Annotated in this window: 155 protein-coding genes and 6 pseudogenes (2 of these 161 running past the window's edge); 87 read left to right on the top strand and 74 right to left on the bottom strand. The window is 73.2% G+C overall.

The window, feature by feature from the left end:
• Nucleotides 1-2,230 carry the 5' portion of a GDSL-type esterase/lipase family protein gene (locus GPA10_RS11640; RefSeq protein ID WP_198351570.1) on the bottom strand. 1,898 nt of this gene lie to the left of the window's left edge, so only the first 2,230 of its 4,128 coding nucleotides appear in the window; its start codon is at nucleotides 2,228-2,230; the stop codon falls past the left edge of the window.
• A gap of 419 nt (nucleotides 2,231-2,649) precedes the next feature.
• Between GPA10_RS11640 and abc-f the strand changes: the two genes are divergently transcribed.
• The 6 genes from abc-f to GPA10_RS11610 all read left to right on the top strand — a co-directional run bounded on the left by abc-f (nucleotide 2,650) and on the right by GPA10_RS11610 (nucleotide 10,325).
• Nucleotides 2,650-4,284, top strand: a complete 1,635-nt coding sequence (abc-f, locus tag GPA10_RS11635; RefSeq protein WP_157165423.1) for a ribosomal protection-like ABC-F family protein — start codon at nucleotides 2,650-2,652, stop codon at nucleotides 4,282-4,284.
• A gap of 88 nt (nucleotides 4,285-4,372) precedes the next feature.
• Nucleotides 4,373-6,025 carry an ABC-F family ATP-binding cassette domain-containing protein gene (locus GPA10_RS11630; RefSeq protein WP_343040683.1) on the top strand — a complete coding sequence of 551 codons (1,653 nt, stop codon included), beginning with the start codon at nucleotides 4,373-4,375 and terminating at the stop codon, nucleotides 6,023-6,025.
• 169 nt (nucleotides 6,026-6,194) lie between these two features.
• Nucleotides 6,195-6,758, top strand: coding sequence for a CGNR zinc finger domain-containing protein (locus tag GPA10_RS11625; protein ID WP_058846855.1), 564 nt, complete (start codon nucleotides 6,195-6,197; stop codon nucleotides 6,756-6,758).
• Nucleotides 6,759-6,896: 138 nt separating this feature from the next.
• A complete protein-coding gene (locus GPA10_RS11620) occupies nucleotides 6,897-7,445 on the top strand; it encodes a hypothetical protein (protein ID WP_343040681.1) in 549 nt (182 codons plus the stop codon).
• A 155-nt stretch (nucleotides 7,446-7,600) separates the two neighbouring features.
• Nucleotides 7,601-8,830 carry an IS21-like element helper ATPase IstB gene (istB, locus tag GPA10_RS11615; RefSeq protein WP_157165421.1) on the top strand — a complete coding sequence of 410 codons (1,230 nt, stop codon included), beginning with the start codon at nucleotides 7,601-7,603 and terminating at the stop codon, nucleotides 8,828-8,830.
• A gap of 268 nt (nucleotides 8,831-9,098) precedes the next feature.
• Nucleotides 9,099-10,325 (top strand): FAD-dependent monooxygenase, encoded by a 1,227-nt coding sequence (locus tag GPA10_RS11610; RefSeq protein ID WP_157165420.1) that lies wholly within the window; start codon nucleotides 9,099-9,101, stop codon nucleotides 10,323-10,325.
• Between the two features lie 3 nt (nucleotides 10,326-10,328).
• Here the strand turns inward: GPA10_RS11610 and GPA10_RS11605 are convergent, their stop codons facing one another.
• Together GPA10_RS11605 and GPA10_RS11600 are read right to left on the bottom strand one after the other, a co-directional pair.
• Entirely contained in the window at nucleotides 10,329-11,057 is a 729-nt protein-coding gene (locus tag GPA10_RS11605) for a helix-turn-helix transcriptional regulator (protein WP_157165419.1), read from the bottom strand.
• Between the two features lie 54 nt (nucleotides 11,058-11,111).
• On the bottom strand, nucleotides 11,112-12,947 hold the full coding sequence (locus GPA10_RS11600) for an amidohydrolase family protein (protein WP_157165418.1): 1,836 nt from the start codon (nucleotides 12,945-12,947) through the stop codon (nucleotides 11,112-11,114).
• 329 nt (nucleotides 12,948-13,276) lie between these two features.
• Between GPA10_RS11600 and GPA10_RS11595 the strand changes: the two genes are divergently transcribed.
• The 4 genes and pseudogenes from GPA10_RS11595 (at nucleotide 13,277) to GPA10_RS11580 (ending at nucleotide 17,460) form a co-directional block, all read left to right on the top strand.
• A complete protein-coding gene (locus GPA10_RS11595; protein ID WP_157165417.1) occupies nucleotides 13,277-14,578 on the top strand; it encodes a TolB-like translocation protein in 1,302 nt (433 codons plus the stop codon).
• Nucleotides 14,579-14,884: 306 nt separating this feature from the next.
• Nucleotides 14,885-15,631 (top strand): hypothetical protein, encoded by a 747-nt coding sequence (locus tag GPA10_RS11590; protein WP_246259016.1) that lies wholly within the window; start codon nucleotides 14,885-14,887, stop codon nucleotides 15,629-15,631.
• A gap of 190 nt (nucleotides 15,632-15,821) precedes the next feature.
• A pseudogene (locus GPA10_RS11585) lies at nucleotides 15,822-15,998 on the top strand (MBL fold metallo-hydrolase); the annotation flags it as partial.
• Nucleotides 15,999-16,293: 295 nt separating this feature from the next.
• Entirely contained in the window at nucleotides 16,294-17,460 is a 1,167-nt protein-coding gene (locus GPA10_RS11580; RefSeq protein ID WP_157165415.1) for an alanine--tRNA ligase-related protein, read from the top strand.
• 151 nt (nucleotides 17,461-17,611) lie between these two features.
• On the opposite strand, the gene GPA10_RS11575 is transcribed toward GPA10_RS11580, so the two are convergent.
• Nucleotides 17,612-18,238 carry a TetR/AcrR family transcriptional regulator gene (locus tag GPA10_RS11575; protein WP_343040680.1) on the bottom strand — a complete coding sequence of 209 codons (627 nt, stop codon included), beginning with the start codon at nucleotides 18,236-18,238 and terminating at the stop codon, nucleotides 17,612-17,614.
• Nucleotides 18,239-18,446: 208 nt separating this feature from the next.
• Between GPA10_RS11575 and GPA10_RS11570 the strand changes: the two genes are divergently transcribed.
• Nucleotides 18,447-19,073 (top strand): MSMEG_1061 family FMN-dependent PPOX-type flavoprotein, encoded by a 627-nt coding sequence (locus tag GPA10_RS11570; protein WP_157165413.1) that lies wholly within the window; start codon nucleotides 18,447-18,449, stop codon nucleotides 19,071-19,073.
• 129 nt (nucleotides 19,074-19,202) lie between these two features.
• Nucleotides 19,203-20,114, top strand: coding sequence for a PDR/VanB family oxidoreductase (locus tag GPA10_RS11565; protein ID WP_157165412.1), 912 nt, complete (start codon nucleotides 19,203-19,205; stop codon nucleotides 20,112-20,114).
• 155 nt (nucleotides 20,115-20,269) lie between these two features.
• Here GPA10_RS11565 and GPA10_RS11560 read toward each other — a convergent pair whose 3' ends face one another.
• Nucleotides 20,270-21,451: a serine hydrolase domain-containing protein gene (locus GPA10_RS11560; protein WP_157165411.1), complete on the bottom strand. Its 1,182-nt coding sequence runs from the start codon at nucleotides 21,449-21,451 to the stop codon at nucleotides 20,270-20,272.
• Nucleotides 21,452-21,599: 148 nt separating this feature from the next.
• A complete protein-coding gene (locus GPA10_RS11555) occupies nucleotides 21,600-21,989 on the bottom strand; it encodes a VOC family protein (RefSeq protein ID WP_157165410.1) in 390 nt (129 codons plus the stop codon).
• Nucleotides 21,990-22,148: 159 nt separating this feature from the next.
• Here GPA10_RS11555 and GPA10_RS11550 point away from each other — a divergent pair, with 159 nt between their 5' ends.
• The 4 genes from GPA10_RS11550 to GPA10_RS11535 all read left to right on the top strand — a co-directional run bounded on the left by GPA10_RS11550 (nucleotide 22,149) and on the right by GPA10_RS11535 (nucleotide 27,139).
• Nucleotides 22,149-23,090 (top strand): LysR family transcriptional regulator, encoded by a 942-nt coding sequence (locus tag GPA10_RS11550; RefSeq protein WP_157165409.1) that lies wholly within the window; start codon nucleotides 22,149-22,151, stop codon nucleotides 23,088-23,090.
• Between the two features lie 93 nt (nucleotides 23,091-23,183).
• A complete protein-coding gene (locus GPA10_RS11545) occupies nucleotides 23,184-23,951 on the top strand; it encodes a uracil-DNA glycosylase family protein (RefSeq protein ID WP_157165408.1) in 768 nt (255 codons plus the stop codon).
• Nucleotides 23,951-25,504, top strand: coding sequence for an amidohydrolase family protein (locus tag GPA10_RS11540; RefSeq protein WP_157165407.1), 1,554 nt, complete (start codon nucleotides 23,951-23,953; stop codon nucleotides 25,502-25,504). The genes GPA10_RS11545 and GPA10_RS11540 overlap by 1 nt, the downstream gene beginning before the upstream one ends.
• Before the next feature lie 48 nt (nucleotides 25,505-25,552).
• The gene (locus tag GPA10_RS11535) at nucleotides 25,553-27,139 is read left to right on the top strand and encodes a S41 family peptidase (protein ID WP_157165406.1); all 1,587 of its coding nucleotides are present in this window, start codon (nucleotides 25,553-25,555) and stop codon (nucleotides 27,137-27,139) included.
• 40 nt (nucleotides 27,140-27,179) lie between these two features.
• Here the strand turns inward: GPA10_RS11535 and GPA10_RS11530 are convergent, their stop codons facing one another.
• The gene (locus GPA10_RS11530; protein ID WP_058846869.1) at nucleotides 27,180-27,434 is read right to left on the bottom strand and encodes an EF-hand domain-containing protein; all 255 of its coding nucleotides are present in this window, start codon (nucleotides 27,432-27,434) and stop codon (nucleotides 27,180-27,182) included.
• A 309-nt stretch (nucleotides 27,435-27,743) separates the two neighbouring features.
• Between GPA10_RS11530 and GPA10_RS11525 the strand changes: the two are divergent.
• The 5 genes and pseudogenes from GPA10_RS11525 to GPA10_RS11505 all read left to right on the top strand — a co-directional run.
• Nucleotides 27,744-29,120 (top strand): annotated as a pseudogene (locus tag GPA10_RS11525) (MFS transporter); the annotation flags it as partial.
• A gap of 165 nt (nucleotides 29,121-29,285) precedes the next feature.
• Nucleotides 29,286-30,527 carry an FAD-dependent monooxygenase gene (locus GPA10_RS11520; RefSeq protein WP_157165544.1) on the top strand — a complete coding sequence of 414 codons (1,242 nt, stop codon included), beginning with the start codon at nucleotides 29,286-29,288 and terminating at the stop codon, nucleotides 30,525-30,527.
• Nucleotides 30,528-30,574: 47 nt separating this feature from the next.
• Nucleotides 30,575-30,901 (top strand): PadR family transcriptional regulator, encoded by a 327-nt coding sequence (locus tag GPA10_RS11515; protein WP_157165405.1) that lies wholly within the window; start codon nucleotides 30,575-30,577, stop codon nucleotides 30,899-30,901.
• Complete coding sequence (locus GPA10_RS11510; RefSeq protein ID WP_157165404.1) at nucleotides 30,898-31,263, top strand: DUF1048 domain-containing protein; 366 nt, start codon at nucleotides 30,898-30,900, stop codon at nucleotides 31,261-31,263. Before GPA10_RS11515 ends, GPA10_RS11510 begins: the two co-directional genes overlap by 4 nt.
• A 1-nt stretch (nucleotide 31,264) precedes the next feature.
• A complete protein-coding gene (locus GPA10_RS11505; RefSeq protein WP_157165403.1) occupies nucleotides 31,265-31,588 on the top strand; it encodes a DUF1048 domain-containing protein in 324 nt (107 codons plus the stop codon).
• On the opposite strand, the gene GPA10_RS11500 is transcribed toward GPA10_RS11505, so the two are convergent.
• From GPA10_RS11500 to GPA10_RS11485, 4 genes are all read right to left on the bottom strand, one after another.
• A complete protein-coding gene (locus tag GPA10_RS11500; RefSeq protein WP_343040677.1) occupies nucleotides 31,560-32,216 on the bottom strand; it encodes a response regulator transcription factor in 657 nt (218 codons plus the stop codon). The two genes, GPA10_RS11505 and GPA10_RS11500, sit on opposite strands and share 29 nt — an antisense overlap.
• Nucleotides 32,213-33,661: a sensor histidine kinase gene (locus tag GPA10_RS11495; RefSeq protein WP_157165402.1), complete on the bottom strand. Its 1,449-nt coding sequence runs from the start codon at nucleotides 33,659-33,661 to the stop codon at nucleotides 32,213-32,215. Before GPA10_RS11495 ends, GPA10_RS11500 begins: the two co-directional genes overlap by 4 nt.
• A 7-nt stretch (nucleotides 33,662-33,668) precedes the next feature.
• Nucleotides 33,669-35,936 (bottom strand): MMPL family transporter, encoded by a 2,268-nt coding sequence (locus GPA10_RS11490; RefSeq protein ID WP_343040676.1) that lies wholly within the window; start codon nucleotides 35,934-35,936, stop codon nucleotides 33,669-33,671.
• A gap of 278 nt (nucleotides 35,937-36,214) precedes the next feature.
• Entirely contained in the window at nucleotides 36,215-36,904 is a 690-nt protein-coding gene (locus GPA10_RS11485; RefSeq protein WP_157165401.1) for a DUF4232 domain-containing protein, read from the bottom strand.
• Between the two features lie 787 nt (nucleotides 36,905-37,691).
• Here GPA10_RS11485 and GPA10_RS42355 point away from each other — a divergent pair.
• A pseudogene (locus GPA10_RS42355) lies at nucleotides 37,692-38,049 on the top strand (helix-turn-helix transcriptional regulator); the annotation flags it as partial.
• Between the two features lie 44 nt (nucleotides 38,050-38,093).
• Here the strand turns inward: GPA10_RS42355 and GPA10_RS11470 are convergent.
• Together GPA10_RS11470 and GPA10_RS11465 are read right to left on the bottom strand one after the other, a co-directional pair.
• A complete protein-coding gene (locus GPA10_RS11470; protein WP_157165398.1) occupies nucleotides 38,094-39,425 on the bottom strand; it encodes a hypothetical protein in 1,332 nt (443 codons plus the stop codon).
• 163 nt (nucleotides 39,426-39,588) lie between these two features.
• Nucleotides 39,589-41,793 carry a SpoIIE family protein phosphatase gene (locus tag GPA10_RS11465; RefSeq protein WP_343040675.1) on the bottom strand — a complete coding sequence of 735 codons (2,205 nt, stop codon included), beginning with the start codon at nucleotides 41,791-41,793 and terminating at the stop codon, nucleotides 39,589-39,591.
• Nucleotides 41,794-42,228: 435 nt separating this feature from the next.
• On the opposite strand from GPA10_RS11465, the gene GPA10_RS11460 reads away from it, so the two are divergent.
• Complete coding sequence (locus GPA10_RS11460) at nucleotides 42,229-43,383, top strand: sensor histidine kinase (protein WP_157165397.1); 1,155 nt, start codon at nucleotides 42,229-42,231, stop codon at nucleotides 43,381-43,383.
• Nucleotides 43,384-43,438: 55 nt separating this feature from the next.
• Nucleotides 43,439-44,104, top strand: a complete 666-nt coding sequence (locus GPA10_RS11455; protein ID WP_157165396.1) for a response regulator transcription factor — start codon at nucleotides 43,439-43,441, stop codon at nucleotides 44,102-44,104.
• A 246-nt stretch (nucleotides 44,105-44,350) separates the two neighbouring features.
• Here the strand turns inward: GPA10_RS11455 and GPA10_RS11450 are convergent, their stop codons facing one another.
• From GPA10_RS11450 to GPA10_RS11425, 6 genes are all read right to left on the bottom strand, one after another.
• Nucleotides 44,351-46,417: an iron ABC transporter permease gene (locus GPA10_RS11450; RefSeq protein ID WP_157165395.1), complete on the bottom strand. Its 2,067-nt coding sequence runs from the start codon at nucleotides 46,415-46,417 to the stop codon at nucleotides 44,351-44,353.
• Between the two features lie 4 nt (nucleotides 46,418-46,421).
• Entirely contained in the window at nucleotides 46,422-47,402 is a 981-nt protein-coding gene (locus GPA10_RS11445) for an ABC transporter substrate-binding protein (protein WP_058846882.1), read from the bottom strand.
• Nucleotides 47,399-48,259 (bottom strand): ABC transporter ATP-binding protein, encoded by an 861-nt coding sequence (locus tag GPA10_RS11440; protein ID WP_343040674.1) that lies wholly within the window; start codon nucleotides 48,257-48,259, stop codon nucleotides 47,399-47,401. Before GPA10_RS11440 ends, GPA10_RS11445 begins: the two co-directional genes overlap by 4 nt.
• An 80-nt stretch (nucleotides 48,260-48,339) precedes the next feature.
• A complete protein-coding gene (locus tag GPA10_RS11435) occupies nucleotides 48,340-49,248 on the bottom strand; it encodes an alpha/beta fold hydrolase (RefSeq protein ID WP_157165394.1) in 909 nt (302 codons plus the stop codon).
• On the bottom strand, nucleotides 49,248-49,838 hold the full coding sequence (locus GPA10_RS11430; protein WP_157165393.1) for a TetR/AcrR family transcriptional regulator: 591 nt from the start codon (nucleotides 49,836-49,838) through the stop codon (nucleotides 49,248-49,250). The genes GPA10_RS11435 and GPA10_RS11430 overlap by 1 nt, the downstream gene beginning before the upstream one ends.
• Nucleotides 49,839-49,931: 93 nt before the next feature.
• Entirely contained in the window at nucleotides 49,932-50,963 is a 1,032-nt protein-coding gene (locus GPA10_RS11425; protein ID WP_343040673.1) for a YncE family protein, read from the bottom strand.
• Nucleotides 50,964-51,104: 141 nt separating this feature from the next.
• On the opposite strand from GPA10_RS11425, the gene GPA10_RS11420 reads away from it, so the two are divergent.
• Nucleotides 51,105-52,469, top strand: a complete 1,365-nt coding sequence (locus tag GPA10_RS11420; protein WP_157165538.1) for an FAD-dependent oxidoreductase — start codon at nucleotides 51,105-51,107, stop codon at nucleotides 52,467-52,469.
• Between the two features lie 149 nt (nucleotides 52,470-52,618).
• The gene (locus tag GPA10_RS11415) at nucleotides 52,619-53,623 is read left to right on the top strand and encodes a YdcF family protein (protein ID WP_058847205.1); all 1,005 of its coding nucleotides are present in this window, start codon (nucleotides 52,619-52,621) and stop codon (nucleotides 53,621-53,623) included.
• 17 nt (nucleotides 53,624-53,640) lie between these two features.
• Here the strand turns inward: GPA10_RS11415 and GPA10_RS11410 are convergent, their stop codons facing one another.
• Nucleotides 53,641-54,003: an ester cyclase gene (locus GPA10_RS11410; RefSeq protein WP_058846886.1), complete on the bottom strand. Its 363-nt coding sequence runs from the start codon at nucleotides 54,001-54,003 to the stop codon at nucleotides 53,641-53,643.
• Nucleotides 54,004-54,189: 186 nt separating this feature from the next.
• Nucleotides 54,190-56,883 (bottom strand): AAA family ATPase, encoded by a 2,694-nt coding sequence (locus GPA10_RS11405; RefSeq protein ID WP_157165392.1) that lies wholly within the window; start codon nucleotides 56,881-56,883, stop codon nucleotides 54,190-54,192.
• Between the two features lie 460 nt (nucleotides 56,884-57,343).
• On the opposite strand from GPA10_RS11405, the gene GPA10_RS11400 reads away from it, so the two are divergent.
• The 3 genes from GPA10_RS11400 to GPA10_RS11390 all read left to right on the top strand — a co-directional run bounded on the left by GPA10_RS11400 (nucleotide 57,344) and on the right by GPA10_RS11390 (nucleotide 61,042).
• Nucleotides 57,344-58,000, top strand: a complete 657-nt coding sequence (locus GPA10_RS11400; protein WP_058846888.1) for a helix-turn-helix transcriptional regulator — start codon at nucleotides 57,344-57,346, stop codon at nucleotides 57,998-58,000.
• Between the two features lie 226 nt (nucleotides 58,001-58,226).
• Nucleotides 58,227-58,973 (top strand): Pvc16 family protein, encoded by a 747-nt coding sequence (locus GPA10_RS11395; protein WP_343040672.1) that lies wholly within the window; start codon nucleotides 58,227-58,229, stop codon nucleotides 58,971-58,973.
• On the top strand, nucleotides 58,970-61,042 hold the full coding sequence (locus GPA10_RS11390) for an ATP-binding protein (RefSeq protein ID WP_157165390.1): 2,073 nt from the start codon (nucleotides 58,970-58,972) through the stop codon (nucleotides 61,040-61,042). Before GPA10_RS11395 ends, GPA10_RS11390 begins: the two co-directional genes overlap by 4 nt.
• 75 nt (nucleotides 61,043-61,117) lie before the next feature.
• On the opposite strand, the pseudogene GPA10_RS44015 reads toward GPA10_RS11390, so the two are convergent.
• Nucleotides 61,118-62,579, bottom strand: a pseudogene (locus tag GPA10_RS44015) (hydrolase).
• A gap of 355 nt (nucleotides 62,580-62,934) precedes the next feature.
• On the opposite strand from GPA10_RS44015, the gene GPA10_RS11380 reads away from it, so the two are divergent.
• From GPA10_RS11380 to GPA10_RS11315, 14 genes are all read left to right on the top strand, one after another.
• Nucleotides 62,935-64,530, top strand: a complete 1,596-nt coding sequence (locus tag GPA10_RS11380) for a phage tail sheath subtilisin-like domain-containing protein (protein ID WP_157165389.1) — start codon at nucleotides 62,935-62,937, stop codon at nucleotides 64,528-64,530.
• 141 nt (nucleotides 64,531-64,671) lie between these two features.
• The gene (locus GPA10_RS11375) at nucleotides 64,672-65,115 is read left to right on the top strand and encodes a phage tail protein (RefSeq protein WP_157165388.1); all 444 of its coding nucleotides are present in this window, start codon (nucleotides 64,672-64,674) and stop codon (nucleotides 65,113-65,115) included.
• A complete protein-coding gene (locus GPA10_RS11370; protein ID WP_157165387.1) occupies nucleotides 65,115-65,621 on the top strand; it encodes a hypothetical protein in 507 nt (168 codons plus the stop codon). Before GPA10_RS11375 ends, GPA10_RS11370 begins: the two co-directional genes overlap by 1 nt.
• Entirely contained in the window at nucleotides 65,618-65,776 is a 159-nt protein-coding gene (locus GPA10_RS11365) for a DUF6760 family protein (protein ID WP_198550248.1), read from the top strand. The genes GPA10_RS11370 and GPA10_RS11365 overlap by 4 nt, the downstream gene beginning before the upstream one ends.
• A 2,895-nt stretch (nucleotides 65,777-68,671) precedes the next feature.
• On the top strand, nucleotides 68,672-69,358 hold the full coding sequence (locus GPA10_RS11360; RefSeq protein ID WP_157165386.1) for a hypothetical protein: 687 nt from the start codon (nucleotides 68,672-68,674) through the stop codon (nucleotides 69,356-69,358).
• Nucleotides 69,359-69,445: 87 nt separating this feature from the next.
• The gene (locus tag GPA10_RS11355; protein WP_058846896.1) at nucleotides 69,446-69,868 is read left to right on the top strand and encodes a phage tail protein; all 423 of its coding nucleotides are present in this window, start codon (nucleotides 69,446-69,448) and stop codon (nucleotides 69,866-69,868) included.
• A gap of 47 nt (nucleotides 69,869-69,915) precedes the next feature.
• The gene (locus tag GPA10_RS11350; protein WP_157165385.1) at nucleotides 69,916-70,635 is read left to right on the top strand and encodes a CIS tube protein; all 720 of its coding nucleotides are present in this window, start codon (nucleotides 69,916-69,918) and stop codon (nucleotides 70,633-70,635) included.
• Entirely contained in the window at nucleotides 70,635-72,518 is a 1,884-nt protein-coding gene (locus GPA10_RS11345; protein ID WP_157165384.1) for a VgrG-related protein, read from the top strand. Before GPA10_RS11350 ends, GPA10_RS11345 begins: the two co-directional genes overlap by 1 nt.
• A gap of 80 nt (nucleotides 72,519-72,598) precedes the next feature.
• Nucleotides 72,599-73,048, top strand: a complete 450-nt coding sequence (locus GPA10_RS11340) for a GPW/gp25 family protein (RefSeq protein WP_058846899.1) — start codon at nucleotides 72,599-72,601, stop codon at nucleotides 73,046-73,048.
• On the top strand, nucleotides 73,048-75,006 hold the full coding sequence (locus tag GPA10_RS11335; protein ID WP_157165383.1) for a putative baseplate assembly protein: 1,959 nt from the start codon (nucleotides 73,048-73,050) through the stop codon (nucleotides 75,004-75,006). Before GPA10_RS11340 ends, GPA10_RS11335 begins: the two co-directional genes overlap by 1 nt.
• A gap of 37 nt (nucleotides 75,007-75,043) precedes the next feature.
• Entirely contained in the window at nucleotides 75,044-75,601 is a 558-nt protein-coding gene (locus tag GPA10_RS11330) for a phage tail protein (protein ID WP_157165382.1), read from the top strand.
• A complete protein-coding gene (locus GPA10_RS11325; protein WP_157165381.1) occupies nucleotides 75,598-77,253 on the top strand; it encodes an NADase-type glycan-binding domain-containing protein in 1,656 nt (551 codons plus the stop codon). The genes GPA10_RS11330 and GPA10_RS11325 overlap by 4 nt, the downstream gene beginning before the upstream one ends.
• Nucleotides 77,254-77,403: 150 nt before the next feature.
• Complete coding sequence (locus GPA10_RS11320; protein WP_157165380.1) at nucleotides 77,404-77,805, top strand: GNAT family N-acetyltransferase; 402 nt, start codon at nucleotides 77,404-77,406, stop codon at nucleotides 77,803-77,805.
• A 125-nt stretch (nucleotides 77,806-77,930) separates the two neighbouring features.
• Nucleotides 77,931-78,659: a haloacid dehalogenase type II gene (locus GPA10_RS11315; protein WP_157165379.1), complete on the top strand. Its 729-nt coding sequence runs from the start codon at nucleotides 77,931-77,933 to the stop codon at nucleotides 78,657-78,659.
• Between the two features lie 22 nt (nucleotides 78,660-78,681).
• Here GPA10_RS11315 and GPA10_RS11310 read toward each other — a convergent pair.
• Nucleotides 78,682-79,611 (bottom strand): annotated as a pseudogene (locus tag GPA10_RS11310) (NADP-dependent oxidoreductase).
• Between the two features lie 79 nt (nucleotides 79,612-79,690).
• Between GPA10_RS11310 and GPA10_RS11305 the strand changes: the two are divergent.
• From GPA10_RS11305 to gap, 3 genes are all read left to right on the top strand, one after another.
• Nucleotides 79,691-80,071 carry a winged helix-turn-helix transcriptional regulator gene (locus GPA10_RS11305; RefSeq protein ID WP_157165378.1) on the top strand — a complete coding sequence of 127 codons (381 nt, stop codon included), beginning with the start codon at nucleotides 79,691-79,693 and terminating at the stop codon, nucleotides 80,069-80,071.
• A gap of 79 nt (nucleotides 80,072-80,150) precedes the next feature.
• Nucleotides 80,151-81,107 (top strand): GlxA family transcriptional regulator, encoded by a 957-nt coding sequence (locus GPA10_RS11300; RefSeq protein WP_343040671.1) that lies wholly within the window; start codon nucleotides 80,151-80,153, stop codon nucleotides 81,105-81,107.
• A gap of 163 nt (nucleotides 81,108-81,270) precedes the next feature.
• On the top strand, nucleotides 81,271-82,269 hold the full coding sequence (gene gap, locus GPA10_RS11295; protein ID WP_157165377.1) for a type I glyceraldehyde-3-phosphate dehydrogenase: 999 nt from the start codon (nucleotides 81,271-81,273) through the stop codon (nucleotides 82,267-82,269).
• 54 nt (nucleotides 82,270-82,323) lie between these two features.
• Here the strand turns inward: gap and GPA10_RS11290 are convergent, their stop codons facing one another.
• The 4 genes from GPA10_RS11290 to aac(3) all read right to left on the bottom strand — a co-directional run bounded on the left by GPA10_RS11290 (nucleotide 82,324) and on the right by aac(3) (nucleotide 85,455).
• The gene (locus tag GPA10_RS11290; protein WP_058846908.1) at nucleotides 82,324-82,530 is read right to left on the bottom strand and encodes a hypothetical protein; all 207 of its coding nucleotides are present in this window, start codon (nucleotides 82,528-82,530) and stop codon (nucleotides 82,324-82,326) included.
• Nucleotides 82,531-82,646: 116 nt separating this feature from the next.
• Nucleotides 82,647-82,847: a hypothetical protein gene (locus GPA10_RS11285; RefSeq protein ID WP_058846909.1), complete on the bottom strand. Its 201-nt coding sequence runs from the start codon at nucleotides 82,845-82,847 to the stop codon at nucleotides 82,647-82,649.
• Between the two features lie 273 nt (nucleotides 82,848-83,120).
• On the bottom strand, nucleotides 83,121-84,227 hold the full coding sequence (locus GPA10_RS11280) for a serine hydrolase domain-containing protein (protein ID WP_343040670.1): 1,107 nt from the start codon (nucleotides 84,225-84,227) through the stop codon (nucleotides 83,121-83,123).
• A 379-nt stretch (nucleotides 84,228-84,606) separates the two neighbouring features.
• Nucleotides 84,607-85,455 (bottom strand): aminoglycoside 3-N-acetyltransferase, encoded by an 849-nt coding sequence (gene aac(3) / locus GPA10_RS11275; protein ID WP_058846910.1) that lies wholly within the window; start codon nucleotides 85,453-85,455, stop codon nucleotides 84,607-84,609.
• Between the two features lie 343 nt (nucleotides 85,456-85,798).
• On the opposite strand from aac(3), the gene GPA10_RS11270 reads away from it, so the two are divergent.
• Nucleotides 85,799-86,626 (top strand): pentapeptide repeat-containing protein, encoded by an 828-nt coding sequence (locus tag GPA10_RS11270; protein ID WP_157165374.1) that lies wholly within the window; start codon nucleotides 85,799-85,801, stop codon nucleotides 86,624-86,626.
• A 63-nt stretch (nucleotides 86,627-86,689) separates the two neighbouring features.
• Here GPA10_RS11270 and GPA10_RS11265 read toward each other — a convergent pair whose 3' ends face one another.
• The 3 genes from GPA10_RS11265 to GPA10_RS11255 form a co-directional block, all read right to left on the bottom strand.
• Complete coding sequence (locus GPA10_RS11265; protein WP_343040669.1) at nucleotides 86,690-87,916, bottom strand: multidrug effflux MFS transporter; 1,227 nt, start codon at nucleotides 87,914-87,916, stop codon at nucleotides 86,690-86,692.
• 300 nt (nucleotides 87,917-88,216) lie between these two features.
• Nucleotides 88,217-89,278, bottom strand: a complete 1,062-nt coding sequence (locus GPA10_RS11260; RefSeq protein ID WP_343040668.1) for a helix-turn-helix domain-containing protein — start codon at nucleotides 89,276-89,278, stop codon at nucleotides 88,217-88,219.
• A gap of 60 nt (nucleotides 89,279-89,338) precedes the next feature.
• Nucleotides 89,339-89,743 carry a hypothetical protein gene (locus GPA10_RS11255; RefSeq protein ID WP_157165372.1) on the bottom strand — a complete coding sequence of 135 codons (405 nt, stop codon included), beginning with the start codon at nucleotides 89,741-89,743 and terminating at the stop codon, nucleotides 89,339-89,341.
• A 387-nt stretch (nucleotides 89,744-90,130) separates the two neighbouring features.
• Between GPA10_RS11255 and GPA10_RS11250 the strand changes: the two genes are divergently transcribed.
• On the top strand, nucleotides 90,131-90,844 hold the full coding sequence (locus tag GPA10_RS11250) for a DUF2470 domain-containing protein (protein ID WP_157165371.1): 714 nt from the start codon (nucleotides 90,131-90,133) through the stop codon (nucleotides 90,842-90,844).
• A gap of 45 nt (nucleotides 90,845-90,889) precedes the next feature.
• Here the strand turns inward: GPA10_RS11250 and GPA10_RS11245 are convergent, their stop codons facing one another.
• Nucleotides 90,890-91,576: a GntR family transcriptional regulator gene (locus tag GPA10_RS11245; protein WP_157165370.1), complete on the bottom strand. Its 687-nt coding sequence runs from the start codon at nucleotides 91,574-91,576 to the stop codon at nucleotides 90,890-90,892.
• Nucleotides 91,577-91,800: 224 nt separating this feature from the next.
• Here GPA10_RS11245 and GPA10_RS11240 point away from each other — a divergent pair, with 224 nt between their 5' ends.
• Together GPA10_RS11240 and GPA10_RS11235 are read left to right on the top strand one after the other, a co-directional pair.
• Complete coding sequence (locus GPA10_RS11240) at nucleotides 91,801-92,346, top strand: YbhB/YbcL family Raf kinase inhibitor-like protein (protein WP_157165369.1); 546 nt, start codon at nucleotides 91,801-91,803, stop codon at nucleotides 92,344-92,346.
• Nucleotides 92,343-93,050: an iron-dependent transcriptional repressor DtxR gene (locus GPA10_RS11235; RefSeq protein ID WP_157165368.1), complete on the top strand. Its 708-nt coding sequence runs from the start codon at nucleotides 92,343-92,345 to the stop codon at nucleotides 93,048-93,050. The genes GPA10_RS11240 and GPA10_RS11235 overlap by 4 nt, the downstream gene beginning before the upstream one ends.
• A 185-nt stretch (nucleotides 93,051-93,235) precedes the next feature.
• Here the strand turns inward: GPA10_RS11235 and GPA10_RS11230 are convergent, their stop codons facing one another.
• The 5 genes from GPA10_RS11230 to GPA10_RS11210 form a co-directional block, all read right to left on the bottom strand.
• A complete protein-coding gene (locus GPA10_RS11230; protein ID WP_157165367.1) occupies nucleotides 93,236-94,294 on the bottom strand; it encodes an RICIN domain-containing protein in 1,059 nt (352 codons plus the stop codon).
• Nucleotides 94,295-94,329: 35 nt separating this feature from the next.
• Nucleotides 94,330-94,746, bottom strand: coding sequence for a peptidoglycan-binding domain-containing protein (locus GPA10_RS11225; RefSeq protein ID WP_157165366.1), 417 nt, complete (start codon nucleotides 94,744-94,746; stop codon nucleotides 94,330-94,332).
• A 14-nt stretch (nucleotides 94,747-94,760) separates the two neighbouring features.
• Nucleotides 94,761-95,252, bottom strand: coding sequence for a hypothetical protein (locus GPA10_RS11220; protein WP_157165365.1), 492 nt, complete (start codon nucleotides 95,250-95,252; stop codon nucleotides 94,761-94,763).
• Nucleotides 95,253-95,260: 8 nt separating this feature from the next.
• Nucleotides 95,261-95,665 (bottom strand): hypothetical protein, encoded by a 405-nt coding sequence (locus GPA10_RS11215; protein WP_157165364.1) that lies wholly within the window; start codon nucleotides 95,663-95,665, stop codon nucleotides 95,261-95,263.
• 193 nt (nucleotides 95,666-95,858) lie between these two features.
• Nucleotides 95,859-96,755 (bottom strand): polysaccharide deacetylase family protein, encoded by an 897-nt coding sequence (locus tag GPA10_RS11210; RefSeq protein ID WP_157165363.1) that lies wholly within the window; start codon nucleotides 96,753-96,755, stop codon nucleotides 95,859-95,861.
• Nucleotides 96,756-96,990: 235 nt separating this feature from the next.
• Between GPA10_RS11210 and GPA10_RS11205 the strand changes: the two genes are divergently transcribed.
• Both GPA10_RS11205 and GPA10_RS11200 read left to right on the top strand, forming a co-directional pair.
• The gene (locus tag GPA10_RS11205; protein WP_157165362.1) at nucleotides 96,991-98,496 is read left to right on the top strand and encodes an FAD-dependent monooxygenase; all 1,506 of its coding nucleotides are present in this window, start codon (nucleotides 96,991-96,993) and stop codon (nucleotides 98,494-98,496) included.
• A 47-nt stretch (nucleotides 98,497-98,543) separates the two neighbouring features.
• Nucleotides 98,544-99,158 (top strand): dihydrofolate reductase family protein, encoded by a 615-nt coding sequence (locus GPA10_RS11200; RefSeq protein WP_343040708.1) that lies wholly within the window; start codon nucleotides 98,544-98,546, stop codon nucleotides 99,156-99,158.
• Nucleotides 99,159-99,241: 83 nt separating this feature from the next.
• Here the strand turns inward: GPA10_RS11200 and GPA10_RS11195 are convergent, their stop codons facing one another.
• Nucleotides 99,242-100,156: a response regulator gene (locus tag GPA10_RS11195; RefSeq protein ID WP_246259015.1), complete on the bottom strand. Its 915-nt coding sequence runs from the start codon at nucleotides 100,154-100,156 to the stop codon at nucleotides 99,242-99,244.
• 107 nt (nucleotides 100,157-100,263) lie between these two features.
• Between GPA10_RS11195 and GPA10_RS11185 the strand changes: the two genes are divergently transcribed.
• The 3 genes from GPA10_RS11185 (at nucleotide 100,264) to GPA10_RS11175 (ending at nucleotide 104,055) form a co-directional block, all read left to right on the top strand.
• Nucleotides 100,264-101,871: a sensor histidine kinase gene (locus tag GPA10_RS11185; protein ID WP_157165361.1), complete on the top strand. Its 1,608-nt coding sequence runs from the start codon at nucleotides 100,264-100,266 to the stop codon at nucleotides 101,869-101,871.
• Between the two features lie 8 nt (nucleotides 101,872-101,879).
• Nucleotides 101,880-103,073 carry a PP2C family protein-serine/threonine phosphatase gene (locus GPA10_RS11180; protein ID WP_425505721.1) on the top strand — a complete coding sequence of 398 codons (1,194 nt, stop codon included), beginning with the start codon at nucleotides 101,880-101,882 and terminating at the stop codon, nucleotides 103,071-103,073.
• A 373-nt stretch (nucleotides 103,074-103,446) separates the two neighbouring features.
• Nucleotides 103,447-104,055, top strand: a complete 609-nt coding sequence (locus GPA10_RS11175; protein WP_058846928.1) for a calcium-binding protein — start codon at nucleotides 103,447-103,449, stop codon at nucleotides 104,053-104,055.
• Between the two features lie 112 nt (nucleotides 104,056-104,167).
• Here GPA10_RS11175 and GPA10_RS11170 read toward each other — a convergent pair whose 3' ends face one another.
• Together GPA10_RS11170 and GPA10_RS11165 are read right to left on the bottom strand one after the other, a co-directional pair.
• Entirely contained in the window at nucleotides 104,168-105,076 is a 909-nt protein-coding gene (locus GPA10_RS11170) for a hypothetical protein (protein ID WP_157165359.1), read from the bottom strand.
• A complete protein-coding gene (locus GPA10_RS11165; RefSeq protein ID WP_157165358.1) occupies nucleotides 105,064-105,339 on the bottom strand; it encodes a hypothetical protein in 276 nt (91 codons plus the stop codon). The genes GPA10_RS11170 and GPA10_RS11165 overlap by 13 nt, the downstream gene beginning before the upstream one ends.
• A gap of 426 nt (nucleotides 105,340-105,765) precedes the next feature.
• Between GPA10_RS11165 and GPA10_RS11160 the strand changes: the two genes are divergently transcribed.
• Entirely contained in the window at nucleotides 105,766-107,910 is a 2,145-nt protein-coding gene (locus GPA10_RS11160) for a PIG-L family deacetylase (protein ID WP_198351567.1), read from the top strand.
• Nucleotides 107,911-107,915: 5 nt separating this feature from the next.
• Nucleotides 107,916-108,992, top strand: coding sequence for an acyltransferase family protein (locus GPA10_RS11155; RefSeq protein ID WP_246259014.1), 1,077 nt, complete (start codon nucleotides 107,916-107,918; stop codon nucleotides 108,990-108,992).
• Here the strand turns inward: GPA10_RS11155 and GPA10_RS11150 are convergent.
• From GPA10_RS11150 to GPA10_RS11120, 6 genes are all read right to left on the bottom strand, one after another.
• Complete coding sequence (locus GPA10_RS11150; RefSeq protein ID WP_058846932.1) at nucleotides 108,952-109,464, bottom strand: GNAT family N-acetyltransferase; 513 nt, start codon at nucleotides 109,462-109,464, stop codon at nucleotides 108,952-108,954. The genes GPA10_RS11155 and GPA10_RS11150 overlap by 41 nt on opposite strands.
• A gap of 200 nt (nucleotides 109,465-109,664) precedes the next feature.
• A complete protein-coding gene (locus GPA10_RS11145) occupies nucleotides 109,665-109,868 on the bottom strand; it encodes an MbtH family protein (protein ID WP_058846933.1) in 204 nt (67 codons plus the stop codon).
• 126 nt (nucleotides 109,869-109,994) lie between these two features.
• On the bottom strand, nucleotides 109,995-130,925 hold the full coding sequence (locus GPA10_RS11140; protein ID WP_198351584.1) for a non-ribosomal peptide synthase/polyketide synthase: 20,931 nt from the start codon (nucleotides 130,923-130,925) through the stop codon (nucleotides 109,995-109,997).
• Nucleotides 130,926-130,939: 14 nt separating this feature from the next.
• Nucleotides 130,940-149,701, bottom strand: coding sequence for a non-ribosomal peptide synthetase (locus GPA10_RS11130; RefSeq protein WP_157165356.1), 18,762 nt, complete (start codon nucleotides 149,699-149,701; stop codon nucleotides 130,940-130,942).
• Nucleotides 149,702-149,839: 138 nt separating this feature from the next.
• Complete coding sequence (locus GPA10_RS11125; protein ID WP_157165355.1) at nucleotides 149,840-151,189, bottom strand: serine hydrolase domain-containing protein; 1,350 nt, start codon at nucleotides 151,187-151,189, stop codon at nucleotides 149,840-149,842.
• A 90-nt stretch (nucleotides 151,190-151,279) separates the two neighbouring features.
• Nucleotides 151,280-152,485, bottom strand: coding sequence for a cytochrome P450 (locus tag GPA10_RS11120; RefSeq protein ID WP_058846936.1), 1,206 nt, complete (start codon nucleotides 152,483-152,485; stop codon nucleotides 151,280-151,282).
• Between the two features lie 1,328 nt (nucleotides 152,486-153,813).
• Here GPA10_RS11120 and GPA10_RS11115 point away from each other — a divergent pair.
• From GPA10_RS11115 to ligD, 3 genes are all read left to right on the top strand, one after another.
• Nucleotides 153,814-154,317: a hypothetical protein gene (locus GPA10_RS11115; protein WP_157165354.1), complete on the top strand. Its 504-nt coding sequence runs from the start codon at nucleotides 153,814-153,816 to the stop codon at nucleotides 154,315-154,317.
• Between the two features lie 155 nt (nucleotides 154,318-154,472).
• The gene (locus tag GPA10_RS11110) at nucleotides 154,473-155,252 is read left to right on the top strand and encodes a DNA polymerase ligase N-terminal domain-containing protein (protein ID WP_343040667.1); all 780 of its coding nucleotides are present in this window, start codon (nucleotides 154,473-154,475) and stop codon (nucleotides 155,250-155,252) included.
• Nucleotides 155,249-156,259, top strand: a complete 1,011-nt coding sequence (gene ligD / locus GPA10_RS11105) for a non-homologous end-joining DNA ligase (protein WP_157165353.1) — start codon at nucleotides 155,249-155,251, stop codon at nucleotides 156,257-156,259. The genes GPA10_RS11110 and ligD overlap by 4 nt, the downstream gene beginning before the upstream one ends.
• A gap of 64 nt (nucleotides 156,260-156,323) precedes the next feature.
• Here the strand turns inward: ligD and GPA10_RS11100 are convergent, their stop codons facing one another.
• Both GPA10_RS11100 and GPA10_RS11095 read right to left on the bottom strand, forming a co-directional pair.
• Nucleotides 156,324-158,009, bottom strand: coding sequence for an ABC-F family ATP-binding cassette domain-containing protein (locus GPA10_RS11100; RefSeq protein ID WP_157165352.1), 1,686 nt, complete (start codon nucleotides 158,007-158,009; stop codon nucleotides 156,324-156,326).
• A 175-nt stretch (nucleotides 158,010-158,184) separates the two neighbouring features.
• Nucleotides 158,185-159,249: a sulfotransferase family protein gene (locus GPA10_RS11095; protein ID WP_246259013.1), complete on the bottom strand. Its 1,065-nt coding sequence runs from the start codon at nucleotides 159,247-159,249 to the stop codon at nucleotides 158,185-158,187.
• Nucleotides 159,250-159,480: 231 nt separating this feature from the next.
• Between GPA10_RS11095 and GPA10_RS11090 the strand changes: the two genes are divergently transcribed.
• Nucleotides 159,481-159,960: a hypothetical protein gene (locus tag GPA10_RS11090; protein ID WP_157165350.1), complete on the top strand. Its 480-nt coding sequence runs from the start codon at nucleotides 159,481-159,483 to the stop codon at nucleotides 159,958-159,960.
• Between the two features lie 106 nt (nucleotides 159,961-160,066).
• On the opposite strand, the gene GPA10_RS11085 is transcribed toward GPA10_RS11090, so the two are convergent.
• The 5 genes from GPA10_RS11085 to GPA10_RS11065 form a co-directional block, all read right to left on the bottom strand.
• Nucleotides 160,067-160,381: an SCO4225 family membrane protein gene (locus GPA10_RS11085; protein WP_157165349.1), complete on the bottom strand. Its 315-nt coding sequence runs from the start codon at nucleotides 160,379-160,381 to the stop codon at nucleotides 160,067-160,069.
• A 143-nt stretch (nucleotides 160,382-160,524) separates the two neighbouring features.
• On the bottom strand, nucleotides 160,525-161,199 hold the full coding sequence (locus GPA10_RS11080; protein WP_157165348.1) for a response regulator: 675 nt from the start codon (nucleotides 161,197-161,199) through the stop codon (nucleotides 160,525-160,527).
• On the bottom strand, nucleotides 161,196-163,709 hold the full coding sequence (locus GPA10_RS11075; protein WP_157165347.1) for a sensor histidine kinase: 2,514 nt from the start codon (nucleotides 163,707-163,709) through the stop codon (nucleotides 161,196-161,198). The genes GPA10_RS11080 and GPA10_RS11075 overlap by 4 nt, the downstream gene beginning before the upstream one ends.
• Before the next feature lie 219 nt (nucleotides 163,710-163,928).
• On the bottom strand, nucleotides 163,929-165,107 hold the full coding sequence (locus GPA10_RS11070; protein WP_343040665.1) for a serine hydrolase domain-containing protein: 1,179 nt from the start codon (nucleotides 165,105-165,107) through the stop codon (nucleotides 163,929-163,931).
• A gap of 254 nt (nucleotides 165,108-165,361) precedes the next feature.
• Nucleotides 165,362-165,805 carry a cupin domain-containing protein gene (locus tag GPA10_RS11065; protein ID WP_058846946.1) on the bottom strand — a complete coding sequence of 148 codons (444 nt, stop codon included), beginning with the start codon at nucleotides 165,803-165,805 and terminating at the stop codon, nucleotides 165,362-165,364.
• A gap of 449 nt (nucleotides 165,806-166,254) precedes the next feature.
• Here GPA10_RS11065 and GPA10_RS11060 point away from each other — a divergent pair, with 449 nt between their 5' ends.
• On the top strand, nucleotides 166,255-167,160 hold the full coding sequence (locus tag GPA10_RS11060) for a helix-turn-helix transcriptional regulator (RefSeq protein WP_157165346.1): 906 nt from the start codon (nucleotides 166,255-166,257) through the stop codon (nucleotides 167,158-167,160).
• Between the two features lie 62 nt (nucleotides 167,161-167,222).
• On the opposite strand, the gene GPA10_RS11055 is transcribed toward GPA10_RS11060, so the two are convergent.
• The 5 genes from GPA10_RS11055 to GPA10_RS11035 all read right to left on the bottom strand — a co-directional run bounded on the left by GPA10_RS11055 (nucleotide 167,223) and on the right by GPA10_RS11035 (nucleotide 171,514).
• A complete protein-coding gene (locus GPA10_RS11055) occupies nucleotides 167,223-168,332 on the bottom strand; it encodes an MAB_1171c family putative transporter (RefSeq protein ID WP_157165345.1) in 1,110 nt (369 codons plus the stop codon).
• Nucleotides 168,333-168,336: 4 nt separating this feature from the next.
• Nucleotides 168,337-169,026, bottom strand: coding sequence for a hypothetical protein (locus tag GPA10_RS11050; RefSeq protein ID WP_246259012.1), 690 nt, complete (start codon nucleotides 169,024-169,026; stop codon nucleotides 168,337-168,339).
• A gap of 90 nt (nucleotides 169,027-169,116) precedes the next feature.
• Complete coding sequence (locus GPA10_RS11045) at nucleotides 169,117-169,728, bottom strand: class I SAM-dependent methyltransferase (protein ID WP_157165344.1); 612 nt, start codon at nucleotides 169,726-169,728, stop codon at nucleotides 169,117-169,119.
• Between the two features lie 132 nt (nucleotides 169,729-169,860).
• Nucleotides 169,861-170,655 (bottom strand): SAM-dependent methyltransferase, encoded by a 795-nt coding sequence (locus GPA10_RS11040; protein WP_058846950.1) that lies wholly within the window; start codon nucleotides 170,653-170,655, stop codon nucleotides 169,861-169,863.
• Nucleotides 170,648-171,514, bottom strand: coding sequence for a Scr1 family TA system antitoxin-like transcriptional regulator (locus tag GPA10_RS11035; protein WP_157165343.1), 867 nt, complete (start codon nucleotides 171,512-171,514; stop codon nucleotides 170,648-170,650). The genes GPA10_RS11040 and GPA10_RS11035 overlap by 8 nt, the downstream gene beginning before the upstream one ends.
• A gap of 503 nt (nucleotides 171,515-172,017) precedes the next feature.
• Here GPA10_RS11035 and GPA10_RS11030 point away from each other — a divergent pair.
• Nucleotides 172,018-172,557, top strand: coding sequence for an ATP-binding protein (locus GPA10_RS11030; protein ID WP_157165342.1), 540 nt, complete (start codon nucleotides 172,018-172,020; stop codon nucleotides 172,555-172,557).
• Nucleotides 172,558-172,622: 65 nt separating this feature from the next.
• On the opposite strand, the gene GPA10_RS41665 is transcribed toward GPA10_RS11030, so the two are convergent.
• A complete protein-coding gene (locus tag GPA10_RS41665; RefSeq protein ID WP_343040664.1) occupies nucleotides 172,623-173,690 on the bottom strand; it encodes a hypothetical protein in 1,068 nt (355 codons plus the stop codon).
• A 337-nt stretch (nucleotides 173,691-174,027) separates the two neighbouring features.
• Between GPA10_RS41665 and GPA10_RS11020 the strand changes: the two genes are divergently transcribed.
• Entirely contained in the window at nucleotides 174,028-176,760 is a 2,733-nt protein-coding gene (locus GPA10_RS11020) for a LuxR C-terminal-related transcriptional regulator (RefSeq protein ID WP_198351566.1), read from the top strand.
• Between the two features lie 351 nt (nucleotides 176,761-177,111).
• Here GPA10_RS11020 and GPA10_RS42340 read toward each other — a convergent pair.
• Together GPA10_RS42340 and GPA10_RS11010 are read right to left on the bottom strand one after the other, a co-directional pair.
• Nucleotides 177,112-178,335, bottom strand: a pseudogene (locus tag GPA10_RS42340) (ATP-binding cassette domain-containing protein); the annotation flags it as partial.
• 307 nt (nucleotides 178,336-178,642) lie between these two features.
• Nucleotides 178,643-180,595 (bottom strand): ABC transporter ATP-binding protein, encoded by a 1,953-nt coding sequence (locus GPA10_RS11010; protein ID WP_157165339.1) that lies wholly within the window; start codon nucleotides 180,593-180,595, stop codon nucleotides 178,643-178,645.
• A 407-nt stretch (nucleotides 180,596-181,002) separates the two neighbouring features.
• Here GPA10_RS11010 and GPA10_RS11005 point away from each other — a divergent pair, with 407 nt between their 5' ends.
• Nucleotides 181,003-182,052 (top strand): radical SAM protein, encoded by a 1,050-nt coding sequence (locus tag GPA10_RS11005; protein ID WP_246259010.1) that lies wholly within the window; start codon nucleotides 181,003-181,005, stop codon nucleotides 182,050-182,052.
• 4 nt (nucleotides 182,053-182,056) lie between these two features.
• Here the strand turns inward: GPA10_RS11005 and GPA10_RS11000 are convergent, their stop codons facing one another.
• The 4 genes from GPA10_RS11000 to GPA10_RS10985 form a co-directional block, all read right to left on the bottom strand.
• Nucleotides 182,057-183,046, bottom strand: a complete 990-nt coding sequence (locus GPA10_RS11000; protein WP_246259009.1) for an ATP-dependent DNA ligase — start codon at nucleotides 183,044-183,046, stop codon at nucleotides 182,057-182,059.
• Between the two features lie 130 nt (nucleotides 183,047-183,176).
• Nucleotides 183,177-184,376 carry a cytochrome P450 family protein gene (locus GPA10_RS10995; protein WP_157165528.1) on the bottom strand — a complete coding sequence of 400 codons (1,200 nt, stop codon included), beginning with the start codon at nucleotides 184,374-184,376 and terminating at the stop codon, nucleotides 183,177-183,179.
• 14 nt (nucleotides 184,377-184,390) lie between these two features.
• Nucleotides 184,391-185,635: a cytochrome P450 family protein gene (locus GPA10_RS10990; RefSeq protein WP_157165337.1), complete on the bottom strand. Its 1,245-nt coding sequence runs from the start codon at nucleotides 185,633-185,635 to the stop codon at nucleotides 184,391-184,393.
• A 214-nt stretch (nucleotides 185,636-185,849) separates the two neighbouring features.
• The gene (locus GPA10_RS10985; RefSeq protein ID WP_058846962.1) at nucleotides 185,850-186,449 is read right to left on the bottom strand and encodes a short chain dehydrogenase; all 600 of its coding nucleotides are present in this window, start codon (nucleotides 186,447-186,449) and stop codon (nucleotides 185,850-185,852) included.
• A gap of 70 nt (nucleotides 186,450-186,519) precedes the next feature.
• On the opposite strand from GPA10_RS10985, the gene GPA10_RS10980 reads away from it, so the two are divergent.
• Nucleotides 186,520-187,890, top strand: coding sequence for a LysR family transcriptional regulator (locus GPA10_RS10980; protein WP_157165336.1), 1,371 nt, complete (start codon nucleotides 186,520-186,522; stop codon nucleotides 187,888-187,890).
• Between the two features lie 52 nt (nucleotides 187,891-187,942).
• Here GPA10_RS10980 and GPA10_RS10975 read toward each other — a convergent pair whose 3' ends face one another.
• The gene (locus GPA10_RS10975) at nucleotides 187,943-189,061 is read right to left on the bottom strand and encodes a saccharopine dehydrogenase NADP-binding domain-containing protein (RefSeq protein WP_157165335.1); all 1,119 of its coding nucleotides are present in this window, start codon (nucleotides 189,059-189,061) and stop codon (nucleotides 187,943-187,945) included.
• Between the two features lie 137 nt (nucleotides 189,062-189,198).
• On the opposite strand from GPA10_RS10975, the gene GPA10_RS10970 reads away from it, so the two are divergent.
• Nucleotides 189,199-190,137 carry a helix-turn-helix domain-containing protein gene (locus GPA10_RS10970; protein WP_058846964.1) on the top strand — a complete coding sequence of 313 codons (939 nt, stop codon included), beginning with the start codon at nucleotides 189,199-189,201 and terminating at the stop codon, nucleotides 190,135-190,137.
• A gap of 147 nt (nucleotides 190,138-190,284) precedes the next feature.
• Nucleotides 190,285-192,258 carry a hypothetical protein gene (locus tag GPA10_RS10965; protein WP_157165334.1) on the top strand — a complete coding sequence of 658 codons (1,974 nt, stop codon included), beginning with the start codon at nucleotides 190,285-190,287 and terminating at the stop codon, nucleotides 192,256-192,258.
• A gap of 94 nt (nucleotides 192,259-192,352) precedes the next feature.
• On the opposite strand, the gene GPA10_RS44010 is transcribed toward GPA10_RS10965, so the two are convergent.
• Nucleotides 192,353-192,430 carry a 50S ribosomal protein bL37 gene (locus GPA10_RS44010; RefSeq protein ID WP_370443954.1) on the bottom strand — a complete coding sequence of 26 codons (78 nt, stop codon included), beginning with the start codon at nucleotides 192,428-192,430 and terminating at the stop codon, nucleotides 192,353-192,355.
• Nucleotides 192,431-192,625: 195 nt separating this feature from the next.
• The gene (locus GPA10_RS10960) at nucleotides 192,626-193,615 is read right to left on the bottom strand and encodes an alpha/beta hydrolase (RefSeq protein ID WP_157165333.1); all 990 of its coding nucleotides are present in this window, start codon (nucleotides 193,613-193,615) and stop codon (nucleotides 192,626-192,628) included.
• Between the two features lie 353 nt (nucleotides 193,616-193,968).
• Between GPA10_RS10960 and GPA10_RS41660 the strand changes: the two genes are divergently transcribed.
• Nucleotides 193,969-194,718 (top strand): IclR family transcriptional regulator, encoded by a 750-nt coding sequence (locus tag GPA10_RS41660; RefSeq protein ID WP_198351565.1) that lies wholly within the window; start codon nucleotides 193,969-193,971, stop codon nucleotides 194,716-194,718.
• Nucleotides 194,719-194,852: 134 nt separating this feature from the next.
• On the opposite strand, the gene GPA10_RS10950 is transcribed toward GPA10_RS41660, so the two are convergent.
• Both GPA10_RS10950 and GPA10_RS10945 read right to left on the bottom strand, forming a co-directional pair.
• Nucleotides 194,853-195,413, bottom strand: a complete 561-nt coding sequence (locus tag GPA10_RS10950) for a hypothetical protein (RefSeq protein ID WP_246259008.1) — start codon at nucleotides 195,411-195,413, stop codon at nucleotides 194,853-194,855.
• A gap of 12 nt (nucleotides 195,414-195,425) precedes the next feature.
• A complete protein-coding gene (locus GPA10_RS10945) occupies nucleotides 195,426-196,520 on the bottom strand; it encodes a LacI family DNA-binding transcriptional regulator (protein WP_343040661.1) in 1,095 nt (364 codons plus the stop codon).
• Between the two features lie 249 nt (nucleotides 196,521-196,769).
• Here GPA10_RS10945 and GPA10_RS10940 point away from each other — a divergent pair, with 249 nt between their 5' ends.
• The 6 genes from GPA10_RS10940 to sph all read left to right on the top strand — a co-directional run bounded on the left by GPA10_RS10940 (nucleotide 196,770) and on the right by sph (nucleotide 203,058).
• Entirely contained in the window at nucleotides 196,770-197,804 is a 1,035-nt protein-coding gene (locus GPA10_RS10940; RefSeq protein ID WP_157165331.1) for an ABC transporter substrate-binding protein, read from the top strand.
• Nucleotides 197,801-198,856 (top strand): ABC transporter permease, encoded by a 1,056-nt coding sequence (locus GPA10_RS10935; RefSeq protein ID WP_246259007.1) that lies wholly within the window; start codon nucleotides 197,801-197,803, stop codon nucleotides 198,854-198,856. Before GPA10_RS10940 ends, GPA10_RS10935 begins: the two co-directional genes overlap by 4 nt.
• Nucleotides 198,853-199,665 carry an ABC transporter ATP-binding protein gene (locus GPA10_RS10930; protein WP_157165330.1) on the top strand — a complete coding sequence of 271 codons (813 nt, stop codon included), beginning with the start codon at nucleotides 198,853-198,855 and terminating at the stop codon, nucleotides 199,663-199,665. The genes GPA10_RS10935 and GPA10_RS10930 overlap by 4 nt, the downstream gene beginning before the upstream one ends.
• A complete protein-coding gene (locus GPA10_RS10925) occupies nucleotides 199,662-200,486 on the top strand; it encodes an ABC transporter permease (RefSeq protein WP_157165329.1) in 825 nt (274 codons plus the stop codon). Before GPA10_RS10930 ends, GPA10_RS10925 begins: the two co-directional genes overlap by 4 nt.
• 2 nt (nucleotides 200,487-200,488) lie before the next feature.
• Entirely contained in the window at nucleotides 200,489-201,658 is a 1,170-nt protein-coding gene (locus GPA10_RS10920; protein WP_246259006.1) for an amidohydrolase family protein, read from the top strand.
• Between the two features lie 398 nt (nucleotides 201,659-202,056).
• The gene (gene sph, locus GPA10_RS10915) at nucleotides 202,057-203,058 is read left to right on the top strand and encodes a sphingomyelin phosphodiesterase (protein WP_157165328.1); all 1,002 of its coding nucleotides are present in this window, start codon (nucleotides 202,057-202,059) and stop codon (nucleotides 203,056-203,058) included.
• On the opposite strand, the gene GPA10_RS10910 is transcribed toward sph, so the two are convergent.
• Both GPA10_RS10910 and GPA10_RS10905 read right to left on the bottom strand, forming a co-directional pair.
• On the bottom strand, nucleotides 203,037-204,098 hold the full coding sequence (locus GPA10_RS10910; protein WP_058847047.1) for a hemolysin family protein: 1,062 nt from the start codon (nucleotides 204,096-204,098) through the stop codon (nucleotides 203,037-203,039). The genes sph and GPA10_RS10910 overlap by 22 nt on opposite strands.
• Entirely contained in the window at nucleotides 204,095-205,423 is a 1,329-nt protein-coding gene (locus tag GPA10_RS10905) for a hemolysin family protein (protein WP_343040659.1), read from the bottom strand. Before GPA10_RS10905 ends, GPA10_RS10910 begins: the two co-directional genes overlap by 4 nt.
• Nucleotides 205,424-205,749: 326 nt before the next feature.
• Between GPA10_RS10905 and GPA10_RS10900 the strand changes: the two genes are divergently transcribed.
• Together GPA10_RS10900 and GPA10_RS10895 are read left to right on the top strand one after the other, a co-directional pair.
• Nucleotides 205,750-207,984, top strand: a complete 2,235-nt coding sequence (locus tag GPA10_RS10900; RefSeq protein WP_157165327.1) for a GAF domain-containing SpoIIE family protein phosphatase — start codon at nucleotides 205,750-205,752, stop codon at nucleotides 207,982-207,984.
• Between the two features lie 369 nt (nucleotides 207,985-208,353).
• Complete coding sequence (locus GPA10_RS10895) at nucleotides 208,354-208,911, top strand: hypothetical protein (protein ID WP_157165326.1); 558 nt, start codon at nucleotides 208,354-208,356, stop codon at nucleotides 208,909-208,911.
• A 196-nt stretch (nucleotides 208,912-209,107) separates the two neighbouring features.
• On the opposite strand, the gene GPA10_RS10890 is transcribed toward GPA10_RS10895, so the two are convergent.
• Nucleotides 209,108-209,875, bottom strand: coding sequence for an SDR family NAD(P)-dependent oxidoreductase (locus GPA10_RS10890; RefSeq protein WP_343040658.1), 768 nt, complete (start codon nucleotides 209,873-209,875; stop codon nucleotides 209,108-209,110).
• 216 nt (nucleotides 209,876-210,091) lie between these two features.
• Between GPA10_RS10890 and GPA10_RS10885 the strand changes: the two genes are divergently transcribed.
• Entirely contained in the window at nucleotides 210,092-211,066 is a 975-nt protein-coding gene (locus GPA10_RS10885) for an AraC family transcriptional regulator (protein WP_343040657.1), read from the top strand.
• Nucleotides 211,067-211,101: 35 nt separating this feature from the next.
• On the opposite strand, the gene GPA10_RS10880 is transcribed toward GPA10_RS10885, so the two are convergent.
• Nucleotides 211,102-211,902, bottom strand: a complete 801-nt coding sequence (locus tag GPA10_RS10880; protein ID WP_157165325.1) for an NADPH-dependent F420 reductase — start codon at nucleotides 211,900-211,902, stop codon at nucleotides 211,102-211,104.
• A gap of 177 nt (nucleotides 211,903-212,079) precedes the next feature.
• Here GPA10_RS10880 and GPA10_RS10875 point away from each other — a divergent pair, with 177 nt between their 5' ends.
• The 8 genes from GPA10_RS10875 to GPA10_RS41655 all read left to right on the top strand — a co-directional run bounded on the left by GPA10_RS10875 (nucleotide 212,080) and on the right by GPA10_RS41655 (nucleotide 228,908).
• Nucleotides 212,080-212,949: a helix-turn-helix transcriptional regulator gene (locus GPA10_RS10875; RefSeq protein WP_157165324.1), complete on the top strand. Its 870-nt coding sequence runs from the start codon at nucleotides 212,080-212,082 to the stop codon at nucleotides 212,947-212,949.
• A 770-nt stretch (nucleotides 212,950-213,719) separates the two neighbouring features.
• Complete coding sequence (locus tag GPA10_RS10870) at nucleotides 213,720-214,052, top strand: hypothetical protein (RefSeq protein WP_157165323.1); 333 nt, start codon at nucleotides 213,720-213,722, stop codon at nucleotides 214,050-214,052.
• A gap of 131 nt (nucleotides 214,053-214,183) precedes the next feature.
• Nucleotides 214,184-214,471 carry a hypothetical protein gene (locus GPA10_RS10865; RefSeq protein ID WP_157165322.1) on the top strand — a complete coding sequence of 96 codons (288 nt, stop codon included), beginning with the start codon at nucleotides 214,184-214,186 and terminating at the stop codon, nucleotides 214,469-214,471.
• A gap of 312 nt (nucleotides 214,472-214,783) precedes the next feature.
• Nucleotides 214,784-216,289 (top strand): PfaD family polyunsaturated fatty acid/polyketide biosynthesis protein, encoded by a 1,506-nt coding sequence (locus tag GPA10_RS10860; protein WP_343040656.1) that lies wholly within the window; start codon nucleotides 214,784-214,786, stop codon nucleotides 216,287-216,289.
• A 48-nt stretch (nucleotides 216,290-216,337) separates the two neighbouring features.
• Entirely contained in the window at nucleotides 216,338-222,697 is a 6,360-nt protein-coding gene (locus tag GPA10_RS10855) for a type I polyketide synthase (RefSeq protein WP_157165320.1), read from the top strand.
• 60 nt (nucleotides 222,698-222,757) lie between these two features.
• The gene (locus GPA10_RS10850; protein WP_157165319.1) at nucleotides 222,758-227,644 is read left to right on the top strand and encodes a hypothetical protein; all 4,887 of its coding nucleotides are present in this window, start codon (nucleotides 222,758-222,760) and stop codon (nucleotides 227,642-227,644) included.
• The gene (locus tag GPA10_RS10845) at nucleotides 227,641-228,216 is read left to right on the top strand and encodes a GNAT family N-acetyltransferase (RefSeq protein WP_157165318.1); all 576 of its coding nucleotides are present in this window, start codon (nucleotides 227,641-227,643) and stop codon (nucleotides 228,214-228,216) included. Before GPA10_RS10850 ends, GPA10_RS10845 begins: the two co-directional genes overlap by 4 nt.
• 110 nt (nucleotides 228,217-228,326) lie before the next feature.
• Complete coding sequence (locus tag GPA10_RS41655; RefSeq protein WP_343040655.1) at nucleotides 228,327-228,908, top strand: hypothetical protein; 582 nt, start codon at nucleotides 228,327-228,329, stop codon at nucleotides 228,906-228,908.
• Nucleotides 228,909-229,139: 231 nt separating this feature from the next.
• Here the strand turns inward: GPA10_RS41655 and GPA10_RS10835 are convergent, their stop codons facing one another.
• Nucleotides 229,140-229,559: a hypothetical protein gene (locus GPA10_RS10835; RefSeq protein WP_343040654.1), complete on the bottom strand. Its 420-nt coding sequence runs from the start codon at nucleotides 229,557-229,559 to the stop codon at nucleotides 229,140-229,142.
• A gap of 336 nt (nucleotides 229,560-229,895) precedes the next feature.
• On the opposite strand from GPA10_RS10835, the gene GPA10_RS10830 reads away from it, so the two are divergent.
• Nucleotides 229,896-230,686 carry the 5' portion of an nSTAND1 domain-containing NTPase gene (locus tag GPA10_RS10830; protein WP_343040653.1) on the top strand. Its footprint extends 2,506 nt past the window's final position, so the window shows 791 of its 3,297 coding nt (coding positions 1-791); the start codon lies at nucleotides 229,896-229,898; its stop codon lies off the right edge, out of view.

Genomic DNA, 230,686 nt, shown 5'->3' with positions numbered 1-230,686 from the left:
CCGTGTTGTTGTCGACGGACCCGTCGACGTCTCCGGGCGGGCTCGTCGCCCTGCCCACGCAGGACGACACCACTGGGGAGTCGCCGAGCTTGCCCGCGATCTTCGTCAGGCAGGCGGACAGGGCCAGCTGGCCGTAGTGGTTGGGGTGGATGGCCTCCTGTTGGTTGCCCTGGGCCTGCCAGGGCAGGTCCTTGAGTCCGTCGACCACGTACGGGACCCAGCGCACCCACTCGGCGTGCTCGGCCGGGAGCGGCGACGACAGCTTGTGGTCCGCGCCCGCCTGCCGCGTGGTCCTGCTGCACAGCTCGTGTCCGGCGAACGCGTCCTGGAGGTCCAGGAAGGACACCCCGGCCTCGTTCGCGGCGCCGCGCAGCATGGCGCTGATCCGGGGCACCACGGAGGTGTGCGCCCAGTCGCTGTCCGCGTCGAGGAAGGGGCAGCCGCCGCTCAGGTACCGGCTGTAGTTGGCCGGGGGGACCGGCGCGTTCTCCGGGTCGCGGTAGTCGCGGCCGAGCGGCAGCGGGTTGGCGTAGGACTGCAGCACGATCTGGTACGTGCCGTCCTCCTGGCCCGCCTCGCGCAGCGTCTTGCGGACGGCCTCGACCGTCTGCACCACCTTGCCGCGCACCGGGCCGAGGCCGTCGGCGAACTCCTTCTCCTTGGCGCCCCGGCAGCCCTTGTTGAACAGGGAGGGGTAGAAGTACGCCTTGACGCAGTCCTGGAGGATGTCGGCGAACTTCAGGTCGTTGCCGCCGACGGACAGGACCACCAGACGCACGTCGTTGTTCTGCGCGATGTCGCGCAGGTCGTCGATCTGGGGGCGCTGCCCCTTGAAGCCCGTCGTCGTGACGTTGTCCGTGGTCGCCCCGGAGCAGGCGATGTTGAACCGTCTCTCCGCGGGCACGCCGTCGAAGTCCACCCCCTTGATCTCCGCGGAGTCGGACCGGTCGCAGGCGCTGCCGCCCTTGTCGTACGACGTGTCCCCATAAACCTTGGACACGTCGTGGTCGCAGACGCTCTCCTCGCCGTTGCAGTTCACGGCGGCACGGTCGGTGCCCCGGGCCGATCCGGTCGCGGAGGCGGCGGCGTTACCGGCCCACCGCCCGCCCTCACCGGAGATGTAGCTGTCGCCCATGGAGACGACCGCCGTCGGCGGGCCGCAGGCGTCCCCGGCCGCACGCGCGGCACGCTGTGCCTGCTTGGGGTTGTAGGTGGTCTTGTACACGAACGGCCACCCGGAGTCGCACTTGGGGCTGCCCTCCGAGGCGAACCTCACGGGCCAGTGGTCGGACTCGCCCTTCTGCCCGCTCCGTGTGACGGTGAGGTTCTCCAGCTGATCACTGGCGATCATGTAGTCGAGTGCGTAGCCGGACTGCTGTGTCTCGACGGCGACGCCGCCCGGCTTCTCGTTCTTCTCCACCGCGTAGAACGTGTGGGGGAAGGTGTCGCGACTGGTCTCCGCGAGGCTGTTGAAGTCGCCCAGGGCCCGCCACCGCTTGCCGGCCATCTTCCGGGAGATCGTGTCGATCAGAGCGGACGTGTGCGGATTCGGCTTCTTCTCCGTGCGGATCGACGCGGCGTGGATGTTGAAGTACCAGGTGTCGCCGACCTCCACACCGAACGCGGGGCGGGTCCTGATCCACTGGTTCTTCGGGTCGTCGGCGGGGAAGATCTTGATGCGGGACTTGAGCTCGCTGAGATCCTTGGGCACCTGGCGCAGCCAGATCGCCATGGACTTCTGGTTGTTGCGCGCGGGCGGCTTCGTGGGCGGCTTCCCGTCGCCCTCGGGCTTGTCCTCCACGTCGGCGGGGTCGGCGGGGGTGCCGGGGGCGGGCGCACCGGGGTCGGGGCCCCAGGCGGCCTTGTCCTTGATCTTCAGGTAGAGCATGACCCCGTTCGGCTGCCGTCGGCCCTGTCCGCCCCACTCCTTGGCGTACAGCTCGTACTTGAGACCGGAGAGGCCCGACGGGGTCTTCGTGGTGTCGTCGGCGTTGTCGGCGATGACCTTGGCGCCCTCCAGGAACTTCTGGTCGGGAGGCGTCGTGGCCTCCTGGAGCGCCACGACGTCCGCGTTGGGAAGCAGCTTCGTCCTGACGTCGAACCACGAGGTGCCGCCCTGCATGTTGAACGTGATGGCGGACTCGGTGACGGCTTCGAGTGCCTGTGCGGGCGCGGGCGCGAACAAGGTGACGAGCGAGGCGAGCATCGCCACGCACAGGGCCTGCGCCACAGCGCCCGCCCGTCTGGTGCCCGGTCTGTGCCGGGACCGGCACCCCGGCATACGTATGGACAACTGTCCGCCTCTCTCTTCTCTTGAGCCGGCCACACTCACACGTGTGCGCCGGGTGAGGTGCCACCGTACGACACATGTGGACACCCACACACATGTTCATCCCCAACCTTTGCCCGCTCCCGGTCATGCGGGCCGGGTCGGCTCGACACCTGCTACGCTGCAAGTGACCTGATCCGTTTGATCAAGGAGTCGCAGACGTGGTGGGTGAAGACGACATCTCCGGATGAGATCCGGATGTGACGGGCCGTCGGCCGACGCTGTACGAGCGTTGCCGCCGTGGCCTGCTTCGTCGTTCCCTTTCCCCACCCTGCCCAGGGCAGAGGTCTGTCTGCCCGCAAGCCTCCGAGGTCACCTCCATGTCCGACGCCGCGATCGTCTGCTCGAACCTCTCCTTCGCCTGGCCCGACGACACTCCGGTCTTCGACGACCTGACGTTCACCGTGCCCACCGGCCGTACCGGCCTGGTCGCCCCGAACGGCTCCGGCAAGAGCACCCTGCTCAAGCTGATCGCCGGTGAGCTGAGGCCCGCCACCGGCTCGCTGTCGGTGAGCGGCACACTCGGCTACCTGCCCCAGAGCCTCCCCCTGACCGGCGATCTCACGGTCGCCGAGGTCCTCGGTGTCGCCGCGGTGATCCGCGCCATCGACGCCGTCGAGTCCGGCGACGTGAGCGAGGAACACTTCACCACCATCGGCGACGACTGGGACATCGAGGAGCGCACCCGCGCCCAGCTCGACCGCCTCGGCCTGGCGGACATCGCCCTCGACCGGGTCCTGAGCACGCTCAGCGGCGGCCAGGTCGTCTCCCTCGGCCTCGCCGCCCAACTGCTCAAGCGCCCCGACGTGCTGCTGCTCGACGAGCCGACCAACAACCTCGACCTGACGGCACGGCACAAGCTCTACGACGTCCTTTCGGACTTCACCGGCTGTCTGCTGCTCGTCAGCCACGACCGCGCGCTCCTTGACCGCATGGAACGCATCGCCGAACTGGGCAGCGACGAACTGCGTCTGTACGGCGGCGACTTCACCGCGTACGAGGAGGCCGTGCGCGCCGAACGGGAAGTCGCCGAGAAGAACGTCCGCAGCGCCGAGCAGGAGCTGAAGCGCGAGAAGCGAGAGCTGCAGCAGGCCCGCGAACGCGCCGAACGCCGCCAGAGCAACGCCGCCCGCAACCTCAAGAACGCCGGGCTGCCCCGCATCTTCGCCGGCAACATGAAGCGCGGAGCACAGGAGTCCGCGGGCCGGGCCGGTCAGATGCACGCCTCCCGGGTCAGCGAGGCCAAGGCCCGGCTCGACGAGGCCGGACGCGCCCTGCGCGACGAACAGCGCATCACGCTCGAACTGCCCGACACCCAGGTCCCCGCGGGACGCAACCTCTTCCTCGGCGCGGAACTGCAGGTTCACCTCGGCGACAAGCCCGTGTTCGCCGACGGCGGCGTCGGCCTCACCGTCCGCGGCCCCGAGCGCATCGCGCTGACGGGGCCCAACGGCGCGGGCAAGACGACGCTTCTTCGCCTGATCACCGGCGACCTCGCCCCGGACACCGGAGAGATCAAGCGCAGCGACGGCCGTATCGCCTATCTCTCCCAGCGCCTCGACCTGCTGGACCTGAACCGCACCGTCGCGGAGAACTTCGCCGCGTTCGCCCCCGAGCGGCCCGAGGCGGAGCGGATGAACCTGCTGGCCCGCTTCCTCTTCCGGGGCCCGCGGGCACACCTTCCGGTCGGCGTGCTCTCCGGCGGCGAGCGGCTGCGCGCCACCCTGGCCTGCGTGCTGTGTGCCGAACCCGCGCCCCAGCTGCTCCTGCTCGACGAGCCGACGAACAACCTCGACCTGGTCAGCGTGGGCCGGCTGGAGAGCGCCCTCAACTCCTACCAGGGCGCCTTCGTGGTGATCAGCCACGACGAGCGGTTCCTCGCCGAGATCGGGGTGAACCGCCGGCTGCGGCTCGCCGACGGGGTGCTCAAGGAGTCCGGAGCGCCCGCGGTGTGAACCGCCGGCGTGTGCAGAGGCCCGCGCCGAGGCCGTGCGCCCGGCGGGCCGATCTCCGACGATCTCCGACCACGAGGGACGGTTCCCTGTGCCCGAACCCGCTCTGCTCGCCCATGACGTCGTACGCGACCTCGGCGGCCGACGCGTCCTCGACGGCGTTTCCCTGACCGCGTCGCCCGGCCACCGCATCGGTCTGATCGGGGAGAACGGCGTCGGCAAGTCCACCCTCCTGCGGGTGCTCGCCGGTGTGGAGGAACCCGACGGGGGCAGCGTCTCGCACCCCCGCGACCTCGGCTTCCTGCACCAGGAGATGCCCTTCGACGCGCAGGAGACCATCGCAGCGGTCCTCGACGAGGCCCTCCGCGAGGCCCGTGCCGACCTCGCGGAGCTCGAACGGCTCAGCGACGCACTCGCCCGTGTCCCCGAGGACGCCCCCGGCCACCAGGAACTGCTCGACTCCTACGGCAGGCGGCTCGAACAGGCCCAGGACCGCGAGTCCTGGGACGCCGACCGCCGCGCGGCCCTCGTCCTCGACGGCCTCGGCCTGGGCGCGCTCGGCCACGACCGCGCACTCGGCTCGCTGTCCGGCGGACAGCGCGGCAGGCTCGCCCTCGCCGCGCTGCTCGTCCGGCGGCCCTCGGCGCTGCTCCTCGACGAGCCGACCAACCACCTCGACGACGGTGCCGCCGCGTTCCTGGAACAGCACATCCGCGACCTGCCCGGAACCGTCGTCGCCGCCAGCCACGACCGCGCGTTCCTCGACGCCGTCTGCACCGACCTGATCGACCTGGACCCGGCCGTGGACGGCCCGGTCCGCCACGGCGGCAACTACAGCGCCTATCTGGGCGCGAAGCGCGCCGAGCGGGCACGCTGGGAACGGCGGTACGCCGAGGAGCAGGAGGAACTGCGGGGACTGCGGTACGCGGCAGGTGTCACCGCGCATCAGGTCGCACCGGACCGCGGGCCGCGCGACAACGAGAAGATGGGCTACGGCCACCGCGCGGGCCGGGTGCAGAACCAGATCTCCCGCCGGGTGCGCAACGCCACGCGGCGCCTGGGAGAACTGGAGCGCGCCCAGGTCGCCGAGCCGCCCCGGCCGCTGCGGTTCGCGGCCGGGCCGCCGACGTGGACGGCGCAGGAAGCCGCGCAGGACGCACCGCCTCTGGTCTCGCTGCGCGACGTACGGGTGCCCGGCCGTCTCGCCGTGGACTTCCTCCAGGTGTCGGATACCGATCGGCTGCTGGTCACGGGCGGCAACGGAGCGGGCAAGTCCACGCTGCTCGCCGTGCTCGCCGGGCAGGTCGCCGCCGAGGGCGTGGTGCGCAGACGGCACGCCCTGACGGTGGGCCTCCTCGCCCAGGACACCGTGTTCGACCGGCCCGACCGCACGGTCCGCGACACCTACGCCGTGGCGCTGGGCCCGGCCCGCGCCGAGAAGGTGCCGCTCGGCTCGCTCGGCCTGCTGCACCCGGCGGACCTGGACACACCCGTCGGCCACCTGTCCGTCGGACAGCGCCGACGGCTCGCGCTCGCCCTGCTGGTCGCCCGCCCGCCCCGGCTGTTGCTGCTCGACGAGCCCACGAACCATCTCTCCCCGCGCCTGTGCGACGAACTGGAGGAGGCGCTGGGGAGCGGACCGGGTGCGATCGTGCTGGCCAGCCACGACCGCTGGCTGCGCCGACGGTGGCGGGGCCGCGAGATCCGACTGGGGGCCGACCCTAGCGGGCATCGACCCAGCTGAACGTCGACCCGGCAGAACGTCGACCCGACTGAACGTCGACTTGGCTGAACGTCGGCCAGGCCGACCGATGACCGGCGAGAACCGGCTGCGCGCCGGTCCAGGCGCGCGGCACCACCCTGAGCGGTGACGATTCTTGCACCTCCTGCGGGTCACCTGTCAGGATGGTGATGTGAATCTCGACCATGTTTTCGTATGCGGACATCCGGCCCTCGACTTCGCGGCCACGCTCCGCGCACGGCGCTCGACCCGGTTCGAGATGTTCGTGACCCCGGAGCGGCTCAACGCCTGGTACCTCGAGTCCGGGCTCGTGGACACGATCACGCCCGGCGGCGAGGACGACGTCCGTGACGCCACGACCGTCCGCGAGGCCGTGTACCGGCTGATCACCAACCGCCGCCTCGGCGAGGAGTTCGACCGCGAGGCGCTGGCCGTCCTGAACGCCGCCGCCCGCGAGACCCCCGTGACACCGCAGCTCTCCCTGGCCGGACGGCACAACGAGGCCACCCCCGGGCAGGCCCTCGCCACCGTCGCCCGGCAGGCCGTCGAGGTGCTCAGCGGACCCGACGTCCCGCTCCTCAAGGAGTGCGGCAACCCGGAGTGCACCCGCGTCTACATCGACCGCTCCCGGGGCATGCGGCGCCAGTGGTGCGGTATGGAGTCCTGCGGCAACAAGATCAAGGCCGCGGCCTACCGGGCACGGAAGAAGAGCGTACCCGCCACCTCACATGTGTGACCATAACCCGTGGACACACGTGTGGTCACGGGGTGGGTGTCATGTACGTCCGACCGTAGGACGTCACACACCCACCTGCACGACACCCTCGGCATGGGTACCATGCGCAGCATCATCCATATCGAGGGAGTGAACGGTGTGAGCAGCCAGTCAGCCGCCAAGCTCCGGTCGCGGTACGTGGAACAGGTCGCGTCGGAACTGGAGGAGAACCGCAGGCGCCAGGAGGAGTTGGCCAGGCAGGTCGAGCTGTTGAAGCAGGAGGAAACCCTGCTGACGGACATACTCGCCCTCGCCGAGCGGTACGAAGGTTTCGCGGATGCCTCCCGGCTGCCCGAGCAGACCCAGGACGAGCCCGCGGCCACGCGAGCGAAGCGGGAGAGCGGCACGGGAGCGGCGGCCGCACAGCGTGCGACGGCGGGCAAGGCGGCTCCTGCGAACAAGGCGGCGCCGACGGGCAAGGCAGCCTCCGCGGGCAAGGGGCCGCTCCTGGGCGACCTGCTGCTCGACCTGCTCACCGGCCACGCCGAGCCCCGGCTGGCGAAGGAGCTGCGGGACGAGCTCCTGGAGAAGCACCCGGATCGCCGTCCGACACCGCAGGTGGTGCGGAACACCCTTGAGTCCCTGGTCGCCAAGGGGCGCATCCAGCGCCACAAGCACGAGCGATCGGTCATGTACACCCTCGTGTAGCGCGGGGCCGCTCGGCTGGGAGGACCTGTCCGACTGGATTTCTATTAATCCCAACGAGTGGCTCGAATTCAGATTGTCGGCGGCGGACCACAAGAATGACGAGCCTTACGGCCGTTGGAGGTCTTGTGTCCCGCTCCGCCTCGTCCCCGTCGAACATGACCACCCTGGGGTGCGCACTCTTCGCGACCCGCTGGCTCCAAGCCCCCTTGTACTTCGGCCTGGTGGCCGCGCAGGGCGTGTACGTCTACAAATTCTTCAACGAGTTGTGGCACCTCATCCACCACGTCATCAGCGGACACGCGGACGAGACACACGTCATGCTCGCGGTCCTCAAGCTCGTCGACGTGGTGATGATCGCCAACCTGCTCATCATGGTGATCGTCGGGGGGTACGAGACCTTCGTCTCGCGAATCGGCCTCCAGGGCCACCGGGACCAGCCGGAGTGGCTTTCGCACGTCAATTCCAACGTGCTGAAGGTGAAGCTGGCCACCGCCATCGTCGGTATCTCGTCGGTGCATCTGCTCCAGATGTTCGTCGACGTGCACCACACGCCCAAGCACGACCTGCTGTGGGGGACGGTCATCCACATGGCGTTCATCGCCTCCGCAGCCATCCTCGCCTACATGTCCGGGCCCATGGCGGCGCACGAGGTCAAGGCGCGCCCCGTGAAGGAGACCCCGCAGACCGTGGTCATTCCGGCGCAGCGGGACCGCAGGGCCGCCGATGAGCGCGCGGAGACGGCGGAGCCGGGGGCGGGCGGTGCCGGAACGGCAGGGGCCGAGGAGCGCATCGAGGCCGCCGGGTTCCCGGCCAGGAAGGTCCTCGAGATGTTCGACGAGGGACGGCTGCGCGCACCCGAGCCCCATGTCGTCGCCCGCCTGGGGAAGGCCGACTTCGTCACCCGCAAGGCGAACGTGGTGCTGCTCGGCGGCCCCGGCACGGGCAAGACGCACCTGGCGGTGGCCCTCGGCGTACGGGCCTGCCAGGCCGGCCACCAGGTGCTGTTCGCGACGGCTGCCGAGTGGGGCGCACGGCTCGCGGACGCCAAGGCCGCGGGGCGGCTCCGCAAGGAGCTGGCCCGCCTCGACGCGTACCCGGTGCTCGTCGTCGACGAGGTCGGCTATGTGCCCTTCGACTCCGAAGTCGCCCAGCTCCTGTTCCAGCTCGTCTCGCACCGCTACGAGCGGGGCTCGCTGATCGTCACCGGCAACCGGCCGCTGAGCCGATGGGACGAGGTGTTCGGCGACAGCGCGACGGCCTCCGCGACCGTGGACCGCCTCGCCCACCACGCCGAGGTCGTCACCATCGACGCCGACAGCTACCGCACGCGCCGCCTCGAAAGCGCTTCGCCCGCGGGCCGGGAGGACCCCGGCAAGTTCTTCTGACAACCGACGCCCAGCCCCTGCCCCGTGACACCTGGCGTCCGGCGTCCGGTGCCCTCCCCGCACAGTCCCCAGAAGTCACCTCACACTTCCAGGGACCGCCTCGTCGTACTTCATGCACACCTCCCCTGGCGGGAGCGGCCCCATGTCGATGCGGGAGGTCACCATGAAGACCGTCTTGGCGGGCGCCGGTTACGCCGGGACCCTGGCGTCGGACCGGCCGACGACACCGAAGCGGCCGGCCCACACAGGCCGCAGAAGGGGCATCCCCATGTCTCACATACGCAAGGGAGGCCGGGCCCTCGTGGTCGGTCTCGGGATCTCCGGCATGGCCGCCGCCGTGCGGCTGCGGCAGGTCGGCTGGGACCCGGTCGTGGTCGAGCGGGCGCCGGCCCGGCGCTCGGGCGGGTACTACATCGCGCTGTTCGGATCGGGTGTCGCCTCGGCGCGGCGGCTCGGCGTACTGGAGCGGATCGGCGACCGCGGCGGCCCGCAGATCGCCCTGTACGACGTCGACCGGAACGGCAACCGCCGGCCCAGGGTGAACCTCGGGTCCTTCGACGGCGGACCCCGCCCGCTGCTGCGCGGCGATGTGGAACAGGGACTGTTCGCGGCGCTGCCCGACGACGTGGAGATCCGCTTCTCCACCGTGCCGACCCACATCGTCCAGGACGGCTCCGGGGCGGTCGTGACCCTGCGCGACACGGCGGCCGACACCACCGTGGACGAACGTTTCGACCTGGTCGTGGGTGCCGACGGCATGCGCTCCACGGTGCGCGGCCTCGCCTTCGACGCCCGGCGGTGTCTGCGCCCGCTGGACTACATGATCGGCGTCACGCTCCTGGACCGGCCGGTCGACGGATTCGGTCTGTCCGACGGGCTGATCCTGGCCGAGCCGGGACGTTCGGTCTGGGCCTTCCCCTTCGCCGACCGGGCCCCGAGCCTGCTGTTCTCGTACCGCACCCGCGACATCGACGCCGAGTTCGCCCGGCCGCCCGCCGCGTCCCTGCGCGCCGCGTTCGGACCCGAGCCGGCAGGTCCGCTCCTCGAAGGCCTGCTGACCCGCTACGAACAGGCCTCTGACGCCCTCTTCGACTCGGTGCAGCAGGTGCGGATGCCCAGTTGGCGCCGCGGCCGTGTCGTGCTGATCGGGGACGCGGCCTGGTGCATGACCCTGTACTCGGGCATGGGGGTCTCCAGCGGAATCGCCGGTGGTGAGCTCCTCGGCACCATGCTCCAGCGCCATGTGGGCGACGTGCCCGGCGCGCTGCGTGCCTGGGAGGCGCGGATGCGGCCGTTCATCCGCACCCAGCAGGACAGCGCCCTGGTCACCGGGCGGCGGATGTTCACCCCGCAGGACCGCAAGGAGCTGATCGTGCGCGCGGGCCTGGGACGCCTGATGCGTGCGCCCGGCCTCGGCAGGGCGCTGTGCAGGAAGCTGCTCGACAGCAAGGACATGCGGGCGAAGAACGCCGACGTCGCAGCCCCTTGGACGTGACTGCTAGGACACAACCCCCCAGGCCGCCGCTCGGGCCGCGGCGGCCGCCCGGTTGGGGACGTCGAGCTTGGCGAGGATGTGCTCGATGTGGGTGCCCACGGTGCGCGGCGTGATGTACAGCCGTTCGGCGATCTCGCGGTTGGTGCGGCCCGCGGTCAGTTCCGCGAGGACCTCGACCTCCCGTGGCGAGAGACCGCCGGGCCGCCGCGGGTGCGCGGCGGGGACGGCGGCGGCCAGGGCCGCGGCGAGCGTCTCGGTGAGCAGCGTGACGACGGCGCGCGCCGGACCGGGCGCGCGCCGCGGCCCGCGCGTGCTGACGTTCAGCATGCCGACGTACCGGCCGTCGGCGGCGAACAGGCACTGTGCCACGCCGCCCTCGATGCCGAGGGGCGAAAGCACCTCCTGGAAGCCCGGGGAGGCCGCCAGGAGGTGCGGGGGGACGTCGCCGAGCCAGAGTCCGCCCCGGGCGGGGCTGCGGAGCACGGGGAACACCGGGTCCCGGTGGAGGCGGGTCTCGATGTAGGCCGTGGCGTCGGCGGGATAGCTTCCGGCCAGGGTGGTGTGGCACTTGCGCCGCGGATCCCACCGGGCCAGGGAGGCGTGGTCGTACTCCATCACGTCCGACAGCGCCGTCAGGACCGCGTCGAGGCCGAGCGCGCCTGCCGTGGCGCTTCTGGCGGCCGCACGGACATGGACGGCCGCGTCCAGGATGTCCGCAGCTCCTCGCTCCATCCCCCAAGGATGATCATGCGATCGGAATACGTCAATCACGAAGGGTGTCGCGAATTACGAAGGGTGTCGTGCGTCACGAAGGGTGTCGTGCACGATCTGTCCGTCCACGACGGTGAGGACGACGGGCATCCCCGGTATGTCGTGGGGATCGGCGGCGAGCAGGTCCCCGTCGAGTACACAGAGGTCGGCGACCTTGCCCGGCTCCAGGGAGCCCTTCCAGTCGTCGGCGAAGTCCTGCCAGGCCGCGTCGACGGTGTACGTGCGGATCGCCTCGGCCAGGCCGATGCGCTGCTCGGGGCCGCTGACCCGGCCCGCCGCCTTCGACTCGCGCAGCACCATCGTGGCGACGCCCTGGCGCCAGTCCGGGTACGTGACGGGCGCGTCCGACCCGCTCGCGACGCGCACTCCTGCGTCGACGGCGTCGCGGTAGGGCCACGCGTACGCGGCCCGTTCGGCGCCCACGAACTCCTCCTCCATGTCCGCGACCGTCCACTTGATGGTGGGGTTCATGTTGACGCCGAGGCCGTGCGCGGCCAGCACCTTCATGCTGTGCGGGGTAAGGAAGTCGCCGTGGATGAGGTAGTGCCGGGCGTCGGGCCGCGGGTGCTCGGCGAGCGCTGCGGCGAAGGCGTCCGCGACGGTGTCGCAGGCGCGGTCGCCGGTGACGTGGACGCCGAGCTGGTACCCGGCGGCGTGGGCGTGCCGGATCATGGCGCCGATCTCGGCGACCCGCTCGGCGTCGGTCTCGCCGCCGACGCACAGCGAGCCGCAGCCGCCGCCGGAGTACGGCTCGTGCATCCAGGACGTCTTGTTGGGGACGATGCCGTCGGCGAAGATCTTCACCCCGAGGATCGCGAGGCGGCGCGGGTCGGCGCCGCCGGACGCACCATCCGTACGGGACGCACCACCCGTACGGGACGCACCACCCGTACGGGACGCACCGCACGTACCAGGTGCGCCGGACGCACCGGACCCGCGGGAGTGGTCGGAGCCGCCCGGGTCGCCGAGCCCGGTGAGGACGTGGGCGAACTCCTCGGCGCTGCTCGCCATGCCGGTCGGCAGGAGCAGGACGCCGAGGCGGGCGGTCAGTTCGCCGTCGGCGAGGAGCTGACGGTAGACGTCCAGGGTCTCCGTGCCGAGTGCGCCCCGCATGATGCCGTCGCCGCCGGGGCCGAGACCGGGCTCGGTGTAGCTGGTCACACCGAGCCGGGCGAGCGCGGCGAGGTTCGAACGGATCGCGTCGGTCCGCTCCTGCCTGCTGAGCGGCGGCAGCGCGTTCTGGATCAGGGCCTGGGCCCCTTCGTGGAGCAGCCCGGTCGGCTCTCCGGACGCGTCCGCGACGATGGCGCCGCCGGGCGGGGCAACCGTGTCACGGTCGATTCCGATGAGTTCGAGGGCCTTGGAGTTGACCCACGTCGCGTGCCCGGAGAAGGAGTACAGGACGACGGGGTGGTCCGGGCTGACGGCGTCGAGGTCGTGCCGGGTGGGCAGCCGGGACGGGTCGGCGACGCACTCGTCGAGGTATCCCGTGTCCCAGCCGTGCCCGGTGACCCACTGCCCGCCGGGGGCCCGCCCGACGGCCTCCCGTACCGCATCGGCCACGTCCGCGAGGGACGACACGGCGGGGTGGCCGAGGTCCAGGGACAGCGGCGGCGTCGCCATGCCGAAGGCACATCCGTGCAGGTGGGAGTCGTTGATGCCGGGAAGCAGCGTCGCCCCCCGCAGGTCGATGACGCGGGTGTCGGGGCCGATGAGCGAGGCGACGTCGTCCCGCCCGCCGACGGCGCCGATGAGTCCACCGGTGACCGCCAGGGCCGACGCGACGGAGAACTCCGCGTCGACCGTGACCACTCGCCCGCCGACAAACACCAGATCCGCATACGTGTCCACACGTGGTCCTCTCCCAAGCCGGGCGCCGCACGGCCGCCCGTGAACGATCTCCCGAGGACTATGGCCGCGCCGCCACCCCGCGCACATCGGTCGTTCCACCGATACGCGCTCTCCCGGCCCTTCCCCGGCGCTCTCCAGGCGCTCCCCCGCGACCGCTGCGTCTGGACGCCTCTGGACGCAGAGGCGGGGCACGCGGCAGCGGTCGCGGACGCTTGGCGGCCCGTCCAGGTTGTACGCGTTCCAACTGATTGACCCGCCCGCCCGCGTGCGCTTGCATCCCCGCTGGACCCCGGCACCGGGCCGGGACGGACGCCTTCCGGGAGGAAAGCATGGCGAGATCCGGGCGGAAGAAGAGACGCGGCGGAGCGTCCCGGTCGGCGGGCGTGGGCGCCCTGGCCCTCTTACTCTCGGCCGCGGCCCTGCCCGCGGCCGTGGCCACCCCTGCCGAAGCACCGGCATCCGCGTACGGGAACGCGCATGCGGAGCACCGGCCCCCGGGCACCGGGACCACCCGGCTGATCAGCGTCGCCGCCGACGGCGGCCCGGCGGACGGCGCGTCCGGCAACCCCGTCGTCAGCGCCGACGGCCGTGTGGTCGCGTTCACGTCCCAGGCCACCAACCTGGTCCCCGGAGACACCAACGGCCGCGCCGACGTGTTCGTACGGAACCTGCGTACGGGCAAGGTCCAGCGCGTCGAGGATCCGCTGGGCCCGATCAGCTCCCCCGCGCTCAGCGCAGGGGGCCGCTATCTCGCGTACACGGCGCAGGACGGCGACACGACCGCCGTCGTCGTGCGGGACCTCGACACCGGCGGGACGGAGCGGGCCGACGCCGATCTGCCCATCGGGTACGAGAACGGCGGCTCGCCCGCGATCTCCGCGGACGGCCGCACCGTCGCGTTCCTCGTCGAGGACACCGACCCGGACACCGTGGGGGCGCAGGCGGTCTTCCTGCGGGACCTGCGGGCCAAGTACCCCGAGCAGGTGAGCTTCCCCGTGAGCCCCGACGACGACCACCGCGGTTTCCGCGCGCCGTCGCTGAGCGCCGACGGCAGGAAGGTCGCCTACCAGCAGGTGCGCGGCACCCCGCCGCGCGGCGACTGGTCCGACGTGTACGTGCACGACCGTGCCACCGGCGGCGAGACCCAGGCCGACACCCCGCACGACGGCAGCCCGGCGGACGGCCCCGCCACCCACCCGCTGCTCAGCTTCGACGGCTCCACACTCGCCTTCGACTCCGCTGCCTCCAACCTGGTGCCCGGCCGCGACCCGAACTCCAGCTACAACCCGTTCGTGCGCGACCTGCGCACGGGGAAGGTGCGCCGGATCGACGCGGTCCTGCCCGGCCCCGAAGGCGTGCTGTCCGTGGACGGCGTCTCGGCCGACGGCTCGAAGCTGCTGCTCGACACCTGGCCGGTCCACACTACCGAGGACGCGGAGTACCTCCGTGATCTGCGCACCGGCGCCGACATCCTGGTCTCCCCCGACAAGGACGGCAGACCGGCGAACGCCGTGGACGCGCGGATGGACGCCCGCGCGCGGACCGTCGTCTTCGGCGGCCACGACGACGCCGGGTTCGTCACGGACGACACCAACGGTGTCGAGGACGTGTTCGTCCGTACGGTGCGGTAGGGGGCGGCGACCCACGAGCGACATCCGGAAGCAGCCCTCCGCTCCCCGGGCGGGCCTCACGCCGCGCACCGGCACGACCACCCGGCTCCCGGGCCGTCCGGGCCGACGGGCCGACCCCGTCGGCCCGGACGGCCGCCACTGCCTTCAACGGCACTCGTTGACGAGAATGAGAGCCTTCCCTGATTGAGCGTCACCTGGTCTGTGCAGAAGGCCCATTCGTGGGTATCCGGCACAACCAGCGGCCGACTTCACGGCCGTGACCGTGCGGAACGCGGTGGTGCGTTCCAGGGGAGGGAGATGTTCACCTTGCGTGGAAACAAGCTGCTGGCCGTGGTGACCGTGGTCGGTGTCTCGGGAGCGCTCCTGGCGGGCTGCGGGGACGACGGGAACGACTCGGGTGGTTCCGAGAAGCCCTTCTCGGGGGAGAGCGCCGACCAGATCGCCGCCAAGGCCGTGGCGGCCACGAAGAAGGCCAAGTCCCTGCACGTCAAGGGTGATACGCGACAGTCGGACGGCAAGACGCTCACCCTCGACCTCTCCGTCGACAAGCAGAAGAACTGCGACGGCACCGTGCAGATCCAGGGCTCCAGGGCCGACGTGCGGCACATCGGTGACACCTTCTACCTGCGTGGCGACGAGCAGTACTGGAAGACCGCGCTCAAGAGCCAGCCGGGCGCCGCGAAGGCGATTCCGAAGCTCCAGGACAAGTGGGCGAAGATGCCCGCCGACGACGCCGTCACCAAGGGGCTGTGCGACAAGCAGGACCTGATCGGGGCGATGGACTCGGACAAGTCCGCGCGCAAGAGCATGAAGAAGGGCGGCACCACCACGGTGGACGGTCAGGAGGCCATCGAACTGACCAAGAAGTCGTCGGCCGGTGAGACGCAGAAGCTGTACGTGGCGACCGAGGGCGAGCCGTACATCCTGCGCGCCACGGCGGAGGGCGGGAAGCGCCCCAGCACCACCACGTTCAGCGACTACGACAAGGAAGTGCGGCCGGAGAAGCCGTCGGCCGGTGACACCGTCGATCCGCGGCAGCTCGCCAAGTCATGAGTGCGTGACGGCGCCGCGGCGGGGCGCCGCTGTGCCGCTCTCCCGCATGTCGCGGTGGGCGAGAGCGGCACGGAGTCGGAAGCACAAGAGCGACTGGGCCTACCGATTCCGGATACGGGCGGGTTTCCCTGGAGGAGCGGTCCCGGTGGTCACCTCACCGGCGGGACCGCCCCCCAGGCGCCTCCGGGGACTCGCCATCTCCCTGGCCCGGACGGCAGGCCTGCTCCGCTTCGAATGGCTCCTGCCGGGTCACGGCGACCGCCACCGCCTCCCCGCCGACGAGATGTCCCGCCGCCTGCGGTCCCTCACGGAACGCACCCGCCTGCTGCGCCCCCAGCCGATCGACTTCACGGCTCTGCGCTGGTGAGCCGGGCGGGCGGAGGCACGGACGAGTCGAACAATTCGCGTGCCTCGGCCGGCCCAGCCGCCTACAGTGACCCTCATGAACGTCACCGGCCCAGGCCTCACCGCGACCGCGCGAGCGACCAGCTCGCCGGTTGCCGCCGTCTGACGTTCCTCTTCCCACCGGCGACCGGAAACGGCCCGTCGGTGGTTCCGTGGCTTCTCCCCATCCGGCCTTGCGGCCTTCAGCCCCGGTGTGACGACCGACGCGGTTCCGTTGTCCGGTGCCTCCCTCGCTGTGACGCAAAGGAGCCACTCTCATGCACACGGAACAGATCGTCCGTACGTTCGTCGAGTACTTCGAGGAGCGGGGGCATCGCCGGATCACCGGCTCGACCTTGCTGCCACCGCCCGGCGACCCGGTCCTGTTCACCACCTCGGGGATGCATCCGCTCACGCCGTACCTGGAGGGACGCCCGCATCCCCTGGGAAGGCGGCTGGTCAACGTACAGCGCTGTCTGCGCACCACGGACCTGGACGAGGTGGGGGACGACACCCATCTGACGGTGTTCGAGATGCTCGGTACGTGGTCGCTGGGCGACTACGAGGGGCCGCGGAGCCTCGACTGGGGATACCGGCTGCTCACCGAGGGGCTCGGGGTGGACCCGGGGCTGCTGCATGCCACTGTGCACGGTGGTGACGACCGGACCGGGCCCGACGTCGAATCCCTGCGGGTGTGGCAGGACCTCGGTGTCCCCGTGGAACGCACGGAGGACGACAACTGGTGGTCCAACGGGCCTGTCGGCCCGTGCGGCCCCGACTCGGAGATCTTCCTGTGGAGCGGGGACACCCCGCCGCGGTCGACGCCGACCCGCGACGACCGCTGGGTGGAGGTGTGGAACCACGTGATGATGCGCCACCGCCGCCTGGAGGACGGCTCCCTCGTGCCGCTGCCGCAGCGCAACATCGACACCGGGCTCGGCCTGGAGCGCCTCGCCGGCCTGCTCCAGGGCAAGTCGTCCGTTTTCGAGGGCGATGCCTTCGAACCCTGGCGCCGCCTCGTACCGCCGCTGTGGACCCTGGACGGACGGTCCCTGCGCCTGGTGCAGGACCATCTGCGTTCGGCCGTCGTGATGATCGGCGACGGGGTGCGTCCGGCCAACACCGGACGGGGGTACGTGCTGCGCCGCCTCGTACGACGCGTCCTCACCGCCCTGTGGCGCGACGACCCGTCGCGTGAACTGTGCGACCTGCCGGGCGAGTTGCTGCTCCACACCCTGGACCGCTTCCGGCAGGAGACGGAGCCCGGCGACGTGCGCCGGCTGCTGGTCGAGGAGGAGCGGCGGTTCAGGGGGCTGCTGGAGCGCGGCCGGCGGGTGCTCGCCCGCCCCCGGTTCCAAGGGCCGCTGCACGACGACGATTTTCTGTACCTCCACGACACCCACGGTCTGCCGCGGGAGCTGGTGGTGAGCCTTCGGCAGGAATGACGGGCCCGGCGGACGCCTTCGCGTATCTGCGGGACGGTGGGCGGACACGCCATGGCCCTCTACGGTCTGAAGGAGGTTGCCGCGCGCCCCAGACCGGCCGAGGTCGGCGCGGTGCTCCTGACAGAGGTCGGTGCGGCTCCCCCGGCCGAGGTCAGTCCGGTGCGGGCGCGGCCGTCAGATAGCGCGTCAGCATGGCGACGAGTTCGTCCTCCAGGCGGCGGGCGTCCAGGGCGCGCGGCGCCGCCACGAGCTGGTGGACGAGTTGCTCCGTCGACACGACGAGGCGGGCAGCGGTGTCGATGTCGGTGACGTGGACCTCCGGATGCCGTGCGAGCAGGTCCCGGGTGAAATCCACCTGGTCCTGCTCGCTCCGGGTGATCCTCTCGATGAGTTCGGGGGCGCGTGGCGTCTGCTCCGCCATGACCTGGAGGAGCCGCGGGTCGTCGAGGTGGTTGTCGATCACGGCGCGCACGAAGGCACGCATGATGGCTTCGAGGGACTCGGGCTGGTCGCCGTCCTGACGGGCCTTGAGCGAGACCGCCCCGGCGTCGAGGTGCCGTGCCACCAGCTCCAGGAGGATCGCGTCCTTGTTCGGGTAGTACTGGTACAGCGATCCGATCGAGATCCGCGCCTGCTCCGCGATGCGGTTCGTGGTCCCTGCGGCGTATCCGTGTTCGGCGAAAACGTGAGCAGCCGCGGCGAGGATGCGCTGCCGGGTGAGCTCGGCCCGCGCCTGGCGCGGTTGTTTGCGTGCTCGGAGCGACTGCGGGTCCGGCACCGTGGCACCTCCTGGGAGCGTGGCGAAAGCGAGTAGCGCAAGATGCGAGTAATTGCTCACAATGGTGCCACGACCTGCGGGAAAGCAGAAAGCAGTAGGCCGTGAGCAGATCCCGGTGAGGTACCCGGCGGGTGCCGGAGGGATAGGCGGCGGACGCTTTCGCGCGGTCGGGACCGTTGCCCCCTTGCGGAACCGAGGAGCCCTTGTGATGCATGCCAGTGTCCGCCCCCGGCGGGTCTCACCGGCCGAAGTCCGTGCGCGGCTCGGCGCACCCGACGCCCTGGTCGAGGCCAAGGTCCTCGACCGCATCGACGAGCACTTCCGGCGCTTCATCGCCCACTCCCCCTTCCTCACGCTGGCGACGGCGGACGCGGCGGGCCGCGCCGACTGCTCGCCCCGCGGCGACTACCCGGGCTTCGTGAAGGTCCTCGACGAGCACACGCTCGCCATGCCCGACCGGCCCGGCAACAAGATCGCGGACACCTTCCGCAATCTGGCGGAGAACGACGGCATCGGGATGTGCTTCCTCATCCCCGGCATGCGCGAGACGCTGCGCGTCAACGGCAGCGCGTACGCCACCGACGAACCCGACGTCCTCGCACGCATGCACACCGAGGGCCGGGAGGCCGAACTGGCCCTCGTCATCGAGGTCGCGGAGGCCTACTTCCACTGCGGCCGCGCGCTGGTCCGCTCCCGGCTGTGGGACCCCGCGAGCCAGGCGCTCGCCGACGAGATGCCCACGGTGGGCGAGATGACGACCGCGCAGCTCAACCTGGCCATCGACCCCAAGGACCTCGACGCGGGCCTCGAAGAGGCCTACCAGACCCTCTACTGAGAGGGCCTTCCGCCCGTCCGGGCCATCCGAGCCAGGCCCTCCAAGCCGGGATCTACAGGCCGGGCTCTTCAGGCCGGGCCCTCCAAGTCGGGCTCCTCAGGCCGCCACTCCGAACCAGGTGAATCAGCTATGCAGCAGCACACCGTGATCGACCGCGCCGAAGACATCGCCGAAGGCGTCGTCTCGCTCCTCCTGCGCGGCACCACCGGCTCCCTGGCGCCTTGGGAACCGGGCGCCCACATCGACCTGTCCCTGCCGAACTGGCTCACCCGCTCGTACTCGCTGTGCGGCGACCCCGCCGACGCGGAGCACTACCGCGTCGCGGTACGCCACGACCCGCTCAGCCGGGGCGGTTCGGAGTACATCCACCACTACATCCGTGCGGGCCGCGCCCTGAAGGTGTCGCTGCCCCGCAACCACTTCCCGCTGCTGCCCGCGCCGCGGTACCTCTTCCTGGCGGGCGGGATCGGCATCACCCCGCTGTTGCCCATGCTGGCCGCGGCCGTCGAGGCGGACGTCCCCGCGACGCTGGTGTACGCGGGCCGGTCGGCCGCGGCCATGCCGTTCGCCGAGGAGCTGCGCTCGCGCCACGGCGACCGGGTGCGGCTCGTCGCCACCCGCGAGGACGGCAGACCGGACCTGACCGCCCTGGCCGCCGGTCTAGCGCCGGACACCCTGGTCTACTGCTGCGGCCCCGCCCCGATGATCGCCGCCGCGCAGGCAGCGTTCCCCGCCGATCGGCTGCACACGGAGCGCTTCCGCCCGGCCCCTCGGGTCTTCGCCGAGAACAAGCCGTTCGACGCGGTGTGCGCCCGCTCGGGACGCACCGTCCCGGTCCCCGCCGACCAGTCCCTCCTGAACGCCCTGAACCGCGCGGGGATCCCTGTGGCCGCCGGGTGTCGCGAAGGGGTCTGCGGCAGTTGCGAAATCACCGTGCTCTCCGGCACCCCGGAACACCGGGACGACATCGGCGCCTCCGACAGCCGCGTCTACGCGTGCGTGTCACGGGCGCTCACACCGGAGTTGGTCATCGACCGCTGACGCCCGGCGGCGTCGCGGACCGGTGACCAACTCCGGTGTGAGCGCTCGCGAACCGTGTCGCGGGCCGGTGGCCTTCACGCGCCCACGAGCAGTGTCGCGGCCGGTGACGGACCTCGCGCCCCCGTGACACGCGAGGTCCGTCACCGGCCCGGCACCTATCGTGCGGGGGTGCCGCAGTACTCGGCGTTCACGAGGGAGAGCATCGTGCCCCCGTCCCAGTCGCCGTTGTAGTTGAAGGCGAGCTGGTGGCGGCCGTCCTCGGTGCTGGTGGCGAAGGAGAGCCACCCCACCATGCCGCCGCCGTGCCCCCACACCGTCGTGCCGCAGCTCGTCCTGAACCGTTGCAGGCCGAGGCCGTAGAACGTGTCCGGCGAGTCGGGGCTCGTGACAGTGGTCTTCATGGCCTTGAGCTGCTTGGGCGAGAGCAGCTTGCCGCGCAGCAACGCGCTGTAGAACCGGTTCAGGTCGTGGGCGCTGGAGATGATGTCGCCGTCGGCCCAGCCCTGTGAGCCGTTCATCTCGGTGATGTCGTCGATCCGGTCCGGCTGGTCGCGGAACAGCTTCGCGTAGCCGCGGCTGCTCGGCTGCGGCAGGTGGATGCCGTTGCCCGGATTCGTGGTGGCCTTCAGACCCAACGGCTTGATGATGCGGTCGCGCACCTCCGCCTCGTACGTCCGGCCGCCGACCTCTTCGATGATCAGCCCGGCCAGGATGTAGTTGGTGTTGGAGTAGTCGTGCTTGGCCCCGGGCTCGAACTCCGGTGCGTGGGAGAGCGCCACCTTGACGTGCTTGAGCGGCGGCAGGGTGTCGTAGCGGTGCTTGAGATAGCCGTCGCCTTCCATGTAGGTGGCCGAGTACTCCTCGTCGGCCAGGTAGTCGAACAGGCCGCTGGTGTGGTTGAGCAGCTGCCGTACGGAGATCTTGCGGCCGTCGTTGCCGTTGCCCCGTACCAGGCCCGGCAGGTGGCGGTCCACGGTGTCGTCGAGGCTGAGCTTCCCCTCGTCCTCCATCTGGAGCAGCACCGTCGACACGAACGTCTTGGTGATGCTGCCGACGCGGAACTTGTCGTTCTTGCCGCGCGGCTGGCCCGTCCTGAGGTTGCCCACCCCCGACGCCGACTTCCAGACGCCCTTGGCGTCCCGCGCCGCGGCCGTGACGCCGGGCGTGCCCGACTTGACGGCCGCGTCCATGGCGCGCTGCGTCGCCTCGTGGCCGGCTGCCGTCGCCGGGAGGGCGGTGTCCGGCGCGGCCCCGGCGGGAGCCACCAGGGCGGTCGCCGCCACCGCCACCGCTGCGAAACCCACGACGGCGGCCTTGGATCTCGTCCGTAACGTCATCGACGTCACTCCCTACTCCTCACAATCGTCTGCACAGAGCGGTACCGCATATGAGGACCGCGAACAAACGCACCGTGGTTGAGCAGTGCCCGGAACTTGTCGTCAACGCGCTTGTGGCATCGGGCTGTTGTCCGCGTGCGCCCGGACCTCAGGAGGCCTCCGGGTACCAGCGCAGCTCCACGGTGTTGCCGTCCGGGTCGCGCACGTACAGGGAGATGGCGGTGCCGCGCGCGCCGAAGCGCTTGCCGGGGCCGTCCACCACCGTGAAGACACCGGAGTCGATGACCTCCTGCCAGTCGAGCGGTTCCACCACCAGGCAGATGTGGTCGACGTTGGTGCCCTCCGGTCTGCCGTCGGGCGACTCGACGAGGTCGATGATCGTGGTGGGGCTCACCCGCACCGACGGGAAGGGCGCCTCGCCGGCGCGCCACTCCTCCACGCGCACGGGTTCAAGCCCCAGCGGGCCGGTGTAGAAGGCGAGCGAGCGCTCGATGTCGGCGGTGTTGAGGACGAGGTGGTCGAAGGCGATCACACGCATGGGAATCTCCGCGGGTTGAGGGGTACGGGACTGGTGGTGCAGCGGTGCGGCCGGTTCTCGACTGCCCCGGCCCGCCGTCGACTTCAGCATCGCCCTACGGGCATCCATCGGTCCAACACATGTTTGTCATCGGTATCCATCGTGTTTCACGATGGATCGATGGATCTCCAGCAGATGCGTTACGTCCTCGCCGTGGCGGACACGGCGAGCTTCACCCGTGCCGCCGAACGGTGCCACGTCGTACAGTCCGCCCTGAGTCATCAGGTGGCCCGCCTGGAGAAGGAACTGGGTGCCCGGCTGTTCGAGCGGACCAGTCGCCGGGTGCGGCTGACCGCCGCCGGTGAGGCCTTCCTGCCCGCCGCCCGGCAGGCGTTGGAGGCCGCCGAGCGGGCCCGCGCGGAAGTGGCCGCGGCCACCGGTGAGATACGGGGCGGGCTGACCGTCGGATCGATCCCCACCGTGACGGCCGTCGATCTGCCGGCCGTGCTGCGGGACTACCGCCTGCGCTACCCCCGGGTGCGGATCAGTCTGCGGGCGGGCTCCAGCGAGCGCCTCGTCGAGCAGGTGCGCGACGGTCTCCTCGACGCGGCCTTCCTCGGCGTGCTGCCCGGATTCCGGCCGCGGGGCGTACGCCACCGGGAACTCGCCCACGGGCGGCACGTCGCCGTCGTCGCCCCGGACCATCCGCTGGCCGCCCGCCCCGAGGTGGACCTGGGCCGGCTCGCCGACGAGGCGTTCGTCGACTTCGCCGAGGGCAGCGCCGCCCGCGCGCAGTCGGACCGGGCGTTCGCGGCGGCCGGGCTGCGGCGTGAGGTCGCCTTCGAGGTGTCCGGTGCCGAGCTCATGGTGCGGATGGTCCGGCACGGCCTGGGCATCGCCCTGCTGCCCGGGAGGTTCGCCGCGGAGCTGCACGGCGTGCGCACCGTTCCGGTCACCGACGGTCCCGTACGGGTGGAACACCTCGTCTGGAGCCGGTTCCCGCCGTCACCCGCTGCCGCCGCCTTCCTCGAACTCCTCGGTTCGGAACCCCTCGGTTCGGAACCCAACGGTTCTGAAGAGCCAACCGAACATGCTCCATTTGCACCAGATGGAGGTAAATGATGCACTGATGGTGTACGCCGGGTTGCGGCCGCCGAGCCCCCTGTCCCAGCTCGCGGGCGCGAGCCGAACCCGCCGGTGAGGAGGCGCTCACCCATGCCGGAGTTCGACCGCGGGCCGACGGCCCTGTTCGCCGACTTGCTGACGCAGGTGCCCGATCCGCCCGTCGAGGACGCCTTCTGGTTCGACTGGGGGCCGGTCTTCTACCGCGGCCGCCTCGACGGTTCGGCCCGTCTGCTGATCGTGGCATCGGACCCGGGCCCGACCGAGCGGATCGCCGGGCGCAGCCTCGTCGGCAACGCGGGCCAGCGCGTCCAGGGTTTCCTCAGCAAGCTCGGCCTGACACGCTCCTACGTCTGTCTCAACGCGTGGGCCTACGCGGTCCACCCGAGCCAGGCGTTCGCCATGAAGGAACGGCTCGACGACCCGGAGCAGAAGCAGTGGCGCAACGCCGTCTTCGACCGGGCCACGGACGCCACCCTGCAGGCAGTCGTCGCCATGGGGTTCATGGCACGCGAGGCGGTGCGGCTGTGGGCCGCACGCCCGCATGTGCCGCTCGTCGAGGTCCCCCACCCCTCCAGCCACGATCCGGTGGCCCTCCTCGACGCCTGGCGCGACGCCGTCGCCGAGCTGCGGGAGGTGGTGACCCCGGACGACGACGGGGACAACACCGGCCCCACCTACGGCACCGAGTTCCGCGAGTCCGACTACAGCGCGGTCCCCCGCCGCGATCTGCCCTTCGGCGCCCCGCAGTTCCTCGGCGACGACGCCTGGGTACGGGCCACCGCGGGCGGACCGCAGAACTCCGTCAGCCGCCCGTCGCCGGACGACAAGCACACGCTGCTGTGGAAGGCGCCGGGCTGATGGCGCTCGTGCTGCGGGGCACGGTGGTCACCTGCGACGAGGACCACCGGATCCTGGACCCCGGAGACGTGTACGTCGGTGACGACGGCCGGGTCGCCGCGGTGCGCGCGGCGGGGCAGGCACCGCCCACGGGGTTCGCGCAGGCGCCGTCGACGGACACGGGCGGGCTGATCCTGCCGGGCCTGATCGACCTGCACAACCACCTGCTCTACAACACGCTCCCGCTGTGGGAGGCGCCCGGCGTGCCCTATCAGCACCACGACCGGTGGGTCGGCGAGAAGCATCCGCCGGACTACTCGACGTCGGTCACCTGGCCCGCCAAGGTGCTCGGCCAGGCCGCACCCGAGGCGCTCCTCAAATACGTCGAGGTCAAAGCCCTGATCGGCGGGACTACTGCCATCCAGGGCGCCCCGCTGTCGACCCGTCCCGTCGACGGCTGGCTGCTGCGGATCATCGACAACGAGAAGCTGCCCGCGGGCGCCGACATGGTGATGACCGCGGCGCTCCAGCTCGACGCCGAGGTGCTGCGCGAGGAGCGGGCGCCCAAGCTCGACGGCACCCGGCTGCTGATCTACCACGTCGCCGAGGGCAGGGTCGGAACGATCGTCCGCCGCGAGTTCGAGGACCTCGAACCCTGCCTGCGGCCCGGCCTGATCGGCGTGCACGCCACCGCCCTGACCGCGGCCGACTTCAAGAAGTGGCAGAGCGCGGTGACCGCCGTCGACGCGGCCGAGAAGGCCACCGTCGTGTGGTCGCCGTTCTCCAACCACTGGCTGTACCACGAGACGACGGACGTGGTCGAGGCGGACAAGAAGGGCCTGCGCATCGCGCTCGGCTCCGACTGGTCGCCGTCGGGCACCAAGAACGTGCTCGGCGAGCTGAAGGTCGCCGACGCCGTCAACCGCCACGAGCTGGGCGGGCGCTTCAGCGACCGCGAGCTGTGCGACATGGTCACCGCCAACCCCGGGGACGCCCTGGCGACCGCCTGGGGCCCGCACGTGGGCCGTCTGCGGCGTGGCAGCGCGGCCGACCTGCTGGTACTCGAACACCACACGCCGGCACAGGACGCCTACCGCAATCTCATCGACGCCACCGAGCGCCACATACGTCTGGTGATGGTGCGCGGCAGGCCGTTCTACGGCACGCCGTCCCTGATGAAGGCCACCGGGGCGGAGGACACCGACGCCATCACGGTGGCCGGGAGCAGGCGCCGGGTGGCGGTGCGCGAACCCGGACGGACCGACGCCGCCCTCGACTGGCCCGGCGTCAGAAGGGCGTTGGAGAAGGTACGCGGCGACCCGGTCGCCGCCTGGCGCGCTTCCCAGGACGCGCTCGCGGACTGGGGCGGACCGCTCGACGACCCCGAGGCGCCGCTGGCCCTGTTCGGCGACATGCCCGAGGGCGACACGGGCGCGTTCGCCGCCGCGGGCGAGGTCCCGCTGGACCTCGTCGTCCCGCGCCCGGACCCGCTCACGCACGACGCCGCCTTCTTCTCAGCGGTCGCGCGCGCGGGCGTGCCCCAGCTCCAGCACCTCGCGGACTACTACCCATGAGCTCGACGGTGGTGATCCGGTCATGAGTCCTACGGTGGTGATCCGGTCATGAGCCCGACCGCGGCGATCGCGGAACCCGCCCGCACCCTGCCGGAGTCGACCGGGCTCAAGGAGTTCATGGAGCGGGTCGAGGCCGACCCGCTGCCGCTCGCCGCCCGCTACCAGCTGGTGGCCGCCGCCCGTGTGCTCCTGGAGGAGCTGTACGTCCACCTCCCGCTCAAGCGGGCCATGCACGCCACCGATCCGGTGCAGCGCCTGCGCCTGTTGGAGCGCCGCCTCCAGCCCCTCAGCGAGCCGCAGTTCCACGCCGAGCTGACGGACGTCTTCCGTGACCTGCGCGACCTGCACACCGGCTATCAGCTGCCCGATCCCTACCGCGGACACGTGGCGACGCTGGGCTTCCTCGTCGAGGGCTACGCCGACCCCGACGGGACGCCCCACCACATCGTCTCCAAGATCGACAGCTCGCTCGTGCACGCGGGCCTCGACGTCGGCGCCGAACTCCTCGCCTTCAACGGGGTTCCCGTCGAGCGGGCCATCGAGCGCAACGCGGCCGCCCAGGCGGGCTCCAACGCCGACGCGCGCCTGGCCCGCGGCCTCGAATCGCTGACGCTGCGCCCGCTGCGCACGGGTCCGCCGCCGGACGAGCACCAGGTGCTCCTGGCCTACCGCACCCCCGGTGGACGCCACCGCGAGACACGGGTGCCGTGGCGCGTACGGGCCGTCGAACAGCGCGCGGGGCGCGTGCAGGATCCCGTTCCCACACTGGCGACCGGGCTCGGCATCGACGTGGGGAGCGAGGTCCGCAGGCAGGTGAAGCGCGCGCTCTTCGCGCCGCCCCGGGAGCGGCGTTCGGCCGCGCGGGCGCCGCGCGGCGCCGTCAGCCACCGGACGCTGCGGATCCGTGGCCGCTCGTACGGGTATCTGCGCGTCTTCTCGTTCAACGTCGCGGGCGCCCGGTCGTTCGCCGAGCACGTGGCGCGGATCGTCGAGGACGCCCCGGCGGGCGGTCTCGTCGTGGACGTCCGCGGCAACCCCGGAGGCCATGTCCCGGCAGCCGAGTCCGCCCTTCAGGTCCTGAGCGCGCGGCCCGTCGCGCCGGTGAGCTTCTCCCTGCCCACGACGCGCGCCGCGCTCGCCCTCGCCCGCTCGAACCCCGCCTTCCGGGTGTGGACGCGCTCGATCCAGGACGCGGTGGAGACCGGCGAGGTGTACTCGCAGGCGTTCCCGCTCACCGACCCCGAGGCGATCACCGCCGGTCTGCCGCGGTACACCGGACCGAAGGTCCTGATCACCGACGCCCTGTCCTACTCGGCCGCCGACATCTTCGCCGCCGGTTTCCAGGACAACGCCCTCGGGCCCGTCCTCGGCACCGCCCGGCGCACCGGCGCGGGCGGCGCCAACGTGTGGACGCACGAGCTGCTGCGCGTGTGGCTGCCCGAGCTGCTCGGCCAGCTGCCGCGCGGCGCCGGGTTCCGCGTGGCGCTGCGGCGGGCCACCCGAGCACGCGGCAACGTCGACGTCCCCCTGGAGGACCTCGGCGTGCAGGCGGACGAACTGCACCGGCTGACCCGGCGCGACGTCACCGGGCGGAACAGGGACCTGCTCGCGGCGGCGGTCGCGCTGCTCGGCTGAGCCCTCGTGGGCGGCCCGGCGGTCGTGCCCTCGTCCGTGGTCAGTGCCAGCCGAAGCGGCGGTCGACGACCGCCTCGAACTCCTCGATCGTCAGGACCGCGTCCCCGTTCTGGTCGGCGGCGTCGAACAGCGCGGAGGAGTCGTCGGCGTCCCCGAGGCCCCAGAACGGCAGGTCCCCCGACGCGGCCAGGGAGGGCCCCTTCGTCCGCAGCGCGACGATCACCTCCACCCGGCTCAGCGTTCCGTTCTCGTCGAGGTCCAGTGCCTTGAACAGCTTCCGGGCCTTCTCACTCATCGCGTGGTCCTCATCCTCGACACTCGTGGGCGGGTGGGTCGGTGCGTGTGCCGGGCGCGGGCGGGAGACGGGCCCGGACACGCGTCAAGTATGTCCGGCACGCGCGCTTGGTCACCGGACAACCCCGCATCGGGGCAACCCGGGTCAGGGGTAGTGCGCAGGCACCAGGGCGGGTGCGCGGCTGGTCCCGGCGCACCAGGGGGAAACGGCGGCGGCGGACGATGCCGGGCGGGGCGCCGACGGGGAGCGTGGGAGGCGCGCGCACCCCCGACGACGAAGGCGCGCACCTCGACGACGAAGAGGACGCCCATGTCCGTAGCTGTGATTCCCCCTGCCCGCATCGGGAGGTTGTCGATCGGTGCCCTCGGCATCCTGGCCCTGGCCCTCGGCACCCTGCAGTCGGTGGTGGAGCCCGCGCTCCCCCAGTTGCAACGCGAGTTGGGAGTCAGTCCCGCCGAAGGGGCCCTGATCGGCAACACGTTACTCATCACCGGCGCGGTGGTCGCACCCGTCGCGGGCAAGCTGGGCGACCGCCACGGCGGGAAACGGGTCCTCGTCCTGCTGATGGCGGTGGTCTCGGCCGGTGGTCTGCTGGCCTCCGTGGCGCCGAACCTTCCGGTCCTGTTGGTGGGCCAGACCTTGCAAGGGGTCATGGTGGGGGCGTTGCCCCTGTCCTTCATCCTGGTGCGCAAACACCTGTCCGGGCCCGCGTCACGGGTGGCGATCGGCCTGGTCATGGCGCTGTTCACGGGCGGCGGCATGGTGGGGACGCTGGTTGCCGGGCCGCTCGCGGAAGGCATGTCGTGGCACTGGATGTTCGCGCTCCCCACGCTCGTGGTCGTCGTGACGACGTCGGTCGTGGCCCGGCTCATGCCGCATGATCCGCCGGTGCGCGCGGACGACAGGATCGACTGGCCCGGCGTGGTCCTGCTGAGCGGCACACTGCTCGTGTTCATGCTCGGACTCGTACGGGTGACGGGTGCGGGCCTCTCCCCCCTCGCGGCGGGCGGCGTCGCGGTGGCCGTGGCCGCGCTCGCGGCCTGCTGGGTCGCCGTCGAACGGCGCGCGGCCGCACCGATGGTCGATCTGCGGATGCTGGCGAAGCCCGCGATGTGGCACTCGTGCGCGCTCACGTTGGTCGTCACCACCAGTTTCGGGATGGTGAGCTTCCTGCTCCCGCAGCTGTTCGCTATCTCGGCCGACGGGTACGGCTTCGGACTCGGCACCACCGACATCGGCCTGTTGCTGCTGCCCGGTGCCGTCGCAGGGGCGGTGAGCGACTCGGTGGGCGGGGTCGTGGCGCGGCGTGCCGGGCTGCGCGCCGTGCTCGTGGGGGGCGCCGTCGTCACGGCGGTCACGACGATCGCCCTGGCGACGCTGCACGCCGCGGCGTGGCAGCTCATGGTCGCCAAGGCGCTGACCGCGGCGGCCGCGGGTGTCGCCTCCACGGCGCTGCTCACCCGCACCGCGACGGCCGTCGAGACCAGGGACACGGGCATCGCCACCAGCCTGCTCGTGGTGACGCGGGTGATCGGCGTCGCCCTCGGTGTGCAGATCGGCGGCGCGATCCTCGACGCCGGGTCCGACGCGGCGACGGGCCTGCCGACCGAACCGGCCTTCGCCACCGGCTTCGCCGTCGCCGGGGCCGTCGCCACACTCTCCCTCCTCGTCGTCCGCCTCACGAAGAGCCACACCACACCGAGCCACACCCGGCAGGACCACACCGTGCACGACCACACCGCGGCCGACCACACCCGGCGCGACCACACCGTGCACGACCACACCCCGCAAGGCCACACCGTGCAGGACCCCCCCGCAGAACCACCTCACGAAGAGCCGAGGAGCCCAGGCATGACGACATCCGACGGTCTGACGACGGGCGTGCGCGCCCGCGCCAAGCGAAGTGTCCTGATCTCCGGAGCGAGCATCGCCGGTCCCGCCCTCGCGTACTGGCTGCACCGGTCAGGCTTCGCGGTCACCGTGGTGGAGAAGGCCGGCGCGCCGCGCGCCGGGGGCTATCCGATCGACATCCGCGGTACCGCGATCGAGGTGGTCCGGCGGATGGGCATCCTGCCGCGGCTGCGGGACGCCCACATCGACTCGCGGCGCTGTACGTTCCTCGACGCCGACGGCGCCACCGTGGCCGCGCTCAGTCCGCGTGCCGTCGACGGCGGTGTCGCGGGGCGGGACCTGGAGGTGCGTCGCGGGGATCTGGCCGCGGCCCTCCACGAAGTGGTACGTGACGACGTGGAGTTCCTCTTCGACGACTCCGTCGACACCTTCGTCCAGTCCGGGCACGGGGTCGACGTCACGTTCCGCGGTGGCGGACACCGTACGTTCGACCTGGTGATCGGCGCCGACGGCATGCACTCGTACACCAGAGAGTCCCTGTTCGGCCCCGAAGGACGGTTCCACCGCCATCTCGGCTACTGCTTCGCTCTCTTCACCATGCCGAACACCTTCGGGCTCTCCCACGAGCTCGTGCTGTGGAACACCCCGGGGAGGGCCGCGGCCCTCTACGCCGTCGGGGACGACGACGAGCTGCACGCCTTCCTCACCTTCCACCGGCCGGAACCGCCGCTGGGCGCGTTCAGGAACCCCGACGCCCAACGGGACCTGGTCGCCGCGGCCTTCGCGGACGCGGGGTGGGAGGTCCCGCGCCTGGTCGACGCCCTGCGCGACGCGGACGACCTGTTCTTCGACACGGCCGGTCAGATCCGTATGCCCCGCTGGTCCCAGGGCCGCGTCGCGCTCGTCGGCGACGCCGCGTACGCGCCCTCGTTCCTCACCGGCCAGGGCTCCAGCCTCGCACTCGCCGGCGCCTACGTGCTCGCCGACTCCCTTGCCACGCACCGGGAACACACCGCGGCCTTCGCCGCGTACGAGCACGGCCTGCGCGAGTTCGTCGCCATGAACCAGGCCCTGGTCGACAACGGCGGGGCCACCCTCTTCCCCACCACGGCGCGGGCCCTGGAGCAACGCGACACCATGCTGCGCGGCCTCGTCACCCTGCCCGCCGCGACAGCACGACCCGCGCACTCGGCCCTGACGCTGCCCGCGTTCACTCCGCCGCTACTCGGTGATACCGTGTAGCAGTACTCGGTACTACCCAGTACCGGGGCGGCCGAAGAGGACCCGTGATGGACGACCTGACGGAGATGCTGAAGGGCACACTCGAAGGCTGCGTGCTGCACATCATCGGCAGCGAGGAGACCTATGGGTACGCCATCACGCGTCGGCTCAACGAACTCGGCTTCACCGACGTCGTCGAGGGGACCATCTACACCATCCTGCTGCGTCTGGAGCGCAACGGCCTCGTCCAGGTGACGAAACGGCCCTCCGGCCTGGGCCCACCGCGCAAGTTCTTCGCGCTCAACGACGCGGGGCGCGAAGAACTCACCGCGTTCTGGACGAAGTGGGAGTACCTCTCCGCACGCATCGACAAGCTCAAGGAGGGCGCACGATGACCTTCTGGGAGACCGTCACGGGCAGTGACCTCACCAGGGAGTGGAAGGCGTTCGAAACCCGGGCCGCGGCCCTTCCCGCCGACCACCGGGCCGCGTGGGAACAGATCACCTTCCACACGTCCGCCTACGGGGACTTCACCGGCCGCAACCTCATGCCGATCCTGGACGGCGCCCTGGGGCTGCTCGAAGAGACAGCCGCGGAGGGGCAGAGCGCCCACGAGGTGCTCGGCGACGACATCGCGGGCTTCTGCGCGGCGCTGACCGGCGGAGAAGGCGCCCGGACGCACCGCGACCGGTGGCGCGCGCAGTTGAACAGGAACGTCGCGAAGAAGCTCGGCCGACTGGCCGGTCAGGGGGGCTGACATGGGCATCCACGACATCGTCGAAGGCAAGAAGCAGTGGCGGGCACACATGGCGCGCGTCCAGGCGCTGCCGCCCGACTACCGGATCGTCTACAAGGAGATGCAGAAGTACCTCTTCAAGGTCGGGCCGGTCGACCCGCCCGACGGTCCCCTGCTCCCGGGGATCGTCGACTTCTTCGAAGGGGGCGCGGCCGACGGCAAGGGTGTCCTGGAACTCGTCGGCAGCGACGTCGCCGCCTTCTGCGACGACCTCGTCAAGGACTCGCGCACCAACGCGGACGTCTACCAGGAGTCCGTCAGGCGAGGCCCGTCCGATAGGCGATGACGACGAGTTGCGCCCGGTCGCGGGCCTCCAGCTTCGTCATGGCGCGCTGCACGTGGGCGCGGACGGTGAAGGGGCTCAGGAACATCTGGTCGGCGATCTCCTGATTGGACAGGCCGGTCGCGACCAGTGCCACCATCTCGCGTTCGCGCGGGGTGAGCACGGCGAGCTGTTCGGTGTCGTGCGCGGCGGGGGCCTCCGGTGTGGCCAGGAAACGGGTGACCAGGGAGCGGGTCGCGGCCGGGGACAGCAGGGTGTCGCCGTCGGCGATCGTCCGTACGGCGGCCAGCAGGTCCCCGGCCCCGATGCCCTTGCCGATGAAGCCGGAGGCGCCCGCGCGCAGCGCCTGGGCGACGTACTCGTCGGTCTCGTACGTGGTGAGGATCAGGATGCGGGTGCCCCGCAGGTCCGGGTCCGCGCAGACGCGGGACGTGGCGGCGAGGCCGTCCACCTCGGGCATGCGGATGTCCATGATCACGACGTCCGGGCGCAGTTGCCGGGTCAGGCGCACCGCCTCCCTGCCGTCGGCCGCCTCACCGACGACCGTGATGTCGTCGGCGGAGTCGAGCAGCATGCGGAAGGCGCCGCGCAGCAGCGCCTGGTCGTCGGCGAGAAGCACCCGGAGCGTCACGGCGTCTCCCCGGTGCCCGTCGTCTCCCCCGTGCCCTTCGCGTTCTTCGCGTTCTTCGTGTTCATCGCGCTCTTCGTGTCCTTCGTGTCCCCTGTGTGCCTCGTCTCCCCCGTGGCCGCCGCCTCGCCCGTCGCTTCCCTCTCCGCGTCGGCTCCTTGCGCCGGTCCCTTGACGGGCGGCAGCGGCAGTTCGGTGGAGACGAGGAAGCCGCCCTCCGGGCGCCTGCCCGCGGAGAGGTGGCCCCCGACCGCGGTGGCCCGTTCCCGCATTCCGATCAGCCCGTAGCCGGGCGGGCGTTCCGGCAGTGTGGTCGCACGCGGTGGGGTGACACGCGGTGGGGTCGTACGCGGTCCCGTGGGTGTGAGCGGTCCGGCGGTGGCTGTGCTCGGCACCGTACGGGGGTCCTTTCCGTCGTCGGCGACGGTGATGGTCACTCGGTCGCGGTTCCAGGTGAGGCGCACCCGGGCGCTGCCGGTTCCTGCGTGCTTGGTCACGTTGGTCAGGGCTTCCTGGATGATGCGGTAGGCGGTGAGGTCCAGTCCCGGCGGCAGGGGGCGGGTGGTGCCCGCCTGGTGCAGCGAGACCTCCAGGCCCGCGCGGCGGAAGGATGCGAGGAGCGTGGGGAGACGGGAGAGGCCGGGCGCCGGTTCGTCGGGGCCCGGCGCGTCCCCGGTCTGCCGCAGCAGACCGACCGTGGCGCGGAGTTCGTCGAGCGCGCCGCCGGTGGTCTCGACGAGTTCCCGCAGGCTCTTGCGGGTCTGTTCGGGGCGGGTGTCGAAGAAGTGGGCCGCGACCGTGGCCTGCGCGTTGGCGAGGGTGATCTGATGGGCCACCAGGTCGTGCAGTTCCCGGGCGATGCGCACCCGTTCCTCGGCCACTCTGCGGCGCGCCTCGCTGTCCCGGCTCTGCTCGGCCCGCTGGGCACGCTCCTCCACCGCCGCCAGATAGGCCCGCCGGTTGTGCACCGCGCGCCCGAGCACACCGGCCACCAGCGGGAACGCCGCCACCGACCCCACCCTGCTCGCGTCCTTCCACGACAGGTCCCCGAACAAGGGGGTGGAGGCGACGAGCAGCGCCGCGGAGGTCAGCGCCACCGCGAGAACCGCGCGCCGTTCGGTGCGCGCGGCGCGCGAGTACGAGTACGCGGTGATCACAGCCGGTGCCACGACGAGCGGGCTCAGCAGGAGGCCCAGGGGCGGCACCAGCATGCCGCTCGCGGTCGTGACCGCCAGGGCGACCAGGGGCGCCCGGTGCCGCAGCGGCAGCACGGCACAGGACACCACGGCGACGAAGCAGGCGGCGGCGGACGGCGGTGACAACGAGCTGCCGTCGTCCTGGAGCACGCCGCCGAGCAGGCAGAGCGCGAACGCCGTCGCCGTGATCGCTGCCTCCCGCCACCACCTGCCGCGTGGTCGCGGGCCGCCACCGCTCCTTCTGTCCGTCATGACCGGATCAGTACCGGTGCCCGTGCCGGCCGACGGGATGCCGGGGCGCCGGCGCGTCGGGCGCGTCCGGCGCGGTCGCGGGCGCCGGGACATGCGGGCTCAGCTTCTCGCCCTCGATGTCCACGTCCGGCAGCACACGGGTCAGGATACGGGGCAGCCACCAGGCCCGGTGGCCGAGCAGTGCCAGGACGGCGGGCACGATCGCCATCCGGACCACGAAGGCGTCGAAGGCGACGGCGGCGGCCAGGCCGACGCCCATCGTCTGGATGGTCGGGCTGCTCATCCCGATGAATCCGGCGAACACGCTGATCATGATGATCGCCGCGGCGGCCACCACCCGCCCGCTGTGCCGGAAGCCGTTGACGACCGCCTCACCGGGGGACGCGCCGTGGACGTGGGCCTCCCGCATCCGGGTGAGGAGGAAGACCTCGTAGTCCATGGCGAGGCCGAAGACTATGCCGATGACGAGGATCGGCATCAGCGACATGACGGGACCGGTCTGCTCGATGCCGATCAGGTCGGCCGCCCAGCCCCACTGGAAGACGGCGACGAGCACGCCGAACGCGGCGCCCACGGACAGCAGGAAGCCGAGCGCGGCCTTGACCGGGACAAGGATCGAGCGGAAGACCACCGTCAGGAGCAGCACCGCCAGGCCGATGACGACGGTCAGATAGGGGATGAGGGCGTCGGACATGGCTTCGGAGATGTCGATGTTCATCGCGGTGGTGCCGGTGACGTAGACGCCGGCGCCCGTGTCGGCCTCGACGCCGGCGACCGCGCCCCTGATCGCCTGCACCACGTCCTTGGTCTCGCCGCTGTTCGGCGCCGTCCTCGGGACGGCGGTGAGGACGGCCGTGTCCTTGCTCTTGCTCAGCACCGGAGTACCGACCGAGGCGACCCCGTCCACGCCTCGTACGGTCTTGACGACGAGATCGGTGGTGGCGCGGGCGGCGTCGGCGGACTTCGAGGTGTCCACGACCACGGTGAGCGGGCCGTTGAAGCCGGGGCCGAAACCGTCCGACAGCAAATCGTAGGCGCGTCGCTGGGTGGTCTCCACGGACTTGGACTCGTCGCCGGGCAGGCCGAGTTCGAGGCTCAGCGCCGGCAGGGCGACGGCGCCGAGACCGAGTCCCGCAGTGAGGAGCACGGCCACCGGGCGGCGCAGCACGAACCGCGCCCAGCGGGTGCCGAGTCCGCCGCGGCCGGCCTCGGCGGACTCCGCGTGCGGGTGCGCGCTTGCGGTCCTGCCGCCCTTGCGGACGGCGCGGGACAGCACCCGTCGGCCGAAGAAGCCGAACAGCGCGGGGGTGAGGGTCAGGGCGACGAGCACGGCGAGGGCGACGGCACCCGCGCCGCCCATGCCCATCTTGGTGAGTTCGGGGATGCCGACGACTCCCAGGCCGACCAGGGCGATGAAGACGGTCGCGCCGGCGAAGACGACGGCGGATCCGGCCGTGCCCACGGCCCGGCCCGCGGCCTCCTCCGGCTCGCGGCCCCGGGCGCGCTCGTCGCGGTAGCGGGAGGTGATGAACAGCGCGTAGTCGATGCCGACGGCGAGGCCCAGCATCAGCGCCAGAATGGCCACGGTGGAGGTCAGACCCAGCGGCACGGCGAGCGCGGAGACCAGCCCGAAGGCGATGGCCACGCCCACGAAGGCGGTCAGGAGCGACAGCCCGGCCGCGACGAGCGAGCCGAGGGCGAGGACGAGGACCACCGCAGCGACCGCCACGCCGACGATCTCCGTGGTGCCGCCCGGTGACTCCTCCGCGTCCAGGGCGGAGCCGCCGATCTCCACGGTCAGGCCCGCGGCCCTGGCCCGGTCCGCGGCACCCTCCAGGGCGCTCTTCACCGACTCCTCCAAGTCGACGGCGTCCGCAGTGTAGGTGATCGTGGAGTAGGCGACGGTGCCGTCCTTGCTGACGGCTCCGGTCCCGTACGGGTCGGTGGCCAAGGCGACCTGGTCGCTCCCGTCCAGCGAGCCGAGCGTCCTCTCGACGGCGGCCTTGTTCTTCCCGGCCGTCACCCGCTGTCCGTCCGGGGCCCGGAACACCAGGCGGGCCTCGGCGCCCTGGGAGTTGCTCTCGGGGAAGCGCTCGTCCAGTAGGTCGAACGCCTTCTGCGACTCGGTGCCGGGCATGGAGATGTCCTCTTCCTCGCCGCTCGGCGCGACGGCCGCGGCGACGACGGCGAGGAGCAGGCCGCCCAGCCACAGACCGCCCACGAGCCGGCGCCGCCGGAAGGCCCACCGTCCGATCCGGTAAAGAAATGTCGCCACCTGTTGATCACTCCAGACACCGCTAGGGCAAGGGGAACGCGCGGGATCCGCGCGTCTCCACACTCCCTTCCGGCGCCCCTGCGGGGCATCGTCCCCCGCCGCCGTCCTCCGCTGGTGCGCCCGGACCAGGCCGTCGGGTGTTCTGGTGCGTACGCACTACAGGCCGCGGAGCGGGCCCGGACACGTCATGTGTCCGGGCCCGCTCGCGTACGCCCGACGGTGCCATCCCCTTGCGAACGGGTCCGGCAACTCGGCAACTGGGCAGGTGGGGCCGGGGGTCAGTTCGCCCCGCCCTGGCCGGCGCTGCCGATCGGGCCGACCTTCACCGGGGATCCCGCGCCGTCCGTGACGGGCAGGGTGGCGGCGCCCGGCCACTCGACGGAGAACGACTTCGTCTCGCCGGGAGGGGTCACCACGAGCCCGCTGACGCTGACGCCTGAGCCGCCCGAGTCGTTGACCGGGTAGGTGACGCCGAAGGACACCGACTCGCCGTCCTTGAGGGTCATCGGGGCGGCGCCCTGACCCTTGCGCTGGGCGGACAGGGCGCCCTCGCTGGTCTTCAGGTCGACGCCGGCGAAGCCGGACAGGGCGCAGTCACGGCCGCCGCCGTTCTTGAACGTGATCGCCACGGTGCCCTCGGAGTCGCCGTCGATCGTGCTGTCCTGCGCGGAGATGTCGAGTTCGTCGGTGCGGCACTTGCCGATCTTTCCGCCTTCGTTGGATCCGGTCCCCGCGACCGTGCCCTGCCCGCCAGTGCCCTCCTCGGCGGAGCCCTCGCCCGCGGAGTCCTTCCCGGCGGAGTCCTTGCCACCGCCCTGCTCCGCACCGCCCGAGCCGCCACCCGTGGAAGACGTGCTGGATTCGGCCGACGGCGATGTACCCGCCTTGTCGTCACCGTCGTTGCACGCCGTGAGCGTAAGGCCCGCGGCAACGGCCAGAGCGGCGAAGGTGAGCTTGCGAACACGCATCGAAATCTTCCTCAGCATCGGTATCGGAATCGGTATCGGAATCGGTGTCGGAATCGGTGCCGGTGTCGGTGTCGGTGTCAGTGTCAGTGCTGGTGTCAGTGCTGGTGTCGGTGTCGGTGGGAGGCGCCGACCACTCGGCGGAGGCCGCCGCCAGCGAGCGCTGCTGCCCCCCAAGAGCCCCCGCCCCGAACCCTCGTTCCGATCAACCCCGCGCTAATACACCGCTGTTACACACACCCACCGGGCACGCACCGCACTCCCGGTTCCCGGCCCCGCCCCGACTGGCCGGGACCGCGGTTCCCGCACTTTCGCGCACCAGTTCATCTCCGACCGCCCGCTGGGACAGACCTGTGACCCAGAAGATCTTGACCACGACCAGGACCATGGGACCCCTCGGAACGGTCTCAACCCGCCCACTCCTGTGATGAATTCGTGAAGCTCACTGATGTCGTCCGGTGGCCGCCATGCGCCCTGGGGGGAGCGGGAGCGACCACCAACAGGCACATGAACCCGTGGGGGGCGCTCAGCGATGCTGTGCACGATGTGTGAGTTCCATACGGCGTCGACCTCTGGGGGGTACTGCGACGTCTGCATCCAGATCGCAGCGAGCCAGGCCACTCCGCGGCCCGAGGCGTCAGGTGAACATCCGCCCGGTGCGCTCGCCCGTCGGCCTCGGCTGGGCTGTCGTGGGGCAACGGCCCTGGTGGCGAACGGTGTTGTCTTCCTGGTCTGGTTCCACCGCGTACGGGTGAACGCCGAGGTGTTCGAACCGTGCGTCCACCGCAAGGGGCGCGGCTGGACGGCCGCGCTCGGCGACCCCGCTGGTCGCCCCGGCGCTCGCCGCGCTGCACCAGGACCCGGGCGCGCGATGGACCGTCGAGTCCCTCGCGGACCGCGCGGGCCTGTCCCGCGCGGCCTCCGCCCACCGGTTCACGACGCTGGTCGGCGAGCCGCCCCTGGCCCATCTGGCGCGCTGGCGCATGACGACCGCCGCTCGGCTCCTGCGTGAGTCCGACGGTCCGTTGACGGCGGTCGCCGTCCGCACCGGCTACGGCTCGGCGCACGCCTTCGCCAAGGCCTTCAGGCGCGAGTACGGGAAGGCGCCCGGCGGATACCGGCGGGAGGCCCGTCGCACCGCCGCCTGAGGCCCGAGCCGTGAGGACCGGTACCTGCGGCTGTACGGGCCGCCTCAGCCACGCGCGCGCGTGCGCGGGGGCGTCGCCGCGGCGCGGAGACCCGCGACCGTCAGCGCGACGACCAGCAGACAGGCCAGGGTGGCGACCAGCGCCGAGAGTGCCGGGAGCGGCGGTGTCACTCCGTCGGGCCGCAGGACGTGGGCGAGCGTCCTGGAGTCGACGCGGTCGTCCGCGAGATGACTGACCGCCAGCACGCCTACCACCAGGGTGCTCGTCACGGCCACCACCGGTGACCTGCTCAGGAACAGGGCCACGCCGGACGCGGCGCAGACGGCGGAGACGCCGAACGCGGCCGACAGGGCGAAGGCGGACGCGTCCGCCCAGCGCAGCGGGAAGTGAGCCACCGCGCAGAGCAGCACGAGCACGCCTGCCAGGCGGCGCAGCCACACCAGGGGCGCACCGCCGACCTGAGCGCTCCGGGCCCGGATGTCCCGGGCGCGGCTGTCCCGGGCGCGGGTGTCCCGGGCGCGGGAGTCCCGGGCGCGCGCGTCCGGGCTACCGGCGTCCCGGCTACGGGCATCCCGGCCACGGGCGGCCTTCGCGGTGGCGGGCCCCCGGCCAGCCGCGCGGGCGTCAGCGGCGGTCGCTGCCGACTCGCGGTCGGCCGCCGCGGACTCGGCGCGGTCCTTGCCCGGCGCCGCGAGAGAGTGGGCCTGCGACAGGTCGGCGTCCGCTCGGCGGTCCCCCGGGTCGCCGAGGCTGCCGATGAGCTGCATCAGGTCGTCCACGGACCTGGTCGTGGCGGCGGCGTGCACCGCCTCCGCGCCGGAGTGCGGGTCGTGCGGCGGGCGGGACAGCAGGTGCACGAGTCGGCTCACGTCGGGAATGGGACGTTCCGCGGCGGCGTGCCGGATGGCGTCGTCCAGCTGCTCCGCGGGGTGTTCCGGCGGGGCGAGGAGTTCCACGAGCCGGGAGACGTCCTCGACGGAGCGGGCGACGGCCGCGAGGCGCAGCACCGACACGGCGGTGGGCAGATTCCCCGGCGCCTGCTCCAAGCGGGTGACCAGGTCGACGACGTCGTCCAGGGGCCGGGTCACCACGGCGACGCGTATGAGCTCCTCCACCGCGGCGTCCTCCGCGTGCCCGGCCCCCGGCGCCGTCCGCTCCGGAGCGGGGCCGTCCGTGGTGTCGTACGCCGTGTGGCGCGGGGGTTCGTCGCCGACGTGTGCATCGAGGTGCTCGTCGGCCCCCCGCACCCAGGGTGCGGGCCGGACGGCGGCCGGAGGCCGGGTTCCGAGCCGAGCGGTGCCCGACGCGTTCGTCGTCGCGGAGGACGTAGCAGAGGACGGGGCAGAGGACGGGGCAGAGGATGACTCAGCGGGCATCTTCGCTTCTCCCTTTCACCGGGGTCGCCAGGTTTTCGCGTCTCCCTTTCACCGGGACGCCTCGCGCCCCGGACATGAGCGTGTATCCCGTTCTAGGCACGCATCTTTTGCCTCGCCACTGGAGGAGTCGCCGCAGATCCGCCCGTCGGCGCCCGCTTCAACGTCAGATTTCGTTCTCTGGACGGCGACCTCTCTCGTTCTGAAGGACGAGGAGCGCGATGTCGTCGGGGCGCTGCGCGGTGGAGCTGACCTCGCCGAGGAGGTCGTCGACGAGGAGGTCGAGGTCCCGGTCGTCCGCGCGGGCGAGGTGGTGCGCGAGGTGGGCGATGGAGTCGTCGAGGTCGACGCCGGGGGTCTCGATGAGGCCATCGGTGTAGAAGGCGAGCAGCAGACCCGGGGTGAGGGGGATCTCGGTCAGGGGGAACACGGCGTCGGGGTCGATGCCCAGGAGGGGGCCCGGCGGGACGGTGACGGGCCGCGTCCCCCGGTCGGGGAGCCGCAGGAGGGGCGGCGGATGACCGGCGCTGGCCAGCGTCACGCGGCGGCGGGCGAAGTCCAGGTGCGCGTAGAGACAACTGGTGAACAGGCCGGGGTCGAGGCCGATGAGGAGCCGGTTGGTGCGGGAGAGGACCTCATCGGGGGGTGTGCCGAGGGCCGCGTGGGCGTAGACGCCGGTACGCACCTGGCCCATCAGCGCGGCGGCGGCGACATTGTGACCCTGGACGTCGCCGATGACCGCCGCGGCGGCGGTGTCGCCGAGCCGGATCAGGTCGTAGAAGTCGCCGCCGATGTCCATGCCCCGGGTCGCGGGCAGATAGCGGGCGGCGACCCGCAGGCCGCCGACCTGGGGCAGGGTGCGCGGGAGCAGCGCCTCCTGAAGGCCGTGGGCGAGCTCGTGCTTGGTGTCGTAGAGGCGGGCGCGGTCGAGGGCCTGGGCGATGAGCCCGGCGAGTGACGTCAGGACGGCGCGTTCCTCGGCGGCGAACGCGTGCGGCCTCTCGTAGGACAGGACGCACACCCCCACGGGCCGACCCGAGGTGATCAGCGGCAGGAAGGCCCACGCCTGCTTGCCGCTGACATGCGGCGCCTCGGGGTACAGGCGCCGCATCTCCTCGGGGTCGGAGAAGAAGGCGGGGATGCCGCTGCCGAGGGCGTGTCCGGCCGGGGTGAAGCGGGTGTCGAGGGGCAGGGCGTCGAGGCGTTCGACGGTCTCGGGGGTGTAGCCGCGGGTGCCGGTGATCCGCAGCTTGCCGAAGTCCGCGGTGGACAGGACCAGGCCCTGGGCGCCGAAGGCGGGCATGATTTGGTCGGCGACGAGATCGACGACATCCTGGACACCGACGACCTCGGTCAGCGCGGCGGCCAGGTGCGTGAGCTGGTACAGCCGGCCCGCCCGCGCCGGTGTGACGGTGCGAGGGGGTGCTCCGGGCGCCGGGGCGGGCGGGGGCCGGGTGCCGGTGGGCACGACGCGGACGCTGATGCCACTGGCGTCCGGGTAGAGGTGGATGTCCAGCCAGCCGTCGGGCGGGCGGCACGCGGTGAACGAGACGGGGCTCCGGCTGAGCACCGCGGCCCGGTAGCGGTCCTCGTACGTGGGATCGTCCAGCCAGCGCAGGGACTGCCACGGCAGCGTGCCGAGCAGCTGACCGGCCTCGCGGCCGAGGAGTTCGCAGGCGCCCGCGCTGACGTAGGTGAAGTGCCCTTCGAGGTCCAGGGCGCAGCTGCCGCCGGGCAGGCGCTCGGCGAAGTCGGCCGCGGCCATCGCCGGGCTGGTGGACCGGCGGCCGGTGCCCGCGGCGACGACACGCAGGCGCCCGCCCGGGCCCCGGGGACCGCCGCGCTCGACGCCTTCCTCCAGGATCCGTGCCAGACGGCGGCAACGTGACTCGATGTGCCCGCGCTCCCTGTCGGTCATGTACGGCGGCCGGGTGGCGGGCCACACCAGGAGCAGCGCGCCCCAGATGCGGCTGCCGGTGACCGGCGCGGCCACCAGCGCCAGCGGGTAGGGCAGCACCATCGCGGTACGCGGATAGGAGCGGGCCATCTCATCCTGGCTGCCCACCCACACGAGGCGGCGCTCACGGACCGCCACGGCGATGGGCGCGGGCGCGGCCACCGGGACCCGCGCCCAGGGGGCTGCGAACTCCGCCGGTGCCCCGCACAGCAGGTCCAGATGCAGCAGTTGCCCGTCCGGGGCGAGGAGGTACAGGGCGCCGATGGACGCGCCGGTTCCGCGCACGCTCTCCGCGAACGCGGTGTCCAGCTCGTCGGCGTCGACCGCGGCATCGGCGTCGACCGCGGCGTCGCTGTCGACCCCGGCGTCGGTAGCACCGTCGGCATCGGCGGCCGGGTCACCCGTGCCGGTCACGAGGCACCTCCAGCATCGCAGGGGCGACCGTGTGCGGCACGGGCACGCCGGACGTGCCCGAGCTCGCCCATATCTGGACGTTACGCCTCTGCCGTACGGTCGGCACGCCGTCCCGCGGGGGGGCGGTCGCGCGATGCCACGCCGCCCGGCCCGGCACGAGCCGTCACTCCGCACCGACCACGGCCACCCGGCCACCCGGCCACCCGGCCACCCGGCCACCCGGCCACCCGGCCACCCGGCCACCCGGCCACCCGGCCACCGTACGGCGTACGGCGTACGGCGTACAGCGGCCGCAAAGCGGCGGTCAGTCGACACGAGGCCCCGGCAACCCCCCACCCGGCCACCACGTCTCCCCTCATGGGCCCGCACCCCGACCCGCATGGGCCCGCACCCCGACCCGCATCGGCCCGCACCCCGACCCGGAGGGGGGACCTCATGCTCAGCAGCTGGCGGCGGTACGCCGACCGCTGTCCCCGCCTCGTCGAGACCGCGTTCCTCGCCCTGCTGTGCGCCGCCACCGGCGCGCAGAACGACCGGGGCCCCGGCTGGTGGCCCGGTCTGCTCATCACCACCACGTCCTGCCTCGCCCTGCTGTGGCGGCACACCCGTCCGGGGCCCGTCGTGGCGTCCACGGCGATCTCCGCGGCCCTCCTGGGCGCGCTGGGGTACCCGGTCGACGTCCTGCTGCTGCTCCCTCTCATGGTGGCGATGTACGCCCTGACGGTCGTCGCCCCGCAGCGGACCGTGCGGGTGTACTGCGTCGCCGCCATCGTCGTGGTGGCGCTCGCGGGCCTCTCGTCGGACAGGAACGACGAGTCCTGGCAGGGCAAGACCGTCGTACCCGCGTTCTGGATCTCCCTGTCGGTCGTCCAGGGCACGAACGTGCGGACGCGGCGCGCCCATCTGGACGCCGTGCGCGCACGCGCCGAACACGCCGAACGCACCCGCGAGGACGAGGCGCGCCACCGCGTCGCCGAGGAGCGCGTCCGCATCGCCCGGGAACTGCACGACGTCGTCGCGCACCACATGGCTCTCGCCCATGCCCAGGCGGGCACCGCCGCGCATCTCGCGCGCACCCGGCCCGATGAGGCCGGGAGGATCCTCGGCGAGCTGACCGGCACCACGTCGGCCGCCCTGCGCGAACTCCAGGCCACCGTGGGCCTCCTGCGCCGCCCCGAGGAACCCGAGGACGTCCTGGAACCGGCTCCGGGGCTCGCCCGGCTGCCCGAGCTGGTGTCCGCGTTCGCCTCCGCCGGGCTCCGGGTCGTCGTCACCGTCGACGGCGAGGAGCGCACGCTCTCCCCCGGGACGGACCTCGCCGCCTTCCGGATCGTGCAGGAGGCACTCACCAACGTCGCCAAGCACGCGTCCGCCGACACCGCCCAGGTGCGGCTCGCCTACGCGCAGGACCTGCTGACCCTGACGGTCCGCGACCACGGCGGAGCCGTATCGCGGCCGTCGGCTGCGGGCGGCGGGTTCGGCGTCATCGGCATGCGCGAGCGCGCCCGTGCCGCCGGGGGGCGCCTGGACGCCGGCCGGCACCCCGAGGGCGGGTACGCCGTCACCGCCGAACTCCCCCTCCACCCCTGACCCCGGCACCTCTCAGCCATGCGCCCCCTGTCCCTCGGACTCCCGGAAGGCCCCGATGACCATTCGTGTGCTGCTCGCCGACGACCAGACGCTGCTGCGGCAGACCTTCCGGCTCCTGATCGACTCCTGCGCGGACATGGAGGTCGTCGGCGAGGCCGCCGACGGCGCGGAGGCCGTCGGGCTCGCCCGCGCGCACCGCCCCGACATCGTCCTGATGGACATCCGCATGCCCGGCACCGACGGCCTCGCCGCGACCGAGGCCATCTGCGGCGACCCCGGCCTCCGGGCGACGCGGGTGCTCGTCCTCACCACGTTCCAGACCGACCAGCACGTCGCCCGTGCCCTGCGCGCGGGCGCCAGTGGGTTCCTCGGCAAGGACGTCTCCGCCGACGCGCTCCTCGACGGCATCCGCACCGTGGCCGCCAGCGACGCGCTCCTGTCCCCCACCGCCACGCGCGCGCTCATCGCCCGCTTCCTCGCCGCCCCGGACCCCGACGCCGCCCCGGCTCTCCCGGCGGACCTCGCCTCCCTCACCGCGCGCGAACGCGAGGTGACCGCGCTGGCCGCGCAGGGGAGGTCCGACCGGGAGATCGCCGGGGAGCTGTCCGTGAGCCCGCTGACCGTGCGCACCCACCTCCAGCGCGCGAAGACCAAACTCGGCGCCCGCGACCGCGCCCAACTGGTCGCCCTCGCCTACCGGACCGGCCTCGTCCGCCCCTGACCCGCGCTTGAGCACCGACTCGCCACACAACAGAACACTCTTCCTCGAAGGCCTGGGGGCCCTGATGCGCATCTTCCCGACGACATCCTGGACCGCCTCAGGAACCTGGAACGGCAGGTGCGGCAGCTCACCACGTACGTCAACACGCGTGCGGCGGCGGCCTCCGCGAGATCCGCGGAGGACGCCGCCGGCGAACGGGCGGGAGGGAGTGCCCAGGAGGGTGGGCGGGCCCGGTGAGCCGGGACCCTACCGGCGGCTGCGGACGAGCAGATACAGGAAGTACGGCGTGCCGATCACGGCCGTCATGAGGCCGGCGCCGAGCTGGGCCGGTGCGATCACGGTCCGGCCCACCAGGTCGGCGACGCACACGAGGAGGGCCCCGAGGAGCACAGCGACCGGCACCACCCGGACGTGCTTGCGGCCCACGAGGGCGCGGGCCGCGTGCGGTGCCACCAGGCCGACGAAGCCGATCGTGCCCGCGGCGGCCACGGCGGTGGCGCTGAGCAGGACGCCGAGGCCGAGGAAGGCGAGGCGGCCGCGGCTCAGGTCGAGGCCGAGCAGGCGCGGGGTGTCCTCGTCGAGCGACACGAGGTCGAGTTCGGTGCGCCGCACGACCGCGTAGGTCAGGCCCACGGCGAGGACGATCGCGAGGGGCACCACGTCGGGCAGGGTCCGCCCGTACGTCGAGCCGGAGAGCCAGGTGAGGGCCTTCGTCGCGTTGAACGGGTCGGTGAGGATGATGAGCAGGCTGATCAGGGCCGCGGCACCGGTGCCGACGCCGAAGCCGACGAGAACGAGCCGGTTCTGCTGGAACCCGCCCCGCGCGGCGAGTCCGAAGACGACGGCCGCGCTGACCGCGGCGCCCGCGAACGCGCCGCCCGCCAGGCTCCACGAACCGGCCACGGGCACCGTCGTCACCAGTACGACGGCACCCGCCGCGGCGCCGTTGGACACGCCGAGGACGCCGGGTTCGGCCAGGGGGTTGCGGGTCACGGCCTGGATGAGGGTCCCGGACAGGGCGAGCGCGGCGCCCGCGAGCAGCGCGGCGAGGACGCGGGGCATCCGGGTGTCGAGCACGAAGGTGACGGTCTGACCGGCTCTGCCCTGCGCCCAGTTCACCACGTCGCCGAGGAGCAGCTTGCTGTCGCCGATGAGCACGGCGGCGATGGTCACGCCGACGAGGGCGACGGCAAGGACGGCCGTGGTGACGAGGAAGACGGCTCTGCTGCGGATGCGCAGCCGGTCGACGGGGACGGTGCCCGCCGTGTCCCGGAGCCGGGCGGCCATGACGACGAGGAAGACAGCACCGACCATGCTGGTGACGACGCCGGTCGGCACGGCCACCGACACGTCCGACGACACCAGGGAGCGCAGCAGCACGTCGGAGCCGAGCACGAGGGCCGCGCCGGTGAGCCCGGCGAACGGCAGCCTGACGCGGGCGCGGGTGAACGCGTGGAACCTGCGGGCGAGCGGACGGACGAGGGCGGGGGCGCACAGTCCGACGAAGCCGACGGGTCCGGCGAGGGTGACGGCCGCCGTGGACAGCAGGGCGGCGAGGACGACGGCGGTGACACGGGTGGAGCGGACGGGCACGCCGACGCCGCGGGCGGCCTCGTCACCGAGCGCCAGGGCGTCGACCCTGCGCGCGATCAGGACGAGACCGACGAGGCCGACCAGGCCGAGCGGCGCCATCTGGAGCACGCCGTCGAAGCCGTTCTGCGCGATGCTGCCCTGGTTCCACTTGTAGAGGCCCTCGGTCTCCGTGGGGTACAGCAGGAGCAGGCCCTCGGTGACGGCGGTGAGTCCGAAGGTGAGGGCGCTGCCCGCGAGGACGAGGCGTACGGTGCCGGTGCCGAGCCCGGACAGGGACAGGACGACGGCCGCCGCCGCGAGACCGCCGAGGAAGGCGATGCCGGAGGAGGCGAGCAGCGGCAGGGACAGGCCCGAGGCGGCGGCGAGGCCGAGGGCGAAGTAGGAGCCCGCGTTGACGGCGAGCGTGTCGGGCGCGGCGAGGACGTTGCGGCTGACGGCCTGAAGGGCGGCGCCCGCCATGCCGAGCAGCACGCCGACGAGGAGGCCCGCGGCCATGCGCGGCAGCCGGGAGGCGATGACGACGGACGCGTCACCGGCCTCGGCCCGGCCGGTGAGCGCCTTCCACACCTCGGGCGGGCCGACGGCGGCCGTGCCCTGGGTGATGTCCACGACCGCGAGGACCGCGACGAGGAGGACCAGTGCGGCCGTCACCGCGGCCGCGCCCGAACGGGACGCTGTCGTCGACGGACGGGTGGCGGGGGTGGTTGCGGTGACGGCCATGGTGCTACTTCTTCAGTGCCTTGACGACGGAGTCGACGTACTGGTTCATCGACTCGGGGCCGCCGAACATCCAGACGCCGTCGGGCAGCCGGTGGACGTTGCCCTTCTTGACGAACGGCAGCGACGTCCAGACCTTGTCCTTCTTCAGGACGCCGGAGAAGGGGTTGCTGCCCTTGTCGTCGTCGTTGCCGATGTAGGCGAACTGCACGTCGTCGTCGAGCTCGGTGAGGCCTTCGACGTCGGTGGCGCCGAGGCCGTAGCTCTTGTCGCCCTTGACCTTCCAGTTGTTCTTCAGGCCCAGCTTCTCGTTGACGGCGCCGATGAGGGAGCCGCTGGTGTAGGGCCGGATGGAGGTCTGGTTGCCGGTGACGTAGCCGTCGGCGAAGGCGAACTCCGCGCCGTCGCGACCGGCTCCCGCGAGTGCCTTCCTGCCCTCGGCGAGCTTCGCCTCGAAGCCCTTCTTGAGCTTCTCGGCCTGCTGCGTGGTGCCGGTGGCCTCGGCGATGAGGTCGAGGTTCTTCGTCATCTGCCCGATCGGGTCCGCGGCGTCGGCGGCGCGCAGCGTCAGGACGGGGGCGACCTTGCGGAGCTGCTTCACGGCGGCCGCGGGCAGGTCGGTGGTCGCGATGACGAGGTCGGGCTTCAGGGACGCGACGGTGTCCATGCTGGGCTCACCGCGCGTGCCGATGTCCTTGGGCTCGTTCTTCAGCGGGACGGCGGTGTCCCACGTCTTGTAGCCCTTGACGTCGGCGACGCCGGTGGGGTCGACGCCGAGCGACACCAGGTTCTCGACGGCGTTCCACTCGGTGCCGACGACCTTCCGGGCGGGCCCGTCCAGCTTCACCTTCGCGCCGGTGGCGTCGGTGAGGGTGAGGGGTTCCGCGCTCTTCTTCTTGTCGTCGGCGGAGGGCTCGGTGGTACCGCAGGCGGACAGGGCGAGGGCCGCGGCGGTGGCGGTCGCCGCGGTGATCAGGAGGCGTCTCATGGGGTGGTGCTGAGCCTTTCGCTTCGCGAGTGGTGGCGGCCGACGGCGCGGGTGCGCAGCAGGCCGGTGAGGGGGTCGGTCTCGACCTCGATGCGAATGCCGTACGTGTCGGTCAGCCGCTGCGGTGTCAGTACGTGCTCGGGGGTGCCGTCCGCGACGATCCGTCCCGCGTCGAGCAGGAAGATCCGGTCGGCTATGGCCGCTGCCTGGTCGAGGTCGTGCAGGACGGCGCCGACGGCGATGCCGTGATCGTCCGCCAGGTCCCGCATGAGGTCGAGGAGTTCGACCTGGTAGCGGAGGTCGAGGTAGGTCGTGGGCTCGTCGAGGAGGAGCACGCCCGTCTCCTGGGCGAGGCAGCCGGCGAGCCAGACGCGCTGGAGCTGGCCGCCGGACAGGTGCTCGGCCCCGCGTTCGGCGAGCTCGGCGACGCCGGTCATGGCGAGCGCGCGGTCCACCGCGGTCCGGCCGCCCGGGTCGGCCTTGCCCCAACGGCCCCGGTGCGGGTAGCGGCCGAATTCGACCACGTCCCGCACGGTCAGGCCACTGGGTGTGGGGCGTCCTTGGGTGAGCAGGGCCACGCGGCGGGAGAACTCGCGCGGGCTCAGGGCGAGGCCGTCGGTGTCGCCGTCGATGCGGAGGGTGGCGGTCCGTGGCCGCTGAAGCCGGGCGAGCGTCCGAAGGAGCGTCGACTTGCCGCTGCCGTTCGGGCCCACCAGTACGGTCACTTCGCCTGGTCGCAGCGTCATCGAGGCGTCGTGTACGACATCGACGCCTTCGTACGCCACGGTGACGCCCGTGGCCGACAGTTCATGACCCTCGGGCGGCGCGGCCGCTGCGGTCTTCTCGCCTACATGCACGCTGGAGAGGTTAGCCTAACCTTACGACCAGCGGAACAGACCCCCCTGCACACCGACCGCAAGGAGAATTTCGGCCAGCCTCAGCTCAGCAGCGCCTTGTGCAGCCGCTCGCCGAACTCGGCCGGGTGCGTGGTCAGTCCGGTGTGACCGCCGGGGAAGTGCAGGAGCGCGGTGCCGAGGCGCTCGGCCAGGAAGGCGGCGGGGCGGTAGGGCAGTTCGCCGCGCGAGTCCTCTCCGCCGGCGAGCACGAGCCGGTCCGAGAGCGTCGCGAGGCGGGGGACGTCCGGGACGTAGGACATGAAGGCGGGCACGATGCGCCCGACGAAGTAGGGCAGGTTCGCCATGGTCCGTTCGGCGCGCGCCGCCGCCCGGCGCGGCAACCGCACCGCCGCCTGCGGCCCGGCCGCCGCCCCCCGCAGATCGACCCCCCGCACCTGCGGTGAGGCCTCCGCCGCCGCCTTCGGTTCCGCCGCCCCGCCGTCGTCCTTCCTCAGCCCCGCGGCGAACACCGCCATCGCCGGCATGAGGCCCTGGGCGTGCAACGTCTCCTGCACGCGGGCCACGAGCGCGCGGTGCGCGGGGGCGTCCGGCAGGACCTCGACGAGCGGCGGTTCGTGGGCCACGAGGCGTTCGATCCGGTCGGGGCGGTCGGTGAGCAGACGCAGGGCGGCGACGGCGCCCGAGCTGGCGCCGAACACCCGGGCCGGTTCGCCGGGTGAGAGCAGGTCGAGCAGGCGCAGCGCGTCGTCGGCGTGCTCGGCCACCCGCTGCTCGGCGCCGGGGTCGTCCAGCACGCTCCGGGACATGCCGCGCGGGTCGTAGGTGGCGACGGTGTACGCGGTCGCGAGGCCGTCGGCGATCTGGTCGAAGGCGGCGGCTCCGCCCGACCCGCCGGGCACGAGGAGCAGGAGCGGGCCACGGCCGCGTACTTCGTAGTGCAGGGTCGCGCCGTTCACGCGCAGGCTGCCGTCGGTGGCGGGGCAGGTCATCAGGAGTCTCCGTCTTCGCGCGGGGGCCAGTTCTCCAGGAGGGTGTGCAGGGCGTCCAGGGCGCGGACCCACGAGTCCTGCGGGGAGCGCGCGTGCGCGAATCCGCCCGCGGCCTCCAGGGCGACGAACCCGTGGAAGGTGCTGCGCAGCAGCCGGACCGCGTCGGTCAGGTCGGGCTCGTCCAGGCCGTAGCCGCGCAGCATCCCGTAGGTCAGCTCGACCGCGCGCCGCGGCCCGGGTGCGCTCGCGGCGAGGTCGGGGTCGATCGGGACGGGGGTCTGCGTCGCCTGGTAGCGGCCCGGGTGCAGATGGGCGTACTCCCGCCAGGCACCGGCGAACGCGACCAGCGCGTCCCTGCCCGAGAGGCCCGCGGTGGCCTCCGCGATGCGGATGGTCTTCTCGTCCGCCGCGAGGAGGGCGATCCGGCCGCGCAGGTCCTCCAGGTTGCGCACGTGCGAGTAGAGACTCGCGTCCTTCACGCCGAGCCGCCGCGCCACCTGCGCCATCGTCACCCGTTCGAGCCCGATCTCGTCCGCCAGCTCGGCGGCCGCACCCGTGACCCGCTCCTGGGACAGCCCCGCACGCACCATGAGCCCCCTCCTGTTTCCTAGGGCCCCTAGGTTACACCTAGGAGCCCTAGGTTATACCTAGGGGCCCTAACTTCAGCCTAAGGAGCCTAGGTTTCAGGAAGCAGCCGGCAGCAGCACCGAGGAGTCCGGCTCCAGCCGGGTGCCGAAGTCGCCGACGACGGTGAACCGGTCCAGGTCGACGACGGCGATCCGGTCGGTGCCCAGCTGCGACACGTACGCCAGCGCCTTGTCCGGATGGAAGGACACGGCGGACGGGGTGCCGTCGAGCCCGAGGGAGCGCACCGGGCGCAGGTCGTAGTCGTACTCGGTGAGGGTCTTGCCGACGATGTCGGTCACCAGGAGCCGGTCGCCGCCGAGGGCGTAGAGCCGCAGCGGGTCTCCGGGCACCTTCTTGGCGCGCCGCACCTTCATCGTGTGCGCGTCGACGGCGACCAGGGAGGAGCTCTTGCGGGCCCCGACGAACAGGGTCTTCTCGTCCCGGCTCAGACAGCTGCTCTCGGGCAGCCGCCCCGGCGTCATCAGGATCGGCGCGACAGCGGCGTCGTGGGGACGCACGAGGCTGACCGTGTGCGACAACAGGCCGGTGACATAGGCCCGTTCGCCGTCGCGGGTGAGCGTGAACAGGTGGGTCTTCACCCCACCGGTGGGCACCGCCCGCTCCGGCGCCGGGTCGGTGGCGGGCGCGTCGAAGCCGAGCAGGACCGCCTTCTCCTCGCTCAGCGCGTACAGCCGGTCGTGGCGGTCGATCCCCATGCCGTGGATCCGGTTGAAGGGGCGGGTGTCGATGGTCCGGGCCAGGCTCCGCCCGGCGAGGTCGATGACGAAGACCGCGGCTCCGCCCGCGCCCGGCGTGGAGGACATGCGCACCCCGTAGTGGCCGACGTAGGCGAACCGCCTGCCCGCGTCGACGACCATCTCGTGGGGATAGTCGGCCAGCGGAACGGTCTCCAGGCGCCGCCCGGAAGCGGTGTCGTAGAAGCCGACCGCGTGAGCGCCCTTCTCCACGACCGCCAGCACATCGGCCCCGCGCGCCCTCGGAGCCGCCGTGGCGGAAGTGGCGGAAGCGGCGGCACCGCTCGCCAGCACCCCCGCGCCGCCTGCCTTGATCACCGTACGACGGGTCACCACAGACCCTCACCTCGATCTCGTTTGATCAGTCATAAGTTAGACTTATGAGGTCATAGGCGGGACCCGCGTACCAGGTTAGGGTCCCCTTAGTTTACGGTTGCCTTCGTGTCAGTTGTCACTGCCGAAGGGAATCTGAGCATGCACCGCCCCCTGCGGGTAGCCATCGTCGGAGCCGGACCCGCTGGGATCTACGCCGCCGACGCGCTCCTGAAGTCCGATGCCGCCGCCGACCCCGGTGTCTCCATCGACCTCTTCGAGCGGATGCCCGCCCCGTTCGGCCTGATCCGTTACGGCGTGGCACCCGACCACCCGCGCATCAAGGGCATCATCACGGCCCTGCACCAGGTCCTCGACAAGCCGCAGATCCGCCTCTTCGGCAACGTCGACTACCCGCGCGACATCAACCTGGACGACCTGCGGGCCTTCTACGACGCGGTGATCTTCTCCACCGGGGCCACGGCCGACCGCGCCCTGGACATCCCGGGCGTCCAGCTCGACGGCTCCTACGGCGCGGCCGACTTCGTCTCCTGGTACGACGGCCACCCCGACGTCCCGCGGACCTGGCCGCTGGAGGCCGAGAAGGTCGCCGTCCTCGGCGTCGGCAACGTCGCCCTCGACGTGGCGCGCGTCCTCGCCAAGACGGCCGCGGAACTGCTGCCGACGGAGATCCCGCCGAACGTCCACGACGGTCTCAAGGCCAACCGGGCCAAGGAGATCCACGTCTTCGGCCGCCGCGGCCCCGCCCAGGCCAAGTTCAGCCCGATGGAGCTGCGGGAGCTGGACCACTCCCCCACCATCGAGGTCATCGTCGACCCCGAGGACATCGACTACGACGAGGGCTCCATCGCGACGCGGCGCAGCAACAAGCAGGCCGACATGGTCGCCAAGACGCTGGAGAACTGGGCGATTCGCGATGTCGGCGAGCGCCCCCACAGGCTGTTCCTGCACTTCTTCGAGTCGCCGACCGAGATCCTCGGCGAGGACGGCAAGGTCGTCGGCCTGCGCACCGAGCGCACCGCGCTCGACGGGACCGGCAACGTCAAGGGCACCGGCACCTTCAAGGACTGGGACGTCACCGCGGTCTACCGCGCCGTGGGCTACCTCTCCGACAAGCTGCCCAAGCTGCCCTGGGACGTCGAGTCGGGCACGGTGCCGGACGAGGGCGGCCGGGTCATCGAGGAGACCGGGGCGCACCTGACGTCGACGTACGTCACCGGCTGGATCCGGCGCGGGCCCGTGGGCCTCATCGGGCACACCAAGGGCGACGCCAACGAAACGGTCGCTAGCCTCCTCGACGACCACGCGAACGACCGGCTGCCCGCGCCCGTCTCGCCCGCGCCCGAGGCCGTGGACGCCTTCCTCGCCGAGCGGAACGTCCGCTTCACCACGTGGGAGGGCTGGTACCGCCTCGACGCCGCCGAGAAGGCGCTCGGCGAGCCGCAGGGCCGTGAGCGCGTGAAGCTCGTGGAGCGTGCGGACATGCTCAGGGAGAGCGGCGCCTGATCCACCGGCGCTCACCACCGGCCGGCCGCCGCGGGACACCCGGCGGCCGGTCCGGTCTCGGCGGACAGCCTGTTCGGTCCGGCGGACAGCCTGTTCGGCAAGGGCGGGCGGCCGATCCGGCCCCCGCGGGCAGGACCTAGGCTGTGCGCATGCTTGTCTACGCCCCGGCGGCGCTGCTCTTCCTCGTCCTGTGCTGGCGCGTGCTGCGCGAACGCCGCAAGTTCAGCAACGCCGTACTCCTGGGGCTCGTCGCGCTCTGCGCCCTCGTCGCCTGGATCTCCGAACTGATCAGCTCCGGCTCGGCGTCGGGGAAGGTCATCGCCGTCAGCCTGCTCGCGCTCGCCGCTCTCGGCACGCTGCTGCTCGTCTGCTTCCTCTTCTCCAATGGCCTGAAGATGGTGCGCAAGGAAGGCAGGAGCCCCACCAATCTCCTCTCGCTCCTCGCGGGAGTGTCCGTGCTGGCCCTGATCGCCCTGCTCGCCGCGGCGGCGGTGGTGCGCTCCCCGGTCCTGCTCGGCCTCGGCACGACGGCCCTCGGCCTGGCCTGCTACCTCTCGTTCCTGTTCCTCAGCCTCCTCGGCTACTCGTTCCTCTACGGCCGGTTGCAGGTCCGCCGCAAGGCCGACTACGTGGTCGTCCTCGGCTCGGGTCTGATCGGCGGGTCCACCGTGCCGCCGCTGCTCGCGAGCCGACTCGACCGGGCGAAGGCGGTGCACGAGCGGATGGTGCGGCGGGGCGGGTCGACCGTGCTCATCACCTCCGGCGGCCAGGGACCGGACGAGGACCTGCCGGAATCCCACGCCATGGCCGACTACTTGACCGACCGCGGGTTCCCCGCCGACCTGATCGAGCGGGAGGACCGGTCGACGACGACCGAGGAGAACCTGCGGTTCAGCAAGGCCATCATGGAGAAGACCGGCCCCGGCTACCGGTGCGTCGTCGTCACGAACAACTACCACGCCTTCCGGGCCGCGCTGACCGCCCGGCGGGTCGGGGTCAGGGGCCAGGTGGTGGGCTCCCCCACCGCGGCCTACTTCTGGCCCAACGCGATGATCCGCGAGTTCGCGGCCATCCTCGACGCCTACCGGCGGACCAATGTCGCCGTCTTCCTGCTCCTCGTCGCCGCCGGCGTGCTGGTCTGGGCGACGCGCTGAGGAAGCGCCGGGCGCGCTCAGAGCGCCCGGAGCTGCGTGAGCAGGGACAGCGTGTCGGCGTTGACCCAGTACTCCACGAACCGGCCGTGCTCCATGCGCAGGGTGTCTGTCCCGGTCCAGGTCACCACCGTGCCCGGTGCGGCCTTGGCACCGGGGAAGCCGCCCGCGTACGTGCCCGTGGCGGTCCAGCGGGCCGATGCGTAGCGGCCGTTCACCACCGGGCCGACCTCGACCGTGAAGCGCAGGTCGGGGATCACCGACCTGAGCTGCCCGATCCATTCGACCAGCCCCTCGGCGCCGTGGATGCCGCTGCCGTCGCCCCCGTCGGGCGGGGCCGCGTGCACCCGGAAGGCCGGCGCGACGATGGCATCCACGTTCATGTACCGGTGTCCTTCTCGGGTGGCGGGTGCCGGTGCCGCGGCCCGGGAGGGCGATTGCGTCGGCGCGCCCCCGGCCCGGCGTCCGCGGCACCGGTGGGAACCGACGGTGCCGTGCGCGCCGGTGCCGCCGCGTCGGCAAGAACTACGTAGCGCGCGGGACTACGCAATCCAGCACGGGCGAAGGGGTCACAGGGGCGTGTCGCGGAGCTGGCGGCGCGAGGAGATGCCCAGCTTGCGGTACACGTTGCGCAGGTGCGCGTCGATGGTGCGCGGGCTGAGGAACAGCATCGCGGCCACTTCCTTGGACGTCGCCCCCGCGGCGACCTTCCCGGCTATCAGGCGCTCCTGCGCGGTGAGCCGGCCGAGCGGGTCCTCGCCGTCCCGCCGCGGCTGTTCTCCGGTGGCCTGCAACTCCCGGGCCGCGCGCTCGGCGAAGCCGCGGGCCCCCATGGCGGACAGCATGTCGTGGGCGGCCCGCAGCTCCACCCGGGCCTCGGCGCGGCGGTGTTCGCGGCGCAGCCACTCGCCGTACGTCAGCCGGGCGCGGGCGTACAGGACCCGGACCCGGGTGCGCGCGAAGCGGTCGATGGCCTCCCGGTACAGCGCCTCGCAGTCCTCCTCGTGCCCGAGCAGGGCCCTGGCCTGGAGCCACTCGGCGACGGCCCAGGGGACGGGGTTCGCGCGGGCGAGGGCCTCCAGGTGCCGCAGCGCCTCGGTGGCCTCGTCGCCGCGTCCCGCGCGCACGGCCGCCTCGACCAGTTCGGTGTAGCCGGCCCAGATCGAGTACGAGCCTGCCTGGTGGCGGCGCTGGGCCGCGAGCGCGGCGTCGAGGGCCGCCTCGTAGTTGCCGAGGCCGTTGTGGAGCACCGCTCGGGCGTAGTGCTCGCCGACGGTTTCGAACGGCCGCCCGCCGTGGCCCAGTTGGCGCTGCAGCTCGCGGTAGCGGTCGATGTCGCCGCGGAAGCCGACCAGGACCAGCTCGGCGCCCAGGAGCGGGGCCGTGCCCGCCGCCTCGTCGACCGCGCGGGCCTCGGCGAGGCTTGCCGCGGCCGCGTCGAAGCGTCCGAGGGAGACCCGGGTGATCGCCTGGTAGCGCAGTGCCTGCGGCAGGGTGGACAGGGCGCCCTGGCGGCGGGCCACCTCCACCTGGCGGTCCGACATCTCTTCGAGCATCTCGTCGTCGCGCAGGTCGATGACGAGCTGGCAGACCAGGTTCATCCGCCAGGGCCCCGTGTCGGACGAGGAGGTGGCCGCCCGGCACGCCGTCACCGCGTCGCGCATCGTGGGCACGGCCTGTTCGACGGGCAGCATGATCTGGTCGAGGAGGGCGTGCAGGAGCAGGTCGACGGGGCGGGCGGGCGCCCGCTGCGGCGCCCGCTCGCGGATGTGGGCGCCGAGTTCCTTGAGCAGGCCCGGGTGGTTGTCGTTGTACATGATCGACGCGAACGCCTCCAGGTAGGTCTCCCTGGCCTGGTCCGGGGGCAGTTCCGCGGCGATGTCGATGAGGGTGGAGGTCGCCTGGGGGCTGTGGGCGAGCTGGAAGTCGACGCGGGCGCGCAGCAGCCGTGCCTCCGCCCGCCCCGCGTCCTTGAGGCGGCGCTCGGTGCGGGCGACGAGCGCGCGGGCCGCGCACGGCGCGCCGGCCTGGAGCCGCAGCCGGGCCGCGGCAAGCAGGCGTTCGCCCTGCCGGTCGGTGGCGGGCGTCAGCTGCCCCGCCCGCTCCATGAAGGCCGCGGCCGCGGCGAAGCCGCCGCGCAGCCGCGCCCGGTCGGCGGAGCGCTCCAGCTCCGCCGCGACGTCCTCGTCGGCGTCGACGACCGCGTGCGCGCGGTGCCAGGCCCTGCGGTCGAGGTCCGTCTCGGGGTCGGTGGCCTCGGCGAGGGCGCCGTGCACGCGCCGCCGCGTGCCCGGCGTCGCCGACGCGTACACCGCGGAGCGCACCAGCGGATGGCGGAAGCGCAGCCGCGGCCCGAGGGCGAGGAGCCCGGCGTCCTCCGCGACGGCGAGGTCACCGGGGTCGAGGTCGATGAGGGCCGCCGCACGTCGCAGCAGGGCGAGGTCACCGACGGGTTCGGCCGCGGCGAGCACCACCAGGGGCCGGATGCCGGCCGGGAGCTGCGCCCACCGGTGCACGAACTTCTCCTCCAGGGCGTGCACCAGGCTGGCCCGCGGCCTGCGCAGCCTCGGCACCCCGAAAGGGCCCGCGTCGTGCGCGAACTCCAGGAGCGCCAGCGGGTTGCCGCACGCCTCGGCCAGGATCCGGTCGACGACCTCCGCGTCGAGGCCGGTGTGCGTCACCGCCCCGAGCACACTGCGGGCGGCCTCGTCGTGGAGGCCCCCGAGGGGCAGCCGCGGCAGGTCGGCGACGCCGGGCACCGCGGATGCGTCACGGGCGGCGAACACCAGCGCGACGCGCTCGGCGGCCACTCGGCGCGCCACGAAGACGAGGACCTGCCGGGAGGCCTCGTCGATCCACTGGGCGTCGTCGACCACGCAGCACACCGGCTTGTTCCTGGCCGCCTCGGCCAGCAGCCCGAGGACGGCGAGGCCGACCGTCAGCGGGTCGGGAGAGGTCTGCTCGCCGAGCCCGAACACGGCTTCGAGAGCCGTCCGTTGGACCGCGGGCAGCGCGCCCCGGTGGCCCATCACGGGGGCGCAGAGCTGGTGCAGGACCGCGTACAGGAGGTCCTGTTCGAACTCGGTGCCCGCGGCGCGCAGCACCTCCCACCCGTCGAGGGCCCCCACCGCCGTGTCGAGGAGCGCCGACTTGCCGATGCCCGCCTCGCCCGCCACCACGACGGCCCCACCACGCCCGGCGGCTGCCGACGCCGTCAGCCGGGCGATCTCACGCCGCTCACCGTCGCGGGCCACGAACTGCATCGAACCGGCCTCCGGTCATTTCGTTAGACCTTCTAACGCCGTTCATCGTGTGAGTTGGCACAAGGCTTGTCAAACCGGCTCCCTGCGCGGCTTCACCGACTTCAGCGGCCTCACCGGCCCCAGGTGTCCGGGCGGCGACCGCACGCTGAGGTCATCGGGCGGCGGCCGGATCGCCGAACACGAGCGCACGGGCTCCCGCACGAGCGCACAGGCTCCCTCACGAGCACACGGGCTCCCTCACGAGCACTCGGGCCCGACCACGGACGGCCGGACCCCGCCCCGGCATCCGGTGACCCCAGCGGGACGCGAACCGCCCCACCGCACCGAAAACACCGGAGGTACGGGCGAGGTACGTACACCTACGTAATTTCTACCGATGCGGAGCCACCGGGCACCGGAGCATGTTCGATTCTGTCGATCCGCCACCGAACCACCCGCCCCTGAACCAGAGGGAAATCGCGTGTCCAGCTCACTTCCGCCCTCCGCGGCCTCCGCTCCCCCGGCCAGCCGGGTGCGGGTCGCCGTCAACGCCTCCGACCCGATCAGCCGCGAGGGCGTCCGCAGCCAACTCCGCAGGCACCCCGAGGTCGAACTGTGCGAGGACTCCGGTCCCGCCACCGTCGCCCTCCTGATCGAGGACGTGCTCGACGAGGCGGCGCTCGCCCGGCTGCGGCGCACCGTGCGCAGCGAGGGCTCGCGCGCCGTCCTCGTCGTGGGCACGGTCCGCGAGAACGAACTCCTCGACGTCATCGAGTGCGGGGTCGGCGCCATCGTGTGGCGCCGCGAGGCCACCGCGCACCGCCTGGTGCAGGCCGTCATGACCACCGCCAAGGGCGGCGGCGACCTGCCATCGGACCTGCTCGGCAGACTCATCAGCCAGGTGGGGCGCCTGCACCGGACCGGCACCGACCAGCCGACGTCCTTCCGCGGGCTCACCCCCCGCGAGGTCGACGTCGTGCGCCTGGTCGCCGAGGGCCTCGACACCACGGAGATCGCCACCAAGCTGTCCTACTCCGAACGCACCGTCAAGAACGTGATGCACGGCCTCACCACCCGGCTGCACCTGCGCAACCGCTCGCACGCGGTGGCCTACGCCCTCCGCGAGGGCTACATCTGAGCCGACAGAACGGTGGCATCCGAGGCGGCAGAACGGCGGCACCCGAGGCGGCAGAACGGTGGCACCCGAGCCGACAGGGCGGCGGCGGCCGCCCCTTGGGGCACCGGCACTGCCCCGCCGTCGTCCCCGCCGTGCCTGCGCACAGGGCGGCTCGGGCAGCACGATCGGGAGCGGGGCGGTGGTTCGGAGCCCGTCCGTGCGGTGGACGGCGAGGGGAAGCGCAAGAGTGATTCATGAGGTGGACGAGGTACTCAAGGGCCTCGTCGGCGGCGGGGCACTGGCCGACTCCGGCATCGACGTGTCCTTCGACGTGCCCTCCCGCGACTGGGCGGCGCGGCGCAACGCCCCCGTCGTCAACGCCTATCTGTACGACATCCGGGAGGACGTGACCCGGCGCCAGCGCGGCCACATCGAGCTGCGCGACGGCGACGCCCCCGATGCCACCGGCGACACAGCCGTGCGCCGCCGCAGGCCGCCGCGCTGGTTCCGGCTCTCCTACCTGGTGACGGCCTGGACGAAGACGCCGCAGGACGAGCACCGGCTGCTGTCCGCCGTCCTCGCGACCCTGCTGCCGCACGAACTCCTGTCCGCAGCGGAACTCCCGGACGCGCTCGGCCGACTCGGCCTCTCGGTGCCGATGACGGTGGCGAGCAACCAGTCCGAGGCCCGCTCCCTCGCCGACATCTGGTCCGCGCTCGGCGGCGAACTCAAGCCCTCCCTGGACGTCGTGCTGACCGTGCCGTTCCCGGCCCACCCCGACTACGACGCGGGCCCCCCGGTCACCGAGGGCGCGACGGTCCGGGTACGCGGTGTCGACGGCGGCCCGCCCAGGTCGGAGGAACGCTCCCACCGACCCCACCAGGTCGCGGCGGCCCGCGCCGCGCGCACACAGTCGAACCAGGGACCGGCGGCGGCCCGCCGTACACCGTCGGACCACGGACCAGCGGTGGCCCGCCGCACGGAGCAGCCATGAGCACCCCGCCCCCGGACGGCACCTCCGCCGCGGCCGACCGGCCGCGGGTCACCGCGGCGGCGGGCCCGGCCCGCTTCCTGCTCGACCGGCTCGTCGCCCTGCGGCAGTCGGTGACCGCGCTCGTCGAACAGCGCTCCGCCGACGATCCCACCGCGGACGACCCGCTGCGGGGCCTGTACGTGTCCGCGGAGGCCCTGAGCCATCTGCTGCGCGAGTGGCCGCGCGCGCTGCCCGCGGGGGACCTGGCGCGCGCGGTGCCCGACACGCGGTCCCGGCCCGACGAGCCCGCGCCGGAACCTGCGGACCCCGGCGACCGGCTCGCCCGGACCGCGGCCCGGATGCGCCTCACCGAATTGGACACGGCCGTCCTTCTCATCGCCCTCGCCCCCGACCTCGACCGCACCTTCGAGCCGCTCTACGGCTACCTGAACGACGATGTGAGCCGGCGTCGCGCCACCGTGGGGCTCGCCCTGGAACTGTGCGGGGTGCCCGCGCACCTGCCCGAGGCCCGCGCCCGCTTCCACCCCTCGGCGCCCCTGCGCACGCTCGGCCTGCTGACCGTCGAGGACACCGAACGCCCCCTGCTCACCCGCTCGCTGCGGGTGCCGGACCGGCTCACCGCCCATCTGATGGGCGACGACACCCCCGACGCCGCACTCCTCGGCAGGCTGCGTCCGCTGCCCGCACCGCGGCCCGCCGCGGCGCACGACCAGAACTTCGGCAAGCGCCTCGCCGACCTCGTCGGGGGAGGCGTGTGCGCCGTCTACCTCCGGGAGCAGCGCGAGGGCGACGCCCTGACCACCCTCACGTCCGCCCTGCACACCGCGGGCCTCGACGCGCTGCGCTTCTCCGGCTCCGTGGACCAGGTCCCCGAACTGCTGCGGGAGGCCCGGCTCACCGACCGGGCGGTGGTGGTGTGCGGCCTGCCGGAGGAACCGGGCCCGATGGTGGCCGAGTTGACCGCGGCCACGGACGTGACCGTGCTGCTCGCCGACCCCCGCCCCTACGATCCGCAGTGGTCCGCGCACGACCCGCTGGTCCTGCACGCGCCCCGGCAGCCCCCCGGCGGCACACCGGCGTGGCGGGACGCGCTCGGTCCGGGCGCCGACGGCTTCGACCTGGCCGCGACCGTGGCCCCGTACCACCTCGGCGGTGAGCGCATCGGGCGGGCCGCACGCGCCGCCGCGGCGCTCGCCGCCTTCGACGGGACCCCGCTCACCGCGGCCCACGTCCGCCTCGCCGCACGGCAGCAGTCGGCGTCGGGCCTCGAACGGCACGCGCGCCGGATCCGGCCCGCGGTGGACTGGCAGGACCTCGTCCTGCCCGAGGGGCCCCTCGGGCAGCTGCGGGAGCTCTCCCTGCGTGCCCGGCATCGCGACCGGGTCCTGGGCGACTGGCGGCTCAGCGCGGGCGGTGGCCGCGGCCGTGGGGTCCTCGGGCTCTTCGCTGGCGACTCGGGAACCGGCAAGACGCTGTCCGCGGAGGTCATCGCCGCCGATCTGGGCGTCGACCTCTACGTCGTCCAGCTCTCCTCGATCGTGGACAAGTACGTCGGCGAGACGGAGAAGAACCTGGAGCGGATCTTCACGGAGGCCGACCGGACGGACGCCGTACTCCTCTTCGACGAGGCCGACGCCGTCTTCGGCAAGCGCTCGGAGGTCAAGGACGCCCACGACAGGTACGCCAACCTGGAGAGCGCCTATCTGCTGCAGCGCCTGGAGTCGTTCGACGGCATCGCGCTCCTGACCACCAATCTGCGCGCCAACATCGACGACGCGTTCACCCGCCGCCTCGACCTGGTGGTCGACTTCCCCTTCCCCGACGCCGAGCAGCGCCTGGCGCTGTGGCGGCACGGCCTGTCGCACGTCCCCCGCGCCGAGGGCATCGACGTCACCGCGCTGGCCCGGGACTTCGAGCTTGCGGGCGGCGGGATCCGCAGCGCGGTGGTCACCGCCGCCTACCTCGCCGCGGGCCGGGACGAACCGGTGCGCGCGGGCGACCTCCTGGAGGGCGCCCGCCGCGAGTACCGCAAGGCGGGCCGCCTGGTGCCGGGCGAGGCGAGCTGGTGAACCGGGGCGGGCACACACCCGGGAGCGTGTGCCCCGACCACCGCCGGTTCCGCCCGCCACGCTGGTCGCGTCGGCTCAGACCTTGAGGCGGACCGCCTCCAGCTGGAGGTCCTTCTCCATCGGGGCACCGGCGTAGAAGTCCTTGCCCTCGGGGGTGCACACCTCCTGGATCCACTCCACGTCCTTCGCGTAGACCTCGAAGCACGCGGAGCCGCCGGGGATGCTGATGCTGAAGCCCTGCATCGGGTGGTTCGACTTCTTGTCCCCGATGTAGAGGTCCTTTTGTCCCCGATGTAGAGGTCCTTCTGTTCCAACGCTGCCTTCCACCGGTCGCCCGCGCGCCAGTGCTCGCGCACATAGGCCGCGGTGGCGGACACGCCGTCGGTGCCGGACACCGCGATGTTCAGGGCCCGTATCGGCCTCTCCTCGCCGACGGTCCCGGCCTCGGCCCCGTCGCACACCGGGTCCTGCCAGCCGTCGCCCTGGACGTAGGCGCGGTAGCAGACGTGGCGGCCCTCGCTGCGTTCGGCGAGCTCGCGCACGGCCGTGGCCGCGGTCTGCTTCCTGAGCTTCTTCTTCTCCTCGGAGCCGCCGTCCCCGCCGCCTCCGCCACCGCCACCGCCGTCGCCGCCGAGGGCTCCTCCTTCTCCTCGCCGCCGTCCGCGTCCCCGTCACCGGACTTGCCGGACCCCTCGTCCTCCTCGCCGTCGGGCTTCGGCGGCGGATCGACGATCGGCGGGGACGGCTTGACCGGCGCGATCGCGCCGGCCTCCACGGGCTTCTCCCGTGCCACGCTCTTCACCTGCGGCCGGTACGACAGCCAGATCACCACGAACGCGATGGTCAGCACGCACAGCAGCCCGAACGTGGTGGCCAGCCAGCCCGGCAGGATGCCGCGCTGTACGAACATGCCGTCCACGTCCATCGGTTCGGTACCGGAGCGCTTCACGGCCAGCGCGTAGGGCTGCTCCTGCTTGGAGCCGAACCAGGTGATCTGCCGGGGCCGCAGCGTGGCCTTCACGAACGCTGCCCGGCCCGGCTCGATCTGGACGTTGCCCGACCGGAGGTCGTACGACAGCTTGTCGCCGGTGTCGCTGCCGCTGAGCGAGGCGGTGACCTCGGTGTTGCCGAGGTTGTCCACCGCGAGCCGCGGCCGTCCCCGGAACCGGCCCTTCACCGTGGGCGGCACCAGTTCGGCGCGTACTTCGGTGAAGGGCGTGACGGTGAGGTTTCCCTCGGGGACGGTGACGGCGTCCGGATGTTCCGTCGGGATGATCCGTACCGCGTACGGATGGGGTCCCGCGGTCGCGTCGGGCGTGCGGGGCGGTGCGAACGTCAGCTCCACCGTGCCCGTCGTCCCCGGATAGAGCCGCAGCGTCAGCGGCTCCACCGTGGTCCAGGGCGCGAGATCACCGACGGGTTCGAAGCGGTACTCGTCGACGATGTCGCCGGTGTTGCGCACCCGCAGCCGCACCGAAGCGGTGCTGCCGGGGTCGACGGTCGCGGAGGCGGGTTCCAAAGAGGTCCAAAGGCTCACCCCGACGACGCTAGGAGAGGGCGCAAGGGGGGTCCCCGGACCGCCGGGCAGGCACGGTTGCCCGCAGGGGCGGCCGCGATGTCCTCCGGTGCGCCGCCCGGCGCCCGCACCCGGGGCAGCCCCGTGCCCTGCTCCGCCGCGGGCCGCCGCGCCCCCGCCGGGCAGGCCCGCGGCGGGCGTCCGCACGGCCGCCGACGCCCCGTGGAGCGAACCCGATCCTGGCGGAGGCATACCTGGTGGAGTGCCCTTGCGGGCACCGACGTTGCCCGGTGACCGGCACCCGGAGACGTTTCGACGCCGACACCCACCCGTCAGGGTGAGGACGTCCCGTTTCGTACCCCGAGGAGAGCAGAGCATGCCGTCCTACCTGTCGCCCGGCGTCTACGTCGAGGAGGTGGCCAGCGGTTCGCGCCCGATCGAGGGAGTGGGCACCTCCGTGGCGGCCTTCGTCGGGCTCGCGCCGACCGGGCCGCTGAACGAACCCACGCTGGTGACCAACTGGACCCAGTACGTCACCTCGTTCGGCGACTTCACCGACGGGTACTACCTCGCCCACTCCGTGTACGGGTTCTTCAACAACGGCGGTTCCGCCGCCTACGTCATCCGGGTCGGCGGCTCCGCCGATGGCGTCTCCGGTGACGGCGCGGCCCCGGCCGCGGTGACCGGCACGGCCCCGGCGGCGGCGCTGCCCGCCGCCGAGCCGAAGCTGCTCGGCGCGTTCTCCGTGACGGCCACCGCGCAGGGCAGCACGGGCCCCTTGACGGTGGAGGTCGCCGACCCCGAGGGCGAGGGCCCCGCCGAGCGCTTCAAGCTGATCGTCAAGGACGGCGACAAGGCCGTCGAGTCGTTCGACGTGAGCGCCAAGAAGGGCAACAGGTCCTACGTCGTCACGCAGGTCAAGGAGCGCTCCAAGCTCATCGCGGTGACGGAGGCCGCTTCGGCGGCGCAGCTCACCCGCCCCGAGAACCAGACCGTCACTCTCGCCGCGCCGCCCGTCGCACCGCCCGCTCCGGCGCCGGTGGAGCGGGAGGCGCCCGCCCACCCCGGCCCTGCCCAGTACCTCGGCGACTCGGCGGACCGCACCGGCTTCGGCGGCCTGGAGGCCGTCGACGAGATCTCCATGGTGGCCGTGCCCGACCTCATGGCCGCCTACCAGCGGGGCGCGATCGACCTGGAGGCCGTCAAGGCCGTGCAGCTAGGCCTGATCGCCCACTGCGAGCTGATGGGCGACCGGGTCGCCGTCATCGACCCACCCCCGAGCATGAATGCCCGTCAGATCCGTGTCTGGCGCCAGGAGACGGCAGGGTACGACTCCAAGTACGCGGCCCTCTACTACCCCTGGCTGAAGTCCTTCGACCCGGCCACGGGCCAGGCCCGCATGGTCCCGCCGAGCGGCCACGTCGCCGGCATCTGGGCCCGCAACGACTTCGAGCGCGGTGTGCACAAGGCCCCCGCCAACGAGGTCGTGCGCGGCGCCGTCGACCTGGAGATCCAGATCACCCGCGGCGAGCAGGACCTGCTCAACCCCATCGGCGTCAACTGCATCCGCGCCTTCCCCGGCCGGGGCATCCGCGTCTGGGGAGCACGCACCATGTCCTCCGACCCGGAGTGGCGCTACCTCAACATCCGCAGGTACTTCAACTACCTGGAGGAGTCGATACTCATCGGCACCCAGTGGGTGGTGTTCGAACCGAACGACCACGCGCTGTGGGCCCGCATCCGCCGCAACATCTCGGCGTTCCTGGTCAACGAGTGGCGCAGCGGCGCCCTCTTCGGCCAGCGTCCCCAGGAGGCCTTCTACGTCAAGTGCGACGAGGAGACCAACCCGCCGGAGTCCGTCGACCTCGGCCGGGTCATCTGCGAGATCGGTGTCGCCCCGGTGAAGCCGGCCGAGTTCGTGATCTTCCGGCTCTCGCAGTTCTCCAGCGGCAGCGGGGAGCTGGAGGAGTAGCCGGACCCCGGCCCCGCAGCGCCCGGCCCCCACAGCGCCAGGCCTCCGCGGCGCCCGGCCTCCGCAGCACCCGGCCTCCGCGGCGATCCCGTACGCCGTCGCGTCACCTCACGTCAAGAAGCCTAGAAAGACAGCGAACCCATGAGTCTCATGCAGGGCGACTCCCTCACCTCACACAACTTCGGTCTGCAGATCGACGGTGTGATGGTCGAGTACCTCGCCGAGGTCAGCGGCCTCACCATCGAGCAGGACGTCATCGTCAGCCCGCAGAACACCGCCCAGGGCAAGATCGACATCAATCTGCTGCCGGGCGTGCAGAAGAACGGGCAGTGCACCGTGGTGCGCGGCATGACCCAGTCGGCCGCGTTCACGACGTGGATCAACGACTCGATCAACGGCCGGATGAGCACGGCCCGCAAGAACGCCTCCATCATCATGATGGATTACGAGGACAACCCGGTGAAGCGCTACAACCTGCGCAACGCCTGGTGCAGCAAGATCGACGCCAGCACCCTCAAGGCCGGCGAGGCCGCCGTGCTCAGCGAGACCGTGACCATCGTCTTCGAAGAACTGGTCATCGAATAATGCGGCGCACGGCTGCCGGTGCGCCGGAGGCGGGCACCGCCGCCGCGGCGCCACCGGCCCCCCAGAACGCGGCGGCGGAAGCGGAGTCCCCCCTTACGTCTTCCGTCGCCGCTCGGGCCGGGACCGCACCCCGGGCTCTGCGTACCGAGTTCCCCTTCCAACTGCCCCGCGGCTACGTCGACGAGGCGGGCACCGTGCACCGGGACGGCGTGATGCGCCTGTCCACGGCACGGGACGAACTGGTCCCGCTGCGCGACGTGCGGGTCCAGGAGAACCCCGCGTACCTGTCCGTGGTGCTGCTCGGCCGCGTCATCACGCGGCTCGGCACACTGCCGAGCGTGCACGACGGGACGGTGGAGAACATGTTCGCCTCCGACCTCGCCTTCCTCCAGGACTTCTACCGGCAGATCAACGCCGAGGGACACACCCGCGCCGCGGTGGAGTGCCCGCACTGCTCCGAGCCGTTCGAGGTGGAGCTCGGCGGGAGCCGCCTGGGGGAATCGTGACGTACGCGACCGACCGGCTGCACGAGGAGATCGCGTACGTGGCCTACCACTTCCACTGGAACCTGGAGACGATCCTGGACCTGGAACACCACGACCGCCGCCGGTACACGAACCAGATCGCCGCCTTCGTGGCGAGCGCCGCGGCGGAGGGCTGAGGTTTGGGGTTCCTGGATCGGTTGCGGGGCAAGGGCCAGGCCGCGCGGGACGCGGGCGACTCGGCTCCGCGCCCGCGGAGCGGTGAGGTGTCCGGGGCGGCTGCCGGTGCCGGTGGTGACCGCACCGGTGCCGTCGCCACCCCGAGTGTGGTGGGCTCCGGGCAGGAGGCCGCGGCGGGCCCCGGTGCGTGGTCCGGGCTGCCGCCGATCCAGCGGTCCACCGCGGGCCGCGGGGCCGGTGTCGCGGACTCCGCGTTCGGCATGCGGCTGCCCACCTGGCAGAACCCCTCCTTCACCAACACATCGTCCCGCCTGGGCGTCCTCGACGCGGTGTCCAGCAGCCTGCTCTCGTCCTCGTCGACCGCCGCACTGAGCGACACGGCACGGCCTGCCACGGGGCTCGAAGGGGCCACGGGCGGGGCTCCGTGGACACCTGCGCCTCCCTCGCCCCCCTCGCCGTCGTCTTCGCCCTTGTTCTCCCCGTCGTCCCCGTCGCCGCTCCCGGCGCCGCTGCGCGAGGTGCGGCGGGGGGCGGCGGCGAGGGGTGCCGAGGGGGTCTCGGCCTCGCCCATGCCGGTGCAGCGTGCTGCGGTGCCTGGGGCTCGGGGGGCGGCGGCATCCCGTGACCGGGGGGCGGCCTCATCTGGTGCTCGGGGTGCAGGAGTCGGCGGTGGCCGGAGGGTGGGTGCGGCTGCGGCTGCGGCGGCAGTTGGTGGTGGTGTTCGTGAGGGCCGAAGCTCTGGGGTTCAGGGTTCTGGGGTTCCGGCTTCTGAGGTTCCGGCTTCTGAGGTTCCGGCTTCTGAGGTTCCGGCTTCTGAGGTTCCGGCTTCTGAGGTTCCGGCTTCTGGGGTTCAGGCGCGGGGAGTTCGGACTTCTGCCGTGCAGAGCGCTGGAGTTCCGCGATCCGCCGCAGTCCAGCGTTCCAGCGGGCAGAGCGCGGTCGCTCCCGCCGTGCGGCGCTCGTCTGCCGCGCCGACGCCGGGGAGCGTGGTGCCTGCCGTCACACCGACCCGTGTGCCGAGCCCGGCCACGCCACCGCCCGCCCCGGTCGGCGGGGTCCGGGTGACGCCCGCCCCCGCGGCGGCGGCTCCGCGGCCCCGGCCCCTCACCAAGGCCCCGGTGGTGCCTCCGGCGTCCGTACAGCGCCGTGTCCTGCCGTCCGCTCCGGTACGGACCGGTGCGGGCAGCGGGTCCCGTACGGGGTCGGCTCCGCCGGGAGGTGGCGGCGGGAAGCGAGGGGGAGGCCCAGCGCCTTCCCCCTCGCAGCCGTTGTTGGGGGCTTCGGATGGTTCCGCCGGGTCGAGTGCCTCAGATGAGCCGAGCGCTTCGGTCGCGCCGGGCTCCGCTGGTGTGTCGGAACCCGCAGGCTCCTCTGCCGGTATCACGCCACCGCCTGTCTCGACCGCTCCTGCGGTCGCTTCCGGTACCGGTACGACTGTGCCGAGCGGCACGAAGCCGTCCGGTGCCGGGCCAGAGGCGCAGCGTGCGGCGCGTGTCCCGATAGCCTCTGCTCCGTCCACACCGCGTGCGACGGCGCCGGACTCTCGTACAGCGAAGGAAGGCTCTCCCGCGCGGGGGAGCAACTCCCCTGCGGCACCTCCTGCGTCGGCACCGGCACCGGCCTCGCCGTCAGCACCGGCACCGGCACCGGCTTTGCAGTCGGCACCGACTTCGCCGTCAGCGTCAGCGTCAGCGTCAGCGTCAGCGTCAAATGCCCGTGCCACCACGGGTGCTCTCCGAAACCCGGCCGAGCCCTCCCCCTCGGGTGCGGCGCCCACCCCCCGTACACCGCCCCCTGCTCCCTCGCCGTCCGTCAGCGCCGGTCCCCCGGCGGTCCAGCGCAGTGTCACCCGCAAGTCGCCCCGCCCGGGGCTGGGCGCACCGGTCCCTGCCGACGCGACGCCGCCCCCGGCTCCCGTACCGCCCGCCGCCGCGCCGACTCCCGCGACGCAGCCCGCCCCGGCGGCCACCCCTGCCACGACCCCGGTGCCCGTACCCGGGAAGGAGACGGCGACTTCGGCCGTCACGCCACCCGTGCCTGCGGTGCAGCGCGCCACGGCTCCCGTCACCAGGGCCGCACCGCCGCCACGGGGCCGCAGCCCGCTGGGTGCGCCGGTCACCGGCCCGCCCCCGGAGGCCGTATCACTCACGGACTCCCTGAATCAGAGGGCCGGTGCGCCGAGCCGCGCCGGTCACGCCTCTGCGCCGCCGGTGCAGCGTGCGGTGTCCTCCCCCGCGCCGCCCACCTCACGTACGGTCGCGCCCACGCCCGAAAGCCCGGAGCGGAGGCCCGGCGCCTTGCGCCCGGACGTTCCGCCAGCACCGGCGACACCACCGGCTCCCCCGGTACAGCGGGTCCTCCGAGCCGACCCGTCCGCCCCGGTCACACCGCCCTCGCGCCCCGCACCACGCACCGCCACATCGCACCAGGCACCCGAGGCGACCGCGCGTACCGCTCCCGGCACGCCACCGGTCCAGGGCCCGCCGACGCGGACCGTGGCGTCGGCGCCACCGGTGCCGCCGGTACAGCGTGCCGCCACGCCCACCTCACCGTCCGCGCCCGCCCCACAGCGAAGTGCCGGGGCACCCACCAGTACCGCCACCCCCCAGCAGACCTCGCCCACCCCTCGTACAGCCACGCCCAGGCCCACGAACACGCCCACAAGCACGCGCTCGCACGCCTCTGCACAAGCCCACCGAGCCACCTGGCCCGCCACCCCCGCCGCAGCACCGCCACCCCCGGTCCAACGCGCCACCGCCGCAACGGCTTTCAGCCCCGCAACAGCTCCCCCAGCAACAGCTCCCCCGGCAGCGGCGACGCCCGCGGCGGCAGCAACCGCCGCCGCGTCAGCGCCCGCCCCACCCGACTTCCCCACGACACTGAACCCACCCGGAATGCCGAACTCCCCCACCATCTCCAGCACCGCCGCCACCCACCCGGCGCACGCCGCAGCACCCGCCCCAGCACCGGCCACCGTGCAACGCAGCACCACCCCCGCCAAACCCGTGCGCCTCCGCCCCCTCACCTCCCTCACACCGCCCTTCAGCACCCCCAGCACCATCCCCAGCAGCACCAGCCGCTCCAGGACGCAGTCGCCCCTCCCCGTCGCCCGCATCATCGCCCCCGTGGGAGCACCCGCAGCCGTCGGCACAGTGGGCACCCCGAGCAACGACCTGCCCGTCCAGCGCGGTGTGCGCTCCGCGACCCGCTCGGTGACCGGAACGCTCGCCGCCGCCGCGGCGAACGCCGTCGGGCAGACCATGGAGCGGTTCCGGACGGGCAGCCAGGGGCGGCAGAGCCAGCAGGCCCCGCAGGGGCGGCAGGAGCAGGAGGAGTTCGTCGACGACCCGCTGCCGTTTCCGCCCGACAGGAATCCGGAGACCGTACCGGGCGGCGCAGCCGAGGCTCCGCCGCCCGCGTACAGCCGGGTGCCGAAAGGCACGTTCGACCCGAAGGACCTCACCGACTTCCAGATCGACGAGCTGGTGCACCGGATGATCGGCCGGATCACCCGGCTCGTCCGCACCGAGCTCCGCATGGACCGCGAACGGATCGGCAGGCTCCGCGACGACCGCCGCTGACCTGCCCGCCCCCGCCGGCGTCGGCGCCGACCGGCGGCCGTTCCCCGTCCCGCGTCACCGCAGTATCGACAGAAAGGCCCCCGCACGATGTCCCGCAAGGACCCGGGCTCCACGATCTGGTTCAGGCTCTCCATCGACGGCGAGAGCCTCGGTTACTTCAACGGCTGCGAGGGCCTCTCGTCGCAGGTGGAGGTGGAGCACCGGCAGGAGGGCGGCAACAACGGCTTCGTGTGGCAACTGCCGTCCCGCGTCACGTTCTCCACGATCCGGCTGACCCGCCCGCTCACCCCGGACACCACGAAGGTCGCCAAGTGGATCTCCTCCGTGCAGACCGGGATCAAGCGGCCCACCGCCGAGATCGCGGCGCTGCGCGCGGACGGCTCACAGGTGGCCCGCTGGGGGCTCATCGACGTGCTTCCGGTGAGCTGGCAGGGGCCCCGGCTCGACCCCGGCAGCCCGGCCGTCGCCACGGAAGTCCTGGAGATCGCCCACCACGGGTTCACGGACTGACCGCCGGACGAGCCGCAGCAGCCGGAGAGAGGAGCGGGAGACCCCTTATGGCTAAGAGCAAGGGCGCAGGCAAGAGCCTCGTACGAGCCAGCCTCGCCATCCACGAACCCCCCATCGGTATCAGCACCACGCCCGGTGGCCTGATGAAGACGTTCGACTTCGACTTCAACCCGTCGACGCTCACGATCGCCCGCCGCGCGTCCTGGACGGTGACCCCGACCGCGAGCAACCGGGACGGCGCACAGCCGGAGTTCATGGGTGCGGAGGCGCGCGAGATGGGCGTGGAGATCTTCCTCGACTCCTCCGACCAGCCGACGAGCAACACGGTCATGAAGAAGGTGAAGGCGCTGCTCGACTGCTGTGCGGTGACGGCCAGGAGCAGGGACGCCGACCAGCCGTCGCCGCCGTGGGTGATCTTCCAGTGGGGGTCGTTCGGCACGGCCCGGTTCACCGCCTACGTCGCCTCCGTCGAAGCCTCGTACACCCTCTTCGGCACCTCGGGCGTGCCCATCCGGGCCACCTGCCAGCTGCGGCTGCACGAGATCCCGGGCGAGCCCGACGGACAGAACCCGACGTCCGGCGCGCTGACCGCGCAGCGCGTGCACCGGGTCGTCGCCGGTGACTCGTTGCAGTCCCTCGCCTGGCGCGAGTACGGCGACGCCACGGTGTGGCGGACCATCGCCGAGGCCAACGGGATCGACGACCCGTCGACCCTCGCCTCCGGCACCGAACTCGTGCTGCCCGCAGCACAGGAGGTGGGCCGCTGATGGCCGGCACAGCGTTCTCCAGCATCATGAAGGTGCAGCTCGGGGGCTCCGAGCTGCCCGAGAAGTACGCCCGGATGCTCGTCGACGGCTGGGTCGACCAGGGCGCCGGGGTACCGGCCGCGTTCCGGCTCACCTTCCGCGACCCGTACCGTCTGCTCCTCAAGGAGCTGAACGTCAAGTTCGGCACCCCGGTGGTGCTGACGCCGGTGGCCGACGGGCAGGGTGCCGGTAATCCGCTCCTCACCGGTGAGGTCACCGCCCTGGAGGCCGACTACGACGGCACCGGGTCGTTCACTGTCATCCGCGGCTACGACCTCGGGCACCGCTTCCTGCGCCGGCGCCGCGTGGCCGCGTACACGAACGAGACCGCGTCCTCCATCGTCAGGAAACTGGCCGGGCTCGCGGGCGTGCCCGTCGGCACCATCGAGTCCTCCCGCGCGAGCTACGAGTTCATCAGCCAGGCCAACGTCACGGACTGGGACTTCATCGCCCGTCTCGCGGACGAGAACAAGATGGTGATGTCCCTCGACGCCAAGGGCAAGTTCAACTTCGTCTCGCCGAAGCCGTCGTCGGGCGCGCCCTCGCCGAAGAGCGAGAAGAACCCGCTGGTCCTGAAGTCGGGCAAGGACATCCTGCGCCTGCGCACGTCCGTGACCGCCGCCGACCAGGTGGCGGAGGTCGAGGTGCGCGGCTACGACGTCGCCACCGCACGCGAGATCGTGGAGACCTCGACCCGTGCCAACAACCCCGTCTTCTCCATCGGCACCTCCCCGAAGAAGGCCGCGGGCGCCTTCAAGAAGACCAAGCTCGTGCAGACCTCCCAGCCCTACGACAAGCGGCCCGAGGTCAAGCACGCCGCCGACGCCCTGTTCGACGACGTGTCCTCCTCGTTCTCCGAACTGGAGGTCGTCGTCCACGGCAACCCCAAGCTGCGGCCGGGCGTGCCCGTGGCGCTCGCCGAGGTCGGCTGGCCCTTCCAGGGCAAGTACACGACGACGTCGGTGCGGCACGTGTTCGGCAACGGGCAGCGCTACGAGTCCTGGGTCACCGTCAGCGGCCGCCAGTGGCGGTCCCTGTACGGGCTCACCTCGGGCGGCGCGGAGACCGAGCCGCGGCTGCCTGGCGTCGCCAACGCCGTCGTCACGGACGTCGACGTGAAGGACGAGCAGGCCCGTGTGAAGCTGAAGTTCCCATGGCTGGACGACACCTACGTCAGCGACTGGACGCGGTGTGTGCAGCTCGGCGGGAAACGCGGCGGCGGGATCTTCCCGCTGGACGTCGGCGACGAGGTCCTCGTCGGCTTCGACCGGGGGGCGCTCGACCACCCCTTCGTGATCGGCGGGCTCTACAACGGCAAGGACAAGCCGACCAGGAACAAGTCCCCGCTGTACTCGGGGGCGCGGAACCAGGCCAGCCGTCACACCATCTCCGACCGCACCGGCAACCGTATCGACCTGCTCAGTCAGCGGGTGGGCCGCGACCGGGGCGTACGGGTCACCACCGGTGACGGCAAGCTGACCGTCAACCTGGACCGCGCCAAGACCGAGATCACCGTGGACAGCAAGGGCTCGGTGACCATCAAGGGCAGCCGCTCGGTGTCCGTCCAGGCGGGCACCGACCTCACGCTGAGCGCCAAGCGCAACGTCTCCATCAAGAGCGGCGGACTGCTCAACATCCGTGCCGCGAGCGCCGTCAACGTCAACGCGGGCGGCGGCGGCTTCAGCGTCAACACCTCGTTCATCAACGTGCGGGCGGCAGGCCTGGCGACCGTCAGCGCCGCCGGGCCCCTGATGCTCACCTCGGCCGCCAGCGTGGGGCTGACCTCGTCCAACATCAACCTGACCGGCGCGGTCCTGGTCAACCGCAAACCACTGCCCTTCTGATGCCGCCCTTCTGATGCCGCCCTTCCGGCGCTGCCCTTCCGACTCCCATCTCCCCTTCCCATGAGGACCGGTGATCTCTGATGGCCGAACAGTTCGTCGGCTCCGGCTGGGCGTTCCCGCTGCGCATCGGCCCCACCGGGGGCATCGCCCTGGTCAGCGGGGAGCGCGAGGTCGAGGAGGCCATCCGGCTCGTCCTCGCGACCGCGCCCGGTGAGCGGCCGATGCGCCCGGAGTTCGGCTGCGCCATCCACGACCTGGTGTTCGCGCCCGTCAACGAGCAGACCGCGGGCCGCATCCAGCACGAGGTGTATCTGAGCCTGGACCGCTGGGAGCCGCGCATCGAGGTCCAGGACGTCGAAGTCACCGCGGGCGAGGACCAGTCCGTGCTGTACATCGACGTGCGCTACGCGATCCGCGGCACCAACAACCCGCGCAGCCTCGTCTTCCCGTTCTACGTCATTCCCTCCCACGACGAGCCCGGGGCCCCGTCCTCGTCCGGCGGCCCCGGCTCACCCGAAAGCGACCGCTGATGCCCCTGCAGAGCCCCAACCTCGACGACCGCCGCTTCCAGGAGTTCGTCGACGACGCCAAGCGCTACATCCAGCAACGGGCCCCGGAGTGGACCGACCACAACGTCTCCGACCCCGGCGTCACCCTCGTCGAGACGGTCGCCCACATCGCCGACCAGATCGTCTACCGGCTCAACCGGGTCCCGGACAAGAACCACCTGGCCTTCCTCGACCTCGTCGGCATCACGCTGTTCCCGCCGGCCGCCGCCCGCACCGACGTCACGTTCTGGCTGTCCGCGCCCCGCGACGAGACCGTGGCGGTACCGGCGGGCACCGAGGTGACCACGTTGCGCACGGAGCAGGAGGACGCGGTCGTCTTCGCCACCGAACGGGACCTGGGCATCGTGTCCAGCGCGCTGCGGCACCTCCTCGTACAGAACCGGGGTGAGCCCGTCACCGACCGGACCACCGAGATCGCCGAGGACCGCGACGTCCTGTGCTTCACCGAGTCGCCGCACCCCGGCGACTGCCTGATGTTCGGCCTGACCGCGGCCGTCCCGCACTGCGCCGTCGCCGTCGAACTGGACAGCCGTGTCGACGGCGTCGGCGTCGACCCGCGGCAGCCGCCGCTCGTGTGGGAGGCCTGGACCGCGGACGGCTGGGCGCCCTGCGAGGTGCACCGCGACGGGACCGGCGGCCTCAACCGGCCCGGCGAGGTCGTCCTGCACGTCCCCGGCGGCCACATCCTGTCCCGCAACGGCGGCCACGAGGCGGGCTGGCTGCGCTGCCGCGTCACCGAGCCGCTGCCCGGGCAGCCCTTCTACACCACCTCACCGACCGTGCGGTCCGCCGACGTCTGCACGATCGGCGGCACCACCCGGGTCGTGCACGCCGAGACGGTGCACGACGAGGCGCTCGGCGAGGCCACCGGACTGCCCGGTCAGCGGCTGCGGCTCGCCCAGGCGCCCGTCGTCGGCGACGACCCGCCGGTGCTCCTCCAGACCGCCGAGCACAACGGCTGGGAGGACTGGCAGGTGGTCCCGCACTTCGCGGAGTCCCGCCCCGACGACCGGCACATCACCCTCGACGCGGCCACCGGCGACATCGCCTTCGGCCCCGCGGTCCGCGAACCCGACGGCTCCCTGCGCCAGTACGGCCTGGTCGCACCCAAGGGCGCGGTCGTCCGCGCCCGCCGCTACCGCACCGGCGGCGGCCGCGCGGGCAACGTGGCGCGCGGCGCGATCCGTGTCCTCCGCACCTCCATCCCGTACATCACCGAGGTCGTCAACCTCGAAGCGGCCCGCGGCGGCGTCGAAGGGGAGACGGTCGAGGAGGCCAAGGTCCGGGCGCCGATCTCGCTCCGCGCCCAGGAGCGCGCGGTCACCCTGCGCGACTACGAGGAACTCGCCCGGCGTGCCGCCCCGGAGACCGCCCGCATCACCTGCCTGGAGGGCGAGCCGGACGAGCACGGTGCCTACGCCGTACGCGTCCTGGTCGTCCCCCAGGCCGTACCGGACCCCGGCGGCCGGCTGCGCTTCGAGCAACTCGTGCCCGGCGACGCGCTCCTGGACCGCATCACCCGCCATCTCGACGAACGCCGCCTCATCGGCACCAGACTCGCCGTGGGCCCGCCCTACTACCAGGGCGTCACCGTGGTGGCCACGGTGCACGCGTTCCGCGGCGTCGGGACCGACCGCGTACGGCGTGCCGCCCATGACGCCCTCTACCGCCACCTCGACCCTCTGACCGGCGGCGCGGACGGCCGAGGCTGGCCCTTCGGCCGCCCCGTCCAGGCGGGCGAGGTGTTCGCCGTCCTCCAGCGGGTGCCGGGGGTCGAACTCGTCGACGAGGTCGTCCTGCACCCCGCCGACCCCCTGACCGGCAAGCGCGGCGACCGCACCGACCGCATCGACCTGGAACCGCCCGCCCTGGTGTTCTCCTTCGACCACCGCGTACGGGTGATCGGAGACGCCCCGTGACGACCCCGCCCCGCCCGACGCCCCCGGGAGACCCGCGATGAGGGGGTCCGTCGACGGCCTCGGTTCCTCCGCGCCCATCGGCACGATGCTCCCGGCCGTCTTCGCCGACGACGACCTCGCCCAGCGCTTCGTCGCGGGCCTCGACGAGGTCCTCGCGCCGATCCTGAACGTCCTCGACTGCCTGGACCGCTACTTCGACCCCGCCCTCACCCCGCTCGACTTCGCCCAGTGGCTCGGCACCTGGGTCGGGGCGGAGACCGACGGCACCGAACCCGAGCGGCGGCTGCGGGCCGCCGTGGCCGCCGCGGCCGGACTGCACCGCGTACGGGGTACCCGGCGCGGCCTGTCGGAAGCGGTGCGCCTCGCGTTCGGCACCGAACCGGAGATCACGGAGAGCGGTGGCGCCGCGTGGAGCGCGCGCCCCCGCGGCCCCGTCCCCGGCACACCCCACCCCCACCTCCACGTAGCTCTTCGGCTGCCCGAGCCCACCCCGGCGGACACCCAGCGCCTGGACGCGCTCGTGGCCGCCGCACGTCCCGCGCACATGCCCTACACCGTCTCCGTGACGGCTGCCGAAAGGAACCTCGACAGATGACCACGCAGAACTGCGCCGAGTGCGACACCCGCGTGGAACCCGGGCAGTCGTTCTGCGATGCCTGCGGTGCCGTCCTCGGCTGGGACCGGGCCGGGGCGCGCGGCGGCTCGGCGGCTTCGTCGGGCTCGGCGGCATCGTTGGGCTCCGCGGCTTCGTCGGGCTCGGCGGCATCGTCGGGCTCCGCGGCTTCCGGGGCGGGCGCTTCGGGTTCCTCGGGTTCCCCCGTTCCCTCGGTTTCCTCGGTTTCCTCGGTTTCCTCGCCTTCTTCGGGTGCCTCGGCGTCCTCGGCGTCCGGTGCGGGTGCCTCGGCGTCCTCGGCGTCCTCGGCGTCCGGTGCGGGTGCCTCGGCGTCCGGTGCCGGATACGGTGCCGGGGGTGTCGCGCACGCACACGCCGCGGGTCCGGCGCCCGTCCCCGCCACGGGACCCGTGCCCGCGTCCGCCGCCGGACCGGGCACCGCTCCCTCCGGCCTGCCGCAGCGCCACCCTTCGGGCGCGGTCCCGGACGGCACCGGCGAACGCGGCTCCGGCCACGGCGACTTCACGGGCAACGGCGACTTCACGGGTCACGGCGCGACCGGCGCAGCGGGCGGCCCCACGACGGCGGGCGGCCCCACGACAGGGGGCGGTCCCATGCCGGGGGGCGGCTCCCCGGACCTGGCGGACGCCACACCCACCGTCCCGACGCCCACCGCGCCCACCGCGCCCACCGCGCCCGCAGCGCCCGCAGCCCCGTACGGTGCGGCGCCAGTCTCCGACCGCGCCCGTTCCCTCGTCGTCCCCGTGGCCGACCCCTCGGCCGCCCCGCCGACGCCCGCACCGGCCGTGGCCCCGGTCCTGCCCGGCCGGCCCGACACCGCCCGGCCCCACGTCCGCACCCCAGGACCCCAGCTGGGAGCCCACGGCGCGCCCTGCCCCTGGTGCACCACCCCGAACCACCCCGACCGCCACTACTGCAGCCGCTGCGCGATGCCGCTCGCCGAGCGGGGCGACAACGCCCCGCCCCCGCACCGGCCCTGGTGGCGCCGCCTCATGGGACCCGGGCAGCAGGAGACCCCGTGGGCGGGCGACCGTCCCAGGCTGCGCCGGGTCTTCGACAACATCGGCACCTGGATCACCATCGCCGTCGTGGTGACGCTGTCCATCCTCGGCCTGGTGTACATCCCCGACGGCTACCAGGCCACGCGGGACCACTTCGCGAAGCGTGCCCCGGTCGAGCCGGACCGTATCCGCGCGTCGCGCTCGTACGACGACCACGGGCCGAAGCTGGCCTTCGACAAGCTGAACAACACCTGGTGGGGTCCCGGCGTCGCGCAGTCGGGCCAGGGCGAGTGGATCGAGGTGCAGTTCGCCCGTCCCGTCCGGCTGCTCGACGTCATCATCACACCGGGCGTGTCGACCCGCGCCGACCAGCTCGGCAAGTCCGCGCTGCCCCACCGCATCAAGGCGACGGTCACCAAGAAGGACGGGGCCACCGCGACGCGTGAACTTACCCTGGACCCGGGCGCGGGCGGGCAGCGACGCTCCTTCCGGGTCGGGGAGGTCACCAAGGTGCGGTTCACCATCGAGTCGGCGCACGCCGCGTCCGCGAAGAAGCAGGTGGCGATCTCCGAGATCGAGCTCTTCGGCCGGTCGGACGGGAGCAGGACCTGATCCCGGGACCGCAGGGACCGAAGCACCGGCCGAGCCGAGGCGCACCCTGCTGAGGACGTGTGCGCCGTCCCGGCCACCGCGGGCGGGCGACCCGTCGGCGGTGGCCGGTCACCCGTCCTGCCGGTCGCCGCGCGCCCTACCATGCGGCCCATGACGATCACATATGAGTGGCGCGGCGACTTCGACAACGAGGCCGTCAACGTGTTGCACGCGGAGGCGTTCGAGCACCCCCTGCTGCCCATCGACTGGCAGACACAACTGCGTCGCCACAGCCTCGGCTGGGTGTGCGCGCGAGGGGCCGACGGCAGTCTCGTCGGTTTCGTCAACGTCGCCTGGGACGGCGGCGTCCACGCCTTCGTCATCGACACGATGGTCGCCGGGGACGCGCGCAAGTCCGGCATCGGCACCGAACTCGTGGCGGCGGCGGTACGAGGAGCGCGGGAGGCGTCCTGCGAGTGGCTGCACGTCGACTTCGACGAGCACCTGCGCCCCTTCTACTTCGAGGCGTGCGGTTTCGTACCGACGGACGCGGGCTTGATCGCGCTGCGTTGAAGGCCAGGCCGGGCACGCGCGCTCCGCCGAGGCGCAGGCGGCTTGCCTCCGGTGTCCGGACCGGTTCCTCCGGGCTGCGCGGGCCACGCGGGAAGCATCCTGACGCGCGTGTGGTTGCAGGGGGTATGGAGAACGGCTCGCAGTTGCAGATCGACGCCCTCGTGTTCGACGTGCTCGGCACGCTCGTGGACGAACCCGCGGGCATCCGGGCAGGCATCAGTGCACTCACCGCCCGCGCCCCTTCGCCCGCCCCGCGTCCTTCCCCGTACGACGACTCCACCGTCGCGAAGCTGCTGTCGGTGTGGCAGCAGCACATCGACGCGGAGCAGCGCCGCATGCTCGACGGCTCCCGGCCCTACGCCACCAGCGACGTACTGGACCGGGAGGCCGCCCGGCTGGTAGCCGAGGCGGCCGGAGTCGACGATCCGGCCGCCGTGGCGGAACTCGCCCTGGCGGGGCGCAAACTGCCGCCGTGGCCCGACACCGTGGCGGGACTCGCCCGCCTCGCGGAACGGTTCTCGCTGATCGGGCTCTCCAACGCGAGCCGCACCGCGCTCCTGGAAGTCAACACGCACGCGGGCCTCCGCTGGCACCAGGCCCTGTCCGCCGAGGACGCCCGCACCTACAAGCCGGACCCGGCGGTCTACGAACTGGCGGTCACCGTCACCGGACGCCCCCCGGAGCGCTTGCTCATGGTGGCCACGCACGCCTGGGACCTGCGCGCAGCACAAGCCCTCGGGCTGCGCACCGCTTACGTCGCACGCCCCGTCGGCGACCCGCCCACCAGCACGGACCGCTTCGACCTGTACGCCGACGGCCTGGACGACCTGGCCGACCGACTCGGCGCGCCCTGAGGCGGCCCGCCCCGGTACGGCGTCAGACCGTGAGGACCAGCTTGCCCCGGAGGTGTCCGCCGTCGAGCAGCCGATGGGCGTCGGCGACACGTTCGAATGGGAACGTCTCCTGTACGTGGACCCGGAGCCTGCCCTGTTCGACGAGTGCGACGAGGCCGCGCAGGGCGACCGGATCGGGGTCGACCGCGATGCCGCTGAAACGCATGCCCGCCGTCTCGTACCTGGCGACGAGCACCGGATCGTCCTCGGCGACCGCCGTCACCAGATGGCCGCCCGCGCGGAGCACCTTGAGGGACCGCTCGGCGGTGTCGCCCCCGATCGTGTCGAGTACGACGTCGACGTCGCCGACCGCCTCGGTGAAGTCGACCGCCGTGTAGTCGATCACCTCGTCGGCACCGAAGCCCTCGACGAACGCCCGCTTGCCCGCACTCGCGGTCGCGATCACGTGCGCGCCGCGCGCCTTCGCGATCTGGATCGCGACGTGGCCGACCCCGCCACCACCGCCGTGGATCAAAACGCGGTCGCCCTCGGACACACCGGCGAGGTCGACGAGTCCCTGCCACGCCGTCAGGCCGACGATCGGCAGCGCCGCCGCCTCGACGTGCGAGAGCGACGCAGGCTTGCGCACCAGGTGCAGCGCCGGCGCCGCCACGACCTCGGCGTACGCGCCCGCGGCCCGCGGGAACAGCGGCATCCCGAACACCTCGTCGCCGGGCCTGAGCCGTCATGTCCCCCGCGCGTCCGCGACCACCCCGCTGATGTCCCAGCCGAGGACGAACGGCACCTCGCCGAGCAGCGGGAACTCTCCTGCACGCAGGCGCGCCTCCAACGGGTTCAGCCCGATCGCCCTGACGCGGACGAGCACCTCGGTCGGGAGGGGCCGGGGCTCGGGCGCGTCCACGACGGTGAGCACATCGGGGCCGCCGAGCGACTGTTGGGTGATGACTCGCATGACTCTCCTGACTCGGGAAGGCGGGGGGGGAAGATCCAGGCTAGGTCTCCGACAGGAACCCCCGGGTACCTTTGGCGCCATGAGCGGATTCGGTCCCGATGCTCCCTTTCTCGCCGACTGCCCGGCCCGCATGGCGGTCGAGTTGATCGCCGACAAGTGGACGGTCGTCGTGCTCTACGGCCTCAGCCAGGGCCCGGTACGCCATGGCGAGTTGGCCGGCCTGATCGGCGGCATCTCCCGCAAGATGCTCACCCGGACACTCCGCCGACTGGAGGCACACGGCCTCGTCCGCCGCCACGCCTACGCCGAGGTACCGCCCCGCGTCGAGTACGAACTCACCCCGCTCGGGGCGACCCTGATCGACCCGATCCACATGCTGACCGAGTGGGCGCGGCAGAACGGCGACGCGGTGCTCGACGCGCTCGACGCCGCACCCGGGTCGGCCACCGCCGGTGACTGAGGACCCGGCGGGGTTCGGGGTGTCCGCTCGGCCGCCGCTCGATACCGGCCCGGCCGCGCTCGGCCCGTAACCTTTCCCCGTGCCATCCACCCGCCGACACCGCGCAGCCGTCCTCGTGCTCGAAGGGGCGAAGCCCCTCGATGTCGGGATTCCCGCGCAGGTGTTCACGACCCGGGCGAGCATGCCGTACGAAGTGCGGGTGTGCGGGGCGGCGCCGGGTCTCGTGACCGGTGGCGACGGGCTCGCGTACCACGTCGGCCACGGTCTCGACGCTCTCGCGTGGGCCGACATCGTCTTCGTGCCCGGCTACCGGTTCCCGGACCGCGACGACCCGCCGGGGGCCGTCGTCGACGCGCTGGTCGCCGCCCATGAGCGGGGCGCGCGGCTCGCCGCCATCTCGACGGGAGCCTTCGCTCTCGCCGCCACGGGACTGCTCGACGGCAGGCGCGCCACGACGCACTGGCACTACACGCGGGCACTCGCGGCCAGGCATCCGCTCGTCAAGGTCGACGAGAACGTGCTGTTCGTCGACGAGGGCAGCGTGCTCACCTCGGCCGGTGCCGCCTCCGGCATCGACCTGTGCCTGCACATCCTGCGCGGCGACCTCGGCGTGGCCGCGTCCAACCACGCGGCCCGGCGTCTCGTCGCCGCCCCCTACCGCAGCGGCGGGCAGGCCCAGTACGTGCCGCGCAGCGTGCCCGAGCCGCTCGGCGAGCGGTTCGCGGCCACCCGCGAGTGGGCGCTGCACCGGCTCGGCGATCCCCTCACCCTCGACACGCTGGCGCGGCAGGCAGGCGTCTCCCCGCGCACGTTCTCGCGGCGCTTCGTCGAGGAGACCGGCTGCACGCCGATGCAGTGGGTGATGCGCGCCCGCATCGACCTCGCCCGCGAACTCCTGGAGCGCTCGCAGCGCAGCGTCGAACAGATCGCCGCCGACGTCGGCCTCGGCACCGGCGCGAACCTGCGCCTGCACTTCCAGCACATCCTCGGCACCACACCGAGCGAGTACCGGCGCACCTTCACCCGGGGCGAGTGACCCTGCGCGGGATCCCCCGAACTGTAGGGCGGGACCCTCCTGGACCGTGTGGCTGGACCCTCCTGGACCGTGTGGCGGGATCCTTTTGAACCGTGGCGATACCGCCACTGTCAGCGGTGCCGGACGCGGCAGAGCATGGTGGCGAAGGGAAGGGATCTCACTCATGACTCGCATCGCCATCAACGGATTCGGCCGCATCGGACGCAACGTGCTGCGCGCCCTGCTGGAGCGCGACACCGCTCTTGAGGTCGTCGCCGTCAACGATCTGACGGAGCCCGCCACTCTCGCCCGGCTCCTCGCCTACGACAGCACGGCCGGCCGGCTCGGGCGCCCGGTGACCGCCGACGGGGACGCCCTCGTCGTCGACGGCCGCCGGATCACGGTGCTCGCCGAGCGCGAACCGGCCCAGCTGCCGTGGGCCGAACTCGGCGTCGACATCGTCCTCGAGGCCACCGGCCGCTTCACCGCGGCGGGGGCCGCCCGCGCGCACCTCGCCGCGGGCGCGAAGAAGGTGCTGGTCAGCGCGCCGTCGGACGGTGCCGACGTCACACTCGCGTTCGGCGTCAACAACGGCGCCTACGACCCGGCCGCCCACACGATCGTCTCGAACGCCTCCTGCACCACCAACGCGCTCGCGCCGCTGGCCTCGGTCCTCGACGAACTCGCCGGTATCGAGCACGGGTTCATGACGACGGTGCACGCCTACACGCAGGAGCAGAACCTCCAGGACGGCCCGCACCGCGACCCCCGTCGCGCCCGCGCCGCCGGTGTCAACATCGTGCCCACCACGACCGGCGCCGCCAAGGCGATCGGCCTCGTGCTGCCGAACCTCGACGGCAAGCTGTCCGGCGACTCGATCCGCGTACCCGTACCGGTGGGCTCGATCGTCGAACTCAACACCACCGTCACCCGCGACGTCACGCGCGACGACGTCCTCGCGACCTACCGCGCCGCCGCCGAGGGGCCGCTCGCCGGTGTCCTCGAGTACTCGGAGGACCCGCTCGTGTCCTCCGACATCACGGGCAACCCCGCGTCGTCGATCTTCGACTCGGCCCTCACCCGCGTCGACGGCCGCCACGTCAAGGTGGTCGCGTGGTACGACAACGAGTGGGGCTTCTCGAACCGCGTGATCGACACCCTGGAGCTCCTCGCCGGCCGCTGACCGGGCAGGGGGCGCCGCGCCGGTGGGGAGACGAGACAGTGGCGGCGAGGCCGTTCACCGGCGGTGCGGCGGTCCTTGCACGGGCGGAGCCGGGGGGACGATCTCGGGCTCCGGCCCGTCCGGGTCCTCCTCGGCGCCCGGCAGGTCCGCGGTGCCCTGTGACCAGTGGTTCACCCACCCGCACAGCGCGCACGCGTAGCGGCCGTTGAGGCCGGTCACCTCCGAGCCGCACTGCGGGCACTCTGTTCGCGTGATGTCCACGCACTCAGGCTAGCGAGCCCGACAGCGGGCCGGAGGCCAGGCCCGGTCGGCCGGGGCCAGGCCCGGTGCCCCAGCGGGGCGAGGCGTCGCGCCCCGACGGGCTCTGCCGGGCGGCACTACGCCCAGAGCGCCGCCACGCTGAGCGTGAGGGCCAGGCAGGCGAGTCCGAGCAGGGTGGAGCGGAGCACCAGTGCCTGGGGGCGTGCGGGGCGATTGAGGGTGCAGCAGCACGGCGACTGCTCGATGTAGGGGGAATCGAGCCAGTACGCTCCGAGGAGCTGGGCGTGGATCTGGGCCGGAACGTCATCGCTGTCCATGTCCAGCGCAACGCCTCGTTCAGCTCTGGGGCTACGCCGATGTCAACCACGGGGTGCGAGGTCCGCGCATGCGGCGGGTTCTGCCGTGCGTCGACGTTTGCCCTGGCGTTTCCCGGGCAGAAGACGCGCTCGCCCGGTCTCGGATGTTGCGCCGTACCCGGTGGTCAGGACCTGGCGGCCTCGGACGTTGCGCCGTACCCGGTGGTCAGGACCTGGCTGTCAACTCCTGGTCATCAGGGCCTCGTCGACAGGTCCCGTCCGCCCTCCCGGTCGTCAGCTCTTGCAGAACTCCGCCTCCACAGCCGCGTCTTCCAGTGCCTGTTCCCCCCAGTCGCCGTTGCGGTTCATCGTCAGCACCTGCCGGCCGTCCGGCGTGGCCACGGTCCGGGTGGCCGAGCCGGGGACCATTCCGCCGTGGCCCCAGGCCCAACAGCCCTCCTTGAGCTTGAAGTGCCGTATGCCGAGGCCGTAGACGTCGTCGGGCCCGCCGTGGCCCTTGTCCCCGTCGACATGGACGGCATCGAGCAGCTCCCGCTGCTGGGCTTCGGGGAGCAGCCGGCCGCTCAGCAGCTCGGACATGAAGGTGTTCACGTCGCCGACGGTCGATATCAGCTCTCCGGCCGCGAAGGCCACTGTGGGGCTGAACTCGGTGACGTCGCGCACCTTTGCGTCCGGGCTTTCGTCGAAGAGGGTTGAGTAGTGCCTCGCGTGCGGTCCCGGCACCTTGGGTGACAGCTCGGGCACCGTCGTTCCGCGGAGTTTCAGGGGCTTGATGACCAGGCGTTCCACCGCCTTCTTGTACGACCTGCCGGTGACCTTCTCGATAATCATTCCGGCCAGGATGTAGTTGGTGTCGGAGTAGTCCCACTTTCCGGGTCTGCCGGGTCGACTGCCTTGCTCCGGCTGGAAGTTCGCCGGGTGGGCGAGAGCTATGGACACCAGGTCTTCCGGGGTCCATCGGTGCAGTCGGTTCTTGTCGAACTCGCCTCCGGCGTACTGGGCGCGGAAGCCCTCGTCCATGTTGTAGTCGAAGATGCCGCTCGTGTGGTTGAGCAAGTGCCGCACGGTGATGTTCCGGGGGCGGTAGTCCTCGCCGCGCACCACTCCGGGCAGCCACTTCTCCACGCTGTCGTTCAGCGACAGCTCCCCCATGGCTTCGAGTCGGAGAAGCACTGTCGCCGTGAACGGCTTGGTCACGCTTGCGACGCGGAACCTCTCGTGTGCGGTGCGCGGTTGACCGGTGGTGAGGTCACGGACGCCCGCCCGGCCGTTCCATCTTTCCCCGGAACCGGCGGTTCCGGCGGTTCCGGCGGTTCCTCGGGCGTCCTTCACCTGGGCGATGACACCGGGAGTGCCCTGCTCCACGATGGCGTTCAGCACTGCCTGCGTTCTCGCGTGCGGTCGAGGGGCCGGGCGGCTCGCATCCGCGAGAGCCGGGGCGGCACTGGCGGTCAGCGCGCCGATCACAGTGAGGACAGCGGCCACGCGGCGCGACGACTGGCGTTTTCTCATGCGTACAGCTCACCAGCCGCCGGAGCCCCCCTCAATCAGGGACGGCCCGGACATCGATCAGGGTCGTCCCCGAACCCACCCTGATCCAATCCAGTTCAGGCCCACCCCGGCCAGCCCGGCTGCCCGACCGTGCGGCTGCCCGGCTGTGCGGCCGTGCGGCTGCCCGGCTGTGCGGCCGTGCGGCTGCCCGGCTGTGCGGCCGTGCGGCTGCCCGGCTGTGCGGCTGTGCGGCTGCCCGGACGTGCGGCTACCCGCGGAGCTTCCCCTCGATCCACGCCACCCCGAAGCGGACCACGTCCCCGGCCTCGAACAGATGGCTCTCCGCGGCGCCGACCAAACCCGTCGTTCCGATACCGGAATCGACCATGTCGCGGCCGATCACCTCGAAGGGCCACTGCCCCTCCGGCACCACCGCGGAGTAGTCGAACGCCCCGTCCTGGGAGTCGATGTCGTGGAAGCGGCGCCAGACCCGCTCCCCGTCCACGGTGATCGGTTGCTCGTAGTCGACGAAGCGCTTGCCGGGAGCGTCGGCCAGCGCCTCGGCGTGGTGCAGCAGCGTCAGGGAATCGAGCGGGGCCCCGAGCAGGAGGACCCTGCCACCCCGGGCGACCAGCCTGGCCAGCGGGCTGTCGGGGCCGTGCGGATCGTCCCAGGGGTGCTCCGCCATCAGCTCGTCCGCCTGGGCACCGAGCGCCGCGAAACTCGCGTCGGGATGCCTGCTGCGGACGGCTCCCGGCCAGCGGCGCAGCGCCTCGGGGAGACGGCCGTAACTGTGGTCGGCCTCGCTCAGGACGGGATCGTACGCAGGATGGTTACGGCGGAGCGTGTCCTGCCAGGCCTCCGGCCAGTCGGTGAAGTCGTAGGGCGGGGCGTCGTTCCAGCCGCAGGTCACCATCAGGGTCCCCCGCTCCCCCACGACGTCCCGCAGGGCGCCGATGAGGGTCTGCGGGCCACCGGACACGTAGCCGATGGCGGACATCCGCGTATGGAACATCACCGCGTCGCCTGCGGTCAGACCGAGCGCCGCCAGGTCGTCGGCGAGACGGTGCCGTGTCACGGGGCCTTCGGAAAGCTTGAGGAGTGCTGACTCGTCCACGAGCGCGAACGTATCCGAAGGGCGGAGCTCGCGGCACTCCCTTTTCGCAGGCGGGAGCATATCCGCCCCTTTCGCAGGCAGGAGCACATCCCGACCCTTTCGCAGGCAGGAACACGTCCGATCGCGCACACCGGCCCGTCACTCACCGTGTGGGTCGATCACCCGGCGCGACGTCCGGGTGGTCGTACACCCACGGCACGGGCACCCCCGCACCCCAGGGACAATGGACAAGCGCCGACAGCCACTCGCGCGCACCGGCACATGGACGCGCACGACCAGCGCGAGAGCCCGCACGTCGCCCGCACTTCACCCGCACCGCACCGCACCTCCAGGAGTCACCGTCTTGTCCGAGCGCACCTCGTACGCCGACCGCACCGAACTGCAGGCCGACTGCGGCAGCTGCTTCGGGCTGTGCTGTGTCGCGCTGCCCTTCTCGCGCTCGTCGGACTTCCCCGTCGACAAGGCGGCCGGTACGCCGTGCGGCAACCTCCAGGAGGACTTCGGCTGCGGGATCCACGAGCGGCTGCGCGACAAGGGGTACACCGGCTGCACGGTCTTCGACTGCTTCGGTGCCGGACAGAAGGTCTCCCAGGTCACCTTCAAGGGCATCGGCTGGCGCGAGAACCCGGACTCCGCGCGTGCGATGTACGAGGTCTTTCCGGTCATGCGCCAGCTGCACGAACTCCTGAAGTACACCGCCCAGGCCCTGGACCTGCCCGCGGCCCGGCCCGCCCACCGGGATCTGCGGCGCGCGTACGACCTGATCGACGGGCTGACACGGGAAACCCCGGAGACGGTGCGCGAGGTGGACGTGGACGCGCTGCGCGGCGAGGTGAACCCGCTGCTGCTGCGCGCCAGTGAACTGGCGCGCGCCGCCGTACCCGGGCGCAAGAAGAACCACCGCGGCGCCAACCTCATGGGCGCACGCCTCCGCGGCGCGAAGCTGCGGGGTGCCAGCATGCGCGGCGCGCTCCTCGTCGCCGCCGACCTCTCCGACGCCGATCTGCGCGACGCCGACCTGATCGGAGCGGACATGCGCGACACGAATCTGTCCGGGGCGGATCTGACCGGGGCTCTCTTCCTCACCCAGCCGCAGCTCGTCGCCGCGCGCGGCGACGCCCGTACGAAGGTGTCGAGCCCCCTGGAGCGCCCCGCGCACTGGGCGGCATAGGCACCGGCACTGGCACTGGCACTGGCACTGGCACTGGCACTGGCACTGGCACTGGCAGCATCGTCACCGGCGCCCAGGAGTCGCCTCCTCTCCCGACGTGGACCGGCTCCTGGCACCCCCGCGTCCCGCCGGGCCCCGCCCCGGGTGCGCCAGCGTGACCAGTGCGGTCGCGGAGAGCAGGACGAACCCGAGGACGACGACAGCCGTCGACATGGCGGTCGTGCCGCCGAGGGCACCGGGCAGAGGGGCCGCCGCGGCACCGAGTACGAACTGCGTACCGCCGAGCAGGCCGGACGCGGCGCCGGGAGCGTCGGCGCCGATCGCGAGGACGAGCGTGGTCGACGCCGGGAGCAGGAGCCCGAAGCCCGAGGTCAGGCCGAACAGGCAGGCCCATGTGGCGGGCAGGGTGCTGATGCCGACGGCGAGGAGCAGCGCCAGCGTGGTCATGGACGCCACGGTGATCGTCACACCGGCGGCGAGCAGGGACATGAGCCGGACACGCCCGGCGAGGCGGCCGAACAGCATCCCCGCCGCCACGGTCCCCACGGCATTCGACGCGAACACGAGTCCGTAGCCCGTGGGTGACAAGCCGTAGCCGTCCTGGAAGACGAAGGGCGAGCCGGTGATGTAGGCGAACACGGCGGCCAGGCCGCAGCCCAGGACCAGGAGCTGGCCGATCAGTTCGCGGCGTCGCAGCAGGACGCCCATCGCGGCGAACACCGCGCGTACGCCGCCGGTCCCGCGCCGCTCGGCGGGCAGCGATTCGGGGACCCACGCCCACACGGCCGCCGACAACACGAGTCCCATCGCGGACAGCGTCACGAACACCAGGCGCCAGGACCCGACACCGAGGATGAGGCCGCCTGCGACCGGCGCGAGGACCGGCGCGGTCATCGCGATCACGCTGAGGGTCGCGAGCCGGCGGGCCGCCTGGGTACCGGTGAACCGGTCGCTGACGACGGCCCGCCCGACGACGAGCCCCGCGCCGCCCGCGAAGCCCTGCAGCAGCCGCGCGACGTCGAACACGACGACGGACGGAGCGAGCGCGCAGACCAGCGACAACACGCTGAACAGGGCTGACCCGGCCAGGAGCAGCCGCCGCCGTCCCCACGCGTCGCTGAGCGGGCCGAGGACCAGCTGGCCGACGGCGAGACCGACGAGGCAGGCCGTCAGGGAGAGTTGGACGGCCGAGCCGGTGGTGCCGAACGAGGCGGCGATCTCCGGGAAGCCGGGAGCGTACATGTCGGTGGCGAACGGCGAGACCGCCGAGAGGCCGCCGAGGACGACCACGAGTCGGCCTGCACGGTTTCGGGAGGATGAGGATGAGGATGACGATGACGATGAGGGTGAGGGTGAGGTGGATTCTGTGCTGACGGTCATCGTTCTCCCGTGCGCTCTGTGTGCTCCGTGCACTCTGTGTGCTCCGTGCGATCTGTGTGCTCCATGCGCTCTGTGTGCGCCATGTGCGCCATGTACTCCGTGTACTCCGCCCGCTTTCGACATCGTCGGCACCGGAGCGGTGGCGTGGTGTGGAGCGCCGGGCTCAGGAGTGTGGAGACCGCTGCGTCGGGCGGTGCCCCGTGCCCTGCCTCAGGAGTGCGTACGCCTGAAGCGGGCCGGACTCGTCCCCCGGTCGCGCCGGAACGCGTAGCCGAAGTTGCTCGGCGAGGCATAGCCGACCTCGTGCCCGACGCGGCCCACCGGCCAGTCGGTCCCGACGAGCAGCTCCGCGGCCCTGTCCAGGCAGCGGCGCCGGTGGTACTCCCCCACCGACATCCCGTACAGCGCGCGGAACCCCGTGGTGAGGCGCCGGACCGACATCGACGACCTGCGGGCGATGTCGGACAGGGTCGGGGGCGTGTGGCGTTCCTGCCACAGCAGGTCGGGTACGCGGCGCAGCGCGGCCACTTCGTGGTCGGCGAGGGCGGGCCCCCGGCCGTCCACGAGCTCGGGCTGGGCGGCGAGTTCGTCGACCACGGCGGCCAGCGCCGCGGTCAACCGCGACTGGAGGAACAGCAGGCGTCCCGGGGACGAGCGCCGGTGCAGGAAGATCTCCGCCAGGGGCGTCGCGGCCGGGCGCAGCGCGGTGGCGGCCCGCCCCAGGTACTGATCGTGTGCGACGTGGTCCGGACGGTTGTCCGGGACGGCGTCCACGCCGAGACCGGCGAGGTGGGACCGGAGGCCGGACCAGGTTCCGGTGATCGACACCGCCCGGTACCGCTCGCCGTCGGCGTGCGCGACCGACCCCTCGGTGGCGCGGCGCGGGCTCAACGCCACCGAGCCGGCCCGCAGGTCGCCCGCTCCGGAGCGGGTCTCGCTGATGTGCATGCGCCCGTCGACGCAGTGTTCCAACTCGAAGTGGTCGCCGGGGAAGGCATACCGGATCTCGTGCCCGCCGGTGAACGCGACGTCGTAGCGGACAATGTCGAACCCGCTCCGCAGCGACGTCACTTCGATCGTGCCGTCCCCCACCTCCGGGTGGAGCCGGTGCCGGACGGTTCCGTCGCCGGTGTCGTCGGGCTGGGCGATCGACGCGTAGTAGGCCGCGTACGCGGCGTCCAGGGCGGCCGCGGCAGCGGTGTCGGCCGCGCCAGCGGAGACGGCCGCGCCGACCGCGCCCGCCGCTCCGGGCAGCCGATGGATCCGGGTCACGGGACGAGCGTCCCATCCCTGCGATCAGGTTCTCCGCGTGTCTCGTTCATGGTGTCTCGTTCATGGTGTCTCATCCATGAACTGCACATAGATGAACGGGTACGGGAGGTTCGGTTCCTCGTAGGCGGTGCGAACCCGGTGGCCGAATGCCGTCAGCACGCTGACCACCGCCGCCGTCAGCGTGGCGGCCGCGCCCATCACCTCCAGCCGCTCCCGCGCTCCCTCCCCGCGGTAGCCGTCCTCATCCGGCACGTACCAGCGCAGCAGCAGTTCCTGGCCCGAGGGGTCGCTCGGGCAGGAGTAGAGGTGGAGGACCACGCCGCAGTGCACATGGGAGCGGTCGTCGGAGTTGTCGACGACGTGCGCGGGGATGCCGACCTTGGCGAGGTCGGTGATCACTTTCGCCGCCAGGGGGGTGAGCGGGTGGCGGTCCATGTTGCGTAGTTGGGGCGGCAGTTCGTCCATCCGGGCAGCGTAGCGAGGCGGTCGCTCGGGCGGGTGTCGGGGCGAGTGCCGGGGCGTTTGTCGTGGCGGTCGCTCAGGCGGATGCCGTGGCGGGTGCCGTGGCGGGTGCCGTGCCCCTGGCTCACGTCTCCGGGCGAGTCCATCCGCGGGGCCTGCCCCGGCGTGGCTCGCGAACTCACCCCGCAGGAACGCGCCCAGCGCCTGCCCGCCCTGCCGTCCCACCCCGCCTGCGGCTGACGGTCCACGACGTTCGGGGGACGTCCCGTCGACGCCATCGGCGACGGCCGCGTCCGGCAGCTCCGAGGATGGCCGCATCTTGACCTCTACTTTAGGTTAGCCTTACCTAACAGTCCGGTTGAGTCTCTTCCATCGCCCTGGAGTATCTGGATGCGTCCACACCGTCCACACAGCAATCGCGTCACGCGGCCGACCCCCGCCGAGCGCGTGCGGTCCGTCCTGCTCGCCGCACGGTCGATGACAGTGGTCAGCGACGGGTGCCACACCGAAGTGCACCGGCTCGACGGCGCGGGCGCGATGGGGCACATGCATCTGCACGCTCCCCCGGAGAGCATCCCGGCCACGCCGCACGGCCGCCTCCCGGTCCGCCTCGAACTCACCGACATCGCCCCGACCGCGGCGCGCGACCGCCTGCGTGCCCGGGTCACGCTCACCGGACTGCTCACCTCGCCCTACGACAGCGCGTCACAGGAGAGTGCCTGCATGGAGTTCGGCCAGGCGCTCCTGGAGGACGGCGACGGCCGCCACTTCGTCACGCTGGAAGAGCTGGTGGCGGCCACCCCCGACCCGATCGCGCGCGAGGAGGCGGACATGCTGACGCACCTCGTGGACGACCACCACGAGCTCGTCCCCCTCCTGGTCCGCCTCGTACAGCCCCAGCCGACGCGGGACTTGGTGCGCGCGGTCCCCCTCGCGCTCGACCGCTACGGGATGACCCTCCGCCTGGAGTACCCCGCCTCGCACGTCGACATCCGGCTCCCGTTCGCCACCTCCGTCAGCCACATCGACCAGGCCGGCCCGCAGATCCGCGGCCTCCTCGCCTCGGCCCGCCGCGCCTCCCACCGCAACCGTCTGCTCGCCTGAGAAGACTCGCCCGAGAAGACGCGGCGCGAGGCAGGCGCAGCCGGGTCAGCAGTCGGCGCAGCCGGTCAGGCCGGCGGCCGTCAAGGTGAGGTGCTGGGCGAGGACCTCCGCCGCGGTGTCGGCGTCACGCGCCAGCGCGGCCTCCTCCAGGCGGCGGTGCTCCCGCGCGCCGTCCCGGTCGGGCAGGCGCAGCGACGACCAGCGGCGGGCCAGCTCGCTCGCGATCCACATGCGGTCGAAGGTCTCCAGGAGCACGGGGTTGCCGCACCCCTCCAACAGGGCCCGGTGGAAGAGCCGGTGCGCCTCCGACCACGCGTCGCTGTAGTACTCGCCCTCGTCCGGCACGTACGGCTCGGTACGGGCCAGACGGTGGTGGGCGGCCCGCACACGCGCCTCCCAGTCGACGTCCCCGCGCTCGACGGCCATGCGCAGCATGACGGGTTCGACGGCGCGCCGGGCTTCCGCGATCTCCTGCCAGCGGCGGTCGGAGTAGGTCGGGACGGCGAAGCCGCGATTCGGCAGCCGGTCGGCGAGCCCCTCCCCCACCACCCGCACGAGCGCCTCGCGCACGACAGCGAGACTCACCCCCTGCTCCTTCGCGAGGTCCTGGGGCTTGAGGGCGTCACCCGGGGCGTAGTCCCCGCGCATGATCGCGTCCCGCAGGCGCGTGTGGACCTGCTCGGAGAGCATCCGCTTTCCCGTCGAGGCCGAGGTGCCGGCTGTCTGAGTCATGAGGTCACCATAGACGATCCCTTCAATAATCGATTATCCGTGTTATGGTCGATTCATCGGCGCTGAGGCAGCACGAACGACAGCACGAACGACAGCACTGACGCCGGCGCGACGCCGGTAGCGCACGCCCCGATCGTGCGGCTCCCGAGCCCGCGGCACCCGAAGCCCGCGACCCCTCGCCCCCTCACCGCCCTCACCCAGCACGGCCTGAAAGGAACGACGCGATGAGCGCCAACGACCCGTTCGCCCGCCTCCCCGAGGCGGCCTCCTTCACCGTCACCAGCACCGCCGTCACCGAAGGCGCCCCCTGGCCGCCCGAGCAGCTCTCCGCCGGTGTCCCCGGCGGCAAGGACCTCTCCCCGCAGCTCTCCTGGAGCGGCGCGCCGGACGGCACCAGGAGCTACGCCGTCACCGTCTACGACCCCGACGCCCCCACCGGCTCCGGGTTCTGGCACTGGGCGGTCGCCGACATCCCCGCCACCGTCACCGAACTGCCCGAAGGAGCGGGCGACGACACCGGCGCGGGCCTGCCCGAGGGCGCCTTCCAACTGCCCAACGACGCCCGCGCCGCCCGTTACCTCGGCGCGGCGCCGCCCGCAGGACACGGCCCGCACCGCTACTTCGTCGTGGTGCACGCCCTCGACGTCGAGTCCATCGGCGTCCCGGCCGAGGCCACCCCGGCGATCCTGGGGTTCACGATGGCCGGCCACATCCTCGGCCGCGCGGTCCTGACCGCCACCGCCGAGACCTCCGCCCGACCCACGGCATGACCCACCTCATCGACACGACACAGATGTATCTCCGCACCGTCCTGGAACTCGAGGAGGAAGGCGTGGTCCCGCTGCGCGCCCGCATCGCCGAGCGCCTGGACCAGAGCGGCCCCACGGTCAGCCAGACCGTCGCCCGCATGGAGCGGGACTCGCTGCTGCATGTCGCCGGTGACCGGCACCTCGAACTGACGGAGGAGGGGCGGCGCATCGCGACCCGCGTGATGCGCAAGCACCGGCTGGCGGAGTGCCTGCTCGTCGACGTCATCGGCCTCGAGTGGGAGCAGGTCCACGCCGAAGCCTGCCGCTGGGAACACGTGATGAGCGAAGCCGTCGAACGCCGCCTCTACGATCTGCTGCGGCACCCGACGGAATCGCCCTACGGCAACCCGATCCCGGGCCTGGAGGAACTCGGACGGCCGGCCACCACCAAGTCCCCTGCCGCCGCCCTCACGGACAGCACGGTCAGCCTCAGCGACCTGGAGCCCGGCCTCGACGGCGCGCGTGCGGTCGTACGGCGCATCGGGGAGCGGATCCAGACCGACCCGCGGCTGATGCACACCCTGCGGCACGCCGGGGTCAGGCCCGGCGCGACCGTGCGGGTGACGGCCTCACCGGACGGCGGTGTGCTGGTCGGCGACAGCGGGGACACCGCCGCCGAACTCCCCTCACGGACCGCCGCCCACGTCTTCGTGGCCGCGTGCTGAACGGATTCGTGGCCGCGTGCTGAACGGATTCGAGGCGGCGCATGGAACGGAGCGGGCGGGGCCCCCCACCACAAAACCAATTGTGGGGGGCCCCCCCCCCACCACCCGGGGGCGGGGGGCCCGCCCGCGTCGCCCCTGTCCGTGACCGCGAAGCGCCGTCGCCACGACGCCTACGGCAGCAGTCGCTACGACGGCGACGGCATCATCCGCCACACCTGATCCGTGTTCGCCGTACGGTCCCACTGCTCCGCCTGGGCTCCCTCGTCCTTGCTCTGGCCGCGGATGCCGAGGTACTTCCCGCTGCGGAGGTTGGCGAGCGTGTAGGTGTTGTTCTCCGGCGGGCCCTCCGGTGTCATCGCCCAGGTGTGGAACCGGTAGCCGTCGCAGGAGAACTGGTTGGCATTGGCTCCGTTGTCCAGGCTTCCGTTGCTGATGGCCAGGCATCTGCCGCTGTTGTCGTTGACCACGGCGACCTTGCCGTCCCCCAGTTCGACGACCTGCCAGCGCTGGTCGGTGGCGCCCGCGCAGGTGCGCTGGATCGCCCTGGCGCCGTCCGCGCCGCTCTGGCCGAGGATGCTCAGGCACTTGCCGCTGTTGGCGTTGACCAGCGTGGTGCCCCACTGCCGGGGCGGCTGCTGCTGGGCGAAGAGCGAACCGGGCTGCTGATTGCACTCCCACTGCCGCAGCGGCGCACCGTCGGCCGTCGAGGACTCGGTCACCTCCAGGCACTTGGGCGAGGACGACGTCATGGTCTGGAAGCCGACCCCGTCGCCGATGGACACGATCCGGAAGCTCACGGCGTTGCCGCTGCCGCACTCGGCGAGCCGGAGCGCCGCCCCGGCCTCGGGGCTGGCGTTCTCCACCCCGACGCAGGTGCCGCTCACCGCACTGACGATGTTCACCGCACCGGCGCCCGCCCCCGAGGCCTGCAAGTACCAGCGGGCAGCGGGCTTGCCGAAGCAGCGCCCCTGCCGCACCGGCTGGCCGAGGGCCGACGTGGGGGTCTCCACGCACAGCTTGCTGTGCGTGGAGACGATGTTCACCACTTGCGCGGCGGAGGCGGCGGCCGGAGTGCGGGCCGCAACCACGGCGTGTGCGGGCAGACTGAACACCGCGGCGTGCGCGGGCAGACTGAACACCGCGGCGACCAGCGTGCAGAGCAGGGCCGCGGCGAAGGCCGCCGCCCCCGCCGGGATCCGACGTGGGCTGCGCCGGTGCCGCCGGGCACTGGCCTGTATGCGCATCCCGAAACTCCTTCCGTGACGAGGTACGCGCATGGCTAGGGGTGCAGGGCCGTCCAGGTCGCCGCGTCCACGACACCTGTGTCCGGCAGGCTGAACTGCTGCTGGAGGTGTTTGACGGACGCTTCGGTGATGACCTCGAAGGAACCGTTCACCGGGACGGTCTGATAGCGGTAGACCTCGTTGAGGATGCACTGGAGGTGGCGGACCGCCTCACCGGTGTCGCCCTTCTTCAGCGTCGGATGGCCGCCCAGGTACATGCACAGCCGCCACTCCGTCGTCGCCGCGGCGGAGCGGCCCGTGGCGTGCGCGGACGCCGCCGTCGGCGCGGCGGCGAGGACCACGGCACCGAGCAGCGCCGCGACGGCCATGCGTCCGCGGTTCTGTCGCATCGGTGCGCGCCGGGCCGTGCGGCCATCGGTCGCCACCGTGAGTTCGTGGGACTCGTGTGTCATGTCAGCTCTCCGATCTAGAACCACGGACACCGGGGCAGGTCGGGGTAGGGGCGCTGGGTGCCCGCGGGCAGTCGCACGACCTCCGCGGGGACGACTCCCCAGCCCTTGATCTTGGGCATGGTGCCCACCTGATCGCCCTGCGTGTAGTACCAGGTCTTGTCGCCCTGGGTGTCCGCGGGACCGGTGGTGAAGCAGGGGAACCACGACGGCGACATCTTCAGCCAGCCGGTGACGGGCGAGGCGAAGTCGGCCCGCGCGTAGACGTCCGAGGGCAGGTTGTCGCAGTACAGCGCCTTGGTGAAGACATTGCCGATGGCGTCGCGCAGTTGGATGTTCTCGCGCAGCTCACACGTGGGGGCTCTCCCGGCCGCCCGCGCGGGCGCGGCGAGACCGGCGCCGACGGCCAGGATCCCCAGCGCCGTCGCGACGGAGGCGCTCCGCCGCAGCACGGAACGGACCCGGTGCCCGCGGGCGGACACGTCCCTGTTCGCCTTGGTCGTCTTCATGGTCGTCTTCATGTCCACGGGCACTTCGCAAGTCCGGGGAAGGGATGTTCGGGCGCCTTCACCGACGTGGCCGGCATATAGCCCCACGCCTTCGCGGCCGGGGTGGCCACCACCTGGTCGCCCTGGGTGAGGTACCACAGGTCGGTGCCGGGATAGCTGCTGCCCTGCTTCCAGCAGACGAACCAGGCGGGCGAGTAGAGCATCGTCCCGATCACCGGACTGGTCGACCGCGACTGGAGCCTGATGTGGCCCGGCTCCACCTCGCACAGCAGATCCCCGGTGTACCTGCGCCCGGTCCAGTCGATGTGCTGCTCGGTGGGGCGCAGGCGGCACTCGGCGGCGTCGCCCGCCGCCGCTGCCTGCCCCGGCGGCATCAGCACGCCCGCGAGCGCGCAGAGCACTCCCGGGATCACACGCCTTGCTCGTCTCGGTCTTCGTACGGCATCCCTGTCGGCCATGCCGCCCCCACCTCCGAACGCGTCAGGAACCGTCCACCGGAGCACCGGCTGTACTCCACCGGCGTACTCTCACCGACGTCCCTGATACGGAGCTGACACGCCCTCCGCGGAGCTGACACACCCACCCCTTACGGAGCCTGACACACCTTCACGGTGTGGCGGGGGTGAGGAAGTCCCGCAGGTCCACGACCCGGTACCCCGCCCTGCCGATCTCGTCCACGATGCGCGGCAGTGCCCGGGCGTCCAGGACGACGCCGCCGCTCGCGCTGCCCACGTGCATCTGGATGATCGCGCCCGGTGCGAGCGCGTCGCGGGCGCGGGCGACGACCCGGTCGACGGTCATGCCCCGGGCGGGGCCGAGGTAGCCGTTGGTGTCGGCGGTGAACTCGATCGCGGCGTAGCCGAGGGCGTTGACGTCGGCGATCGCGTCCGGGGTGGTCGCGCTGTACGGGAACCGGAAGAACGGCAGCGGCTCGGTTCCCGATGCCGTGCGGATCGCGGTGTCCGCGCGCCGCACTTCCCGCCGGCGTTCCCGGGTGCTCAGGGAGTCGAAGTACGGGTGGCTGTGGGAGTGGTTGCCCAGGCCGTGCGCGGCGCCCATGGCCCGTACGGACGCCGGGTGCGCCTTCGCGAAGGCGCCGGTCGGGAAGAAGGTCGCCGCGATACGGCGGCGCCGCAGCTCGGCCAGGACGGCGTCTAGGCCGCTCTCGTTCCAGGCCGCGTTGAAGGTCAGCGCGACCACCCTGCGGTCGGTGGGCAGCCGGCGGATCGCCTTGCCGAGCAGGGCGGCAGGGGGCCGGGGGCCTGGGGCCGGGGTCGCGCGAGGGCCTGCGGCCGCGGTCGCGCCGGGGCTCGCGGCCGGGGTCGCGCGGGGACCTGCGGCCGCGGACGGTACGGGTGATGCCGCTGCGGCCGGTACGGGCCGTGGGCCTGCGGCACGCCGGGGCGCCGCCGCCGCGCCCCGTCCCGGGAGGCAGGGCGCGATCCCCGCGGTCAGCAGTCCGGTCAGCAGTCCGGTCAGTACGGCCCTTCGCCTTGGATGCATGGCCCAAGTCTGGGGGCGGCGGCACGCTCCCCCACCGCCACTCGGGTCCGGCACCCGGGTGATTCCTCCGCGCCGCGAAGTCGCGTGCTTCCGCGCGCTCCCCTGCGGGACTTGAGCTCTCCAGTGGTGGACGGTGAGGGTGAAGTCGCAAGGAAGGTGCAGCCGCAGGAGGGTGACGTGTCGCCCTCAGTGCGGGCGAGCATCACCGGCGAGCCGAGAGGTGACGGGACCGGACATGGGCCAGAGCACACGCAGCGTCCCGCGGAACAGCCGCTGGGGCCGGGCGGTCGTCGTCGGGGGCGGGTACGCGGGTCTCGTCACGGCGCGCGTCCTGGCCGACCACTTCACCGAGGTGCTCGTCCTGGAGCGCGACGCGCTGCGGTCCGACAGCGGGGTGCATCCGCATGTACCGCAGGGCTATCACGCGCACGCGTTGCTGGCCCGCGGCGGTGAAGCCCTGGAGCGGCTCTTCCCCGGGCTGCGGGACCGGCTCGGCGACCTCGGCGCGCCCGTCTTCGACTACGGCGAGCGGATCAGCTTCCTGCTGCCGACGGGATACGCACCGGCGGACCCCGTCGGCGTGTCCGTGCAGACCTGCACGCGCGACGAGCTCGAACGGCGGCTGCGGGAGCGCGTGTCGGCGCTCCCGCAGGTGCGGCTGCTCGCGGCCACACGCTGCGAGACGGTCACGGCGAGCGCCCCGGGCCGCCTTGACCAGGTCCACTACCGCACCGCCAAGACCACCACGGACACCACCACGGACACCGCCACAGACACTGCCACCGAACCAGGCACAGACACAGACACAGGTACAGACACAGGCACAGGTATGGACGCCGACACCGACGCGGTCACCACCGTCACCGCCGATCTCGTCGTGGACGCCTCGGGCCGCTCCACGTCCGTCGACCGCTGGCTGTCCGACGCGGGCCTGCCGGCGTCCGGCAAGGCCGTCGTCAAAGCGAAGATCACCTACACGTCCGCGTGCTACGTACGCCCGCCGCAGGACCGGCAGGACTTCGACATCGCGTACCAGATGACGTTCGCGCCCGGCGTCCCGCGGGGCGGCGTGGTCCTCGCCGTGGAGCACCATCGCTGGATGTGCTCGCTGTTCGGCTTCGACCAGCACGTGCCGCCGACCGACGACGAGGGCTACCTCGGCTTCGCCCGCACCCTCGGCAATCCCCGCATCGCCGAACAGATCGTGTCCGGCACCCGCGAGGGGGAGATCCACCGCTACACCAACCCCGGCAACGAATGGCGCCTGCACCACAAGAACAGCCGCTGGCCCGAGCGTCTGATCGCCATCGGTGACGCGCTCTGTGTGTTCAACCCCGTGTACGGGCAAGGACTCACGGTCGCCGCGCTCGAAGCGGAGCTGCTCGGCGGGCTGCTGCGGCGCCGCAGGGCGGCGGAGTCCGGGCTCGACGGCCTCAGCCGGGCCTACCACCGCGCGACGGCCCGCCTCATCCAGGTCCCGTGGACCCTAGCCAGCAGCTCGGACCTGATGTGGGCCCCCGGCGGACAGCCACCGGCGGCACGCTTCGCGCACTGGTACAACCAGCGGGTCTTCGCTCTCGCCGTGCACGAGCCGGACGTGTGGGCCCGGTTCGTGCGCGTCCTGAACATGACGGCTCCGCCCTCGCTGCTGTTCCGCCCGGCCGTGGTCGCCAAGGTGGCACGGCACGCGATCTTCCGCCGGGGTGTCGAGAAGCGTGGTGCCCGTTCGACGAGAGGGTGAAGGCAGTACTTCCCCGGACCGAGGAGCACCCCATCGTGACAGTGAAAGTGACAGTGACCGCGGACATGGCCGTCTCTCTCGACGGCTACATCGCGGGAACCGGCGTTTCCGTGGACAACCCGGGCGGCGACGGCGCCGAGCCGCTCTTCGCGTGGATCCACGAGCTGGCGAGCTGGCGGGAGCGCCAGGGCATGGACGGCGGCGTGGAGAACCGCGACTCGGAGCTGCTGCGCGAGTGGTTCGACGCCACCGGAGCGGTGGTGATGGGGCGGATGATGTACGACACGGGCGAGGAGTTCTGGGGCGCGAATCCACCGTTCCGCGCCCCCGTCTTCGTCCTCACCCACCGTCCGCGGCCGACCCTGGTCAAGGAGGGCGGCACCACTTTCACGTTCGTCGCCGACGGCATCTACAGCGCCCTGGAGCAGGCGAAGGCCGCCGCCGGGAGCAGGAACGTCGACATCGCCGGCGGCGCGAGCACGGTGCGGCAGTATCTCGGGGAAGGGCTCATCGACGAGTTGCAGCTGCACGTGGTGCCCGCGCTCCTGGGCGACGGACTGCGGCTCTTCGAGGGGCCCGGGACCGGGCCGCGGGCCCTGGAGCCGGTCAGGGTGGTCGACACTCCTCTCGCCACCCACCTCAAATATCGCTTCGTGAAGTGATTCGTGAAGTGATTCGTGAAGTGATCCGTGCAGTCAATCGTGCAGTCATCGGTGAAGTGAGCGGATGTGCGGGTGTGCGGGTGTCAGGGGCGGGGGCGCGTGGCCGTGTCCAGGTAGAAGGCGTCGATGTTCTGGACGGCCTGCTCGAACTCCTCCAGGTTGACCGGCTTGGTCACATAGGCGTTGGCGTGACTGCTGTAGGCGCCGGTCACGTCCTCCGGCGCGGTGGACGTGGTGAGGACGACCACGGGGATGCTCTGCAGGTCCTCGTCGGTCTTGAGGACCTTCAGCAGGTCGCGGCCGTTCATCCGCGGCATGTTCAGGTCGAGGACGATGAGGTCGGGGCGGGCGGTGCCCGGCGTGCGCAGGTGCTCCAGGGCGGCGACTCCGTCCTTGACCTGGACGAGGTTGCGGGCCCCCCGCTCGGAGAGGGCCTCCTCGATGAGCATCGCGTCGGCGATGTCGTCTTCGACGAGCAGGACGTCGAAGGGGCGGGCGGGGGTGGTCATCATCGGACGCTCCGTGCGTTTCTCGTGGGAGTGATTGAAGAGTCCCGGCCAGCGGCGCCGGGCGCCCTGCCGGGTCACGCCGCAGGCGGCGCCGATCTGCGGATAGCCCGCCCCCGCGCGGGCCGCGGCCACGGCCACTTCCCGCTGCAGCCGTTCGGTGGCCTGCTGGAGGTGGTCGAGGAGGTGGAGCATGGCCAGTGCCTCCGTCGGGTCGTCGCCCGGTGCCGAGGCGTACGGTGCCGCGGCGCCCGGTGCCGCAGCGCCCGGTGCCGCAGCATCCAGAGCCGGACCGCCCCAGGGCAGCCCGTCCGTCGTCGGACCGCCCGACGCGGGACCGCCCGGCATGGGACCGCCCGACGCGGGACCGTCCGACGCCGGGGCATCGAGAAGTCTGCGGGCGAGGCGCTGCGCGAGGTGGCCGACCGCCGCGTCCGCGATGGCCGCGGTCTCCTGCGGAGTGGCCCGCAGTACGAAGTTCGTGCCTGGCATACCTGGCACTCTAGGTGCCCGATCATCTCCGCGACAACAACCGTTGTCGCCCTCTAGAGTGTCCTGGCCGCACATCGAGGCGGCTGTCACAGCGAGGAGTCCCCAGGATGACCGGCGAGCAGAGGCAACCGCGTACGCGGGGGCTTTCCCTGTGGACGACCCGGCGGTGGCTCCGCACCGGCGTGGCCGTGTCGTTGGCGGTCCTGGCGGTGCTCGGTCTGACGGGCGCGTGGGTCCTGGCCCGGACCGGGACGCTCAGCAAGGACCTCGTGGACGTGCGGTCGCCCGCGCTGTCCACCGCGATCCGCCTGGAATCGGCCATCCTCAACCAGGAGACCGGCATCCGCGGCTACGGCCTCACCGGCACACCGGGGTTCATCGCCCCGTACGAGAGGGGCCTCACGGAGCAGCGGACCAGCAGCGCACGCCTCGCCGAGCTGCTCGACGACGACCGCGACGCCCTCGACGACCTGAAGGCCGTACAGGAGTCCACGGCGAGGTGGCAGAGGAGGATCGCGCGGCCCGTCGCCGCGGCGAAGCCCGGCGCGCCCTCGCCGCTGGCGGCGGAGCGGGCCGCGGAGGGCAAGGCGGCCTTCGACCGGGTGCGCGCGAACCTGAGCAGGCAGCAGGAGCGGCTGCGCGCGGACCGCCTGCGGGCCAGGGACGACCTGATGTCCACGATGACCCTGCGCAACTGGGTGTTCGGCGCCATCGGACTCGTCATCCTGTTCCTGACCGCCGTCGTCTTCGAAGGGCTGCGCCGCGGTATCAACAGGCCGCTCGAACGGCTCGGAGCGGACGCCCGCACCATCGCCGGCGGTGACTTCGACCACCCGATCTCCCCGACGGGGCCCGCCGACCTGCGGCGCCTCAGCGGTGAGATCGACTCCATGCGCCGGCGCCTGGTGCGGGAGCTGGCCTTCACCGAGGAGGCGCGCGTCCGTCTGGACGCGCAGGCCGCCGACCTCCAGCGCTCCAACGCCGAGCTGGAGCAGTTCGCGTACGTGGCGTCGCACGACCTGCAGGAGCCGCTGCGCAAGGTCTCCAGCTTCACCCAGCTCCTCCAGCGGCGCTACGGAGGTCAGCTCGACGAGCGGGCCGACCAGTACATCGACTTCGCGGTCGACGGGGCGAACCGCATGCAGACCCTCATCAACGACCTGCTCGACTTCTCGCGCGTGGGGCGGCTGCACAACGCCCACCAGAGCGTCGACCTGGACAAGGTGCTCGAACAGACGCTGTCCGCGCTGAGCGTCGGCATCGAGGAGTCCGGCGCGACGATCACCCACGATCCGCTGCCGTCCCTGGTCGCCGACCCCACCCAGATGGGCATGCTCTGGCAGAACCTCATCGGCAACGCCGTCAAGTTCCGGCGCCCCGGGGAACCGCCGAAGATCCACGTCACGGCGGGGCGCGAGGGCGACCTGTGGCGGTTCACCGTGACCGACAACGGCATCGGCATCGAACCCGAGTACGCCGACAAGGTCTTCGTGATCTTCCAGCGGCTGCACACCAAGGACGCCTACAGCGGCAGCGGCATCGGCCTCGCGATGTGCAAGAAGATCGTCGAGTTCCACGGCGGCACCATCGCCGTGGACCAGACCCATCGCGGCGGCGCACGCATCGTCTTCACCCTCACACCCGAGCCCCCGGAGAACTCCGGCTCCTTCACCGTGCCGGAGGCCGCTCTCCCGGGCACGGAGCAGGCGAGATGACCGCGTCCATGACTCTCGCCCCGGGCGGCGCCGCCGCCGAGCCGCTGTACCGCATCCTGTTGATAGAGGACGACCAGGGCGATGCCCTGCTCGTCGAGGAGCTCCTGTACGACACGGGACTGCGGTTCGAGCTGACCACCCGCACCACGCTCGCCGAGGCCCGCACCGAACTGGCCGGCAGCACGATCGACTGTGTCCTGCTCGACCTGCACCTGCCGGACGTGTCGGGCATCGAGGCGGTCGCCGCCGTCCGCGGCCTCGCCCCGCACACCGCGGTGATCGTCCTGACCGGTCTCTCCGAGGCCCAGGCCGGTTCCGACGCCATGGCCGCCGGGGCCCAGGACTATCTCGTCAAGGGCAAGGTCGAGGCAGACCTGCTGCGTCGCACGGTGCGCTACGCCGTCTACCGCAGCCAGACCGAACGCGCCAGCGCCGAGGCCCAGGCCGCCCGTCTGCGGGCGGAGGAGAACGCCCGTCTCGAACGCGGTCTGCTGCCCCAGCCGATGCTCGACACCTCCACGGTGCGGGTGACGTCCCGCTATCTGCCCAGCGCCGAACTGGCGTTGCTCGGCGGCGACTTCCTCGACGTGGTGGAGGGCGACGACGGGCTGCTGCACGCCGTCGTCGGCGATGTGAGCGGGCACGGCCCGGACGCCGCCGCGCTCGGCGTGTGCCTGCGCATCGCCTGGCGTTCGCTCATCCTCGGCGGACACCGCGGCGACGATCTGCTGCACCTGATGGAGCGCATCCTGATCGCCGAGCGCGGCAGTCAGCAGCTCTTCGCCACCTGCACCCTCCTCACCCTCGACCAGGACGCGGGCACCGCCACCCTGCACCTCGCCGGCCACCACGAGCCCCTCCTCACCACGGCCGACGGCACCCGGGAGCTGGCCGCCGCGCACGGCATCGCCCTCGGCATAGCTCCCGGGCTGCGCAGCTGGCCCGCCACCACCGTCCGGCTCCCGGCAGCCGGGGCCCTCACCCTCTACACCGACGGCCTCACCGAGGGGCACAACGGGGCGACCGGCGAACGCCTCGGCGTGGAAGGGCTCCTCGCCCTCATCGGGAAGCTCGCGACCTCGGATCCGGCTGCCCACGTCGACCTCCTGATCAGGGAGACCCACGCACTGAACGCCGGGCAGCACACGGACGACGTCGCCGTGCTCCGCCTCGACTGGGGCGGCAGGATCCCCCGCGGCTGACAGCGGCAGGGCTCGGTCCGGCATCGACGAGGCACGCGATCTGGGCCGATCGGCTCTTCTCCCCTCGCGTCGCGCGGGGGATGCTGGGGGCTTCGGGGGCATGGCGCGGGCACGAGCCCGCTGACACACACACCACAGTTGCCGCATCGAGCGGCACGCGTTGCGCCTGTGGCTGTGGCTGAGCCTGTGGCTGTGGCTGTGGCTGTGGCCGGCCGCTGTGGGAGACGGTGCGCTTCGACGCACCGCACAAGGACGTGTTCCAGATCAGAAGGACGTACTCCAGTTCAGGGGGAAAGCCATGTTCTTTTCCGTTCGTTCAACGACCGGTTCCCGGGGGCGGAGGTCGGCGCCCCTGTGGGCGGGGGCACTGCTGGTGAGCGCCGGGCTCACGCTGTCCGTGGCGCCGGCCGGGCACACCGTGCCCCGTACCGCCGCGCAGGGCTGCACGATCACCGGCACACCGGGCGACGACGACCTCGTGGGCACGACCGGCGACGATGTCATCTGCGGCCTCGGCGGCAACGACCGCATCAGCTCCAGGCCGGGCAACGACACCGTGTACGCCGGTGAGGGCGATGACAACGTCTCCACCAGCTTCGGCAACGACGTCATCTATGCCGACGAGGGCAACGACACCGTCTCGACCAGCACCGGCAACGACACCATCCACGGCGGTGGCGGCAACGACAAGATCAACGGAAGCATCGACAACGACACGCTCCACGGCGAGGCCGGGAACGACAGCGTCAACGGCGGCAACGACAACGACACCCTCGTCGGCGGGGACGGGAACGACGTCCTGAGCGGCAGCAACGGCGACGACTCCATCGACGGCGGCTCCGGCGCCGACGAACTCCGCGGCAGCAACGGCAACGACATACTCAACGCCGTCGACGGCCTGGCCAACGACTTCGTCGACGGCAGCAACAACACCGACACCTGCTCCGCCGACCCCGGAGACGTCCTCCGCAGCTGCCCCTGACCACCACACCACCTCGTAGAACACCACCTCGAAGAAGCGCGAAGGGGCCGAGTGGCCGGGACACATCACCGCACCGTGTCCCGACCACCCGGCTCCCCCACCCCCGGCCGGGTCAGTCCTCGACCCGGCCCAGTGCCGCGGCCCGCAGGTCGCGCAGGAGACGGAACTCCCCGGCCCGGGTCCGCAGGACCCGGCGCTCCTCCTCCCGCGCCGCCGCGGCGACAGCCGGTGCCAGGGCGCTCTGGCGCTGGCACCGGGCGTCCTCGGTCGCGGTCCGCAGCTCGAATCGCACGGCCTCCCGCGGGGACAGACGTCCCGCCGCGACTTGTTCCAGCTTGCTCACGACCAGGGCTCGGCTCCGCTTCGGTGTCGCGGCGGGCAGGCCCGACCGTTCCATGCACGACGCCCACTCCCGGTGGGCCGCGCGGACGGGCCCGGCCCGCTCCACGGCGGCGACGACCTGGTGCGACAGGCCCTGGAAGGTGTACTGGAGCCGGTCCCAGCGCTCCCCGTACACCTCGGTCCGGGCCCGCTGGACGCATCCGTCGGTGTTGAAGAAGACCTCGCCGCCACCGGGCAGCGGTACGACGACCCGGTGGGCCCGGGTCCCGAACAGGGCCCGCTGCCACTGGGCGCGCTGCGGGGGAGGCACCGACGCGGACTGGTCCTGCGGCGGGCCGCCGCGGTCGCGGTGCCCGCTGAGCCCGTAGCCCGAGACGCGGGCCGACTCCTCGCCCAGCAGGCCGTAGGGGTTGTCAGGTCCGGCAGCCGCGGGCAGAGCAGGCGGGACGCGGTAGCGGAACCCCTGTGCCGCCATGCAGGCGGCGGTGGACCGGTGCTGCGCCTGACTGAGTGCCGCCTGCTGGGCGGGCGAGACGCTGCGCACTCCCCCGCCGGGCCGGCCCACGGCCGGGGGGGGGGCGCGGTCCGGTTCGTCCCGGACCGCGCCACAGCCGACCAGCGTCACGGCCAGACAGACCGTCGCGACGGCGGCGGCACCGGTGCGCCCTATCGGATCCACTGGTTCGACGCGACGTTCCGCCAGAGGGCCGAGCCGTCGATGCTCTTCCAGCCGCTGCCCGGGTTCAGGCCGCTGACGGTACCGGGAGCCCCGGTCCACGTCCGGGAGTTGTACGCGTTCGCCGAGGACGGCTGTTCCACGACGTAGGCGCACAGGCGGCCGGACGGGCAGGCCGAGGCCTGGGCGGGCGCGGCGGCGATCAGTGCGCCGCCGGTGGCGAGCACACCCGCCGAGAGCGCGGCGGCGACAGTCTTCTTGATCATTTGATCCCCCTGTTTCCTTCAGCTTCCGGACTCCCCGGTCCACGGGCTTCCGGGCTTGCGGCCTTCCCGGCTTCCAGGTGTCCCGGCTTCTGGGGACGACACTGCACCGGCGGCCTGCCGTAAACCTTGGGCGGATCTGCAATCCGCAGGTGGGAGCAGGCTTTGCCGACGTCTGGGCGTCCAGCGTGCGAACGCCGCACTTCCACGTGATGAAGATCACCGGGGACAACCCCGGCCCCTCACGCCGCATCTTTCTCCGTGATCAAGAAGTCCATCCCAGGAGCTGTTGGCCGAGTGGCCGGTACGTCAGACAAGGCAACACCGCTTATGCACCCCGAAAAGCGCGGCTTCGCGCGAGCAACCCGTCGTGACGTCATCGCGGCCTCCCTGTTGTGCGCAGTCGTCCCCCTCGGCGTGGGGACAGTCGTGGCGACCCGCTCGGAGAAGGGCGAGGGGACCATCACCCCGCACCAGCCCCCGGACCTGAGCACGGCGGCGCCCTCGGGTACCTGGGCGGCCTCCGGGCCGCAGCCCAGGACCGCGGAGTCGATCGTGCAGATCGTCGCCCACCCGGACGACGACCTGTTCTTCATCAATCCGGAGGTGGGCCAGGCGCTGCGCAGCGGCAGGCCGGTGGCGACGATCTTCCTGACGTCGGGTGAGTCCAACGGGATCAACGCTCCCCGGCGGGGCACGTACCGCGGTCGTCCCCGGCCCGCGCGCGACTGGCGCAGATACGCGAAGGCACGCCAGAACGGCATCCGCGCCGCCTACGCGGAGATGGTCACGGGCCGCACCGACCACCCGTGGCGGCGCAGCGCCATCGCCACGGCGGGCGGCGGGCAGGCGGAGCTCGACACGCTCCAGGGGTACCCGCACATCCACCTGGTGTGGTCCCTGCTGCACGAGGCGGGCAGCATCACCGGCGACCGCCCGCACAGCCTGCACGGCCTGTGGGACGGCCGTGTCGCCGCGCTCGGCTCGCAGCTCGTGCACGGCGGCGTGGTCTCGCGTGACTTCTCGTACACGCGCGAACAGCTCATACGGACCCTGACCGGCCATCTGGAGCGCTTCAAGCCGACGCAGGTGCGGATGCAGAATCCGACGCCCGGCCGCCTCGACCGCAACCTCAAGTGCGCCGACCACCAGGACCACCGCTTCGGCGCCCGGTTCGTCCAGCAGGCCCTCGCCCGCTACGCCGCCACCGGCTCGCGCCCCCACTTCACCGTGCAGACCTACATGGGGTACTTCAACGGCGGTCTGCCCCGGGCCCTGGACCCGGCGTCCGGCGCGTCCAAGGCCCGCACGCTGGAGACGTACTCCTGGAGCGACGTCTCCAGGAACGCCTGCCAGGACCCGGCGGGCTGCGGTGACCTCAAGGTGGCCGCACACCCGAAGCACCGCTGGTCGCACAGCATCCACCACGCCGCGGACACCGGCGCGGGCTGGCTGCTCGCGGGCGAGGACGACAGCCTCAGGGCGTTCGCCGTGCTCGACGGCCGCATAGCGCACTGGCACCGTCCGGGCGGCGACCGCGCGCGGTGGCGCACCGGCCGCTGGACGGGACCCGCGCTTCTGCGGGAGACCGGCGTCGACACCGGCATCCACCCCGTGGCCCTGCCCGACGGGCGGATCGCCGTCTTCGGCACCCGCACCCTGTTCGGCGCCCGCCCCGCCGACTACCGCAGGGAGGTCGGCTTCGCCGTGCAGGAGTCCCCGGACGGCGCCTTCGGGCCCTGGCAGTCCCTCGGTACCCCGGAGGTGAACGACGAGATCGGCACCAACGACATCAGCGCCCCCGCCGTCGTGGTGCACCGCGACGGTGCGCTCGCGGTGTACGTGCGCGACAGCAGCCATCAGCTCACCACCCGCGTCCAGCGGGAGGCGGACGGGGAGTGGACGCCCTGGCGCGGCCTCGGCGGCGAGGCGGTGCACGGCGACCCGGTCGCCGCCACCGACCGCACGGGCCGCTCCTACGTCCTGGCCGCCACTCCGCACACCGTCCTCGCCTGGATCCAGGACGAGCCGGACGCGCTCGTCCGCGGCCCGCTGCCGACCGGGCTTCCGCCCACCACGCTGCCGCTGACCGTGCGCCCCGACGACGACGGCGTGCGGATCTTCTACCGCGTGCCGAACTCGGGGAACGTGCGGAGCGCCCGTCTGCACGCGGACGGCCTCGCCCCCGCGGCGGCGTCGCGGGGCGGCCGCAAACCGCTCACCGCCCACCAGTCGGCGGACCTGACCGACTTCGGCGGGGTGGGCGGCTACGGCCCGGTGAGCGTCACCTCCAACGAGTGGGGCGGTGTCCTGCTCGCGGTCCGGTCCGCCACCGGGGACGTCGCCACGGCCTGGGGCACGTCCGGCGCCGCCAGGCACCGGCCGCAGTGGAACCGCACCGGCGTCCTGCTCGCCGGTGCCCCCTCCAGCGCCCCCCTGGCGTCGGGCGGCGTCGCGCTCACCATGCTCGGCCTCGACAGCCGGCTGTACTGGACCCATGCCACGCGTGAAGGAGGACGTCTCGCGCCCTGGCAACCGGTCGAACCCCCGGCGCCCGCCCGGTCGAGGGCGTGATGCCCATGACCTCGCCGGACACGCGCGACCCCTTCTTCGACAACGCCAAGTTCCTGCTCATCGTGTTCGTCGCCCTCGGGCACTCCTGGGAGCAGATCGTCAACGGCACGCATACGCTGCAGGCCGTCCACACCGTGGTGTACGCGTTCCACATGCCGGCGTTCATCCTGCTCTGCGGCTACTTCTCGCAGCGTTTCAGCGCCCGGCCCGACCAGATGCGGCGGCTGCTCGAAGGGGTGCTGATCCCCTATCTCCTCTTCGAGACGGCCTACTCGGCCACGAACAGCGCGGTGCGGGGTGAGCCCTTCGAGCTCACCCCGACGGAGCCCACGTATCTCTGCTGGTTCCTGATCGCGCTGTTCCTGTGGCGGCTGAGCGCACCCCTGTGGCGTGCCGTGCGCCATCCGGTGGCGATCGCCGTCCTGGTCTCCCTCGCCGCGGGCTTCACCACGATGAGCTACGACCTGGCGCTGCCGCGGGTGCTGATGTTCCTGCCGTGGTTCGTGCTGGGCCTGAGCCTGCGCCCGCACCACTTCGACGTCGTGCGCACACGGGCGGCCCGCCGCTGGGCCGTGCCGGCCTTCGCGCTCGCCGGGGCCGGGGCGTATCTCTTCGTCCCCGCCCCCGACGAGCACTGGCTGTCCATGGACGTCGGGTACACCGAGCTCGACGTGGGTCCGCTGCGGTACCTGGTGGTGCGCCTCGCCCTGTTCGTGCTCAGCGCCGTCCTCGTCGCCTCGTTCCTCGCCTGCGTGCCGCGGCGCCGGACGCTGTTCACCGCGCTCGGCGCCGCCACGATGTACCCGTACCTCCTGCACGGCCTGCTGATCCGCGCGGGTGAGGCCGCCGGTCTCTACCCGGTGCTCAAGGACCTCGGCCCGGTGGGGCAGGTCGCTCTCACCCTCGCTGTCGTCGCGGTGGTGTTCCTGTTGTCGACGCGGCCGGTGCGGCTGCTGTTCCGGCCGTTGGTGGAGCCGCGGCTGCCGCGGTGGTCCGTGCCCGAGCCGCCGGCGGCGGCGCAGGACGGACCGGACGGCGCTCTCACAGGACGTCGGCCGTCGAGATCACGACCATCTTCGTGACCGACCCGTCGTCGCCCACCACGTCCCGTACGTGGCGGAAGCCGAGGCGCTCGGCCATCGCCAGGCTGGCGGCGTTCTCGGCGCCCACCATGCCGTAGGCCTCCTTGAGACCCAGGTTGTCGGCGGCGTGCCGCAGCAGTGTGCGGACCACCTCGGTGCCGAGTCCCTTGCCCCAGTACGCGGGCGCCAGGGCCGTGATGAGTTCGTGGCCGTCCACGTTGCCTGTCTTCTTGACCTCGGCGTGGCCGACGTACTGGCCCTCGTGCCACAGGCCCCACACGTCGAACAGGTTCTTGGGGTAGATCTCGGTGAGCATCATGCGGAACGCCTTGCGCAGGTCCTCCTCCGGCACCTGGTCCTGGCCCATCCATCGGCACACCTCCTCGTTGCGCAGAAGGGTGACGAAGTCCTCCTCGTCCTCGGATCGGTACGGCGCGAACTCCAGCCGTTCGCTGTGCAGTGTCGGCGTCATCGGCGAACTCCTCGAGCAGAACTGGAAAGAAATGGGACGGCGAATGGGACGGCCGCGCTGTGAACGGGGGAAGTGCGGCCCGAGGGTTGCGGGGGGATGAAACGAGGGGGGCGTGAGGGGGGAGAAGGGGTGAGAGTGCTGGGGACGGTGCCCGGGGCGACGGCAGGCGCTGTCGTCGCCCCGGACGGCACGGATACGGACTAGGATCCGGCGCTCTCCATGCGCTCGCGCAGGCTGCGCGGGCGCATGTCGGTCCAGACCTCGTCCACGTAGGCGGAGCACTCGGCCTCGGTGCCTTCCTTGCCGACGCGGTGCCAGCCGGCGGGCACGTCGACGTCGACCGGCCAGAGCGAGTACTGGTCCTCGTCGTTGCGCAGCACCTGGTAGCGGGTGTTCTCGTCCATGTCAGGCTCTCCGTGATGGGTTGCGGTCCCGTGGGACCGGTTCGTCCGCGGTGGGGGGCCGCGGGGCGGGGTCGCTCCGTGTCGTCGGTGGTCCGCGGATGCCGGGGCCGGGGGGATGCGGTGGGGTCATGGGCGGCCTCCGCCGGTGCGCGGGGCCGCGTCGCGGGCGTGCCCGGCTATGTGGCGCAGGGCGGCGGCGAACTCCTCCGCCACGCGCCGCACGGTCTCGGTGTCGTGCAGTCCGGGCCGGTGGTGCCAGGTGAAGGCGAGCCGGCCCTCCTGCACCGCGCCCACCACCTCCAGCGGGTGCGAACCGCTGTCCCGGGGGTCGTGGTCCTGGCCGAAGGAGCCGTGCTCGGTGCGTACGAGTCCGGCGTCGGACGCGGTCGGGCGCGCGTCCCACTGGCCGAGGTAGTTGAAGACCACCTGTCCGTGCGCCGCCGCACCGAGCCGCTCGCGCACCTCGGGCGGGCCGAAGGTGCGCAGCGCGCCGAAGCCGAGGCCGTTGCCCGGTACGGCCCGCAGCTGGCGGCGTACGGACTTCACCAGGGTGCGCCAGTCGCGGTCCTGGCCGAGGTCGTCCGGCTCGGGCACCTGGAGGGCGACGGGGTGGACGGTGGTGAACCAGCCGACCGTGCGGGACAGGTCGACGTCGTCGAGTACGTCCTCACGGCCGTGCCCTTCGAGGTCGAGGCGGACCCGGTCGTGGCCGGTCCAGCGGGCGAGCGCCAGGGCGAGCGCGGCGAGCAGGACGTCGTTGACGCGGGTGCGGTACGCGGTCGGGGCGGCCCGCAGCAGGGCCGTGGTGTCCTCCTCGTCGAGTTCCACGGACAGGGTGCGGGTCTCCCCCGCGTCCGTTCCCGGGCTGCTCGCGGGCGGCAGGGGTTCGGCGGTCACCGCCTCCTGCCAGTACGGCAGTTCGTGGTCGAGGCCGCCCTCGGCGACGTGCGCGGAAAGACCGCGGGCCCAGTCTCGGAAGGAGGTGGTGCGCTCCCCCAGGGCGATGGGCTCGCCGGCGGCGGCCTGGCGGTAGGCGGCCTCCAGGTCGTCGGCGAGGATCCGCCAGGACACGGCGTCCACGGCCAGGTGGTGGCCGACCAGGAGGAGGTACACGGGCCGGTCGGCGTCGCCGGTGAACAGGGCCGCTCGCAGCAGCGGGCCGCGCCCGATGTCGAAGCCGGTGTGCAGGTCGTCGGCGGCCTTCTCCGTGGCCGCGTCCGCCTCCTCGGCCGACAGGCCCGTCAGGTCGTACCGGACGAGCAGGCCGTCGCCCTCGTCGTCCGCGGCCGGGGGCGGGTTGAACTGGTGCCAGCCGTCCGCGTCGCGGGTGAAGCGCATCCGCAGCGCGTCGTGGTGTTCGAGGAGGGCGGCCAGGGCCTTGCGCAGCGCCTCCGGGTCGGGTGCGGTGTGCAGTTCCAGGAGGGCCGACTGGTTGAAGTGGTGGTGGCTCGCGCGCGGGGTGGTCAGGAACCAGTCCTGGATGGGGGTGAGCGGCACGTCACCGGTCACGGGCCCGTCCCCGGCGTGCTGGGGCGCGGTGCGCACGACGGTGGCCAGCTCGGCCACGGTCTGGTGCGTGAACAGGTCGCGGGTGGCCAGGTGCAGGCCCTCGCGGCGCAGCCGCGACACCACCTGCATGCTCAGGATCGAGTCGCCGCCGAGGTGGAAGAAGTTGTCGTACGCGCCGATGTCGTCGACGCCGAGCACGTCGCTCCAGATGCGGGCGACCTGGCGTTCGGTGTCGGTGCGCGGCGGGGTGTGGGGGCCGCTGCCGGTGTGGGCGGGTCCCGGCTCGGGCAGGGCGCGCCGGTCCGCCTTGCCGTTCGGGGTGAGCGGAAGGCGGTCGAGCGGGACGAACACGGACGGGACCATGTGCGGCGGGAGCAGCCCGCCGAGGTGCTCGCGCAGCTCGGCGACGGGCAGGTCCCCGGCCGCCGCGGGGACGACGTAGGCGACGAGGCGGCCGTGGTCGGCGACCGCGGTCCGGCGCTCCGGGCCCGGAGCGCCCTGCGCGCCGTCGGCACCGGCGGTGTCGTCCGCGGCGTCCGGGCGGGGGGCCGCGCGGACGACGACCGCCGCGTCCCGTACCTGCGGGGCGCCGCGCAGCGCGCTCTCGATCTCGCCGGGTTCGATGCGGAAGCCGCGCAGCTTGATCTGGTCGTCGGCCCGGCCCGCGAACCGCAGTTGGCCGTCGGCGGCCCGGACGACGAGGTCGCCGGTGCGGTACATCCGCTGCCCCGGCGCGCCGAACGGGTCGGCGACGAAGCGGCCCGCGGTCAGGCCCGGACGGCCGAGGTAGCCGCGGGCGAGGCCGGGGCCCGCCACGTACAGCTCCCCGGTCACTCCGGCCGGGACGGGGCGCAGGTCCGTGTCGAGGACGTAGACGCGGGTGTCACCGGCCGGGCGGCCGATCGGCGGGGCCGCGGGTCCCGCGCTCAGCGGTCCCGTCCAGGTGGCGACGACCGTGGCCTCCGTCGGCCCGTACGAGTTGATCATCCGGCGGCCGGGGGCCCACTCGGCCACCAGGTCGGGCGGGCAGGCCTCGGCGCCGACGATCAGGGTGCGCAGGTGCGGCAGGTTCCCCGCGGTGCCGGGTGCCACGGTGGCGAGGGCCGCGGGCGGGATGAGGGTGTGGCTGACGCGCCGCTCCGCGAGGGCCTCGGCGAGGCGCTCGCCGACCAGGGGGCCTTCCTCGCCGGTCACCAGGGTCGCGCCGCTGAGCAGCGCGGAGCACAGTTCGAGTACGGAGGCGTCGAAGCTGGGCGAGGCGAACTGCAGGACGCGGTCGCCGGGGCCCACGGCGTACTGCTCGGCGACCCCCGCGGCGAAGGCGGCGAGGCCGTGGTGGGGCACCACGACGCCCTTCGGGGTGCCGGTGGATCCGGAGGTGTAGATGACGTACGCGGGGTGCGCGGTCGTCAGGGGGGCGGTGCGGTCGGCGTCCGTCGGGGCGGTGTCCGGTCCTTCCTGGACCCACACCTCCGCCGGGTCGTCGAGGACGAGGGCGGCGCCCGCGTCCGCCACCATGAACGCGCGCCGCTGCTCGGGGTAGTTCGGGTCGACGGGCAGGAAGGCGCCGCCCGCCTTGGCGACGGCGAGCTGCGCGATCACGCTTTCGCGGGCGCGCGGCAGGGCGAGGGCGACGACGCGCTCCGGGGCGACGCCGCGGCCGATGAGGTGGTGGGCGAGCCGGTTGGCGGCGCGGTCGACCTCGGCGTACGTCCACTCCGTCGGGCCCTCGGCGAGGGCGACGGCGTCGGGGGTGCGGCGCACCTGCCGTTCGAACAGCTCCGGCAGGGTCGCGGGTACCGCCCCGATGGTGCCGCGTCCCTGGCCGAGCAGGGCCTTCAGCTCCGCGTCCCCGGCCAGGGGCAGGGCGCCGAGCGGGCGGTGCGGGTCGTCGGCGACGGCGGTCAGGAGGGTGGCGAGCTGGTCGGCCATCCGCTCGGCGGTGACCGTGTCGAACAGGTCGGTGTTGTACGTGAGCACTCCGTGCAGCGCCCCGGAGTCCGTCTCGGCGAACTCCAGGGTGAGGTCGAACGCCGCGTGCTGGAGTTCGGTCTCGACGTCCTCGACGTGCAGGCCCGGCAGGTCCAGGTCGGCGGCCGGGGAGTTCTGGAGGACGACCATCACCTGGAACAGCGGGGTGCGGCTGGTGTCGCGGGCGGGCTGCACCTCGTCGACGACCTGCTCGAACGGCACGTCCTGGTGGGCGAAGGCGTCCTGGACCGTCTGCCGGACGCCGTCGAGGAAGGCGGGGAAGGGCAGGGCGGGGTCGACGTCGGAGCGCAGGACCAGGGTGTTGACGAAGAAGCCGATGAGCTTCTGGATCTCCGCGCGGTCGCGGCCCGAGGTGACGGTGCCGACGGCGATGTCGCGGCCGCCCGACACCTTGGCGAGGAACGTCTGCGCGGCGGCGACGAGGGTGGTGAACAGGGTGGTGCCGCGGTCCCTGCCGACCTGGGTCAGGCGGCGGGCGGTGGCCGGCGGCAGGGCCAGGCGGGCGGTGGCGCCGTTGCGGGTGCGCACGGGCGGGCGGGGCCGGTCCGTGGGCAGGTCCAGGGGCGCGGTGTCGGCCAGGTGCTCCTTCCAGTGGGCGAGCTGCGCGGCGGCGCCGGGGGCGCTGCGCTGCCAGTGGGCGTAGTCGGCGTACTGCACCGGCAGCGGCTCCAACCGGGCGGGCTCGCCGTCCAGTTCGGCGCGGTAGAGGTGCGCGAGGTCGTCGGTGAGGACGGCGGTGGACCAGCCGTCGGTGACGATGTGGTGCAGGGTCAGGGTCAGGACGTGCTCGTCGGCGGCGAGCCGCACCAGACCGGCGCGGAGCAGCGGGCCCTCCCGCAGGTCGAACGGGCGGGCGCGCTCGGCGGCGAGCAGCTCGTCGAGCCGCGGCTCGCGCGCGTCCGCGGGCAGCCCGGACAGGTCCTGCAACGGCAGCGGCACCTCGTGCGGCGGGTGGACGACCTGCACGCCGTGGCCGTCGACCGCGTCGAAGGTGGTGCGCAGCGACTCGTGCCGGGCCACCAGGCCGCGGAACGCCGCGGCGAGGGCGCCGAGGTCGAGGCGGCCGCGCAGGCGCAGCGCCAGGGAGGTGACGTACTCGGCGCCGCCGGGCGCGAACTCCTCCAGGAACCACATGCGTTGCTGCGCGTACGACATGGGGGCGGTGGCGTCGCGCTCGACGGGCACGACGGCGGGGCGCGCCGTGCCGGTCGCCCGGTGGTCGCAGAGCAGCGCGGCGAGCTCGCCCGGTGACGGGTGGGCGAACACCTCGCGGGGCGACACGTCGGTGCCGAACTCCTCGGCGAGCCGTGAGGCGAGGCGGATGCTGAGGATCGAGTCGCCGCCCAGGTGGAAGAAGTTGTCCTCCATCGCGGGCCGGTCGACGCCGAGGACGTCGGCGAAGACCTCTGCCGTGCGGCGTTCGGCGTCGTTGCGGGGTGCGGTCCGGGTGCCGGGGTCCGCGCCGGTCTCGGGGGCCGGGGCGGGCAGTGCCGCCCGGTCCACCTTGCCGTTGGCGCTGAGCGGGAGTTCCGCGAGGGGGACGAACGCGGACGGCACGAGGTAGTCGGGCAGTTCCTCGCGGGCGTGCGCGCGCACGGCTTCGAGGGCGTCGGGGTCCTCGGCCACCGCGCCGACGAGGTAGGCGACGAGGCGGCGGGCGCCGGGGCGGTCCTCACGGGCCACGACGGCCACGTCCGCCACACCGGGGTGGGCGGCGAGGGCGGCCTCGACCTCGCCGGGCTCGACCCGGAAGCCGCGGATCTTCACCTGGTCGTCGGCGCGGCCGAGGAACTCGACGGTGCCGTCGGTGCGGCGCCGGGCCAGGTCGCCGGTGCGGTACATGCGCTGCCCGGGGGCGGCGTAGGGGTCGGCGAGGAAGCGGGCCGCGGTGTCGCCGCCCCGGCCCAGGTAGCCGCGGGCCAGGCCCTCGCCGGCGAGGAACAGCTCGCCCGCGCAGCCCGGCGGCACGGGCCGCAGGCGGGCGTCGAGGACGTGGACGCGCATGTCGTCCAGGGGACGGCCGATGGGCACGGTGTCGGGGACGGCCGTGGCGTCCGCGAGGGCGTGGGAGGTGGCGAAGGTCGTGGTCTCGGTCGGGCCGTAGCCGTCCACCACGGTCAGGCCGGGGCAGGCGTCGAGGACGCGGCGCACGGCGGCGGCGGGCACCACGTCGCCGCCGGTCCACACCTGGCGCAGGCCCGCGAAGCAGTCCGGGGCGTCCTGGGCGAGGAGCCGGAAGAGCCCGGCCGTCAGCCACAGAGCGGTCAGCCCGCCCGCGCGGGCGTCCGGTCCGGTGCCCGCCGGGGCGGAGGAGGTGGGGGCGGGGGACGCAGTGGCGGAGGATCCGGCACCGGAGGACGCGATGGCCGTGCCCGCGCCACCGGAGGATCCAGCACCCGAGAGCGCGGTGCCGGAGGACCCGGCGGCCAACGACCCGGCGCCCGAGAACCCGATACCCGGGGACCCGGCTCCGGTGTCCGCCCCGTTCCGGACCAGGCGCCGCAGCAGGGCCGCGTCCACCGCCCCGCCCGGGGCCACGACGACGCAGCCGCCGGTGAGGAGCGGCACCCATACCTCGAAGGTGGCGGCGTCGAACGCGACGGGCGAGTGCAGCAGGACGCGGGCACCGACGCCGTCGGCGAAGCGGCTGTCGGTGGCGAGCGAGGCCACGTCGCGGTGGCGTACGGCGACGGCCTTCGGTTCACCGGTGGAGCCGGAGGTGAACATCACGTAGGCGAGGCGATCGGGGTCGGCGGCGGGGGCGGCGAGCGTCCCCAAGGGATCGGTGTGCGCGGCGGTGACGTCGGCGGTGCTCAGCCAGGCCGTGGCGCCCGCGCGTTCGAGCAGGGCGCGGCGGCGCTCCTCGGGGGCGCGGGTGTCGACGGGCACATAGGCGCCGCCCGCCTTCAGGACGGCGATCTGGGCGACGACGAGTTCGGCCGAGCGGTCCATCAGGAGGCCGACGCGGCCCTCGGGGGGCAGGCCGTCGGCGAGCAGCCGGGCGGCCACGCGGTCGGACCAGTCGTCGAGTTGACGGTAGGTCAGTTGCCGCTCGCCGTCGTGCAGGGCGGTCGCGTCGGGGGTGCGCAGACGCTGTGCGGCGAACAGGCCCACGGGGCTGCGCGGCGGCACCTGCCGTGCGGGGGTGTTCCAGCGGCGCAGCAGGTCCCGGTCGTCGGCGGTGAGCAGGTCGAGGTCGTCGGCCGTCTCGGGGATCCCGTCGGCGAGCCGGGTGAGGAGCGCGGCGAGCCGGTCCACGGCGCGGGCCACGGTGTCCCGGTCGAACAGGGCGGCGTCGTAGGCCAGGTCGAAGCCGAGCCGGTCGCTCACGTGGGCGCGCAGGCATAGCGGGAACGTCGTGGCGTCGTCGGCGCGCACCTCCGCGACGCCCACGCCGGTGCGGGCGGTGGCGGACTCGTCGACGGGATAGTTCTCGAACACCACCATGCTGTCGAACAGGGACTGGCCCGCGGGGACGCCGCTGAGCGCCTGGATGCGGGACAGGGCCGTGAAGTCGTGGCGGCGGGCGTCGCTCTGCTCCTCCTGGAGTCCGCGCAGCCACGACGACACACTGCCCGCGGGCATCCGTACACGGGTCGGCACCGTGTTGATGAACATGCCCACCATGGACTCCACGCCGGGCAGTTCGGCCGGGCGCCCGGACACGGTCGTGCCGAACACGACGTCGCGGCGGCCGCTGTAGCGGGCGAGCAGCAGCGCCCAGGCGGCCTGCACCACGGTGTTGACGGTGAGTCCGGCGCGGGCGGCGGTCTCCCGCAGGCGCCGCGACACGGACACGTCCAGTTCGTGCTCGACGGTGTCCCCGGAGCGGGCGCGGTGGGCCTCGGCGGGTGCCCGGTCGTACGGCAGCGGTGTCGCGGCCGGGAAGCCCGCGAGAGCGTCGGTCCAGAACTGTTCGGCGGCGCCCTCGTCCTGCTCGCGCAGCCACCGTACGAAGTCCGCGAACGGGCGGCGCAGCGGCGGTGCCGCGTCCGTGCCGCCGGTGAGGGCGGCGTAGCGCTCGCACACCTCGGTGAGGAGCTGCCCGGTGGACCAGCCGTCGAGGATCAGGTGGTGCGAGGACCACAGCAGCAGGACCTCGTCGCCGGGCAGGGCGGCGAGGGTGATCCGGGTGAGCGGGGCGGTGGTGAGTTCCATGCCCGCGCCGCGGTCCTCGGCGAGGAGGCGCTCCGTGGCCGCGGCGCGCTGCTCGGCGGTCAGGTCGCGCCAGTCCAGGTGGGTGACGGGCAGCTCGGCGTGCCGGTGCACCACCTGTACGGGGTGCGGCAGTTGCTGCCAGTGGACGCTGGTGCGCAGCGCCGGGGTGCGGTCGGCGACCTGCTGCCAGGCGCGCGCGAGGGCTCGTGGGTCGGCGACGCCGGTGAGCCGGACCGCGGTCCTGTCGAAGTAGGCGCCCGCGTCGTCGACGAGGCCGTGGAAGAGCATGCCTGACTGAAGGGGCGTCAGGGGCAGGACGTCCTCGACCTGGCGGCCGTCGCCCACGAGCCGGTCGAGCTGCTCCTGGGTGAGGCCGGCGAGCGGGAAGTCGGACGGCGTGCGGCCGCCCGCTTCGGGGCGCGCGCAGTGCGCCACGATCTCGCGCAGCGCCGCCCTGGTGTCCTCGGCGAGGAGGCGGACGGTGGGCTCGTCGTAGACGGCGGTGGGGTAGGTCAGGCCGAGTTCGAGCCTGCCGTCCTGGACGACGCCGGTCAGGTCCAGGAGGTAGGGGCGCGGTTCGCCGGGGTCGGTGTCGCGTCCGGCCGCCGGGAGCACGGCGCCGTACAGGCCCCCGTCGCTGTCGCCGGTGCCGCTGCCCGCGTCCCACTGCCCGTGGTAGTTGAAGCCGACCTGCGGCGCCGGGGCGTCGGCGAGCGGGCTGCCGGGGAGGAGGCGGCGCAAGGCGCCGTGGCTGAGGCCGTGGTGCGGGACGGCGCGGAGCTGTTCCTTGACGGAGCGCAGGGTGTCGCGCCAGCCCGCGTCGGGGTCGACGGTCAGGGCGAGCGGATACTCGGCGGTGAACCAGCCGACGGTCCGCGACAGGTCGACGTCGACGGGCCCGTCCGCCTGCCCGCCGGGGGCGCCGGGCCCGTCGAAGAGGTCCTCGCGGCCGTGGCCCTCCACGCCGATGAGCACGGTGTCGTGGTCGCACCAGCGGCCGAGGGTGCGGGCGAACGCGCCGATCAGCACGTCGTTGACCTGGGTGCGGTAGACGTCGGGGACCTGGCGCAGCAGCGCCTCGGTGTCCTCAGCCGTCAGCGTGACGGTGACGGTGGCCGCGGTGCCGTGGGTGTTGGGTCCGGTCCTCCCCGCGGGCAGGGCGGCGGGCGCGGCGGTACGCGTCCAGTACGCCAGGTCGGCGTCGAGGCCGCCGGAGCGGGTGTGCCGGTCGAGCAGGGCGGCCCACTGGCTGTAGGCGGTCCCCACCGGGGGCAGGGCGACGGTCCGGCCCGCCGCCGCGGCGCAGTGGGCGCTCTCCAGGTCACCGAGCAGGATGCGCCAGGACACGCCGTCCATCACCAGGTGGTGCACGGTGATCAGGAGCTGTGCGGGCCCGTCGGTGCCGCGGTCGAAGACCAGGAAGCGGACGACGCGGCCCTCGCCGGGGTCGAGGGATGCCTGGGCGGACTCCGCCGTCCGCTGCACCTCGTCCTCCACGCCGGAGTCGTCGAGTCCGGTCACGTCGTGGCGGGTGAGGAGCCCGCCGGGCGGCTCCGGCAGGACCTCCTGCCGCCATCCGCCACCGTCGGTGCGGTGGAAGCGGGTGCGCAGGGCGGCGTGGTGGCGTACGAGGGCCTCCGTGGCCCGCCCGAGCGCGGACAGGTCGGTGCCCGGGGACAGTTCGAGGCGCTGGGTCATGGTGAAGCGCAGCGCGTCGCCGGGGGCGCGGCCGTCGAGGTACCAGCGCTGGATGGGCGTGAGCGGGGCCTCGGTGGGCGCGGTGGTGTCGCTCGCCGCGGTCCGGGGCGCCGCTTCCCTCGCGCACAGGGCGAGTTCGGCGACCGTACGGTGGCGGAAGACGTCCTTGGTGGTCAGGGCGAGGCCGGCCTGCCGTGCGCGGGAGACGATCTGGATGCTGAGGATCGAGTCGCCGCCGAGCGTGAAGAAGTCGTCGCGCGCGCCCACCCGTTCGACGCCGAGGACCTCGGCCCAGATGGCGGCGAGCCGCTCCTCGCTGCCGGTGCGGGGGGCCACGTAGGGCGTGCCGCTGTCCGGCTGCGCGGGCGGGGCGGGCAGCGCGCGGCGGTCCGTCTTGCCGCTGCTGGTGCGCGGGATCCGCGCCAGCGGCACGAAGGCGGCGGGCACCATGTGGTCGGGGAGGGTGCGCCGTAGCCGTACCCGCAGGTCGTCGGGCGCCGGGGGCTGGTCGCCCGCCGGTACCAGGTACGCCACGAGCATGGCGCGGCCCGCGTGTTCGCGGACCGTCACCACGGCCTCGGCGACCGCCGGGTCGGCCAGGAGCGCGGTCTCGATCTCGCCGGGCTCGACGCGGAAGCCCCGGATCTTGACCTGTTCGTCGGCGCGGCCCAGGAATTCGAGGAGGCCGCGGGCGTCCCAGCGGGCACGATCGCCAGTGCGGTACATCCGTTCGCCGGGGCCCCCGAACGGGTCGGCGAGGAAGCGGTCGGCGGTCAGTCCTGGCCTGCCGAGGTAGCCGCGGGCCACCTGGGCGCCCGCCAGGTACAGCTCGCCCGGGACGCCGGGCGGCACCGGGCGCAGCGCGCCGTCGAGGACGTAGGCGCGCAGGCCTCGTCCCGGGCGGCCGACGACGGGCCGCGCGGGCTGCTCGGAGCAGCGGCCGTAGACGGCGTCGACGGTGCACTCGGTGGGGCCGTACATGTTGTAGGCGGTGACGCCGAGTTCCGCGGCCGCGCACAGCTCGCGCCAGGCGTCGGCACCGACGGCCTCGCCGCCCACGAGGAGCACGCGGGGATGGTGGCGGCCGGGGGCGAGGAGCCCGGCGGCGGTCAGTTCGCGCAGGAAGGACGGGGTGACGTTCACCAGGTCGAGGCGGCTGTCGGCGACCTGGGCGCAGAAGGCCTCCGGGTCCAGGCGCACGTCCTCGTCGACGAGGTGCACCTCCTGGCCGAGGGCGAGCAGGAGCGGCCCCTCCCAGGAGGTGTCGAAGGAGAAGGAGGCGCTGAGCGCGGCCTTGAGGCGGCGTCCGTCGGCGGTGTGCGGGGCGACGAGTCCTTCGCGGTGGTCGTGGCAGAGGTTGACCAGGTGCCGGTGTTCCACGACGACGCCCTTGGGCCGTCCCGTGGATCCTGAGGTGTAGATGATGTAGGCGCCGTGGTCGGGGCGCAGCGGTGCCAGGCGGTCGGCGTCGGCCGGGTCGTGCGCGGGCAGCCGCTCCCAGGGCACCTCGCGCAGCGTCTCGGGTGTCAGGACGGTGCGCGGGGCGGCGTCCGTGAGGAGGAACGCCACGCGCTCCGCGGGCAGGTCGGGGTCGACGCAGAGCAGGGTGCCGCCCGCCTTCAGGACGGCGAAGAGGGTCACGAACAGGTCCGTGGTGCGCGGCAGCCGGACCGCGACGACGTCCTCGGGGCCGACGCCGAGGGTCACGAGGTGGTGGGCGAGGCGGTTGGCGCGGTCGTTGAGGGCCGCGTAGTCGAGGGTGGTGTCGCGGGCCGCCAGTGCGGTGGCGTGCGGGGTGCGGGCCGCCTGCGCCTCGAACAGGGCGGGGAAGGCGGTGGCTGCCGCCGGGAGCGGGTCGCCCTGCCACTCCTCGACCACCTGGCGGCGCTCGGCGGCGGTCATCAGCTCCAGCGCGCCTGCCTTCTGCTCCGGGTCGGCGGCTGCCGCTTCGAGGAGCAGGGTCAGGCGCGCGGTGAGGCGTTCGGCTGTGTCGGCGTCGAACAGGCCGGTGTTGTACTCCAGGTGGCCGGTGACGCCGCCGTCGTGCTCGACGAAGTCGAAGGCGAGGTCGAAGGTGGCGTTGCGGACCGGCGGCGTCACGGGTTCGACGTCCAGGCCGGGCAGGCCGGGGGTCTCCGCGCCCAGGTTGTGCAGGGCCACCATGACCTGGAACAGCGGTGTGCGGCTGGTGTCCCGCTCGGGCTCCAGGGCGTCCACGAGCCGCTCGAAGGGCACTTCCTGGTGGGCGAACGCGTCCAGGACCGTGGCGCGCGCCTCGGTGAGCAGCTCGCGGAACGAGCGGTCGGCGCGTACGCGGCCGCGCAGCACGAGCGTGTTGACGAACATGCCGACGAGGTCGTCGAGTTCGGGCCGCTCACGGCCCGCGGTGACCGTGCCGACGGCGACGTCCTCCTGCGCGGCCCAGCGGGACAGCAGGATCTGGCAGGCCGTGAGCAGCGTCATGTACAGGGTGGCGTCGGCGTCGCGGCCCGTCGCGCGCAGCCGCTCGGTGAGCGCGGCGGGCAGGTGGAAGGTCACCAGGGCGCCGTCGCGGGTCCGCACGGCGGGACGCGGCCGGTCGGTGGGCAGCTCAAGCGGTTCGAGGCCGGACAGCACCTCGCGCCAGTGCGCGAGGTGGGCGTCGGCGACGTCGGTACGGGACCGCTGCCACGCGGCGTAGTCGGTGTACCGCACGGGCAGTGCGGGCAGTTCGGGGGCGCGTCCCTCCAGGGCCGCCGCGTACAGCTCGCCGAGGTCGCGGCCGAGGACGGCGCCGGACCAGCCGTCCGTGACGATGTGGTGGACGGCGAGCACCAGGACGTGCTCGTCGTCGGCCACGCGGACGAGGCGGGCACGCAGGAGCGGCCCGGTGGAGAGGTCGAAGGGGGTCGAGGCGGCGCGGTCGAGCACGGCGTCGAGCCGGGCGTCCGCGTCGGCGCCCGGCAGGGCCCCGTCGGCGCCCGACACGTCGTCGAGGGGCAGTTCGACGGGGTACGGCGGGTGGACGACCTGCCGGGCCCTGCCCTCGTCCTCGGCGAAGGTGGTACGCAGTGCCTCGTGGCGGGCGACGAGGCCGTCCAGGGCGGTGCGCAGGGCGGCCTCGTCTAGGGAGCCGCGCAGTCGCAGCACGGAGAGTGTCGTGTACTCGGTGCTGCCCGGTTCGAAGCGGTCCAGGAACCACAGGCGCTGCTGGGCGTACGACAGCGGGGGCGCGGTGCCGTGGTCCGCGGCGGGGATGACGTCGGCTCCGGGGTTCCCGTCGGCCACGGGGTCGCCGAGGGCGGCGGCCAGGGCCGCGAGCGTGGGGTGGGTGAAGAGGACCCGCGGTGAGACGTCCTGCCCGAAGGCGGTGCGCAGCCGGGAGGTGACCCGTACGGCGAGGATGGAGTCCCCGCCGAGCGCGAAGAAGTCGTCGTCGGCGCCCACGGCGTCGGTGTCGAGCACGTCCACCCAGGCGGCGGCGACCGCGCGTTCCGCCGGGGTGCGCGGCGGCGTCCGGTCGCCGCCGGTGGCGAACCCGTCGGGCCCCGGCACGGGCAGCGCGCGGCGGTCGAGCTTGCCGTTGACGGTGAGCGGCAGGGCCGCGAGGGGGACGTAGGCGGCGGGGACCATGTGGGCGGGGAGCAGGCGCTCCAGGTGGGCGCGGAGGTCGGCGGCGGAGGGGGCGGGCACCGCGGCCCCCGTAGCCCCAGCGTCCACGTCCCCGGACCCGACCCCGACCACGTGCGCGACCAGGCGCCGCGTCCCGGAGCCGTCCTCGTACACGCCGACCGTCGCGGCGCTCACGCCCGGGTGCCGGTGCAGGGCGGCCTCGATCTCGCCGGGCTCGATGCGGTAGCCGCGGATCTTCACCTGCTGGTCGGCGCGGCCGAGGTACTCCAGGGTACCGTCGCCGCGCCGGCGTGCCCGGTCGCCGGTGCGGTACATGCGGCTGCCGGGCGGGCCGAACGGGTCGGCCGGGAAGCGGGTCGCCGTCAGGCCGGGGCGGCCCAGATAGCCGCGGGCCAGGCCCTCCCCCGCCACGTACATCTCCCCGATCGCGCCGGGCGGTACGGGCGCCAGGTCGTCGTCGAGGACGTGCACGCGCAGGTCGGGGATGCCGGTGCCGATGGGGCTCGCGGCACCCGTGCGGGCCACCGTGCCGTCCAGGGGCGCGTAGGTGACGTGCACGGTGGTCTCGGTGATGCCGTACATGTTGACCAGGCGCGGAGCGTCGTCGGTGCCGTCCGCGCCGTCGCCGTGGCGTGTCCACCAGTCGGTGAGCCGGTCGACGTCCAGGGCCTCACCGCCGAAGATCACGGTGCGCAGCGCCAGGCGGGCGCTCACCTCGGGGAGTTCGGCGTCGGCGCGGGCCAGCGGATAGAACGCGGAGGGGGTCTGGTTGAGGACGGTGACCCGCTCGTCGGCGAGCAGGCGCAGGAAGTCCTCCGGGGAGCGGGCGACGTCGTCGGGGACGACGACGAGCCGGCCGCCGTGCAGGAGCGGCCCCCACAGCTCCCAGACGGAGAAGTCGAAGGCGTAGGAGTGGAACAGCGTCCACACGTCGTGCTCGTCGAAGGCGAACCAGTGCCGGGTGCGCGTGAACAGGCGCACGACGTTGGCGTGCGGGATCACCACGCCCTTGGGGCGGCCGGTGGAGCCGGAGGTGTAGATGGCGTAGGCGGGGCTCTCGGGCAGCGGCCCCCGGGCCGAGTCCGGGAGGGCGGCCGGGCGCCCGGCGAGGTCGGCGCGGACCGCGGGGTCGTCGAGGAGCAGCACGGGCACACCGGTGCCGTCGGCGGGCACGGCGGCGCCGGTAGTGGTCACCAGCGCCACGGGGGCGGCGTCGCCGAGCAGATGGGCGACGCGGTCCGCGGGCAGCTTGGGGTCGACCGGCAGATAGGCGGCGCCCGACTTCAGGACGGCGAGGATCGCCACGACCAGGTCGGTGGAGCGGGGCAGGGCGATGGCGACGTAGTGCTCGGGCCCGGCGCCCGCTTCGGCGAGGCGGTGGGCGAGGCGGCCCGCCCGCGCGTCGAGGGTGGCGTAGTCGAGGCGGTCGTCCCCGCAGGTGACGGCGGTGGCGTCCGGGGTGCGGGCGGCCTGCGCCTCGAAGAGGTCGACCAGGGTGTCGGTGGGGCGGGGGTGGGCGGTGCCGTCCGCGGCGCCGAGGAGCGCGGCGCGTTCCTCGGCGGTCGTCCAGGGCAGGGCGCGCAGCGGCCGTTCGGGGTCCTCGGCGAGCGCGGCGAGCAGCAGGCACAGCCGGTCGGCGACGGCCCGTGCCGTGCCGTCGTCGAACAGGTCCGGGTCGTAGGCGAGGTCGAAGCCGACGCGGTCGCCCTGGTAGGCGCGCAGGACCAGCGGGTAGTTGGTGGCGTCGCGCGAGGCGACGTCGGCCAGGCGCACGCCGGAGGCGGCCGTGCGGGCCTCGTCGAAGGGGTAGTTCTCGAAGGCGACCATGCTGTGGAACAGCGGGGTGCCGGACGGGACGTCGCTGAGCGAGGTCAGCTCGGCGAGGGAGACCGCGGCGTACCGGCGCGCCTCGGCCTGCGCCTCCTGGAGTTCGCGCAGCCAGGCGCTCGCGGTGGCGCCGCTGTCGACCCGTACCCGGGTGGGCACGGTGTTGATGAACATGCCGACCATGGACTCGACGCCCGGCAGGTCGTCGGGGCGGCCGGACACCGTGGTGCCGAACACCACGTCCTGCTCGGCGCCGTAGCGCGACAGGAGCAGGGCCCAGGCGCCCTGGACGACGGTGTTGACGGTGAGTCCGGCGCGCCGCGCGGTGCGGGCGAGCGCGGCGGACTCCGTGTCGGACAGGCCCGCCTTGAGGAGGCCCGCTGAGCGTGCCTGGTGGGCGTCGCCCAGGGGGCGGTCCACGGGGAGCGGGGTCGGGGTGGCGAAGCCGTCGAGGGCGGCGCTCCAGTGCGCGCGCCCGGCGTCGGCGTCCTGCTCGGCCAGCCACCGCACGTAGTCGGCGAAGGGCCTGCGCACCACCGGCTGCGGGCTGCTTCCGGTGCTGCGGGCCGCGTACTCCTCGCACACCTCGGAGAGGACTTGGGCGAGGCTCCAGCCGTCCAGGATCAGGTGGTGGGAGGTCCACAGCAGGCGCAGGCGCGCGTCGGGCAGCCGGATCAGGGCGAGGCGCATCAGGGGTGCGGCGGCGAGGTCGATGCCGCGCGCGAGGTCGTCGGCGCGGAACCGGTCGAGGCGCTCGGCACGCTCGTCCTCGTCGAGGTCGCGCCAGTCCAGGTGGGTGACCGGCACGCGTACCGCGCGGTGCACGACCTGGAGCGGTACGGGTACGTCCTCCCAGACCACCGAGGTCCGCAGCGCGGGCGTCCGGTCGGTCACGGCCTGCCAGGCCGCGGCGAAGGCGTCCGGATCGCCGACGCCGTCCAGAAGCAGGTCGGCCTGGTCGACGTACACGTCGTCGGGGCCGCCGACCAGGCGGTGGAAGAGCATGCCTTCCTGAAGCGGCGTCAGCGGGAGGAGGTCCTCCACGTCGCGCCCGTGCCCGGCGAGGCGGTCCACGCCCGCCTGGTCGAGGCGGGCGAGCGGGAAGTCGGAGGGGGTGCGGCCGCCCGCGTCGGGCAGCGCGCAGTGCTCGGTGATCGCGCCGAGCGCCCGGACCATGCCGTCGGCGAGGACGCGGACGGTGTCCTCGTCGTGCGTCTGCTCGCTGTAGTGCCAGATGATCTCCAGTTCGCCGTCGGCCACGACGGCAGCGACGTCCAGGAGGTGGTCCAGGGGTTCGTCGTTCTTCATGTCGCGGCCCGGCACGTCGGCGGCCGGTGCGAACTCCTGGCCCGCGGAGGTGTCCCACTGGCCGTGGTAGTTGAAGGAAACCTGAGGCAGCGGCAGTTCACGCAGCGCCCGCGCGGCGGGGTCGGGCGAACCGAGGCGGGCGAGGGCCTCGTAGCCGAGGCCGCGCCGGGGCACGGCGCGCAGCCGTTCCTTGACGGCCTTCAGGGTGGCGCCCCAGTCGGGTGCGGCGGCGGGTCCCGCGGGGGTCAGGGTGACGGGATACTGGGTGGTGAACCAGCCCACCGTGCGGGACACGTCGACGGTGTCGTCCTCGCGGCCGTGTCCCTCCAGGGCCACGGTAACGCGCTCGGCGCCCGTCCAGTCGGCGAGCACCCGGCCGAGCGCGCTGAGAAGCACGTCGTTGACCTGGGTGCGGTAGACGCCGGGCACCTTGCGAAGGAGTGCCCCGGTGGTGGCTCGGTCCACGCGCGTACGGACGGTGCGCACCGATCCGGCGAGGGGGATCGCGGCCCGGTCGACGGGCAGCGGGGTTCGGGGTTCGGCGGCCTCGGCCGTCCAGTACGGCAGGTCGTCGTCCAGCTCACCGGCGCGCACCAGGGCCGACAGATGAGCGGCCCACTCGGTGAACTCGGCGGTGACGGGCTCCAGTTCAACGGGCTGACCGGCGGCCGCCTGCCGGTAGGCCTGTTCGAGGTCGGGCAGGAGGATGCGCCAGGACACGCTGTCGACGGCCAGGTGGTGGACGGTCAGGAAGAGCTGGGGGCGCTCACCGGCCGGGGGCAGCAGCAGGACGGCGCGGAGCAGGGTGCCGGTGGCCGGGTCGAGGGCGGCGCGGGCGGCGTCGGCCGCCGTGGTGCGGGCCGCCGCCGGGTCGGGGGCCGCGGCCAGGTCGTGGCGGGTGAGCGTGCCGGAGGCCGGGGCGTCGGCGGGGGCTTGCGTCCAGGTGTCGCCGTCGCGGACGAATTGGGTGCGCAGGGCCGCGTGGTGCGCGACGAGGGCGGTCAGGGCTTGCTCAAGGGCCTGCTCGTCGACGTCGTGCGGCAGGTCGAGCAGCATCGACATCGAGAAGTGGCCGAGCGCTCCGTGGGTGGTGAGGAACCAGTCCTGTACGGGGGTCAGCGGGGCGGGCCCCTCGGCGCGCGCCTGCCGGGGCGCGGGGGTCTCGGCGGCCCTGCGGGACACGGCGGCGGCCAGGTCGGCGACGGTCTGGTGGCGGAAGACGTCCTGCGAGGTGAGGCGGAGTCCGGCCGCGCGGGCGCGCGAGACGGCTTGGATGCTGAGGATGGAGTCGCCGCCCAGCTCGAAGAAGTTGTCGGTGACGCCGACGCGGGTGATGCCGAGGACGTCGGCCCAGATGTCGGCGAGCGTCTGCTCGTCGTCGGTGCGCGGGGCGGTGAACTCCGCCTCGCGTGGGGCGGCGTCGAGGTCGGGGGCGGGCAGGGCACGGCGGTCCAGCTTGCCGCTGGTGGTCAGGGGCAGCGCGGCGAGCAGGGTGAAGGACGACGGGACCATATGGTCGGGCAGGACCCGGCGGCAGGCGGCCCGCAGCTCCGACGCCTGCGGCCGGACGGCGTCCGCGGCGGGCACGAGGTAGGCGGCGAGACGCGGCTGGCCGTGGGCGTCGGGTACGGCGACGACCGCGGCGGCGGTGATCTCCGGCAGGTCGAGCAGGGCCGCCTCGACCTCGCCCGGCTCGATGCGGTGACCGCGCACCTTCACCTGGTCGTCGGCGCGCCCGAGGTAGTCGAGGCGGCCGTCGGCGGTCCAGCGGGCCAGGTCGCCGGTGCGGTACATGCGGGTGCCGGACCGGCCGTGGGGGTCGGGCAGGAAGCGGGCGGCGGTGAGGCCGGGGCGTCCGGCGTAGCCGCGGGCCAGTTGCTCGCCCGCGAGGTACAGCTCGCCGCCGACGCCGGGCGGCACGGGCCGCAGGCCCGCGTCGAGGACATAGGCCCGTACGTTGGGCAGCGGCCGGCCCACGAGCGGCCGGTCGCCGCCCTCGACGCGGCAGGCCAGGGCGTCGACGGTGCACTCGGTGGGGCCGTAGAAGTTGTACGCGGCCACGTCGCGGTGCGCGGCGAGCTCGCGCCACAGCCCTGGGCCGATGGCCTCGCCGCCGAGCATCAGCACGCGCGGGTGGTGGCGCGGGTCGGTGAGGAGCCCGGCGGGCAGCAGCTGCCGCAGGTAGGAGGGCGTCAGGTCGAGGAAGTCGACGCGGTGCTCGACGACGTACTCGACCAGGGCGGCGGCGTCCAGGCGGGTCGTCTCGTCGACGAGGTGCAGCGGATGGCCGTCGGCCATCAGGAGCACGCCCTCCAGCGAGGTGTCGAAGGAGAACGACGCCGTCAGCGCCACCCGCAGCGGCCCGCCGCCCGCGTCGGCGACGAACCCCTCACGGTGCCCCGCGAGCAGGTTCGCCGCGGCGCGGTGGGACACGGCGACACCCTTGGGGCGGCCGGTGGAGCCGGAGGTGTAGATGACGTAGGCGGTGGTGTCGGGGTCGGGCGGAGCGAGGGCGCCGAGGGCGGCTGCCCCGGCCGGGGCCGGCTGACCGGGGACGCCCGCGGCACGCGCCGCGCCTTGAGCGCCCGCGGCGACCCGCTCACCCGGAGCCTGCGACGCGCCCGGGGCCTGCGGAGCACCCGGCACATGCGACGCACCCCCAGCCTGCGGAGCACCCGGCACATGCGACGCACCCCCAGCCTGCGGAGCACCCGGCACATGCGACGCACCCGTCGCGGACGCGACGTCGGCCTCGCCGGGAACGCCCGCGGCCTCCCCCTCCCCCAGCGCGTCCACGGCACCCGACTCGCCGGAGGCATCCGCAACGTGCGACGCACCGGAGGCGTCCGCGGCGATCCGCTCGCCGAGGGCGTACCCAGCGGACTGCTCGCCCCGGACATCCGCAACGTGCGACGCACCGGAGGCGTCCGCGGCGATCCGCGCGCCCGCGGCGTGCGACGGACCCGCGACGTGCGGGACACCCGGCCCATGCGACGCGCCCGCGGCCTGCGGAGCACCCGGCTCGCCGGGTGTGTCGCGCAGCGACCGCAGCATCTCCTCGTCGAGGACGAGGGCCGGGCGCGCGTCGTCGAGGAGGAACCGTACGCGCTCCTCGGGCAGTGCGAGGTCGAGGGGCAGGTATCCGGCGCCGGACTTCCACACAGCGAGGATCGCCACGACCATGTCCGCGGTGCGCGGCAGGCGCAGCGCGACGAGCCGTTCGGGGCCGGCGCCCCGGGCGACTAGGTGGTGGGCGAGCCGGGTGGCGCGGGCGTCGAGCGTCGCGTAGTCGAGCCGTTCACCCCCGGCGACCAGGGCGGTGGCACGGGGGGTGCGCGCGGCCTGGCGTGCGAACAGTTCGGGGCAGGTCGTGGTCGGTACGGGGCGCGCGGTGTCGTTCCAGTCCTCCGTGACGCGCCGCGCCTCCTCTGGGGAGAGCAGGGGCAGCGCGTCCAGGGGCCGGTCCGGTTCCGTGGTGGCGGCGTCGAGCAGCCGCAGGAGCTGGTCCGCCATCCGCTCGGCGGTGGCCGTGTCGAACAGGTCGGTGCGGTATTCGAGCATGCCCGCGAGCCGGTCGCCGTCGGGGACGAACTCCACGCTCAGGTCGAAGGCGGCGGCCTGCCGCGGCACGGTCACCGACGCGACGGTCAGGCCGTGCAGGGCGGGCGCCGCCGGCGGGTCCGGGTGCAGCAGGACCATGACGTCGAACAGGGGGTTGCGGCCTGCTTCGCGGGGCGCGCCGACGGCCTCCACCAGGCGTTCGAACGGGGTGTCGCCGTTGGCGAAGGCGTCGTTGACGGTGTCGGCGGCGGCCGTGAGCAACTCGCGGAAGGAGCCGCCGGGCTCCACGGGGGTGCGCAGGACGACGGTGTGGGCGAAGAAGCCCACCGCGCGCGCCAGGTCGGTGCGGGGGCGTCCGGGCATCAGGGAGCCGATGGTGATGTCGTCCTGCCCGGACCAGCGGGCGAGCAGCGTCTGGCAGGCGGCGACCAGGGACGTGAAGAGGGTGGTGTGCTGCCCGGTGGCGAGGGCGCGCAGCCGGGCCGTGACGTCAGCGGGCACGGTGAAGTGGTGGATCGCACCCGCGCCCGCCCCCTCCCCGCCGCGTGGCCGGTCGAGCGGCAGCGCGGGCGGCACGGAGCCGGTCAACTGCTTCTTCCAGTACGCGATCTGGCGTTCGAGGCGTGCGCCGGAGAGCTGTTCGCGCTGCCACACCGCGAAGTCCGGGTACTGCGTCACCACCGGCGGTAGCTCGGGCTCGGCCCCGCGGGCGAAGGCGTCGTAGGCGGTGCACAGCTCGTCCAGGAGCACGCCCATCGACCAGCCGTCGGTCACGATGTGATGGGCCGTCAGCATAAGGACGTGCGAGGTGCCGGACTCCCGAAGCAGCAGCGCGCGCAGCAGTTCGTCGGCGTCGAGGTCGAAGGGGCGGTTGTACTCCTGGAGGAGCGCGGCGTCGAGGGCGGCACCCGGCGCGGCGGAAACGTGCCCGTTCCGGGCGGCGGGGTCGGCGGGGGCACCCCCGTCCGACGGCGCGGCGAGGTCCCGTACCGGCAGCGCCACGGGCCCCGCCGGACGCACGGTCTGCGCGGGCCGCCCCTCGCTCTCCTCGAACGTGGTGCGCAGCGCCTCGTGCCGGGCCACCAGCGTGTCGATGGCGCGGGACAGGGCGGCGCGGTCCAGCGGGCCTGTGAGCCGCAGCGCGACCGCGCTGTTGTAGCCGGCGTCGCCGGGGCTCAGCCGGTCGAGGAACCACAGCCGCTGCTGGGCGAAGGACAGCGGCAGCGGGCGGGTGCGGTCCGCGCGCGGGATGCCCTGCCGGGCCGCCGTGTCCGGTGCCCCGCCCCGGCCCGCCGCACCGGAGGACCCGGCCCGTCCGGCAAGGCGGCGGCGCAGCGCCTCTTTGAGGTCCTGGGGCAGGGCCTCGGCGCGGTCTCGCTTCGAAGACGTCATGGTCGTGGGGGTCCTTACCGTTCGTCGTGGTCGTCGCTGTCGCCGCGCGCGGCGTCTTCGAGTTCGCTGAGCACCTGCTCCTCCACCAGGTCGGCCAGGGCGGCGACCGTGCGGTGGACCAGGACGTCGCGGGGGGTGAGGCTCACGCCGAAGGCGTCGTTGGCCCGCGAGACGATGTGCAGGGCCCGCAGGGAGTCGCCGCCGATCTGGAGGTAGTCGTCCTCGGCGCCCACCGCCGTGTGCAGGACCTCCTCCCAGATGTCGGCGATGACCTCCTCGGTGGGGGTGCGGGGTGCTACCCGGTCCGGCGTCTCCTGGAGGTCCGCGGGGGGCGCGGGCAGCGCGGCCCGGTCGGTCTTGCCGTTGTCGGTGAGCGGGAAGCGCTCCATGACGACGAACGCGGACGGCACCATCGGCCCCGGCAGGGTTCCCGCGGCCAGGGCCCGCAGTTCGGCGGCCGTGGGGTGCTCGGCGCCCGGCGCGGCGAGGAGGTGGGCGACCAGGCGGGGCAGGTCCTGCTCGTCCTCGCGCACGGTCACCACGGCGTCCAGGACGGCGGGGTGACGCGTGAGGACCGTCTCGACCTCGCCCGCCTCGATGCGGTGACCGCGCAGCTTGAGCTGGTGGTCGGTGCGGCCGAGGTAGTGCAGCTCACCGCGGGCGTCACGCCGTACGAGGTCTCCGGTGCGGTACATGCGGGTGCCGGGCGGGCCGAACGGGTCGGCGGTGAACCGGGACGCGGTCAGGGCGGGCCGGTTGAGATAGCCGCGCGCCAGGGACGGTCCGCTGAGCCACAGTTCACCGGGGACACCGTCCGGAACGGGCCGCAGCCGTGCGTCCAGCACATACGCACCCGTGTACGGCAGCCTCCGGCCGATGGGCGGGGCCGCCCCATCCGCTTCCAGGGGGTCCGACCAGGTGGCGACGACCGTGGCCTCGGTCGGACCGTAGGAGTTGACCAGGCGGTGGTGCGGCGCCCAGCGGGCCACCAGTTCGGCGCCGCACGCGTCCGCGCCGACCGTCAGGGTCTTCAGGTCGGGCAAGGTGCCCGGCGTGTCCGGCGGCAGGGTGGCGAGCGCGGCGGGCGGGAGCAGGGTGTGCGTGATGCGTTCCGCGCGCAGCACCTCCGCCAGTTCCGCGCCGAGCAGCGGTCCGGGCCGCGGTACGACCAGGCTCGCTCCGTGCGGCAGCGACATGCACAGTTCGAGCACGGAGGCGTCGAAGCTCGGCGTGGCGAAGACGAGGACGCGGTCCCCTGCGTCGACCTGGTAGTGCGCGGCCTCGGCTGCGGAGAACCCGGCCAGGCCCCGGTGGGTGACGACGACGCCCTTGGGCGTGCCGGTCGAGCCCGAGGTGTAGATGACGTACGCGGGATCGTCCAGACGCAGCGGACGCGTCCGGTCGGCGTCCGAGGGGCGGTGCCCCGGCGCGTCGGCGGGCATACCGGTGAGGAGATCACCGACTTCCTCCGGCCCCAGGGTGACGACGGGGTCCGCGTCCCGCAGCATCAGCGCGATCCGGTCCTCCGGATAGCCGGGGTCCACCGGGAGGAACGCGGCACCCGCCTTGGTGACCGCGAGTTGCGCGAGGATCGTCTCGGGCGAGCGCGGCAGGGTCAGGGCGACGAGGTCACCGGGGCCCACACCCCGTGCGATGAGCCGGTGCGCCAGCACATTGGCGCGCGCCTCCACCTCGGCGAACGACAGCGACAAGCCGGGCGCGTGCAGGGCGGGGGCGTCCGGGGCCCGGTCCACCGCCGCTTCCACGAGAGCGGGCAGCGTGACCGGAGCGACGGCGCCGGTCTCCGGCCGGGCGGCACCCGCGAGGAGGCGGCTCCGCTCAGCGGGCGGCAGCACGTCGACGTCGTCCAGGAGCGTGCCGTCCGCCGTGTCGGCGAGCGCGTGCAGGGTGTGCAGCAGCTGGTCCGCCAGGGAACGGGCCGTGGACTCCTCGAAGTAGCGGGGGTCGTAGCCGAGTTCGACGGACAGGCGCTCGCCGGGCGAGATCACCACGGTGACCGGGTAGTTGGTGGCCTCGCGGGCCTCCAGGTCGCGCATCTGCACGCCGTGGGCGCCCGCGGTGCTGTCGTCCACCGGGTAGTTCTCGAAGACGAGCAGGCTGTCGAACAGGGGCGTCCCCGCGGGCAGGTCGCTGAAGGTGTGCAGCCGGGTGAGCGGCACGTGGCCGAAGCGGCGGTCCTCGGCGCGCGCGGCCTGCGTCCGGCGCAGCCACGCGGCGCATGTCGCCCCGCCGTCCACGGTGGCCCGCGCGGGCAGCGTGGTGATGAACAGGCCGGTGATGGTGTCGGCGCCGGGCAGGTCCGAGGGCCGCCCGGAGACGGTGGTGCCGTAGCAGACCTCGCGCTCGCCGCTCCACCGGGAGAGGAGCAGCCCCCAGGCGCCCTCCACCACGGTGTTGAGGGTCAGCCGGTGGCGCCGCGCGAACTCCTGGAGTGCCTTGGTGGAGTCCTCGCCGAGCCGCTCCGACAGCCAGGTGCCCGAGGAGGCCGAGGCGCCGAGGGCGGGCCTGCGGTCGTAGGGCAGGGCGGTGGGCGCGGTGAGTCCGGCGAGGGCGGCGCTCCAGTGCTCCTCGGCGCGGACGGTGTCACGGCCGGCGAACCAGGCCGCGTAGTCGGAGAAGGGGCGGCGGTCGGGCAGGCGCGGCTCGTCGCCCGCCGCGAGCGCGGCGTGGCAGGCCACGACGTCCGACAGGACGTGGAAGACGCTCCAGCCGTCGAGCAGGACGTGGTGGAAGGTCCACACCACGCGCACCTCGTCCGGTGCGGTCCTGATCAGGGTGGTGCGCAGCATCGGCGCCGCGTCCAGGGCGATGCCGCGCGCCTTGTCCTCGGCGAGCAGCGCCTCCAGTTCGGTGGTGCGCCGCTCGGGCGTCAGGTCGCTCCAGTCGTGCTCGGTGACGGGCAGGACCGCGGTGCGGTGCACGGCCTGGAGCGGTACGGGTACTCCGCTCAGGACCACCGCGGTGCGCAGCACGGGCGTGCGGTCGACGACGTGCTGCCAGGCGGCGGCCAGGAGGCCGGTGTCGCGCACCCCGTCCATCACGAACGTGACCTGCTCGGTGTACACGCCGCCGCCGGGCTCGTCCATGCCGTGGACGACCATGCCGGACTGGGTGGGGGTGAGCGGGTAGACGTCGACGATGTCGCGTCCTGTGCCCACGAGGCGGTCGACGGCCGCCTGGTCGAGCGGGGCCAGCGGGAAGTCCGACGGGGTGCGGCCCCCGGCGCCGGGTTCGGCGCAGTGCCGCACGATCGCGCGCAGCTCCCGGGCCAGTTCGGCGGCGAGGCCCTCGACGGTGTCGCGGCGGTACACCTCGCGCGAGTAGGCCCAGGTGAACTCCAGGCGCTTGTCGGTGACCTGGCCGAGTACGTCGATGAGGTGCGGGCGCTCCGCGGCCAGGTCCATGCCGCCTGCGAGCCCGCCGTGCGGGGCGTGCAGGAGGCCGCCGGTGGGGGCGTTGCCGTCCTGCTGCCCGAGGTAGTTGAAGCCGAGCTGCGGCAGTCCGGGCAGCCGGGCCCCGGCCGTGGCGTGCAGATGGCGCAGGGCGCCGTACCCGAGGCCGCCGTGCGGTACGGCGCGCAGGCTCTCCTTCACGGACTTCAGGGCGGAGCCGGTGTCCGCGTGCCGGGGCACGTCGAGGACGACGGGGTACACGCTGGTGAACCAGCCGACCGTACGGGACAGGTCGACGCCGTCGAACAGTTCCTCCCGGCCGTGGCCCTCCAGGGTGACCGGTACCCGGTCGCGGCCGGTCCAGCGGGCCACGACCCGGCCGAGGGCGCACAGCAGGACGTCGTTGACGCGGGTGCGGTAGACGTCGGGCACGTCCTGGAGCAGCCTGCGGGTGTCCTCGCGGTCCAGGCGGACCGTCACCGTCTCCTCGCGGGCGGCGGTGTTGGCGCCCGCCAGGTCGGTGGGGAGCGCGACGTCCTCCGACGCGGCCTCCCAGTGGGCGAGTTCGTCGTCGAAGCCGCCGTCCGCGGTGTGGTCGAGGAGGCGCCGTGCCCACGCCCGGAAGGAGGTGGTCTTGGCCCCGAGGTCGACGGGGTGGCCGTCGCGCAGCGCGCGGTAGGCGGTGTCGAGGTCCTCCAGGAGCACGTGCCACGACACGGCGTCGACGGCCAGGTGGTGGGCGGCCAGGATCAGTACGGGCCTCTTGTCGCCGTCGAGGCGGCACAGGGCGGCCCTGAACAGCGGTGCGACGGACAGGTCGAAGGCGCCGCCGAGGCGGTCGGCCAGCTCGCGCAGTGCCGCGTCGGTGCCTTCCGGGGTGCGCGGCGGCAGGTCGTGCACCTCCAGGTGGGCCGGTCCCGCGGGGGCGGTGACGTGCTGGCGCCAGGGTCCTTCGCCGTCCCGCTCGAAGCGCAACCGCAGGGCGTCGTGGTGTTCCAGGACCGCCGTCAGCGCGTCCCGCAGCAGCGTCTCGTCGGTGTCGGCGGTGAGCTGGTGGGAGACCGTCTGAGTGAGGTGGGCCGGGTCGCCGGCGAGGGTGTCGAACAGGTGGTGCTGTACGGGTGTCAGGGGCGTCTCGCCCACGACCGGGCCCTGTTCGGCGCGGACCGCCGTGGCGGGCAGGTCCTCGGCCGCCGCGGCGAGTTCCGCGACGGTCTGGTGCTGGAAGAGGTGGCGCGGGGTGAGGTTCAGACCGGCCCTGCGGGCGGCGGAGACGATCTGGATGCCGAGGATGGAGTCGCCGCCGAGGGTGAAGTAGTTGTCGCGCACGCCCACGTCGGGCACGCGGAGCACCTCGGACCAGATGGTGGCGAGCGTCTTCTCGGCGCCGGTGCGCGGCGCGTGCTCGCCGTCGCCTGTGGTGCCCGCGGGCCACACCGGTTCGGGCAGGGCACCGCGGTCCAGCTTGCCGGTGGCGCCGAGCGGCAGCCGGTCGAGGGGCATCACCACGGACGGGACCAGGTGCTCGGGCAGCGTCCGTGCGAGGAAGGCGCGCAGTTCGGCGGAGTCGGGCACGTCGGTGCCCGCGGGGACCGCGTAGGCCACCAGGCGGTGGTGGCCGTCGTGCTCGACGACCTGCGCGGCTGCCGCGGACACCTGCGGGTGCCGGGCGACGGCGGACTCCACCTCGCCCAGCTCGATGCGGAAGCCCCGCAGCTTCACCTGGTGGTCGGTGCGGCCGAGGTAGTGCAGCTCACCGCGGGCGTCACGCCGTACGAGGTCTCCGGTGCGGTACATGCGGGTGCCGGGCGGGCCGAACGGGTCGGCGGTGAACCGGGACGCGGTCAGGGCGGGCCGGTTGAGATAGCCGCGCGCCAGGGACGGGCCGCTGAGCCACAGTTCACCGGGGACACCGTCCGGGACGGGCCGCAGCCGTGCGTCCAGCACATACGTACCGGTGTACGGCAGCCTCCTGCCGATGGGTGGGGCGGCGTCGTCCGGCTCCAGGGGGTCCGACCAGGTGGCGACGACCGTGGCCTCGGTCGGACCGTAGGAGTTGACCAGGCGGTGGTGCGGCGCCCAGCGGGCCACCAACTCCGCGCCGCACGCGTCCGCGCCGACCGTCAGGGTCTTCAGGTCGGGCAGCGTGCCCGGCGTGTCGGCGGGCAGCGTCGCGAGGGCGGCGGGCGGGAGCAGCGTGTGCGTGACACGGCCGTCCCGCAGCACCTCGGCCAGCTCGGCGCCGAGCAGCGGCCCCGGCGGAGGCACCACCAGGCTCGCCCCCCGCGGCAGCGACATGCACAGTTCGAGCACGGAGGCGTCGAAGCTCGGCGTGGCGAACGCCAGGACGCGGTCCCCTGGGCTCACCTGGTAGTGCGCGGCCTCGGCTGCGGCAAACCCGGCGAGGCCTCGGTGGGTGACGACGACGCCCTTGGGTGTACCGGTCGAGCCCGAGGTGTAGATGACGTACGCGGGGTCGTCCAGACGCAGCGGACGCGTCCGGTCGGCGTCCGAGGGGCGGTGCCCCGGCGCGTCGGCGGGCATACCGGTGAGGAGATCACCGACTTCCTCCGGCCCCAGGGTGACGACGGGGTCCGCGTCCCGCAGCATCAGCGCGATCCGCTCCTGCGGATAGCCGGGGTCCACCGGAAGGAACGCGGCACCCGCCTTCGTGACCGCGACCTGGGCGAGGAACATTTCCGCCGAGCGCGGCAGGGTCAGGGCGACGAGGTCACCGGGGCCCACACCCCGTGCGATGAGCCGGTGCGCCAGCACATTGGCGCGCGCCTCCACCTCGGCGAACGACAGCGACAAGCCGGGCGCGTCCAGGGCGGGGGCGTCCGGGGTGCGGTCCACCGCCGTCTCGATCAGCACCGGCAGCGTGACCGGAGCGACGGCGCCGGTCTCCGGCCGGGCGGCACCCGCGAGGAGGCGGCTCCACTCGGCGGGCGGCAGCACCTCGACATCGTCCAGGAGCGTGGCGTCCGTCGCGTCCGCGAGCGCGTGCAGGGTGTGCAGCAGCTGGTCCGCCAGGGAACGGGCCGTGGACTCCTCGAAGTGGTGCGGGTCGAAGCCGAGTTCCGCGGTGAGCTGCTCGCCGGGCGAGATCATCACGGTGAGCGGGTAGTTGGTCGGCTCCAGATCGCGTTCCTGCTCGATGGACAGGCCGTGCCGGGCCAGGGCGTCCGCGTCGAACGGGTAGTTCTCGAACACCACGATGCTGTCGAACAGGGTGCTCCCGCCGGGGATGTCGCTCCAGGTCTGCAACTGGGCGAGGGACACGAAGTCGTGGCGCCGGGACTCCGACTGGGCGGCCTGGAGGTCGCCGAGCCAGTCCAGGAGACGCCGGCGTCCGTCGACGCGGGCCCGGGTCGGCAGCGTGTTGATGAAGAGGCCGACCATGGAGGTCACTCCCGGCAGGTCGGCGGGCCTGCCGGAGACGGTCGTGCCGAACACCACGTCGTCACCGCCGCCGTAGCGGGACAGGAGCAGCGCCCAGGCGCCCTGGAGCATGGTGTTGACGGTCAGTCCCGCCTGCTGCGCGGTCTCCCGCAGCCGTGCCGACACGCCGCCGTCGAGCGTCACGCGGACCGACCCCGACGAGGACGCGCGGTGCGCCTCGGCGGGCCGCCGGTCGCGGGGCAGCGGCGTGGGCGCGGAGAACCCCGCGAGGGCGGTGCGCCAGTACTGTTCGGCGCGCTCGGTGTCCTGGCGGGTCAGCCAGCCCAGGTAGTCGGCGAAGGCAGCGCGCTGCGCGACCTCGGGGCGGCGGCCCGCGGCCAGGGCGGCGTAGCGCTCGCAGACCTCGTCGAAGACCTGGGCCGCGCTCCACCCGTCGAGCAGGACGTGGTGGAACGTCCACACCATCCGTACGCGGTCCGGGGAGAGCCGGATGAGGGCGAGCCGCATCAGGGGCGCCGCGCCGAGGTCGACGCCCGCGGCGCGGTCCGCGGCCAGCAGCCGGTCCATCTCCTGCTCGCGGCGCTGGCCGGACCAGGTGGTCCAGTCGTGGTGGGTGACGGGCACGGTGGCCCGCCGCTGCACGACCTGGAGGGGCTCGGCGGTCTCCTGCCACTCCAGGCGGGTGCGCAGGACGGGGTTGGCGTCCGCCGTGTGCTGCCACGCGTCGGCCAGGGCGTGCGGGTCCGTGACGCCGCACAGCACCAGCTGCACCTGGTTGACGTAGGTGCGGCCGTCCGGGTCGAGGAGGCTGTGGAACAGCATCCCCGCCTGCATCGGCGTCAGCGGGTAGAGGTCGGCGACGGTGCGGCCGTCCCCCACGACCCGGTCAAGGGCCGGCTGGTCCAGGCGGGCCAGCGGGAAGTCCGACGGGGTCCTGCCGCCCGCGTCGGGGCGTGCGCAGTGGGCGACGATGCCTTCCAGGGCCTGGACCATCCCGGACGCGAGGCCCGCGATCGTCTCCTCGCGGTGCAGCCGGTGGCTGTAGTACCAGGTGATCTCCAACTGGTCGTTCTCGACGCGGGCCACCACGTCGAGGAGGTGCGGGCGCACCGACTCGGGGGCCTCGGCGCCGTCCAGGCCGCCGGGCACGGAGCGCACGAGCGCGCCGTCGTCGGCGCCGTTGCCGCCCGACCAGCCGAACCGGCCCAGGTAGTTGAAGCTGACGGCGGCCGCGGGCGGGCCGTCGAGCGGGTCGCCCCCGGCCAGGTGCCGCAGCGCGCCGAAGCCGATGCCCCGGTCGGGGACCGAGCGCAGCTGCTCCTTCACGGCCTTCAGGGCGGTTCCCCAGTCGCCGTCCGGCACGTCGAGCGCGACCGGGTACAGGGAGGTGAACCAGCCGACGGTGCGCGACAGGTCGATGTCGTCGAACAGCTGGTCCTCGCGGCCGTGCCCCTCCAGGCCGACGGCGACGGTCCGCCGTCCCGTCCACCCGGCGAGGACCCGGCCGAGGGCGGTGAGCAGGGCGTCGTCGATCCGGGTGCGGTAGGCGCCGGGCACCTCGCGCAGCAGCGCGTCGGTGCGCCGGCGGTCGAGGCGTACGGTGACCTCGCGGACGTCGGCCATGGTGTTGGCGCCGCCGTCCACGGCTTCTTCGGGCTCGTCCGGCAGGGGCGCCGCGCAGTGCCGTGACACGTCCTGCCAGTGCGCGCGCTGGTCGGCGAAGCCACCGGCGTCGGTGTGGGCGCGCAGGCGGCGCGCCCACTCCTGGACGGAGGTGGTGCGCTCGGCGAGCCGTACCCCTTCGCCCGCGCGAGCCTGCCGGTAGGCGGTGTCCAGGTCCTCCAGGAGTACGCGCCAGGAGACGCCGTCGACGACCAGGTGATGCACCGTCAGGAGCAGTCGGGGGCGGTCCCCGGTGAACAGCAGGGCGGTGAGCAGGGGGCCGCTGTCCAGCCGGAAGGCGGCGTGCGCCGCGGCCGTGAGGCGCGACTCGGCCGCCTCGGCGTCCGCGCGGTCCAGGCCGGTCAGGTCGTGGACGCCGAGGAGTTCGGGCGCCGCTGCCCCGGCGTCGGCGCACGTCTGCCGCCACGATCCGTCGTCCTGCCGCTCGAAGCGGGAGCGCAGGGCGTCGTGGTGGGCCCACAGGGCGGCGAGCGCGCGGCGCAGGGCGTCGGGGTCGACGTCCGCGGCGGTCTCCACGACGACGGACTGGTTGAAGAACTCGGGGCGGTGCGGGTCCGCGTCGAGGAACCAGTGCTGGATGGGGGTGAGAGCGACCTCCCCGGCCACCGGGTCGGTTCCGGCGACGGGTGCGGCGGTGCCGCTGGCGGCCGCGAGCGCGGCGACGGTGGGGTGCCGGAACAGGTCGCGCGGGGTGAGGGCGAGACCCGCGGCGCGGGCGCGCGAGACGACCTGGATGCTGAGGATCGAGTCGCCGCCCAGCATGAAGAAGTGGTCGTCGGCGCCGACACGTGCCACGCCGAGGACGTCCGCCCAGATCTCGCTGAGGATCTGCTCGGCCCCGGCGCGCGGAGCCCGGTAGGCGGTGTCGCCCGTCGTCGACCAGTCGGGCTCGGGCAGCCGCCGCCGGTCCACCTTGCCGTTGGCCGTCAGGGTCAGTTCCGGCACGGTGACGAAGGCCGCGGGCAGCATGTAGTCGGGCAGGTCCGCCGCGAGGCGCTCGCGCAGTTCGGCCGCGCCCGGCACCCGCGCGCCCGGGGCGGGGACGAGGTGGGCGGCGAGTCGTTTGCGTCCGCCCTGCGCGTACAGGGACACGACGGCCTCGGCGACGGCCGGGTGGGCCGTGAGCCGGGCCTCGATCTCGGCGGGCTCCACCCGGAAGCCGCGGATCTTGATCTGGTCGTCCGCGCGGCCCACGAAGTGCAGTTCGCCGTCGCCGCTCCAGCGCACGATGTCGCCGGTGCGGTACATGCGGGTCCCGGGCGGGCCAAAGGGGTCGGCGAGATAGCGCCCGGCGGTGGCGCCGGGCAGACCCGCGTAGCCGCGGGCGAGACCCGCGCCCGCGACGTACAGCTCTCCCGGGACACCCGGGGGCTGGGGCTCCAGGGCCTCGTCGAGTACGTACACGCGGGTGTTGTCCAGGGGCCTGCCGATGGGCAGGACGGCGGGCAGCGGGTCGCCGGCGCGGAAGGGCCGCCGGGTGGCGAACGTGGTGGTCTCGGTGGGGCCGTAGCCGTCGACGACGGTCAGGTCGGGGCAGGCTTCGAGGACCCGGGCGACCACGGCCCCCGGCACGGCCTCGCCGCCGGTCCACACCTCGGTGGCGCCGCGCAGGCAGGTCGGGTCCTCCTGGGCGAGGAGGCGGAAGAGCCCCGCGGTGAGCCACAGGCAGCGCACGCCCCGTTCGGTGATCGCACGGCGCACACCGGCGGCGTCGAGGTCCTCCGGCGGCGCGAGCACGGCCGTACCGCCGTGCAGCAGCGGCACCCACAGTTCGTACGTCGAGGCGTCGAAGGCGTGCGGGGAGTGCACCAGGACCCGCTCGTGCCCGGCGAAGGACCGGTCGAGGGCGAGCGCGGCGACGTCCCGGTGGCGCACGGCGACCCCCTTGGGGGTGCCGGTGGAGCCCGACGTGAACATCAGGTACTGGACGTTGTCGGGGTGCACGAGGGGAATGCGCGGCGCGTCGGACGTCCCGGCGTCGGACGCACCGTCCGCCGCGCCGGCGCCGAGGTCGTCGGCGCCGCCGTCACCGTCGACGCGCAGCACGGTGCCGTCGGGCAGCGCGTCCCGCGCGCTGTCCCGGCAGGCCTCGTCGGTGAGGAGCAGCGCCGCGCCCACGTCGGTGAGCAGGCGCCGCAGCCGCTCCGTCGGCGCCCTGCCGTCGAGCGGTACGTACACGCCACCGGTGCGGGCGAGGGCGAGCTGCGCGACGACGAGGGCGACGGAACGGTGCATGAGGACGCCGACCGGGACCTCCGCCGTGACGCCGAGCGCGGTGAGCCGGGTGGCGAGGGCCGCGGCCCGGTCGTCGAGGTCGCCGTAGGTGAGCTGTTCGTCCCCGGCCTCCAGGGCGGGGGCGTCGGGGGTGCGCCGCACCTGCGCGGCGAACAGGTCCGCCGCGGTGACGTCCGGGGTGTACGCGGCGGTGTCGTTCCAGGTGTCGAGCACCTGGTGGCGGCGGGCGGGGGTCAGCAGGGGCAGCCGTGCGGGCGCGCGGTCGGGCCCGGTCGTCATGCCCTCCAGGAGGACGGTCAGGTACTCGGCCATGCGGGCGACGGTGCCCGCGTCGAAGAGTTCGGGGTCGTAACCGAGCCGCAGGGTCAGTTCGGTGCCGGGGTACGCCACCAGGCTGAGCGGGTAGTTGGTGGTCTCGATGCCGTCGAGGCCGCTCAGGCCCAGCCCGTGGGCGGCGGCGAGGTCGTCGTCGACCGGGTAGTTCTCGAAGACGACGATGCTGTCGAACAGGTCGGCGCGTTCGGGGAGTCCGGTGAAGGCCTTCATCCGCGTGAGGGCCACGTAGTCGAAGCGGCGGTCCTCGCTCTGGTCGCGCTGGAGGTCGCGCAGCCAGTCGAGCAGGGTGCCCTCGCGCTCCACGGTGACCGGGGTGGGCAGGGTCGCGATGAACAGGCCGGTCATGTCCTCGGAGCCGGGCAGCTCGGCCGGCCGGCCGGAGACGGTGGTGCCGAAGACGACGTCCGCCCGGCCCGCCTGCCGGCTCAGGAGCAGCGCCCACGCGCCCTGGACGAGGGTGTTGAGGGTCAGGCCCGCAGTCCGCGCGAGGTCTTCGAGGGCGCGGCTCGTGGCCTCGGGCACGGTGACGCGGACCGCGTCCGTGGACTCGGCGTGGTGGCTCTCGCGCGGCTCGCGGTCGTAGGGCAGCGCGGTGGTCTCGCTCACCCCCGCGAGGCGGTCCCGCCAGTGGCGTTCTGCCTCGGCCCAGTCGCGCTCGCGCAGCCAGGCCACGTAGTCGCGGAACGGGCGCCGGTCGGGTCCGTCCCCGGGGGTGTCGACGGCACCCGGTGCGGCGGTGCTGCGGGCGTGCCGCGCGAAGACGTCCGACAGGACCTGGAACAGGCTCCAGCCGTCGAGGATCAGATGGTGGAAGGACCACACCACGCGCACGGAGGTGTCGGAGAGCCGGGCGAGGACGAGGCGCTGGAGCGGGGCCGGTGTCAGGTCGACGCCGCGCTCGCGGTCCCGGTCGAGGAAGTCCCGCAGGGCCGCGTCGCGTTCGTCCTCGGCGAGGTCCCGCCAGTCGAGGTGGGTGACGGGGACGAGCGCGTGCCGCCGCACCACGAAGAGCGGCTCGGGGACGTCCTGCCACACGACGTGGCCGCGAAGGACCGGGCTGCGGTCGGTGACCTGCTGCCAGGCCGCCGCGAACGCCCCCGGGTCGGGCACGCCGTCCAGGACGAACGACAGCTGCTGGAAGTACACGCGCCGGTCGTCCTGCGACAGGCCGTGGAAGAGCATGCCCGCCTGGGTGGGCGTGAGGGGGTGGACGTCCTCCACCGCGCCGGGGTCGTCGCCCGTGACGCGGTCCACGGCCGCCTGGTCGAGTGCGGCCAGCGGGAAGTCCGAGGGGGTCCGCCCGCCGGTGCCGGGCGTCGCGGCGTGCCGGGCGATGGCCCTCAGCGCGTCGGCGAACCGCCCCGCGAGGCCGGTGACGGTGGCCTGCCGGTGCAGCTCGGCGGAGTAGAAGAAGGTGAACTCCAGCTCCTCGCCGTCCAGTTGCCCCACGACCTCCAGGGCGTGGGGGCGGGTGGAGAGCGGATCGGCGTCCAGCTCCAAGGGGCGGAACGTGCCGCCGTACAGGCTGTCGGGCGCGCCACCGGTCGCGAACCGGCCCAGGTAGTTGAAGCTGACCTGCGCGCCGGGCGCAGGCGGCAGCACGCCGGGCGCGGCCAGGTGGCGCAGGACGTCGTGGCCGAGGCCGTGCCGGGGCACGGCGCGGAGCTGTTCCTTGACCTGCTTGAGCACGGCGTCCCAGCCGGCGTCGGCCGGGACGGCGAGGGCCACGGGGTGGCGGGTGGTGAACCAGCCGACGGTGCGGCTGGTGTCGACGTCGGCGAAGAGCTCCTCGCGGCCGTGCCCCTCGACGTCCACGAGCACGCGCTCGTGCCCGGTCCACGCGCATAGCACGCGGCCGAGAGCGCTCAGGAGCACGTCGTTGACCCGGGTGCGGTAGGTGTCCGGCAGCGTGCGCAGCAGGGCGGCGGTGTCGTCGGCGCCGAGGCGTACGGTGACGGGGCGCGCCGAGGCGTAGGTGTTGGCGCCCGTGAGGTCGCGCGGCAGGTCGACGACGGCGCCCGCGGTGGCCTCGGCCCAGTACGCGGCCTCGTCGTCGAATCCGCCCGCGGCGGCCCGGTCGGTCAGGAGCCGGGCCCAGTGCCGCAGCGGCGAGGACTTCGCGGGCAGCGCCCCGGTCCCGTCGCGGCCCTCACTGCGGGCGCGGTAGGCCCGGTCGAGGTCTTCGAGGAGGACGCGCCAGGACACGCCGTCGACCACGAGGTGGTGGACGGCGAGGTGCAGGACGGCGGGCAGTCCTTCGCCGCGGTCGTGCAGGACGGCGCGCAGCAGCGGGCCGTGCTCCAGGTCGAAGGGGCCGAGGTGCGGCATGTCGGTACCGGGGCCCGTGTGGCGGGTGAGGCGCAGCCGTGGCACGCGCTCGTCGATGCGCCAGCCGGCGCCGCCCTGCTGCCCACCGTTACCGTCGCTCCCGTCGCCCCCGTCGTGGTCGCCGCGTTCGCCGCGGCCGTCGTGCTGGGCGGCGGCGTGGGGGAAGCGGGAGCGCAGGGCGTCGTGGTGGGCGAGGACGTCGTTGAGTGCGTGCTCCAGGGCCGTCGCGTCGACGGTGCCCGCCAGTTCCGTGGAGAGGGTCTGCGCGAAGTGGCCCGCCCGGTCGCCCGCGCTGTCGAACAGCCAGCGCTGGATGGGCGTCAGCGGGGCCGTGCCGGTGGCGGGCACGACCGCGGGGGCCGCGGTTCTGCGCGGTCCCGAGGCGTCCGCGCACCGGGCGAGGGCGGCGACCGTCTGGTGCCGGTAGACGTCGCGGGATGTCACCGTGAGCCCCGCCTGCCGGGCCTGGGCCACCACTTGGATGCTGAGGATGGAGTCGCCGCCGAGGGCGAAGAAGTTGTCGTCGGCGCCGACCCGCTCCACGTGCAGGACCTGCGCCCAGATACCGGCGAGGACCCGCTCGGTGGGCGTGCGGGGCGCGACGTGGCGGGTGGCGTGCGCGGCGGGCGACGGTGCCGGGAGGCGGCTGCGGTCCAGCTTGCCGTTGGGGTTCAGCGGCAGCGCCGAGAGCACCGTGACGGTCGCGGGGACCAGGTAGTCGGGCAGGGAGCGGCCGAGCGTCCTGCGTACCGACTCCGGTTCGACGTGCGCTCCGGGGGCCGGGACGACGTAGCCGATCAGACGCCGGTGGCCGTCGCTCTCCAGGACGGTGGCGGCGCTCTGCGCCACGCCCGCGCAGCCGCGCAGCGCCTCCTCGACCTCACCGAGCTCGATGCGGAAGCCGCGCACCTTGACCTGGTGGTCGATCCGGCCGAGGTACTCCAGTTCACCGCTCGCGGACCAGCGCACCAGGTCCCCGGTGCGGTACATGCGCTCCCCCGCCGTGCCGAACGGGTCGGCGAGGAAGCGGGACGCGGTCAGCCCGGGACGCCCGAGGTAGCCGCGGGCGAGGCCGCCGCCGCCCAGGTACAACTCGCCGGTGACGCCCGGCGGCTGGGGGCGCAGGAGCCGGTCGAGGACGTAGGTGCGGGTACGGGCCACGGGCCTGCCGATGGGCGGGGCCTGGCCGGTCACGTCCGCGCCCGCGAACCAGGCGGTGGCGTAGACGGTGGCCTCGGTGGGGCCGTAGATGTTGGCGACCTCGACGGACGGCATGGCCGCGCGCAGGTCCCGTACCGTCTGCGCCGGCAGCGCCTCGCCCGCCAGGACGACCGTGTCGGCCTCCAGGCCCGCGCCGCCCGCGGTGAGCAGCCGGGAGATCACCGACGGCACGCCGCTGAGCAGTCCGGCCCGCTTCGGTCCCCTCTCGTCGGCGAGTGCCGTCAGGTCGGCGATCACCTCGACGCTGCCGCCCGCGAGCAGCGGGCAGAACAGTTCGAAGACGGACACGTCGAAGTTCAGGGAGGTGGAGGCCACGACGTGCGCGAGGCCCTGTGGGCCGAACCGTTCAGCCGCCCAGGCGGCGAGCGCGGCGACGGTGCGGTGGGTGACCACGACGCCCTTGGGGCGGCCGGTGGAGCCCGAGGTGTAGATGACGTACGCGGGGTGGTCCGGGCGCAGGGGCCGCGCGCGGTCGGTGTCGCTCAGATCCGCGGCGTACGAGTCCTCGGCGTCCCGGCCGGTGGCGTCGTCGGCCGGGCAGTCCTCGATGATCAGCGGCTCGCAGCCGTCGGGCAGGGCGTCCGCGGTCTCGCGGGCGGCCACCACGAGGGCGGGCGCGGCGTCGTCGAGCATGAAGGAGATGCGCTCGCGCGGGTAGCCGGGGTCCACGGGCAGGTATCCGGCACCGGACTTCAGGACCGCCCACAGCGTCGGGAGCAGGTCCGCGGAGCGGGGCAGGCACAGGGCGACGAGCGTCTCGGGTCCGGCCCCGCGGGCCACCAGGAGCCGGGCGAGGCGGTTGGCGCGCCGGTTCACCTCGGCGTAGTCGAGGCTGGTGGGGCCGCAGAGCACGGCGGTGCGGCCGGGGATGGCGGCGACCTGCGCCTCGAACAGGGCGGGCAGGGTGTCGCCGGGCTCCTGGTGGCGCCCCGCGGGCGCGGGCGGGTTCCAGGTTTCGAGCAGGGTGCTCCGCTCGTCCTCCGACAGGATCGACAGCTTGGCCAGGGGGCGGTGCGGGCTCTCCGCCATGCCTTCGAGGAGTCGGTGCAGATGGCCGCTCATGCGGGAGACGGTGTCCGCGCCGAAGAGGTCGGTGTTGTACTCGACCGTGAGGTCGCAGCCGCCGCCGGGCCCCGGCGAGAACTCCAGGACCAGGTCGAAGCGGGACGCCGGGCGCGGCAGCGGGTGTTCCTCGACGCGCAGACCGCCGCAGTCACCGGAGTGGTCCATCGCGGTCTGCTGGACGACGAGGGCCTGCACCAGAGGGGTGCGGCTCGGGTCGCGGGGCGGCGCGAGTTCCTCGACGACGCGGTCGAAGGGCACCCCGTCGTGGGCGAAGGCGTCGAGGACGGTCGCGCGCATGCTCTGGACGAACTCGTCGACGGTCAGGGTGTCGTCCACCTCTTCGCGCAGCACCACGGTGTTGGCGAAGAAGCCGGTGACGTCCTCCAGGTCCCGGCGGCCCCGCCCGTTGGTGATGGTGCCGAAGGCGACGTCCCGCTGCCCGGAGTAGCGGGAGAACAGCACGGCCGCCGCCCCCGCGAACAGGGTGAAGGCGGTGGTGCCGCGCCCGCCCGCCAACTGCCGCAGCCGGGCGACAAGATCGGCGGGAAGGTGGTGGCGGTGGGCGGCGCCCGCGGTGGTGCGCTCGGCGGGCCGCGCCCGGTCGGTGGGCAGGTTCAGTTGCTGCATGCCCGTCAGGTGCCGCTTCCAGTACGCGAGGTCCGTCGCGTGGCTCTCGGCGGGCCGCTCGCGCTCCCACACGGCGAAGTCCGGGTACTGCACGCCGGGCGCGGGCAGCCCGTCCGGGGCGCCGGCGGCCTCCGCGCGGTAGAGCGCGGTGAGGTCCCGGGTCAGGATGCCCACCGACCAGCCGTCGGTGACGATGTGGTGCTGGGCGAGCAGCAGCAGATGGTCGTCGGCGGCGCGGTGGACGAGCAGGGCCCGGGTCAGCGGGCCCGCCGCCAGGTCGTAGGGGCGGCTCAGCTCGTCGGTGAGGATCCGCTCCGCGGCCTCGGCGCGCTGCCCGGCGGGCAGGTCCCGTACGTCGGCGGTGCGCAGCGGCAGCACGGCCTCGCCGCTCACCCGCTGCACGCCCTGCCCGTCGACGGTGTCGAAGGTGGTGCGCAGCGCGTCGTGGCGGGCGGCGAGGCGGTCGAGGGCGCGGCGCAGCGCCGCGACGTCGGGCTCGCCGCGCAGCCGCAGCGCCACACCGGTGTTGTACTCGGAGCCGCCGTCGGAGAGGTCGTCGAGGAACCACAGCCGCCGCTGGGCGCTGGACAGGGGCAGCGGCCGGTCGCGCGGGGCGGGCGGGATCGGCTCCGCGGCCACGGCGGCGCCCGGGTCGGCGAGCAGCGGGGCGAGCGCGGCGATGTTGCGTGCGGTGAAGACGTCCCGTACGAGGAGGCGCACGCCCAGTTCGTCGCGGATCCGCGAGAGGGTCCTCGCGGCGAGGATGGAGTCGCCGCCCAGGTCGAAGAAGTCGTCCTCCACGCCGAGTTCGCCGACCGCGAGGACGTCCTGCCAGATGGCGGCGAGTGCCCGCTCCTCGGGGGTGCGGGGCAGGACGCGGCCCGGGGCGGGCGTGTGGACGGGCGCGGGCAGGGCGTTCCGGTCGATCTTGTGCTGCGGGGTGAGCGGCAGCTCGTCCAGGAGGACGACGGCTGCGGGGACCATGTGGGCGGGCAGGGAGGCGGCCGCGCCCGCGAGCAACTCGGCGGGGTCCGGTGCCCGTTCGGGGTCCGCAGGGGTGACGTAGCCGACCAGCCTGCGGTGTCCGGGCTCGTCCTCGCGGACCACGACCACGGCTTCGCGGACGCCGTCGTGGGCGAGGAGGGCCGCCTCGATCTCGCCGGGTTCGATGCGGAATCCGCGCACCTTCACCTGGCGGTCGACGCGGCCGAGGTACTCCAGTTCGCCGCCGGCGGTCCAGCGGGCCCGGTCCCCGGTGCGGTAGAGGCGGGCGCCGGGCGGGCCGAAGGGGTCGGCGACGAAACGGCCCGCGGTCAGTCCCGGGCGGCCGAGGTAGCCGCGGGCCACGCCGTCGCCGCCCACGAACAGTTCGCCGTCGCCGCCGGGCGGCACCGGGCGCATGTCCGCGTCCAGGACGTGGGCGCGGGTGCCGGGCAGCGGGCCGCCGATCGTCGGCGTGCCGGTTCCCGCGGCCAGGGGCCCGGTCCAGGAGGCGACGATGGTGGCCTCGGTCGGACCGTAGGAGTTGATCATCCGGCGGCCGGGCGCCCAGTCGTCGACGAGGCGGGCGGGGCAGGCCTCGGCACCCACGATCAGCGTCCGCAGGTGGGGTGCGCCGCCGGGGCCGGGGGCCGGCAGGGTGGTGAGGGCGGCCGGGGGGATGAGGGTGTGGCTGATGCGGTGTTCGTCCAGGACGGCGGCGAGTTCGTCGCCGAGCCAGGGGCCGTCCGGCGGGACCACGAGGGTGGCGCCGGTCAGGACGGAGATGAACAGTTCGAGCACGGAGGCGTCGAAGCTGGGGGAGGAGAACTGCAGCACGCGGTCGCCGGGACCCACCGCGTACTGCTGCGCCGCGGCCGCGGCGAAGCCCGCGATGCCGCGGTGCGTGACGGTCACGCCCTTGGGGCGGCCGGTCGACCCCGAGGTGTAGATGACGTAGGCGGCCTGGTCGGCGGCGACCGGCGCGACCGGCGGCGTGACGCGCGCTCCCCCGGCGTCCGCGGCGTCCGCCTCGCCCCAGCCCTCCAGGACGGCGCGGGCCCGGCGCGGGTCGTCGAGGACCACCGCGGGCGCGGCGTCACGCAGCATCAGCTCACGCCGCTCGGCGGGGTAGTCGGGGTCCACGGGCAGGAAGGCGGCGCCGGTGCGGGCCACGGCCAGTTCGGCGGCGATGAGCTCCATGGAGCGCGGCAGGACCAGGGCCACGGTCCGCTCGGGGCCCGCGCCGCGCCGCAGCAGGTCGTCGGCGAGCCGCTCGGTACGCTCCGCCAGTTCCCGGTAGGACCACGTCCGCCGGCCGTCGGTCAGCGCGGGCGCCTGCGGCGTGCGCGTCACCCATACGGAGAAGAGTTCGGCGAGCGGCCGGTACGGCGCCGGATCGGTCCCCGCGCGCCCGGCGGCCGCGGCGGCCTCGGGGAGCCCCGGCAGCGAAGGCGCCGGAGAGGATGTGTCATGCGGCTCGGTCATGGGGGCAGTCCTTCGGAGCGGGGACGATGCTGGTCGCGCCGGTGCGGGAGGCACCCCCGGACGGTGGGGTCGTGGGGGTGCCGCGCCCGCGTGGACGCGGGAAGTCGGCGGAGCGGTGGGGCTGGCGGTGCCGGTGGGTCAGACGGTGCCGGTGCGGCGGGCGGCGCGGCCCGAGATCTGCACGTGGTCGATGACGCCGGTGGCGGGGTCGCGGTGGAAACGCCCGCCGGGTTCGTGCTTGCCGGTGCCGGGGTCGACGAGATCGCAGGTCAGGTCCGGGTAGCAGACCAGGGGCAGCGGCAGGTCACCGTCGACGGACAGCGTGGGGGCGCCGTCCGCGGCGAGGGTGATCCGGTACTCGGTGGGGCCGTTGTGGTACACGCCGGCGCATTCGGGCAGGGCGATGGGGTCGCCCCGGTGTGCGGGTGCCGGAGCGGTCGGCACGCGTACGCCGGTGAGCCGGGTGAGGTCGTCGGCGATGTCCTGCCACAGGGCGGTGGCGCCGCCTGCGTTGCCGGTGAAGGCGACGACCACGCCGCTCTCCGGTTCGGCCCGCAGATGGCAGGAGGTGCCCTGGGCGTTGCCGTCGTGGCCGCACCAGCGGCGGCCGTCCAGGTCGAAGAGGGCGAGGCCGAGTCCCCAGGCGTCCGCGAGGGCTCCCGGGGTCGCGCCGGGTTCGGGCCGCCGCATGCGGGCGGCGACATCGGGCGGGAGCACGGCGGACCGGCCCGCCAAGGCTCTTCCGAGGTGCATCAGGTCCAGGGCGCCCGCGAGGAGGGCTCCGGCCGGTGCCTCCACCGGGGCCAGGTTCTGGTGGGCGGGACGGAGCCGTCCGGTGGCGGTGTTGACGGCGTGCCCCGCCGCGCTCGGCCGAGTGGGGGCCGGGTCGCCGAGGAAGGCGGGGTCGGTGCCGAGGGGGTCGAGCAGGAGGGCCTGCACGGCTTCCTGCCAGGTCATGCCGGTCACCTGCTCCACGAGCCGGCCGGCGGCTATGTATCCGGCGTTGGAGTAGGAGAACCCGGTGCCCGGCGCGAACAGCGCGTCCCGTGCGGTGCACACGCCCGACAGATAGCGGGAGACGGTGCTGCGGGCCGCGGTGTCCGAGTCCGGCCCCGTCGGCAACCCGGCGGTGTGGGCCAGGAGATGACGGACCGTCACATCAGGTAACTCGCGCAGCTCGGGCAGGTACGAGGCGGCGGAGTCGTCCAGGTCGAGGTCCTCGTCGTCGGCCAGGAGGAGGACCACGGCGGCGGTGTAGACCTTGGTGACGGAGCCCAGCGGGACGGCCGTGTCGGCCGTGTACGCGCTGCCGGTGGCGGCGTCGGCCGTGCCGGTGTGGACGCTGATGGTCTCCGTACCGGTGTCCACGGCGAGATGGGCCCCGGGCACCCGGTGGGTGCGGGCGAGGCCGGCGAGGCGGTGCTGCAACTCCTCGCGCAGGAGGGGTGCTTGCCGGTCGACGACCGGTGAGGCGGTGGGATACGGCATGAGAAGGGCACTCCCGTTGGCTGTGGCTCATGGAAGGTGACACGCCGACCGGCGGGGTGGGCGGAGGTCGGCAGCGCCGTGGTCCGGTCGCTAGGGCCTTTTGACCTCGACCGGCAGATGACGCACGCCGACGATGACGGCGGGGTTCTGGTACGTGACGTCGGCGTAGGAGGGGATGGCGAGGTCGCGGTAGTCGTCGAGCAGCATGCGCAAGGCGATCCGCGCCTCCAGGCGGGCGAGGGGCGCGCCGAAACAGAAGTGGATCCCGTGTCCGAACGTGAGGTGGCCCGGACTGCGGCCGATGTCGAGCGTGTCGGGCGAGGCGAAGCGGCTCGGGTCCCGGTTGGCGGCACCCAGGTGGGCCATGACGAGGGTGTCGACGGGCAGTTCGTGCCCGCCGAGCACCACGGGCCGGTTGACGCGGCGCCCCAGTTCAGGGAACGGCGGCAGCAGGCGAAGCACCTCCTCGACGGCGTTCGGCAGCCGGTCGGGCTCCGCGCGCAGGGCGGTGAGGGTGCCGGGGTTCTGGTCGAAGGCGACCAGGGCGTTGCCGAGCAGGGCGGTGGTGGTGATGTGCCCCGCGACCAGGAGCAGGGCGACGAACCCCACCATCTCCTGGTCCGTCAGGCGCACGCCGTCGATCTCGGCGACGATGAGCTTGCTGATGAGGTCGTCGGCGGGGTGCGCCCGGCGGTGCCGGATGTGGTCGAGCGTGTAGCCGTTCATCTCGCGCACGGTCGGCGCTATGGCCTGGAGCGCGCGCTCCAGGTCGGCCGCGTCGGGCGTCTCGCCGAGCTGGTCGCCGCCGAAGAGGGTGGCGGCCCACTCCTGGAACAGCGGATGGTCGTCCGCCGGGATGCCGAGCAGCTCGGCGATCACGATGATCGGCAGCGGGTAGGCGAGGGTGTCGACGACGTCGAATCTGTCCTGGTCCGCGACGGTGTCGAGCAGGCGCCTGCACACGGCTTCGATACGGGGTTCGAGTCCCTGCACCACGCGTGGCGTGAACGCCTGGCTCACCAGAGTGCGGAACTTGCGGTGCTCAGGAGGGTCCATGCCCACGAAGTTGCCCTGTGTGAAGGCTGCGAAGTCCTCCTGGGTGGGGGCGATCGGGGTCATGTCCGAGGAGTACGTCGCCTGGTCGGCGAGCACGGCGGCGACCCCTTGGTAGTCGACGACCTGCCATACGCCCTGCGCTTCGTCGTGCCGGACCGGTCCGGTCTCGCGCAGGGAACGCCAGCGGTCGGTGAGGTTGGCGAAGGGTAAATCCGGCTGTGCCTGTGCGTTGCTGGTCACATCTCTCCCTCGGACGGGGCGCGCGGGCAGGGCGGGGCCACGGGCGGACGGCATCTGGAACAGTCGCGTGCGGCGCGCCGGATCGGTGGGCACCGTGCGACCCGGTGCGGGCGAAGTACCCGCGGGGACGGGGGACAGCGGGGGCCGGGCGGGCGTGCCACCGTGGCGTCCGCGGGCCGGGGCCCGGCGTGCGGGCGGGCCTGTCGGCTCGCACGTCGCACACGCCGGAGCGGGCACGGCTCTCAGGCGTCGATGGTGTCCCCTCCGGGACGCGCGGCGTTCAGCCGTTCGTCACCGGCGTCGCGGGGACCGGCTCAACACGTCCGCCGCATCGCACGTCGGTGCTTCGCCCGTCCCCGAGCATGGGACAGCCCCCTTGGTGCGAACCTTGCCGACATCACACATCCCCCAGTGAAACGTTCACGCAACCGTTGCGCGTGTACTCCCCATGCACTTACGAACAGGTGGCGGACCCGCAGGGGCCGGACGCCCAGGGACGGGTGAGGCGGTGCACACGTCGGCCGGACGCCGTCCGACACTCTGCCCCATGCGCACTCGAAACCACCTTCGTCCCGGTCGAACTCGGCCACAGTCTTCACGGTGGGTCACCGGATAGCAACCCCCCAAAGTTGAACGGATAGTGCTTCTGCTGCCGCACGCAGTAACCGACGAGTAGCTTCCGCGAGGCTTCAACCTCGTACGACGACCTCGTCCGGACCGTCGCCCCTCGCGTGTGCCCCGCCCCCTCCCCCACAAACGCGCGTCTCTTCAAGACGGCGCGTTCTATGCTGCGGACATGTGACCGAAACGCCTCTGACCTGCAAGGAAAGCCCGTTTGACCCCCTGTGCGAATAGCCGGTGAACGCCGGTTGACTTGTTTTTGCCGTTGACTGCCCGAATTCGGGCGCGCGGCATTGACAGCGGCCCGTCAAGTCCGGTGCGGCGGCGGGCGCGTGAGCGGGCCGCAGAGCGGCGCCGACCTGCCCCAAGGGGGAGCATTGGGGGCGCACGGTCACACAGCGTGCGCGGGCGCACGCCCCTGACCAAAGCGGCGTTCGCCACGCCAAAGCCGCCCCGAATGCCCGCCCCTACGCGCTACGTCTTCTTCGCTCAAACTTTCGTGGGCTCTACAGTTCCCCTTCGCGCACACCGAAACGGCCGGGAATGGTCGGTACCACACCCCGGATCCCTCTTGATCGCTTCCGTCCGCTATTGATCCCGTCGAGCGGCAGCTCTGTCGCCTCCCGCGGGACGGCGGCTCCTCGCGGTCCGCTCCCGGCATCTGGAAACCTGGGACGGACACGTTCCCGGGGGACGCGGGGGGAGACATGTGGGGGACCGTCATCGCCGTGCTCGGCACGCTCGCCGGCGTGGCGCTGGCCAGCGCCGCCCAGGTGCGGTCCGAGCGGCGTACGCGCAGGGAGCAGCAGCGGGACGCCTTGAGCAGCGCCGTCGAGCAGGTGCTCGGGGCCCTGGAGACCTACCGCGAGCTGCACTGGCTGCTCATCGCCGACACCCGGGCGGGCGATGAGGACACCCGCGAGGCCCGCGCCGCCCGCTACCGCGCCCGTACCGAAGTCACCCGCGCCCGCGACCGGCTCGCCCTGCTCACCGACGACCCGGCGCTGACGGCCGCCGCCGACGCCGCGGTGGAGGAGGCGATCAGGCTGAGCTACATCAGCGTCGGGCGCGCCATCGACGGGCGCTTCGCCGATCACGTGGAAGCCGATCTGGCGGCGGGGCGCAGGAGCACCAAGGAGGCCCACAACGTCCTGCGCCGGGCGGCGACCGACCACGTCCATCGGCGCGGACCGCGCCGGGGCCGGGCCTGACCGCTGCCCGCACGCCCGCACGCCCGGCTCCCGGCTCCCGTGCCTCTTCGACCGGGGTCGCACGGGCCGTGTGTCGCGTGACGATCTCGGGTACCCCGGCGGGACGGAGCAGGTCGCAGCCCGGGTGGAGGCGGCCGGGAGAGCAGGGAGTGGGCGTGAGCGAGGCGGACGGCCTTGGGGCCTATCGAGGGAAGCGGCACTTCGACCGGACGAAGGAGCCGAGTGGCGAACGTACGCAGCGGCGGGGCGCGGACGCGGCGGGCGCGGCGGACGCGGGTGGCGAGCCCGCGTTCGTGGTGCAGATCCACGACGCGAGCACCATGCACTTCGACTTCCGCCTGGAGGTCGACGGCGTGCTGAAATCCTGGTCGGTGCCCAAGGGCCCCTCCACCGACCCGCAGGACAAGCGCCTCGCGCTGCCCACCGAGGACCACCCCCTGGAGTACGAGACCTTCGAGGGCGTGATCCCCGAGGGCGAGTACGGCGGCGGGACCGTCATCGTCTGGGACCACGGCACCTACCGGCCGACCAGCCACGACAAGAAGAAGCGGCCGGTGCCGTTCGCGGAGTCCCTGGAGCACGGCCACGCCACGTTCGAACTGCACGGCGAGAAGCTGCGCGGGCAGTACGCGCTCACCCGTTTCCACGGCCGCGAGGAGAGGAGCGGCGGCTCGTCGGGGAAGCCGACGTGGCTGCTCGTGCGGACCAAGGCCGGTCCCGGCCCCTCGGGCGGCGGCACCCCCGATCCACGACGGGCCCGCTCGGCGCTCAGTGGCCGCACGCTGCGCCAGGTCGCCGAGGCTCCGGACGCCCCGACGTGGGACCCGGACGACGACGGCCGGAGCGGCACGCGGAACGGCCGGAGCAGCACGCGGAACGGCCGGAGCGGCGGGCAGCGCGGGCGGCGCGGCGAGCAGCGCGGTGAGCGCAGATGAGCGGGCTCCTCGACGCGCTGCCGCCGGAGTCGGCGAGCCGCGTCAGACAGGCCGCGCCCGGTGTCGACCTCGCGGCCTCCCCGATGCTGGCGACGCTCAGCGAGCGCCGCGACTTCCCGCAGGGCTGGATCTTCGAGCGGAAGCTGGACGGCATCCGGGTGCTCGCGGTCCGTGAGAACGGCACGGTGACGCTCAGGTCCCGCACCGGGCGGCGGCTCGACGCCACCTATCCGGAGATCGTCGACGCGCTCGCCGCGCAGGACCGCGCCGACTTCACGGTCGACGGCGAGATCGTCGCCTACGCGCACGGCCGGACGGACTTCGCGCGGCTCCAGCAGCGCATGGGCCTCACCAGGCGTGCCGACGTCGCCGCGAGCGAGGTCGCGGTGACGTACTACGTATTCGACCTGCTGCGCCTGGACGGTGCGGACGTACGGCGGCTGCCGCTGCGCACCCGCAAGTCCCTGCTGCGCCGCGCGCTCTCGTTCACGGCGCCGCTGCGGTTCAGCGCGCACCGCAACGAGGGCGGCCCCGAACTCCTCGCCGACGCGTGCCGGCGCGGCTGGGAGGGGCTGATCGCCAAGCGGGCCGAGAGCACCTACCAGGCGCGCCGCTCGGACGACTGGCTCAAGCTGAAGTGCTCCCGGGGGCAGGAGTTCGTCGTGGGCGGCTTCACCCGGCCCGCCGGTACCCGGGTGGGGCTCGGCGCGCTGCTCATCGGCTACTACGACGACGGCCGGCTGCGGTACGCGGGCAAGGTCGGCACGGGCTTCGACCGGCGCACCCTGCTCGCGCTGCGGGAACGTCTCGACGAGCTTGAGGTCGCCGACCGCCCGTTCGACGGCCGTGTCGCGGAGCGGGCCGCCCACTGGGTGCGGCCGGAGCTCGTGGCGCAGATCGCCTTCACGGAGTGGACGCGCGACGGGATGCTGCGGCACCCCCGCTATCAGGGGCTGCGGGACGACAAGGCCCCGCACGAGGTCGTCAGGGAGCGCGGGGAGCCGTGAGCGGTCCCCGGGCTCACCGAAGACCACGCCACAACTCGCCCGCGCCCGGGGCCGGACCGCCCTGTCAGGCTTCGCCCTCCCCCACCTCGAGGCGCGGCCAGTCGGCGAGGTCCCGCAGCAGTTGCCGGTCGTGCGTGGCGACGACGACGGCGGCGCTGGTGGTGCGCAGCGCCTCGGTCAGCTCGTCGACGAGGGTCGAGGACAGGTGGTTGGTCGGCTCGTCGAGCAGGACGAGGCCGGGCCGCCCGGCCAGCGCGAGCGCCAGGTCGAGACGGCGCCGCTGCCCCTGCGACATGCGCCCGACCGGGGTCCGCAGCGCCTCGGAGTCCAGCAGCCCGAGCGCGCCCAGGGGTACGGCGTCGGCGTCGTGGAGCGCCCCGCGGGCCACGAGGCGCCCCACGTGGCGGGTGTGGACCTCGCGGGCGGTGAGGTCGGGATCCTGCTCGGCGGTCTCCTGGGTCACGCGCACCACCCGTGCCCCCGCGGCCGTCCGGACATACCCCTCGGTGGGGGCGAGCGCACCGGCGAGCACCGCGAGCAGCGTGGACTTCCCGGCGCCGTTCGGTCCGGTGACGAGCAGCCGGTCGCCGCCGACGAGGGTGAGGCCGACCGGCGCGGTCAGACGACCGGCGACCGTGACGCCGTGCGCCCGCAGCTGCGGGGCGCCCGGGCGCACGCCGGGGTCGGGCCACCGCAGCGCGGGCGGCGGTTCCGGCACGTCGATCCGGTGCGCCTCCAGGGCGTCCTGCTGCCGCTTCAGGGCTTGTACGACACCCGGCGCGCGGGACTGGCGCTGGTGCTTTCCGGTGCCCTTGTCGGGCCGCCAGCCGGTGGCGAGCCGGTCCCGGGCCCTGGAGACGGCGTCCTGCAACCGCCGGTGTTCGGACTGCTGTTCCTCGTGGTCCTGCTCCCAGCGCTCGCGCTCACGACGGCGCGCGTCCTGCCAGGCGTCGTAGCCGCCGGCGTACAGGCGCGGCGCCCCGTCGCGGGTCGGGTCCAGGTCGAGGTACCGGTCCGCGACGTCGCGCAGCAGCGCCCGGTCGTGGCTGACGAGGGCGAGGCCGCCGTCGTGGGCACGCAGCCTGCGGGTGAGGAAGTCGAGACCGGCCGCGTCGAGGTGGTTGGTCGGCTCGTCCAGGAGCAGCACGTCGTGGTGCGCGCCGAGCAGGCAGGCGAGCCGGACCCGGTAGCGCCGGCCGACCGACAGGGTCGACAGCGGCCGGTCGCGGTCGGTGCAGGCGCCGAGGGCCGCGAGCGCCACGTCGACGCGGCGCTCGGCGTCCCACGCGTCGAGCCGCGTCGCGGTGTCGAGCGCGGCGGCGTACCGGTCGTCGGCTGCGGGGTCGCCCGCGGCCAGGGCGAGGGTCGCCTCGTCGAGCGCGGCGAGGGCGGCGCGGGAGGCGGCGACCGCCTCGGACGTCAGCGTGCCGACGGTCGCCCCGGCGCGCACGGACAGCTCCTGCCGGGCGAGGCCGATCGTGCCGGTCCGGTGCACGGTGCCCGCGTCGGGTGCGACGAGCCCGGCCAGGGCGTGCAGGAGGGTCGTCTTGCCGCGGCCGTTCTCCCCGACGACGGCGAGCCGCGACCGCGCGGAGACGGTGACCGAGAGGTCGTTCAGGATTCGCCTGGCCCCGCGGGTGACGGTGATGCCTTCGGCACGGACATGGGCGCTGCCGCCCGCCGCGACGGGCGGGGAGACGGCCTGGGGGGTGGTGTCGGGAGTGGTGTGAGGGGTGGTCGTGGGGTTCAACGGTGCTCCGCAGCTCGCAGTGGAGCCGGGCAGCGGGAGGGGCCGCCCGGCGGGAACCGGAACGGCGAGCGCTGATTCAGTGCTTCAGTGCTTCAGTGCTTCAAAGCTGCTGAGAAGGCGCCGCCGTCAGCGGGCGGATCGAACCTTCTGCGACCAGATGCCTCGTGCCATGTGTTCATGCTACATCCGTCCCGCGAGAGGCGTCCGAGGTTTTTCCCAGCGCACGGCTGCCCGCGGCGCAGCTCTCCCTCAGGTCGGCGAACTCCGTGTCGGTGAGCTCCCGGCGGGCGGTGCCGCGCCGGCCGGTGACGAGCCGGGTGCTCGCGTGGTCGAGCCACTGCGGTGACGGTTCGACGCCCACGAATGTGGCGAGGCGGGTCAGCTCCTTCCGGGGGTCGTCGAGGAGGTCCTCGTAGGCGAGGGTCATGCGCCGGTCGGCGGGGAGGGTGTCGAGGAACCGGGCGCCGTCGACGACGAGTTCCGACCAGAGGGTGCCGAACCGGCGCGGGGGCAGGTCGCGGTCGCGTACGAGGGCGGGGTCGAAGCGGTCGCCGAGCAGGGGTGCCAGGTCCGGGGGCAGGGAGCGCACATGTTCGTCCGTCAGGTCGTGGAAGCTGTCGACACCGGCGCGTTCCTTGATCTCGCGCAGCAGGGTGATCGTGCGGTATCCGGGGTGGCGGCTCATGGACAGCGCGCAGTCGGGGCCGTCCCGGAACAGGTGCACGAACTTCGCGTGGGGGAAGGCGGCCCGCAGTCCCGGTGCCCAGCCCGTGGAGTAGCCGGAGCGCTCCACGACGGCGGTGCGTCCGAACCGGGCGCGGAGCCAGGCGAAGAGCGCCTCGTGGTGCGCGGCGGCGGCCGCGACGGGCCGGCAGGCCACGGCGGTGCGGATCTCGTCGAGCAGGCCGTCGGGGTCGTCGGTGAGGTGCGGGAGGACCATGTGGGAGAGCGCGGGAATACCGGTGGTCTCCGGCGTGTACCGGCCGGGGCGGCGGGTGTAGAGGAACTCCGGCATCGGCAGCCCGCTGCGGACCATGCGCTCGAAGTGCGGTGCGGGCCGGAACAGCGCCTCCCAGAACTCCGCGCCCGACACCGGGTCCTGCGGGAAGGCCGCGTCGCCGACCGAGGCCATGTACTCGTTGAGGCTCAGCACGTCGGGGTGGGTGTTGAGGATGCGGGAGAGCGCGGTGGAACCGCTGCGGCCGGTACCGACGACGAAGGTCAGAGGGCTCGGGGTCAAGGTCACCTTCCAGGGCTTCGAACGCGTTGAGCTGGGCTTCTGTCCCGGATTGTTTCCGGACGCCGTGGAGGGAAATCGCCCCTGTTCCATCTGGTCATCGAAGGGCACCAACCCGCCATCCGGGGCGGAGCGGACTCGTCCGGTGTGCCGCCGCTGCCACAGTCCGGGTGCGGCGCCCCTCGGGGCCCGTGCAGGGAGTGCACGGACCGACCGACACAAGGAGTTGACCTCGTGAAGAAAGAGACCGGCATGCTGTGTACTGCCGTCGTCCTCGCATCCGTGGCCCTCGTCGGCCAGGCGAGCGCGGTGCCCGCCGATCACTCCCCCGCTGCCGCGAGGACCGCTGCCGGGGCAGCCGACTCGGGGCAGCCGGGCGTCCTGACCGACCAAGTGCGGTACGCGCCGTTCACGCTGAACCACCATGAGTCCCTCAGCTCCGACACGGCCACGCTGGTGCAGCAGTCCGACGGCAACTTAGTGATCTACGACGAGTTCAACCGGGCCAGATGGGCGGCGGACACCGTCGGCCAGGGGTGGACCACCCGCTTCCAGACGGACGGCAACCTCGTCGTCTACACCCGCAGCGGACGCCCGGTCTGGGCGTCGAACACCGATGGCTACCCGGGTGCGCGGCTGGTCGTCCAGGACGACGGCAACGTCGTGATCTATCACGGCAACCGGGCGATCTGGGCCTCCGGCACGGATCACTGACCTGAGCCGGAACGACCGTCACGGCGTTCAGCACAGTTCATCGCAGGCCGGGCCGCCTCCACCGGGCCCGGCCTGTTCGTGCGGGCCCGGCAGCGGGGCCCGGCGCTCATGCCCCGGAGCCGGAGCCGGGGCCGTTGCGGTGTCGGCTCAGGGTGCGGGCGCACCAGCCGATGACGGCGGCGTTGGCGAGGGCTCCGACGGCGACGGACACGATGAACATGGCGCTGTGCTCCGGCAGCACCAGCAGGATCAGGCTCGCGGGAGCGGTGGCGAGCACCGGGACCACTCCGGCCATGGAGGCGTCGGGCGTGTCGATGGAGCTGACGACCAGGGCCCAGACGAGCAGGCCCGCGCAGAGCGCCAGGTAGACGAGGGCGAGGGGGTGGGTCAGTACGGCGCGACGGGACCGGGGGCTCGGCATGGTGGTCGGTTCCTTGGGTGTGGTGCGCACGGGGCGGTGCCCTTTCCGGCGGTGGCGGGTGGGGGGATCGGGATCAGTCGTGGGGCTGGGGGCGGTCGGGGCCGTCGGGGCGATCCCGGGGGGGGCAATCGTGGGAGGGGAGGTCAGTCGTGGGGGCCCGGTGGGTTGGCGCGGGCCAGGCCGAGGTCGTAGGCGAGGATCGTGGCCTGGACGCGGTCGCGCAGGCCGAGCTTGCGCAGCAGGGCGTTGACGTGGGACTTGACGGTGCCGACGGTGATGTCGAGGTCGGTGGAGATCTCGGCGTTGTTCAGCCCGGCGGCGACCAGGGTGAGGACGTGCCGCTCCCGGGCGGTGAGGGCGTCGAGGGCGGCGGGGCCGGGTCTCGCGGGGTGCGGCCCGGCGGCGTAGTGGCTGATGAGGCGGCGGGTCGCGGACGGCGCGAGAATGCTGTCGCCCGCGGCGACGGTCCGGACGGCCTGGAGCAGATCGGGGGCGTGGACGTCTTTCAGAAGGAAGCCGGAGGCACCGGCCTGGAGCGCGCCGAAGACGTAGGTGTCCAGGTCGAACGTGGTCAGGACCAGGACGCGGGGCGCGTCGGGGCGGCCGGTGAGGATGCGGGTCGCGGCGATGCCGTCGAGTTCGGGCATGCGGACGTCCATGACGACGACGTCGGGGCGGTGTTCCGCGGCGAGGCGCACGGCGGCGGCTCCGTCCCCGGCCTCCGCCACGACGCTCATGTCGGGGGCGGCGTCGATCACGGCCGCGAAGGCCGTGCGGACGACGTGCTGGTCGTCGGCGACCATCACCTTCAGAGTCATCGGGGGTCCTCCTCGGCGCGGACCCCGGCGGGGTGCGTCGACGGGGTGTGCGGCAGCCGGAGTTCGACCGTGTCCGGTCGCGGCGTGGTGAGGGTGCCGCCGAGCGCGGCGGCCCGGGTGGCCAGGCGCTGCCGGGCCGGGGGCCGCGTCGCGCGGGGGACGCCGGTGGCGGTGAGGGTCAGGATGTCGTCCGTACGGTCGAGGGCGAGGGTGGCGGGCTCGTCGCCGCACGTCTCCAGGATGATCTCGGCGGCACGGTAGGTGGCCAGGTCGACTTCCGGGGACAGGGCGGCGGGGAAGCGGTCGGTGATGCGGACGTCGACCTGGCGGCCGGTGGCGCGGTACTGGTGCAGGAGCAGGTCGAGGGCCTGGAGTGTGGGCTGTGGCCGCAGGCTGTCGCCCGGCGCCCCGGGCCCGCTCCCCCCTTCGTTCCCCTCGCCGTTCCTGACGGTGTCGAGCAGGGCGCGCATGGCGGTCAGCGCGTGCCGGGCCCGCTCCGCCGTCTGCGGGAGGTGTCCTGCCTCGGCCTGCTCGACGACCTCGGCGGTGCGGGCGAGCACGGTGGTCTCCAGGCCGACGGTGATACGGCGGCGCTCGGCCCAGGCGTGCCGGACGGCTTCATGCGTCCAGGCGGTGAGGCTGTCCTCGTGCGTGGCCCTGGCCCGGTGCCTGCGACGGCCGTGCCCGGTGCCGAGCACCCAGGCCGCGGCGGTGACGAGCGCGCCGCCCGCACCGGCCGCCGCGACGGCACCCGGCGCCGGTGAGCTGCGGACGAGCAGGACGACGGCCACCGTGACGGCGTGCACGGCCGCGACCGCCGCCGGGAGTGTCCAGCACGGGACCGCCCGTACGGTCTCGTACGGTGCCGACCGTCCCGGCGGGACGAGGGGGAGGGTGGGTCCGTCCGCCACGGTGCGGGCGGCCACGGCGAACAGCGCCGCGCAGGTGGCGAGCGCGCCCAGGGCGGGCGGCAGGACCGCGGGGCCGGTGTAGGGGGCGGCGGACGTGGCCAGGGGCCACAGCACGCCCAGGGTGAGCAGCGCGGCGAGAGTGGCGCGTGGTGCCCGGCGCAGCCAGAGCAGTGTGGTCGCCTGCGCCGTGGCCAGGAGGGCGAAGAACACGCCGACGGAGATGTCTGCGCCCGCGGAGGCGGCGTGGTCGCGGATGACGACCGTGGGCAGCAGCGGTTGCAGGCACAGCCCGGCGGCGGCGACGCACTGGGCGAGGCGGTGGCCGCGGGGCGCGCTCGCCGCCGGTCCCGTGCCGGTCCGTCCGGGGAGCACGGCGTGGACACGCCAGCCACCCTCGGGGGTGGGGCCGGTGGTGAGGGTGCCGCCCGCTTCCCGGGCACGGCTGCGCAGGAGGTTCTGCCCGCGGCCGCCGCCCAGGCCGCGGGCAGGTGCCGACGCCGAAGGCGAAGGCGACACCGATGCCAATGCCGACTCCGACTCCGACTCCGATGCCGATGCCGATGCCGATGCCGATGCCGATGCCGATGCCCCAGGAGTGTCGGCGGCCACGGAGGCCACCGCGGGCGAGGGTTCGTTGGTGACGGTGATCTCGGTGTGCGTGTCGCCGTAGACGCACGTCACGGTGGTCGGGGTGCCGAAGGCGTGGCGCACGGCGTTGGTCAGCGCCTCGCGGATGATGCCGTACGCGGCGTCGGCGGTGGTGCCGTCGGGCGGGGCCTGGATGTCGCAGGTGAGCGGCTGCCCCAGGGCGCGGAACCCGGCCACGAGGTCGTCCAGGCGGTCCTGGGGTGCGGGCTGCTCCTGCGGTGAGTGCGCGGCGGGGGTCTTCACCGCGCTGAGGGCGCGGGTGACCTCGCGTCCGGTCTCCGCGGCGAACTCGGCTGCTTCGACGGCCAGTTCGGGGCGCTTCTCGCGGAGTTCGAGGGCGGCTTCCACGGTGACCACGACGGCGGTGAGGTGATGTGCGCTGATGTCGTGCAGTTCCCGCTCCATGCGGCGGCGCTCGGCCGCGGGCAGGCGGTGGCGTTCGGCCCTCGCCCGGTGCAGGCGCTGTTCGGCGGCGTGCCGGGCGGCCCTGGAGCGGCGCACGTACATGCCGGTGGCCGTGGCGGCGGCGTACAGCAGGACGGTGGCCCCGAGGGCGAGGCCGTCGCGGTCGCCGAGGCCGTGCAGGCTGAGCCCGTGCAGGGCCTGCCACGCGGCGAGCGTTCCCGTGCTCAGCAGGGCGGTGGGGGTGTCGCGCTCGGCGGCCACGGTGTGCAGGGCGAGGGCGACACCGGCGGTGCCGATGACGGCCACCGCTGGGACGGGCAGGGCCTGGGCGACCATCGCGCACGCGGCCGCGACCAGGACGAGGGCGGGGACGGGGTGCCTGCGGCGGGCGGCGAGGGCCGCGGTGGCCAGACCGTCGACCAGCGCCGCCGCGAGGAGCTCCGTCGCGGCGGGCGGGCGGCCGGCGAGGAGCGCCGTTCCCGGCCACAGCGCGGCCTGGACGGCGAGCAGCAGGACCGGCGCGTACCGGTCGTTCAGTCGATCCATGATGCACCCAGGCTAGGGGCGTGACCTGGGCACGAGCATCGGGCCTGAGGGCGAGACGGACGTCTAACCAGAGATGGAGAGGTCCGGCCGGGGTCGACTCTCCGATGGGGAGCACGGCGAACCGCCCGCGAGCACGGCGAACCGCCCGCGAGCACCGCGAACCGCCCGCGAGCACCACGAACCGCCGGTGCGCGCGACGAGGCCCGTCGGCCCGACGTGTCAGCGCCGGTCCCCGCAGAGCGCCGTCCGCACGGCCGCCTTCATGTCGTCGCTCTGCGCGTCCGAACCGCCCGGGTCGACGTTCACCATGACGGTGGCCTGCCGTCGTCCGTCGGCCGTGGTGCCCGCCGCCGTCTCGTACCCCAACATGTCGCCGGTGTGCCCCCAGTAGCGGCCGCCGCACGGGAGGGGCCTGCTCTCCAGACCGAGGCCGTAGGCCCGGCCGTCGGAGTTGCCCGTGGGGCGGGTGCGCGTCATCTCCCGCTGCTGGGCCGGGCGCAGCAGCCTGCCGCGTACGAGGGCGTCGAGGAACCGGTTCACGTCGGTGCCGCTGGAGATCATCGAACCGGCGGGGCCCGCGACCGTCGGGTTGATCGCGGTGACGTCCACGAGCGGCGCGTCCTTGCCCGTGCGCGCGTATCCGCGCGGGTGCGGCCCCGGGATCCTCGCGGAGTCGCCCGGTACGTAGGTGTCGCGCAGGCCGAGGGGTGCGATCACGCGCCGCCGGATCTCCGTGCCGTACGCGTGTCCCGTGATTTTCTCGATGACCATGCCGAGCAGCAGATAGCCGGTGTTGGAGTAGCGCCAGCCGGTGCCCGGCTCGAAGGTCGGGGGGTGGGCGAGCGCGATGTCGACGAGGTCGCGGAGGTCGTGGTGGGCCAGCGGGTCCTTCAGGACGTCCCCGGGCCTGAGGTGGTCGAGGATGTCGGGCAGGCCACTGGTGTGCTGGAGGAGCTGCCGGACGGTGATCTTCCGGCCGTCGTTGCCGTGCCCGCGGACGACACCGGGCAGATAGCGCTCCACCGGCGCGTCCAGGGCCACGCGGCCCTCCCCCACCAGCTGGAGCAGCACGGTCGCCACGAACGGCTTGGTCATGCTGCCGATCCGGAATCTGCTGCCGGGGCGCACCGGCGCCTGCGTCCGTACGTCCGCCACTCCGCCGGTGAGCACCGTGGTGGCGCGTCCGCCGCGCACTTCGAGCAGCGCTCCGGGTCCGCCGTCGACCGTCGTCAGCCGGTGCACGAGGGCACGCAACCGGGCGTGGTCGGCGCCGCGGGCGGTCTCGGCGGCGACGTCGCGGCTCGCCGGGTCGCCGCCGTGCGGCGCGGCAGCCGTGAGCCCGACGACGACGGCCAGGGTGAGCGCGCCGCCCAGCGCGCGCCGCTTGTGCTCGGTCACGTGGATGTCCCCTCGATCGTGGAGGCAGGCGCCTCCGGATGTGCGGGGTGTCGCGGGACGCGCGGGCGTCCCGGAGCGCGCGGGGTTCCCGCCGCGTGCCCCGCCCGTGCGGCCGGGCCGCGTCGCACCCGGAGGTGGACGCGGCCCGGCTGCCCCCGTGCCTCCTACGATCTCCGGCGCGCGCGGGCCGACGCGATGGGGCGGGCCTGCGGGTCCGTGGTGGGGTTAACCCCCTTCTCCCGGACCGGAGTTGCTCAGGAGCCTGCCGTCCCCTGGTACTGGTACAGCTCGGGCACCGACACCTTGATCGGCTCCTGTGTGGTGCGGGCGATCACGACGACCACCGGCTCGACGGGGTCGGGGTTCTCCTCGCGGTGCGGGACGAACGGGGGCACCAGGACGAAGTCACCGGGGTCCGCGGTGATCCGCACCTCCTGGGTGCCGTCGTGGAAGACGAACACGGGGTGCCCGCTGACCACGAAGATCCCGGCCTCGGACGCGCCGTGGTGGTGGTTGTCCGTCGCGCTCAGCGGCGGGTTCTCCACCCGGCCCATCCAGAGCCGCCGCGAGCCGACGGTGGCGCCGCTGATGGCCGCGTAGCCGTCCAGCTCGTCGGACCGTACGTGGCGCACGCGGTTGCCGAGCGGCGTCCCGCCGGGCGCGGCCGGTACGGATCCGGTGTTCTCCAGGGTGTTCATCGCATGACCTCCTGAGTCGGGTGCGAGGGCCTGACGGCCGCCGGTCACCAGGCTGCGCCGGGCACAGCAGTTTCAACAACTCAAGTTGCCGGATCAGCAATACGGGAAGTACTGGTGACCGGACGTCAGGGGCCGCCGCGCGGTCCGGTGCCGGGGCCCGGCCGACCTCCCCAGCCGGAGTCTTCGGTACGGAACCGTGCGTTGACGCTCATCCTTTTCTCCGGAATCAGGGGAGGGCACCGGGCTCGCGCACCGGGCCGTCGGGGCCGGGGTCGGCCGAGGTCGGCGTACTGGGGGCTCCCGCGCGGGCAGGAGGGCAGCGCGGCCGGACCCTGGTGGGCCGGGGGTCGGCCGGGTGAAATTGACGCTATGACATTTTCACCCGGTCATCAAGTGGCTACGATGCGCCTGTCAACCGTGTCCTTCCAGCCAGTCGCGGGAGCCCTGCCATGCCTGAACGCCGTTTCGACGGCCGGCGTCTGCGCTCGGCGCGGACCGCCGCCGGCTTCACGCAGACCGGCCTCAGCAAGGCCCTTGGCGTGTCCCGCTCCGCGGTCACCACCTGGGAGAAGGGCCGGGGCCCCGACCCCGAACGCCTCCCGGCCATCGCCGAGGTGCTCAACTGGGACCTCAACTCCCTCTTCCCGCGCGCCGGGGCGCCCGACCTGGCCGACCTCAGGTGCGACGCCGGGTTCGCGCAGTACGAGATCGAGAAGCTGGTCCGCGGCAAGGACGCCGCCCGCTGCGCCGAACGCGGCGTCCGCCGCCTCACGCCCGCCCTCGCCTCGGCGTTCGCTGACGCCTACGGAGTGAGCGAGGCGGAGCTGCGGGCCGCGGAGGACCGCTCGTTCGGCGACGGCGGCGCCCCGGGCGGTGCCGCGCCCGCCGACGAGAAGGACACGCCGATACCGACGACCCTGGCCGAGAAGATCACGTACCTCCTGGAGCAGACCTACTCGGGAGCTCAGGACCCGCCGTCGGACGCGGACATCGCCCACGGCATCAACAAGGCCGCGGGATCACCGGTGATCACCGCCGCCGGCGTCGAGGACCTGCGCACCGGCGTGGTGACGGAGGCCTCGGCCGTCATCCGGGAAGGGCTCGCCGAGACCTTCGGCGTGACCGCGTTCTTCTTCCAGCCCGACGACCTCACGATCGTGCGGACGATCGTGGAAGGGCTCCAGACCCTCAAGCTCGTGCGCAGCGGCGACATCCAGCACATCGCCACCCGGGGCATCGGACCCGAAGGCCTGCCCGCGGAACTCCTCGCCGCGGTCAACGACCTGGTGGCCAACCTCCCGGAGCTCCACCGGCCGGAGCCCGGCAAGCCGGACGGCGACACACCCGCCCGCTGACCCGCGGGCGCACTCCCTCAGGCCTCCTCCCTCAGGCCTCCTCCCTCAGACACACGCCGGTCTCAGGCACCTTCCGGCAGGGCGCGCAGCGCCAGCGAGAGGGCCACGAGGTGCTGCACCTCCGCCTCCCGGTCGTCGCCGCCGGGCGACACGGCGAGCGGCGTCCCGGGCCGCGGCTCGGCCTGCCCGCCGCCGCGCACCGCCTCCGCCGCCTGCCGCAGCCGCGCCGCCAGGTCGGCGGTCGTCAGGCACTCGGGGGCGGGCCCGCCGGACCGCAGCCGGGGGCTGATGCGGACCAGGCCGTCCCGGCACTCCACGACCCGGCGCGCGTACCGGCGGTGCACCGTCCTGCGGCCCCGGCGCGCGTCCGGCAGCACGGTGTCGGGGTAGGCGGAGGACAGCAGCCGCCACAGCGGCTCCAGTTGGCGGTAGGTGCGGCGGTGGCGGAACCAGAGGCGGCCCGCGGCGATACGGCTGCGGGCTCCCGGCCAGGTGACGCCGAGGACGAACACCGGGTAACCGACCGCCAAGAGGATGCCCGTGCCGAGGGTCAGCCACCGCGGCACGGCGACGCCCCAGATCCGTACGACGACGAATCCCGCCCGCCACCCGGTGGAGACGAAGAGGCCGGCGATGCCGCCGGTGGTGATCCAGAGCCCGGTGGCCTCCGGACCGCTCGACCTGCGGGCGTAGCGGTGGGTGCGGCGCCCGGCCACCGCGAGCGTGTGGAGCATGTACAGGCCGACGCACAGATAGAACGCGGCGACCTGCGGGACCGTCATGTCGGCATCCTCGAACGTGCTGTGCAGGACGGCGTGTCCGGGCGCCGTGAGCGCGTCGAGCGCGAGGAAGCCGAGCACGCCGAGCAGCACCGCGCCCTCGGCACGGACCCTGCGGCGCGTCGCGGGGCCGTCGTCGGCGGAGCAGAGGAAGAAGACCATCAGGCTGTACGTCATGCCGAGCGTCAGGGCGTTCAGCATGAGCTTGGCGGCGCCGGTGCCGAGGACCCCGTCCATGCTCTCCGTGGCGCCCGGCATGGCCATCGACATCGCGGCACACCCCGTGCACAGGGTCAGCCACCGCAACGGCCGGTTCTCCGGCCTGCGCCGCAGCTGATGGATTTTCCAGACGGTCGCGACGGCGAGGACGACGAAGAAGGCGGTGTAGTACATCTGCCTACAGCCACCCGCGGCTGTCGCCGAGCGCGGAGTGCACCCGGCGCAGCTCGGGGTCGTCGGGCCGGGGCGCGGCCACGGAGTTCAGGACACAGGCCCACTCCGTGATGATCGTCGCCGCCCGCTCCGCCTCGCACTCCTGGGCGTCGTCGTAGGCGCAGCGCGTCATGACGCGGCGCACCGCCTCGGGGCTGAGGCCGGGGACGAGCAGGCCCCACCGGTCTCCGTCGGGCGCCGTCCCGTGGTCGCACCAGATGTGGCCCATCACCTCGTGCAGGACGATGTGGTCCTGGTGCATGCGCGTCGTGTGCTGCTGGTAGAACACGAGATCGGCCCCGGGGGTGCTCACCCAGAGGCCGAGCGGGCCCGGGACCGGCAGCGGGTAGGGGCGCAGGACGATCGGCCGCCGCCGCTTGCGTTCGAGGGCGCGGCACAAGGAGTCGACGCTCAGCGGGGGTTGCACGTCGAGGTCGCGCAGTTCCTGCCGCAGGCGCCGCTTCAGGTCCCGCTCGGCCGCCCGCTCGCGCCGCCCGGCCGTGACGAGGCCGCGGACCCGCAGGCACAGTGAGCGGACTCCGTGCGACGCGGCGGCCCCTCGCGCGGAGTCCCCCCGCGGCTCGCCCGGCCCGCCGTCCGCCGTGCGCTCCTCGATGCCGGGCATCGCCACCTCGCTGCTCCCGTGTTGGCCCATGACGTCACGCGAAGAGTAGCCGCCCGCTCACGCGGCGCCGCGACAGGCCTCGGCGTGGACGCGGTGGACGGCCCGGCAGCGGTCGGCGGATCAGCGCGGGCGGCGCGCGCGCAGGACGGTGTCGTGGGTGTGGTGGGTGCCCGCGGGGGCCGGGGTGGTGCGCGGGCGGGTCTCGTCGACCAGGACCGCCCAGTCGTCGTCGAGCAGTTCCGCGATGTCGCCTGGCTGGTAGTAGTCGTACGGGTCGACGCCGAGTTCCTCGCGGGGCGGCAGGTCGGCGAGGTCGTGGCCAGTGAAGAGCAGGGTGCCGCCGGGCGCGACAGCGGCGAGGAGGCCGCGCAGCGCGGTGTGTTGACGCTCGCGCGGGAGCGGGAAGTAGTGGGCGGACACCAGGTCGAAGGCCCCGACCGGGGGCGGTGTGGCCGTCAGGTCGGTCCGCGCCCACGCCACACGCCCCTCGACGCCGTCCGCCGCCGCGGCCGTCGCGGCGGCGCGTTCCAGGGCCGTCCGGGAGATGTCGACCGCGGTGACCCGCCAGCCGCGCCGGGCCAGCCAGAGCGCGTCGGCGCCTTCGCCGCAGCCCACGTCGAGCGCCTGTCCGGGCGCGAGGCCCGCGGCTTCGGCGACGAGCACGGGGTTGGGCGCACCGCTGAAGAGCTGATCGCTGCCGCCGTACTTCTCGTCCCAGTACTGGGCGTCCATGGCCGGTCTCCTTGCTGACGTGGGTGGCGTGTCCACGAAGTCGACATCCACCACCAACGTGCCTCCGTCCAGGAGGGACCGACAAACTTCTTTGCGGAAATCGCAAAGGCCGAGCGGCCGCCGGAGCGAGGGTCACGGGATGCGGGCGACGGCTCCGTAGCCGACGTCCTCGCGGGTGGGGGTGGTGCTGCCGTCCGGATGCCATTCGGGCATGGGCACCAGGCCGGGCTCGACGAGGTGCAGCCCTTCGAAGAAGGAGGCGATCTGCTCGGTGGGGCGCAGCCGGTAGCCGAGGCCGCCCGATTCGGCGTACTGGTCGGCGGCGGCGGACAGCCGGGGGCTGGGGGCGGAGTGGCTGAGGACGAGCACGCTGCCCGGGGCCGCGCGGTCCACGAGCCGGCGGACGAGGGTGTGGGCCTCGGTGTCGTCGTGGACGTGGCCGAGGACGTCGGACAGGACCAGGGCGACCGGCCGGTCGAAGTCGAGGACCGCGGCGGTCTCCCGCAGGATGCGGTCGGTGTCGCGCATGTCCGCGTCCAGGTAGGAGGTGCGGCCCTCGGGAGTGCTGTCGAGGTAGGCGTGCTGGTAGAGCAGGACCATGGGGTCGTTGTCCACGTAGACGACGCGGGCGTCGGGGTGGGCGCGCTGGGCGAGTTCGTGGACGTTGGGCTCGGCGGGCAGTCCCGCGCCGAGGTCGAGGTACTGGCGCAGGCCCTCCTGCTCGGCGGCGAACCGCACGGCGCGCCACAGGAACTCACGACTGGAGCGGGCCAGGTCCTTGATCTCGGGCACCATGCGGGCGAACTCGTCGGCCGCCTGCTTGTCGGCGGGGTACCAGTACGGGCCGCCCTGGAGGTAGTTCCACCAGCGGGCGCTGTGCGGGACGGTGGGGTCGACGCCGGTGGGGGCGGTGCGCGGATCAGCCATGCCGGTTCTCCTCTGGGGGCAGATGGGGTGCGAGGGCGGTGGGCCAGGTGGCGGCCGCCGCCGTGTGGTCCAGGGCCAGACGCCAGCGGGCGACGGTGTCCTCGTCGTCGGTGACGGTGGTCGCCGCGGGACGGTGCTCCACGACGTGGTCGGGGATGTCGGCGTCCACGCGCAGGTGACGCACCGGCGGCGCGCTCAGGAGCGGATGCGCCCCGGCGGCCAGGGGCAGGATCTGGAGGGCGGTACGGGGCTCGGCGAGGGCTGCTTCGAGGGCCTGGTGCTGGGCGCGGCGCACGGCGGGGCCGCCGATGACCGGGTGCAGCGCCGCGGCGGACAGGATGACCCACAGCCTGGCCCTGCGTTCCCGCCTGCGCTGCTGACGCTGGTGCACGAGCTCCACGGCCAGGTCGACGTGGGCCGCGGGGGCGTCGGGGTGCAGTGCCCGGTACAGGGCCGCGGTGTAGGCGGGGATCTGCAGGAGGCCGGGTACGTGGCCCGGGGCCCACAGGCGGATGGCGGACGAGGCGCTCTCCAGGGCGATCCAGTGCTGGTAGGGCGCCGTCATGACCGTGCGGTAGCGGGAGTGCCACCAGCCCGGCTCCGCGGCCTCCCGGGTCTGCGCCAGGAGGGCCCTCAGTTCGGCTCCGCGCAGGCCGTAGGCCCGCAGCAGCCGCTCGATCTGGTCGGGGTTGATGCGGGTGGCCGCGCTCTCGATGCGGCGGACGGTCATATGGGTCGTGCCCACGAGGGCCGCGGCCTGGGCGGGGCTGAGACGGGCCTGCTCGACGCGCACCCGTTGCAGACGGCGGGCGAGCACCCGGTGTGCCACCGTCGGACTCGCGCGCGGCGCCTGTGCCACCGTCTCACCCCCGTCCTGTCCCGGTCCCTGGCCGGTTCTCGTCGCAGTTTCGCGGTATTCGCCGCCACCAGATTGCCATGCGCGTGAATCACACGCATGGTGGAGAGGTGCGCGCCCCGTCCGGCCCTGCCGCCATCGGCAACCGCACGGGGCCCGCACACCACGCATGGCAGCACGGCAGCACCACACGCACAGAGGCACGGAAATACGGCAGCCCCGCACGCGACGCGGCACAGAAGCACCGCAGGACAGAAGCACCGCAGGACCGCAGGACCGCAGCACCGCCGGACCGCAGCACCGCCGGACAGAAACACCGCAGCACCGCAGCACCGCCGGACAGAAACACCGCAGGACAGAAGCACCGCACCCGAAGCGGCACGGCAGCACCGCAGCACGACAGCACCAACCCCGAGGTTGATCATGCTCATCCCCTGCACCGCACTCCCCCCACGTCCACTCGCGCGCCCGCGCCCGCCCCGGCACGCCGGGGGAGGCGCACGCGGATGACCTCGGACCGCCCCGCTTCCCCCGCTCCCAGCGCCGCTCCCCCGCACGCCCACCCGCACGACGCGGTCCTGCCGCTCGACGACGAGCCCACCGCGGCCCCCTTCGCCCGCAGCTACACCGTCGCCGTCCTCGGCCGGTGGCTGGCCGGCCGGGCGGGCCACGCCGACGTCGTCGACGCCGCCGCCCTGATCACGACCGAACTGGTCACCAACGCCCTGCGGCACAGCACACCCGACACGCTCCGCCTCGAACTGCGGGACACCTGCGTGCTCATCACCGTCACGGACACCAACACACGGCTGCCGGTACTGCGGGCACCCGACCCCGGCGACACCGGCGGCCGGGGCCTGGAACTCGTGACCGCCTTCGCGTCACGCTTCGGCTGCCGGCGCTTCACGGGCCGCAAGGCGGTGTGGGCGGAGCTGACCATCCCGTCACCGGCGGGCCCGCCACAACCGCCGCCCGACGCACAGGGTGCCCTGGTGGGCGGCGGCAAGCACGAGGCCGGGCCGGGGCGCCACAACACCCCGGCGTAGTCGGACCCGGGCCACCATCGGGGGCAGCCGGGTACACCACCAGGGTGCGGTGCCGACGGGGCGGGTCAGTCTCCGCCGCCGCCACCGCCGTCCCCGCCACCCCCGCCGTCCCCTCCGCCACCGCCGCCGTCCCCGCCCTCGCCGCCGTCCGAGCCCCAGCCGTCCCCGCCGCCGGACTCGTTGTCGTCGCTCCCCCAGCCGAGGTTGGTGAACCAGGGGTCGTCCCACTCGACCACCACCGGTTCCCCTTCGCGCCCGTCCCGCCGCCGCGGCAGGGTGCGGAAGCGGTACGTGCCGGTGGTGTCCCCCAGGCCGAACGCGACGGCGCAGGTGTGCGCCACGACGGCGTCCAGCGGGTCGGGGCTGTCGTGGTGGACCTCGGCGAGCGGAAGGAGGAGCGAACCGTCCTGCGGCCTGCGCCGACGGCGCGGGCGGACGAGGTGGGCGACGCGTCGGCCCTCGCGCAGCAGCTCCGACGACAGGGCGCCCGTCCGCCGCAGTTCCCAGTGGCCCGGCGGGCAGTGCACGGTCACGGAACTGCGGGACTTGCGCCAGACCTTGGTCAGGGTCAGCGACGCCGCGACCTCGCCCACCGTCAGGACGAGCCCGCGGCTCGGCGACCGGTCGGCGGCGAAGAGGCCGTACGGCGCGCGGATCCGTACGACCGGGGCGCCTGGTCCCCACACGTCCACGCGGAACAGCCGCCGGTCCACGGCCACGGTGACCGGCCCCGTCGGCCCGGGGGCGAACCTCCGCGCCTGCCACAGCGGCACGCCCTCCGCCGCCGCCTGCGCGGCCAGCGCCGCGACCTGCTCGGGGCCGCCGCACTGCCGGACCGCCAACTGGCCGAGGAGGTGCGCGAACTCGGCGGTCCTGCGGACCTTCACCGGCCTGGTCGTGCCGGTGACGCGGGTGACGGGCACGACGCCGGGGCCCTCCGCCAGCTCCGCGAGTCCGCGCTCCGTGCCCCCGCCGCCCAGCCAGACGCCGCGCGTGAACGCGTCCGCCATCGCGGGCAGATGCAGTTCGCTCAGCGGCGTCGTCCGCCCCCGTACGCGAAGCCCCTCGTCGCTCAACTCCACCACCTGCGCGAACGGATTGCGGGACCGCTCGGCATAGATCACCTGGTGCACGCGTCTCCCCCGTCGTGTCCTGGATGCCGTAAAGGGCTCATTTTCGCATGGTGCCGCCGCCCGGCCCGGTCCGTCCAAGGTTCATCCATGGCTGAGACGGGACCGTTGAGCGGGCATTCACCACTCATTTATGCGCATGCCGTGGACTCGCTGTGAAGATGCGAAGGGGGCGGCCGACGGCCATGTCCGCGCCGCGGACACCGGACGCACGGCCGCCTCCACGGACGGGACCACCGTCGTTCACTCAAAGGGGAGGCACCTGCGCCCGCGGGGCCTTCATGTGGCGTGGCGAGGCCCGGCCAGGAACCCTGGGCCCCGCCGCGCAGGGGGAGAATCCATGCGGCACAACCTGGTTGTGGGGCCCTTCGTCGCCAGGGACGAGGAGCAGCGGCGGATGTTGGGCGCCGTGCTGGCCAAGCGGGGTACGGCAATTGTCGGACCTCCCGGTGTCGGCAGGACGGCATTGCTTTCAGCCGTGGCGCGCCGGCTCAACCCGGCGCGCTTCGAGGTGGTGTGGACCGCCGCCACGGAGTCCAGCCGGCACGTTCCCTTCGGCGCCTTCCGCGGTCTGCTCGGCGCGAGCGACCGGCTCGACGACGCCCGCGCGTTCGCCGCGCTGCGCGCCGCGCTCGACCGCCGCGCCGGGCAGCGCACGCCGGTGCTCGTCGTGGACGACGTGCACCAGCTGGACGACCGGTGCGCGGCGCTCGCCCTGGGGCTCGCGGCCGAGGGCGGGGTGCCCCTCATGGTCGCGGCGCGGTCCGGTTCCGGGGTCACGGGACCGCCCGCGCCGGGCGCCGTGGTCGCGCTGTGGAAGGACGGCTATCTGGAACGCCTCGACCTGGCGCCGTTCAGCCGCGCGGGCACCGCCGCTCTCGTACGCAGCCTGATGAACGGCGAGGTGGCGCAGGCCACCGTGGACCTGCTGCACGGCTGGACCGGCGGCAATCCGCTGTTCCTGACCGAACTGGTGCGGCACGCCCGGGTGTCGTGCCGCCTGGTGGCGGAGGGCGGCCTGTGGTGGTGGCGCGGCCCGCTGACGGTGCCGCCCCGGCTCGCCGAGCTGTTCGACCACGAGCTGAGCGGCCTCAGCCTCGCCGACCAGGACGCGCTGGCGGCCGTCGCCCTCGGCGAGCCGCTGTCCGTGCCCGCTCTGGAAGCGGTCGCCCCCGACGTCGTCGAACGTCTGGAGGACCTGGAGGACAAGGGACTCGTACGCATGGTGGACGGCAAGGAGCAGCTTCTGGTCAGCCTCGGCAGGCCGATGCTGGGCCCCGCCGTGCGCGAGCGGCTGCCCCGGCTGCGGCGCCGCCGCATCGCCGCCGCCCTGCTCGACGCCTGCTCCGGGGCCGCGCCGGACCCGGTGACCCGGGCGCGCTGGCAGCTCGACGCCCACGGCCCGGTCGACGCCGGTCTGCTGATGCGGGCGGCCGATGCGACCTGCGCCCACGACCCGGAGCTAGCCTGCCGCTTCGCCCGCAGGGCCCGGGAGCGGACGCGGGCCGCCGCCGTGCCGCTGGCGCACGCCCTCGTGGAGCTCGGCGACGTCGCGCAGGCGCGGGAGGTGCTCGAACGGGCCTGTGCCGACGCGCGCACACCGAGCGGGCGGCTCGGGCCCGCGCTCGCCCTCGCCGCGCACCACTGCTGGGTGGAGCGGGATCCCGCGGGCGCCGACGCCCGGCTCGCCGCGCTGCGCCCGACGGTGACGGCGCCCTCCGCCACCGCCGCGGTCGACGGGCTGCGCGCCCTCGTCCTCCTCGCGCACGGCAGGACGGGCGCCGCCCTGGGCGTCGCCGAGCGGGCGCTGCGCACACCGGCGCGCGGCCCGGGTCCCGCCTGGGCACGCCTGGCCCTGGCCATGGCCCTCGCCCTCACGGGGCGCACCCAGGACGCGGTGGCGCTCGCCGAACCGGCGGCCGCGGCCCCCGACGGGGACGGGTGGTCGCGGGAGTCGGCCGCCGCGGTGTGCGCCTTCACGGAGGTGTGGCGCACGTCCGACGCCCGGTCCCTCGCGGGCGACCCGGCGTTCGGCGGCGGACCCGGCGCCCCGGGTGCGGCGGCGAAGAAGGCAGCGGGGACAGCGGGGGCGGACGAGACGCCGGACAAGCCGTGCCCGCACGCGCGGGCGAGGCGGCCGGAGGAGCCCGGCCGGGCGGTCGACGGCGTCCCGAGCGGCCCCGGCGGCCCGAGTGGCCCGAGCACGACGAGCGGCGCCACGGCCACGCTCCTGGGCGGCTATCTCCAGTGGGTGCTCGGCCACCGCGAGGACGCGATCGCGCGGCTGCGCGAGGCGGTGGTCCAGCAGTCCGTCGGCCGGAGCCTGTTCCGTACGGAGGCACTCTGCTGGCTGGCGGTGTGCCTGGCCGAGGCACGCCGCCCGGAGCAGGCCGAACGCGTCCTCGCCGCCTGCCCGCAGGACGCGGTGGCGCTCGTGCCGGGGCAGCGGCAGTGGGCGCGGGCCGCGGTGGCCGCCGCGCGGGGCGATCTGCGGGCCGCCGGGGCGCACCTGCGCGGTGCCGTCGAGGCGGCGCGGACCGCGGGGTGCTGGGCGGTGGAGGTGGAGTATCTGACGTACTCGGCCTGGCTCGCGCCCTCACGGCCGTCCGACGAACTCGCGGAGCGGCTCGCCGTCGCGGTGCGCCACGTCGACGCGGAACGGCTCGTCGCCGGGGCGGAGGCGGTGCTCGCCCTGTCCCGCGGCGGGGGCGCCGAACTGCTCGACCACGCCGTCCGCCTGGACGTGCTCGGCATGAGCGCGCCCGCCTGGCGCCTCGCGGAACGGGCGGCCGCGGCCCTGCGCCATCAGGGCCGCCGCCACGGCGACGCGGTGATCCTCGTGGGCCGGCTGCGGGACCGCCTCGGGGAGGCCGCTCCGGCGGCGCCGCCCGAGGCGCTCACCACCCGCGAGGTCGAGATCGCCTCACTGGCCGCCACCGGCCTGTCCGACCGGGCCATCTCCGACCGTCTCGGCCTGTCCGTGCGTACGGTCGAGAGCCACCTCACCCGCATCTACCGCAAACTCGGTGTGCACTCCCGCAGGGACCTGCCGTCCGTTCTGCGCGGCGCCTGAGGCCGCGCGGACCGGGGCGGCCGGGGCCGTGGCGGCAACCGGGGCGGCCGGGGTCGTGGCGGCAACCGGGGCGGGGGCGGGCTCCGGCTCGGCGACGGGTTCGGGGGCGTACGCCTTCGCGTGCAGCCCGTACATCGTCGCGTACCTGCCGGCGCGCGCGAGGAGTTCGGTGTGGGTGCCGGTCTCCACGATCCCGCCGTCGGCCAGGACGACGACGAGGTCGGCCTCGCGGACCGTGGCGAAGCGGTGGGACACGATGACGGTGATGGTGCCCGGGTGGGCGCCGTCGGTGCGGAGGTAGTGATGCAGGAGTGCGGCCTCGCTGTCCGGGTCGAGGCTGGCCGTCGGCTCGTCGAGGAGGACGAGTGCGGGCGCGGGCCGCATCTTCGCGCGGGCCAGGGCGAGTTTCTGCCACTGGCCCGCCGACAGGTCCGTGCCGTCGGGCAGGGTCCGGCCGAGCTGGGTGTCGAGGCCGGACCCGAGCCCGGCGACGACGTCGTCCGCCCCGGACGCCGCGAGGGCGCGGCGCACGGCCCGCGGGTCGTCGAGCGCGGGGATGTGGCCGAGGCCGACGGCTTCGCGGACGGGCAGTTCGAACCGGCAGAAGTCCTGGAAGCAGGCCGTGACATGGGCCCGCCACACCTCGGGCGACACCTCGGCCAGATCGCGGCCGCCGTAGGTGACGCGGCCCTCCCCGAGCGGCTGGAGTCCGGCGAGGAGCGCGACGAGGGTGGACTTGCCGGCGCCGTTGTCGCCCACCACCGCCACCGTGGCGCCCGCGGGCAGCCGCAGGTCGACGGGGCCGAGCGCCGGGCGGGTGCGTCCGGGGTAGGTGAACGAGACGCCGTGCAGGGTGAGGTCGCCGCGCGGCGGCAGCGGGCGGCCCGTGCCGTCGGGCACGTCGCCCTGCGGGTGGTCGACGAGGCGCAGGTACTGCGAGACCGTGTCGAGGGCGCGGCGCAGCCAGCCGATGAGCCAGCCGAGGCCGGTGGTGGCGCCGACGAGCCGGGTGCTGAGCAGCAGGACGAGGACCGCCTGGCCCGCGGAGCCGGTGCCGTCGATCACCGCGCGCGAGATGAGGTAGAGGCCGCCGATGAGCGCGCCGCTGAAGAACAGCCAGCCGGCGGCCACAGCCACCGCGCCCTTGGCCCGTGCCGCCTCGCGCGGGCCGCTCGCGGCGAGGAAGGCCTCCCGGTGCCGGGACGAGAGTTCGCCGGACAGGCGGTAGAGGCGCACCTCGCGGGCCGGGGCGGGGGCGGTGGCGAGGTCGAAGAGGTCCTTGCGGCGGCGGTCGGCCCCGGCGCCGTCCCGTTCGGCGGCGGCCACCAGGCGGGCCTGCCGGCGGTTGGCGGACGCCAGCGGCACGATGGTGAGGGGCAGCAGCGCGAGCAGCGGGTGGGCGCAGGCGAGCAGGACGAGGGCGCCGACGCACCGTGCGACCAGGTTGGCGTTCTCCACCAGGGCTGCGAGGGCGGTGCCGAACTCGCCGCGGCGCTGGCGCACCACTTCCGCGGTGTCGAGGAAGTCGGGGTCCTGGTAGTGCCCGATGTGCGCCGGTGTCGAGCACAGATTCATCAGGCGCCGGTCGAACTCGAGCCCGATGCGGTGCTGGAGGACGAGGCGCACGTCGGTCGCGACGGCCGCCGCCTGGTGCACGAACACGGTGACCACGAGCAGCAGCAGTCCGCCCCGGACCGCCTCGGTGCGGTCGTGCCCGGCGGTTCCGTCGACCATCCACTGCAGTCCGACCGCCTGGAGCGCCGCGACGACATTGAGGAGGGGCGACAGGATCAGGACGAGGAGCGCGCGCCGCGGGTCGACCCGGATCGCGGTGCCGATCAGGAGGCGGACGGCGGCGAGCGGCCTGCGGCCCCTGCGGCTCTTACCCATGGTGGCTTCCTTGGCGTGCGTCGAAGGGTGCGGACTGCTCGGAAGGCGCGGACCGCACGGAGGGCGCGGACCGCTCGGAAGGCGCGGACTGCACGGAGGGCGCGGACCGCTCGGAAGGCGCGGACCGCACGCAGAGCGCGGACTGCTCCGTGGTGGATGGCTGCGCGAAGGGTGCGGACTGCACGCGGAACATCCGCGCGTAGCGCCCCTGCGCGGCGATCAGTTCGTCGTGCGTGCCGTACTCGCTGATCCGGCCGCCGTCCACGACGGCGATGCGGTCGGCGAGGCGGACGGTGGCGAAGCGGTGCGAGACCAGGACAGTGGTGAGCCCGGCGGTGATCTCCAGGAACCTGGCGTACAGCTCGTGCTCCGCCTCCACGTCGAGGTGGGCGGTGGGTTCGTCGAGGACGAGCACCCGGGCGCCGTTGCGCACGGCGAACAGGGCCCGGCTCAGCGCGAGGCGCTGCCACTGTCCGCCGGACAGCTCCGTGCCGTCGGTGTAGGTGCCGGAGAGCGGGGTGTCCCAGCCGCCGGGCAACTCCCGTTCGACGCCCGCGAATCCGCCGAGGCGGGTGACGGCCGCCAGGTCCTCCTCGGTGACGTCCGCCTCGATGTGCCCGAAGCCGACGTTGTCCCGTACGGAGAAGGGGTAGCGGACGAAGTCCTGGAAGACGACGGCGACCTGGCGTCGCCAGTCGGCGGGGTCGAGACCCGCGAGGTCCTGGCCGTCGACGGTGACGCGGCCCGCGTCGGGCAGGTAGAGGCCGGCGAGGAGCTTGGTGAGGGTGCTCTTGCCCGCGCCGTTGTCGCCGAGGATCGCGAGTGACGACCCCGCGGGGACGACCAGGTCGAGGTCGTCGAGCACACGGGTGCCGCCGCCCGGGTAGGCGAAGCCCACCTTCTCGAAGCGGATGTCCCGCCGGGGCAGGTCCGTCGCGGCACGCCGTCCGGGCGGCGCCCCGCTCTCCAGGTCGCCGACGCGCAGCGCCGCGGGCACGGCGGCGCTCGCCGTGTGCAAGGTCCACTGCAGGTCGCCGCTGAAGCCGAGGGCGAACATGCCGAGCAACGCCTGGAGGGCGACGGTGAGGTGCTGCACCGACAGGGAGCCGCGGGTGGCGGAGTACGCGAGCGGGAGCACCACGGCGAGGTGCGCGGCGAGCAGCAGCAGGACGGCCAGGGCGTGCCGCCGGGGGCTCACGCGGCCCCGGCGCAGCTGCACCATGCCGTCCCACCAGGCGGTGCTGAACCGGTCGACGAGCCAGGAGCGCATCCCGAACAGCCGGATCTCCTTCGCGGCGGGCGCGGTGGTGGCCAGTTCGCGCAAGTAGGCGGCGCGGCGCAGTTGCGCGGTGTGTCCGGCGTGCGCGGAGACGGACCTGCCGATCTCCTTCTCCTGCCAGCGGCCGGTGACGACCCAGCCCGCGCCGAGGACCAGCGGCATCCACCACTGCCCCGCCCAGCCGAGCAGCACCGCGGAGACGAGCCCGGTCAGGCGCAGCGGGACGAGTCCGGCGAGGGCGATCACGGCCTGGCTCGGTGGGTGGGCGCCGAGCCCGACGGCGCGCGCCCGCTCGATGCGGTCGGCGACGCCCGGGTCGTCCAAGTGGTCGATCTGCGCGGGCCTGAGGGCCCCGTCGACCGTGCGCTGAGCGGTGTCACCGTCGAGCGCGGTGCCGAGCCGGGCCGCCACCATCGTGCGGACCGGGTCGAGGACCACGTCGAGCACGAGGACGAGGCCGAGCAGGACCAGGCCGACCGTCATGCCGTCGACGGACTTCGGGGTGCCGGTGAGCGCGGCGACCAGGTGCCCGGTGGCGAGCGGCAGCAGGGCGCTGCCTGCCGTCTGCGCGAGGATGAGCAGACCGAGTACGAGGGTGAGACCTCGGGCGACACGCGGCAACTGCCGTATCAGCGCCGGGACTCCGCTCGTCGGTGGTGCCGTCATGGGTCGGTTCCCCTCCGCCTGTAGGACGACTTTCGAAGCTGTGAGCCGTCGTGGCCGGACGGGTGCGGTGACCGCTCCGGCTCGGAAGCGGCCACCGCTCGCTCGCGTCAGCTGGCGTCGCCGACGGTCGGGGGCGGATACATCATGGTCGTTCACCTCCTCTCCGTTCGAGAGCGAAGCGTTGCGGGACAGAACGCTAAATCGCGGGGAAGGTGCGGAGATCCGTAGTCGGGTACGCAAGGAAGAGGGCCGGGTACGGAACGGCGGGAGGCGTCCGGCGTACGTACAGATTTCCTGCGTAGTACGGGAATCGCTTGCGTACCGCGGTACGGAGGACGGTGTTCCCCGGACCTTTCTAGGGTGCGGATCCGGGAATGCACATCGGCCGTCTGCCTGGAGAAACGTCCATGAAGAAGATTGCGAACCCCAATGCGGTGATCTGGGACATCACGTTCGCGTGCCCCTTGCGCTGCTATCACTGCTACACGGAGTCGGGACGCCGTCCCGCCAAGAACCTCACCTATGCGGAAATGCTGCGCGTCGCCGACGCGATCATTTCCCTGAAGCCGACGATGATCACGCTGTGCGGTGGTGAACCACTGACCATCAAACGCATCGTCGACGTGGCTCGGTATTTCGACGAGGCGGGTGTGCGGGTCTTTCTGTACACCAGCGGCTGGGCCCTGCCCGCGGCGACGGTCGAGGCCCTCGCCGACGTCGCGACGAAGATCGTGGTGAGTCTGGACGGCGCCACCGCCGCGTCGCACGACCGCATCAGGGGCCGGGCCGGTTCCTTCGACCGGGCGACCGGCGCGCTCGCGCGCATCGACGCGGAGGTCGCCCGGCGGCTCGCGGACGGCCGGCGGGCGCCCCGGTTCGGCATCGACTACGTGGTGATCCGCAGCAACTTCGACGAGCTGGACCGGATGTGCGCGGAGGTGGCGCCCCGCTTCCCGCACCTGGAGACGCTGTACTTCGGTGCCGTGGTGCCCACCGGTCTCGCCAGCCGCCCCTCGTTCGTCGAGCACGAGCTGCTCCGCGACGAGCAGGTCGCCGAGCTGATCGCCCCCGGCACGGTGCGGCGGCTGCGCGCGGTCGCGCCGGCCTCGGTCACGGTGGAGACCACGGAGAACTTCGAGGTCCAGATGAACCCCGCCTTCCTGGCCCGCACTCCGAGCTTCAGGCCCATGGAGATCGAGCCGGACGGCGAGGTGCGCGCCATGCCCATCTACGAGGGCACCGTCGGCAGCCTCCTCACCGAGGACCCGCTGGTGCTGTGGCGCCGGTCGTACGAGCGCTGGGACGACCCGTTCGTCGTGGAGACCCTCAACGGCATCCGCACCCGCGCCGACTGGGCGGAGGCGGTGCGCCGCATCGACCAGCGGTACGCGTCGGCCGAGGACAAGGCACGCATCGCCGCCCGGCCGGTGTACGTGCCGCTGAGCCGCGGGGCCTGAGGCGTCAGGCCGGTTCGTCGGGTACGAGGTCGGGGCGCAGGCGGTGCCACACCGGCTGGCGCAGGAGGCCGGTGCGGGTGCGGGCGGTGTAGCGGACCTCGGCCACCAGGCGCGGCAGCACCCAGTGGGCGTCGGGCACGGGCGGGGGCGGGGTGAAGGGGCAGGTGTCGTCGGCGGCGACGCCGAGGAGCCGGGCGAGAGTGACCCGTTCGTGCTCGCTCCAGCCCGTGCCCACGTTGCCCAGGTAGCGCAGCGCCCCGTCGACGCGCTCGCCGACCAGGACCGCTCCGGGCAGGCCGGTGAGGCGTCCGAGGCCGGGCTGCCAGCCGCCGATGACGGCGTCCACCGTACGCACGTTCCTGACCTTCAGCCAGGCACGGGAGCGCGTCCCCGGCTCGTACACCGAGTCGAGCCGCTTGAGGACGATGCCCTCCAGGCCCCGCTCGCGGGTGAGTTCCAGGGCGGCGCGGCTGCGCCCCGGCACCGAGGCGGGCACGGACCAGCGGGGGCCTGCCGCCACCAGGTTCCGCAGGTGGTCGCGGCGCGCGGTGTACGGCAGGCCGGTCAGCGCGTGCCCGTCGAGGAACATGACGTCGAACAGGACCAGGTGCGCGGGGTCCCGGGCCGCCAGGCGGGCGGCACGCGCCGGGGCGGCGGCCAGGCCCATGCGGGGCTGCAACCGCGCGAAGTCCGGGTGGCCCCGCTCGTCGAGGACCACGATCTCGCCGTCCAGGACGGCGGGCACGGGTACCTGCGCGGCCAGGGCGCCGAGTTCGGGGTAGGCGGCGGTGATGTCGGCGCCGGAGCGGGAGCGCAGCAGCATCGAGCCGTCGCCGCCCAGATAGACGATCGCCCGCTGCCCGTCGTACTTGGTCTCCGCGCTCCACAGGGCGTCGGCCCGGGGCGGCGGCAGGGGCCCCGGGGAGGCGAGTATGGGAGCGATCCGCGGCAGGACGGCCATGATCCAGCCCTCACCCGCGCCCCCGGCGTTCATTCCCGGTCGGCGCCGCTGTCGCCCGGACGGTCCAAGGGTCACGGGCCCCGCAGGACCGACCGACGGCAACGGGACCGGCCCCCGACCCGCCCCGGTCCCGCGCCGGTGCGGTCCCGCGCCGCCCCGGCCCTCACCCCGTCGGACGCACCGGCAGCTCCCGCACGCTGCTGCCCACGAAGCTCGGCTGCCGCACCAGTGCGGACTCGGGCACGGCCAGGTCCAGGTCGGGGAACCGGGTGAAGAGGCCCTCCAGGGCGATCGCCGCCTCCATCCTGGCCAGGCCGGCGCCCAGGCAGAAGTGCGCGCCGTGCCCGAGGGAGAGGTGCCGGGCGGGTCTGGTGATGTCGAAGAGGTCCGCGCCGGGGCCGTGGGCGGCCGGGTCGCGTCCTGCCGCGGAGTACCCGGCGAGCACGGGGGTCCCCCGGGGGATGCGGGTCCCGGCCAGGGTGATGTCGCGGGTCGGGTAGCGGAACGGGAAGAAGCTGACCGGGCTGTCCCAGCGCAGCGTCTCCTCCACGGCGGCGGGCCAGTCCGCCTCGCCGGACCGCAGCAGGCGCAGCTGATCGCGGTGGGCGCACAGCGCCCTGACGGCGTTCGTGATCAGGTTCAGCGTCGTCTCGTGCCCGGCGACGATCACCAGGAGCAGGGTGCCGATCAGCTCCTGCCCGTCGAGCCGGTCGCCGCCCTCCTCACGGGCGGCGATCAGCGCGCTGATGAGGTCGTCACCCGGCTGCTCGTACCGGGCGGCCGCGAGGTCGCCGAGCACCGCCGCCATCTCCTGGTTGGCGGCAAGGACCTCGGCGGGGCCGAGGGAGGTGCTCACGATCTGGTTCGAGAGCCCGTGCAGCCGGCCCTGGTGCGCCGGGTCCACGCCGAGCAACTCGCAGATCACCCCCATCGGCAGCGGCAGCGCGAAGTGGGCGCGCAGGTCGGCGACCCCGCCGTGTGCCTGCGCCGCCGCGGCGAGGTCGTCGAGGAGCTCACCGGTCAGCGACGCGACGCGGGGTCGCAGCGCCTCCACCCTGCGTGGCGAGAAGGCGCCGCTCACCAGCGAACGCAGCCGTCGGTGGTCGTCCCCGTCCGCCGTCGTCATGCCCTGCACGGTGGCGAACGTCCGCAGCGGCCAGCCGTCGGGTATCCGGCCCTCGGTGAGCGCGGCGAAGTGGGCGGCGCCCTTGGCGACGTCGGGACGGGACAGGAACTCCTTCAGCGCCTCGTGTCCGAGCACGGCCACGCCCGGCACACCCCCGGGGAGCACGACCTCGGCGACGGCGCTCCGCGCGAGCAGCCGTGCGTTGTCCGCGTGCGGGCAGCCGCCGTGCGGGTCCATCCGGTGCCGCGCGGTCACGCGGAGGCCGCGGGGGCGGGCCGCAGGCGGACGGGGAGCGTCTGGTGGCCGTTGGTGATCAGGGAGGGCAGGGGCCGCAGCTCGTCGACAGGTACGGCGAGGCCGATCTCGGGGAAGCGCGCGAACAGCGCCCGCAGCACGGCGGCGACCTCGATGCGGGCCAGCGGGGCGCCGAGGCAGAAGTGCACGCCGTACCCGAAGGAGAGGTGCTCCTTGGTGACGCGGGTGACGTCGAACGTGTCGGCGTCCGGGCCGTGCCAGTCGGGGTGGCGGTTGGCGGCGGCGTACGAGGCGAGGATGGCCTCGCCCTTGGCGATGATCCGGCCGTCGGGCAGGGGGATGTCGGTGACGGCGTAGCGCAGCGGCAGGTGCGAGACGGCCCCCTCGTGGCGGAGGGTCTCCTCGACGGCGTCCTCCCACGTGCCGCGGCCCGCGCGGATGTGGGCGAGCTGCTCGGGGTGGGTGAGCAGGGAGGTGACGGACTGGTCGATGACGTTGGCGGTCGTCTCGTACCCGGCGCTGAGCATGAGCAGCAGGGTGTCGCGCAGTTCGGCGTCGGTCAGCCGGCTGCCGTCGCCCTCGTCGTCGCGGACGCTGATGAGGAGCGAGGTCATGTCGTCGCCGGGCTCGGCGCGCTTGGCGGCGATGAGGCCGTCGAGGAGCGCGTAGAGGTGCGCGGTGTTGGCCGCCGCCTGCTCGGCGGTCAGGGTGGTGTCGAAGACCCCGTCGACGGTGGCGCCGAAGCCGGGGCGCTGCTCGGGGGGTACGCCCATGAGATGGCTGATGACGGCGATGGGCAGCGGGAGGGCTAGCGCGGCGCGCAGGTCGACGGTCTCTCCGGCGGGACGCTCCGCGAGGTCGTCGAGGAGCCGTCCGACGATGTCGTCGACGGTCGGCTTGAGTGCCTGTACGCGGCGTGCGCTGAACGCGGGGGCGACCATCCGGCGCAGCCGCCGGTGCTCGGGTCCGTAGGCGGTGAACATGTTCTCGACGGCGACCCACAGGATCAGCGGCCAGCCGGACAGGGCGTCCTGGAAGCCCGGCCAGTGCGCCCTGGCGTCCTTGGAGACGTCGGGGCTCGCGAGGAGACTCCTGAGCAGTCCGGGGTCGGTGACGGACCAGGCCGGCACACCGAGTACGTCCACCTGGGCCGTGCTTCCCTGGGCGCGCAGCAGGCGGTGTTCCGCGTGCCGGTCGGCGCCGGTGGGGTCGAGGACTATCCGTGAAGTGGACGAGGTCATTGCGGACTCCTCCAGGCACTGTGCCACCCACGCCCAGGGCGGCGGCGGATGCGGTCCCTGGCAGCATGCCAGCAACCACGGGCGTCGAAGGGGCTCCGATTGTGAACGACTGCAGCCGCCAACTGCCTTGTCCCGTACGCGGCTTACCTTTGTCCCGTACGCGGCTTAACGGCCGTCCGTCCGGATGGAGCCCCTCGACGTCGCACCCCCCGGCTCAGCGCACGCTGTAGACCTGTCCCGTCTGGGCGCCCTCCACCGAGCGGACGTACGCCTGCACGACCCGGGCCAGGTCGACGGGCTCCATGCCGGGGAAGTAGGGACCGTAGTCCGCGACGCTCTCCGTGAAGATCGTCGGGCTCACCGCGTTGACGCGCCGCGGGGCGATCTCGATGGCCGCCGCCCGCACATACGCCTCGACCGCGCCGTTGGCCAGGGACGCGGCGCTGCCCGCGACGATCGGCTCGTCGGCCAGGACACCGGAGATCAGGGTGAACGACCCGCCCTCGGCGACGTGGTCGAGTCCCTGCCTGACGAGTTCGACCTGGCTGAGCACCTTGCCGCGGAACGCGGCCTCGTAGTCCCCGGGCGCCATCTGCGCCAGGGGCTTGAAGGGAGTGTCACCGGCGGCGCTGACCACCGCGTCCACGGGGCCCGCCGCCTCGTACAGGGCGGCCGTGCCCGCCGGGTCGGCGATGTCGTGGCGCAGGTCGCCGCTGGTGCGGCCGACGGTGACGATCTGATGGCCGCGAGCGGCCAGGGTCTGGTGGACGGCGGCACCGAGCTTTCCGGCGGCACCGATCAGAAGGATCTTCATGGGGAGGACCCTAGAACCGCCGCGACACGGCCGGGAAATGCGTACCGCGCAGTGCTTATGCTTGCTGGTTATGGATGCTGATGAGAGGGGCGACGTGGCCACGGGCGGCGGGCTTCGGGGTGGGGAGCCGCTCGGCGGGGAGCCGCTCGGCGGCGGGAGTGCGGTGTCTGCCGGGGGCGGCGGGAGCGGGGAGCCGCTCGGCAACGGCGGGAGCCACGTGTCCGCCAGGGGCGGCGAGAGCGGGGAACCGCTCGGCAACGGCGGGAGCCACGTGTCCGCCAGGGGCGGCGAGAGCGGGGAACCGCTCGGCGACCGCGGGAGCGGGGAGCCCGTCGGCGACCGCGGGAGCCACGTGTCCGCCAGGGGCGGCGGCAGCGGGGAACCGCTCGACGACCGCAGAAGCCGCGTGTCCGCCAGGGGCGGCGGCAGCGGGGAACCGCTCGACGACCGCAGAAGCCGCGTGTCCGCCAGGGGCGGCAGGAGCGGGGAACCGCTCGGCGACCGCGGAAGCCACGTGTCCGCCGTCGGCAGCGGTGAGGGCCGCGCCCCCGGGAGCGGCGCCGGCGGCGTAGAGCTGCGGCATCTGCGTGCCCTCGTCGCCATCGGCGCCGAGGGCACCATCACCGACGCCGCCATCGCCCTCGGCGTCAGCCAGCCCGCCCTGTCGCGCACCCTGCGCCAGACGGAGTCCCGCCTGGGGACACGGCTCGTCGACCGCAGCACCCGGCACCTGGCGCTCACGGACGCAGGACGGCGCCTCGTCGATCACGCGCACCGCATCCTGGCCCTGGTCGACGACGCGCTCGCCGACACGGTGGCCGCGGAGGGCCGCCCGCTGCGCATCGGCTTCGCCTGGGGCGCGCTCGGCCGGCACACGGTGCCGCTGCTGCGCGCCTGGCGCGAGAGCCGCCCCGACATCCCCGCGCAGGTCCTGCGCCGCGACGACCCGGAGGCGGCGCTGCGGCGCGGCGAGGTGGACCTGGCGCTCCTGCGGACGCGGCCGCGGCCGGGCGGCGGCCTGGTGTGCGTGCCGCTGCTGAGCGAGCGGCGGGTGGCGGCGCTGCCGGTGGACCACGCGCTCGCGGGGCGCGACAGCGTGCGCCTCACGGACCTGTCGGCCGAGTCGGTGGTCATCTGCGCCACGGCGGCCACGACGGCCGCGCATCTGTGGCCGGCCGGGCAGCGGCCGCGCACCTTCGAGGTGCCCGGCGCGGACGAGTGGCTCACCACCATCGCCACGGGCGACGCCGTCGGGGTCACCGCGGACAGCTCGACCCACAGCCATCAGCACCCCGGTGTCCGCTATCTCCCGCTCGCCGACGCCCCTTCGGTGACGGTGTTCCTGGCCCACACGCGGACCGGACGGCATCCCGCGACCGCGGAGTTCATCGCCCACACCACACGCCTGCTGGCCGCCACCGCCGCGGCAGGACCGCTCTGACGCGGCCCGCGAGGAGCCGCGCCGACCGGGACCCGGGGCGACGGGCCCGGCCTCACCGTGCCGCCGCCGGAACCTGCGGGGCGGCCGGGCCGGGGCCGCACTCGAAGTCGACGGCGAGGTGCCCGGACAGCGCGCCGAGGAAGTCGCGGGCGTCGAAGATCTCCCCCGCGGACGCCACCCCGACCGTCCTGGTGCGCCCGGTGAGGATCCGGTGCACCGCCTCGACCGCGAGCGGCGCGGTGACGGCGTAGATGTCCTGCCCCCTGGCCACCGCCCGCCGCCGGTCGTCCCCGAGGCGCACGGTCACGTCGACGAGGAAGCTCTGGCCGGAGCGCCCTCGCTCGTCGACCGCGGCAGGTGACGGTGTGTCGGGCGCCGCCAGGTCCCCGGCCGCCTCGACCGTCATGTAGCTGTGCACGGCGGGCACGGACACATGGCTGGGGATGGTGACGGCGTCGGCCATCGTGAAGTCCCCGACGACGGCCCGCTCCCCCATCGGCTCGGGGAACGCCCACCGTACGGTGGCCGGCGCGTCGTCGTGGTACTGGAGCCGCCCCCCGGCGTACCGGACGCCCCGGCCGGCGCGCCGCCGGTGCGAGACCTCGCCCGCGGCGCGCGTGCCCGCGGTCGGGTGCCAGCCGCTCAGACCGTAGGCGATGTCGATGCCGTCGGCCGCCGTCCGGTCGCCGAGCGCGGCCGTGGCCAGCAGGTCGCCGAGGCCGCCGTAGAAGGCCATCGCGGGCACCACGACGGCTCCGGCGGCCCGCGCGCGGTCGGCGAACCGTGCGAACGTGTCGACGTTGGCCTCGATCTCCGCGGCCACGTCCACGTACGGGACACCGGCGCGCAGGGCCGCCTCGATCACCGGGGCGGCCGTGGTGGCGAAAGGACCCGCGCAGTTGATCACCGCCGCCGCACCCGCGAGCGCGCGGTCGAGCGCGGCCGCGTCGTCCACCGGAGCGGGCCGGACCTCGTCCCCCGGCGTGGACGCGGCGAGTTCCCGCAGCTTGTCCGCGTCACGCCCCGAGAGGACGGGGACGAAGCCGCGCTCCCGCAGGTGGTCCACCACGAAACGGCCGGTGTGACCGTACGCGCCGAACACCACGACCCTCTCCCCCACCGACCCCGTCGCCCCCACTGTCCCCGCCGTCCCCGCCGTCCCCGTCACCATGACATCTCCCGCCCACTCGTACGCCGTCGGCCGACCACCGGACCTGCTCCCGGCCGCTTGATCCACTGCGTCCATCCTGTCGAGCGCTCCCCCGCACCACCAGCGTCCGGAATGACATGACCCGTACACTTCCGGACATGGGAACTGTCGCGCTGGCCGTCACCGAGGGCATGCTCCATTTCGAACTGGCCGTGGCGTACGAGGTGTTCGGTTCCGCGCCCGACGCCGTGCCGGGACCCTGGTACGACGTCGAGGTGTGCGGGTCGGCCGCCGTGCGCGTCGGCCGCTTCCTGCTGGAGCCGGACCACGGACTCGACCGGCTCGCGAAGGCGGACACCGTGATCGTCCCGGGGTGGGCGGACGTGGCCGTGGCCCCGCCCGGCGACCTGGTCGACGCGGTGCGGGCGGCCCACGAAGCGGGGGCGCGCGTGGCCTCGCTCTGCACCGGCGCGTTCGTCCTCGCGGCCGCCGGCCTGCTCGACGGTCGGCGCGCGACCACGCACTGGGCGCACACCGACGTCCTGGCCGCCCGCCATCCCCGGGTGGAGGTCGATCCGGACGTGCTCTACGTGGACAACGGCAGCGTGCTCACCTCCGCGGGCAAGGCCGCCGCGCTCGACCTGTGCCTGCACCTCGTCCGCCGCGACCACGGCTCGGCGGTCACCAACACCGTCGCCCGCCGCCTGGTGGTGCCCCCGCACCGGGCGGGCGGCCAGGCGCAGTTCGTCACGGCTCCCGTGCCGGACCGGTACACCCACCCGCTCGCCGACCTGCTGCCGTGGGCCGTCGAGCGCCTGGACCGGCCGCTGACCGTGGCGGACCTGGCGCGGCAGGCCGGGCTGAGCTCGCGGCACCTGGCGCGCCACTTCAGGACGGTGACGGGCACCAGCCCCCTGCAGTGGCTCCTGACCCAACGGATCCACCGGGCGCAGGAGTTGCTGGAGACCACCGACGACAGCGTCGAGTCCATCGCGTCGGCCACCGGCATGGGCACCGCGACGACCCTGCGCCGCCACTTCGGCCGCGCCGTCGGGGTGCCCCCGGACACCTATCGCCGCACTTTTCGTGAACGCTGAAACCCGCAGGCAGGGCCGGGAACGGACGGCGATTCGCACCGTGCGGGCGGCGGCGGGCGGCGGACTCGCCGGTGACCATCCCAAGATTCACTCGTTTGACGGAGGGCAGCTGGCGGTGTCATCAGCCTTCGGGAGGCGGCTCCTTTCATGCCCACGTCCCCACGTCGAACATCGGGCCCTGTCGAACGGGTGTCGCTCGGTCAAGCCGAGACCGCCCTCGTCGATCAGTACACCGGCCTGGTACGGCTCGCCTATCTGATCCTTCCGGTCACCCTCTCCCGGCACCGACGCGTCCTGCTCGCGCACGCACTGGTGCAACGTGCGCTGCCCGGCATGTGGCGCTTCACCCGGCGGGACACGGCGGCTCGGGTGCCCGCGCAGCGCGGGGGCGACGGCTCCCCCGGGTCCGGGTGGCTGCTGCTGCGCGTCCTGCGGGCGGCCCTCGCCCACGAGCGGCGTCCGCGCGGCTGGCCGAAGCGCCTGCCGCCGCCGCGCGCGCTGCGGGTGATGCTCCCCGTGGTGTGGGGGCTGCGCCTGTTCCCCCGGGCCGGTGGCGTCGACGAGGTCGCGCTCGGGCAGGCCTGCGGCCAGGTCTGCCCCGCGGCCCGCGCCGCCTTCGTGCTGCGGCGCCTCGACGGCATGGCCGACGTACAGATCGAGGAACTCCTGGTGGCCGCGGGCGCGGACAAGGTGCAGGACGCGCTGCGGGCCTCCTACCGCCTGGAGGAGGTTGCGGGCAAGGCGGCCGAAGCGCTGCTGCGCTCCCGGGAGTTCGACGCCTGCTCGGTGCAGACACGCCCCACCGACCTGGTGCGGCGCAGGCGCCGGGTGCGGCTCTTCTGGATCGCCATGAGTCTCGCGGTCCTCAGCGCGCTGGTCCTGACCGGCCTCGAAGCCCGCGGCGGCGGGCAGTCCGCACCCGCGGCGCAGCCCACGGGCGCCCGCGCGAACGACCTGGTCCGGGTCCCCGCCCAGGAGTGGTCCGACACCGCACGCGTCGACTTCACGGCCTGGCCCGCCCGGGGTGCGCGGACCGACGACCGCGCACTGCTCACCCGCGCCCTCGCCGCCTGGTCGTCGCCGCCGCGCGGCACCGAGGTCACCTCGGCCCCGGCCACGGACACCGCACCGCCGGGCCGCTCACCGCAGTTGCTGTACGCGGGCGATGTCGACGGCCGCACGGTCGTCCTCTTCCACGACGGCGAGCGCGTCGTCCACTACGGCGAACCGCTCCCCGGGAAAGGCGGCCCCCACCCCTCCCTGCACTTCGCCCGCGCCGACAACTCCGGTGTGACCACCTCCGCCGCCCTCGCCGTGCACCGCGGCGACGGCCGCGTGCGGTATCTGACGGCGCCGTGGATCGCCGAGACGCAGACCCGCGACCTGCTCCGGCCGGACTCCCCGAACCGCCCCCTGAAGGTGTCGCCCGACGGCCTCACCGCCCCCGTACGCGGTCCCGTCGCCGGTGGCAGCTGCGACACGTGGCCGGTGCTGTGGCTGCGCTCCTCCTCCCGCATCGTGGAGAAGCACGCGTTCCTCCTCAGCGACCTGGGCGGTCTGCTGCCGGTCCACCTCTCCTACACCCCCCTGCCGGGCAACGGTGTGCCCGCGCGTCAGCCACGCGAGGTCATCAGCCCTTTGGCGCTGCGCAGTTGGGCCCGCACCGCCTGCCGGCTGCCGGAACTCGGCTCCGGGGCCCGGTCGGTGAACGTCTGGGACTTCGCCGAGCAGGACCTCCCCGAGTCGGCGGGGCAGGCCGTGTGGTCCTGCGCCCGCACCACCACCTGGCGCGGCCCCGGCCAGGTGCTCCTCCAGTTCGCGGCACCGGCGACCGGGGACCGCGGGGCGGCCCGGGTCGTGGCGCGGGCCCGGTCCACGGCCGCGTGCGGCCGGTTCGGCCAGCACGTCGTCGCGAGCACCACCTGGCGGGCGGACTCCGGCAAGCGGTACGTCCTGGCCGCCGGGAGCCGCGAGGTCACCGGCATCGACACCTCGGGGGACGTGCGGGCGTCCGCGTCGGGCAGGACCCTCGCGAAACCGGTACCGAAGGGCGCCCGCGTCGAGGTGCGTGCCCGCCTCAGCACGGGCGGGACGCTGGCCCCGGTGGGGAGTACCGAATGACCGCGGGGCGGCACCGTGAGGTGCCGCCCCGCTCCCTTGCGCCGTACTCGTCCGGGCCGCTGCCCGGAACGGAGTCCCCAGGCCCCTGTGGGTCCTAGGACTGCGGACGGCTGCCGTGGTTCGCGCCGTTCTTGCGGCGGGCCTTCTTCTTACGGCGTCGCTTCGAGGACATCGCTACCTCCCAGGGGTGTGCTGTTTCGTACGGATCTTCGTTCTCCCCGGATGATGAATGTCCAGGTGAGCTCCCGGCCGCCTACCCCGCCGGGCCGACGCGATGACGTGTCGTACGTCACATGCGTCACGTACGCCCCAGCATGGCAGACCATCCGCCGAACCGGGAAACGGAGCAGGTCGCGGGGCCGGCGGCTCAGCCACGCAGGGTGTCGAGCCAGCCGGTCAGCAGCCGGTTGACCTCGTCGGGGCGCTCCTGCTGGATCCAGTGGCCGCAGCCGTCGAGGAGGTGGGACGCGGACAGGGCTGGGAGGGTCGCGGGGAAGGCGTCGATGGCGTCGGCCATCCACGTGGTGGAGGCGTCCGACGTGCCGCCGATGAACAGGGACGGCTGTTCGACGGGGGCGCCGCGGTGGGCGGCGAGGTCCTCCCAGTCGCGGTCCATGGCGCGGTAGCGGTTGAGGGCACCGGTCAGGCCCGTGCGCTCGAACTCCCCGGCGTAGAAGTCGAGGTCGTCCTCGCTCAGCCAGCCGGGCCGGACCCCGGCGGGGAAGCGGTCGCGCAGCCTGCCGTCGCCCCGGGTCACGAAGTGCGGGTCGGGTTCGCCGCCGGCGGGCATGGTGTCGGCGGACAGAGCCGCGTAGAAGCCGGCGAGCCAGCCCCTGACGTCGGGCTCGATCTCCGCTTCGGCGCGACCTGGCTGCTGGAAGTAGGAGACGTAGAACTCCTGCTCGGACCCGCCGATCCGCCCGAAGACGTCGGAGGGCCGGGGCCCGCCGGGCGGCGCGTACGGCACGCTCAGCAGCGCGACGGCCCGGAAGACCCCGGGGTGGAGCAGGGCCGAGGTGGCGGCGATGTTGGAGCCCCAGTCGTGCCCGACGACCACCGCGCTCTCCGCCCCGAGGGCCCGCACGACCGCGACGTTGTCCTCCACCAGGTCGCGCAGCCGGTAGGCGTCGGCCGCGGCGGGCCTGGAGGAACGCCCGTACCCGCGCACGTCGAGCGCCACCGCCCGATAGCCCGCCGCGGCGAGGGCCGGAAGCTGATGCCGCCAGGAGTACCAGGACTCGGGGAACCCGTGCACGAGCAGAACCAGCGGCCCCGCCCCCTGCTCGACCAGATGCAGGCGCCCGGCCGGACCCTCGACGGTGCGGTGGCGGAGCGCGGCGGACGGCTCGGGATGCATGGCTTCTCCTGGGGTCGCGAGCGGCGGGATATGTGTCGATCATGCGGTGGGGCGACCGCGTGGGACCATCGGTTTTGCCGTTCCGGCAAACCGCGTGCATCCGGTCCGCCGTGCGGAGAACCGGGGGCGTGACCCGGGCTCCAGGATTCAGGCCACGGACACGGGCCTCGGCAGACTCCTGAGGTCGTCGGTGTCCGCAAGGAAGACACAGGCAGTGAGGCTCCCCCCAGCGTTCCTTGGCGTGATCTGTGGCGGCGCGGCGGCGCGTCCCGAGGGCAGACTTGCCCGGGAACTCCGGACCTGCGTACCGGCGGTTCTTCGTGACTGCGTCTGGGCGGGCGGGGGGACGGACCATGGAGCGGTGGGGCGGGACGCGTTCGGGCGGGGAGGCGGGGGCTGCGGCCGGGCGGGGTGTGCTGGAGGGGGCGTTCGGCCTGCTGGAGGAGCTCGCGCGGGTCGGTGAGGCGGGGCTCACCGAGCTGGCCGCGAGGACCGGCCTGCCGAAGACGACGGCGCATCGGCTGCTCGGCCAACTCGGCGCGCTGGGCGCGGTGGAGCAGCACCGGGGCCGCTACCGCGTGGGGGCGACCGTCGCCCGTCTGGGGCAGTCGTGGACGGCTCCCCGCCTGTGGGAGAGGAGGGCGGCGGCACCGCTGCGGCACCTGGCCCTGGAGACCCGGGCCACCGTGTGCGTCGCCGTTCCCTCGACCGGCCGCACGACGGTCGTCACCGGTATCGCGGCGGCGGCGCGGGAGTTCTTCCCGCACCTGCCCGGCCAGACCCTGCCGCCCGACAGCGCGGCCGATGTCGTCTTCGCAGCGGCCGGGCCCTCGGCGGAGCCGCCGCCCGACCACACCCCGAACCAGTGGGCGCGCCGCCTGCGCGGAGCACGGGAGCGGGGCGCGGACCTCCATCAGTACGAATGGGGCGGCGAGCGGCTGTGTCTCGCGGTGCCCGTACGCGCCCGGTCGGGTGAGATCGTCGCCGCGGTCGGTGTGGCCGTACCGGATCCGCGCCGCATCGCCCACACCACCGAAGTCGCGCAGCGCAGCGCCCGGATGCTCAGCAAGGCCATCGGCTCGATCGGCTCCGCCGGCACCTAGGACCTGTCGTCGAACTCCCCCCTGCCAGGTGGCCGCCCTCCGGGCGGCGGAGGGAGTGTGACGACAGGCCCCAGCGCGGTTCGGGAGCCGTCACGTCCTGCGCCCTGGCCGGGCGGCGGGCATCACCGGCGCCGTCAGGGAGCCGCGGGCCCCTCGGCCTGCCGTGCCCGGGTGACTGCCTCCCGCGGACCGCCGGACGCCGCGAGGCCGAGCCCGGTGAGCCGCCCCACCACCCGCCCCAGCCAGTCGGCGTCGGCGAGCCGGTGCGCCTCGCCCGCGGCGACCGTCTGCCGCAGCAGTTCCTCAAGGAAGGCGATCTCGTAGACGCCGTACCAGCGCGGATGCCGCTCGAACCGGACCCGGCGGTCCTCGTACGGGTGCCGCAGCGTCATGCCGAGGTGGCCGCCGCCGCGCCCCCTGAAGCCGGGGAGGCCGCCGAGCCAGCCCGAGACCGTGAAGTTCCCCTTCGCCGGGTGTCCGCGCCCGACCACCACGTCCATGCCCAGCATGATCCTGGTCCAGGGGGTCGGCTCCCCCTCGGCGCGGGCGTCGGCGCCCGCACTCGGCCCGTGCTGGTACAGCCCCTCCGTACGGAACTCCACCCAGGGGCCGTCGGGATGCCCGCGGACGTCACCCACCAGGCAGCGTCCGTCGATCACTTCCAGGGGTCCGAGAGTCGCGGCGTTCTCCCTCATCGGCACATTGGATCACGGGTGGGGCCGGTCGGGGCCCTTCGGGCGCCGGGCCGTCGTCCCCCGGGGGACGACCCGGTGGCTGAGCACCGTCGTCGCGGCACCGTCCGCCGCGCCCTCCGCGCCGGTCGCCGTCGCGGGTGTCCCGGGCGACGCGGACGCCGAACCGGCTCGGGCCGCCGTGTCGATGATGTGCCGGGCGGCCAGGGAGCCCATCTCGTACAGCGGCAGACGCACCGTGGTGAGATCGACGAACTCCGCGGTACGGAGATCGTCCATGCCCGCCACGGAGATCTCCCCCGGCACATCGATCCCCGCCTGCCGCAGGGCGCTCAGGGCGCCGACGGCGGCCTCGTCGTTGGCCGCGAGGACGGCGTCGGGGAGCGGTCGGTGCGCGATGAGCCGCAGGGTGGCGGCGTGCCCGGACTGGTAGTCGAAGCCGCCGGGGCGGCAGAGCGCGCCGTCGGCGAGCCCCGCGTCGGCCATGCGGGACAGGAAGCCCTCGCGCCGGTGCCGGGTGACGGTCATGCCGGGCGGGCCCTCGATGAACGCGACGCGCCGGTGGCCGAGCGCGACGAGGTGGTCGGTGATGTCGTACGCCACGGCGCGGTTGTCGACGACGACGGAGGGGCAGCCGAGGTCCCGCACGGCGAGCGAGACGGTCTGGATGCCCTGCTCCTGGGCGCGGCGCACGGCCTTGACCAGGTCGGGGGCCTGCGGATCGTCGACGTGGCCGCTGCCCGCGAAGATGACGCCCGCCGCGCGGTAGTCCCGCATGGCCTGAAGGCGGCTGATCTCCGTGGCGGTGCGCCGGTCGACGTTGGACAGCATGGTGACGTACCCCGCCCGGGTCGCCACGTCGTCCACTCCGCGCGCGATGACGGAGAAGTACGGATTGTCGATGTCGCTCACGAGGACGCCGACGAGACGGCTGTGCGGGGAGACCATGGCGCGGGCGAGAGCGCTGGGCGAGTACTCCAACTCCGCGGCGACGGCCAGGACTTTGGCCCGCGTCCTGGCCGAGATCGGATGGCTGGAACCACTCAGCACGCGCGACGCGGTCGACACGGCCACACCGGCCGCTCGGGCCACTTCCACCAGTGAACTCACATGCCACCATCCAGTGAAACGTTTGCCTTCGTGCCGCCAAAACTCGCACACACGCGGCGAGTTCGCAAGGCGCGCCGAGCCCCGCGCGCAGCCGTGGACCTGGGACGAACCACTCAACTGACGCACTCGGGCGCCCAGTTGCAACTTGACGGTTCCGCATTCCGAGTGTCTAACATCAGCACAAGGCATACGTTTGCCTAACCGTTGACCAGAGGAAATCCCAGCAGCTTGAGGGGGAAGTGGGAAGTCATGCAGCAATGGACCCGGCCCGGGTTACGGGCCGTCCTGACCCGCGGCAAACGGCTCGCCGTCACCGCGGTCCTGTGCGCCACCGCCGCGGCGGCCACCGCCTGCGGCAGCGGCACGGGGACCGTGACCCGCGCGGACGGAACGCTCTCGTTCACGGTGGCGGTCGTCGAACCGGACATCACGACCGTGCCGCTCCTCGCAGCCGTCGACGCCGTCCGCCGACAGGGGCACGACGTGGACGTCGTGGAGCTCGCCGCCCCCGAGCTGGCGATCGAGGGCCTCGCCAAGGGCGACTACGCGATCTCGGCCGAGGCCACGGGACCGGCGCTGAGCGCCGTCGAGCAGCACGCGCCCATCAAGATCATCGCTGATGTCGTCGGCAATCAGTGGGCTCTCTACGGCAGGCCGGGCATCGCCTCCTGCGACGACCTCGACCGGCGTCCGTTCGGCATCTTCAGCGCGGGCGCGGTCGCGACGGCCATGGCCAAGGACTGGGTGCGGACGCAGTGCGGCGACGGCAAGCGCCCGCGCTATCTGACGCTCGGCGGTTCGGATGTCCGCGCGCAGGCCCTCGCGTCGGGGGAGATCGACGCGACACCGCTGGAGGTGTCCGACGCCGTCTCCCTGGAGTCGGCGGACGCACCGGCCGCCGCCGGGCTCACCAAGCTCGCCGACTTCGCCCGGAGCCTGCCGGACGTGCACCCGCAGACCGTCTACGCGAACGCGGACTTCCTCACCGGGCACCGGGACGTCGCGCAGTCGTTCGTGACGGCGCTGGTGCGCGAGCACGCCAGGATCAATGAACGGCCGCAGCACCTGGCCCGCCTCGCGCGCACCTATCTGCCGCGGGAGGACGGGGACGACCTCGACCGGGTCGCCGAGCGGTACCGCGAGGCGGGCCTCTTCGACGCGGGGGCGCTCACCCGGGACAACGTCCAGGGCACCATCGACTTCTTCGTACGGGCCGGTGTGATCGGGCGGCGCGTGACCGCGGAGGACGCGGTCGACCTCAGCTTCATCAGGGCGGCCTCATGACCCTCTCGATCACGCGCCGGAGCGCGGCCGTGTTCCGGGCGGCCATGTTCCGCAAAGCGTTCCCGCACCCGAACGCGACCATCATCCCGGGCACGACGCCCGCCCCGGGAGCGACCCCCGTCCCAAGCACCACCACACCCCCGAACACCACCGCACTCCCCAGCACGACCACAGCCCGGAACGCGCCCACGCACCGGAAGCCGCGCCGAAGCGGCCGCGGCCCCCAGGCCGGCCCGCGGCCCACCCGCCCCACCGGGCCACTGCGCCGCCTCCTCGACATGAACCTGCCCTACCAGCTCCTGACGTTCGCGGTCCTCGCCACGTGCTGGGAGCTGTACGCCGGCGTGCGGGGCGGCCTCCTGCTGCCCGGATTCGCCGAGACGGTCCGGGCCACGGCCGGGCTGCTCGGAGAGGCGGAGCTGTGGCGCGCCCTCTACGTCAGCAACCAGGCCCTGGTGCTCGGCTTCGCCCTCGCCGTGGTCGTCGGCGTCCCGCTCGGCACCGCGCTCGGGCGCTTCCGGCTGCTCGAACGGTACGCGGACGTCCATCTGAACATCCTCCTCGTCACGCCGATGGCCGCCCTCATCCCGCTGCTCGTGATGTCGGTGGGCGTCGGAACGGTCTCGCGCGTCGTGCTCGTCGCGCTCTTCTCGGTCGTGATGGTGATCGTGAACAGCCGGGCGGGCGTACGGCAGGTGGACCCCGCGCTGATCGAGATGGCCCGCTCGTTCGGCGCCGGTGAGCGGACCGTCTGGGCGCGGATCCTGCTGCCCGCCGCCCTGCCCGCGGTCATGACCGGCGTACGCCTCGGTCTGGGGCGTGCGGTCACCGGGATGGTGCTTGTCGAACTGCTCATGGTCTCCGACGGCATCGGCGGCCTGATCCTCACCTACCGCGGTCTGCTCAAGGCCCCGCAGCTCTACGGCACCATCGCCGTCATCCTGGCCGAGGCCCTGCTCCTGGGCGCCGCCGCGCACTGGGCCGAGCGCAGGCTGGCCCGCTGGACCCGCCCGAACCCGTCCCGCACCCGCACGGCGAGGAGCCAACGATGATCACCATCCAGGGTCTTTCCAAGTCCTTCACCACCCGGAGCGGCGAGCGGGTCGACGCGCTGCGGGACGTCTCCCTGGACGTGGGCGAGAACGAGTTCCTGACCGTCCTCGGCCCCAGCGGCTGCGGCAAGACGACCCTGCTGCGGGCCGTCGCCGGGCTCGTGCCCTGGGACGGCGGGGACATCGCCGTCGACGGGTCACCGGTGCGCGGCCCCGGCCCCGACCGGGCAGTGGTCTTCCAGAACTTCGCCCTTCTGCCCTGGGCGACCGTCCTGGACAACGTCGCGTTCGGCCTCCGCATGCGCGGCGTCGGACGGGCCGAACGCGCCGAACGCGCGCGTTCGCTCATCGCCACGGTGGGTCTGGAGGGCTGCGAGGCCAAGCTGCCCGGCGAGTTGTCCGGAGGCATGCAGCAGCGCGTAGGCATCGCCCGCGCCCTGACCGTCCGCCCGCGGGTGCTGCTCATGGACGAGCCCTTCGGCGCCGTGGACGAGCAGACACGCCGCCTGCTCCAGGAGGAACTCCTCGCGATCTGGGAGGAACACCGGATGACCGTCGTGTTCATCACGCACAGCATGGAGGAGGCCGTGCTCCTCGGCGACCGCGTCGCCCTGATGAGCGCCCGCCCCGGGCGGATCGCCGAGATCGTACCGGTGCGCCTGCCCCGGCCCCGCTCGCGCGACGTCGGCGGTGTCGCGCGCTCCGGTGAGTACGCGGAGATCACGGCGTACCTGTGGGAGCGGCTGCGCGACATGCACGCGGAGCACCGGCCTGACCGCGCCCACCGTCCCGACGAGGTGGCCTCATGACCGCGCCGACCCCCGTGGAACACCGGCCCGGCGGTGCCCGGCGGCGCCCGGCGGCCGCCCGCCTGCGACGCCTGCCCGCCGCGCCCGTCAGCCTCGCGGCCGGCGCCGCCGCCTGGGAAGCGGTGGGGCGTACCGCCGACGCGTCGGCGCTGCCGCCGCTGAGCACGGTGCTCGACCGGCTCGTCGAGGCGACCCGGCAGGGAACGATCGCGAGCAGCCTGGCGGACAGCCTCGTCAATCTGGCCCTGGGGCTCGTCATCTCCCTCGCCGCCGGGCTCCTCGTGGGCACGGCCATGGGCCGGTGGCGCCGGGTCGACGCGGCGCTCGGCGTGTACGTGCACGCGTTGCTGGCCGCCCCGTCGCTCGTCTTCGCCCCGGTGTTCTTCTCGCTGCTCGGTGCGGGACGCGCCTCGATCGTGGCGGTGGTGGTGACGTACGCCGTGTTCGTCGTCGTCGTCAACACGGCTGCGGGCGTCCGGTCCGTGCCCCCGCACCTGGTCGAGATGGCCCACTCGTACGGCGCGAGCGAACGGCAGGTGCTCGTACGCGTGGTGCTGCCCGCCGCGGCGCCCCTGATCATGGCCGGGGTCCGGCTCGGTGTCGGCCGCGCCGTCACCGGCATGATCAACGGAGAGATGTTCATCTCCGTGGTGGGCCTCGGCCGCCTCGTCACCGAAGCCGGCGGGCGCTTCGACAGCGCGGGCGTTCTCGCCGTACTGCTGATCGTGATCGCCGTCGCCCTGGCGGCCCTCGCACTGGTCCAGGCCGTCGACCGGACGGTCACCCGCTGGGTTCCCCGCACTTGGAAGGAAGAGCGATGAGGATGACGACGACAACCGACGCGGAGGCGGCGGCGATCAACACGTTCAACCCGAAGGGAGCGTCCGTCGACACAGTCACCCCGAAGGGAGCGGCCGTCGACACGGTCGATCCGAAGGCAGGTGTGACGGGCCCGGACGGCTCGAAGACGGACATCCGGAGACTCGACGCCTACAGCCACATCCTGCCCGCCCCCTACTTCGCGCGGATGCGCGAACTCGCCGTCGACTCCGGCGCCCTGAAGCGCTGGCTGGAACTGGACGCGCTGCACGACGTCGACGCGCGGCTGCGGATGATGGACACGTTCGGCGACGGCTACCAGCAGGTGCTCACCCTCTCCTCACCGCCGATCGAACTGCTCGCGGGACCGCGGGACTCCCCCGCCCTCGCGCGGCTCGCCAACGAGTCGATGCACGCGCTGTGCGAGCGGTACCCCGACCGGTTCCCGGCGTTCGTCGCCTCCCTGCCGATGAACAACCCGGACGCGGCGCTCGCCGAGATCGCCTTCGCGCTCGACGGCCTGGGCGCCCGCGGTGTGCAGGTCTTCACCAACGTCAACGGCAGGCCCCTGGACGATCCGGCCTTCCACGGCGTCTTCGCCGAGATGGCCCGGCGTGACCTGCCCATCTGGCTGCATCCGGCCCGCGGCGCGGGCTTCGCCGACTACGCCGCCGAGGACACCTCCCGGTACGAGATCTGGTGGGCCCTCGGCTGGCCGTACGAGACGAGCGTCGCCATGGCCCGGCTGGTCTTCTCCGGCCTGCTCGAACGGCACCCCGACATCAAGATCATCACCCATCACCTGGGCGCGATGATCCCGTACCTGGAGGGGCGGATCAGGCTCGGCTGGAGCGAACAGCTCGGCAGCCGCACCGCGGGCGACGACCTCGCGCGCCTGCGGAGCACGACGCCGCCGCGCCCGCCCCTCGACTACTTCCGCCGCTTCTACGCGGACACGGCCCTCTCGGCGTCCGCGATCGGCATCCGCTGCGGCCTGGACTTCTTCGGCACCGAACACGTCCTGTTCGGTACGGACTGCCCCTTCGACCCGGAGGGCGGCCCCGGATTCATCCGCGAGACGATCCGCGTCCTGGACGCGCTCGATCTCACGGCCGGCGCACGCGAGCAGATCTATCACGGCAATCTGCTGCGCCTGATGCGGCTGCCGGGATGAGCGAGGCCCGCGCGTCGGGCGGACGACGCGCGGGCAGCGCACGCAGCACACACAGCTCACGCGGAACACAGCGGCGACCCGCGTTCGCCGAGCTGATGGCGCGGCCGGGAACCGATGGCCGTTGACGGACGGAGGGCAGCGGCGCGACCAGGAGCCGGAGACCGTCGGTCGACGATCCGTGCGGACGCGGCCTCCGCTCCGTCACCCCGTCACTCCGTCGCCGTCACTTCGTCAACCCGTCACTCCGTCACCCCGTCACTCCGTCCACAAACATGTGACGGCAGATCAAGTGATCAACACATCCACGCTACCCGCGCGTAACCGGCGGTGCCTTGGATGGCCGCGCCGGTGCAGGACCCAGCCGGTTCCGCCCCCCACCCCCACAGGGAGAGCCTCCCATGCCCCACTCCACGCCCCGTGCGTACACGGTCGGCGCCGCTTCCGTGTCCCTGGCCGTGGCGGCGGCGCTCGCCGCGACCGCGCCCACCGCGACCGCCGCCGTGCCCGCGAAGCCCGCCGCCGAGGCGACGCCGAGCCTGAAGGTCCTCACGTACAACGCCTTCCTGTTCAGCAAGACGCTGTACCCGAACTGGGGCCAGGACCACCGAGCCAAGGAGATCGCCGCGGCCGGGTTCTTCCGGGGCAACGACGTCGCCGTCGTCCAGGAGGCCTTCGACAACTCCTCCTCCGAGGTGCTGCGGCAGCGCGCCGAGGCGGACTATCCGCACCAGACCCCGGTCCTGGGCCGGTCCAAGAGCGGATGGGACGCGACCGGGGGCGCGTACTCCGCGGTCACGCCGGAGGACGGCGGGGTGACCGTCCTGAGCAAGTGGCCGATCGTGCGCAAGGAGCAGTACGTCTACAAGGACGCCTGCGGCTCGGACGCATACTCCAACAAGGGCTTCGTGTACGCCGTCCTCGACGTGCGCGGCACCAAGGTGCACGTGGTCGGGACGCACACGCAGTCGACCGACCCCGGCTGCGCCTCGGGCGAGGCGGCCGCCACCCGGTCGAAGCAGTTCAAGGAGCTCGACGCCTTCCTGGACGCGAAGAGGATCCCGGCGGGCGAACAGGTCCTGGTGGCGGGCGACCTCAACGTCGACGGACACAGCGGCGAGTACGCCTCGATGCTCGCGGACGCCGGGCTCGCGCCCGCGGACTCCCGCACGGGACACCCGTACTCCTTCGACACCAAGGACAACTCGATCGCCTCCGAGCGCTACCCGGACGACCCGCGCGAGGACCTCGACCACGTCCTGCACCGCAAGGGCCACGCCCGCCCCGCCGCCTGGCGCAATGATGTGATCAAGGAGGTCAGCGCCCCCTGGACCGTGTCGAGTTGGGGCAAGGAGTACACGTACACCAACCTGTCCGACCACTATCCGGTGCTCGGCCGGTAGAGCCCTCTCGCCGCCGGCCGGCCGGGCGCCGGTGCCGGGCCCACCAGTTCCGTGAGGACGTCCTCCATCGTGACGAAGCCGATGACGGTTCCCTTGTCGCCGGTGACGGCGGCGAGGTGGCTGTCCATGGCGCGCAGCGCGGTGAGGGTGTCGTCCAGCGGGGTGTCGATCCGCACCCTGGTGAGCGGGTGCAGGGCCGTGTGCGGGAAGGGCCGGTCGCGGTCGGCGACGCCCAGGCTGTCCTTGATGTGCAGATAGCCGAGGAGGGTCCCGCCCGCGCCGGTGACGGGGAAGCGGGAGTAACCGGCCCGCGCGGCGACCTGCTGGAGGCGGGCCGCGGTGACGGTGTCGTCGACGGTGCGCATGCGCGCGGCGGGGACGAGGATGTCGCCGACCGGTCGTGTACCCAGTTCCAGGGCGTCGCGCAGCCGCTCGCCGTCGGCGGCCGTCAGGAGCCCGGCCTGGCTCGCGTCCATGACCATGCGGGCCAGTTGGTCGTCGGTGAAGACGGCGGCGACCTCGTCCTTGGGCTGGACCTTCAGCAGCCTCAGGGCTCCGTTGGCGAAGGCGTTGATGCCGAAGACCAGCGGCTTGAGGGCCCGGGTGAGGGCGACCAGGGGCGGGCCGAGCAGCAGGGCGCTCGGCACGGGCGCGGCCAGCGCGATGTTCTTGGGGATCATCTCGCCGATCAGCATGTGCGCGTACGTCGCCGCGGCGAGCGCGATCACGAAGGCGACGGGGTGCACGAACGCGCCGGGGATGTGCGCCGCCTCGAAGGCAGGCTCCAGGAGGTGGGCGATGGCCGGTTCGGCGACCGCGCCGAGGACCAGGGAGGACACCGTGATGCCGAGCTGGGCGGTGGCCATCAGCGCCGAGATGTGCTCGACACCCCACAGGGTGGCCCGCGCCCGGCGGTTGCCTTCCTGCGCCGCGGGCTCTATCTGGCTGCGGCGTACGGAGATGAGGGCGAACTCGGCCCCGACGAAGAAGGCGTTCGTCAGCAGCGTCAGGGCGCCGATGAGGAGCTGGACGGTGGTCATCGGGCGTCCTCCATGGCCTGCCGGGCGGCGGGGGCGGTGATGCGGACGCGGTCGGCGCGGTGGTGGGCGACCGCGAGGACGGTCAGGCGCCAGCCGTCGACGTCGACGCTGTCGCCCCGCGCCGGGATCCGGGTCAGACGGGTCGCGATCAGTCCCGCGAGGGTCTCGTACGGGCCGTCCGGTGCCGTCAGGCCGACGGCGTCGAGCTGGTCGATGCGGACACCGCCGTCGGCCTCCCACTCGGGCCGCTCCTCCGCGCCCCGCGGGACGGGCAGCAGATCCGGGGCCTCCACGGGGTCGTGCTCGTCGCGGACCTCGCCGACGACCTCCTCGACGAGGTCCTCGACGGTGGCGACACCCGCCGTGCCGCCGTACTCGTCGATGACCACGGCCATGGTGCGGGCCGCCCGCAACTGTTCGAGGAGCCGGTCCGCGGACAGGCTGTCGGGTACGAGGAGCGGTTCGCCGGCGAGGTCGGTGACCGGGGTGAGGTCCCGCTCCGCGGGGTCGAGGGCGAGGACGTCGCGGATGTGGACGGTGCCGATGACCTCGTCGAGGCTGTCGCGGTAGACCGGGAAGCGGGAAAGGCCGGTGGCGTGCGTCAGGGCTGCGGCGTCCGCCGCCGTGGCGTGGGCCTCCAGAGCGCGCACGTCCACGCGGGGCGTCATGACGTTCTCGGCGGTCAGCTCGCCGAGGTGCAGGGTGCGCACGAACAGTTCCGCGGAGTCGGCCTCGATGGCGCCCTCGGCCGCCGAGTGCCGGGCGAGGGCCACGAGCTCCTTCGGGCCGCGAGCGGAGGCGAGTTCCTCGGCCGGTTCCAGGCCGACGCGGCGCACGAACCGGTTCGCGGTGTCGTTCAGATGCCGGATGAAGGGCCCGAAAGCGGTGGTGAAGCCGCGCTGGGGTGCCGCCACCACCTTGGCGACGGCCAGGGGGCGCGAGATCGCCCAGTTCTTCGGCACCAGCTCACCGACGACCATCAGGACCACGGTGGACAGCACGACCCCGAGGACCGTGGCCGCGGCCGGAGCGGCACCGCCGAGGCCCGCGCTCCGCAGCGGTCCGCGGAGCAGGGCGGCGAGCGAGGGCTCGGCGAGCATGCCGATCACCAGCGAGGTGACGGTGATGCCGAGCTGGGCGCCGGAGAGCTGGAACGTCAGCCGGCGTGCCGCCTTGAGGGCGCCTGCCGCACCCCGCTCACCCGCTTCGGCTGCCCGTTCCAGGTCACCACGCTCGACGGTGGTCAGGGAGAACTCGGCGGCCACGAAGACCGCGCAGGCCAGGGTGAGGAGCAGGGCCAGGAGCAGCAGGAGCACCTCGGTCACCGTGCCACCCCCGTTCCCTCGACCTCGGGTCGCGCGCGGTGCGCGCGGGGAATGGCACGGCTGGTACTGGGAGGCTCACCCATCGCGGGTCCGTGGCTCCTTCGTTCAGGGGCTGTTCTTGCGGTGGCGGTATTTCTACAGTCACTGTAAAGGAAGCCTTCGTCGGTCAGGGCTCTGGTGAACAGTTCTTCGGAGAGGTGTCGGCGCTGTACAGGTGCGGAGCGGATCTTCGACGTGTACCCCGATACGGACCAGGCCCTTGTGGCGGCCACGGAGCGGCGTGACATCGTGGCTGCGCCGGCACAGCCGAGGGAAAGGCAGACTTCATGACGCGCGTTCCGGGGCGGCAGGCCCCCCAACCTGCCACCACGGCGGGAGCGCGCACGGCCGCCCAGGAAGGCGCGGATCATGATCTGCAGGCGCTGTTCGGCGAGTCCGCTGTCATATTCGCCTACCTCGCCGGTCCCGCTCACATGCTGGAGACGGCGAACGGGGCCTTCTTCGCCGCGATCGGCGGCGAGCGCACCGGTACCGGACTGCCGCTGGGGCAGCTGATGCCGGAACTCGCCGGGCAGGGCTTCATCACGCTCCTGGACCGGGTCTACCGCACCGGCGAAACCCACAACGCCCGCGATGCCCGCGTTCTGCTCGGTGAGGGCGACGGCGCCCGGGAGGGCTTCTTCGACTTCACCTACGAGCCCCGCTTGGACGCGGGCGGCAACGTGCGGGGAGTGCGGGTGGTCGGGGTGGAGACCACCCAGGTCAAGCACGCCCAGAGGCTGACAGCCGAGCACCGGGTGCTGCTGGAGCAGATCGCCCGCCAAGCCCCGCTGCCGGACGTGCTGGAGGGAATGGCGCGCGCCATCGAGGCTCTCGCACCCGAGGAAGTATTGGTGTCGGTGCTGCTCGCCGACCCCGACGGCCGGCATCTGCGGCACGGGGCAGCCCCCAGCCTGCCCGAGTTCTACAACCGGGCCATCGACGGCATCGCCACCGGCGAGGGCGTCGGCTCCTGCGGTACCGCTGCTCACCGCCGCCAGCGCGTGATCGTCGCCGATATCGCGACCGACCGGTTCTGGGACGACTTCCGGGCGCTGGCCGACCAGGCCGGTCTCGCCGCGTGCTGGTCCACCCCGATCCTGGCTCGCGACGGCGCCCTGCTGGGCACCTTCGCGATGTACCACCGCACCCCGCGCTCGCCCCAGGAAGCCGATCTCGCCCTGGCACGGGTCTTCGCCGACACCGCCGCGCTGGCCATCGAACGCCACCACGCCGAACTGGCCCGTGCGGCGGCAGAAGCACGGGAGAAGGCCGTCCGCGACGACCTTGCTTTCCTCTTGGAGGCCAGCAGCGCGCTCACCTCCGACCTGGACGCCGCCCAGGTGCTGTCGAGGCTGGCCGGCTCCTGCGCGCCGAAGCTGGCGCCGCTGTGCACGGTCGACCTCATCGAGGGCGGGCGGGTTCGCCGGGTCGCCGCCGCTGCCCCCACTCCGGGCGAGCGGGACCTGCTCACCTCCCACATCCCCGTCTACGACGCCGCGGACGACGCCGTCGCCCGCGTCCTGGCCTCCGGCACCAGCGAGGTGGCCCGCCGTACTCCCACCGGGCCCGGCCCCTGGCACGACCTTCATGTCACCGGCTACCTGTGCGTGCCCCTCATGGACCATGACCGGGCATTCGGTGCCGTGACCCTGCTGTCCACCGGTGACCACGTCTTCGACGGCCACAACGTCGCCCTGGCCGAGGAACTCGCCCGCCGCGCCGCCTCGGCCGCACGCAACGCCCGCCAGTACACCGACCGGGCCGCCCTCGCCCGCGACCTCCAAGCAGGGCTCCTCCTGCCCGATCTGCCCGACGTACCCGGCACCGACGTCGCCACCTACTACCACCCCGCCGGCGAAGGACTCGACATAGGCGGGGACTTCTACGACGTCTTCCCCCTCAAAGACGGCCGCTGGGCGTTCCTCCTCGGCGATGTCTGCGGCCGCGGCGCCATCGCCGCCACCACCACCGCCCTGGTCCGCCACACCGCCCGCGCCGTCGCCTCCCGCCTCCCGGGCCCCGCCGACGTCGTCCAGGCCGTCAACGAAGCCCTCATCGACCGGCCCGGCAGCCACGGCACCGGCTTCGTCACCCTCGTCTACGGCCGGCTCACCCCCACCCCCACCGGACTCGACATCGAATTCGTCCGAGCCGGGCACAACGCGCCCCTGCACCGGGACTCCTGCCGCACCGTGCACGCCCTCGACGCGAAAGGGCTGCTGCTCGGTGTCACCCCCGACGCGCACGTCACCCCCCACCGTCTTCATCTGCGACCCCACGAGAGCCTGGTCCTCTACACCGACGGCATCACCGAAGCCCGCCGCCAAGACGGTGACATGCTCGGTGATCAGCGCCTCGCCGAGGCCGTGGCGCGCCTCCCGGGCCGACCCCGCGCCCAGCTCATCATCGACAGGATCGTCACAACGCTGCACACCTTCACCGACGGCGGCGACATCGACGACGACCGGGCGATCCTCGTCCTGACTGCCACCGCCCCCCACAGCACGGCCACCCCATAGCGCTGCGCCCCGTGCCCGTCCGCCGCGGGGCACGAGGACCAGGCCTCGCCCCGGCCCGGTGACCACATACAGCGAATCGGCCCCGGGGACGCCGCCACAGATGTCGTGCCGGGCGAGGAGTGCGACCGAAAGCGCGGCCGGAAACGGGGCCGAAAGGTCCAGCCGAAAGTCCGGCCGGAAGTCCGGCGGCTCGCCCGCGGTACGGGTACTGGGCTGGGCCAACCGCGCTGTTCGGCCGGGAGAGTCGCCTCGTCGGTGGCTCATCGGACGGACAGCGCACGGGGGCGGTCTGGTGAGCACGTCGGTGTTGACTGCTTCCTGTCCGGCACGTCGGCGCGTTCCAGCGCAGTACTGACGAAAGGGAGAAACATGTCGCAACGCAAGAAGATCGTCACGGTCCTCGCAGCCACCGGACTGACCCTCGGACTCGTCAGCGGTCTGCACGCGACCGCCCAGGCGTCACCGTCGGCCGGCCCTGCCGGGAACCTCGCCACGTTCGAAGGCAAGAAGATCGATCTGTCACAGGACTGGGGGCAGGCGAAGGCGTGTGCGGTGTCGCGGGCACAGGGCGGGATTTCGTGCTTCCGTACAACGGGCGAGCGTGACGCGCACGCGGCGAAGCTGCTGGCACGGATGACGCCGGCGCAGGCCGCAGTGGCGTGCAGCCGTCCGCTGCACGTCTATGAGCACAACGGCGGCCGCGGCCGCGACCTGAAGTTCTACGACAAGGGTGGCTGGCAGAACCTCGACCGCTACAACTTCAACGACAAGACGTCCTCGTACCGCACCGGCAGCTGCAAGGCCCACCTGGCGGAGCACAACGACGGGCGCGGCTACTGGTATCCGGGGAACACCAACGCCAACCACTACGAGTCCGCGATGCGCAGCGGCTGGAACGACCGCGTGAGCTCGATCCAGAACTACTGAGCAAGCGCGATCCTCGAAGCATGGTCACCGGCGTGCGGCCGGATCGCCCGTCATGGGACGCTCCGGCCGTACGTCCCGCGCCGACGGCACCAGGTGCGGCTCCGGCTCCTGACCCTCGCAGCTGTCAGACGTCCCCTCGGCCGGCTCCAGGGAGGCCGGTCCGTCCACCGGTTCATCGCGGTGCCTCCGGGCGAGTTCAGAGCTTGTAGCCGCCACTCGCCTCGATGACCTGGGCGGTCACCCAGCGGCCCTCGTTGGACGCCAGGAAGGCCACGACCGAAGCGATGTCGGAGACCTCACCGAAGCGTCCCAGGGCCGTGTCCGCCTCGATCGCCGCCGCCATATCCGCGTTCTCGCGGACGGCCGCGTTCATGTCGGTACGCACCCAGCCGGGTGCGACGGCGTTCACCGTGATGCCTCGGGGCCCCAACTCCATCGCGAGGGCGTGCGTCAGGTTGTTGATGCCGGCCTTGGCCATGGAGTAGACGGGGACCGCCTGCATCGGTCGCGAAGCGGCGCCGGAGGAGACGTTGATGATCCGTCCGCCGTCCGCGAGGCGGCTCAGCGCCGACTGAACGATGAAGAACGGCGCGCGGGCGTGGACCGCGAACATCGTGTCCCAGCTGTCCGGCGTGGTGTCCGCGAGGCCGCCCCAGCCCGAGTTCCCTGCGTTGTTGACGAGCAGGTCGAGAGTCCGGACTCCCTTGCGCTGCGTGAACTCGTCGTCGAGTCGCGTGAACAGGTGGGGGATGGACTCCGCGTCGACGAGGTCCGCGTGGAGCGCAAAAGCGTTCCCGCCGTCCTTCTCGATCGTTGCGACGGTCTCCTCGGCACCGTCCTTACCGGCGTTGTAGGTGAGCGCGACGAGCGCGCCCTCCGCCGCGAGGCGTTCTGCTGTCGAGCGCCCGATTCCGCGCGAGCCTCCGGTGACGAGGGCGGTCTTTCCAGCGAGTGACTTCGACACGGGTCATTCCTGACTGTGAAAAGGATTTGTCTGATCGTGGCGCGTTGTCGCGCCCTGCTTCGGACGGTCTGGGCAGCGAGTACGGGGACTTCACTGATCGTCCAGGAGGGCTACGGCTCCGCGGGGGCAGGACTGGTGGGGATGCCGGTGGCGGACACCGTCAGTGCGTTGCTCACGTTCCCCACCGTAGGAGCGCGCCCGCGTATGATGAATAATGTGTCGTCCCAGAAACTTTACGCATCGTCCAGGCGGGACGGGTCTGTCGGATCAGGCGACCCGATCGTCGATGTGCTGCGGCTGCTGCGCACGCAGGCGGTCGTCCCGGCCCGGGTGCACGCCGCCTCTCCCTGGGCCGTGCGCTTCGATCCCCCCACGCACGTGAAGCTGGGCGTCGTCCTCAAGGGCGGGTGCTGGATGGCCCTCGACGGCTGCGAGCCGGTACTGCTGCGCAAGGGCGACTTCTTCCTGCTCAACAACCCGCCGTCCTACACGCTGGCCGACGTTCTCGACGTGCCGCCGGGCAAGGCCACTGCCTTTCACGAGAGCGAGCACGACGGCGAGGTGCGCATCGGCGCCAAGGACGATGAGGACACCTACGTGTGCTGCATCGACTTCGTCTTCGAGGAGGCCAACGCCTCGGTGCTCTTCGACGTGCTGCCGCCCGTCGTCCTCGTCCGGGCCGGCGACCCCCGCGGAGCGCTCCTGGCCAACCTCTCCGCCCTCACGGTCGCGGAAATGGAATCCGCCGGCGTCGGCCGCCCCCTTGTCCTTGAGCACCTCGCGCAGCTCATCCTCGTCCACATGCTGCGCGTCCATGCCGATCAGACCGATCGTCCCGTCGGCTGGCTCGGGGCGCTGGTCGAGGACGGCATCGGGGCGGCCCTGCGCGCGATGCATGCGGATGTGGGCCGACGCTGGACGCTCGACGAGCTCGCCGCGATCAGCCACATGTCACGATCCGCGTTCGCCGCGGCGTTCAAGGCCAAGGTCGGCACAGCCCCGCTGACCTACCTCATCGAGTGGCGGATGAGCCTGGCCCGTGACGCGCTGCGCAGTGACACCCGCTCCATCTCGGAGCTGGCCGCCGCGACGGGCTACGAGTCCGAGAGCGCCTTCAGTACGGCATTCCGGCGCGTGGTCGGGTCTTCTCCCCGATATTTCCGCGACGAGGCACGCCGACAGGCGCGGTGAGACCCCCGTCGGGCGGGGCCTCACCGCACCGGATGTTACTTGTTCACCGTGTTGGCGCTCGCCTGGTCCATGAAAATGGCGACGTGGGCGGGAGGCATACCAGCCAGCGTGCCGCCGACGGGTGACGGTCGTCGCGCACTGTCGATCATCGTGCGGGCGGCTTCGGGCGAGACGGGCGGAACCGGGTGTTCGAGGTAGAAACGCTTCTCCTCGTCACCGGTGAGCCCGTCGGGTACGGCAGGGGCATACGGCCAGAAGTAGAGGGACGTCCCGGGCTCGATGCGCCAGCTCTCCGCGAGCGAGCCGGCATCGACCACGTCGTAGCCGACCGCTTCCAAGAACCGCGTCACCGCCTTCTTGGCAGCGGGATCATTGCCCGCGATCGGCAAGGTCGTCCGCTCAGCGTCGCCCTTCGGGCGGGCGTTGGCGTACATGTGGTTCCAGTCCAGATTGTGCAGGCCCTTCACGACCAGGGAGTCCTTGAGGTGCCGCTGCACAAGTTCACTGGAGGTGAGCTTCCCGGCATCGAGTTCGGCGTTCCGCCAGAACTCCGGGTAGTAGTTCGTCTGGTCCAGGACGACCTTCCCGGCCAACGCGCCGGCCGGCAGGGCCTCGAAACTCGCGAGCGGGACAGTAAAGGCAATGATGTCGCCGGCCTCGATCGCCTCATCGACCGTTGCGGCGCGCGCACGCGGACCGAGCTTCGATACGAGTTCCGCGATCGACTCCGGGCCTCGAGAGTTGCTGAGTACGACGCTGTAGCCGGCGTCGACAGCCAGCCGAGCGACGGAGCCGCCGACCAGACCAGAGCCGATGATTCCGATGGTGGGTGCCATCTTGGACATCTCCTTGGACAAAAGGCGCCGCGAGCCGGCGCCAGGTTCCGCCGCGTCTGTGACGCGCTTGGACTGACACGTCGATACTCGGCGTGGCCACAGGGGTGCACCAGGCGCTGTCGTCCCTGGTAGCGCCAGTACCACCCAGCCCCTCAGCAGCGGACTCATACTGGATTCATGACCACCCACACCGAACTCGGCCCAGCCCTGCGGGCGTGGCGAGAGCGCATCGGCCCGGCCGCGGTCGGTCTGCCGATCGCAGGCAACCGACGAGTTCCGGGCCTGCGCCGCGAGGAGCTTGCAGTCTTGGCCGGCATCTCCGTCGACTACCTCGTACAGCTCGAACAGGGCCGCGCGAAGAACCCCTCCCCCCAGGTCGTCGCGGCCCTCGCGCAGACACTGCGGCTCAACGCCGTGGATCGCGAACTGCTCTACCGGCTGGCGGACGCGGTCGTCCCGCCGTCCGGGACGGTGCCCCGCGAGGTGCCACCCGGCGTGCAACGCATGATCGACCGGATGAGCGACACCCCGCTGGCCGTCTTCACCGCCTCCTGGGACATCGTGCAGAGCAACCCGCTCTGGGCCGAGCTGTTCGGCAGCCCGGTCGAGCCCGACGCCCGGTCGAGCAATCTGATCTGGGGGCACTTCGCCGCCCCGCCCGCACCTGGCACCTCCCGCATCGAGCGCGGGCCCGCCCACGCCGACGCCTTCGAGCGCATGATGGTGTCCGACCTGCGCCGGGCCGCCGACCGGTACCCCGACGACCGCGCCGTCACCGAGCTGATCAACGGACTGCGGGAGACCAACCGACGCTTCGCCACTCTCTGGACCCGCTACGAAACCCTGCCGATCGGGCGCTCACACAAGACAGTCGTCCACCCCGAGCTCGGCGAGATCGTCCTCGACTGCGACATCATGACCATCGAACGCGCCGACCTGCACATCGTGTTGAACTGGGCCGCTCCGGACACCGGCGCTGTCGAGAAACTCGCCCTGCTACGAGACCGCGTACGCGACCGCGCAGCCGCAGCAGCAGCAGCACACTGAACACCGGCATCACGCGGGGGGGGCACGGACGCCCACTGCGCCAGCTCCCCGCCGTCGGGGCCCCGCACCGGACCGACCGGCGTACGGTGCCGCGAACTTCGTGTATGATCTTGCTATAACTCCGGTGCAGGGCACAGGAGTCACGCGTCTGTGGTCCAAGGAAAGACGCCCATCATCCGATGGGAAATGTAGGTGCAAGGCCTGCCGGGCGCTCCGCATGAAGCCCCCTCACGTGGTGAGGGGGCTTCGCTGTGTCCCTGCGCACCATCGCCACGTATAGCTACCCGGTGGTCTCACAGTCCGTCGCCTGTGCCGTCTGCTGAATGCGATCAGCGGAGTGGTGCAGGGACCGTGCGCGGGGGGGACTCGGTATCACACCGGCGCCAGGAGTCGGGCGGGCGCCGGGCGTGTCTCCCGTCGCCCCCGGAACCACCGCGACAAGGGGACGGCGGTGCAGGCGAACCTGGCCGCACGTACCTCCCATGCCGTGCGCGGCCGCTCCCGCCCGGAATATGCCTGTTCCGTGGGAGTGGGGAGGAGTATGCTCGGTTACAGTCCGTGGTTGACGGTGCTGTTAGCGCAGTACCCGCTTTTCCGGCGATCTCTCGGGCCCGGGTTGGGGCCCACCACGCCAGCGGCTGCCACAGCGGGACCCTGCACCCGCCACACAGCACCGCTCACGGGATCGCCCCGCCCCCGCCGTCCCGGCCCCGTCCACCCGGCCCGGCTGTCCCCTTCACGGTGCGCACCAAAGCATCCGGAGACCGGCGATGCGCGGCTACTTCACCGACGACCAGCTCCTCATCATCCCCCTGCCCGACCATCCCGGCGTGCGCCTGCACGGCGAAGCCCTCAGCACCCACCGCGGGCCCCTCCTCGTCGCCGTGACCGACGAGGCCCAGCTCAACGACGAGATCGTCATCGACCTCACCGGCCTGCGAGTCCTGGCCACGAGCGTCCTGGAGACCCTCATCCTCCTCGCGCTGCGCCTCACCCCGCCCCAGCGTCTGCTTCTGCGCGCCGGATCCGAACTCGAACTGCGCGAACGCCTCCACGCTCACGGCTGGGACCACATCGACACCCTGCGCCTGACAGAAGCCTGACCAACCCGGAACACCCCGGTGGGCGGGCCCGCTTGCCGTCGCGGAAGGCAGCAAGACCTCCGCCCACCAGGGGGGCACCCCGCACAACCCGTCCCTCCCGCAGACACCCAGCAGCCCCACCAGGAGCGGCCATGGACCAGCCCCCGACACCACCCCAGCAGCTCACCGGATACGCCTCCCCCGACCCGGTACAGACCTCACGCCGGACCATCGAACGAAGCCGGTCCCTCATCAACGGGGTCCAGGCCGCCGTCAGCGGAAGCCATCACCGGATCGAGCACAGCCGCCAGCGAGTACACCGAAGCCGTCGACTCCTGGGTCTCACTCCCGAACCGCACCCCGCCCCCGAACCCCGCCCCGACCTCGCCCCCGACGAAGACCGCACCAGTGCCGACGAGCCGGGCGAACCCCGCCCATGACGGGCTGTCGCGCCTCCACGTGCCGTTAGGGCCAGTCGTCAAGTTCTCTCCTGCCACGTGACGCCATGCACGCTTGGTCGAGGCACAGCGGAACACAGCAAGAGAGCGCATTCCGTTTCACCTGAATGCCACGTAACCGGAACCAGCGGTGGTCGTAGAACACATGCGCAGATCAGAGAGGCACCTTCCACCGCCATGCACAGCACCACGCGGGCACCGTCGCCCACCCCCGTTCACTCGCACCGGCGCAGCCCGCAGCAAGGGGAGGCGCAGAGGCTGGATGCCTTCTCCTCTCAGGGGCTGGTCCGGCTCGTGCAGCAGCCGCGCACGGCGGTACGCCTTCTGGCTCGGCCCGGGGACGGCGCGCGGGGTGCCGTCCCGGTGGCGGTGGCCGCGGGTGGATGCACCGAGCTGGGGGTGCTGCCCGGCATCTATCCGGAGTGGCTGGGCGACCGAGGCTTTCTGCAGGCGCACAGGGTTCGCTACCCCTACGTCTGCGGTGAGATGGCCAACGGCATCAGCGCCGTCGACCTGGTGGTGGCGGCCGCCGCCGGTGGCGTGCTCGGGCTCTTCGGTGCGGCGGGACTGGATCCCCGGCGCGTGGAGGAGGCCGTGCTCGCCCTGGGCCGGCGCTGCGGTGACGCGCCCTGGGGCGTCAACCTCATCCACTCCCCCGCCGAGCCGCAGGCGGAGACGGACACCGTGGAACTGCTGCTGCGTCACCGGGTGCCATGTGTCTCCGCTTCCGCGTTCATGGAGCTGACGGCGCCGGTGGTGCGCTGCGCCGCCGCGGGACTGCGTACGGACCGGGCGGGTGGTGTGGTGCGTGCGCGCAGAGTGTTCGCCAAGGTGTCACGGCCGGAGACGGCGCGGATGTTCATGTCACCGGCGCCGCGGGAACTGCTGGACGATCTGGTGCGCGACGGCCGGATCAGCTCGCAGGAGGCGCGGCTGGCCGAGAGCGTACCGGTGGCCGAGGACGTGACCGTGGAGGCCGACAGCGGCGGCCACACCGACAACCAGTCCCTGACGGCGCTGCTGCTGCGGATCCTTCAGCTGCGCGACGTGATGGAGCGCGCCCACGGGCACCGAGTGCGGGTGGGTGCCGCGGGCGGTCTGGGCACGCCCGACGCGGTCGCGGCGGCGTTCGCGATGGGGGCCGCCTATGTCGTCACCGGGTCGGTGAACCAGACGGCGGTGGAGGCGGGCCTGTCGCCCCAGGCCAAGCAACTGCTTGCGGCGGCTGATGTGGACGAGGTGACGATGGCACCCTCCGCGGACATGTTCGAACTCGGTGCACGCGTGCAAGTGCTGTCCAAGGGGACGATGTTCGCCGTCCGGGCACAGCGGCTCCACGAGCTGTACCGCCGTCACTCGGGGCTCGACGAGCTGTCCCCGAGGGATGTCGCCTGGCTGGAGCGCGACGTGCTGCGTGCACCCGTGGGGGAGGTGTGGCGGGAGACGGAGCGGTACTGGCAGCGACGTGATCCCGGCCAGTGTGCCCGTGCCGCCACCGACGCCAAGCACCGGATGGCGCTGCTCTTCCGCTGGTATCTGGGGCAGTCCACCCGGTGGGCGATCGAGGGTGTCGCGGACCGGCGCGCCGACTACCAGTTGTGGGCCGGTCCGGCGCTGGGAGCCTTCAACTCGTGGGTGTCGGGCAGTTTCCTCGCCGCTTCGCGGGAGCGCACGGCTGCGCAGATCGCCTGCAACCTTCTGGAGGGGGCTGCGGTCGTCACCCGCGCACAGCAGTTCCGCACCTGCGGGCTTCCCGTGCCCGACGCGGCGTTTCGTTTCGTACCCCGTCCCCTGGCCTGAGCGACTTCTCGGAAGTGCCGGCCGTGTCATCCGACTGAGGCGTAGAGAGTGAAACAGAGTTCCACCGACCATCCTGCGGGGCAGGGCGCGGACGCGGGTGGCCGGATCGCCGGTCCGAGTGCGCTGGACATCGCCGTGGTGGGTCTCAGTGCCCTGTTGCCGGGGGCGGACGGTCCCGAGCCGTACTGGCGCAACATCCTGTCCGGCCGTGACCTGATCCGGGACGTGCCAAAGACGCACTGGCTGATCGACGACTACTACGATCCGGATCCGCGGGCGGCGGACAAGACGTACGCCAAACGCGGGGCGTTCCTCGACCCCGTCGCCTTCGACCCGCTGGCGTTCGGCATCCCGCCCAAGGCGTTGGAGGCCACGGACACCACGCAACTGCTGGCCCTGGTGGCCGCGCAGCACGCCCTGATGGACGCGACCGGCGGGGACCTGGAGCGCCTGGAGCGGGAGCGGGTCGGTGTGGTGGTGGGTACCGGGGTGCTGCAACTGTCGTGCGACATGGCGGCACGGACGCAGCGGCCGGTGTGGCTCAAGGCGCTGCGCGAAGGCGGTATGGACGAGGCCGCCGCACAGCGGATGTGCGACCGCATCGCCGGGCATTACGTGCCGTGGCAGGAGGCGACTTTCCCCGGGCTGCTGGGCAACGTCGTAGCGGGTCGGATCGCCAATCGCTTCGACCTCAACGGTCCCAACTGCACCGTGGACGCCGCGTGCGCCAGTTCGCTGGCAGCGCTGGCGATGGCCACCGACGAGCTCGTCCTGGGCCGTTGCGACATGATGCTGGCGGGCGGGGCCGACACCCTCAACGACATTCTGTGGTACTTGAGTTTCAGCAAGACGCCCGCCCTGTCGCCGACCGGTGACTGCCGGCCCTTCTCCGAGGGCGCCGACGGCACCATGCTCGGTGAGGGGCTGGTGCTGTTCGCCCTGAAGCGTCTCGCCGACGCCGAGCGCGACGGCGATCGTGTCCATGCCGTCCTGCGCGGCCTGGGGGCCTCGTCGGACGGCCGGGGCACGGCCATCTACGCGCCTCTGCCCGAGGGACAGCAACGGGCGCTGGATCGAGCGTACGACCAGGCCGGTTACAGTCCCCGCACGGTGGAGCTGGTGGAAGCGCACGGTACCGGCACCGCGGCCGGGGACGTGGCCGAGTTCCGTTCGCTGTCCGCTGTGTTCGGGGCCGCGGCCGAGGACGGGGACCCGCCCTGGTGCGCGGTGGGTTCGGTGAAGTCGCAGATCGGACACACCAAGGGAGCGGCGGGCGGCGCCGGTCTGCTGAAGGCGATCCTCGCGCTCCGGCACCGAGTCCTGCCGCCGACGTACAAGGTGGAACGCCCCAACCCGCGGCTGCCTCTGGCCCGGGGGCCGCTGTATCTCAACACCGAGGCCCGCCCGTGGATCCGCGGCAGTGCTCATCCACGCCGTGCGTCGGTCTCCAGTTTCGGCTTCGGCGGGAGCAACTTCCACCTCACCGTGGAGGAGTACCGGCCGCCGACCGGGGTGCGCGCCTGCCTGCCGCCCCGGGTGGACGCCGCTCCCTGCCACCTGGTCGTGCTGAGCGCGGACAGCGCGGCGGGCCTCGCCGCACGGGCCCGCTCCGCGGCCGCGGAGCGGGCACCGCTGGCAAACAGGGCACGGGCGGCGCAGCTCGCTTTCGATCCGTCGGCGCACGCGCGGCTGGCCGTCGTCGCGGCCGACGCCGAAGAGCTGAGCCGGCTGCTGGAGCAGGTGGCCGAGCATCTGGACGCCACACCTGACGCGCAGCTGCACGACCCACGCGGCGTGCACTGTGCGGTGGGCGCCCCCGACCCGGGGCCGGTCGCCTTCCTGTTGTCCGGGCAGGGCAGCCAGTACCCGGGTATGGGCAGCGGGCTGGCGCTGCACGTCCCGCAGGCGCAGGACGTGTGGGACCAGCTCGCCGACTGGCGCCCCGAGGAGGGGACGGCGCTGCACCATGTCGTCTTCCCGCCGCCCGTGTTCGACGAGCGGGAGCGGCAGGCACAGGCGGAGCGGCTGACCGCCACCGAATGGGCGCAGCCGGCGCTGGCCGGCCTCGCACTGTCGCAGCTGGCCGTCCTGGACGCGGTCGGGGTGGCCGCCGACTTCCTGGCCGGGCACAGCTTCGGGGAACTGGTGGCCCTGCACGCCGCCGGGGTCCTGAGCCGTACGGATCTGCTGGCCGCGGCACGGCGCCGCGGTGAACTGCTGCGGGACGCGACCGAGCAGCCCGCGGGGATGACAGCCGTGGGGTGCGGCGCCGAGCAGGCGGAGAAGGTCGTGGAACACTGCGCCGCCGGCGAGGTGTGGGTGGCCAACCGCAACAGCCCTCAACAGACGGTCCTGTCGGGAACGTTGACGGCGCTGGAGGAAGCCGAGCGCGCCTTCGGCGAAGCGGACATCGTCGTACGGCGGCTGCGGACGAGCGGTGCCTTCCACACCCCGCTGGTGCGGAGCGCCGCCGTCCCCTTCGCCGGCTTCCTCGACGGAATCGAGGTGAGAACGCCCGACCGTCCCGTCTACGCGAACGCCACGGCTGCCCCCTATCCCCCGCGGCCGCGGGAGATCCGCAAGCATCTCGCCGGGCATCTGACGGCCCCGGTGCGCTTCGCGGAACAGATCGAGGCCATGTACGGGCAAGGGGTCCGCACCTTCGTCGAACTCGGCGCGGGCAGCGCACTCACGTCGCTGACGGGCCAGATCCTGCGGGACCGTACTCATCTCTCGGTGGCCGTGGACCGTCCCGGCGAGGAGGCGCTGCGCGGCCTGCACCACGTCCTGGGGGCTCTGGCGACGCAGGGCCGTCCCGTCGACTTCGCCCCGCTGTGGGCCCACCTCGCCGACCCACCCGTCCCCGTGCCCGCCGACGCCGCAGAGGCCGACGGGCAGGCAGCAAGCAGGAGGATCACCATTCTCGGCACGAACTACGGCAAGCCCTACCCGCACGCCGGAGAGCCCCGCAACGGCACCGCGCCGGACTCCGCCGCGCAGGCCGAGGACGCCGCTGCCGCACCGGCGCCCCAAGGCGTGCCTGCCACCGCCCGCGGGGTGCTGCCCGCACAGAGCGACGCCCCGCCGCACGCCCCGGCCGCTGTGTCGGTGCCTCCTGGGGCGCACGGTCCCTGCGGGTCGCCCTGGCTCCAGGTGCTGCAGGAGGCACAGCGTCAGACCACGCAGACCCACGCGGCCTTCCAGCGCTCGATGGCCGACAGTCATATCGCCTACCTGCGCACGGTGGAAGCCGTCGTGCACGGGGTGTCCGCCGCGATGGGCGCGGGCCCCGCCCTGCCGTCGCCCGCTCTCGCGCCCGATGCGGCGGCGGAGCCTCGTACCGGGCACGAGAGCGAGCCGGTGTACGAGGCCGCCGCATGGGAGGAACCGGCGTCCGGGCACATGCAGCCCGCCCCCGTCCTGCTGTCGGCTCCCGCGCACCCGGCAGCGGCAGCGTCGGCCGCCTCGGTCGACGGGCAGTACGGCGGGCAGCACGCCTGGCCGGCCGCCGACGGTGCTTCGGTGACTTCGAGTGAACCGTCCGAGTACGCCGCGCCGGTGTCCGTCGAGGCGGCGCCGCGGGTGTCGGAGACCGCGGTCGCCGGGCCGTCCGGCGACCAGCCCGGCGAGGGCGGACCCGAGTCGGCGGAGGACGCCGTGCTCGACGTGGTCGCCGAGCTGACCGGATACCCGGCCGACGTCCTCAAGCCGGACCTGGTGCTCGACACCGACCTGGGCATCGACTCCATCAAGCGGGTGCAGATCCTCTCCTCGCTGCGCAAGCGCTTTCCGCAGCTGCCCCGGCTGGATGCGGGACGGGCCGCCGGGCTGCGGACCCTCGGCGAAGTCGCCGCCGTGCTGAAGGAGAACCTGCCGGAGGAGGAGGACGGGCAGCCTGCCATAGCGGCCTTCGCGCGACAGCGAACGCCCCGGCCCGACGCTCCGCCGGAGCAGGCGGCAAAGAACCTTCCTCTCCAGCGCCTCGACCTGGAGGCGAAGCCGGTTCCTGCTCCGGGCACGAGGCTGCCGGGGCTCGCGGAGCACCCTGTGCTGATCACGGACGAGGGTACGGGCGTCGCGGAGGCGCTCGTCGAGGAACTCGCCCCGCACGGCGTCCAGGCCCGCGTGTGCGCCGGGGAGGTGCCCGCGGACACGCGTGCGCTCGTGTCCCTGGACGGTCTGCGCCCGGTGACCGGCACCGAGGACGCCTGCAACCTGGCCCGTGACCTCTTCCGCACGGCGCGGCGCGTGGCGCCCGCGATGCGTGCGGGCGGTATGTGGGTCACCGTGCAGGACACCGGCGGTGACTTCGGTCTCGCCGGCACGCACGGCGCGCGTGCCGGTCTTGGCGGGATCGCCGGGCTGGCCCGTACCGCCGCCCGGGAGTGGCCCACGGCCCGGGTGAAGGCCGTCGACTGCGCGCGCGGACAGCGCACCGCGCGGGCGGTCGCCCGTGCGGTGGCCGAGGAGTTGCTGTACGGCGGGGCCGCCACCGACGTGGGTCTGCCCGACCACGGCGCGCAGCGGGTGCTGGTGAGGACGCGGCGGCCTGCCGCGGGCACGGCTCCCTCCCCCGCCGCCGGCGCCGGGGACGTGCTGGGCCCGCAGGACGTCCTCGTCGTCACCGGCGGCGCCCGCGGGGTGACCGCCGAGTGCGTCGTCGCGCTGGCACGGGCCCACCGGCCCAGGCTGCTGCTCCTGGGACGCACCGCGCTGCGGGAGGAGCCGACGTACCTGGAGGCCGCCCAGGACGAACGCGCTGTCCGCACGGCCCTGATCGAGCATGCCCGGCGGAACGGCGCCGCTCTGCCCGAACCCGCCGACGCCGCCGCACGCGCGGGGCGGGTGATGGCCGTGCGTGAGATCACCGCGACCCTCGCCGCCTGCCGGGGGGCGGGGGCTCAAGTGCGGTACGCGGCCCTCGACAACCGTGACCGCGACGCGCTGGCACGGGTTGTGGAGGAGGTCAGGGCCGAGTGGGGGCCGGTCACCGGTGTCCTGCACGGCGCGGGCGTCCTGGCGGACCGGCGTCTTGAGGACAAGACCGACGAGGAGTTCGACCGGGTCTTCACGACCAAGGTCGGTGGTCTGGAGTCGTTGCTGGCGGCCACCGCCTCGGATCCGCTGCGGTTGCTGTGCGTCTTCTCCTCCGTCGCGGGCCGCTCGGGCAACGCGGGGCAGAGCGACTACGCGATGGCCAACGAGACACTCAACCACCTGGTCGCCGTTCAGGCTGCCGCGCGTCCCGGGCTGCGCGCCAGGGCTCTGGTGTGGGGGGCCTGGGACGGCGGGATGGTGACGGAGCATCTGGCCGAGTACTTCACTGCCGTCGGGACGCCGCTCATCGACCCGCCCGCCGGGGCCCGCGCCCTGGTGGAGGAGCTCGTGCGCGACGGCCCCGTCCAAAGGATCCTGCTCCCGCACGCGGCGGGCACCGAGCTGGTGCCGGCGGAGGCAGGCGCGCCACTGGCCCAGCGGGTACCGGCGGAGGCAGGCGCGCCACTGGCCCAGCGGGTACCGGCGGAGGCAAGCGCGCCACTGGCCCAGCGGGTACCGGCGGAGGCAAGCGCGCCACTGGCCCAGCGGGTACCGGCAGAGGCAAGCGCGCCGCTGGCCGAGCTGCGGCTCGCGGCCGACGGCCACCCGCACTTCGCGGACCACGCGGTCGGCGGCCGCCCCGTGGTGCCCCTCGCGTACGTGGCGGAGTGGTTCGCCCGGCTGCTGCGCGAGCACGATCCGTACGCGCCGGTCGAGCTGAGCGACCTCCGTGTCCTGCGCGGCATCGCCCTGGAGGACTTCGGCAGCGCGGAGCACCGCCTGCTGATCCACCGCGTCCGGTCCGACGGGGAGCCGGACGCCTGGCAGTTGCAGGGCCACAGCGGCCACAGCGGCGACAGCGGCACGCTTCATTACCGCGTCACCCCGGGCGTCCCGCCCCCGGAAGGGGCCCGGGGCGGGGCCGGGGACGCGGCAGACATCCGCGCACAGGAACTGGGGCCGCTGCCACGGGCCGAGCTGTATGACGGCCATGTCCTCTTCCATGGGCCCGCGTTCCAGGTGATGCGCGGCTTCGAAGGGGTCGGTGTCCCGGGTGCGCGCGGCGAGCTGGCCGGTGTGCGGCACATGGAGTGGCGGGCGGAGCCGTGGGTGTCCGATCCGGCAGCGGTCGACGGGGCCCTGCAACTGGCCGGACTGTGGGCCGAGCACCTGCTGGGCGGCCCGACCCTGCCCATGGGCATCGGCCACTTCCGCTGGCACCGGCCAGGACCGGTCGAGGACACGGTGCCGTGCACGGTGTACGCCGGACCGGCCGGCGACGGGCTCGCCAGCTGCGACGTCCTGCTCGGCCCGCCTCAGGCGCCGATCGCCGAACTCCTGCGCGTACAGCAGGTCCTGCGCCCCACATGACCACGTCGCCTCCGCCGGCACTGGCGCGGACGACACCACTTCAGGAGCAGCACAAGTCTCATGGCCGCAGCACACGCAACCCACTCATCGCAGGAGGACGACGCTCCCGTGCCGGATGCGGCGCTGCGCGGTGCGCGGCGCCCCGTCCACCCGGCGGGACGCTCCCGCGCACCCAGCCCCTCCCCCGCTGCCGGTGGGGACGAGAAGCGGCCGGTGGCGGCGGTGCGGGCCTTCGCCGTGCGTACGTGCGACGGTGGCGGTACGCGTGCGTTCGTCGAACGGGTCGTCACCGGCCGACGCGCTGCCGGTGGTACGAGCAACGGGACAGCGCGGGCGGTTCCGTGCGGCGACGCGGCAGAAGCGCTTGTCGCCGTGGTCCGGGAAGCGGTGGCGTGCCTGCCGCAACGGTCCGACGGCACCCTCGTCGTCCTGAGTTCCGGGCCCGGCGGGGCGGCGGCACGGGCGCGCACCCTACTGGCCACTCGCCCGGACCTGGCCGCTCTCCCGGACCTGGCTGCTGCGGACGTCCGCGTGGACGCCGGCGCCGGGACGAGGGTGCTGCACGACGCGGCGCAGGCCGCGCTGGACGGACACGCCGGGGCGGTGATCGTCGCGTCGGCAGCGGCGGGGATGCCCGGACCGGCCGGTGACTGCGGGCAGGAGCGGGCCTGTTGCGCCGCGGTGGCAGTGGTCCTTGCGCCGCACACACGCAGTCCCGGCGCCTACCGGCCGCTCGCCGTGGTGGATGTTTCGGGCCCCGGCATCGCTGAGGGTGATCCTGACGAGGAGCGGAACGACCGGCTGGTTCTGCGTGCTTCCGCCGTACCGCGCCCGGAGCGGACACAAGGGGACGTGTTGCTGTGTCCGCGCCCGGAGCGGACACAAGGGGACGTGTTGCTGTGGGGCGGCAGCAGTGTCGCCGCTCTCGAGGCGGTGGCCGCGGCGGTGGCAGCGGTGCACCATGGCGCGCGCCCCCGGGCGGCGGCACACGCCGAGCCCTGGCTCGCCCCGCGGCGCACCGCGCTCGTCGTGCTGGCCGAGGACGGCGCCCTGTCCCTGCGGCTGCGTTCGGTGAGTGCGGCCCCCGAGGCCTGGGCAGCGCCTCAGCCGCCAGACCGGCGTCTGTACGTCTTCTCCGGTGCCGGCACCGAGGAGATCATCCGTGCCCTGGGAAGCGGGCGCGAGTCCCGCGGGGGCCCGGCCCGGCTGGTTGTCGTCGCCGCCGGCCACGACGAGTACACCAGCCGAGTCCGGCAGGCCCGGCGCTGGCTGTCCGACGGCCGCCGCAGGCCACGGCCTCCCGGTGTGTACTTCCAGGCGCGGCCCTTGTCCGGCGACCTGGCTTTCGTCTTCCCCAATGGTGCGGCCGCCTACCCGGGCATGGGCCGCCAGCAGTTGCTCGCCTTCCCCCGGGCCGTCGACGAGCTGCGTCACCGGGGTGATCCGGAGGCGATGGCCGGGTGGGCGTACTCCGGTGCCGGCAGCGCATCCGACGCCGCGGGCAAGATCTACGCCGCGTCCTTCCTCAGCATGGTGCACGCCCATATCTCCCGCGAGGTCCTCGGGCTGCGCCCGCAGGCCGTCCTCGGGTACTCCTCCGGGGAGATCAGCGCGCTGCTGGCGACCGGTGTGTGGCCGGACGCGGCCGCCGTCCTGGCCGACACCCACGGCAACCCGCTCTTCGACGGTCTGCTGACCCGGCCCTGGCGTGCCATCCGCGACGGATGGCGGCAGGCCGACGTAACCGGAACCACGTGGACCGCCCACCTCGTGGGCACCGACCCGCAGGAGGCCGCCGCCGCCGTCCGGGACGAGCCCGGCGTGCATCTCCTGACGGTCAACGCGCCGAGCAGTTGCACGCTCGGCGGCGAAGCCGAGGCCTGCCGCCGGGTCCTTGCGCGGCTGCCGCACGAGTACGCCATGCCGCTCGACTACGACATCGCCGTCCACACGCCGATGGCCGCGAGCGCCGCCGACCGGTGGCGTGCCTACTTCCACCGCCCGGTACGCCCCGTCGGCGGCGTGCGTTTCTACACCTGCGCGGGCACCTTCCGCTTCGACCCGACTCCGGACGGGATCGCCGAGGCCAGCGTCGCCCAGGCTCTGGGAACGATCGACTTCCCCGGCGCGGTGGAGCGGGCGTGGGCGGACGGTGTACGGGTCTTCGTGGAGCACGGGCCCAAGGAGCGGTGCACCCAGTGGATCCGCGAGATCCTGGGAGATCGCCCGCACCTGGCCCTCGCCCTGGACCCCACCGACGGGCGGGGCCTGGAGCGGCTGCTCGCCGTGTGCGCGGAACTTGTCGCCGCCGGCGTCACCGCCGACGACCGGGCGCTCCTCGCTCACTTGGCAGCGGCAACCGGTACATCGCCGCGGGGCGTCGGCCGACCGCACCAGGTGCCCACGGGTGCAGTTGTTCGCGGCCCTGCCGCGAGCCCGGCGGTGGTCATGGCACCCGCGCCGCCCCTGCCACCGCCGGACGCGGCCACCGGCGGCCCCGACCGGCCCGCTGTCCGGGCTGCCACCCGGCCCGACGCCCGGCCCGACGCCCGGCCCGACGTCCAGCCTCCCCCGCCCGGCCGGGCGGACGACCTCACGCGAGCGGCAGCCGCTCATGCCGCACTGCTGGCACAGCACCGGCACCTGCACGGCCTGCTGCTGCGGAGCCACGAGGCGCACGCAGCGCAGGGCGTCGACCTGGCCCGCGGTCCGCGTGCTTCCGGTGCGACCGCAGCGCACGGCGTCGACCGGACCCGCGATCCGCGCGCCTCCGGAGCGACCGAAGCGCACAGCCACGACCAAGCCCACAACCCGCGCGCCCCCGGTGCGACCGACCGGCTCCTGCTCGACGCTTCCGGACATGTGTGCCTGTCCACGATGCTCCAAGCTGCTCCCACGCCGACGCCCTGCGCGCCGGGGCGGTCCTCCCGGCTGGAGCTGATCCTCCACGGCCCGCTCCCCGGGCCCGGCGAGCGGCTCCAGCATCGGCGCAACGGGCCCGGCGAACCCTTCCAGCACGTCGTTCACGGTCCGGACCGTGCCGTGCTCACGCTGCGCGCGTACCCCGCGGCCGCGGGCAGCGCCGCCGTCCCCGCCCCGTCCGGTCCGCCGTACGAAGGCGGCCGCGCTGCCGCACGCTTCAGCCCCGCGCAGGTACGCGCGTTCCATGACGGCCGGCCCTACGACTGCTTCGACGCCGAGTGGACCGTGGCCACCCGCTCGCACGTGCGCACCCCGCGTGGCGGCACCGGCGACACGGCGGTCCTTCACCACGTCCCGTCCTTCGATCCGTACGGCGGCCCGCACGGCCTGGGGCACCTGAGCGCCCGTCTGCGGCGTCCACCCGCCCTCGCGGACACCGGCAGTGCCCTGTCCGATACGGGCGGCCTACCGTTCCTCCTGGAAGGCGTGCACCAGGCCCTGGCCTTCCACCTCACCGCGCTGGGGCTCACCCGGGACCGGGACGGCTGGCGCTTCCAGCCTCTGCCCGGTGCCCGGTGCGTCCTCCAGCACACCCCCGGCGCCGCACCCGACGGCCCCGTGACGTGCGAGGCGACCATCACCGCCGTCGACACGGAGTCCCACGAGCCCCGCCTCCGGGCGGACGTGGTGTGCACGAGCGGCACAACTGCCGTGCTGCGCGCACAGGGTGTGGCACTCCAGCTGGCCCAGGACTGGCCGCTGGAGCAGTGGCGGCGCCTGGCCGCAGCGCCCGTCCAGGGCGCGCGGCCGCACATTCCCCCGGCCGCCCTGCCTGCCCTGCGCCCGTCGGGAACCGACTCCCGGGCCCTGGTGCGCGACGGGCTGCGCCTGGATCACGCGTCGATGCTGGCGGCGGCGTGGGGACGGCCGAGCGACGCGCTCGGGCCCGCCCACCTCGCGCTCGACCGCCGGCCACGCGTGATTCGGCTTCCCGCACCGCCCTACCAGTGCCTCACCCGGATCACCCGGCTGTCGGCGGCACCGGGCGCGCCGGCTCCGGGCAGTGCCATCGAGTCGGAGTACGACATCGCGGAGCATGCCTGGTTCCGCGACGACGGCAACCGATCGTCGCCGCCTCCCGCCGTGCTCCTCGAAGCGGCCCTGCAACCGTGCGGCTGGCTCGCCCAGTACACCGGAGCAGCCAGGGATCTGGCCGGCACCCCGGTGTTCCGCAACCTCGACGGCGAGGCACAGCTCGTCGCGGCCGTGCCCCCCGGGGCCCGCGTCCTGACCACACGGGCCACCCTGCGCGAACACGTCAACGACGGCACGATGGCCCTGGTCTTCTTCGACCTGGAGTGCACGGCCGACGGTGTGAGCGTCCTCACCGGCACCACCGGTTTCGGGTTCTTCCCCCCGGACGCGTTCGCCACCCGGACAGGGCTGCCCGGCCCTCCGCCGCTCGCGCCCGACACGGCCGAGGCACCGATCGGGGACGGCGACCTCACCTCCCGTCCGCGACGCTGGTTCAGCGGTCGGGCGCCGCTGACCTCCACTCCGCTGCTGATGCTGGACCGGCTCACCGGCTACTGGCCGCAAGGCGGTCGCGCGGGCCTGGGCAGACTGCGGGCCGAGAAACGCGTCGACCCGGGTGACTGGTACTTCGCCGCGCACTTCTTCCAGGACCCCGTACAACCAGGGTCATTGGGCGTCGAGGCCATGTACCAGCTGCTGCACTGCCACCTGATCCAGCAGGGCACCGACGCGGAAACCACCCCCCTGCGGACCGAACCAGTGGCAGCCGCGTCCGGCCCTCTGCTGTGGAAGTACCGCGGCCAGGTGACCCCCACCGACTCCCTGATCACGGTGGACGTGGACATCACCGGCCACCGCCACGACGCGGCCGGCCTTGTGCTCAGCGGCGACGGCTGGCTGCACGTCGACGGCACCTGCATCTACCACGCCACCGGTCTGGCCCTCCGCCTGACCGAGGGGCCGACCACTGAATGGAGAACAGGCCCATGACCACCCCCGACCCGTACGCCGTACGCGACGACGAGGAACAGCAGACGGTCGACAACTGCCGCCTCCTCTTGCGAGCAGCCGCCGCCGCTGACGTACCGGCCGTCGAAGCGCTGCACACCCGCTGCTCCCCGCGCTCGCTCTACCGGCGCTATCACGCCCCCGTCCACGGCGTGCCGCGCATGCTGCGCAAGCACTTCCTCGCCGGACACAGCAACTACTTCATCGTCACGACACCGGCCGGGCAGACGATCGCCATGGGCGAATTCGCCCCCGCGAGCCGGGGGTACCAGCCCCAGCTCGCCCTCATGGTGGAGGATGTCTGGCAGCGCCGGGGCATCGGCACCTGGCTGACCCGGCGCATCCTGCGCACCGCGGCACGCTCCGAGCTGCGCACGGTGTACGCCGACGTACTGGGCGAGAACGTACCCGCCCTCCAGCACTTCCGCGGCTTCGGAGGAGTCGTGGAGAGCTGGGAGCAGGGCACGGCACAACTCGCCATCCCCGTACCAGAACAGGACGGCCCGCCGCAGCACCCCGACGGGCCGACGGCGGAACCGGCCGCGGCCACCTGAGCTTGTCCTGACCCGCGGGTGAGGGCGTTCCGAGGGGCGAGCGGATCCCGGGCTGTTCGAGTCCCGGATGGTGGCATGCAGGTGTGGGTGGTGAGTGAGACGCTGTCGCTGTGACGGAACCGAAGAGTTTCCAGACGCATCTGCGGCAGGCCGCCACCGGCATCCTGGAGCGCGTCCCCGAGCAGCTGAAGCGTGAGATTTACGTCCTGGCCCTCAACATCTGGCGCGTCGACGCCGACAACCGCCGCCCGTACGTGGACATCGGTTACAACACGGAGAGCCAGTACGAGGAGCAGATGCGCCGGGATTCCGATCACTGGGAGGCGCGCTGGAACTATGCGTTCTGGATCCTTGAGGGCTTTGACAGGCTCGGCAACGTCCCCGAGGACCGGGTCGGCGGCCCGCTCTTCGAGGGGGAGGTCAGGAGCCTCGGCATCTGGTACGACGGCGAGTTCGATCTCGGCCGGACGCTGGAGGACGACGGGCTTCGCGCCAAGTCCGGCCTTCTCGAACTCCACTTCCACGACGCCGTTGTCGGCCTCGCCCGTCACCTCCACGAGAGCGGCACCATCGAGAGGATCTTCGGCCGTCCACTGCCTGTGATGGTGTTCGACATGGACTGCCCGGGCTGGGAGGAAGAGGCCACCAAGGCCGCCAACCCGGTCGAGCTGATCGAGGACTTCTTGGCGTGAATCCACTCTCCAGCACTTTCCGCGACGTGCCCTCTGGCGCCGTAGGCCGGCCAGGTGTGCGTGGGCGCCGAACGGCTCCGGGAACATCGTTGTGAGGACTGAGGGTCCACCTGCGCCTGGGAGCCCGGTCCGATGCGGTGCGTTGGTGGCGGCCGGACCCGGGCGCAGGGCCGGGCCGCCTGGTGGGCAACGTGTGCGTCGTGCCCGGTTTCGTGCCCGGTTGTGGTCGCGTCAGTAAGCGGCCTTTCCTGTGCCGTTGTTACCGCCCTTGAACTCGAGATAGAAGCCCCAGCCGTTGGGCACGTCGTCCTTGACCACGGTCCACTGGCCCTTGGGGGCACTCACCCAGCCGCTGCACGGAATAGTCTTCCAGCAGGCTCGGACGGTACGGGTGTAGTTCGTCTTGACGTTGATGTCGTCGCAGTTGCCGGTGGTGTACTTGTAGCCGGTCGACGGCCAGTACGCGCGGTCGATCCCGTTGCCGGTGGCCGTGTAGTTCTTGGCGCTGCCGTAGCAGGACTGCACACCGATGTCGGTTGAAGTGGACGGGCTCGCCGCCACCGACGTGGCGGCTGCCCCGGCGGTCAGGGCAGCGCTCATCATCAGGAGTGCGGCTTTACGCTTGAGGCGAGGGGCTGATGCAACCGTCACGTTTCCTCGATTCGTTGTTCGCCGGTGAAGGTCACCGGCGAGGCGGGCCCCCTGAAGGCACACCTGACGCCGTTCGGCCTGCGCTGGCCGGAAGGCATCCCTTCGGTGTGCCCCCGGCCGGGCGCCGTGGCCGGCTCTGCATCCGGTCCAGGCTCCGGTGGGGCGTTGTGTTCAGCAGTTCACCGGGCTGAGCAGTTGTTCGGCAGACCCCCGCGCCACACCGAACAAAGAGGAAGGCGTGCAGACGCGAAGGCTGGAAGCGGCTCTTGCAGGGCGTCTCAGCCGGTTCCTCACGTGGGCCGAGTTGAGGCAGCCGAACGGCCCGAGGGGGGAGCCGTGCCCAAGGGCCGACCGGAAGCGCCCCTTGATCCGCACGCGGGCCCGGTGGAGCGGTTCGCGTTCGAGCTGCGAAAGCTGCGCCAAGAGGCGGATGGCCTCACTTACCGGGCCATGGCGCGCAGCGCGCACTACTCCGTGACGGTTCTCTCGCAGGCAGCCGCCGGCACGCGACTACCGTCCCTGACTGTCACCTTGGCCTATGTGCGCGCCTGCCGAGGGGATCCGGTCGCGTGGGAACGCCGGTGGAAAGAGGCCCGCGACGCGGTCGCGGCGGCTGAACGCAGTGATGACGGGCTCCCCTCTCCCTACCAGGGTCTGGCCCGCTTCGAGCCGGACGACCACCACAAGTTCTTCGGCCGCGACGCCTTGGTGGCGAGGGCGAAGGCGCTGCTGGACGAGCGCCGTTTCGCCGCGGTTGTCGGCCCGTCCGGCAGCGGGAAGTCCTCCCTGTTGCGCGCCGGACTGACCCCCGCCCTGCGGTCCGGAGGCCGGAACCTGGCAGCGATCAGGATTCTCACCCCCGGGGAACGGCCTCTTGCCACTCATGTCGCGGCCCTGAAAGCGGCCGAAGAGGATGCCGAGACCGTCGTCGTCGTTGACCAGTTCGAGGAGATCTTCACCCTCTGCCGTAGCCCGGATGAACGAGCGGAGTTCATCGACCGACTGCTCACCGCGCGCGACCCGGGCAGCGGACTGCGCGTCCTGATCGCCGTACGCGCCGACTTCTACGGCCGCTGCGCCGAACACCGGGCCCTGGCCGACACCTTGCCCGACTGCACCTTGCTCGT

Source organism: Streptomyces typhae (assembly GCF_009755605.1).
Classification (GTDB): domain Bacteria; phylum Actinomycetota; class Actinomycetes; order Streptomycetales; family Streptomycetaceae; genus Streptomyces; species Streptomyces typhae.
Note: the sequence above shows the minus strand (reverse complement) of the source record. Positions and strands in the feature narration are given on the sequence as shown.

Bases quoted from the DNA above. Each gene is read 5' to 3' on its own strand.
- abc-f (WP_157165423.1), top strand. From the start codon at position 2,650: ATGTCCGACGCCGCGATCGTCTGCTCGAACCTCTCCTTCGCCTGGCCC.
- istB (WP_157165421.1), top strand. From the start codon at position 7,601: ATGACCACCCTGGGGTGCGCACTCTTCGCGACCCGCTGGCTCCAAGCC.
- GPA10_RS11610 (WP_157165420.1), top strand. From the start codon at position 9,099: ATGTCTCACATACGCAAGGGAGGCCGGGCCCTCGTGGTCGGTCTCGGG.
- GPA10_RS11605 (WP_157165419.1), bottom strand. From the start codon at position 11,057: ATGGAGCGAGGAGCTGCGGACATCCTGGACGCGGCCGTCCATGTCCGT.
- GPA10_RS11595 (WP_157165417.1), top strand. From the start codon at position 13,277: ATGGCGAGATCCGGGCGGAAGAAGAGACGCGGCGGAGCGTCCCGGTCG.
- GPA10_RS11580 (WP_157165415.1), top strand. From the start codon at position 16,294: ATGCACACGGAACAGATCGTCCGTACGTTCGTCGAGTACTTCGAGGAG.
- GPA10_RS11570 (WP_157165413.1), top strand. From the start codon at position 18,447: ATGCATGCCAGTGTCCGCCCCCGGCGGGTCTCACCGGCCGAAGTCCGT.
- GPA10_RS11565 (WP_157165412.1), top strand. From the start codon at position 19,203: ATGCAGCAGCACACCGTGATCGACCGCGCCGAAGACATCGCCGAAGGC.
- GPA10_RS11560 (WP_157165411.1), bottom strand. From the start codon at position 21,451: ATGACGTTACGGACGAGATCCAAGGCCGCCGTCGTGGGTTTCGCAGCG.
- GPA10_RS11555 (WP_157165410.1), bottom strand. From the start codon at position 21,989: ATGCGTGTGATCGCCTTCGACCACCTCGTCCTCAACACCGCCGACATC.
- GPA10_RS11550 (WP_157165409.1), top strand. From the start codon at position 22,149: ATGGATCTCCAGCAGATGCGTTACGTCCTCGCCGTGGCGGACACGGCG.
- GPA10_RS11545 (WP_157165408.1), top strand. From the start codon at position 23,184: ATGCCGGAGTTCGACCGCGGGCCGACGGCCCTGTTCGCCGACTTGCTG.
- GPA10_RS11540 (WP_157165407.1), top strand. From the start codon at position 23,951: ATGGCGCTCGTGCTGCGGGGCACGGTGGTCACCTGCGACGAGGACCAC.
- GPA10_RS11535 (WP_157165406.1), top strand. From the start codon at position 25,553: ATGAGCCCGACCGCGGCGATCGCGGAACCCGCCCGCACCCTGCCGGAG.
- GPA10_RS11530 (WP_058846869.1), bottom strand. From the start codon at position 27,434: ATGAGTGAGAAGGCCCGGAAGCTGTTCAAGGCACTGGACCTCGACGAG.
- GPA10_RS11520 (WP_157165544.1), top strand. From the start codon at position 29,286: ATGACGACATCCGACGGTCTGACGACGGGCGTGCGCGCCCGCGCCAAG.
- GPA10_RS11515 (WP_157165405.1), top strand. From the start codon at position 30,575: ATGGACGACCTGACGGAGATGCTGAAGGGCACACTCGAAGGCTGCGTG.
- GPA10_RS11510 (WP_157165404.1), top strand. From the start codon at position 30,898: ATGACCTTCTGGGAGACCGTCACGGGCAGTGACCTCACCAGGGAGTGG.
- GPA10_RS11505 (WP_157165403.1), top strand. From the start codon at position 31,265: ATGGGCATCCACGACATCGTCGAAGGCAAGAAGCAGTGGCGGGCACAC.
- GPA10_RS11495 (WP_157165402.1), bottom strand. From the start codon at position 33,661: ATGACGGACAGAAGGAGCGGTGGCGGCCCGCGACCACGCGGCAGGTGG.
- GPA10_RS11485 (WP_157165401.1), bottom strand. From the start codon at position 36,904: ATGCGTGTTCGCAAGCTCACCTTCGCCGCTCTGGCCGTTGCCGCGGGC.
- GPA10_RS11470 (WP_157165398.1), bottom strand. From the start codon at position 39,425: ATGCCCGCTGAGTCATCCTCTGCCCCGTCCTCTGCCCCGTCCTCTGCT.
- GPA10_RS11460 (WP_157165397.1), top strand. From the start codon at position 42,229: ATGCTCAGCAGCTGGCGGCGGTACGCCGACCGCTGTCCCCGCCTCGTC.
- GPA10_RS11455 (WP_157165396.1), top strand. From the start codon at position 43,439: ATGACCATTCGTGTGCTGCTCGCCGACGACCAGACGCTGCTGCGGCAG.
- GPA10_RS11450 (WP_157165395.1), bottom strand. From the start codon at position 46,417: ATGGCCGTCACCGCAACCACCCCCGCCACCCGTCCGTCGACGACAGCG.
- GPA10_RS11445 (WP_058846882.1), bottom strand. From the start codon at position 47,402: ATGAGACGCCTCCTGATCACCGCGGCGACCGCCACCGCCGCGGCCCTC.
- GPA10_RS11435 (WP_157165394.1), bottom strand. From the start codon at position 49,248: ATGACCTGCCCCGCCACCGACGGCAGCCTGCGCGTGAACGGCGCGACC.
- GPA10_RS11430 (WP_157165393.1), bottom strand. From the start codon at position 49,838: ATGGTGCGTGCGGGGCTGTCCCAGGAGCGGGTCACGGGTGCGGCCGCC.
- GPA10_RS11420 (WP_157165538.1), top strand. From the start codon at position 51,105: ATGCACCGCCCCCTGCGGGTAGCCATCGTCGGAGCCGGACCCGCTGGG.
- GPA10_RS11415 (WP_058847205.1), top strand. From the start codon at position 52,619: ATGCTTGTCTACGCCCCGGCGGCGCTGCTCTTCCTCGTCCTGTGCTGG.
- GPA10_RS11410 (WP_058846886.1), bottom strand. From the start codon at position 54,003: ATGAACGTGGATGCCATCGTCGCGCCGGCCTTCCGGGTGCACGCGGCC.
- GPA10_RS11405 (WP_157165392.1), bottom strand. From the start codon at position 56,883: ATGCAGTTCGTGGCCCGCGACGGTGAGCGGCGTGAGATCGCCCGGCTG.
- GPA10_RS11390 (WP_157165390.1), top strand. From the start codon at position 58,970: ATGAGCACCCCGCCCCCGGACGGCACCTCCGCCGCGGCCGACCGGCCG.
- GPA10_RS11380 (WP_157165389.1), top strand. From the start codon at position 62,935: ATGCCGTCCTACCTGTCGCCCGGCGTCTACGTCGAGGAGGTGGCCAGC.
- GPA10_RS11375 (WP_157165388.1), top strand. From the start codon at position 64,672: ATGAGTCTCATGCAGGGCGACTCCCTCACCTCACACAACTTCGGTCTG.
- GPA10_RS11370 (WP_157165387.1), top strand. From the start codon at position 65,115: ATGCGGCGCACGGCTGCCGGTGCGCCGGAGGCGGGCACCGCCGCCGCG.
- GPA10_RS11360 (WP_157165386.1), top strand. From the start codon at position 68,672: ATGCCGAACTCCCCCACCATCTCCAGCACCGCCGCCACCCACCCGGCG.
- GPA10_RS11355 (WP_058846896.1), top strand. From the start codon at position 69,446: ATGTCCCGCAAGGACCCGGGCTCCACGATCTGGTTCAGGCTCTCCATC.
- GPA10_RS11350 (WP_157165385.1), top strand. From the start codon at position 69,916: ATGGCTAAGAGCAAGGGCGCAGGCAAGAGCCTCGTACGAGCCAGCCTC.
- GPA10_RS11345 (WP_157165384.1), top strand. From the start codon at position 70,635: ATGGCCGGCACAGCGTTCTCCAGCATCATGAAGGTGCAGCTCGGGGGC.
- GPA10_RS11340 (WP_058846899.1), top strand. From the start codon at position 72,599: ATGGCCGAACAGTTCGTCGGCTCCGGCTGGGCGTTCCCGCTGCGCATC.
- GPA10_RS11335 (WP_157165383.1), top strand. From the start codon at position 73,048: ATGCCCCTGCAGAGCCCCAACCTCGACGACCGCCGCTTCCAGGAGTTC.
- GPA10_RS11330 (WP_157165382.1), top strand. From the start codon at position 75,044: ATGAGGGGGTCCGTCGACGGCCTCGGTTCCTCCGCGCCCATCGGCACG.
- GPA10_RS11325 (WP_157165381.1), top strand. From the start codon at position 75,598: ATGACCACGCAGAACTGCGCCGAGTGCGACACCCGCGTGGAACCCGGG.
- GPA10_RS11320 (WP_157165380.1), top strand. From the start codon at position 77,404: ATGACGATCACATATGAGTGGCGCGGCGACTTCGACAACGAGGCCGTC.
- GPA10_RS11315 (WP_157165379.1), top strand. From the start codon at position 77,931: ATGGAGAACGGCTCGCAGTTGCAGATCGACGCCCTCGTGTTCGACGTG.
- GPA10_RS11305 (WP_157165378.1), top strand. From the start codon at position 79,691: ATGAGCGGATTCGGTCCCGATGCTCCCTTTCTCGCCGACTGCCCGGCC.
- gap (WP_157165377.1), top strand. From the start codon at position 81,271: ATGACTCGCATCGCCATCAACGGATTCGGCCGCATCGGACGCAACGTG.
- GPA10_RS11285 (WP_058846909.1), bottom strand. From the start codon at position 82,847: ATGGACAGCGATGACGTTCCGGCCCAGATCCACGCCCAGCTCCTCGGA.
- GPA10_RS11255 (WP_157165372.1), bottom strand. From the start codon at position 89,743: ATGGACGAACTGCCGCCCCAACTACGCAACATGGACCGCCACCCGCTC.
- GPA10_RS11250 (WP_157165371.1), top strand. From the start codon at position 90,131: ATGCGTCCACACCGTCCACACAGCAATCGCGTCACGCGGCCGACCCCC.
- GPA10_RS11245 (WP_157165370.1), bottom strand. From the start codon at position 91,576: ATGACTCAGACAGCCGGCACCTCGGCCTCGACGGGAAAGCGGATGCTC.
- GPA10_RS11240 (WP_157165369.1), top strand. From the start codon at position 91,801: ATGAGCGCCAACGACCCGTTCGCCCGCCTCCCCGAGGCGGCCTCCTTC.
- GPA10_RS11235 (WP_157165368.1), top strand. From the start codon at position 92,343: ATGACCCACCTCATCGACACGACACAGATGTATCTCCGCACCGTCCTG.
- GPA10_RS11230 (WP_157165367.1), bottom strand. From the start codon at position 94,294: ATGCGCATACAGGCCAGTGCCCGGCGGCACCGGCGCAGCCCACGTCGG.
- GPA10_RS11225 (WP_157165366.1), bottom strand. From the start codon at position 94,746: ATGACACACGAGTCCCACGAACTCACGGTGGCGACCGATGGCCGCACG.
- GPA10_RS11220 (WP_157165365.1), bottom strand. From the start codon at position 95,252: ATGAAGACGACCAAGGCGAACAGGGACGTGTCCGCCCGCGGGCACCGG.
- GPA10_RS11210 (WP_157165363.1), bottom strand. From the start codon at position 96,755: ATGCATCCAAGGCGAAGGGCCGTACTGACCGGACTGCTGACCGGACTG.
- GPA10_RS11205 (WP_157165362.1), top strand. From the start codon at position 96,991: ATGGGCCAGAGCACACGCAGCGTCCCGCGGAACAGCCGCTGGGGCCGG.
- GPA10_RS11195 (WP_246259015.1), bottom strand. From the start codon at position 100,156: ATGCCAGGCACGAACTTCGTACTGCGGGCCACTCCGCAGGAGACCGCG.
- GPA10_RS11185 (WP_157165361.1), top strand. From the start codon at position 100,264: ATGACCGGCGAGCAGAGGCAACCGCGTACGCGGGGGCTTTCCCTGTGG.
- GPA10_RS11180 (WP_425505721.1), top strand. From the start codon at position 101,880: ATGACTCTCGCCCCGGGCGGCGCCGCCGCCGAGCCGCTGTACCGCATC.
- GPA10_RS11165 (WP_157165358.1), bottom strand. From the start codon at position 105,339: ATGATCAAGAAGACTGTCGCCGCCGCGCTCTCGGCGGGTGTGCTCGCC.
- GPA10_RS11155 (WP_246259014.1), top strand. From the start codon at position 107,916: ATGACCTCGCCGGACACGCGCGACCCCTTCTTCGACAACGCCAAGTTC.
- GPA10_RS11150 (WP_058846932.1), bottom strand. From the start codon at position 109,464: ATGACGCCGACACTGCACAGCGAACGGCTGGAGTTCGCGCCGTACCGA.
- GPA10_RS11145 (WP_058846933.1), bottom strand. From the start codon at position 109,868: ATGGACGAGAACACCCGCTACCAGGTGCTGCGCAACGACGAGGACCAG.
- GPA10_RS11140 (WP_198351584.1), bottom strand. From the start codon at position 130,925: ATGACGTCTTCGAAGCGAGACCGCGCCGAGGCCCTGCCCCAGGACCTC.
- GPA10_RS11130 (WP_157165356.1), bottom strand. From the start codon at position 149,701: ATGACCGAGCCGCATGACACATCCTCTCCGGCGCCTTCGCTGCCGGGG.
- GPA10_RS11125 (WP_157165355.1), bottom strand. From the start codon at position 151,189: ATGCCGTATCCCACCGCCTCACCGGTCGTCGACCGGCAAGCACCCCTC.
- GPA10_RS11115 (WP_157165354.1), top strand. From the start codon at position 153,814: ATGTGGGGGACCGTCATCGCCGTGCTCGGCACGCTCGCCGGCGTGGCG.
- ligD (WP_157165353.1), top strand. From the start codon at position 155,249: ATGAGCGGGCTCCTCGACGCGCTGCCGCCGGAGTCGGCGAGCCGCGTC.
- GPA10_RS11085 (WP_157165349.1), bottom strand. From the start codon at position 160,381: ATGCCGAGCCCCCGGTCCCGTCGCGCCGTACTGACCCACCCCCTCGCC.
- GPA10_RS11080 (WP_157165348.1), bottom strand. From the start codon at position 161,199: ATGACTCTGAAGGTGATGGTCGCCGACGACCAGCACGTCGTCCGCACG.
- GPA10_RS11075 (WP_157165347.1), bottom strand. From the start codon at position 163,709: ATGGATCGACTGAACGACCGGTACGCGCCGGTCCTGCTGCTCGCCGTC.
- GPA10_RS11065 (WP_058846946.1), bottom strand. From the start codon at position 165,805: ATGAACACCCTGGAGAACACCGGATCCGTACCGGCCGCGCCCGGCGGG.
- GPA10_RS11060 (WP_157165346.1), top strand. From the start codon at position 166,255: ATGCCTGAACGCCGTTTCGACGGCCGGCGTCTGCGCTCGGCGCGGACC.
- GPA10_RS11055 (WP_157165345.1), bottom strand. From the start codon at position 168,332: ATGTACTACACCGCCTTCTTCGTCGTCCTCGCCGTCGCGACCGTCTGG.
- GPA10_RS11050 (WP_246259012.1), bottom strand. From the start codon at position 169,026: ATGGGCCAACACGGGAGCAGCGAGGTGGCGATGCCCGGCATCGAGGAG.
- GPA10_RS11045 (WP_157165344.1), bottom strand. From the start codon at position 169,728: ATGGACGCCCAGTACTGGGACGAGAAGTACGGCGGCAGCGATCAGCTC.
- GPA10_RS11040 (WP_058846950.1), bottom strand. From the start codon at position 170,655: ATGGCTGATCCGCGCACCGCCCCCACCGGCGTCGACCCCACCGTCCCG.
- GPA10_RS11030 (WP_157165342.1), top strand. From the start codon at position 172,018: ATGACCTCGGACCGCCCCGCTTCCCCCGCTCCCAGCGCCGCTCCCCCG.
- GPA10_RS11020 (WP_198351566.1), top strand. From the start codon at position 174,028: ATGCGGCACAACCTGGTTGTGGGGCCCTTCGTCGCCAGGGACGAGGAG.
- GPA10_RS11010 (WP_157165339.1), bottom strand. From the start codon at position 180,595: ATGACGGCACCACCGACGAGCGGAGTCCCGGCGCTGATACGGCAGTTG.
- GPA10_RS11005 (WP_246259010.1), top strand. From the start codon at position 181,003: ATGAAGAAGATTGCGAACCCCAATGCGGTGATCTGGGACATCACGTTC.
- GPA10_RS11000 (WP_246259009.1), bottom strand. From the start codon at position 183,046: ATGAACGCCGGGGGCGCGGGTGAGGGCTGGATCATGGCCGTCCTGCCG.
- GPA10_RS10995 (WP_157165528.1), bottom strand. From the start codon at position 184,376: ATGGACCCGCACGGCGGCTGCCCGCACGCGGACAACGCACGGCTGCTC.
- GPA10_RS10990 (WP_157165337.1), bottom strand. From the start codon at position 185,635: ATGACCTCGTCCACTTCACGGATAGTCCTCGACCCCACCGGCGCCGAC.
- GPA10_RS10985 (WP_058846962.1), bottom strand. From the start codon at position 186,449: ATGAAGATCCTTCTGATCGGTGCCGCCGGAAAGCTCGGTGCCGCCGTC.
- GPA10_RS10980 (WP_157165336.1), top strand. From the start codon at position 186,520: ATGGATGCTGATGAGAGGGGCGACGTGGCCACGGGCGGCGGGCTTCGG.
- GPA10_RS10975 (WP_157165335.1), bottom strand. From the start codon at position 189,061: ATGGTGACGGGGACGGCGGGGACGGCGGGGACAGTGGGGGCGACGGGG.
- GPA10_RS10970 (WP_058846964.1), top strand. From the start codon at position 189,199: ATGGGAACTGTCGCGCTGGCCGTCACCGAGGGCATGCTCCATTTCGAA.
- GPA10_RS10965 (WP_157165334.1), top strand. From the start codon at position 190,285: ATGCCCACGTCCCCACGTCGAACATCGGGCCCTGTCGAACGGGTGTCG.
- GPA10_RS44010 (WP_370443954.1), bottom strand. From the start codon at position 192,430: ATGTCCTCGAAGCGACGCCGTAAGAAGAAGGCCCGCCGCAAGAACGGC.
- GPA10_RS10960 (WP_157165333.1), bottom strand. From the start codon at position 193,615: ATGCATCCCGAGCCGTCCGCCGCGCTCCGCCACCGCACCGTCGAGGGT.
- GPA10_RS41660 (WP_198351565.1), top strand. From the start codon at position 193,969: ATGGAGCGGTGGGGCGGGACGCGTTCGGGCGGGGAGGCGGGGGCTGCG.
- GPA10_RS10950 (WP_246259008.1), bottom strand. From the start codon at position 195,413: ATGAGGGAGAACGCCGCGACTCTCGGACCCCTGGAAGTGATCGACGGA.
- GPA10_RS10940 (WP_157165331.1), top strand. From the start codon at position 196,770: ATGCAGCAATGGACCCGGCCCGGGTTACGGGCCGTCCTGACCCGCGGC.
- GPA10_RS10935 (WP_246259007.1), top strand. From the start codon at position 197,801: ATGACCCTCTCGATCACGCGCCGGAGCGCGGCCGTGTTCCGGGCGGCC.
- GPA10_RS10930 (WP_157165330.1), top strand. From the start codon at position 198,853: ATGATCACCATCCAGGGTCTTTCCAAGTCCTTCACCACCCGGAGCGGC.
- GPA10_RS10925 (WP_157165329.1), top strand. From the start codon at position 199,662: ATGACCGCGCCGACCCCCGTGGAACACCGGCCCGGCGGTGCCCGGCGG.
- GPA10_RS10920 (WP_246259006.1), top strand. From the start codon at position 200,489: ATGACGACGACAACCGACGCGGAGGCGGCGGCGATCAACACGTTCAAC.
- sph (WP_157165328.1), top strand. From the start codon at position 202,057: ATGCCCCACTCCACGCCCCGTGCGTACACGGTCGGCGCCGCTTCCGTG.
- GPA10_RS10910 (WP_058847047.1), bottom strand. From the start codon at position 204,098: ATGACCACCGTCCAGCTCCTCATCGGCGCCCTGACGCTGCTGACGAAC.
- GPA10_RS10900 (WP_157165327.1), top strand. From the start codon at position 205,750: ATGACGCGCGTTCCGGGGCGGCAGGCCCCCCAACCTGCCACCACGGCG.
- GPA10_RS10895 (WP_157165326.1), top strand. From the start codon at position 208,354: ATGTCGCAACGCAAGAAGATCGTCACGGTCCTCGCAGCCACCGGACTG.
- GPA10_RS10880 (WP_157165325.1), bottom strand. From the start codon at position 211,902: ATGGCACCCACCATCGGAATCATCGGCTCTGGTCTGGTCGGCGGCTCC.
- GPA10_RS10875 (WP_157165324.1), top strand. From the start codon at position 212,080: ATGACCACCCACACCGAACTCGGCCCAGCCCTGCGGGCGTGGCGAGAG.
- GPA10_RS10870 (WP_157165323.1), top strand. From the start codon at position 213,720: ATGCGCGGCTACTTCACCGACGACCAGCTCCTCATCATCCCCCTGCCC.
- GPA10_RS10865 (WP_157165322.1), top strand. From the start codon at position 214,184: ATGGACCAGCCCCCGACACCACCCCAGCAGCTCACCGGATACGCCTCC.
- GPA10_RS10850 (WP_157165319.1), top strand. From the start codon at position 222,758: ATGGCCGCAGCACACGCAACCCACTCATCGCAGGAGGACGACGCTCCC.
- GPA10_RS10845 (WP_157165318.1), top strand. From the start codon at position 227,641: ATGACCACCCCCGACCCGTACGCCGTACGCGACGACGAGGAACAGCAG.